We start from the raw sequence: 230686 nt of genomic DNA, 5'->3' as shown, positions 1-230686 counted from the left end.
ACTCAATGCTTCAGCGGTCATTCTGGCGCATAACCACCCTTCAGGCTGCGCAGAGCCAAGTAAAGCAGATAAACTTATCACTGAGCGCGTGATAAAGTGTTGCCAGTTTATGGATATCCGGGTGCTCGATCACCTGATAATTGGGCGCGGAGAGTACGTTTCTTTTGCCGAACGCGGCTGGATTTAAGATTCTTTGCGCGATCCATCGGGATCTTTGTCTGTTCGGGACTTGAGCATATCGCCGGGTCAGCGTATACTACGCCACCTTTGAGAATCTCGGGTTTGGCATTTGGGCCTGGCAATCGAGAGTTCAATAGAACTGCGCGATGACCAGGCTGTAAAGCCTGACGAGGCGCCGATACCCCATACGAAGCTCGAGCTAATTTGATTTTTGGAGAATAGACATGTCCCGAGTCTGCCAAGTTACTGGCAAGCGTCCGGTGACCGGTAACAACCGTTCCCACGCACTGAACGCGACTAAACGCCGTTTCCTGCCTAACCTGCACTCTCACCGTTTCTGGGTTGAGAGCGAGAAGCGTTTTGTCACCCTGCGTGTATCTGCTAAAGGTATGCGTATCATCGATAAAAAAGGCATCGAAACAGTTCTGTCTGAACTGCGTGCCCGTGGCGAAAAGTACTAAGTACTAAGAGGAAATAAATCATGGCTAAAGGTATTCGTGAGAAAATCAAGCTGGTTTCTTCTGCTGGTACTGGTCACTTCTATACCACTACGAAGAACAAACGTACTAAACCGGAAAAACTGGAACTGAAAAAATTCGATCCAGTTGTCCGTCAGCACGTGATCTACAAAGAAGCGAAAATCAAATAATTCTCGCTTTGATGTAACAAAAACCTCGCTTCGGCGGGGTTTTTTGTTTTCTGGCCGTCCCCATATTAATGAGACCTGCCACACAGCCGGAGACGTTATGCCTGAATTACCCGAAGTTGAAACCAGCCGCCGGGGTATTGAACCCCATTTAGTTGGCGCTACTATCCTGCACGCCCATATCCGTAACGGCCGTCTGCGCTGGCCGGTTTCAGACGAAATTTATCGTCTGAGCGATACACCCGTCCTTAGCGTTCAGCGTCGTGCTAAATATTTACTGCTGGAGCTGCCTGACGGCTGGATAATTATTCACCTGGGGATGTCGGGAAGCTTGCGGATACTGTCGGAAGCGCTGCCGGCGGAAAAGCACGACCATGTCGATTTGGTGATGAGCAATGGCAAAATTCTACGTTATACCGATCCTCGCCGCTTTGGCGCCTGGTTATGGACCAAAGAGCTGGAAGGGCATAACGTACTGGCGCATCTGGGACCGGAGCCGCTAAGCGATGAGTTTAATGGCGAATATTTGCGGCAGAAATGCGCGAAGAAGAAGACGGCGATTAAACCCTGGCTGATGGATAACAAGCTGGTGGTCGGCGTGGGGAATATCTACGCCAGCGAGTCGCTGTTTGCCGCTGGTATTCACCCTGACCGCCTGGCGTCGTCACTCTCGACAGAGGAGTGCGACCTGCTGGCACGGGTGATTAAAGCCGTTTTGCTGCGCTCTATTGAACAAGGCGGGACAACGCTGAAGGATTTTCTGCAAAGCGATGGGAAACCGGGCTATTTTGCGCAGGAGTTGCAGGTGTACGGGCGCAAAGGCGAGCCGTGTCGGGTATGCGGTACGCCGATAGTCGCAACGAAACACGCACAGCGTGCGACGTTCTATTGCCGTCACTGTCAGAAGTAAAACGCCAGGCCCGGCAGGGAAGGAAACTTATTTCAACTTATCCATTAGCGCCTGATGCACATTGTCCGGCAGAAAGTGGGTCACGTCGCCCTGATGGCGCGCCACTTCTTTGACCAGCGACGATGAAATAAACGACCACTCTTTGGACGGCATCAGGAAAACGCTTTCCAGTTGCGGCATCAGATGGCGATTCATATGCGCCAACTGCATTTCATATTCAAAATCCGCCACCGCGCGCAGACCACGAATCAGGATATTCGCCTGTCTGTCGCGGGCGAAATTGGCCATCAGGTCGCTAAAGCCTACCACCTCTACGTTACCCAGGTGTGCGGTCGCTTTTTGCGCCAGCGCCACACGTTCGTCCAGGGTGAACATGGGTTTCTTGCCGGGGCTGGCGGCGATAGCCAGAATGACATGGTCGAACATCTGCGTTGCGCGCGTCACAATATCGAGATGACCGTTAGTAATCGGATCAAACGTGCCTGGATAAATCGCCCGTTTTTGCATGACAGTCCTCAATGCGTTTTCGGTGGCAGATAAGGTTCCAGCAGTTGCAGCAGACGCTGGAGCGCGCCCTGATTTTGATACAGCACTTCAACTGCGTGACGTCCGTAGAAATTACGATAATCAGCGTCGGTCAGTAAAGAGGAAACTTCTTTTGCCAGCGTAGCCGCATCGGTAATCGTGATAAGTCCGCTCGCCTGATCCAGACGGGCGCAAATATCTTTAAAGTTAAAGGTGTGCGGACCCATAAGTACCGGAATCGCATGAGCGGCGGCCTCCAGCGGGTTATGACCGCCGCGTTCAACCAGCGAACCACCAACAAAGGCGAGATCGGCAATGCCATAGAGCAACATTAATTCGCCCATGGTATCGCCTACCACGACCTGGGTGCTGGCGGACGGCACTTCGCCCGAAGAGCGAGTGATGTAGCTTAACCCTGCCTGACGCACAAGATTGATAGCATCCGGGAAACGCTCCGGATGGCGGGGCACCAGAATCAGTAATAAATTCGGGAATTGATGTAATAACGCCTGGTGAGCGGCGATAACGATACTCTCTTCGCCATCGTGGGTGCTGGTGGCAATCCAGACCGGACGGTGCGGCGCCCACTGGCGGCGTAGCGTAACGGCTTTAGCCGCCAGCTGCGGCGTAACTGAAATATCAAATTTCAGACTGCCGGTGACCGTGACCTGATTGTTCTTCGCGCCCAATGCCACAAAGCGTTCGCCATCTTCTTCGTTTTGCGCGGCAATCAGGGTGATACGGCGCAGGAGCGTACGGACAAACTTGCCAAGCTTCGCATAACCCGCGGCGGAGCGGGCGGAAAGCCGCGCATTAGCGATAACCAGTGGAATATGACGTTTGTGCAGCGCAGCAATCAGATTTGGCCAGAGCTCAGTCTCCATGATCAATACCAGCTTAGGATCAATCTCATTGAGGAAACGATTGAGCGCATCGGGCAAATCATAAGGCAAGTAAACGTGCTGAACATCGTTGCCAAAGGCGGACTGGACGCGCTCCGAGCCGGTCGGCGTCATGGTCGTTACGGTAATAGGCAGATCGGGATAGCGATGACGTAGAGCGCGGACCAATGGGATGGCCGCCAGAGTTTCGCCCACCGAGACGGAATGCAGCATGATTCCGCCCGGTTTCAACGGACGGCGGTAGAATCCGTAGCGTTCACCCCAGCGCTTACGATAGGCCGGCGCTTTACGTCCACGCACCCAAAGCCGTATCCAGATCAGAGGCTGAATAAGGTAGAGAAGAGCGGTGTAAAGCAATTCGAGCATAGTAAATAGCTGACTTATGGATGTGCTGGGGATTCTATGTATTTAGCCTGGGCTTTACCATTACTTTTCCCATTTTTGCGCCAAATTGGCTCAGAAGCGAGGATTCCAGGCGCTGAACCCCATTATTTTTGCATTTTTACGCAATCCATTGAAATTTGCCGCCCTTGTCGCCCCGGACAATGGGAATGACCATTCACAAGAGAGGGATAAATTAATATCTCTTTGAATTTATGATTAAAAAAATGATTGTGTATAAAAATTATTCGTATCGGATTGCTGCGAAAGAAGTGTTACACTAGCGCATCTAAAATGAGTGCGGTATTAGCCATCGGGTTGCTGTGAAGCCTGGGGCGGTAGCGTGCTTTTTTCTGCTTATTTATCCGGACAATTTCAACCAAAGAGTCGCTTGTGGAAAAGCCATTTCGAAGAATTCTGATTATAAAAATGCGTTTTCATGGAGACATGTTACTTACCACCCCTGTCATCAGCACGCTGAAGCAGAATTATCCCGATGCAAAAATCGATGTGCTTCTTTACCAGAACACCATACCGATATTGTCGGAAAATCCGGAGATTAATGCACTCTACGGCATCAGTAACAAAGGCGCAGGAACAAAAGAGAAGATCAAAAACGCGCTATCGTTAATCAAAAAATTGCGTGCTAACTCGTATGATCTGGTCGTCAATCTCACCGATCAGTGGAGCGTGGCGCTTATTGTGCGTTTTTTAAACGCAAAAATAAAAATCTCGCAGGATTTCGGTAATCGTCAGTCTGCTTTATGGAAAAAAAGCTTTACGCATTTAGTACCTTATGCGGGAGAACATGCTGTTGAGCGCACATTATCCGCGCTAAAGCCGTTAGCGCTAAAACAGTATGTCACGGAAACCACCATGAGCTATCGCCCGGAACATTGGGAAAACATGCGACAACAGCTCAAACAACTTGGTGTGACCCGACAATATGTTGTTATTCAGCCTACGGCACGGCAGTTATTTAAGTGCTGGGATAATGATAAATTCTCTCAGGTTATTGATGCCGTGCAGCGCCGCGGTTATCAAGTTGTACTGACGTCAGGCCCGGCCGCAGACGAGATGGCCTGCGTGGATGCTATTGCACGCGGCTGTGAGACAAAACCGGTTACTGGTCTGGCGGGTAAAACTCGCTTTCCTGAATTAGGCGCGTTGATTGACCATGCGGATCTCTTTATCGGCGTTGATTCGGCCCCTGGGCATATTGCCGCAGCAGTCAAAACGCCGGTCATTTGCCTTTTCGGCGCGACGGATCATGTGTTCTGGCGTCCCTGGACCGACGACATCATTCAGTTTTGGGCAGGCAATTATCAGCCGATGCCTGAACGGCATGAGCTTGATCGCAATAAAAAATACCTTTCCGTGATTCCGGCTGAAGATGTTATCGCCGCGACGGAAAAAATGCTGCCGCATGAGGCACGCACCATAGATTTGGACAGCCTGCTATGAGAGTTGCCTTTTGCTTATATAAATATTTTCCTTTTGGCGGTCTGCAGCGTGATTTTATGCGCATTGCCCAAACCGTGGCGGCGCGAGGGCATCAGGTTCGTGTTTATACTCAGTCATGGGAAGGGGAATGCCCGGATAACTTTGAATTAATCCGCGTGCCGGTTAAATCCCGGACGAACCACGGTCGTAACGCAGAATATTATGCCTGGGTGCAACACCATTTGCGCGACCACCCTGTCGATCGGGTGGTTGGATTCAATAAGATGCCGGGCCTTGATGTGTATTACGCCGCAGACGTGTGTTACGCCGAAAAAGTCGCACAGGAAAAAGGTTTTTTCTATCGCCTGACATCACGCTATCGGCATTATGCTGCTTTTGAACGCGCCACGTTTGAACACGGCAAGCCGACGCAACTATTAATGCTGACGAATAAGCAGATTGCTGACTTCCAAAAACATTATCAGACTGAAGCGGAGCGTTTCCATATTCTTCCTCCGGGGATTTACCCGGACAGAAAATATAGCCAACAGATCCCGAACAGTCGTCAAATTTATCGTCAGAAAAATGGTATCTCAGAACAGCAAAAATTACTGTTGCAAGTAGGGTCTGACTTCACCCGTAAAGGTGTGGATCGCTCTATTGAAGCGCTGGCATCGCTACCCGAATCTTTACGGCAAAATACGGTGCTCTATGTTGTCGGGCAGGATAAACCGAAGAAGTTTGCAGCACTGGCTGAAAGAAGCGGCGTCGGCACGAATGTGCATTTTTTCTCCGGACGTAATGATATCGCGGAGTTAATGGCGGCAGCCGACCTTTTACTGCATCCAGCCTATCAGGAAGCTGCTGGTATTGTTTTGCTGGAAGCCATTACTGCTGGTTTGCCGGTGCTGACAACCGCGGTGTGCGGTTATGCACATTATATTGTGGATGCCAACTGTGGCGAAGCGATGACTGAACCATTCCGCCAGGATGCGCTAAATGAGGTTTTACTCAAAGCGCTGACACAGCCTTCCTTACGCAACGCCTGGGCTGAAAATGCGCGGTATTATGCTGATACCCAGGATTTATACAGCTTACCGGAGAAGGCCGCAGATATTATTACAGGTGATTTAGATGGTTGAGCTGAAAGCGCCGTTAACCACACTATGGCGCGGTAAAGATGCTTTTGAGGAAGTGAAAACGTTACAGGGCGAAGTGTTCAGAGAGCTGGAGACGCGTCGAACATTGCGGTTCGAGCTGGACGGCAAAAGTTACTTCCTGAAGTGGCATAAAGGCACTTCGCTGAAAGAAATTGTGAAGAACCTGATTTCGTTACGTATGCCTGTTCTGGGCGCTGACAGAGAATGGCACGCCATTCATCGTCTACATGAGCTGGGCGTTGATACGATGCACGGCGTTGGTTTTGGTGAAAAAGGCGTAAACCCGCTAACCAGAACATCATTTATTATCACCGAAGATTTAACGCCCACCATTAGCCTTGAAGACTACTGTGCTGACTGGGCTGTTAATCCACCGGACGCGCAGGTGAAGTGGATGATCATTAAGCGTGTTGCGACTATGGTACGTAAAATGCACGCCGGGGGAATTAACCATCGCGACTGTTATATTTGCCACTTTCTTCTGCATTTACCTTTCACTGGTCGCGAAGAGGATTTAAAAATCTCCGTAATCGACCTGCATCGCGCGCAGATACGCCAGCGCGTTCCCCTTCGCTGGCGTGACAAAGATTTAATTGGGCTTTATTTTTCTTCAATGAATATTGGCCTGACTCAGCGAGATATATTCCGGTTTATGCGTGAGTATTTCTCTCTCCCCCTGCGAGAGATTTTGCAAAAAGAATCGGGGTTGATTCATCAGGCAGATGTTAAAGCCGCTCGAATTAAAGAAAGAACAATAAGAAAAAATCTGTAATTATAATAATTATGCACTCAGTGAGTAATTTATGAGTGAGACAAGGATAGACAGAATGTCTGACATTAAAAGTTATATTTCAAACCAAAAAAACATAATTCAACATGATGATTTTTTTGGAAGAAGACTGGACATTGCTCTTTGCTTTGATCATGGTTTTATAATGCCAGCAGGTGTGGCAATATATTCCATTATCGAAAATAATAAAGATATTGACTACGCCTTAAAGCAAAAGAGAGATGTCAGGTAAAAATTACTCTATAGGGTTATATTACTATTTTTGCTATTTAATATCTAAAGTCTTTAGATTAAGGTTTTAACTCTGGGGTATATATGAAAATAGCTTTTATTGGCGAAGCGGTATCCGGTTTTGGAGGGATGGAAACCGTTATTAGCAACGTTATCTATACGTTTGAAAATAGCTCTCCGAAAATCAACTGTGAAATGTTTTTCTTTTGTCGTAATGACAAAATGGATAAAGCATGGCTAAAAGAGATTAAATATGCGCAATCATTCTCAAATATAAAATTAAGTTTCCTTCGTCGAGCTAAGCATGTTTATAATTTTAGTCAGTGGCTGAAAGAAACGTCACCAGATATTGTGATATGTATTGATGTCATCTCATGTCTTTATGCCAATAAAGCACGAAAGAAAAGTGGTAAACAGTTTACTATTTTCTCGTGGCCGCATTTTTCGCTCGACCATAAAAAACATGCAGAATGTATAACGTACGCGGATTATCATCTGGCCATCAGTAGTGGTATTAAAGAACAGATGATGGCATGGGGTATCTCAGCGCAAGATATTAGCGTCGTTTATAATCCTGTCTCTATTAAAACAATCATTGTGCCGCCGCCTGAGCGCGATAAACCCGCTGTATTTCTCTATGTAGGGCGTCTTAAATTTGAAGGGCAGAAAAGAGTTAAAGATTTATTTGATGGCTTAGCTCGTACGACAGGTGAATGGCAGTTACATATTATTGGTGATGGCTCAGATTTTGAAAAGTGCCAGGCCTATAGTCGGGAGCTTGGTATTGAGCAGCGTGTGATCTGGTATGGTTGGCAAAGCGCGCCGTGGCAAGTCGTACAGCAAAAAATAAAAAATGTCACCGCGTTACTACTTACCTCTGCGTTTGAGGGATTTCCCATGACCCTGCTGGAAGCAATGTCATATGGAATTCCATGTATTAGTTCTGATTGTATGTCTGGCCCGCGCGATATGATTAAACCCGGTTTGAATGGTGAGCTTTACACCCCGGGGGCTATAGATGATTTTGTAGGACACCTTAATCGTGTTATTTCTGGTGAGGTAAAATATCAGCATGATATTATTCCCGGCACGATTGAGAGATTTTACGATGTGCTATATTTTAAAAATTTTAATAATGCGATATTCTCGAAATTACAAAAGTGATCACTATGAGCAGAAAATATTTTGAAGAAGAAGTCATTCAACAGACTTTAGATTATAACTATGCACAACATAGTGATGCTGCTAAATTTAATATAGCTTATGGGATTGATAAAAACTTTCTTTTTGGCTGTGGTGTCTCTATTGCATCGGTTCTCCTCGCTAACCCAGAGAAGGCGTTAGCTTTCCATGTTTTTACCGATTTCTTTGGCTCTGAAGACCAGCAGCGATTTGAGGCATTAGCAAAACAGTACGCTACGCAGATTGTTGTTTACCTAATCGACTGTGAGCGCTTAAAATCGCTACCCAGTACCAAAAACTGGACCTATGCAACGTACTTTAGATTCATTATCGCCGATTATTTTTCAGATAAAACAGATAGAGTACTTTATCTGGATGCAGATATTGCATGTAAGGGGAGTATTCAGGAACTTATTGATCTTAATTTCGCTGAAAATGAGATTGCGGCTGTCGTTGCTGAAGGCGAGTTGGAATGGTGGACTAAGCGCTCGGTTAGCCTGGCAACGCCTGGGCTGGTTTCTGGCTATTTTAATGCCGGTTTTATTTTAATTAACATACCTCTTTGGACCGCAGAAAATATCTCTAAGAAAGCGATTGAAATGCTAAAAGATCCAGAGGTAGTACAGCGCATAACGCACCTTGATCAGGATGTATTAAATATATTGTTAGTGAATAAAGCGCGTTTTGTTGATAAAAAATTTAATACACAATTTAGTCTTAACTATGAATTAAAAGATTCAGTTATTAATCCAGTCGATGCTGAGACTGTATTTGTTCATTATATCGGACCAACGAAGCCCTGGCATAGTTGGGGGGCTTACCCTGTGTCACAATATTTTTTACAGGCTAAGAGCAACTCACCATGGTCTCATTGTGCACTTTTAAATCCAGTCACTAGCCATCAGTTACGTTATGCGGCAAAGCATATGTTTAATCAGAAGCATTATACTTCGGGTATAAATTATTATATAGCCTACTTTAAACGTAAACTTCTTGAATAAAACCCATAGGTGATGTGATGGATTCATTTCCTGAGATAGAAATAGCTGAATATAAAGTTTTTGATGAAAGTAATAATAATGATGATAACGTATTGAACATTTCTTATGGTGTTGATGAAAACTATCTTGATGGTGTGGGGGTATCAATCGCTTCAGTTGTATTAAACAATAATATCCCGCTCGCTTTTCACATTATTTGTGACTCATACTCTCCGTGTTTTGTAAAATATATAGAGCGTTTAGCCGTACAGCATCACATAAAAATTTCTCTTTATCTTATTAAAGTAGAAAGCCTTGAGGTATTGCCTCAAACTAAAGTATGGTCGAGAGCAATGTATTTTCGTTTATTTGCTTTCGATTATCTCAGCAAGAAGGTAAACACCTTACTTTATTTGGATGCCGATGTTGTATGCAAAGGATCTTTGCAAGATCTTCTACAGCTTGATTTGACAGAGAAGATTGCTGCGGTCGTAAAAGATGTTGATTCCATCCAGAATAAGGTAAATGAGAGATTAAGCGCTTTTAATTTACAAGGTGGTTATTTTAACTCCGGCGTGGTTTTTGTTAACCTGAAATTATGGAAAGAGAATGCCTTAACCAAAAAGGCATTTTTACTTTTGGCAGGTAAAGAGGCTGACTCTTTTAAATATCCCGATCAGGATGTTTTGAATATTCTCCTACAGGATAAAGTCATTTTTTTACCGCGACCGTATAATACCATTTATACTATTAAAAGTGAGTTGAAAGATAAGTCACATAAAAAATATAGAAATATAATTAATGATAATACTATTTTAATTCATTATACGGGCGCTACAAAACCATGGCATGCCTGGGCAAATTATCCTTCAGTTATCTATTATAAAAATGCACGACTGAACTCGCCCTGGAAAGATTCTCCTGCAAAAGATGCGCGTACCATAGTTGAATTTAAGAAGCGATATAAACATCTTCTTGTGCAGGGGCATTATTTTAAAGGCCTTCTGGCTGGAAGCGCATATCTTTATCGTAAACTTTTCCACAAATAATTTCCCTCCCTAAATCTCCATTATGATTATTGAAAAAAAGATTAAAAACTATACCGTCTTTGTCAAAAAAGACGGTGAAAAATACATTGAGATATTCAAAGATTTTCTATCTTATAATCATCAGGTTATTAAAGTCTTCCGTAATATAGAAGATACAAAAGTTGTATTGATTAATACAGACTACGGAAAATATATTCTCAAAGTATTTAGTCCAAAAGTAAAAAATACTGAACGCTTTTTCAAATCGTTAGTAAAAGGAGATTACTACGAAAAGCTTTTTCATCAGACAGATCGTGTGCGGCGTGAAGGGTTTGCGGCGCTTAATGATTTTTACCTGCTGGCGGAAATTAAAACATTACGCTATGTAAAAACATACGTGATGATAATTGAGTATATTGAAGGTATTGAACTTGTTGATATGCCAGAAATTTCTGACGAGGTGAGAGGGAAAATCAAACAGTCGATATATTCTCTGCATCAGCATGGTATGGTTTCGGGCGATCCCCATAAAGGTAACTTTATCCTGCAAGGCAATGAGATCAGGATTATCGATTTGTCCGGAAAAAGACCTTCCAGACAACGAAAAGCAAAGGATCGTATTGATTTAGAAAGACATTATGGTATCAAAAATAATGTGAGAGATATCGGATTTTACTTATTGATTTATAAGAAAAAACTTCGAAATTTCTTGCGTCGTATTAAGGGTAAGGAAAAGCGCTGATCAATGTAGCACGTTTGGTTTAATTTAAGGGGCTGACTGACTTTTATTTGCTGCAGCGTTATGACATACTTGAGAGAATTTGAGATGTAATATTAGTTATTGAATATAACATTTATTTATAGGTTGCAAGATAAACATACGAGTTTTTTATGGGCAGCGTTAACTTCATAACTCACGCCGATGTTCTGCAACTTATTGCGAAAAGAACGGCTGAAGATTGTATTATTTTTCTTTCTGGTCCTACGTCCAGAAAGACGCCGCTGTCCTTGTTACGAATGAAAGATGTCATTGCAGTCAATGGTTCTGTTCAATATTTGCTAAACAATAACGTCAAGCCATTTTTGTACCTTCTGACGGATGTTCGCTTCCTCCATCGTCGGCGCGAAGATTTTTATAACTTTAGCCGTAACAGTCAGTTTACTATCGTCAATCTTGATGTGTACGAACAGGCTTCAGTGGATGATCAAAAATATATTGAGGAAAACTGTTTAATTATTCGCTCCTTTTATCGCCGAGAAAAAGGGGGTTTTTTAAAGAAAATTAAATTTAATATCCTCAAGCGGGTTCATAAAGCATTACTTATTTCAGTTCCTCTTTCGAAAAGAGGGCGACTGGCTGGATTTTGCAAGGATATCAGCATCGGGTATTGCTCTTGCCATACTATTGCTTATACCGCTATTCAGGTTGCTTATTCCCTCAAGTATGGCCGTATTATATGTTCTGGGCTTGACTTAACAGGAAGTTGCCCACGTTTCTATGACGAATCTACCAGCCCTATGCCATCTGAGCTTAGTAAAGATCTGTTTAAAATACTGCCATTTTTTACTTTTATGAGAAAAAATGTGAGTGATTTAAATATCTTTAATTTATCAGATGATACTGCAATTCATTACGATATTATTCCATATATTACAGCCTCGGAACTTGAGGATGAAATATATTACGATAAAATTGTCTAGACACTAGATAAATCATTATTTTGCGTTGCTTCGGCACGCATTTCTTTTTCTATAATATTTCTTTTTCTATAAAGTTAACTATTCTGGATTATAGCTATTATGATTAAAAAAATCATATTTACTGTTACTCCTATATTTTCAATTCCTCCTCGTGGTGCGGCTGCGGTAGAAACCTGGATTTACCAGATTGCAAAACGACTATCAATACCGAGTGCTATTGCTTGTATAAAGAATGCTGGCTATCCTGAATATAATAAAATAAACGATAACTGTGATATTCATTACATTGGGTTTAGTAAAGTTTATAAGCGTCTTTTTCAGAAATGGACTCGTCTCGACCCATTACCCTATTCCCAGCGCATCCTTAATATTAGAGATAAAGTGACTACCCAGGAAGATAGCGTCATTGTTATTCATAATAGTATGAAACTGTATCGGCAGATCAGAGAGCGCAATCCGAATGCAAAACTGGTTATGCACATGCATAACGCATTTGAACCAGAACTTCCTGATAACGATGCAAAAATTATCGTGCCCAGTCAGTTTCTTAAAGCGTTTTATGAAGAAAGATTGCCCGCCGCTGCTGTTAGTATTGTGCCTAATGGTTTTTGTGCTGAGACTTATAAAAGAAACCCACAAGATAATCTTCGTCAGCAATTAAATATTGCGGAAGATGCCACCGTTCTCTTATATGCCGGGAGAATTTCGCCTGATAAAGGCATCCTGTTGCTTTTGCAGGCGTTCAAAAAATTACGTACCTTAAGAAGTAATATTAAACTTGTCGTTGTTGGCGATCCTTATGCAAGCCGCAAGGGTGAAAAAGCAGAGTATCAAAAGAAAGTACTGGACGCCGCAAAAGAGATTGGAACTGATTGTATTATGGCTGGGGGGCAATCTCCTGACCAGATGCATAACTTCTATCATATAGCCGATCTGGTTATTGTGCCATCTCAGGTTGAAGAAGCATTTTGCATGGTGGCTGTAGAAGCGATGGCAGCAGGAAAAGCGGTTCTTGCCAGCAAAAAAGGGGGGATTAGCGAATTTGTGTTAGATGGCATAACGGGCTATCACCTCGCAGAACCTATGTCGAGCGACAGTATAATTAATGATATTAACCGTGCGCTTGCTGATAAGGAACGCCACCAGATTGCCGAAAAAGCAAAATCCCTGGTGTTTTCAAAATACAGTTGGGAAAATGTAGCGCAGCGTTTCGAGGAACAAATGAAAAGCTGGTTTGATAAGTGATTGAGTCCGGATGATGAAAAACGCGCTGATACCGTAATAAGTATCAGCGCGTTTTTTTATCTATTTCTTAGCGCCAGCAGAAAACCGGTAATGATACCAATTTGAGCAATATCGACCTGTTCAAAATTGCCACGAACGATATAAAAACCGACGAAAGATAAAAATAGCAAGAGATGAGCATTGTAGGGGCTTATCTCTGCTTTCCTGAAGGTAGAGCTGGCTGTTTCCCTGATGATAGCGCCATATAAATAGGCCAGACTCGCCAGACCCAATATGCCTGCACTAAACCAGATGTACAGAATGGTATTATGCGGACCGATAGATTCTTTAAAGGTCCACGTTGGATAATCGACAACGCGTTTATTATAAACACCATCATACACATCATTACCATAGCCGTAGCCCTTGATCGGGTTTTCCTGAATCAGTATCCACGCGGTGCCCTGGGTTCCGTTAGTATAACGAGATGAGCTATCTGTCTGCTGTAATTTATAAAGTAAATGTTCTGAATCTGATTGGTTATTATGTTGAGTGATAACCAAAGCGCCGATGATGGCTAATAAAATGGCACCGACTCCTATTAACTTCCATTGACGATTCAGTATTGCCCACAGCGCACCTACTATGAGCACCGCCAACCATGCCCCTCGCGATAGGGTTCCCAGGATAAAGAAAAGATAGATAGCGCTAAGCACCAAAAAAACCAACTTAAGTGCATTTTTTCTAAACAGCCAAATATTCAATAATGCTGGAAATAAGAAAACCATGGAATCGGACATATGTCGATGCGCATAGCTCATGAATGGCATAATCCCTTTATTATAGTCCTCGATATATAGAATACTCTCTGCAAGGCAGCGAAGTCCTAAACTTGTTAAAAAGGAGAAAAGTACTATTTTCGCAACCGTTTCTTTTGTTTCATCTTTTAATAGTACGGGAATTAATAAAGTATATAATAAGAAACCCTCCAGTACCGTATTTTCAAATTCCTTGAAGCTTTCTTTCATATCTGGCGATATGAGTATGGAATAAACAAGGATTAATGATAATACTGCTACGCTATAAAATACGCTATTTTTGAAAAGAGGGGGGAAACTTTTCGGTGAGCGTGAGACCTGATAAATCGCGGTGATAACCATAAGTATGATTATCAAATGTTTATAACGCGTAATACCATCCAGAAAATACGTGGCAACAAAAAGAAAAACCAGCGCTTTATTCCAGATCGGCTTCCATTTCTCTTTATTTAACGTTAATGATGTGGTTAGCATCTTTTCTCCACAATAGGTTTGGGATGAGACAGAGTCTCTTTAATGAATCTTTCCAAATACGCTTGTGGCATCTAAATTCGCCAGGTTCTGTTCTGGTGAGCAGCATGCCATTTGGTTCTTCCCATAACCTCCAATTAACCCAGGGTCCGTTGGGCCATATAGCGTAATATTCGGTCTGTCGAGCGCGGCGGTGAGATGGCTCAGGCCGGTATCAACCGATACGACAAATTTTGCGCCAGCCAGCACTCTGGCGACCTCCTCCAGGCTCATGCGCGGTAACACATCCACATAGTCAAAGCCTTCGGCCAGTCGTTTAGCACGGGCCTCCTCATGAGGCGCGCCCCAGGGAAGTTTTATCCGTAATCCGGTGTTGCCCACCATACCGATAAGCTCGCGCCAGTTTGCTTCCGGCCAGTGTTTATCATCGCGGGTCGTGGCATGTAAAAACACCGCATACGGATCGCTAACCGCCTGCTGGCAATGCAGAAAATGTTTTGCGATGGCATAATCGCCCTGCGACTGCGGTTTATCGTATCCCAGGCTTTTGGCGAACAGCTCGCGCGTCCGTTCAACCGCATGTTGTTGCTTTGCGATATGGTGTTTACGGTTATAAAACAGGCTGGCCAGCGGTTCGCGGGCGGTACTCCAGTCCATACCGTGCTTTATCCCATGCGCCAGACGCGTCACCAGCGCCGCGCTTTTTACCAGCCCCTGCGCATCAATCACAGCGTCGTATTGGTATGCGCATACCGCCCGATGAAAGGCTATGCGTTCCGCTTTAATGGGCGCGGAAAACCAGGCTTTGCGCCAACGGCGAATAGCGACGGGAATCACGCGATCGACAGCACTGTGCCAGGACGGAATTTGCGCAAACCCTTCTTCGACAACCCAATCAAATTGAATCCCCGGAATCGCCTGTTGCGCGTCGGTAAGCGCAGGCAGGGTATGTAATACGTCGCCCATCGATGATGTTTTAACGATCAAAACCCGCATTAAACGCCCTCTTCCGACAACAGCGAATGCAGCTCTTCCAGAACCCGCTGCGGCGTGATATCGATCAGGCTCTGGTGATAGCCTTGCGCCGTATCGCCTTTACGCACTTTGTGATAACCCGTAATGAGACGAATCACCCGGGCCTTATGAGACAGCGGTGGCGTGAAATCCGGGCTACTTGGGCCATACAAGGCGACCAGCGGGCGGTCGAGCGCCGCCGCGACGTGCATCAGTCCGGAATCGTTGGTGACGATGGCTTTACAGGCGGCTATCAGAATGACGGCCTGTTCCAGCTGGGTTTCCCCCGCCAGGTTGCGACACCATGCCTGCTGCTCGCTATTCAGCGCCGCCAGGATCTCATTTCCGGCTTCATGGTCTTTTGCCGAGCCAAACAGTACGACCTGATACCCTTCGTTAATGAGCTGTTTTGCCAGTTCGGCGTAGTGATAGTGCGGCCAACGTTTTGCCGGGCCAAATTCTGCGCCGGGGCAAAAGCCGATCAGAGGACGTTCAGAAGATAGTGAAAAGTCGCTGCACATCAACGATTTTTCACCCTCGCTAACCTGGAGCTGTGGCCAGAGTAGCGGCTGCGGCAGATCTTTCGCCGTGCGCATCACGCCCTTATCATAAGCCAGCGCCACGTAGCGCTCCACCATCAGCGGCCAGGCGTCTTTATCAAGGACGCGCGCATCGTTCAGCAGGCCATAGCGCATTTCGCCGCGCCAGCCGGTACGGTGCGGGATATTGGCAAAGAAAGGAATCAGCGCCGATTTAAACGAATTTGGCAACACCCAGGCGCGATCGTAGCGCTTCTCTCGCAGGCTATGGCCCAATCTGCGGCGCTCGCCGATTTCCAGCGCGCCGTGGCCCAGCGGCATGGGTATCGCCTCGTTAACTTCCGGCATACGCGATAACAACGGACGACACCAGGCTGGCGCCATCACGTCGATTATCGCCTGGGGATAGCGCGCTTTAAGCGTGCGATAGAGACTTTGCGACATCATCATGTCGCCCACCCAGGACGGGCCAATGACCAAAATTTTCATACTTACGCGTCGCGGTTCAGCCAGGCCATATACTCCGTGACGCCTTCGGCGACGGTCTTAAAGGGTTTGTCGTAGCCCGCGTTGCGCAGATTGGTTAAATCCGCCTGCGTAAACGCCTGATAGCGACCTTTCAGCTTATCCGGGAACGGAATGTATTCAATGCTGCCTTTTTTATGGTATGCCAGCGTCGCGTCGGCGACGGCCTGGAAAGATTCCGCACGGCCTGTGCCCAGGTTAAAGATGCCGGACTTGCCGCTTTCCAGGAACCACAGGTTAACGGCGGCCACATCGCCCACGTAAACGAAGTCGCGCTTGAAGTTTTCGCTGCCTTCAAACAGTTTCGGGCTTTCGCCGTTGTTTAACTGTGTATTCAGATGAAATGCCACGCTTGCCATGCTGCCTTTATGGCCTTCACGTGGTCCATAGACGTTGAAATAGCGGAAACCGACAATCTGCGAGTTCGCTTCTGGCAGGATCTGGCGCACATATTCATCAAACAGGAATTTAGAATAGCCGTAAACGTTAAGCGGTTTTTCGTATTCGCGCGATTCGATGAAATCAGACGTGCGACCGCCATAGGTGGCGGCAGAAGAGGCGTAGAGGAACGGGATTTCGCGCTCAAGACAATAGTGCAGCAGCTCTTTGGAGTATTGATAGTTATTATCCATCATATACTTGCCGTCCCACTCGGTGGTGGAAGAGCAGGCGCCTTCATGGAAAATAGCTTCGATATCGCCGAGCTCTTCTCCGGACATAATCTGGATCAGGAAATCTTCCTTATCCATATAGTCAGCAATGTTCAGATCCACCAGGTTTACAAACTTGGTGCCGTCTTTCAGGTTATCCACCACCAGAATATCGGTGATACCTTTATCATTCAGGGCCTTAACGATATTGCTGCCGATAAAGCCCGCGCCGCCGGTAACGATGATCATAACTGTAACCTTTGAATTATGGTGTCAGAGACTGTCTCAGACATGAATGCTCTTATCATAACACTATTCATCCATTCACTGATAACCCGTGAGGATACGCGTGATTTATGCTGCATTTTAAAGAAGTGATGACGCGTCATCTCGTATCAACGTATCGCTTTGGGTAATATGTGCTGAAATTTGCCCAGTCTGGAGAATCGCAATGCGTGGGGATTTTTACAAACAGTTAACCAACGATCTGGAAACCGCCCGGGCGGAAGGATTGTTTAAAGAAGAGCGCATTATTACGTCTGCGCAGCAGGCGGATATCACCGTGGCGGATGGAAGCCACGTTATTAACTTTTGCGCCAATAACTATCTCGGGCTGGCGAATCACCCTGAGCTGATTAATGCCGCAAAAGCGGGCATGGACAGCCACGGTTTCGGTATGGCGTCCGTGCGTTTTATCTGCGGCACCCAGGACAGCCACAAAGCGCTGGAGCAAAAGCTGGCAAGCTTCCTCGGCATGGAAGATGCGATTCTGTATTCCTCCTGTTTCGACGCTAACGGCGGCTTGTTTGAGACGTTGCTGGGCGCGGAAGACGCCATTATCTCCGACGCGCTGAACCACGCGTCTATCATTGACGGCGTGCGTTTGTGTAAAGCGAAGCGCTATCGCTATGCCAACAACGATATGGCTGAGCTGGAAGCACGGCTGAAAGAGGCGCGTGAGGCCGGCGCGCGTCATGTCCTGATCGCCACCGACGGCGTGTTCTCAATGGATGGCGTCATCGCCAATCTGAAAGGCGTCTGTGATCTGGCCGATAAATACGATGCGCTGGTGATGGTTGATGATTCTCACGCGGTAGGCTTTGTCGGCGAAAACGGTCGCGGTTCCCATGAATACTGCGACGTAATGGGCCGCGTAGATATTATTACCGGTACGCTGGGCAAAGCGTTAGGCGGCGCATCCGGCGGCTATACCGCGGCGCGCAAAGAGGTTGTTGAGTGGTTGCGTCAGCGTTCCCGCCCATATCTGTTCTCCAACTCCCTGGCGCCGGCGATCGTGGCGGCTTCTATTAAAGTGTTAGAGATGGTGGAAGCGGGCGCAGAACTGCGCGAGCGCTTGTGGGCGAACGCCCGGCAGTTCCGTGAGCAGATGTCTGCCGCGGGATTTACGCTGGCAGGCGCGGATCACGCCATCATCCCGGTAATGCTGGGAGATGCGGTTGTCGCGCAGAAATTTGCCCGCGAACTGCAAAAAGAGGGCATTTACGTTACCGGTTTCTTCTATCCGGTCGTACCAAAAGGTCAGGCGCGTATTCGTACCCAGATGTCTGCGGCGCATACGCCTGAGCAAATTACGCGTGCGGTAGACGCGTTCACGCGTATTGGTAAACAACTGGGCGTGATTGCCTGAGGATGTAAGATGAAAGCGTTATCCAAACTGAAAGCGGAAGAGGGCATCTGGATGACCGACGTTCCGGAACCGGAAGTCGGCCATAACGATTTGCTGATTAAAATCCGTAAAACAGCCATCTGCGGTACTGACGTTCACATCTATAACTGGGATGACTGGTCGCAAAAAACCATCCCGGTTCCGATGGTCGTGGGGCATGAATATGTCGGCGAAGTGGTCGGCATCGGTCAGGAAGTGAAAGGCTTTAAAATCGGCGATCGCGTCTCGGGCGAAGGTCATATCACCTGCGGTCATTGCCGCAACTGCCGTGGCGGTCGTACTCACCTGTGTCGCAACACCACCGGCGTGGGCGTCAACCGTCCCGGCTGCTTCGCGGAATACCTGGTCATCCCGGCGTTCAATGCGTTTAAAATCCCGGATAACATTTCTGATGATTTAGCCTCTATTTTCGACCCGTTTGGTAATGCGGTGCATACGGCGCTGTCTTTCGATCTGGTCGGCGAAGATGTACTGGTATCGGGGGCGGGGCCAATCGGCGTAATGGCCGCCGCGGTGGCGAAACATGTCGGCGCGCGTCATGTGGTGATTACTGACGTCAATGAATACCGTCTGGAGCTGGCGCGTAAAATGGGCGTCACCCGCGCGGTCAACGTCGCGAAAGAGAGCCTGAACGACGTCATGGCGGAGCTGGGAATGACCGAAGGGTTCGATGTGGGTCTGGAGATGTCCGGCGCGCCGCCGGCGTTTCGTACCATGCTGGACACTATGAATCACGGCGGTCGTATTGCGATGCTGGGGATTCCGCCATCAGATATGTCTATCGACTGGACAAAAGTTATCTTTAAGGGCTTGTTCATTAAAGGTATTTATGGTCGTGAGATGTTCGAAACGTGGTACAAAATGGCGGCGCTGATCCAGTCCGGTCTGGATCTGTCACCGATTATCACCCATCGTTTCTCTATTGATGATTTCCAGAAAGGTTTTGACGCCATGCGTTCAGGCCAGTCAGGAAAAGTTATTCTGAGCTGGGATTAATATGTATATACCCAAAATAATTCGAGTTGCTTAAAGGCGGCAAGGGAGTGAGTCCCCAGGAGCATAGATAACTATGTGACTGGGGTGAACGACAAATCTGCCGGGAGCAGATTTGAACGTCGCTTGCGACGGCCCGTCAGGGCGAGGCCCATGGATGGGCCGAGTAATCCGTAGCCAACACATAAGCAACTTGAAGTATGAAGGGTATAGAGACCCGATGATATTTATCGGGTCTGATATACGTTTCATCGTAAAAGGTTGGTGTCATTCACCAACCTTTTTTGTTAGGGAAAATCTGGAAAGCCGTAAAGAATTGTCATAGACATCAAGCATTCGTAATTGCGCTTTACTCTTATTTTACTCGCTAACGTCACGCTCTACTCTGAGTTTTGTGCTTGCTTTTTACTGTAAAAATTAATTATGGCGGCTTAATAGTTTCTTAATAGAGCCACAGTATAAAGGCAGGGTAAATTAAGGTTTTTCTGGTAATCGTTATGAAAAATAGTAAAACCAAAGTGAGTATCATTGTCCCGTTATATAATGCGGGAGCGGATTTTAATGCTTGCATGGCGTCGTTAATTGCGCAAACGTGGTCGGCGCTGGAAATTATTATTGTGAATGATGGATCGACGGATCATTCCGTTGAGATAGCAAAACATTACGCGGAACATTACCCATATGTTCGACTGCTTCATCAGGCCAATGCTGGCGCATCTGTCGCCCGTAATCTTGGCCTGCAAGTAGCGACCGGCGATTACGTCGCCTTTGTCGATGCGGATGACCTGGTCTACCCGAAGATGTATGAAACGCTGATGACCATGGCGCTTAACGATGATCTGGACGTTGCGCAGTGCAACGCGGACTGGTGCGTCCGAAAAACCGGGCACGCCTGGCAATCTATTCCGACCGATCGTCTGCGCTCCACCGGGGTATTAAGCGGACCGGATTGGTTGCGTATGGCGCTGGCCTCGCGGCGCTGGACGCATGTTGTCTGGATGGGCGTTTATCGACGTGCGTTAATTACCGATAACAATATTACTTTCGTTCCCGGACTACATCATCAGGACATATTATGGTCGACGGAAGTTATGTTTAATGCCACGCGCGTACGTTATACCGAACAATCATTATATAAATATTTCCTGCATGATAATTCGGTAAGCCGTTTGCAAAGACAAGGCAATAAAAATCTTAATTATCAGCGGCATTATATTAAAATTACGCGGTTATTAGAAAAGCTCAATCGTGATTATGCCCGGCGTATTCCGATTTACCCGGAGTTTCGCCAGCAAATTACCTGGGAAGCGTTACGCGTTTGTCATGCGGTACGTAAAGAGCCTGATATTTTGACCCGCCAGCGTATGATTGCCGAAATTTTTACTTCTGGCATGTATAGACGGATGATGGCTAACGTCCGCAGCGCGAAAGCGGCTTATCAGACGCTGCTCTGGTCTTTCCGGCTGTGGCAATGGCGCGACAAAACCTTGTCGCACCGTCGTATGGCCCGTAAGGCGCTCAATCTGTCTTAGCGCTCATGTTTTTAGGCGCGGCGATTTTCCCCCAGCCTTGCCACTGGTGCTGAAACCAGACAACCACGGAACTTTGCGTAATGCTCTCACCGATGACGCTGAAAAAGCGCGTAGCGTAGACCGGTTGCAGCGGTTTTTTCGGCTTGCACATCTTCACGCCGCGAAAGGGATTGCGCGGCGCGTCAATTTTCTGCGGCGTCAAATCAGGTCGGGACGTATCTACCTGCGGTTCGTTGAGCAGGCTGCCTGGACGTACCAGGGTGATATCCGCCGGCAGGCGATAAACCATCTGTTGCAGCACGCGAACCGTTGCGGGATGCGGATGTCCAATCGCGATAGCGGAACCGTTGCGACGGGCCAGTTCGATAGCGCGATTAAACTGACGGCGAATATCCGCCTCGTTTTGCGTATCGTCGAGGAACACTTTACGCTTGAGCACTTTCACACCCGTACCGGATGCCGCGCGCATCGCCTGGCTATTGCCAATCGTCATGCTGTCGAGAAAATAGAGATTGTAATGTTCCAGCGCCTGCATAACTTTTTGCATACCGAACAGGCTGGAAGTCATTGCGCTGCCCATGTGGTTATTAAGCCCGACGGCATACGGCACGTTGTTTACCGCCTCGCGGATAATGCGCTCGATCTCATCGCTGCTCATATCTGGTCGCAGCGTATCCTTCTCCAGCGGCTGTTTGCTTAGCGGCGCCATCGGCAGATGGATTAACACCTCATGCCCGCTATTGTGGGCTTTAGTTGCCATTTCGCGCGCGTGCGGCGCGTTGGGCAGTACGGCGACGGAAATGTTTGGCGGCAGCGCCAGAACCTGGTTTTCCGTGTGCGGGCGATAGCCAAAATCATCAATCACGATGGCGAGCTTGCCAGCGAAAACGGGATGTGCAAACGCCAGCAAAGTGGCCAGCGTGAGAATGGAGCGACGAAACTGAGGCAAAACTTATCTTCCCAACCACGGCTGTGGATTGACGGCCTGACCCTGGCGACGAATTTCGAAATAAAGCGAAGGTCTGCCCTGACCGCCGCTACTGCCCACAAGGGCGATAGGTTGTCCGGCGCGCACCTGCGCGCCTACGCTGACCAGCGCGCTCTGGTTATAGCCGTAAAGGCTCATATCGCCTTTACCATGCTCCACGACCACCACCAGGCCATAGCCTTGCAGCCAGTCCGCCAGAATCACCCTGCCGTCGGCGATGGCTTTGACCTCGGTGCCTTCCGACGCGCCGATCACCATCCCCTTCCAACGTAGCTCACCCTGCAGCCGTTCGCCATAGCGATGCAATATCGGGCCGCGTACCGGCCAGTATGCCTGACCGCGAGGCGCGCCCAGACCGCCGGTGCGGGACATTAGCGAACGCTCGCTTTCCGTCGGCTTATAGGTGCTGCCTTTACGCGAGGCTTCCTGCTGCTTATCGCGTACCGCCTGCGCTTCGCGGGCTTCACGCTCCGCTCGCGCTTTGGCCGCCGCTTCCGCCCGCGCGATACTGTTGCGTAGGCGTGATTCGTTGGCGCGCAGTTCGCTTAACTGTTGCTGGCCTTGCTGAATAGACGACTCCAGTCCGGCAAGCGTTTTCTTACGTTCATTACGCGCCTGCTCCAGCTTCGCCTGTTGGGCGCGCTGCTCATACAGCAACGTTTGTTGTTGGCTTTGCTTCTCTTCCAGCTCGGCTTTTTGCGTGGCGACCTGTTCGCGAGTCTGCTTCAGTTCGGCGATAGTCTCCTGGCGCGCCTGGTTCAGATAGCCGAAGTAGGCCTGCAGGCGTTGCCCACGCTGGCTCTCTTCTCCGCTAAGAATAAGCTGAATGCCGGTGTGTTCGCCCTGGCGGAAAGCGGCGTCCAACTGCGCGGCAAGATTACGCTCCTGGCTGGCTTTTTGCTGCTCCAGTTTGGCAATTGAGGCGTTCATCTCATCAATTTGCGCGTTTAACTGATCCAGAGTGCTTTGCGTTTCGCGCAGCTTACGCGCTGCGGCCGAGATGGCCTCTTCCTGGGCTTTCAGTTGTGCCAGGAGGCTGGCGCGCTGTTGCTGCTGCTGGCGTACGTCGCGTTCTTTCGCGGCGATATCGGCCTGAATAGATTTGAGTTGATCGCGGTCATCCGCGTGGGCGGAAAAGGCGCACAACAATACGCCAGCGCTAAGTACGCTGGCGTAGAACAAAGGCCTGACTGAAAACGTTCTTGGTTTCACGGCCTGTTGAATGGTGTTAATCGCCTTTCCCCTCATGGGGAGGGATTATTCCACGATGAACAGCGGCTTACCAGTCATCTCTTGCGGGATTTCCATCCCCATCAGCGACAGCATGGTAGGCGCAATGTCTGAAAGTTTGCCGCCTTCAACCGCCTTCACGTTTTTCTCGCCGACATAAATCAGCGGCACCGGCAGGTTGGTGTGGGCGGTATGCGCCTGACCGGTCGCCGGATCGCGCATCTGCTCCGCGTTGCCGTGGTCCGCGGTAATCAACAGTTGTCCACCAACGGACTCAACCGCTTTTGTTACCTGTTCAATGCAGTTATCCAACGCTTCCACCGCTTTGATGGCGGCTTCCATCACGCCGGTATGACCGACCATATCGCCGTTTGGATAGTTACAAATGATGGTGTCGTACTTACCGCTTTCGATCGCCGCGACCAATTTTTCAGTCAATTCTGCAGAGCTCATTTCCGGTTGCAGGTCATAAGTGGCCACTTTCGGGGAGTTGATCAGAATGCGCTCTTCACCAGCAAACGGTTCTTCTACGCCGCCGTTAAAGAAAAAGGTTACGTGCGCATATTTTTCCGTTTCGGAAATACGCAGCTGAGTTTTGTCGTTTTTCGCCATCCACTCGCCGAACGTGTTCGCCAGCGACGCTGGTGGGTAGGCAACGGCAGTTTTGATGTCGGCGGCGTATTCGGTCAGCATCACGAAGTTCAGATTAACCACTTTCTTACGCGCAAAGCCGTCGAAATCAGCATTAACGAAAGCGCGGGTAATTTCGCGCGCGCGGTCAGCGCGGAAGTTCATGAAAATCAGCGTGTCGCCGTCTTCCATCGCCGCATCAGCCTGGCCCTCGGCGCGGATAACGGTCGCTTTGACAAACTCATCGTTTTCATCACGAGCGTAAGCGGCCTGTAGGCCAGCCACAGCGGTATCCGCCTGGAATTCGCCCTGGGCCAGGGTCATCAGATCATACGCTTTTTCCACGCGATCCCAACGGTTGTCGCGGTCCATAGCGTAGTAACGACCGACGATAGACGCCACGCGGCCTTTGCCCAGCGCGGCGAATTTGTCTTCGAATTTTTTCAGCGAGGCTTCAGCGCTGCGCGGCGGCGTGTCGCGACCGTCGAGGAAGGCGTGCAGATAGATTTTTTCTGCGCCGCGCTCTGCGGCCAGCTCCACCATCGCCATAATGTGATCTTCGTGGCTGTGGACGCCGCCCGCGGACAGCAGACCCATAATATGAACCGCTTTACCGGCGTTTTTCGCCTGGTCTACCGCATTGGTCAGGACTGGGTTAGCAAAGAAAGTACGTTCTTTAATTTCAACGTCCAGACGCGTCAGGTCCTGATAAACGATGCGGCCTGCGCCCAGGTTAACGTGGCCCACTTCGGAGTTGCCCATCTGGCGGTCAGGCAGACCCACTTCCAGACCGGATGCGTCGATCAGGGTATGCGGACGTTTTGCCCACAGAGCATCCATCACCGGGGTTTTGGCGTTTAAGATAGCGTTATCCTGCTGTTCTTCACGGTAGCCGTAGCCATCCAGAATCACCAGTACCATAGGTTTTTTAGAAACCGACATTGCGACAACCTCATACTCAATAGACAAAATAATTGCGTAATTTTACTACAGCTGAATCGATAAAATAGCCTCAGAAGATCAAAGAAAGGGATCGCGCTGGCGTGAGAAGGCAAGTAATAGCGTGATTTTTTTTCGTAGCGCCCCGCAAAAATGCATTCCAGTGCACGCTCTGGCTGTATTTGCGCCACTGCACAGGTATACTCCTTTCCTGGTTTTTTAATCACTACGTCGGGAGTTGTTACCCCCCATGCAAGAAATTATGCAATTTGTTGGCCGTCATCCCATACTGAGTATCGCCTGGATTGCGTTACTGGTGGCGGTTTTATTTACCACGTTCAAAGGTCTGACTTCAAAAGTTAAGGTGATTACACGCGGCGAAGCCACGCGCCTTATCAACAAAGAGGACGCCGTTGTTGTGGATTTACGTCAACGTGACGATTTCCGTAAAGGCCATATCGCTGGCGCGACCAATTTGCTGCCGAGCGAAATCAAAGCCAACAATGTTGGCGAACTGGAAAAGCACAAAGACAAGCCGATTATCGTGGTCGACGGTTCTGGTATGCAGTGCCAGGAATCCGCTAACGCGCTGACAAAAGCCGGCTTTGAAAAGGTCTTTGTGTTGAAAGAAGGCGTAGCAGGCTGGAGCGGCGAGAATCTGCCTCTGGTGCGCGGTAAGTGATTACCCGTCGTTTTCATGACGCAAGGGGAATGACTTGCCCTTGCGTCGACATGAAATCCATCGGGTAAAAAACAGGAGCGAAGTCATGGCCAATATTGAAATCTACACCAAAGCAACCTGTCCGTTTTGCCATCGTGCAAAGGCGCTGTTAAACAGCAAGGGCGTGAGTTTCCAGGAAATTGCGATTGACGGCGACGCCGTGAAGCGTGAAGAGATGATCAAACGTAGTGGCCGAACGACGGTTCCGCAAATTTTTATTGATGCACAGCACATTGGCGGTTGTGACGACTTGTATGCGCTGGATGCGCGTGGTGGACTGGATCCGCTGTTGCGTTAAGGCGTACTCAAGTATTTAAGGACAACACTAAAGGGTTTTACACATGTCAGAACAAAATAACACTGAAATGGCTTTCCAGATCCAACGTATCTATACCAAGGATGTTTCTTTCGAAGCGCCAAACGCACCGCATGTTTTCCAGAAAGATTGGCAGCCAGAGGTTAAACTGGATCTTGATACGGCATCTTCCCAACTGGCGGATGACGTTTATGAAGTTGTGCTGCGTGTTACCGTAACGGCTTCCCTGGGGGAAGAAACCGCGTTCCTGTGCGAAGTTCAGCAGGCCGGTATTTTCTCCATCAGCGGTATTGAAGGTACTCAGATGGCGCATTGCCTGGGCGCATACTGCCCGAACATTCTGTTCCCGTATGCTCGCGAGTGCATCACCAGCCTGGTTTCACGCGGTACGTTCCCGCAACTGAACCTTGCGCCGGTCAATTTTGATGCGCTGTTCATGAACTATTTGCAGCAGCAGGCTGGCGAAGGTACTGAAGAACATCAGGATGCCTGATGAACCAAAGTAATGCGTCAATGACAGTCATCGGTGCCGGCTCGTACGGCACCGCTCTCGCCATCACTCTGGCGAGAAACGGCCACCAGGTTGTCCTGTGGGGCCACGACCCAAAACATATCGCGACCCTGGAGCACGATCGCTGCAACGTCGCGTTCCTTCCCGATGTGCCTTTTCCCGATACGTTACACCTGGAAAGCGACTTAGCAACCGCGCTGGCGGCCAGTCGTAACATTCTGGTGGTGGTGCCAAGCCATGTTTTCAGCGACGTGCTGCGGCAGATTAAACCGCTGATGCGTCCGGATGCGCGTCTGGTATGGGCGACCAAAGGCCTGGAAGCTGAAACGGGGCGCCTGTTGCAGGATGTCGCTCGCGAGGCGTTAGGCGATCAAATCCCGCTGGCGGTGATTTCCGGTCCGACGTTCGCTAAAGAGCTGGCGGCGGGTTTGCCGACGGCAATCTCGCTGGCCTCAACCGATGAGACCTTTGCCGACGATCTCCAGCAACTGTTGCACTGCGGAAAAAGTTTTCGCGTCTATATCAATGCGGATTTTATCGGCGTGCAGCTTGGCGGCGCGGTGAAAAACGTGATTGCGATTGGCGCGGGGATGTCTGACGGCATCGGCTTCGGCGCGAACGCCCGCACGGCGCTAATCACGCGTGGACTGACCGAAATGTCGCGGCTTGGCGCAGCGCTTGGCGCCGATCCCGCCACCTTTATGGGGATGGCGGGCTTAGGCGATCTGGTGCTGACCTGTACCGACAACCAGTCGCGCAACCGTCGTTTTGGCATGATGCTTGGCCAGGGCATGGACGTTAAAGGCGCGCAGGATAAGATTGGCCAGGTGGTCGAAGGCTATCGCAATACGAAAGAAGTTCGTGAATTGGCGCACCGTTTTGGTGTTGAAATGCCAATAACCGAGGAAATTTATCAAGTATTGTATTGCGGAAAAAACGCGCGCGAGGCAGCATTAACGTTATTAGGTCGCGCCCGCAAGGAAGAGCTGAGTCGCCACTAGCCGTAAGGAACTGTTTGCATAAACGACCCAACCCGCACAGAACGGGTTGGTCGTTTTCTGCCCGTCTGGAGTAAACCATGCCGTGTGAAGAACTGGAAATCGTCTGGAAGAATATTAAAGCTGAAGCCCGCGCTTTAGCTGACTGTGAGCCTATGTTGGCCAGTTTTTATCACGCCACGCTACTCAAGCATGAAAATCTGGGCAGTGCGCTGAGCTATATGCTGGCAAATAAACTGGCTTCGCCCATCATGCCCGCTATCGCTATCCGTGAAGTAGTTGAAGAAGCCTATGCCGCCGACCCGGAAATGATCGCGTCGGCAGCCTGCGATATTCAGGCCGTGCGCACTCGCGATCCGGCGGTGGATAAATACTCCACGCCGCTGTTATATCTGAAAGGCTTTCATGCGCTACAGGCCTACCGCATTGGCCACTGGTTGTGGAATAAAGGTCGCCGCGCGCTGGCTATCTTCCTGCAAAATCAGGTTTCGGTCTCGTTTCAGGTGGATATTCACCCGGCAGCGAAAATTGGCCGCGGGATTATGCTCGACCATGCCACCGGTATTGTGGTGGGGGAGACGGCGGTTATTGAAGATGATGTGTCGATCCTGCAATCCGTCACCCTGGGCGGTACCGGGAAAACGAGCGGCGATCGCCATCCTAAAATCCGCGAAGGCGTGATGATTGGCGCGGGCGCGAAAATTCTCGGCAATATCGAGGTGGGGCGCGGCGCGAAAATTGGCGCAGGTTCCGTCGTTTTACAGCCTGTCCCGCCGCACACTACCGCCGCAGGCGTTCCGGCGCGTATTGTCGGCAAGCCGGGCAGCGATAAGCCGTCTATGGATATGGACCAGCATTTCAACGGGATACACCATACGTTTGAGTATGGCGACGGCATCTGAATGGCGCGGTACAACTAAAAAACGCTGTTCCGATGGAGTGCAATCCCGGAACAGCGGAGCGAAGAATTCGCAATGTGGACAATCAGGCTGCGGATGATGTCAGCGTGATACGATCCAGCGGGCCGACGATAAACAGATATGAAATGAGACCAATAAGTCCCATCGAGCCAACGTATAAAATGGCAAAGTCGAACGACTGAGTATTGGCAAGAATCACGCCGATGACCAGCGGCGTAACGATGCTTGCCATATTGCCGCACATGTTAAATACGCCGCCGGCAATACCCAGAACTTCCTTCGGCGAGGTGTCGCTGAGTACGCACCAGCCCAGGTTACCAAACCCTTTGGCAAAAAAGGCCAGACTCATCGCCGCAATGACCACAAATTCTGAAGAGGTGTAGTTGGCGATCACAATTACGCAAGAGAGCAACATACCGCAGATAACAGGCAGTTTCCGCGCGACGGTAAGGCTATAGCCGCGTTTGAGTAGCCAGTCGGAGAACACGCCGCCGAGCAGGCCGCCAATAAAACCGGCAATGGCTGGAATACTGGCCACAAAACCGACTTTCAGAATCGACATGCCTTTCGCCTGGTACAGGTAGGTCGGGAACCAGGTCAGGAAGAACCAGGTGATAGAGGTGACGCAGAATTGCCCGATGTAAACACCGATCATCATCCGGTTAACACAGACGGTTTTAATCTGCGCGAACGTTATTTTCTGCGGCTCCTTTTTACAGCCCAGAGAGGGCTCGCCACCACCGCTACGAATATAGTCAATTTCCGCTTGATTAACTTTTGGATGGTGCATCGGATCTTTGACTTTCATTAACCAGAATATACCGAGCATCACGCCAATAGCGCCAATATAATAGAAGACAAAATGCCAGCTTAAATTATGCAGAATGATCGTCATTAGCGGGGTGATAATGCCCAGCGAGATATATTGCGCAGCCTGATAAACTGAAGTAACGAAACCTCGTTCATTATTGGGAAACCATTGTACGCTTAAACGACTGTTCGCCGGAAAGGCAGGCGCTTCAATCGCGCCCATCAGCAGACGTAGAATAACCAGTACAATTAATGGGCTGCCATACAGATAGATCGTTCCCTGAAACATGGTTACTAACGACCAGCCAATCAATGCGCAACCGTAAACCAGTCGTGAACCGTAGCGGTCTAATAGCCAACCACCGGGTAGTTGCATAATGACATAGGCGATACCAAATGAGGAGAAGGCCAGGCCCATCGCTTCCGGATCAAAACCTAGTTCTTTACTCATTATTGGGGCAACTACGGATAGAGTTGCGCGATCCGCATAATTAAATACGGTAGCAAGAAATAAAAATATAAGAATGGTATGACGCACTTTTGTGCGCTTTATTATTGTGTTCATTATCTACTCCTCAGATAAGGGCAGAATGCATTCTGTAAGGTAAGAGAGGCGGGACGGATTCCCGCCAGTCGGGTTAAGGGCGTTTGCCAAATTCACATGTTAATTGTGTCCAGCGGCGCGCTTGTTCACTGAGCGTGAAACCCAGACCATGACGATCGGAAATCCACATGCGGCCATCGCGCAGCTCAAGTTGCTCGTTGAATAATGGGTTCAGCCACTCGAAATGTTCCAGCCACGGCTCCAGGGGATACGCTGCGGAAAGGTGCAGGTGTACTTCCATCGCAAAGTGCGGCGCCAGCTTACGCCCGTGTTTCGCCGCCAGATCCATAATCTTCAGGAACGGAGAGATACCGCCGACACGCGGCGCATCTGGCTGAACGAAATCGCTGGCATTGCCCAGAATCAACTGCTCGTGTTCCCGGAAACTGGTCAGCATTTCCCCGGTGGCGATAGGCGTATCCAGCGCGGCAGCAAGCTGGGCGTGGCCTTCGATGTCGTAAGCATCTAATGGTTCTTCAATCCAGATAAGATTGAACTGTTCCATTTTACGCCCCATGCGGATAGCCGTTTCGCGATCCCACTGCTGGTTAGCGTCAACCATTAACGGGAACTCATCCCCAAGCGCTTCACGTACTGCGGTTAAGCGGCGAGTATCCTCAGCGCAGTTGGGTTGTCCGACTTTCAACTTAATACCGCCAATGCCGTTTTCGCGGGAAATCACCACATTTTTTAGCACTTGATCGAGCGGTGTATGCAAGAACCCCCCTGAGGTGTTGTAACACTGAACGGAGTCGCGGTGCGCGCCCAACAGTTTTGCCAGTGGCAGACCGGCACGTTTAGCCTTCATATCCCATAAGGCGATATCGATAGGGGAGATAGCCTGTACCGCCATCCCGCTACGCCCCACCGAGGCTCCGGCCCACAGCAGCTTAGTGTATATTTTGTCGATATCATTGGGATCTTCGCCCAGTAGATTGTCGGCTATCTCTTTGGCGTGAGCATAAATACCCTGGCCGCCAGCACGTTTGGAGTAGCTAAAACCAACGCCTTCAAAGCCATCGCGACTGCGGATTTCGGCAATGATGATTGCCACTTCGGTCAAAGGTTTCTGGCGACCGGTCAGTACCTTCGCGTCACTCACTGGCGTCGCCAGCGGTAGAAAAGCCAGTGATAGCTTCACCCATTCGATACGATCGCCGGTTTCTGCCGCGGTTCTGGTATTCGCCGCTTTTGCATACGTTACGGCGTCGGAATTCGCGCTTAAAGCCATTTTTTTCTCCTGATAATCACAAAATGATTGCGCTAACATTTTTATTATTAAGCGAACGCAGGATCCAGAAAGTTGATTTTGATTTGAACATTTGATCACATATGTCGTATAAAAAGCAGGATTTATTGCAAAATGGATCACGATCCAAAAATATCTGGGGAAATGCATAATACAAAATGATGGCGCTATCATTTTGTAATGACTGAGCTTGATAAGCTACTGTATTTACGGCCTTTCCTGATGCGAAGCTGGCAATAGCCGCAGGCATGATGAATAATGCGCGGATAAATCAGCCAATCTTTGCAGGGGCATCAGACGTGAAGAGAACCAAATCACCTCGTGCGCCGACGCTGGAAGATGTAGCACGTAGCGCCGGGCTGTCTCCGATGACAGTCAGCCGGGCATTGAATTCGCCACAACTGGTTCGCCCCAAAACGGTTGAGAAAGTCATGCAGGCGGTTCGCGTCACAGGCTACATACCCAACGCGTTAGCCGGTGGTCTGGCGTCGCGACGGAGTAAATTAATCGCTGTCGTCGTGCCGCAAATTAACAACAACATGTTTGTCGATACCATCCAGTCACTGAGCGATGAACTGGCCCGACGCGGATATCACATATTGCTGTGCGTGGCGGGATATACCGAACAAACGGAAGCGGAGTTGGTGGCGACACTGCTTTCCCGCCGCCCCGATGGCGTGGTGCTTACCGGGATCCATCACACGATAGAACTGAAAAAGGTCATCCTGAACGCGGCTATTCCGGTGGTGGAAATTTGGGACTTAACGCCCACGCCGCTTGATATGCTGGTCGGTTTTTCCCATGAAAAAGTCGGGCAGGCGACGGGGGAGTATCTTCTGAGTAAGGGCTATCGTCGTCCCGGCTTGTTGTGGACCGCCGATCGCCGAGCCGCGCAACGTAAGCAGGGGTTATGTAGTGTTCTTCAACGCCACGCTATTCATGCCGTACCGCAGGTGGATGTCCCCCTTCCGGCATCGCTTTCGCTGGGGCGTAGCGGTTTAAGCCAGCTTTTTGACGAAGGGACGTTTGATGTCATTGTTTGCAGTTCTGATACCCTGGCACAGGGGGCGATGATGGAGGCGGAAAGCCGTGGTTTGCGCATTCCGCATGATTTAGCGGTTATTGGTTTTGGCGACCTTGATTTTGCCGCCAGCAATCGACCGTCAATTACTACCGTAAGCGTTGACAGACGTGCCATTGGTCAGCGCGCCGCTACGCTGTTGGCCGATCGTATTGAACAGAAACCGTGCGCAGAAGCTATTGTGGATATTGGCTTTCATTTGATTGAGCGAGAGTCCGCATAAACGGGAACATGCCATCGGGATCGGCCAGGCCGGATCAGGCGTTAGCTGCCATCCGGCATTGAATATATTACGACCGCAATACCGCGCCGGGATATCCTAACTGGCGCCACGCTTCATACACCACCACCGACACCGCATTCGACAGGTTCATGCTACGGCTATCCGGCATCATCGGAATGCGAATCTTCTGCTCTTTAGGCAACGCATCGAGAATGCTGGCGGGCAGGCCGCGCGTTTCCGGGCCAAACATCAAATAATCGCCATCCTGATAGCTTACGGCGCTATGGGCGGGCGTGCCCTTTGTCGTCAACGCAAACAGGCGCTGCGGGTTTTCGGCGGCGACAAAGGCGGCATAATCGTGATGGCGCTGAACCGCGGCGAATTCGTGATAGTCCAGCCCTGCGCGGCGTAAGCGCTTATCATCCCAGGTAAACCCCATCGGTTCGATGATGTGCAGACGAAAGCCGGTATTGGCGCAAAGACGAATGATGTTGCCGGTATTCGGCGGGATTTCTGGTTCGAAGAGTACGATGTTAAGCATGATGCCCCCTTAAATGCGGGGGGCAGAATAGCAGAAATTTACCGGGCTCTCACGCGCCAGGCGTTCAGGCGGCATCGCCTTTGCTCATTGGCGCCAGCGCGGCGGGCAAACTTCTCCCCAGTTCCTGCACCAGTGAATCGCCGCTGATTTCGCTAATGGATTTCGCGCCGGTCAGGGTCATGGCGACTTTCATCTCTTTCTCGATCAGGTCCAGCAGGTTGGCGACACCCGCTTTTCCTGCCGTCGCCAGCGCGTAGAGATAGGCCCGACCCAGCAGTACGGTATCGGCCCCCAACGCAATCATACGCACGACATCCAGCCCGTTACGAATCCCGCTATCCGCCAGAATGGCGATATCGCCTTTCACCGCATCGGCAATGGCGGGCAGGGCGCGGGCGGAAGAGAGCACGCCATCAAGCTGGCGGCCGCCGTGATTCGACACCACGATACCGTCAGCGCCGAAACGTACCGCATCGCGGGCATCTTCTGGATCGAGGATCCCTTTGATCACCATTGGGCCGTCCCAGAATTCGCGTATCCACTCCAGATCTTTCCAGGAGATGGACGGATCGAAGTTATTTGCCAGCCAGCCGATATAGTCCTCAAGGCCGGTCGGTTTACCCAGATAGGCGGAAATATTGCCTAAATCATGCGGGCGACCGTTCAGGCCGACATCCCACGCCCATTTAGGGTGCATCACCGCCTGCCAGTAACGGCGCATGGCCGCGTTTGGGCCGCTCATCCCGGAGTGGGCGTCACGGTAGCGCGCGCCCGGCGTCGGCATATCGACGGTAAAGACCAGCGTGGAGCAGCCCGCCGCTTTCGCACGTTCAAGCGCGTTGCGCATAAAGCCCCGGTCACGCAGTACATAAAGCTGGAACCACATCGGGCGCTTAATGGTTGGTGCAACTTCTTCAATCGGACAGACGGAGACGGTGGAAAGGGTGAACGGAATGCCCTTTACGTCTGCGGCGGCGGCGGCCTGTACTTCGCCGCGACGGGCGTACATGCCGCACAGACCTACCGGCGCTAATGCCACTGGCATCGACAACGTTTCGTTAAACAGGGTCGTTTCCAGGCTTAAATCGGACATATTTTTCAGCACACGCTGGCGCAGAGCGACTTGCGACAGGTCTTCCACATTTCGGCGCAGGGTATATTCCGCATACGCGCCGCCGTCGATGTAGTGGAAGAGGAAAGGAGGCAACGTGCGCTGAGCTGCGGCGCGATAATCGCTGGCTGCTGAAATAATCATGATTTATTCTCCCTGGTCATCTCATTATGGTCGCCGGGCAGGCGGGTAATACGCGCCTGGCGGGCCTGGTCTTCATCAAATCGTTTAATCGTGGTGTGGACAAAACTGAGGTGCGCCATCATCGCTTTACGCGCACCCTCGGCGTTACCGTCCAGAATGGCGTCCATCACCGCCTGGTGTTGTTCCGTCAGCTTTGAGAATACGGGCGGAACGAGATACATACGCTGGCGACTCTGTTTGACGGAGGATTGCAGGACATCGAAGAACCCGCGCATGGTTTGCAACAGCACCACATTGTGCGAGGCTTCCGCGATCGCCAGATGAAAGCGCACGTCGGCCTGGGAGGCGAGATCCGGGTCTTCGCTGAGCGTCGCATCAAAGCAGAGTCTGATTTTCTCTTTGTCGGCAGCGGTGGCACGCATGGCGGCGTGCCAGGCCGTACTGGCTTCAATGGCGTGGCGGGCCTCCAGAATGTCGAAACTGTAGTCCGGATCGTTCGCCATCAGCATTTTCAGCGGTTGCACGATATTCTGTTCAGACCAGGTTTCGTGCTGCCAGCGGACAAATGTCCCGCCGCCGCGACGACTCACCAGCACGCCTTCGCTGACCAGCTTCGCCAGCGCTTCGCGTAAAGAGTTGCGTGATACGCCAAGCTGTAGAGCCAACTGGCGCTCGGCGGGCAATTTCATGCCCGCTTCCAGGTTTTGTTCTTCAATCAGCGCCCGCACGCGAGAGGCAATCTCGTCTGACAGGCGTTTTGGTATCACAATCACGGAATCATCCAGGTTAAAACATAGGCCTGAAGCGTAGTGATCACGCCCACCATACAGGTGAAGATCAGGCTGTGTTTGACAGTAAAACGGAACAGATCGGACTCTTTCCCTACCAGCCCCACCGCCGCGCAGGCGATGGCGATAGACTGCGGCGAGATCATCTTCCCGGTTACGCCTCCAGTGGTGTTCGCCGCCACCATCAGTACATCAGAGACGCCGATTTGCTGCGCCGCGGTAGCCTGTAGAGAGGCAAACAGCGCGTTAGATGAGGTATCCGAACCGGTCAGGAATACCCCCAGCCAGCCGAGGAACGGCGAGAAGAACGTGAAGGCGCTGCCGGTGTGCGCCAGCGCTAACGCCAGCGTGGAAGAAAGCCCGGAATAGTTCGAGATAAACGCGAACGCCAGTACCATGCCGATGGAGTAAATCGGCAACGCCAGCTCTTTCAGCGTGCTGCCAAAGGTCTGGATTGCGGCTGAGGGTTTCATTTTCAGCCAGACGATAGACAACAGCGCGGCAAACAGGATCGCCGTGCCGGTGGCGGAGAACCAGTCAAATTTATACACCGCCGCGTAAGCGGTCGCTTCGTGTACAACCGGCGGCATACGGGCGACCAGTTTATCGAGATACGGTACCGGAACGTTAATTACCCAGTCATACAGCGCGCCGCCGGGGGCAAACAGCGCTTTGAACGGCGGTATGCTCCAGAGAGTGACCGTGGCGGTCAGGAACAGGAACGGCGACCAGGCGCGAACAATTTGCCCTGTCGTATAGCGGGTGCGGGCCAGCGTCTGATCGACCTGTGACGCGCCCATATCGCCGAAGCGGAAGATGCGTACCGGCTGCCAACGTTTGAGGAACAGCGTCAGGCACACCAGAGACACCAGCGAAGAGATAATGTCCGGCAGTTCCGGCCCGATAAAGTTGGAGCTGAGATACTGGGCGATAGCAAACGAACCGCCAGAGACCATCACCGCAGGCCAGGTTTCTTTCACGCCGCGCCAGCCGTCCATAATCGCCATAATCCAGAACAGGACGATAATGGTCAGGAACGGTAGCTGACGACCGACCATCTGACCGATTTCAAAGCTGTCCAGGCCCGTGACCTGACCGGCAACCAGAATCGGAATACCCATCGCACCAAAAGCGACTGGCGCGGTGTTTACAATCAGGCACAGCCCTGCCGCATACAGCGGATTAAAGCCCAGGCCCACCAGCAGCGCGGCGGTTATCGCCACCGGCGCGCCGAAACCCGCCGCGCCTTCAAGGAACGCGCCGAAGCAGAAGCCGACAATCAGCATTTGCAGACGTTGATCGGGGGTAATCGACAGAATTGACGAGCGAATAATGTCAAACTGCCCGGTCTTGACCGAAATTTTATAGACGAAGACCGCGGCGATGATTATCCAGGCAATCGGCCATAGCCCGTAGAAGAAGCCATACACGACCGATGCCAGCGCGTGATCGACCGGCATTTTATAGAACAGCAGCGCGACGGCGAGCGCGATAACCACCGTCCACGAAGCGGCAACGTAGCCTTTCAGCTTGAGCTTAATCAGAGCGAAAAAGAAGAACAGGATTGGGAGCGATGCGATCAGGCTGGAAAGCCAGATATTACCCGCCGGGTCATAGTTTTGTTGCCAGAGGTTCATTGCAGGTCTCCTGAGAACCACACGCATAATGGGATGAATCTTTGCTCATCTCGTTGGAGTCACATTATGTGTAAAAGTGGTCCTGCCAATATTGTTGTGTATGGATAATGACAACAAATAGTTAACCAGATGTTATTTATTGGCAACGGTATTGTAGAGTTAATTTAGTGAAATGTGAGTAGGCTGTGGTAACGGGCTAAAATTGGTAGGGCCAATTGAGGGGAGAGGACAGCAAAGGGAAGTGAAAAGGCAATGGCATTATGCCATTGCCTTTGATGTCGGGAGTGTTGTTACTTCATTACCACTGGAAGCCCGCGCCAATGGCCGCAGAGTAATCGCCCTGGCTGTTGCTGGTTCCTTGCAATTTATACACCCAGCCCCCGCTTTCACTTACCATGGAGACACCAATGGCGACGGCACTTTCACCATTAAACGTACCGCCGGCAATCGAGGTCATGTTGGCGCCCGGGGCGTAGGCTTGTGGCAGACCGGCCATCGCCATCGCTGAAGCGATACCGCCGCTCATCTTGTTTTCTACGCCTTTGATTTTGCTGTTCATTTCACCCATTTTCTGGTCGGTATAGGTGTTTGCTTCTTCGACGCTGCGTTTCAATTGCGCATAGTTAACCGCATCCGTATCATTCACCGCCGCTGAAACATTGCCGATCCGAGTGGTGCCGCCACTCCCGTCTCCCAGGTTGAGCACGCTATAGTTAACCGAGCCATCTGCATTGGTTTCATAACGCACGGAGCCTGCTTCTGAGGCTTTCAGTTGCGCCACATTAACCGCGTCAGTGTTGTTCACCCCTGCGGCAACGTTGGTAATACGGCGTTGTTGAGTAGAAGAGCCAACAGACACAGTATTAGCTTCATCTGCGACGGAATTTGTGCCTAACGCCACGCTGTTTTCAGCGGCAGCAATAGAGCCAGAGCCAATCGCGACGCTGTCCGCACCCTGGGCATTTGCATCTGCGCCATCGGTGTTGGTCTTGAAGTACTTGGTGCTACCGGTAGTGACGATATCGCCAATACCGTTTTCAATATTGGTGACGCGAGTATCAAGACTACTCACCTGCGTGTTCAGGTTATTGATGCTTTCGGTATTCGCGGCAACACGGCTGTCGGTGACTTTCAATTGGCCAACGTTAACGGCATCGGTATCTGCCGAACCCGCCGCGACGTTAGTGATCTGACGTTGACCGTCTTCACTGCCGACAGAGAACTCACCGACAGAGTTCTGCGGTGTGTCCATGTTGTAGGCGGTGTAGTCAGTCTGTGCGCCGCGAGTGGTCTGAGAACCATTACCCATTGCAATACTGTTTGCATGGTTGGCGCGTGCGTTAGAACCGATAGCAATCCCGTTGATGGCATCAGCCATCACCAGTGTATTCAGACCAATACCAATACCTGCATCAGCATTGACGATAGTCTTCGCACCCATTGCCAGTGAGTCAGTTCCGACAGCCAGTGAATCTTCTTCCGTTGAGTTTGCGTGGTAGTACTTGGTCGGTGTAGTAGTGACCGCACCAATGGCATTTTGTAACTGACGAACTGTTACCGCATCTTGCGCTTCAGAGCCGTCAGCAACGTTGGTAATTTGACGATAGCTTTCTCCATCCGTCCCCAATGACAACGCGCCCAGCAACTTTCTGTCTGTTGTATTGTAGCCAATGACAACGCCATCGCTTGTTACGCTCGTTGTTTGTATACCTGATGAAATCGCGCGGTTGGAGGTGGAGCCACTGCCCAAAGCGATACTGCCATCAATGCTACTGCTGCTGTTTTGGCCAAGAGCCAGACTGCCAGCGCCAGAGGCGACGGCGTCGTAACCTACTGCCGTTGCGCCGTTACCCGTTGCGTATGCATCCTGGCCTTCAAGCCCGTTATCATTCGTACGGATGTATTTCACGCCGGTACCATTTTCCGTGATATAGGTTTCGCTGGTATCGCCGGCTAGTTGGCTAATAGATTCATTATACTGAGAAATCAGCATGTTAGTTTCATAAAGCTGAGAGCCATTAACGGCGTCAGTACTGTCACTGGCGATTTCACCTGCTGCTACATTGGTTATCTTATTGGTACCGCTGGTACCGTGGCTGGCGCTGAACGCACCCTCTTCGTCATCCCAGCTCAGTGCATCGGTACCAAGATTGGTGATGGACGTATTGATATCCGCGATAGCAGAGGTATTTTGATCCACCTTCTGGTTGGTTTCATACAACTGTGAGCCGTTTACCGCGTCTGTACTGTCCTCAGAAAGCGCCCCGGCGGCGACATTGGTTATTTTACTGGTGCTTCCACCGTGGTTTGCGCTGAAAGCGCCGATGTCTTCGTCCCATAACAGAGCGTTATCAGTGAGGCCGGTAATGGACGTATTAATATCGGAGACAGAAGTATTCAGGTTCTCAATCGCGGTGCTGTTCTGAGTGATGTTAGTGGTATTGGCGGCGATATCGGTCGTGTTCTGATCCACTTTTTCATTGGTTTCGAACAGCTGCGAGCCGTTAACCGCGTCGGTACTTTCTTCAGACAGCTCTCCGGCAGCAACGTTGGTGATTTTGTTTGTCGTACTACTTCCGTGGCTGGCAGAGAACGAACTTGTTGTTTCATTCCAGCTCAGATTGTCAGAGCTAAGATTGGTGATGGACGTATTAATATCTGCGATAGCAGAGGTGTTTTGATCCACCCTCTGGTTGGTTTCATACAACTGGGAGCCGTTCACCGCGTCTGTACTGTCCTCAGAAAGGTCCCCGGCGGCGACATTGATGATTTTACTGGCGCTTCCGTTGCGGTTAGCGCTGAATGCGCCAGAGACTGCATCCCATAGCAGTGCATCGTCGGTGAGCGTGGTAACTGAGTCGCTCAGACTGTTGATATTGGTGGTGTTGGTGGCGATATCAGTGGTGTTCTGATTGATGCTGGTCGTATTGGCGGCGATATCGGTTGTGTTCTGAGACACATTTTCATTGGTGGCAAACAACTGAGAGCCGTTAACGGCGTCGGTGCTGTCCGAAGCCAGGGTACCCGCCGCCAGATTGGTGATTTTGCTGTCGCTTCCGTTGTGGTTAGCGCTGAATGCGCCAGAGGTCGCATCCCAAAGCAGGGCATCATCGGTGAGCGTGGTGACGGAGTCGCTCAGACTGTTGATACTGGTGGTGTTGGTGGCGATATCAGTGGTGTTCTGAGTGATGCTGGTCGTATTAGCGGCGATATCGGTTGTGTTCTGAGACACATTTTCGTTGGTGGCAAATAGCTGAGAGCCGTTAACGGCGTCGGTGCTGTCAGCGGCCAGGGTACCCGCCGCCAGATTGGTGATTTTACTGTCGCTTCCGTTGTGCTTAGCGCTGAATGCGCCAGAGGCTGCATCCCAAAGCAGGGCATCGTCGGTGAGCGTGGTGACGGAGTCGCTCAGGCTGTTGATATTGGTGGTGTTGGCGGCGATATCAGTGGTGTTCTGATTGATGCTGGTCGTATTGGCGGCGATATCGGTTGTGTTCTGGTTAATGCTGTCGGTATTAGCGGTAATATCGGCAGTGTTTTGGTTGATGCTGTCGGTATTGGTGGCGATATCAGCAGTGTTCTGATCTACTTTTTCATTCGTATCAAACAACTGAGAGCCGTTAACGGCGTCGGTGCTGTCCGCAGCCAGGGTACCCGCCGTCAGATTGGTGATTTTGCTGGCGTTTCCCGTGTGGCTAGCGCTAAAGGCGCTGGTGCTGTCATCCCACAACAGCGCGTCTTCGGCTAATCCTGCGACAGAGGCCTCTGTGTTAGTGATAGAAGTGTTAAGTGCGCTTAATGCGCTGCCTACGTTATTGTAGATGCCTGTGCCTACCTCGTAGAGGGGCGCATTCACTGTACCATCAGAATTAACGGAAGCCCCTCCGCCGAGTCGGTCGGCGACGGATTGACTTAAAGAATAAATTTGCGCACCTGTAACGGCATCGGTACTGGTGGAATTGATGTCGCCTTTAGCAACGTAGGTGATCTGCCGCTGAGTGGTGCTGTTACCCACGGCGACGGAATTGTCTTCCTGGGCGATAGAGCCCGAGCCAAGGGCAACTGAGTTGGTGCCTATCGCTTTTGCGCCATTACCAAATGCAGCGCTGTCGTCGCCGCTCGCAGTGGCTTGATAACCTAATGCAGAGGAAGTTGCTCCGCTCGCGACAGATTTATAACCTAACGCAACCGATTTTGCGCCGCTCGAATTGGCATACACGCCCATTGCCATTGAATAACTTCCACTGGCTGAGGATGAGGCGCCCATTGCAATGGCCCGGTCACCAGCAGAAACCGATTTTACGCCAAGCGCTAACGAAGAGTCGCCGGTGGACTGGCTGTATGAACCAATGGCGGTACTCCATTTCCCCATCGCGGAGGCTTTATAACCCATTGCGGCGCTTGCGCCATCAACGTTGGTGTAAGTATTGGCTGTGGCATCGGTACCAATTGCAATCCACCCTTTTCCTCCAGTCTGGGTACCCGTTGGAGTAACGCCGTCGCCAGTATCGTTCCCAGCATTGGCCAGTGCGTCCGCAGAAACCATAATGCTGCTAAGACTGATGAGTGCGGAAACCGCCAGCTTTCTGCGGCCGCTTTTTTTGCCGCGGCTTTTTGCGGTTTCGCTGGTGACAACAAATGTTCCCGTAGCGGCATTCCAGAGGACTCTAAATATTCTGTTCATGAATAAGTGCTTTCCTTTTCTAAAATAATTGTATCAATGGCTATTATTTTTTTGGCTTCTTTTTCGTATCATTAATAGGTTGTATGCTGTCGAATATGACATTCTCCATGTTAATACCTATTTTTAGATACTTAAGATTATTGGGCGATACGCCTTTTAATGTTAGCGTGACGTTTGTCCATGCTCCCGGTAAGAGTTCGATTGTCGAATCCATTTTTGTGTTGAGCAGGAGTTGTCGCCATCGAGGCAGATCTTTTGCCTCGGAAGGTTTTTTCGTACCCCATGTCATATTAAACGCAAGGTTTGATACGGGAATGCTGAGTAAGTTAACTAAATCAAGATGAATAACACTTCCATTATCTATTGGCTCAATAGATAGAATACGCCCGGCTAATCCGATATTGCCGTTGTTAATAATAAAATAGTGCGTTTGTGATGGGTCCAGTTCTGTATAGTCGAATAGCCGTTGTTTGCGTTCAACGCGGCCAACGACTTCGGCGATCTTTTGAGTCGTGTTGATAACCGTAGCTTGTTGTTTTTCTAGCAAATTCATCTTTGCTTCTTGTTCTTTTTGTTGTTTTTCTAACAGGTTTATCTTTGTTTCTTGTTCTTTTTGTTGTTTTTTCAGCTCTTCAACAAGGTGTTTATCTGCAAAGTAGTCACAACCAGATAAAAAGAATGTGAATCCCAACGCAAGCAGGGGGATAAATTTTCCATTTTTGTGCATATAAAATATCCTTGTTAATAATTTATATAATATAAATAGTTAACCTGTTATTTATACAGCTAACTCATCATATTGCGAGCATTGCCAATAGCCATTAATATATGGTTATAATTAAAACATTCATTGTTTCTATAGAAATGCGCAAATACCCGACGTTGTTTATCAATTACTCATAGCAATGCTTTATAAAAATATAATTATAATGTTTATGTATGGGGATTTTTTTCAGGGATGATAATGTTATTTAATTTTGCGGGTCAATCATATTCTGCGGGATATAAGAAAAGAGGATGAAAAAAATTCATTGTATAAATACAAACAGGCATGATAGTGGAATTTTTCATCCTGAAAAAGCAGAGACTACCGTTAAAAATGAACTTGTATATAAGCGGTGTAAATACTTCCAGGAAAAATTCGGAATATAGCCCGATGCTCTCAAGACACCCTCCGTACAACGGGTGTCCTGAGAGCCTGTGATGCGGAAGGTTTAGAACTCGCTCTTCGCGAAGCCTGTCATCTCTTTGAGCCCCATTTCCCGGCCCAGCGCCGTCATCGGGTGCACCACGATCAGGCCGCGTACGCTTTTTTTGAGTTTGCCCATATCGGCCTGCTCTTTTTTAGTGATCGCGCGGCGAAACGGCAGGTTCATCAGCTTCTGCGCTTCTTTACTCAGTTTCTGGCTGTGTACTTCGCGCAGACGGATAATTTCTGCTTCCAGCGTCTCTTTTTCTTTTTCCAGCTCCGCGTATTTATCGGCGGATTCAACCAGAGAGAGACCTGCCTGCTGGTGGCGAATAGCGTCAAGACGATCGCTCAGGCGTTTAATTTCGTTTTTTTCGACTTCTTTCATGGGATAGCTTCTGATAGAAATGGGATAGATACCTTATAGTATGCGCGCAGTGAGTGATTCTTCACAACTCATGACGTAAAGATAATCAATTATGGCAAGTATTACACTGCTCATTATTTAATTATCTCGTTGAGAATAAAATCCTTTTTGTCGAAAGAAAAGATGAAGCGCCCTTTTGTCGGCAAGAAAAGCGATTAAGCACATTTTCCTCAATGACAACGCTAAATTGATCCTAAACTCAAATAAGCGACCGCGGGAGTCAGACGCGGGTCCCACATGGAGGATCTATCATGGCAAAAATAGGTGAGAACGTACCACTTCTTATTGATAAAGCCGTCGATTTTATGGCGTCCAGCCAGGCGTTCCGTGAATACCTGAATAAAACGCCGCCGCGTGATTATGTTCCTTCCGAAGTGCCGTCGGAGAGCGCGCCCATTTATTTGCAGCGTCTGGAATATTACCGACGGCTGTACCGACCAAAAGAAGAAGAAAGAGGTTAACGGCGGGATTTACTTTTGAAAGGCCTTTTTTAAGCTGATTTTAGAAATCAGCTCGGTCAGAGAGAGGACCATCGTCGAACGCACCGCCTGCTGGTAGCGCTGAATTTGCATGGCGTAGAGCGCCGCGTCGGACGTATCAAAATGCGGCGGCGGCGGTAGCGCCATGACGCAGTGCAGTTCGCCAAACGGCCCGAGGATTTCATCGTCGGTAAAGGCGTACTCATTGCCGTCGTGATTCAGCTCTTCGCGCAGCGCCATTAACAGCTCCGCATCTTCATATTCGGTGCGGCTGAGTACGCCCAGACCATAGATAAGTTTCAGACGTACCGAAAGATCGCCCAGCGGCCCGTCGCCGTCCAGCAACGGTTCCACAGCGTATTTCACCGCATAGTCGTCTTTGCGAAACACCTGGAGCACCAGAATATTCACCGCCTCGGTCAATAACTCGACGGCGGTAATCAGGAAGCTCCGTACGGTTTTGCCAGCATTCAGACGCTCAAGCACACGATTTTCAAAGGCCTGGGTTTGTTCCATTATTGCCTGCATATCTGACAATCTGTTATTTGGGCGCAGGCTAACCTGCGCCGGATTCTGCGTCATTTGGTCGCGTTATATGCGTTAACCGCCTCCGCCACCACATCGCTATTGGCATCCAGCCCGGAAATTTGCGCCAGCGCGGCCTGCGGGCCTTTTTCGGTAATCAGAGCCGCCAACTCCTGCGCCTGCGGATCTTCAACACTACGGAAATGCATCGCCGCCGCGATCCCTTTGACCAGATTCACATGCGGCAGACCATATTCCAGGGTGCCAAGCAGCGGTTTGATCAGACGGTCGCCCGCGCTGAGTTTGCGTAGCGGCTGACGACCTACGCGTTCGACGTCATCTTTCAGATACGGGTTTTCAAAACGACCGAGGATTTTCTGAATGTATGCCGCATGTTTGTCGGCATCAAAACCGTAGCGTTTGATCAGCACCGCGCCGCTTTCTTCCATCGCGCCTTTCACCACCGCGCGAATACTCTCATCGAGAATGGCGTCGCGAATGGTCTGATGACCGGCTAATTTGCCGAGGTACGCGGTTATAGCATGACCCGTGTTCAGCGTGAAGAGTTTACGTTCGACAAATGCCATCAGGTTATCCGTTAACTCCATCCCCGGGATGTTTGGCAACGCGCCTTTAAACTGGGTTTTATCGACGATCCACTCGCTGAAGGTTTCTACCGTCACTTCCAGCGGATCGTTGGTCGCAGAAGCAGATGGCGGCACAATACGGTCAACGGCGGAATCGACAAAGCCAACATGTTCTTCTACCCATGCTTTGGCGTCTTCCGGTAGGGCATTCATCACATGGCCTTTCAACTGCGTTGTGCCGCGTACCATGTTTTCACAGGCGATGATATTCAGCGGGGATTCATTACCTTGTTCTTTACGTTTCACCAGCCCTTTAGCGATGGCCGGAGCGATACGCTCAAGCACAACCGGACCCACGGCAGTAGTGATTAAATCAACGTGGGCAATCAGGTCGACAACATCATCGCCGATGCTGCTGACAGCGTTGACGCCGGAAACCGTATCCACCTGCTCATTTTCGCCCACAACATGAACCTGATAGCTATGACGGGCATTCAGGGCATCGAGTACGACCTGATTTACATCCGCAAACGTCAGTTGTATCCCCGCGTCAGCCAGCAGTTTGCCGATAAAGCCACGACCGATATTACCTGCGCCAAAATGTAATGCTTTCATAGTATTAACCTTCATTAATGTTTTTACCCGAGAGGGCTGGGGTGAGGGACTGCATAGATTTCCCCTCAACCTAACCCTCTCCACAAGGGAGAGGATATCGCCTTCATATTTCGAACTGCAGATGCGTTGGCTCTCCTCGCTCACCCCAGTCACGTACTTATGTACGCTCCTGGGGATTCACTGCGTTGCCGCCTTCCTGCAGCTCGAACTATTTTGGGGATACTTAACTGTTAAGCTTTTTTACCTGCCAGCAGTTCCAGAACTTCATCCACGCTGGTGGTGTGCGCCAGACGTTCGATCACGGATTCATCATCCAGCGCGTTGGTCAGGCTGGTGATGACCTGGATGTGCTCATTGTTACGTGCGGCGATACCAATGACCAGACGGGCAATATCGTCTTCTTCTTCACCGAAGCGTACGCCTTCCGGATACTGGCAGAACACCACGCCGGTTTTCAGCACGCGATCTTTCGCTTCCACTGTACCGTGCGGTACTGCGATGGATTCACCGAGGTAAGTCGGCGTCAGCTTTTCGCGGTCCAGCATCGCCTCGACGTATTCCGGCTCAACATAGCCGCCTTTCACCAGTTGTTCACCGGCAAAGCGAATCGCCTCTTCTTTGTTAGCGGCTTTACGGCCCAGGAAGATATTCTCCGCACCCAGTTTGAACAGGTTGTTATCACCCTCCTCAAAGCTGTCTTTCAGATGGTCGCGTACTTTCTCTTCATTAGTATTGTGGCGCTGTGCGGCAACCAGACGTTCGGTCAGGCTGGTGTACAGGCCGCTATCCAGGAAGTTGGTCAGCGAAATATGCTGCGCCTGCGGTACCTGACGCATCGCGCGCTCGGTAAGGTCACGGTGAGTAATGACCAGATCCACATCCGGCGGCAGATTGTTAATGGCGCTGTTGGTGACGGAGATCTGGCTCAGGCCCGCATCCTGTACTTTCTTACGCAGTACCCCTGCGCCCATCGCGCTGGAACCCATACCGGCATCGCAAGCCACGATGATTTTACGCACATGGCTCAGGTCGTTGGTCACGTCGCCAGCCGCCAGCGGAGAGGCGCCTTTAGATTCCGCTTTCATGTCATGCATACGACGGGTGGCCGCTTCAATGTCATCTTCTTCTTTCACTTTGCTGGTTTTCAGCAGAATTGCAGAAACCACGAAGGAGACCGCCATTGCCGCCACGATGGCAGCGATGTTAGCGAAGTAAGCGCCTTTTGGCGTCATCGCCAGTACGGCCAGAATGGAGCCAGGAGAAGCCGGAGAAACCAGACCGCCGTTCAGGATGGTCAGGGTGAATACGCCAGTCATACCGCCAAGGATAACGGCCAGGATCAGACGTGGGTTCATCAGCACGTACGGGAAGTAGATCTCATGGATACCGCCCAGGAAGTGGATAATTGCCGCGCCGCCCGCAGACTGTTTAGCGCTGCCGCGACCGAAGAACATGTACGCCAGCAGGACGCCCATCCCCGGACCCGGGTTAGCTTCAATCAGGAAGAAGATGGATTTACCCATCTCATGGGACTGCTGGATACCCAGTGGTGAGAAGATGCCGTGGTTAATCGCGTTATTGAGGAACAGGATTTTCGCCGGTTCAACAAAAATGGACGCCAGCGGCAGCATATCGTGCGCCACCATGAAGTTAACGCCCGCCGCCAGAATTTTGGACAGGACTTCAACCGCCGGACCAATACCGAGGAACGCCAGGATGGCGAGGATCATACCGATAATGCCAGCGGAGAAGTTGTTCACCAGCATCTCAAAACCGGATTTGATCTTACCGTCTACCCAACTGTCGAATTTCTTAATGCAGTAGCCGCCTAATGGACCGGCGATCATTGAGCCGAGGAACATCGGCATATCCGCGCCGACAATAACGCCCATGGTAGTGATAGCGCCCACCACGCCGCCGCGTTCGCCGCCAACCAGACGACCGCCGGTATAACCGATGAGCAGCGGCAGCAGGTAGGTGATCATCGGACCAACCAGTTTCGCCAGCGTTTCGTTAGGCAACCACCCTGTTGGAATAAATAATGCGGTGATAATACCCCACGCGATAAACGCGCCGATATTAGGCATCACCATATTGCTGAGGAATCGACCAAAGCTTTGCACTTTGATCTTAATATCGGATGACATAAAAACACCCCTTCTTATGTTGCTGTCGCGCAGGCTGAAAGCCCGAGGTTTGTTAATGTAGCGGCAGAGGTAGCCGGACCCTGTAGTGTAGATACTGCGCAATCTGGCACTGAATCGTTCAACTGTCCAGACAGGGACAATTTATGTGATTTGTGTCACATAAATATAGGGGGTAGAGAGGTAATTGATGTGATATTGATCACAAAGTGGCTGTGTAAAAAAACAACGAATCTAATTTTTAGCCCTTAAAAGACCATTTTATGTGAGATATTTCACATTTTTATTTTGGTGCTTTGTTGAATTTTTGTGATCCTCTTCACAAGAAATTTTAAGCCCGGGTAACGCCAATACGATCCGGCAAACATTTTGTCGCGAGCTCACTCACGTTATGTCATTCAGCAACCTCCTTTTGCGTCTCTTTTCGTCTTATTTGAGCCATACTATGATTTTTACTGGTTGGCAAAAAGGACACGGCATGAAACTCATCGGTAGCTACACCAGCCCTTTTGTGCGCAAAATCTCTGTTCTGCTGCTCGAAAAAGGCATTACCTTCGAATTTATTAATGAACTACCCTACGAGGCGGATAACGGCGTGGCGCAATACAACCCTCTGGGTAAGGTGCCAGCGCTGGTGACGGAGAAAGGCGAGTATTGGTTCGATTCGCCGATCATCGCGGAATATATTGAACTGCTGGATATCGCGCCAGCGATGCTCCCGCGTGACCCGATGGCAGCGCTTAAAGTTCGCCAGCTTGAAGCGTTGGCTGACGGCATTATGGATGCAGCGTTGGTTTCTGTACGCGAACAGGCGCGTCCGGCGGCGCAACAATCGGAAACGGAACTGCTGCGCCAGCGGGAAAAAATCAACCGCAGCTTGGATATGCTCGAAAGTTATCTGAGCGACGGGACGCTAAAAACGGATACGGTCAATCTGGCGACTATCGCGATTGCCTGTGCGGTAGGCTATCTCAACTTCCGCCGGGTCGCGCCTGGCTGGTGTGTTAGCCGCCCCCACCTGGTCAAACTGGTCGAAACGCTTTTTCAACGCGAAAGCTTTGCCCGCACCGAAGCGCCAAAGGCTTGACGCGCATTATGTCCGCCTGAGCAAACTCACGTTACAATCCCCCTTATGTCGATATCCCTCTCCCGCCAGGAGAGGGCCACCAACAGCCAGGCATTTTCATGACAAGCGAAACGCGTACACTCTACAGCCAGCTTCCTGCTATCGATCGCTTATTGCACGATAGCGCTTTTCTTTCTCTACGCGATCGGTATGGCCATACCCAGGTGGTTGATCTGCTTAGGCGGATGCTTGACGACGCGCGCGACGTCATACGGAATACGCAAACGCTTCCCGACTGGTACGCAGACTGGGCGCAAGAGGCGAAACTCCGGCTGGAAAATGCGGCGCAAAGCGCGCTGCGCCCGGTGATTAACCTGACGGGGACGGTGCTGCACACCAATCTTGGCCGCGCATTGCAGGCGCAAGAAGCGATTGAGGCGGTAACGCAGGCGATGCGCGCGCCGGTGACGCTGGAATACGATTTAGATGGCGCCGGGCGGGGGCATCGCGACCGGGCGCTGGCGACGTTGTTATGCCGTATCACCGGGGCGGAGGACGCCTGTATCGTCAATAACAATGCGGCGGCGGTATTGCTGATGCTGGCGGCGACCGCCAGCGGCAAAGAGGTGGTAGTTTCGCGTGGCGAGCTGGTCGAAATCGGCGGCGCGTTTCGTATTCCGGATGTTATGCGCCAGGCGGGCTGTACGCTGCATGAAGTGGGCACCACCAACCGGACGCACGCGAAAGATTACCGTCAGGCGGTAAATGAAAATACCGGGCTGTTGATGAAGGTGCATACCAGTAATTACAGCATTGAGGGCTTTACCAAAACGGTAGAGGAAGCGGAACTGGCGGAAATCGGGCGAGAGCTGGATATTCCGGTGGTGGCGGATCTGGGCAGCGGTTCACTGGTGGATTTAAGTCAATATGGCTTACCCAAAGAGCCGATGCCGCAGCAGCTCATTGCCGCAGGCGTCAGCCTGGTAAGCTTCTCCGGCGATAAGTTGCTGGGCGGGCCGCAGGCCGGGATCATCGTCGGCAAAAAAGCGATGATTGCCCAACTGCAAAGCCATCCGCTGAAACGCGCTCTGCGCGCGGATAAAATGACGCTGGCGGCGCTGGAGGCAACGTTACGTCTGTATCTGCACCCGGAAGCGTTGGCGGAGAAATTACCCACCCTGCGTCTGTTAACCCGCAGTGAAGCGTCGATTCGCGAACAAGCGCAGCGATTACAGGCGCGGCTGGCGGCACGTTACGGCGATGAATTTGCGCTGGAGGTTAAACCCTGCCTGTCGCAAATCGGCAGCGGTTCATTACCGGTAGACCGCCTTCCCAGCGCCGCCATGACCTTTACCCCGCACGACGGGCGCGGTAGTCGGCTGGAGGCGCTGGCGGCCCGCTGGCGCATGCTGCCTGTACCGGTCATTGGCCGAATTTATGATGGCCGTTTATGGCTGGATATGCGCTGTCTTGAAGACGAAAGCCGGTTTATGGAGATGATGCTGAAATGATTATTGCAACTGCCGGACACGTAGACCACGGTAAAACGACGTTGCTCCAGGCGATTACCGGAGTCAATGCCGATCGCCTGCCGGAAGAGAAAAAACGCGGGATGACTATCGATCTGGGTTACGCCTATTGGCCGCAGCCGGATGGTCGTGTGCTGGGCTTTATCGATGTGCCTGGGCATGAAAAATTCCTCTCTAACATGCTGGCGGGCGTAGGCGGTATCGATCACGCTTTGCTGGTGGTCGCCTGTGATGACGGCGTCATGGCGCAAACGCGTGAGCATTTACAGATCCTGCAACTGACGGGCAATCTCCAGCTCACCGTAGCGCTGACCAAAGCCGATCGCGTGGACGAGGCGCGTATCGGTGAAGTACGTGAAGAGGTACTGGCGGCGCTCGACAACTATGGCTTCGCCGATACCGTTTTATTTGTCACCGCTGCCAATGAAGGGCGCGGTATTGCAGAACTTCGCGCTCATTTACAGCAGCTTCCTGCACGTTCGCACGCCGCGCAGCATCGCTTCCGCCTGGCTATCGACCGTGCGTTTACGGTGAAAGGGGCGGGACTGGTGGTGACCGGAACGGCGCTGAGCGGAGAGGTAAACGTGGGCGATACGCTATGGTTGACCGGCGTTAATACGCCGATGCGCGTACGAAGTCTACACGCGCAAAATCAGCCCACCGACCATGCGTATGCCGGGCAACGTATTGCGCTCAATATTGCGGGCGATGCGGAGAAGGAGCAGCTTAACCGCGGCGACTGGCTGCTTTCGGATGCGCCGGTGGGGGAGGCTTTTTCCCGGGTGATCGTTTCTCTGGCGCTTCATGCGCCGCTTTCCCAATGGCAGCCGCTACATATTCACCATGCCGCCAGCCATGTGACCGGTCGCGTCTCTTTGCTGGAAGGCGGGCTGGCCGAGCTGATCTTTGATACGCCGTTGTGGCTGGCCGATAATGACAGACTGGTGCTGCGTGATATTTCCGCACGCGCCACCCTTGCCGGCGCACGCGTGGTGACGCTTAAGGCGCCGCGTCGCGGTAAACGTAAGCCAGATTATTTGCACTGGCTTTCAACGCTTGCCGCCGCGCAGGACGATAGCGCGGCGTTGGCCATTCATCTGGAACGCGGCGCCGTCAACCTGCCGGATTTCGGTTGGGCGCGTCAGCTTAATCCTGTCGGTATGCGTCAGCTTATTGAGCAACATGGTTTTATCCAGGCCGGAGACAATCTGTTAAGCGCGCCCGTCGCCGCCCGCTGGCAGCGTAAGATTCTTGATACGCTGGCGACCTACCACGAACAGCACCGCGATGAACCGGGGCCGGGACGCGAGCGTTTACGCCGCATGGCCCTGCCAATGGAAGATGAAGCGCTGGTCCTGATGCTGATCGAGCGGATGCGCGACGACGGCCTGATTCATAGCCATCACGGTTGGTTGCATCTGCCGGATCATAAAGCAGGATTTAGCGATGAGCAGCAGGCCGTCTGGCAAAAAGTCGAACCGCTATTTGGCGATGAGCCCTGGTGGGTACGCGATCTGGCGAAAGAGACCGGAACGGAAGAACAATTGATGCGGCTGGTGCTGCGGCAGGCGGCACAGCAAGGCATCATTACCGCGATCGTAAAAGATCGGTACTATCGTAACGATCGGATTGTCGCTTTCGCCAATATGATCCGCGAGCTGGATCAAGAGAGAGGATCAACGTGTGCGGCGGATTTTCGCGACAGGCTGAATGTAGGGCGGAAACTGGCCATTCAGATCCTTGAATATTTTGACCGGATTGGATTTACACGACGTCGTGGGAATGATCATTTATTACGTGATGCGTTATTATTTCCGCAAAAAGAATGAAATGGTTAAATTAAATAACAAATGAAGCAATACAATTATTGCGTTGCTTTATAAAAAGCACATCAGGAAATGAACCAGATGTGCTTTTTATTTTTCTGACTTCTTAAAATAGCCAGCGTGAACCTGTTATCAGGATAATTTCACCCGTATTCTTTGCGCCTTATTCAGGCGACTCACGACGAGATTGTGGAACTTTATCGCGCGGCGATGTAACGCCTTTGCCCGGTGGTGCGGACGCTTACCGGGCCTGCGTAGACGATGCAGGCCGGATAAGGCGTAACTCGTTAGCTTCGGTCGAGCTTTTGCTGCGCCAGCCAGACGGCGCCCAGCCTGCCCGCCTGATTTCCCAGTTGGCAGGGCTGAATCGGCACCTGGAGCGCCTCCCACATTTCAAACGTTTCAAGATGCCGCGTCAGGAGCGGGTAGAGCTTTTCCTGTTCGCTTATTCCTCCGCCGATCAGCACCACGCCCGGATCAAACATAGAGATCACGCTGTAAACGCCGCGTGACAGATAACGCGCCCAGTCATTGACCGCCTCACGCAGATGAACATCGGTCGCCATTCGTTCGAAGATCACATCCGCAGGCGGCATCTCTTCGGCGGGCAGCGCCAGCGCCTGGCGGCACGACGCCATTAATCCGCTGGTTGACGCGATTTTATGCATACTTTCGCCATTATTCCCGACCGGCATGACGCCGAATTCACCGGCATGGAAATGTGCGCCGCGATACAGTTCTCGTCCGACGATAATACCGCCGCCAATGCCGGTTCCAATGGTGATACAGACCATGTTTTCATAATGCTGCCCGGCGCCTCGCCACATTTCGCCCAGCGCCGCGCAGTTCGCGTCGTTCTCCACGACCAGCGGCAGATCGGTCAGCCCGCTGAACAACTCCATCAGGTTGACGTCATCCAGGTAAGCCAGCGCGCCCGCTTTTGCCGCATGACCGTTATGGGGATTAATATGGCCGGGGAAACTGACCCCGATTGCCGCAATGTCATAGTCCTGTTGGCAACGCGCCACCACATCCTGCCATTTGCGGGTAAACGTGGAGGCGTCCTCTGGCGTATCGAATTGATGATGGGTTAATTCTTCGCCGTCACTGTTAATCACGCCATATTTGACGTGAGTTCCTCCCACATCAATGCCGATATATTGCTGCATAGTGTTCTCCGTACGTTAAACAGGCACCTGTTTAGTATGGCTAAAACCAGACGGAGAAACGTAAAGGAAAGTAATTCGTGATTGCTGTCGTAAAGCGGGAAACCATTGGCGAAAAATTCACCAGTACCGTCTACCCTTGTGGAGTACCTTTACAATAAGGAGTTGGTCATGACGAACAATCCCCCTTCAACACGTATTCAGCCAGGTGAATACGGGTACCCACTGAAGTTAAAAGCCCGCTATGACAATTTTATTGGCGGTGACTGGGTTGCGCCCGCCGACGGCGAATATTATCAAAACCTGACGCCAGTGACCGGCCAGCCGCTATGTGAAGTCGCTTCCTCCGGTAAAAAAGATATCGATTTAGCGCTCGACGCCGCGCATAAGGCGAAAGATAAGTGGGCGCATACGTCAGTACAAGACCGTGCCGCTATCTTGTTTAAGATCGCCGATCGGATGGAACAAAACCTCGAACTGTTGGCGACAGCGGAAACCTGGGATAACGGTAAACCGATTCGTGAAACCAGCGCCGCCGACGTACCGCTGGCGATCGATCATTTCCGCTATTTCGCCTCCTGTATACGTGCGCAGGAGGGCGGGATCAGCGAAGTTGATAGCGAAACCGTGGCCTACCATTTTCACGAACCGCTTGGCGTCGTGGGACAGATAATCCCGTGGAACTTTCCGTTGTTGATGGCAAGCTGGAAAATGGCGCCAGCGCTGGCGGCGGGTAACTGCGTGGTGCTTAAACCGGCACGCCTGACGCCGCTTTCCGTTCTGCTGTTAATGGAAGTCATTGGCGATCTGTTACCGCCGGGCGTCGTCAACGTCGTGAACGGCGCGGGCGGCGAGATCGGCGAATATCTGGCGACCTCGAAACGTATCGCGAAGGTGGCGTTTACCGGTTCGACGGAAGTGGGTCAACAGATCATGCAGTACGCCACGCAGAATATTATTCCAGTGACGCTGGAGTTAGGCGGCAAGTCGCCCAATATCTTCTTCGCCGACGTGATGGATGAGGAAGATGCGTTCTTTGATAAAGCGCTGGAGGGATTTGCCCTGTTTGCCTTTAACCAGGGCGAGGTGTGTACCTGTCCAAGCCGTGCGCTGGTCCAGGAGTCCATCTATGAGCGCTTTATGGAGCGCGCTATTCGCCGGGTAGAGAGCATTCGCAGCGGGAACCCGCTAGATAGCGGTACACAGATGGGGGCGCAGGTCTCCCACGGCCAGCTTGAGACTATCCTTAATTATATCGATATCGGTAAAAAAGAGGGGGCCGATATTCTGACTGGTGGGCGACGCAAGGAACTGGATGGCGAACTTAAAGAGGGCTATTACCTTGAGCCTACCATTCTGTTTGGTAAGAATAATATGCGCGTCTTTCAGGAGGAGATCTTTGGCCCGGTGCTGGCGGTAACCACCTTTAAAACCATGGAGGAGGCGCTGGAAATCGCTAACGATACGCAGTATGGCCTCGGCGCCGGCGTCTGGAGCCGCAACGGCAATCTGGCCTATAAGATGGGGCGCGGCATTCAGGCCGGGCGCGTATGGACCAACTGCTATCACGCCTATCCGGCACATGCTGCGTTCGGCGGCTATAAGCAGTCGGGCATCGGGCGCGAAACGCATAAGATGATGCTGGAACACTACCAGCAAACCAAGTGCCTGCTGGTGAGCTATTCCGATAAGCCGCTGGGGCTGTTCTGACGCAAGAGGTAATGCCCGATGGCGCTGCGCTTATCGGGCCTACCGCATTGATATCAGCCTGGTGGTAATGCCCGATGGCGCTGCGCTTATCGGGCCTACCGCGTTGATATTAGCCTGGTGGTCATGTCTGATGACGCTTCGCTTATCGGGCCTACAAAAATTCATCGCAATATACTGATATTGCAAATCTTGTAGGCCGGATAAGGCGCAGCCGCCATCCGGCACAGTATTACCGCTCGTTAACCCAAATCCGCATTTCTCCCTCGCCACGGTTGGCCCAGCTAAACCACGGAATGAACGTTAGCGTCTGCGGCTGGCGCGATGACGGCGCGTTATCGTAGTGCCACAACGCCTGATGCTGCGCATCTGGGGCGCTTTGCTTCTCGCCTTCAGCCTGAATCAGCATCTTATGCGCAAAAAGCCCTTTGCCCTCAAAGACCCGGAACTCACTCTCTTTCGGTAACCACAGATTATGCAGTTCTTCGCCGTTATCGGCCTGCTCAAGGCAATAGACCAGCGGCCCGCGCTGAATGGCGACCTTACCGGCGACGTGACGCGCCAGCGGATTGCCATACACGCGGCGAACCGGCATCGGCAGCGTCAGGGTTATCGTATCGCCCTCCTGCCAGGTCCGACGGATATGCAGATAACCTTTGCGAATATCCTGCTCCACTTCCAGCCCGTTGAGCGTCACTTTTGCCTCAGGGCACCAGTCCGGCAGACGTAGCGCCAGCGTGTGACGTACCGGCTGCACAGAGTCGATGGCAATCTTCACCTGCTCATGCCACGGGTAGTTCCCGCTGATTCGCAGTTTGAGCGCGCCATTTTCAACCGGTATTTCCATGCTGTTACCCACGTACATATTGATGTACAGCGCATCCGCACGCGGCGTGTAGATGTAGTGACCAAGGGAGGTGAGTACGCGGGCGATGTTCGGCGGGCAGCAGGCGCAGCCAAACCAGCGCTGGCGAATGGGCTTAACGTGATCGTAAATATGGTTGAATTTTAACGATTTTGGATGCACTTCCAGCGGGTTGACGTAGAAGAAATGCTTGCCATCCAGCGCCATACCGCCGAGGACGGTGTTGTACAGCGCGCGCTCCATCACGTCGGCGTACTGGCTATCGGCTTCCATTTCCAGCATCCGGCGGGCGAACATCATCAGGCCGATTGAAGCGCAGCTTTCCGCATAGACCGAATCATTCGGTAAATCGTAATCGCTGCTAAAGGCTTCGCCGCTGCTCTGGGAACCGATGCCTCCGGTGATATATAGCTGACGCTGCGCCATATTTTTCCACAGGCGCAGGCAGTCCTGGCGTTTGCCTTCATCGTTGCTCAGGCGAGCGAGATGCGCCACGCCAGTCATCAGATAGACAAAACGTACCGCGTGGCCAATGGCCGTCTGCTGCTGCGAAATTGGCAGATGCGCCTGGCTGTAGGCTTTGTCTTTGACCATCCACGCCGGGCCGTAGGTATGCCAGTAAGAGGTTTGGCCGCGTTTTTCGTACTCTTCGTCGTAGAAGTGCGGTTGGGTGCCGCGCTGCCCGATAAAGTAGCTTGCCAGCGTCATATAGCGCGGCTGCTCTGTTACCTCATACAGACGCATCAGCGCCAGCTCAATTTCCGGGTGGCCCGGATAGCCGTGCAGCTGATTTTCGCCAGGGCCGAAAGTGCTGTCGATATGATCGGCCAGGCGACAAACGACGTCTAGCAGCCGACGCTTACCGGTGGCCTGAAAGAAGGCGACGCCCGCTTCAATCAGATGCCCGGCGCAATAAAGCTCGTGGCACTCCGCCAGGTTGCTCCAGCGTTCTTGCGGGGCTTTTGCCGTAAAGTACGTATTGAGATAGCCATCGTCACACTGCGCGGCGGCCACCAGTTCAATCACCTCATCGGCGGTTTTCTCAAGCGCGGGATCGGGCTTCTGGCACAGTGACCAGGCAACCGCTTCCAGCCATTTCGCCACGTCGCTGTCCTGAAAGACCATGCCGTAAAAGTCGCCCGTCTGCTGGCCTGCGGCAATGCGGAAATTTTCAATGGCATGGCTGGGTTCAGCCTCTGGAATACGATCGTTTAACGCATCCCACTGGTAAGGAATAACCACATCGCGAACCAGTTGTTGATACTGTCCGAGGAACGGATCGCTGACCGTCAGTTTATGCAGATCGACTTCCAGTACGTTCATTTCGTGCTCCTTAAGGTTGTAGAGGTCATAGATATTCCTCGCTGACGGGGTATTTTATGGCAGTAATTTTTATTTTCGCGTTATGACCTGATTCATTTTGCCCGGATAGCGGTGAGCGACAAGGCGATAAAAGAGTAAAAAAAGATGACGATTCCGACCCGTATTTAAAAATGTGAGATGGATCGAGTGAAAGGACTATTTTTAGTTAATAATCAAAAGCTAATATGAAATACGGTGCTGAATGAGCGGGAAATGACATATTAATGCTCGAATTATCCATGACATTACCGATTAAAGTCCAAAACGGCGGATTATTTATTTCTCGCGGCATTGGGCGTCATCCTGCCAGGCGTCTGCAATCGTGGGAAATTATATTTGTGGAAAAAGGCTGCCTGAAAATTCAGGAAGAAGAATGTGTTTTCTGTGTCGACGCCGGGGAAAGCCTGTTGCTTTGGCCGCATCGCCGCCATATTGGCGTTGAGGAGTTTCCCGCCGATCTTAAATTTTACTGGCTCCATTTTGAGGTCAAAGCGCCGGACAGCGACCCGCGCTGGCTGACGCATCTTTCCGTGCCGCAGCATACCCAGGTTGCCGATCCGCAGGCGCTGATTGCGCTTTTTCGCCAGTTTATGAACGAGCAGGAAAAGCACCAGCGCAGCCCGGCGCTGGAGTTCATCGTGCTGCTGATTTTGCAGCAGCTCACCGTTGACGCCCGGCAGAATGAAAACGCCGAGGCCGCTGGCGTGTCGCTGGCCTGGAAAGTACAGCAGCTGATTCGAACGCACTATCACCTGCCGCTTTCCAGCTCGGTTCTGGCGAAAGAACTGCATTGCAATGTGGATTATCTGGGACGCGTTTATCGGCGGGTATTTCACCTTACGCTAACGGAAGCCATCCACCGCCAGCGGGTGCGCGAGGCGGAAAAGTTGCTGATTAGCGACGCGCGTTCGTTAAAAGAGGTGGCGGAGCGGTGCGGTTTTAATGACGTTGGTTACTTTCGCCAGATCTTCCGCAAGCATACCGGCCTGACGCCTACCGCCTGGAAGCGGCGCTACAGTAAGGAACACGTTAATTCTTGAGTATAATCTTTGGCCCTCTGACAACGCGGTTGCAAACTGAATGTCCGATGGCGCTTTGCTTATCGGGCCTACAAGAGTTCATCACAACGTATTGATATTGCAAATCTTGTAGGTCGGATAAGGCGCAGCCGCCATCCGACACAGGCTGTGACTGCCGGCATTACTGCCCGTAATAGGCATTCGCGCCGTGTTTACGCAGATAGTGTTTATCGAGCAGTTCAGGCTGCATATCCGGTAGCTGCGGGGCCAGCTGGCGCGAGAACAGCCCCATATAGGCGCACTCCTCAAGCACCACGGCGTTGTGGACGGCATCGGCGGCATTTTTACCCCAGGCAAACGGGCCGTGCGAATGAACCAATACCGCCGGGATTTGCGCCGGATCGAGACCGCGCTCTTCAAAGGTTTTAATAATCACCTCGCCGGTCTGATACTCGTACTCGCCGTTAATTTCCTCAACGGTCATCAGTCGGGTACAGGGGATTGCGCCATAGAAATAGTCGGCGTGGGTGGTGCCCCAGGCGGGCAGATCGAGCCCGGCCTGCGACCAGATCGTCGCATGGCGGGAATGGGTATGCACGATCCCGCCGATCTGCGGATAGCGGCGATAGAGCGCCAGATGGGTCGCGGTATCGGACGACGGTTTTTTGTTGCCTTCAACGACCTTGCCGTTGGCGATCTCTACCACCACCATATCGTCGGCGGTCATCACCTCATATTCAACGCCGGAAGGCTTGATGACCATCAGTTTGCGCGTCTCATCGACCGCGCTGACGTTGCCCCAGGTAAAGGTGACCAGCCCGTGCGCCGGAAGCGCCAGGTTGGCCGCCAGCACCTCGGCTTTCAGTTGCTCTAACATGTGAAACCTCCTTCCTGCATCCGTGATTCAATCCAGCGGCGGGCCTGGATAATTTCCAGCACCGGCTCACTGGATTTCTCTGTCCACATCTCAATCAGAAATGAACCGCGATAATTCAGCTCATGCAGCGTTTTGAAGATGCCGACAAAATCAACGCATCCTTCGCCAAACGGCACGTCGCGGAACTGGCCGGGGCTGTCACCGGTCACCGGCAGCGTGTCTTTCAGGTGGATAGCGGCGATACGGTCGATACCCAGCTTCAGCTCGGCGGTCACGTCGTTCCCCCAGGCGCTGAGGTTGCCGACGTCTGGATAAACGGTGAACCACGGTGACGAAAGCATTTCGTCCCACTTTTTCCACTTGCTGATGGAGTTCATAAACGCGGTATCCATGATCTCCACCGCCAGCATCACCTGCGCCGCTGCGGCCTGTTCCACCGCCCACGCCAGCCCTTCGGCGAAACGTTGCTGGGTGCCTTCGTCGTGCTCTTCGTAATAGACGTCGTAACCTGCCAACTGGATGGTGCGGATCCCCAGGTCGCGCGCCAGGCGAATGGCTTTGGTCATGATTTCACGCGCCCGCTGGCGTACCGCTTCGTCGCGGCTGCCAAAAGGGAAGCGACGATGGGCGGAGAGGCACATCGACGGGATGGCGACGCCGCTTTCCAGCATCGCGTTCACCAGCGAAGCGCGTTGGGCCGAGGTCCACTCCAGGCGTGAGAGACGTTCGTCGGTTTCATCCACCGACATCTCAACAAAATCAAAACCGCAGCTTTTTGCCAGCACCAGCCGCTCTGGCCAACTGAGATCTTTCGCCAGTGCTTTCTCGTAAATACCTAATGGATGATTACGCATGCTTTTCTCCCCAAATGGCGTCAATTTGGGCGTGGAATTCGGCGGCGACCTGCGCCGGATGGGCGGCACCTGCCAGCGCGCGCCCGGCGATGAATGCCTTAACGTTAATGTCGCGGAACAGCGGCAGATCCACTGGGGTAATGCCGCCGGTAATCGATAGTTCAAGGCCGATGTCGGACAACGCCTTCATACGCGTCAGGTCCGCCTCTCCCCACTGCTGCCCGCTGGCCTGCGCATCGCGTCCGCGGTGGTAAATCGCCTGGCGAACCCCGACGCGGTACCAGTCTCGGGCGTCGTCCAGCGTCCAGTTGCCGAACAGTTCTATCTGAATTTCACCGCCACAGGATTGCGCGACGGCATGGCCTTTCTCGACCGTGGCGAGCGGTGCGGCGCAGATGATAGTCATCCAGTTGGCGCCAGCGCTAAAAGCCTGCTGCGCCAGGGTTTCACCGGCATCGGCCACTTTCCAGTCGGCGACGATGATTTTTTCCGGGCACTGCGCTCGCAGGGCTTTCACCGCGCTAAGGCCTTCGGTTAAACAAAGGATGGTTCCGGCCTCAACGATATCGACATGATCCTGTAGCAGGGCGACATCGCGTTGGGCTGCTTCCAGACTGGTGTGGTCGAGCGCCAGTTGCAGTAATGGTCGGCTCATAATGCGTGCTCCTTAATACGGGCGTGATAGCCCTGTAGTGCTTCAATCAAATCCTGGTATTGGCGGTATTTGCGCTGGTAGAGGGCGTGTGCGGTCATGTCCGGCAGCAGCGTGCGCACCGGGTGCTGCAGGTCGCGTTGGGCCTCGCGGAAATCGCGATATACGCCAGTGCCGACGCGGGCAGCCAGCGCCGCGCCGAAGCAGCCGGTCTCCTCCACCTGCGGCAGCTCGATGCGTAAACCGCTGACGTCCGCCAGCATCTGCATCCAGACGTCGGAGTGGGCCGGGCCGCCGGTAACGCGCAGGGCGCAAACGTCGGTAAAACGTTCACGCATGCGGTTGAGGTGGGTCATATGGCTGAAGACCACGCCTTCATAAATCGCCTGCAGCAGGTGCGCGCGGGTGTGCAGCGCCTGCATGCCGTAAAAGCCGCAGGTCATCTCCAGTCCGGCATTGCTGCCGTAGAGAAACGGCAGAAAAAAGAGGTCGCTACCGGCTTTCGGCAGGCTGGCGACCGCCTGATTGATCTCGTCAAAAGAGAGGTAGCCCCACTGGGCGGTAAACCATTCAAGGTTGCCGGAGGAGGTCGGGCTGGCTTCGTGAACGATATACTGCCCGTCATTGACGTAGCGGCCATAGACGTAAGGGTGGGCCTCATGGTCGCGCAGGCCGTGAGCGATGCCGCTGGTGACGGCCCAGGTGCCCATCACCGCATTGAGGGTCGATTCATCCTCAATACCGGCGCAAAGGGCGGTGGAAACCACGTCAAACAGGCCGCCGACGACGGGGGTACCCGCCGCCAGACCGGTGATGGCGGCTGCCTGAGCGGTGATCTCCCCGCATATTTCGGCTGAACCCACCACGGGGGGCAGCGCGCTGTCGATTTCACTGATGCCCAGCCACTCGGTCAGACGCGGGTCGTACTGGCCCGTCGCCATGTTGTAGAGGTTGGACTCGGAGATGTTGCTCTCCTCACAGCCTTTCACGCTGGTTAAGCACCAGCGCAGATAGTCATGCGTCATCATGACGCAGCCTATCTGCGCGTAGCGCTGCGGCTCATTCTCTTTTACCCAGCGTAAAAGGGAGACTGGATGCCCGGTCCACAGGGTTTGCCGGGTCAGCGGGTAGAGTTTTTGCGGAACCGCTTCTTTTTGCCAGCGCTGGACAATTTCCATGGCGCGACGGTCGGAAGAGAGTATCGCTTTACCTAATGGCCGATCGCTTTTATCTAACAGGAACAGGCCCTTACCCTGAGCGGAAATACCCAGACCGCGGATTTGTGAGCCGCTCACCCCCGTGTGCGTCAGCAGTTTGCTGATGACCGAGCCGCACTGTTGCCACAGTTCGGTCATATCGCGTTCAACCCAGCCTGGCTGCGGGCTTAAAGCGTGCAGCGGCAGGCGTTGCACCGCTACTTCCCGGCCTGCGCCATCGTACAACCCGGCTTTTAGCCAACTCCCACCACAATCTAACCCCAGCCAGTAGTTGCTCATGACTTATTGCACCTCGTCCACGGCTTTCAGGAGATCGGCGCCCTGCGGGTTGTCTTTCAGGAACATATCGCGCACCTGGCTGCCCAGCGCATCGCTGAAGGCTTTACGGTCGATATCGGTCAGGACTTCAACTCCGGCTTCTTTCATGCCATCGATAATTTTTTGCTGATCTTCGGCGACCAGTTTGCGCTGATAGTCACCCGCTTCTTTGGCGGAACTCAGCAGTGCCTCCTGGAACTGCGGGCTTAAAGCGTCGAATTTGGCTTTATTGATCACCAGCAGCAGAGGCGAATAGGCGTGATGAGTGAGGGAGAGGTATTTCTGTACCTCATAGAATTTCGCTGACCACACGACGTTGATAGGGTGTTCCTGGGCATCAATCGTACGGGTTTCGAGGCCGGTATAGACTTCGGAGAATGGCATCGGAATAGGGTTCGCGCCGAAGATTTTAAAGGCCGCGATATTCATTGGGCTGTTGTTAGTGCGGATTTTTAAGCCTTTCAAATCGCCCGGCGTTTTTACCGGCGCGCGGGAGTTGGTGACGTCGCGCCAGCCGTTTTCCCAGTAGGCGAGGACTTTTAACCCTTTTGAATCGAGTGATTTTTTCAGTTCATCGCCGACTTTGCCGTCGAGCGTTTTATGCGCATGCGCGGTATCGCGAAACAGGAAGGGGACATCAAGTAAGTTGAATACAGGGGCCAGGCCGGTGAAATTGTTCGAACCGGACATTTCCATATCAATGGTTCCGCCGCGCACCCCGCTGATCATTGCCTGGGCGTTACCTAATGTGCTGTCAGGAAAGAGTTTTAGCGTTAATTCGCCGTTAGTTTTTTCTTTTAATAGTTCGTTAAATTTTTTCGCGGCAATATGTTGGGAGTCAGTTTGTGGTGTTTCATAACCAAAACGTAAAGATTGCGCCGCCAGAGACGACACGCTGAAAACCGTCAGACCAGCTATCAATAATGAACGAGCAATAACGTGTAATTTCATAATATTATCCTTTAATTAATCCATTTAAGCGGTGTGATAATTAGCTCGGGAATAAAAATAAATAAAACCAGCAGCGACATCAGTACGACAACGTAAGGGAATACGCCTCTTACCGCGTCATCAAATTTCAATTTTGCTACCCCGGAAATAACGTTGAGGACGTTGCCAACGGGCGGTGTGATTAATCCAATAGAGCAGTTAATAATGAACATGACGCCGAAATAAATCGGATCAATATTGGCTTCTTTAACTAATGGCAATAATACAGGGGTAAGAATTAACACCGTTGGCGTTAAATCCATCACCATACCGACGACCATAATTGAGATCATAATGACGATAAATAAGAGTCGCGGAGAGTCGACCAGCGGCTGCAGCAAATCTGACACCATCATGGGTAATTCCGCGATCGTAATCAGCCAGGCGGATACCTGGGCCGCGGCCACCAGAAACATGACGACTGACGTCGTTTTGGCGGCATTGACCAGCACGTGGTAGAGACTGGAAAACGTTAATTCCCGATAGATAACCACGGCGACAAAGAGGGCGTAAAACGCGGCGACCGCCCCTGCCTCCGTTGGCGTGAAAAGTCCGGAACGGAAGCCGCCGATGATAATCACCGGTAAAAACAGCGCCCAGATACCTGAAACCAATGATTGCCAGATTTCACGCGGTGTTGCTTTAGGCTGAGAAGGGAGATTTAATCGCCCGGCCTGCCACCACCAGGTGAGCATAAGCGCCGCGCCCATCATGATGCCCGGTGCGATCCCGGCCATAAACAGCTTGCTGATCGACAAGCCGCTGGAAACGCCGAAGATAATAAAAGGAATCGAGGGGGGAATAATTGGCGCAATGATCCCGCCGGAAGCGATTAACCCAACGGAGCGGTTGATCGGGTAGTTTGCGGAGCGCATCATCGGCACCAGCAGCGCGGCGACCGCAGCGGTATCTGCTACCGCAGAGCCGGAAAGGCTGGCCATAATCATTGCCGCAATAACGCCCACGTAGCCCAGGCCGCCGGGCTTATGGCCGACCAGCTTCATCGGCAGGTCGACAATTCGCTTTGACAGGCCGCCCGCGTTCATGATTTCACCGGCCAAAACAAAAAAGGGAATGGCCAGCAGGGAGAAACTGTCCGCGCCGTTAACCAGGGTTTGCGCCATAATCTGCACGTCAAACATATCCAGGTATGCCATCAGAGCAGCGCCGCAAAGCAGCAGCGACCAGGCGATGGGTAAACCTATCGCGATCCCGCCGAGCAGGCAGCAGAGAAATATCACCACGGCCATGATTAGGCTCCTTGCTGTGGTTGTTGAAAGGAATCGTTACGCGTTATTAAGTGATAAAGCCGACGCAGCTCGATTAACGCGATAGCAACGCTTGTGGGCAGACAGGCGATATACATCAGGCCGATCGGTAAACCGAGGATTGGCGAGTGATCGCTCCAGTCCTGCAACGCTTTTTGCAGGCTGCCCCAGCCTAATGCGAGGCATAACAATAAAATTAGCGAATGCGTCAGCAGCGAGAGACGACGCTGATTCGCTGGCGAAAGTTTTTCCACCACAAAAGTGACCTGAACGTGAGCGTTATCCATAAATGCAACGATGGCGCCAATAAACGTCAGCCATACAAATAGATAACGTGATAGTTCATCTACCGACAAAATACTGCTCTCAAAACCGTAACGTAAAATAACGTTAATAAATACAATGCAGGAAAGTACGGCAATTAATACCGCAAGTATGCCCTCAAGTACCCGCTTCATAACGACTCCATCAGGTTATAGAAACTTATCTCTTTCGATGCTGAATAGTGGAACTTAATTTCTTATGTTTGGTTTATATTAGGTCGGCGCAACGTTGAGTTGCAGGCCGAGGATTAAGGTGATGATGTTTAATTCAGGTTAGCGGCGTGTGGCCTTTTTCATCATGTTAATACCATCGCGTAATATATTGATGCGGTGATTAATATCGGCGCTGGCATTGATTTCCAACAATTTAATACCGGTAAACTGCAACAGTTCGGGAGCGGCGGAGGTAATGAGTTCTTTAACATGTTTCTCCGTCATCAGACTTTGTGGACAGAAAGGTGCAAACGGAGCATGGAGGTCCTGCCATTCGCCGTATTCTCCATCCAGCGTTGTACCGGAGAACATCAGCGCCCCGAGTTTTCCAGCCTGTTTGGCCTGCTGCGTGTGGATCAGTGGTAGAGAGGTATCCCGCCCTTCAATAGCCGAGCGCGCCCAGTTAATACAGACGCTTATGTCATAGTCGGCAATAGTTTCCAGTACGTTTACCAACGGTAAGAATCCTTTGCGCGGTGCGGGGCCGGTCATCGCGTCGCAGTGTTCAAGCACCAGGTCGCAGGACCAGTCCCAGTTGGCAATCTCTTTTAATGAGCGCGCAAAGGCGTCGGTTGCCTGCGCCACGTTCGGATTGCCCGCCAGCGGGGCGGCATGAAGCTCAAGGGCTATGACTTTGCCGGTATTGTTCCCATTGATTTTATTGATCTTCTGATGCAGGTGACGATAGTACTCCACGCAGGCTTTCCGTTGGATCTCGTCGCTGGATGCCAGTCCAAAGCCGCTGTTTTCACCGCGGCGGCGCATTGTTTCCATTATCGCGGTGACCACGATTTGCCAGTTTCCCGGCGTATGGCGCAATAACCACTCGTCGCCAAGTGGATGAAGATGTTCAAGACAAGGCTGCTCCAGCCCCCGGATATCCGGAGTATCAGAGAGTTGTCGCCAGAATTCCTTCTCTTCCTCTTCACTCTTTTGGTGAAAAGAGGGGGCACAGGGATACGCACCGATAATATAACCGGTATTATTCGAGTTCATTTCGTGCTCCTTTTTATAAAACTGAAATAGCGACCTTGACGACTATTTTGCGAATCGGTATAGCTACAGTTTTATTACATCCGGGACGATGCACATCTTGCGGAAAAAATATGGCATAGCTCCCTGGAATCATTTCAAAGAACGATTCATGTTCGCTGCTGCGATAAAAAATAATATCGCGCTGTTCTAATAATGACTCGCTAATTTCATTATTTCCGGTATCGATAGCAAGACCAATTTTTTCTTCGCCCCACGCCAGAAACTGAATATCCAGATAGCGGCGATGGACTTCCGGACGATTTTCAGCGGCGTCGCGGGTGGTCATATCGATAATCTGCGCGAAGATATTTTTGCCGTCGATTTCCACTACGCCAGGTTCCAGCGTGCGAAAGTCGGTGGTACGTAAAAAGTGAAGCGCTTTCTCGATCGCGGCTGGCAAATGACATGGATTTGGCTGCGCGATATGACCAAAGATCATATTTTAGCTCCCTACAATGCCTGAATTTTAGCCCAGACGCTGTCGTCAATGGTGATGCCGTTACGGCGATTTTCATCCAGCAATTTTGTAAATTCGTGGCCTGGCAGACGAATAGCGACGTTTTCGTCGGCACGTTCAGCAGTGGTGACGAAATCCATAATCCGTTGCAGTTTGGCATCGCGGGTTGCGCCGTCGATGAGCTTGTCAACTTCAATGGCGATAAAAATCTGTGAGACGCCATATTCATCGCTGTTTTCCTGGGTCACTTCGGCAACGGAAGAACCGTTGGAAAGCAGGGTGGCAATCATGTCCAGCACAATCGACAGACCAGATCCTTTCCAGTAACCCATTGGTAAAATGCGGCGATTTTTCTCGATCACGCCCGGTTCTTTGGTCAACTGACCGTTATCGTCGAAACCGCCATCCACCGGCAGTTCGCGGCCCGCCAGACGGTTAACTTCTAACATTCCGTAGGAGAACATCGACATCGACATATCCACCATCGTGATCGGCGTAGACGGGATGGCGACGATCAGCGGATTGGTACCGATACGGCACTCTTTCGCCCCCCACGGCGGCATGACGGCGATGGAGTTGGTCCAGCAAATGCCGATATAGCCTTTTTCCGCCGCCTGCCAGCCGTAGCTGCCGCCGCGCATCCAGTGGTTAGCATTACGTAACGCCACCAGGCCAATACCATGATCGGAAGCCAGCTCGATGGCCCGGTCCATCATCTTTTTCGCCGTCAGGTTGCCGATAGCACGCTGAGCATCCCACTGTTCGATGGCGCCGAGGCTGGTAACCCGCTGCGGTTTAGCATCAGGAATAATGTCGCCGTTATCCAGTTGCTGGATGAAGCGGGGAAAACGGTTCACGCCGTGGGAATAGACACCGGACTCGGTGGTGCGAGCGAACATTTCCGCGCAGGCGTCGGCGGTATCTTCCGCAATATTCCGCGACCGCAAGACGCGGTAGAAGGCCCCTTTTAACTCTTCGAAAGCTACTTTCATCCCTGTTCTCCTGGTCGATTGTCAGAAATTTTAGTATGTTTTTTTATCGATAAATTTCATAATACGAAATGTAGTTCCAAATATATAGATCAAAAATTGACATGGCAACGCCAGGGAAGGTTTTTAAAAACGATTAAAATCATCGGGTTATGTTTTTTATGCTGATATCGTGAACTGCAACACACTTTGAGCTACCATCTGATCGCCCAAGAAAGGAGAGAGTTTTCTGATGAGCCAGAACAACGATAAAGAGAAGCCTGCGGGGAGTCAGAGCCTGTTTCGTGGCCTGATGTTGATAGAAATTTTGAGTAACTACCCGAACGGTTGCCCGCTGGCGCACCTGTCGGAGCTGGCGGGGTTGAACAAGAGTACCGTCCATCGGTTGTTGCAGGGGCTTCAATCCTGCGGATACGTGACGCCAGCGCCGGCGGCCGGAAGCTACCGTCTGACGACAAAGTTTATTGCCGTCGGCCAAAAAGCCCTGTCATCGCTGAATATCATCCACGTTGCGGCACCGCACCTTGAGGCGCTCAACCTGGCCACCGGCGAGACGGTGAATTTTTCCAGCCGTGAAGATGACCACGCTATCCTGATTTATAAGCTGGAACCGACCACCGGTATGCTGCGCACGCGTGCCTACATTGGCCAGCATATGCCGCTGTACTGCTCGGCGATGGGGAAAATTTATATGGCGTTTGGTCAGCCGGATTATGTGGCGTCTTACTGGGAAAACCATAAAGATCAGATCCAGCCGCTGACTCGCAACACCATTACCGATTTACCAGCAATGTACGATGAGTTGGCGCAAATTCGTGAAACCAGCATGGCGATGGACCGCGAAGAAAATGAACTGGGCGTCTCCTGTATTGCCGTGCCTGTGTTTGATATTCACCATCGAGTGCCTTACGCCATTTCTATTTCGCTGTCGACGTCACGGCTAAAACAGATCGGCGAGAAAAATCTGCTCAAACCGTTGCGTGAAACCGCACAGGCTATCTCTAATGAGCTGGGATTTACCGTTCGCGAATAAGACAGCTCGCCAGGTTTTATCAGGCATCTGACAAAATTTGTCCGTTTGCGTAGTGGGATCAAAGCGGCGGGGAATGGCTCTCTGGCATTCTGGCGTTTTAACGCAGGGGGAGAACAATGAACCGGTTTATTATGGCGGATGCGTCGGCGTGTATCGGGTGTCGTACCTGCGAGGTCGCCTGCGTGGTGTCGCACCAGGAACAGCAGAATAGCGCGGCGGTGACGACGGCGGACTTTGTGCCGCGTATCCGGGTGATAAAAGAGGATAGCTTCACCACGGCCACGGTCTGCCATCAGTGTGAGGACGCGCCGTGCGCGAATGTCTGCCCGGTACAGGCGATTCGCCGTGATCGGGGGCATATCTTCGTGACGCCATCGCGCTGCATTGGTTGTAAAAGCTGTATGCTGGCTTGCCCGTTTGGTGCGATGACCGTGGTGACGTCCGCGTCAGGCGCGCAGGCGATTAAATGCGATCTTTGCTGGCATCGGGAAGCGGGGCCGGCGTGCGTGGAAGCCTGCCCGACCAGTGCGTTACAGTGCGTTGACGCAGCACACGTGCAGCGCCAGCGCCTCTATTCTCAACCTTTCTGAATGTCGTTCCGGCCTGCATGATGGCCGGAATAACCGTCAGCCTTCACGCCAGGCGCGTTCTATCTCTTCTGCAAGAATTTTTACGCCCGCCTCGATTTTGTCCGGTTCAGGCACGTAGTTCATCCGCATACACTGGTGTGTGTGCGGCCAGGGTTTATCCAGTCCGGGAAAGAAATAGTGGCCTGGCACCATCAGCACGCCGCGCGCTTTCAAGCGTTGATAGAGTAGCTCGGTGGTAATCGGCAGATCTTTAAACCACAGCCACAAAAATATTGCGCCTTCCGGTTTATGAATCAGGCAGCGTTCTTCGGATAAATAGCGACGAATGATCGCGATCGTCTGTTGAACGCGCTGATAGTAGAAAGGTTTGATAACCGTTTCCGACAGCCGCAGCAGATCGTTACGCTTAATCATTTCGCACATCATCGCCGGGCCCATGCCGCCGGGCGCAAGGCTGATGATGCCGTTCATGTTGGCAATGGCGGTAATCGTCTTATCATTGGCGATGATAATCCCGCAGCGGGAACCGGGCAGCCCCAGCTTCGAGAGGCTCATACATAGGATAATATTGGGGTTCCACAGCGGGCGCGCCTCGCTAAAGATAATGCCCGGAAACGGTACACCGTAAGCGTTATCAATCACCAGTGGGATGTTGTGCTGATTCGCCAGTCTGTCCAGCTTCATCAGCTCTTCGTCGGTGATAACGTTACCGGTTGGGTTGGTCGGGCGCGAGACGCAAATCATCCCCGTTTCTTCGCCGATGTGCAGATGCTCAAAATCGACGTGATACTTAAACTGGCCTTCCGGCAGCAGTTCAATATTCGGGCGCGCCGAAACGAAGAGGTCGTCTTCCAGACCGGAATCCGCATAGCCGATGTATTCCGGCGCAAGCGGGAATAGTACCTTTTTCGCACTGCCGTCGGCGCGACGTCCGGCGAAGAGATTAAATAAGTAGAAAAACGCGCTCTGACTGCCATTTGTCAGCGCAATATTCTGTGGTTCGATATCCCATCCCAGCGTTTCACGTAGCAGTACGGCCAGTGCATTCAGTAGCGCCGTTTTTCCCTGGGGACCGTCATAATTACAAAGCGCATCAGCGGCTTTGCCGCTTTCTACCATATCTGTCAGTAGCGTCTGGAAATAATCCTGCATTGCAGGGATGTGTGCCGGGTTACCGCCGCCAAGCATGATGGCTCCTGGCGTGCGTAAGCCGTCGTTGAGATCCTCCATCAGGCGGGTAATGCCTGAATGGCGGGTAAATTTATCGCCGAAAAGTGAAAATGTCATAACGGGTGATCTATCGAACTGTCTGTCAAAGTGGATAACCATAACGCTACAAATGGCGGGGCGCAAATGGGGGGACAGGCGGTGGTATTGATGTTTTATGCTACAAATTTTTATCAGGTTAGTTTTTTATTTTGAAGGGGCTACCGGTACGCGAGGAGACCGGTAGCGCCACGATTAGCGGCGGCCCGCCCAGACGACCATCACCGTATCGTCGCCGTACTGGCGTACAAAACCGTACCCGTGTTTTAGCGTCAGCGTGGTTTGTTGGCCTGCGCCGATGGCGGGATGTCTGGCGCGGAACTGGCTAATACGCTGCCAGTGCGCGACGGCTGCGGCTGACTTTCCGCTCACGTCCTGCCAGTTCATATCTGAACGGGTGCCTTGCAGCGGGTCGGAGCCGGTGGGGCCGAAGGGACGAGCGGATTCATCGCCGTAAAAGATCTGCACCGCGCCCGGCGAAAGCAGCAGCAGTTCCGCCGCCTTATCACCGCCCTCACGGAAAAGGCGCGTATCATGCGAGGAGAGGTAACTTAATACGTTGAAATCCTGCATTTTATCCGCCATCTGCTGCCAGACTGGCCCCATTTCCGCCAGGCAATCGACCGCTTTCGCCGCCTGCTCCTGATAATCAAAATTGATCATCGCGTCGAAACCATAGCGATAATAATCACTTTTCATGACGCCGTGGCCCCACGCTTCGCCAGTCATCCAGAACGGGCTATCATCCAGCGCTTTGTCCGGATTGGCCTGCTTCCATTCATGTAACGCCGCGCTGGCCTGGGTTTTTAGCTGTTGCCAGGCAGGAAGCTCAACGTTTTTGGCAGTATCGACCCGGAACCCGTCAATGCCGTAATCATGCACCCACTGGCTTAACCAGTGAGTCAGATAATCCCGTGGCGTATAGCCCTCAATGAACTTTGCTTTAGTATCGGGTTTGTTGGCATAGAACACGGGTAGGCCGGAAGGCGTGGTAGATTCCGTTTTTATATCCGGCAGGAAGGCCAGCGACAGGGTTAAATCGTCAAATCCCGGACTGTCGTAGTCGCCAATATCGGTACGAATCCACTTTTTCCCCCACCATTTTTCCCAGGCGGCGCTGTCGCTGAAGTTGATGTAGTCGTTAAAGCTGTGCCAGCTTTGTCCGGCGGCGGGTCGCCAGTTTGTCCAGCGATCGCCGAGAATTTTTTGCCGTTCCGCGCCGGATAAATAGAGCGCGCCGAACTGATACTCCTGCATATCCGCCAGCGTGGCGTAACCGGCATGATTCATTACTACGTCAAATAAAATACGGATGCCGCGCTGGTGCGCGCCGTCGACCAGCGCGCGGAGATCGGCTTCGCTGCCCATATTGGCATCCAGCGTCGTCCAGTCCTGAGTGTAATAGCCGTGATAGGCGTAATGAGGAAAATCGCCTTTTGTTCCGCCGCCGACCCAGCCGTGGATCTGTTCAAACGGCGAGCTTATCCACAAGGCGTTCACGCCTAATTGCTGTAGATAGTCCAGTTGACTCGTCAACCCGCGCAAATCGCCGCCGTGGAAAGTGCCAATCTCTTGCATACCATCCTTATGGCGACCATAGCTGTGGTCGTTGGTTGCATCGCCATTGCGAAAGCGATCCGTAAGCACAAAATAAACGGTGGCGTTGCGCCAGTTAAAAGGCGCTGATGCATGGGTTTCCGCGCGTTCCAGCAATAAAAGCCCGTGGCTGTCGGCAGGTTGCAGCGTGATTTGCCCGTTTTGGACGGTATCGGTTTGACCACTGTAATAATCGCGCACTACCGTCCCTTCCGGAAAGGTCTGGCGAACATCCAGCGTGAGCGGCGAACCATCCCAGACGGGACACTGGTAGGCGAGCTGCGCGGTGCGTTCAGGTTCAGTTTTTATCGATAACAACAGGGTCGGCGTACCGGAGCGGGTATCTACCGTTATCGTATAGTCGCCATCTTTAAACAAACGCCATTGCGGTGGCGCGCCTTCGCAGGGTTTTAACGACAACATTTGGTTGAGTTTTATGGCGCCGGAGGGCTGCCAGCACTGCTGGTCAATATGGAGCGTTAACGCGCGTGTACCTTTTGTTAATGTAGCATGGCTGGTAAAGCGCCCGGTTTCCTGCGTCGAGAACGTCGGAAAACCGGGCGAGGTCCATGATGAGGCGATCGCGATACCGGGTATCAGCGTCAGAGCGAAGGCGGCAAGTTTCATCACGCTATCCTTTGTGGGCAATATTCATCAGCTTGCCTGGTTTTTAGGCGAATGAACTCCTCCCCAGCAGAGAGTCGCGCAGGAGGAGGTGCGAGGGTGAGCGACGAGGCGCAAAAAAACGCCTCTATTTGCGATAAACGCCACATTTTATTGGCATTATTGCTGCCTGTTATCGTTAATAGTTGACATAGTTTCGGATTAAGACTATTCCCTGAGGTGCTTTTTAAGCCTATTTTTGCTAGAATTTGGGGTTCAAACCTCAACTTCGTGAAAAATAAAAGGTGTTGGAATGTATCAATCCGACCAGGAGACCTAATGATATTGACTCCCATGCGACGATATGGGGCAATGATTCTTATGTTACTCACCATCGCATTTTCGGGTGAGGTGCTGGCAAAGACGCACGCAACACAAACGAGTCAAAAGTCCCACATAACTGAGACAAGTTATAAACAGGTTAGCAGTAAACAAGAGTATTCTCGCAATAGTGCAAAGAGCAGTTCACTTCCTGATTTGCGAAAATACCCTTCCGGAACCCCCAGAAAAAAAGCGTTTCTCCGGACCGTTATGCCTTACATCACCAGCCAAAATGCCGCGATTACCGCGGACCGTAATTGGCTGATCTCAAAACAGTACCAGAACCGCTGGTCGCCGTCTGAACGCGCGCGTATGAAAGATATCGCGAAGCGCTATAAAGTGAGCTGGTCCGGCAACACGCGTCGTATTCCGTGGAATACGTTGCTGGAGCGCGTCGACATTATCCCAACCAGCATGGTGGCGACGATGGCGGCGGCGGAAAGCGGCTGGGGAACCTCTAAACTGGCGCGTAGTAACAATAACCTGTTCGGCATGAAGTGCACGAAAGGGCGTTGTACCAATACGCCGGGTAAGGTGAAAGGTTACTCGCAATTCGCGTCGGTTGAGGAGTCGGTGAGCGCGTATGTCGCCAACCTGAACACGCATCCGGCTTATTCCTCTTTCCGCAAGTCGCGCGCCCAACTGCGTAAGGCGGATCAGGAAGTCACCGCCACGGCGATGATTCATAAGCTGAAGGGTTACTCTACCCAGGGGTCGCGCTATAACAACTACTTGTTCGCGATGTACCAGGACAACCAGCGTCTGATCGCCGCGCATATGTAATTCTGTGTGCCGGATGGCGCTACGCTATCCGGCTTACAAGGCGTCTGTAGGCTGGATAAACTACAACAACGCTTCACTATGCTGGTCGCGATACTCCTTAGGCGTAGTGACGTACTCCTTTTTAAACACCGAATAGAAATATTGCAGTGACGGGTAGCCGCACATTTGCGAAATTTCGTTTATCGCCAACGTGGTAGAAATCAACAAACTACGCGCTTTTTCCAGCTTTTCGGCGTGGATCAGCGCATGTATCGTCTCGCCAACTTCTTCCTTAAAACGTTTTTCCAGGTTTGAACGTGAAATCCCAACCGCGTCCAGCACCTGCTCGACTTTAATGCCCTTACAGGCATGGTTACGAATAAAGTGCATCGCCTGGATAACCGCCGGATCGGTCAGGGAGCGATAGTCTGTCGAGCGGCGCGCAATGACGCGCACCGGCGGCACCAGAATGCGCTGTAACGGCATCTCTTCGCGCGCCAGCAAACGGTGCAGCAGCTTCGCCGCCTGATAACCCATTTGCCGCGCCCCCTGCGCGACGGAGGAAAGCGCGACGCGTGACAGGTAGCGTGTAAGCTCTTCGTTATCAATACCGATAACGCAAAGTTTTTCCGGCACCGGAATATGCAGGTGTTCACAGGCCTGCAATACGTGACGGGCGCGGGCATCCGTTACGGCAATGATGCCGGTTTGCGGCGGCAGCGTCTGAAGCCAGTCGGCGAGGCGATTTTGCGCGTGCTGCCAGTTTTCCGGCGCGGTTTCCAGTCCCTGATAGACTACGCCGCGGTATTTTTCCTCGGCGACCAGCTGGCGAAAGGCGTATTCCCGTTCCGCCGCCCAATGTTTGCGGCTGGAGTCGGGCAAACCGTAAAACGCGAAGCGGTTAACGCCTTTTTCTTTTAAATGCAGGAAAGCGCTTTCAACGAGCGCATGATTATCGGTGGCGATGTAATGAACGGCGGGATAATTTTCAGCAAGATGGTAAGAACCGCCGACCCCGACAATGGGTACGTCGACATCGGCTAATAATTGCGCGATATCGTCATCATCGTAATCGGCAATAACGCCGTCGCCTAACCACTCTTTAATGTTATCGATACGGGCACGGAAATCTTCCTCAATAAATATATCCCATTCGGATTGCGAGGCTTGTAAATATTCACCCACCCCCTCCACTACCTGACGGTCATAGGCTTTATTCGCGTTAAATAACAGAGTGATACGGTGACGTTTATCAAACATGAGGATATATCCTGCAAAAGTGAACCTGGACTCATGGATACTATCAAAACGGCTGACATAACGGTCTGGCGAATGATGACAAATTATTTTGCGCCTGAAACGTTATGCGAAATTCATCACAGCAAACGGCGGATGACAATTGTCATTTCTTATCTATATATTACGGTTTTTTGTTTATTTGCCAGGATTCGATCGCGATCGCTTTTTTCTTCTGTGGTTTTCAGCGTTTTTTTGAGAGCCAGAGCACATTTGGGGATTCTCTTAATAGCGGTGTGAAATAACGTAATTGAGCAATAAATCAGGAAATTCCAGTATGACGTTATGTCGTTTACTTGCCGTCTTATCTGATTATGGAGCTCACTATGCAGGCTTATTTTGACCAACTCGATCGTGTTCGCTATGAAGGCCCTCAATCGACTAACCCGCTGGCATTTCGTCATTACAATCCCGACGAGCTGGTTTTAGGTAAACGTATGGAAGATCACCTGCGTTTCGCGGCCTGTTACTGGCATACCTTCTGCTGGAACGGCGCGGATATGTTTGGTGTAGGCGCGTTTAATCGTCCGTGGCAGCAACCGGGCGAAGCGCTGGAGCTGGCGAAACGCAAAGCGGACGTGGCGTTTGAATTTTTCCACAAACTGAATGTGCCTTTTTATTGCTTCCATGACGTGGATGTGTCGCCGGAAGGCGCGTCGCTGAAAGAATATAAAAACAACTTCGCGCAGATGGTGGATGTGCTGGCGGCGAAACAGGAACAGAGCGGCGTAAAACTGCTGTGGGGAACGGCGAACTGCTTTACCAACCCGCGCTATGGCGCAGGCGCCGCCACTAACCCGGATCCGGAAGTCTTTAGCTGGGCAGCGACGCAAGTGGTTACGGCAATGAACGCCACGCATAAACTGGGCGGCGAAAATTACGTCCTGTGGGGCGGGCGCGAAGGTTATGAAACGTTGCTGAATACCGATCTGCGCCAGGAACGCGAACAGATTGGCCGCTTTATGCAAATGGTGGTCGAGCACAAACATAAAATGGGTTTTCAGGGCACGCTGCTGATTGAACCGAAACCGCAGGAACCGACAAAACATCAGTATGATTATGACGTTGCAACGGTTTATGGCTTCCTCAAACAGTTCGGCCTGGAAAAAGAGATCAAAGTGAACATTGAGGCGAACCACGCGACGCTGGCGGGTCATTCGTTCCACCATGAAATCGCGACCGCTATCGCGCTGGGTATTTTTGGCTCCGTTGACGCCAACCGCGGCGATGCGCAACTGGGCTGGGATACCGATCAGTTCCCGATTAGCGTTGAAGAGAACGCGCTGGTGATGTACGAAATCCTGAAAGCGGGCGGATTCACGACGGGCGGTCTCAACTTCGACGCCAAAGTTCGTCGCCAGAGCACCGATAAATACGATCTGTTCTACGGTCATATCGGCGCGATGGATACGATGGCGTTGTCGCTGAAAATCGCTGCGCGTATGGTTGAAGACGGCGAGCTGGATAAACGCGTGGCGAAGCGCTATGCCGGCTGGAATGGCGAGCTGGGTCAGCAGATTCTGAAAGGACAACTCTCCTTAGGCGAACTGGCGCAGTATGCGGAGCAGCATAATCTGGCGCCAGTACATCAAAGCGGTCATCAGGAGCTGTTAGAAAATCTGGTTAACCGTTATCTGTTTGATAAATAACCCTATCTACCGGGCGACTCCGCGTTAGCCCGGCCTGTAGTCGTGATTAGCCCGGTAAGCGTAGCGCTGCCGGGCGCTTTCAGTAAAGGAACCCACACTATGTATATCGGGATCGATCTTGGTACATCGGGTGTAAAAGCTATCCTGTTGAATGAGCAGGGCGATGTGCTGGCTACGCATACTGAAAAACTGACCGTATTGCGTCCGCATCCCTTATGGTCGGAGCAGGAACCAGAGCAGTGGTGGCAGGCGACGGATCGTGCGGTTAAAGGTTTAGGTCGGCAACAGTCGTTAAGTGGCGTCCGGGCGTTGGGCATCGCCGGACAAATGCATGGCGCGACATTGCTTGATAGCCGTCAGCAGGTTCTGCGACCAGCGATTTTATGGAATGACGGACGCTGTAGCGAAGAGTGCGCCTGGCTGGAAAAACAGGTGCCGCAGTCGCGTGCGATAACCGGTAATCTGATGATGCCCGGTTTTACCGCGCCCAAATTAGTCTGGGTGCAGCGCCACGAACCGGATATTTTCCGCCAGATAGACAAAGTTCTGCTGCCGAAAGATTTTCTGCGGCTGCGAATGACGGGCGTCTTTGCCAGCGATATGTCGGATGCGGCAGGAACGATGTGGCTGGACGTGAAAAAGCGCGACTGGAGCGACGTTATGCTCAACGCCTGTCATTTAACCCGACAGCAGATGCCAGCGTTATTTGAAGGTAGTGACATTACCGGAACGTTGCTGCCAGAGGTATCCAGCGCATGGGGAATGCCAGCAGTACCTGTGGTGGCGGGCGGCGGCGACAATGCGGCTGGCGCGGTCGGCGTAGGAATGATCGATGCCGGACAGGCGATGCTCTCACTCGGAACATCGGGCGTCTATTTTGCCGTCAGCGACGGCTTTCTGAGTAAACCGGAGAGCGCAGTACACAGTTTTTGCCATGCGCTGCCGGAACGCTGGCATTTAATGTCTGTAATGTTGAGCGCCGCCTCTTGTCTGGACTGGGCGGCTAAACTCACCGGGCAGAAGAACGTCCCGACGCTGATTGCCGCCGCGCAGCTGGCGGATGAGCATACCGATCCGATCTGGTTTTTGCCGTACCTGTCCGGCGAGCGCACGCCGCACAATAATCCGCAGGCAAAAGGCGTTTTCTTTGGTTTAACCCATCAGCATGGCCCGGCGGAACTGGCGCGGGCGGTACTGGAAGGCGTGGGGTATGCTCTGGCGGACGGTATGGATGTGGTTCACGCCTGCGGCGTCAAACCCGCCAGCGTGACGCTTATCGGCGGCGGGGCGCGCAGCGAATACTGGCGTCAGATGCTATCTGATATTAGCGGGCTACAGCTTGATTATCGTACTGGCGGCGATGTGGGGCCAGCGCTGGGCGCGGCGCGTCTGGCGCAAATTGCGGTGAATAAACAGACTCCGCTCGCCGATGTATTGCCGCAGTTGCCGCTGGAGCAGGCGCATTATCCTGATGCGCAGCGTCATGCGGTTTATCAACAACGTCGTGAAACCTTCCGTCGACTCTATCAGCAGCTGTTGCCGTTGATGTCATAAGTCAGAATGCCTTTCGGTTTTGGCTGAAAGGCATTTCCCGTAAATATTAATTCTATTGAATTATATCGAAGTAAGTATGTGTGTTTTCTGATTTTTATATTATTGCTGAGCAGGCGCCTTTTTCATCTCTATTTCTTCGCTTAATGTGTCTCACACAACCACAAGGAGAGTGAGATGGACGATCACGTTGCACGCAGGAAACGGATGTTCGGCCTGGGAATGTTAGTTGTCGGTGCAGTGGTATACCTGGTGGGACTGTGGCCAGGCTGTCATACATTAAGCGAAAAGGGATATTTTTTTGCGGCAATCGTCATGTGTGGTTTTCCAGTCTTAATTCGCCAGGAACACACGGGAAATGGCCGCTTGCTTTCTCGTTGCAAATCTTTGCTGTTGCTTGGCATCGGCATGGTCGCGGTCGGCGTATTTAACCTGGCGCTGGCGGGCGCGCTGAAAATACTGTGTCTGGTGGCGCTGGGGGTCAGTATATATGGAACCGATCTTTACGCTTCCTACAGTGATGATGAATGATGGCCGGAGCCATCATTGTCGTTTAGCTAACCCATTTCCGTTTATCGATACGCTGTAACAGCATGGAAAGTAGCAGGCTTCCTGTCACCGTCGCGGCAAAAACCCACACGATGTCTAACGGCGGCCAACGTTTTAACTCCAGACCATTAGTACGTAGCGCATGGATAATCAGCGCGTGGAAACCATAAATACCCAGCGAGTGGCGGGAGATAAGTCCCAGTCCAGGTAACGTCCGCGCATTCAGCTTATTTTTAACTACCGTGAACAGTGAGACGGCGCAAATAAACACCATGGGACCGCAATACAGATACCAGGTATCGGCAAAATTTCCGCGCCAGCGTAATTCATGCAATGTGCCGCGAGAAATAACAAATACCGCAATGATGAACAGGGCAGTGCAGATAAGCGTCAGCGATGACTTTTGCGTCTCCATCATGCCAATGGCGCGGCCCAGGATACCGTAGAGAATGTAGTAGAACGTGTCGCCGCTGATATACAGATTGATGGGCAACCATTCAACGCCGCCGATTTTTTGCGGCACAGTATTTGGGTTAGCAATAATACCAATGATCACCATCAGCATCAGGAGCATTTTGCCGCTCACGTTTTTTACCTGGATTAATGGCGATACCAGGTAGATCACCGCAATCGCAAAGAAAAACCACAGGTGGTAAAACACGGGTTTTTGCAGCGCATTTTTTAGCGAAAGCTCGACGTTGATCGAAGTAAAAAGTGAAATGTAAGCCAGGGCGACAACGCTGTAAAAGATAAGGCACAGGGCGATACGTAAAAAATGCCGCGGTTGCGCGCAGCGCTCGCCAAAAAAAAGATAGCCTGAAATCATAAAAAACAGGGGAACGCTAACGCGCGAAGCCGAATTCAGGACATTCGCAATATCCCAGTTTAGCGGGCTGACGCTGTGGGCGTTGGTGATGTACCACGTTGTAGTATGGATCATCACTACCATTAAACAGGCGATCCCTCGCAGGTTATCAATCCAGTTAATTTTAGGCTGCATCAGTTCCTCAGCTTCCGTTTGAATAGAGTTCCAGCGCGGTGGCTCACTGGAAAAATCCGACTTTCTACGCTACATCTTGTGATGGCGTAAGGAGATTCGCACAATGTTTCTGTTACCCACAAACCTTAATAATAAGACTGACCAGCAAACCAGACGGTAATAAAAATGATAATGAAGTATTTCTGTACTGTGATGATAGCCATCGCTCTGGTGGGATGCACAGCGACACCGCCACCGACGCAAAAAGCCCAGCAGAGTAAAGTGAGCCCAACACGCACGCTGGATATGGAAGCATTGTGTAAAGCTCAGGCGGCGCAGCGTTACAACACTGGCGCACAGAAAATTGCTGTTACCGGCTTCGAACAGTTTCAGGGGAGCTATGAGATGCGTGGTAATACCTTCCGTAAAGAGAGTTTTGTCTGCTCTTTTGATGCAGATGGGCAGTTTTTACATCTTTCTATGCGGTAAAAGCCGCGCCTGGTGAGGTGTGATGCCGCGAAATCCGGCAATTTTCGCTAAACAAACCGGTTTCATACTGTATATCTCGCATCCAGCGGGTATACTGGCTCCTTCCTTTAAATCCACACGTATCCAGCACGAAATAATATGCAAAAGTTTGATACCAGGACCTTCCAGGGCTTGATCCTGACCTTACAGGATTACTGGGCTCGCCAGGGCTGCACCATTGTTCAACCATTGGACATGGAAGTCGGCGCGGGAACTTCTCATCCAATGACCTGCCTGCGCGCGCTGGGGCCAGAGCCGATGGCGACTGCCTATGTGCAGCCTTCTCGTCGTCCGACCGATGGCCGCTACGGCGAAAACCCGAACCGCTTACAGCACTACTATCAGTTCCAGGTAGTGATTAAGCCGTCTCCGGACAACATTCAGGAGCTGTACCTCGGTTCTCTGAAAGAGCTGGGTATGGACCCGACCATTCACGACATCCGTTTCGTGGAAGATAACTGGGAGAACCCGACGCTGGGCGCCTGGGGACTCGGCTGGGAAGTGTGGCTGAATGGCATGGAAGTGACGCAGTTCACCTACTTCCAGCAGGTCGGCGGCCTGGAGTGCAAGCCGGTGACCGGTGAAATCACCTACGGTCTGGAACGTCTGGCGATGTATATCCAGGGCGTGGACAGCGTTTACGACCTGGTCTGGAGCGATGGCCCGCTGGGTAAAACCACCTACGGCGACGTGTTCCATCAAAACGAAGTGGAGCAATCCACCTATAACTTTGAATACGCCGATGTGGATTTCTTATTCACCTGCTTCGAGCAGTATGAAAAAGAAGCCCAGCAGCTGCTGGCGCTGGAAAACCCACTGCCGCTGCCGGCCTACGAGCGTATTCTGAAAGCCGCCCATAGCTTCAACCTGCTGGATGCGCGTAAAGCTATCTCCGTCACCGAACGTCAGCGCTACATTTTGCGTATTCGCACCCTGACCAAAGCAGTGGCAGAGGCTTATTATGCTTCCCGTGAAGCCCTCGGCTTCCCGATGTGCAACAAAGACAAGTAAGAGGCGGCCATGTCTGAGAAAACTTTTCTGGTGGAAATCGGCACTGAAGAGCTGCCACCAAAAGCACTGCGCAGTTTGGCTGAGTCCTTTGCTGCGAACTTCACTGCGGAGCTGGATAACGCCGGCCTCGCGCACGGTAACGTTGAATGGTTTGCCGCCCCGCGCCGTCTGGCGCTGAAAGTGGCGAATCTTGCTGAATCTCAGCCCGATCGCGAAGTCGAAAAACGTGGTCCGGCGATTGCTCAGGCGTTCGACGCCGAAGGCAAACCGAGCAAAGCGGCAGAAGGCTGGGCGCGCGGCTGCGGGATCACCGTTGATCAGGCCGAGCGTCTGAAGACCGACAAAGGCGAATGGCTGCTGTATCGCGCCCACGTGAAGGGCGAAAGTACCGAAGCGCTGGTGCCGAACATGGTAGCCACCTCGCTGGCGAAACTACCGATCCCGAAACTGATGCGCTGGGGCGCGTCTGACGTACACTTCGTGCGTCCGGTGCACACCGTGACCCTGCTGCTGGGCGATAAAGTGATTCCGGCGACCATCCTGGGCATTCAGTCTGACCGCGTCATTCGCGGCCATCGCTTTATGGGTGAGCCTGAGTTCACTATCGACAATGCTGACCAGTACCCGCAAATTCTGCTGGAGCGCGGTAAAGTCATTGCCGATTACGAAGCGCGTAAAGCCAAAATCAAAGCGGACGCTGAAGAAGCAGCACGTAAGATTGGCGGTAATGCCGACCTGAGCGAAAGCCTGCTGGAAGAAGTGGCCTCGCTGGTGGAATGGCCGGTGGTATTGACGGCAAAATTCGAAGAGAAATTCCTCGCCGTGCCTGCCGAAGCGCTGGTGTACACCATGAAGGGCGACCAGAAGTATTTCCCGGTTTATGACAACGCGGGCAAGCTGCTGCCGAACTTTATCTTCGTCGCCAACATCGAGTCGAAAGATCCGACCCAGATTATCTCCGGTAACGAGAAAGTGGTGCGTCCGCGTCTGGCAGATGCTGAATTCTTCTTCAATACCGACCGTAAAAAACGTCTGGAAGACCATCTGCCGCGTCTGCAAACCGTGCTGTTCCAGCAACAGCTGGGCACGCTGCGCGACAAGACCGACCGTATTCAGGCGCTGGCGGGCTGGATTGCCGGTCAGATTGGCGCTGACGTCAACCACGCCACTCGCGCGGGCCTGCTCTCCAAGTGCGACCTGATGACCAACATGGTCTTCGAGTTCACCGACACCCAGGGTGTGATGGGGATGCACTACGCGCGTCACGATGGTGAAGCGGAAGATGTCGCTGTGGCGCTGAACGAGCAGTATCAGCCGCGCTTTGCCGGTGATGACCTGCCGTCTAACCCGGTGGCCTGCGCGCTGGCGATCGCCGATAAGATGGATACTCTGGCGGGTATCTTCGGTATCGGTCAGCATCCGAAAGGCGACAAAGACCCGTTTGCGCTGCGTCGTGCCGCGCTGGGCGTGCTGCGCATCATTGTTGAGAAGAACCTCAACCTTGATCTGCAAACGCTGACTGAAGAAGCGGCGCGTCTGTATGGCGACAAGCTGACCAATGCCAACGTAGTCGATGATGTGATCGACTTTATGCTGGGTCGTTTCCGCGCCTGGTATCAGGACGAAGGTTACACCGTCGACACTATCCAGGCGGTACTGGCGCGTCGTCCGACCCGTCCGGCAGATTTCGATGCTCGTATGAAAGCGGTATCGCACTTCCGCACCCTGGAAGAAGCCTCTGCGCTGGCGGCGGCGAACAAGCGCGTCTCCAACATCCTGGCGAAAGCCACTGAGCCGCTGAACGATATCGTCCACGCCTCCGTACTGAAAGAAGCGGCGGAAATTGAGTTGGCCAGACATCTGGTTGTGCTGCGTGATAAGCTTCAGCCGTACTTTGCCGATGGTCGTTATCAGGAAGCGTTGATTGAGCTGGCTGCTCTGCGCGCGCCGGTGGATGAATTCTTCGAAAATGTCATGGTTAACGCGGAAGAGAAAGATATCCGTATCAACCGCCTGACGCTGTTGTCGAAACTACGCGAACTGTTCCTGCAGGTTGCGGATATTTCGTTACTGCAATAAGCGTTCAGTTAAATAAATAAAAACCTGCTTTCGGGCAGGTTTTTTTATAACATAAATAGTATCAGTCGATTCGCTAATAATTCTGTAACTCATAGACGCGGTTATTTCTATTGATTGGCAAAAAATATTTCAGGAATACATTAACGCTGGCGGTACGGATATTGGCGTTAGAATAGCTGCGGGTGCTTGAGACTGTTTGTCTCAGGTATTCACCAAAAGGCAGAGAGAGAAAAGCCCCACCTGACTATACCCAAAATAATTCGAGTTGCTTAAAGGCGGCAAGGGAGTGAGTCCCCAGGAGCATAGATAACTATATGACTGGGGTGAGCGACAAATCTGCCGGGAGCAGATTTGAACGTCGCGTGCGACGGCCCGTCAGGGCGAGGCCCATGGATGGGCCGAGTAATCCGTAGCCAACACATAAGCAACTTGAAGTATGAAGGGTATATAAATCAAAAGTGCACTGCGCCCATTATTGATCTCTTCAATAACGAAGCGATCTCCTGCAGTATTTCAGAACGTCCAACTATGCCGATGATCGATGACATACTCATGAAGGCATTTGCCAGACTTGATGCGGGTACCAATCCGGTTCTTCATTCAGATCAGGGCTGGCAATACTGTCATTGATGGTACCAGTATCAGTTACGAGAGTTTGGCATCATCCAAAGTATGTCCCGCAAAGGCAACTGCCTTGATAATGCCTGTGCAGAATGTTTTTTCGGGACTTTAAAATCAGAAAGTTTTTACACCAGTAAATTTAAGGATATTGATGAACTTAAGATAGCTATTGAGGATTACATACGATACTACAATCCCCGACGAATTAGCCTTAGATTTAACGGACTCAGCCCGGTTGAATACCGCCTAAAGAGCTATCCAGGCAGAAATTAACAAGGTCTGTACAGGGATGCTATCAGGAAACCTGAACGTCGGTAGATACGCTCACGCAAATGTCTGCTATGAGCGAGGAGTGGATATTCCTATTGTTTTATCTTGATCTAGTAAAAATAATAATCCCCTTTACAAACAAAAATAATTCGTTACTATTTGCAGCACCTTTTAATCCAAAGGTTTATAATTAAAAAGGAATTGCATGTCGATGAATAAATACAAACTTTTCGCACAGCTATCAAGATATTCTCTTGAAGCGCAGATTGATGATTTCGAAAAATATATCCTAGGAGCAGGCGGCCAAAACAGAGTTGACTTATCGGAATTAAAAAAAGCATATGAAGATGAAAAAAAGATGGTCCTGACGATTATATTAATTACTTAGAATACTATTATTCAGAGCAATATAACTTCTTAGTTAACATACAACCAAATATTTTTAATAAATCTGCTTTGGTATCTTTATACTCATGCTTAGAGCACAATCTAAACGACTATTGCAATATATGCTAAAGGATTGTAAACACCAATGTATCAGTAACCGATTTTAATGGTGATGGCATCTACAAAGCAAAAAGATATTTAACAAAACTAATGGATATAAACTTTGGCCTGTCACAAGAATGGCAATTCATGACAGAGTTTAACAACGTAAGGAATTGCATAGTTCATGCTAATGGAGACATTAAAAAAATGAACTCAACTGTAGCCTTAAAAGATATTATTGATAAAAAACCTACTCTTTCATTAAACAATGAAAATAATATAATAATCTCCTTAAATTATTTAAAAGATACTATCACAAAAATTAGAAAACTCTTTCAATGGTTATATACACATCTGGATCAATCATCGAAATGAATACGATAACATCTCAGTTTGTTATTGGTCTATTTTTGAAAACAGCTATCGATGATATTGGTCTGTTCTTCGTTAATTAATATGTAATCCGCTCATGGCACAGGGCTGCTGTTACAGCCCTGACAACCTTAGACTTCAATCGATTCAGAGATCTCTAACGTATATCAACCCGTTGAACTCATAGCGATAAGTAGACGCTGGCGGCAGTAATACAGAAGTGTAGCGGGAATTTGAACCACATAATTTGATTTGTTAGATGGCTTTGCATCGATATTCAATTTCTAAAATCGCCTTTGTCATTGCCGCAATAGTTATAGCTTCTACCATAGTCAATTCAGGCTTGTTCAAGCTTCCGTGTCCAGCAGTAGGTAATTTGTTGCGTAAATCATAAATATCTTTAACAGCATCAATAAGATTCTTAGGTAATTTTGACATTTTTTCGAACTGTTTAAAAAAACCACCCAATGACTCATTTGCCACATTCGGGTTTTGAGTGATTTCCTTAGCCATAGTTTCTAAAATATTAGAGGCTGCGTGCAGTGCACCTGCCGGGTCATTATTATCCAAGCAATTATTCATTCTATCTATTTGCTGAACGATATTTGGGTGCAATCTCTTTAAGTAATCACTAGCCAATTCTTCATTGAAATTTTTGACACTTTCAAAAACATCGCAATCTAAATAAAATTTAGGATTGACTGACATCCATGTATATTTCCAATCATTTTCTAAATTATCTTTTTCCGCAATACGCCTGCCAGTGTCCTGATCTATCGCATCAACATATTTATACATATAATCGGCGTAGTAGTGTAAATATTTAAATGATATTTCTGGGCAAAAATTACTAACTGATGCAAGGCCGCCATACTCTTTTGTAGTAACTGTAGGGACTTCTTCATCACATAAAGATGAGAAACTGGTTCTTTCCCAAAATTCGCCCAACTCTTTTTTTTTCCTAGTTGCCATACCAGCTATCATATTGATGCGTGAGAGCAAAACTACACTCTGATAGTATCGAGGACATCTGTATGAACTAGCATATGGGCATATTGATGATGCTTTACGATTAATACGCTCTTTTTCCCACCAATTTTTATCAGGAATAATTCTTTGCATAATTTAGCTACTATCTCACGAGTGAATGAATGTTTAGCCTTCTGCACAGTTTATCAGTTCCGGCATGCCTACTGCTACCCCACTGATTCAACTTCAAGTTATGAGTTAAAGCGATTCGGTTTCGCTAGATGACACACTAGTGTTAACTTATGGATAAAAATTTATTACTTAAAATTAACTAATGCCTGTTGCGACCAAAAGCGTGCTGGAATATTATTTTCGTCTGGCCTATTATCAAGCTAATTATCCAAATTAGAGTTACTCTCCTTCATCAGCAACAAATAAATACACCTGATCACTTTCTCAAAGTGTTCCTGTTTTATTTTTAAAGCAAACAACGCCGTCTATTCGTCCGAATGTACAACAAACGTCCGCTCACAGCACAAAGCGAACATCAGTATTCAAAAAATGAAAAACGACGACTTGATGTATATCGTTTGCTATACATGGTGGTTATGCTATTCTTGTAAAGCAAATGCTATACAAGGGGTGTCTCATGAAATCAGATGTTCAACTTAACCTTAGAGCTAAGGAATCGCAGCGGGCGCTCATTGATGCAGCTGCGGAAATCCTTCACAAGTCACGTACAGATTTCATTCTGGAAACGGCCTGCCAGGCTGCCGAGAAAGTGATCCTTGACCGCCGTGTATTTAACTTTAACGATGAGCAATATGAGGAGTTCATCAATCTGCTTGATGCACCGGTCGCAGATGATCCCGTTATCGAAAAACTGCTGGCAAGGAAACCTCAGTGGGACGTGTAACAGCACCAGAACCTTTGTCCGCTTTTCATCAGGTAGCTGAGTTCGTCAGCGGTGAAGCTGTGCTCGATGACTGGTTGAAGCAAAAGGGCCTCAAAAACCAGGCTCTCGGAGCGGCCAGAACATTTGTGGTGTGCAAGAAAGACACGAAGCAAGTAGCCGGTTTTTACTCTCTGGCCACCGGTAGCGTCAACCATACAGAAGCGACAGGCAACCTTCGGCGTAACATGCCAGATCCCATCCCTGTCATTATACTTGCCCGTCTTGCTGTCGAGCTCTCATTCCATGGAAAAGGGCTTGGGGCTGATTTACTTCATGATGCAGTGCTTCGTTGCTATCGGGTTGCCGAGAATATTGGTGTACGTGCAATCATGGTTCATGCACTTACCGAAGAAGCCAAAAATTTCTACATTCACCATGGTTTCAAATCATCACAAACTCAGCAGCGAACATTGTTCCTTAGGCTCCCTCAATAGAATGCAAAGACTGTTATGTTCAAATCGCTATAAGCGATAATTTGATAGAACGTCTAAGGTTAAATTCAGGAAGAATACGACGAACAAAATATTGATGAGACAGGAATCCGCGTGATGCAAGAAAGCAACGGAATGGATAATCCGATTGCGGACAATGTTATTTAGTTATAGCCAGAAACAAAAAAGAGCCCATGTATTAAATGGACTCTTTCGCTGATGCCTCGGTTAATCTGTCCAGGTTTTTGGGGTCAGTACAAAGTGAGCCCACCTCTGCCATTCTTGTGGCGTTATGCATTCTCAAGGCACTCTGTTAATTTTATCTTGTTGGCGTTTTATAGGCCCGATAACCCATTATGTTATCGGGCATTTTTTTAACGTAATGGTAATTCCGTCAGACAGGTCTGGCTGTCATCTCTGGTGGCAATGGCATGTGACGCCGTTTTACCGTTGTAGCTTACTTCGAGCGTCCCTTCCATATTGCGCGGTAGCCAAACACCGATAAATCCGTTTCGATAGCTTTGCATCTCTTTTTGTACGATGACAGCGCCTTTACTGTCTGTCACTTTTACAGTGAACGGTTTATTCGGCATTTCTCCCTGACAGCCGGAAAGGCTGTGGTTAAAACAGGGGTGTGTCCGCCATTCATAGGGCGCAAAAGAGAGATAGAATTTGTCGCCTAACGGCAGCGTATAAATCTGCTCTCCGTCAGATAATTTGAGTTCGGTACTGGTAATCGACGCGGAGTAAGGCAAAGGACGGCTCTGCGGCGTCTGATCAATCGTATCCACGATCTGCTCAACCGTTTTTCCCGCCAGCCCATGTTGCGCCAGAAAAGCGGATTCTGAGGATGCCGCAAGCGCGGAGCCGCTGGCGCATAAACCCAAAAGTAATAACCATGATGATTTCGACATAACTTCAATTCCTTGTGAACAATCTCCTTGCCTACTATAGGGGTTCCCCTAAGGGAAAGGTCAAAGGGACACAGGGTAAAGTAATGCAAAGTTATGCTGGCGGGAGAGGGGGAATTGGAATAAAAAAAATCCCCGCCATCAGGCAGGGATTCAAAATTCTGAGCTTTTTAAGCTTACAGGCTGGTTACGTTGCCAGCTGCCGGGCCTTTAGCGCCGCTTTCGATGGTGAAGGAAACTTTCTGACCTTCGTCCAGAGATTTGTAACCATCGTTCTGAATAGCGGAGAAGTGTACGAACACGTCTTTAGAACCGTCATCAGGAGTAATAAAGCCGAAGCCTTTATCAGCGTTGAACCATTTTACGATACCAGTCATTTTACCGGACATAGTGTATTACCTTTTAAAAAATAAGTGTGCCTTTCGGCGTTATGGCGTGCTTTACAGATTTTTTAAGCGTTAAGGAAATGCGCACTACGAGGGGTATCTAATGGATAACTCTTGAAGGGACTTGCCTTACTAAACTGCTTTAATGGTCTGTACGTCAAACCGTTGAGCACATTAACTCATGTAATGCCGGGCGATGCAACTTTTATTTTACTTTATTTCTCCAGGTCAGGAATCAGGCGGGGAAAACGGTCCTTACGCAGGACCGTTAAAACAGAAAGGGGTAAAAATTACTCCATCAATTGCTTACTTAAGCGTGGGTTTGCCTGTATCAGGCGCATCAATTTGAGCTCTGCTGGCGTGGGTTTTTCGCGTTTCGATTCCCATTCCTGAACCATGGCAACCGTTACGCCCAGCGCTCTGGCGAATTCATCTGTTTTTAGTCCCGTCCCTCTCCGTAACTGTTCAAATTCGGTAAAAGGATTGGGTTTTTGCGTCAGGGTGATCTTTCGCGTTTCATCTTTAAAAACAATTTGTTCCAGGCTGCTCAGCAGCTCAAACATCGGATCTTTATATTCCATTGAGAACTCCTGTAAATCACACAGCGGGATCGTGAAGTGCATCGAAGCCTCTTAAGAATAGTCGGGAAACTTGCGGGTGGGGGGCGACGCGCCGCCAGGAAGCGCTATCGATTCGTTTCGATGCCTTACGCTACGCGACTTTTAGGACACTAACAATTTGATCCAGGAAGGTATATCCGTCTTTCAGAAAATAATTGTAAAGATTAAAAAATATTACATCCCCCGCTGGAAAGCTTTCTTGCCGCGTTTTTTATCGCATTGTCAGGCCAAAAATTAACAATAAAATAACAAATTAAGCATTGATGCAGATAAACATAATTTTCCGCTACAAGATCGCGTGGAAAGGGTATCCTGCAAGCCTGACCTGGACTATCCTTGTAAGCCGTCAGGCACGCAGGTGTCGTTGTGCGCATTTTTGGGTGAAAGGAGTATTAACAATGGCGACAGGTAAGTCCTGCTCTCGCTGGTTTGCGCCTGTTGTGGCGTTATTAATGGTGTTTAGCCTGAGCGGGTGTTTTGATAAAGAAGGCGATCAGCGCAAAGCGTTTGTCGATTTCCTGCAGAATACAGCAATGCGTAGCGGAGAGCGTTTACCAACGCTGACGGCCGATCAGAAAAAACAGTTTGGTCCGTTCGTGTCTGATTACGCGATACTGTATGGCTACTCGCAGCAGGTAAACCAGGCGATGGATTCCGGTCTGCGCCCGGTGGTCGATAGCGTTAACGCCATCCGCGTTCCGCAGGATTATATGACGCAACGCGAGCCGCTGCGGCAGGCAAATGGTTCGTTAGGCGTGCTGGCGCAACAGTTGCAGAATGCAAAACTGCGGGCTGATGCCGCGCATGGCGCGTTAAAGCAGGCCGATGACCTGAAACCTGTGTTTGATCAGGTCTACAAAAAAGTGGTCACCGTGCCGGCAGATGCTTTGCAGCCGCTGATCCCGGCGGCGCAGATCTTTACGCAGCAGTTGGTACAAGTGGGCGATTATATTGCGCAACAGGGTGAGCAGGTGAGCTTTGTCGCGAACGGCATTCAGTTCCCGACCTCACAGCAGGCCAGCCAATATAATGCGCTGATTGGGCCGCTGGCCTCGCAGCATCAGGCGTTTAATCAGGCCTGGACGGCGGCGGTAAACGCGACCCAGTAATGACAGTCTGCCCGATAAGCGCAAGCCAGCGCTTATCGGGCCTGTAGCGTTATCCCGCCGCCTGCGGGTTGACGCAGTTCTTCTCTATTTTTCCCTGCAGCGCATCAATCAAATTATCCACCGCACAGGCCATCATGTTGTAGCGCGTCTCATGCGTTGCCGAGCCAATATGCGGCACCGCGACGACATTAGGCATGTTCAGCAGGGGCGAATCCACGGATAGCGGTTCCTGCTCAAAGACATCCAGACCTGCCGCATATATTTCACCGTTTTGCAGCGCGGCAATCAGCGCGTTTTCATCGACCACCGGGCCGCGTCCGGCATTAATAAAAATGGCGGACGATTTCATTCTGGCAAACTGTGTTGCGCCAAACAGATGTCGCGTTTCTGCCGTTAGCGGCAGGATCACGCAGACAAAATCAGCCTCCTGCAACAACGTATCCAGATCGCAGTAGCGGGCGTTAAACCGGTCTTCCGCCTCCTGATGCCGCCGACGGGCGTGATAGAGAACCGGCATGGTAAACCCAAAGTGCGCTCGCTGCGCCAGCGCCATCCCGATACGCCCCATCCCAACGATACCGAGTGTTTTGTGATGCACATCGACGCCAAACCACGCCGGGCCAATGCTTTCCGTCCATTCACCCGCCTTAACCCGTTCTGCGACGTCCACCACGCGGCGGGCAGTGGCCAGCATCAATGCCATCACCGTATCGGCAACGGTTTCCGTCAAAACGGCAGGCGTGTGCATCAGGACTATTTTGCGGGCAGTAAGGGCGTCCACCTCGACATTATCGTATCCCACCGAGATGGTTGACGCCGCGCGTAGCGCCGGCATTTTTTCCAGCAGCGCGCGGTTAACGGTTTCGCTGGCGCCCAGAAGGCCTTGCGCGCTGGCAAATGCCTGCGCGTGTCGCGCGACCGTTTCCGGATGCAGGTTCGGTACCTGGGTGACGGTAAAATGCGCCTCCAGGCGATGCAGCAAATCATCAGGCAGGGTTTTGTAGAGAATGATGGACGGCTTCATGCGACTCTCCGTAAATCAAAAGGTAAGCGCGGCATGCGCCAACCGGAACAGGCTTATTATTAACCCGTTTAGCCATCATCGACCAGCCAATTTCCCCGCTGTCGGCAGCCGTGTCGTGGTAAATGATGAATGAATACCGAGTAATGCGACGTGTATCCGGTCTGGAGAGGGAATGGCGAGGGAGTAATGCAGGCCGGGTAAAGCATACCGCTTTACCCGGTACGGTAGTTTACTGCAATGGACTCAAGGTAATTTCGACGCGGCGGTTTTGCGCCTTACCTTCTGCCGTACTGTTGCTGGCGATCGGGTTCGCCGGCCCCATTCCGCTGGTACGGATACGGCTGGCGTCGACGCCCTGGGTGATCAGCGAACTGGCGACGGAGTCAGCACGCTGCTGCGACAGACGCATATTCAGATCGTGGCTACCGGTACTGTCGGTGTAGCCCACCACATTGACGGCGGTCTTGGGATACTCTTTCAGCACCATCGCCACGCCGGTCAGCGTGTTAGCGCCTGCCGGTTTCAGCGTCGCGCTGCTGCTGTCGAAGGTGACATTATTCGGCATATTCAGAATGATATTATCGCCGCTTCGCGTCACGCTAACGCCTGTGCCCCGCATTTTGTCACGCAGTTTCGCTTCCTGTACGTCCATGTAATAACCCACGCCGCCGCCCAGCGCCGCGCCAGCCGCCGCGCCAATCAGCGCGCCTTTACCGCGATCTTTTTTGGAGGAGGAGAGTGCGCCGATGCCTGCGCCGACTAGCGATCCAATACCCGCGCCAATGCCGGATTTACCTGCTTCGCGTTCGCCGGTGTAAGGGTTTGTTGTGCAGCCAGATACTGCCAGGGCGCCGCTCACGATGGCAGCAATCACAAATACACGTTTTTTCATCTTAAATCCTTATCACTTTTTTATTTTTACCACAGCGACCGTGGCGGTTGATTATGACGTCTGCACATGAAGAAAATTCCAGGGAAAACTCTGAAATTTGTAAGTAACATTGATCGGCAAAATAAATAATCCCAATAATTCAGGAGCGAACCTTGACCCACGCACCATCGCGTCATTCGGTATTGACCGCCGCACACTGGGGGCCAGTCCGCGTTGAAACCGACGGAGAACGCATTTTTGCCTCGTATGGCGAACTCCCGACGGCACACCAAAATTCCCTGCAAACCGTTGTGCATGACCAGGTGCACAGTAAAACGCGGGTTCGCTTCCCGATGGTGCGTAAAGGGTTCCTGGCTTCCCCCGATAAGCCGCAAGGCATACGCGGGCAGGATGAGTTTGTTCGCGTAAGTTGGGATGACGCGCTGGATCTGATCCACGCTCAGCACAAACGTATTCGCGAAAGTTATGGGCCATCGTCCATCTTCGCCGGCTCCTACGGTTGGCGTTCGAACGGCGTATTGCATAAAGCGGCTACGCTATTGCAGCGTTACATGGCGCTGGCGGGAGGGTATACCGGCCATCTTGGCGATTATTCCACCGGCGCGGCGCAGGCTATCATGCCTTATGTGGTGGGTGGCAACGAGGTTTACCAGCAGCAGACTAGCTGGCCGGTGGTGCTGGAACACAGCGAGGTGGTGGTGCTCTGGAGCGCGAATCCGCTGAATACTCTGAAAATTGCCTGGAATGCCTCGGATGAACAGGGGCTCGACTATTTTGCGGCGTTGCGACAAAGCGGCAAGCGCCTGATCTGCATCGATCCGATGCGATCGGAAAGCGTCGACTTTTTTGGCGATAAGATGGAGTGGATCGCACCGCATATGGGCACCGATGTGGCGTTAATGTTGGGAATCGCCCATACGCTGGTGGAAAACGGTTGGCAGGATGAAGCGTTCCTTGCCCGCTGCACGACGGGTTATGACCGCTTCGCCGACTATCTTTTGGGCACGACCGACGGTACGGCTAAAACAGCGGAATGGGCGGCGGAAATTTGCGGCGTTTCTGCGGTGAAAATCCGCGAACTGGCGGAAATATTTCACCATAACACCACCATGTTGATGGCCGGTTGGGGAATGCAGCGTCAGCAGTTTGGCGAGCAAAAGCACTGGATGATCGTCACGCTGGCCGCAATGCTGGGGCAAATTGGTACGCCTGGCGGCGGGTTTGGTTTTTCTTATCATTTTGCTAACGGCGGAAACCCGACGCGCCGCGCCGCCGTGTTAGCCTCGATGCAGGGAAGCATCTCTGGCGGGGTCGATGCGGTAGATAAAATACCGGTGGCGCGTATTGTCGAGGCGCTGGAAAACCCCGGTGGGTTTTACCAACACAATGGGATGGATCGCCGCTTCCCGGATATTCGTTTTATCTGGTGGGCGGGCGGTGCGAACTTTACCCATCATCAGGATACCAACCGTCTGATTCGCGCGTGGCAAAAACCGGAACTGGTCGTTATCTCGGAATGTTTCTGGACGGCCGCCGCGAAACACGCGGATATTGTTCTGCCTGCGACCACCAGCTATGAGCGCAACGATTTAACCATGACCGGCGACTATAGCAATCAGCATTTGGCGCCGATGAAGCAGGTCGTGTCGCCCCGGTGGGAGGCGCGGAATGATTTTGACGTTTTTGCTGAACTGAGCGAACGGTGGGAAGCCGGCGGTTACGCTCGGTTCACCGAAGGAAAAAGCGAGCTGGCGTGGCTGGAGACTTTCTACAATATTGCCGCCCAGCGTGGCGCCAGCCAGGGGGTGACGCTGCCGCCGTTTGCCGCATTCTGGCAGGCTAACCGTTTACTGGAGATGCCGGAGAATCCCGCCAACGCGCAGTTTGTGCGCTTCGCGGATTTTCGCCGCGATCCTGATAACCATCCGCTAAAAACGGCCAGCGGCAAAATCGAAATCTATTCTGCGCGCATTGCCAGCTATGGTTACGCGGATTGTCCCGGTCATCCGATGTGGCTGGTGCCGGATGAGTGGCACGGGAACGCCGATGCGGGGCAGGTTCAGCTACTTTCCGCACATCCGGCGCACCGTCTACATAGCCAGCTTAACTACAGTTCGTTACGGGAGCGGTATGCGGTAGCCGGACGCGAACCGGTGACGATTCATCCGCAGGATGCGACAACGCGCGGAATCGTCGATGGCGATACGGTACGCGTCTGGAATCATCGCGGGCAGGTTCTGGCGGGCGCGGTCGTTACCGACGGAATTCGGCCTGGCGTGATCTGTATTCACGAAGGCGCATGGCCGGACCCTGAACCTGCCGCAGGCGGCATATGCAAAAACGGCGCGGTAAACGTCCTGACAAAAGATCTTCCCAGTTCCCGGCTGGGGAACGGTTGTGCGGGCAACACCGCGCTGGTCTGGTTTGAGAAATATACCGGCCCGGCGCTACCGCTTACGGCGTTTGATCCGCCTGCCAACTCATAATCCAGGTGGGGTGGGCGGTATCCTCCTGCCAGGCGCTATCTTCAATACGAAAACCAAGCGCATGGTAGAAGTTTACGGCGGATTGATTTTTCTGGTAAACCTCAAGACTCAGCAGAGGAAAACGTTGCTGGACATATTCCAGAAGCGCTTTGCCAATGCCGTGTCTTAACGCGTCGGGGGCGACAAACAGCGCCCCGACAAAACGGGCTTCCAGTACGCTGACGAAGCCTTTCAGTTGTCCATTTTCCTCCCATACCCAGGTTTGTGCGGCGGGTAAATAGACGTCGCGTACAATTGCTTCGCTCTCGTGCCAGTAACGTTCTTCGATAAAGGGATGGGCATAAATGGTACTTTTCATCCACAGCGCCAGAATAGACGCCATGTCTTCACTCTGGGATTTGCGAATCATGTTTTTCTCCCGGATGGCAAAAACAGCCGGTAATATGGTCGTTGACCAGTCCGCACGCCTGCATAAAGGAGTAACAGATAGTCGTACCGACAAACTTGAAACCGCGTTTTTTCAATGCCTTAGCAAGCGCATCGGACGCAGGTGTTGAGGTGGGGATCTTATCCAGGCTGGCCGCCTGGGTGATCTGCGGCTGGCCATCAACGAATGACCAGACAAAATCGGCGAAAGACTCGCCGTTTTGCTCCATCGCAAGCCAGGCGCGGGCGTTACTGATAATGGCCTGAATTTTACCGCGATGTCGTATGATGCCCGTGTTCTGCAGCAGGCGTTCAACCTCCTCCTCCTGCATAGCTGCGATGCGTACCGGGTCAAACTGATGAAAACAGGCGCGATAGTTCTCTCTCTTTTTAAGCACGGTGATCCAGGATAAACCGGCCTGTTGACCTTCAAGACAGATCATTTCAAACAGCTTTCTGCTATCGGTTTCCGGTACGCCCCACTCGTTATCATGATAGGCAATATAAAGGGGGTCCTGGCTGACCCAGTCGCAACGCTGCATAGACTTCCTCGTTATTGTGGTTACCGCGAAAATTTCCTTCAACCCGCCTTGACGGGCCCGCTAAAAGGACAATAGTTAATACAGGGCTGATGCCTGACATCCTTCATTCAATGACAATAATATCGCCGAATTCGGCTCTACTCTGGAGTCGCGTTGATGATTGTAAGAAAACGCCGTGGTCGCCGGACATTGCGTTGTCTGGCGGGCCTTATGGCCTGCTCGTTTTTTATCAATACCACGTATGCCTGGCAACAAGAATATATCGCTGAAGCGGCTCCGGGGCATACGACGGAACGCTATACCTGGGACAGCGATCACCAACCGAATTACAACGACATACTGGCCGAACGTATTCAGTCTACGCAAAATACGGTGGGGCCGGTGCTTAGCCTGGCGGATGAAACCCCGCTTGATGCGACCAGCGGTATCAGTATGGGCTGGAATTTTCCGCTTTCCCGACGTGTGACCACTGGGCCGGTCGCGGCGTTGCATTACGACGGTTCGACGTCATCAATGTATAACGAATATGGCGATAGCGCGACGACATTAGCGCTTACCGATCCGTTATGGCACGCCAGCGTCAGTACGTTAGGCTGGCGGGTAAACTCGCAGTTCGGCGATGTCCGTCCCTGGGCGCAAATTAGCTATAACCAACAGTTTGGGGAAAATATCTGGAAAGCGCAGTCCGGGTTGAGTCGTATGACCGCAGGAAATCAGGCGGGAAACTGGCTGGATGTCACCGTAGGCGCGGACGTGTTACTTAACCCGCACATGGCGGCGTATGCGGCGTTTTCCCAGGCGGAAAATAGCGCTACGGATAGCGATTATTTGTATACCCTGGGGGTGAGCGCCAGGTTTTAACAGGATAAACCGCCACCTGGACTTATTAGAAGTTCAGCTAATACCCTGTCTATATATTTACAAAAATATATAGGTCAATCACATTCTCTATAGACACTTTTTGCGCTTCCTGTGGTCTACTTAGCCGCGCTGGTAGACTTTCTCACATCTGCGTTAGCCGCATATTTACCTGTTTGATTACAGAATCGTTGTACAGGTCGTTTTTATCCCGATTCCCAGGGTTTGTTTGCATGAGATACATTAAATCGATGACGCAACAGAAACTTAGTTTCTTGCTTGCGCTCTATATCGGTCTGTTTATGAATTGCGCCGTGTTTTACCGCCGTTTCGGCAGTTATGCGCAAGAATTTACCATTTGGAAAGGCCTCTCCGCAGTTGTCGAACTTGGCGCCACGGTGCTGGTCACTTTCTTCTTACTTCGTCTTCTTTCACTGTTTGGCCGACGCGTCTGGCGCGTGCTGGCCACGCTGGTGGTGCTGTTTTCCGCTGGCGCCAGTTATTACATGACCTTCCTGAACGTGGTGATTGGCTACGGCATTATTGCGTCTGTTATGACCACCGATATCGATCTCTCGAAAGAGGTGGTGGGGCTGCACTTCGTATTGTGGCTGATTGCCGTGAGCGTGCTTCCGCTCATCTTTATCTGGAGTAACCACTGTCGCTACACGTTGTTGCGCCAGCTACGTACGCCGGGGCAGCGTTTTCGCAGCGCCGCTGTAGTGGTACTCGCAGGCGTAATGGTGTGGGCGCCTATCCGCCTGCTGGATGTACAGCAAAAAAAGGTTGAACGGGCGACAGGTATCGACTTACCCAGCTATGGCGGCGTGGTGGCGAACTCCTATCTGCCTTCAAACTGGTTATCTGCGTTAGGGCTGTATGCCTGGGCGCAGGTAGATGAGTCGTCGGACAATAATTCGTTAATAAACCCGGCCAGGAAATTTACCTATGTTGCGCCGAAGGATGGGGATGACACCTACGTTGTTTTCATTATCGGTGAGACGACCCGTTGGGATCACATGGGGATTTTCGGCTACGAGCGTAATACCACGCCGAAGCTGGCGCAGGAAAAAAATCTGGCGGCGTTCCGCGGCTATTCCTGCGATACCGCGACGAAGCTTTCTTTACGCTGTATGTTTGTACGGGAAGGCGGGGCGGATAATAACCCGCAGCGTACCTTAAAAGAGCAGAATGTGTTTGCCGTTCTCAAACAGCTCGGATTCAGTTCCGATCTGTACGCCATGCAGAGCGAGATGTGGTTCTATAGCAATACCATGGCGGATAATATCTCCTACCGCGAGCAGATCGGCGCCGAGCCGCGTAACCGTGGTAAAACGGTTGATGACATGCTGTTGATTGATGAGATGCAGAACTCGCTTGCCCAGAACCCGGAGGGTAAGCATCTGATTATCCTGCATACTAAGGGGTCGCATTTTAACTATACGCAACGTTATCCGCGCAGCTACGCTCAGTGGAAGCCCGAATGTATTGGGGTCGATAGCGGCTGCACGAAAGCGCAGATGATCAACTCTTACGATAACTCCGTGACCTATGTGGATCACTTTATTACCAGTGTGTTCGATCAGCTACGTGATAAAAAAGCGATTGTGTTCTACGCGGCTGACCACGGCGAGTCGATTAACGAACGCGAACATTTGCACGGTACGCCGCGCAATATGGCGCCGCCGGAGCAATTCCGTGTTCCGATGCTGGTATGGATGTCGGATAAATATCTTGCTAGCCCGCAACATGCGCAGATGTTCGCTCACCTGAAACAGCAGGCGGAGATCAAAGTGCCGCGTCGTCATGTGGAGCTGTACGATACGATAATGGGCTGCCTGGGGTATACATCGCCGGATGGCGGCATTAACCAGAACAACAACTGGTGCCATATTCCCGATGCGCAGAAAGTCGCCGCGAAGTAGGTTGTCTGCCGACTTTCTCGCCGATTGAATTGTATTTTGCGACTAAGGGATTGACGGGCGTGCGCCTGAGCAGTAAGATGCGCCCGCATTCGGTGATTGGCGCAGCCTGGTAGCGCACTTCGTTCGGGACGAAGGGGTCGGAGGTTCGAATCCTCTATCACCGACCAAATTCAGAAACCCTGCTCAACGAGCAGGGTTTTTTGTATCTGAAGCCTGACGAGGATGAGAACCTCCGGGGGCAAGAGGTTCGACCCGAGCGAAGCGAGAAAACGTTGCGTCAGCAACGGCCCGCAGGGCGAGCCACGCAGTGGCGAGTCATCCTCTATCACCGACCAAATTCAGAAACCCTGCTCAACGAGCAGGGTTTTTTGTATCTGAAGTCTGACGAGGATGAGAACCTCCGGGGGCAAGAGGTTCGACCCGAGCGAAGCGAGAGAACGTTGCGTCAGCAACGGCCCGCAGGGCGAGTCATCCTCTATCACTGGCAGGTTGACGCCCGCACCACCAGTTCAGGCATGATCCCGTCGCTGTGACTGACCTTCTTGCCCGCCAGCAAATCAAATAATAGCGTGATTGCCTGTCGCGCCACCTCATCAAGATGCATATTCACTGCCGTCAGCGGCGGCAGCGATTCGCGCGCGCGGATACCATCATAGCGGGTAACCACCCGCATTTGTTCAGGTATGGCGATGTCTTGTTCCTGGAAAGCGCGTACCGCGCCGCTGGCAAAGGTATCGATCAGCACCAGCACGCCGTCAACGTCGGGATGTGCCTGTAATAGCTGCTGCGCGGCCTGGTAGCCGGCATTTTCACCCTCGCTTTCATTGAGAGAGTAGACTACGGGGGCCTGGCGCCCCGCGCACCAGCGCTGGTAAGCCGCTTCGCTCTCCAGAACTGATGTTCGCCGTGTGTTACCGACAAATAACGCACATTTGCTGGCGCCGGAGGCCTCCAGATGCGTTAGCAGAAGCTGTGCTGTTGTCGCCGAGTGCAGCTCAACCCACGGCACAGGCGTGTCGGTGCCCGGCGTGCGGCCAATGGTGACGCAGGGAATGCCCGCTTGCGCCAGCGCCTGGAGCTGCGGGTCGTTCTCCGCCGGCTCAATCAGGATCGCCGCGTCAAAGCTGACGGCATCCAGTGGATTTGCCCCCGGCGGCACCAGAATCAGCGCATGCTGTTTTTCCAGCGCCATCATCGCGGACGTTAACGCCACCTCCATCATAAATCCCAGTCGTGACGCGCCGGAAGCAATCGCCAGCGGCACCGAAGAGAGCAAAGCAATGGTATTGGTTTTGCCGGTTCGCAACTGGCGGGCGCGAATATTCGGCGTGTAGTTGAGCGCAGCAATGGCCTCTTCAATACGCCGTCGCGTCTGCGGCTCGACAAAGCGAGTGTTGTGCAATGCATTGGATACCGTCCCTGGCGATACGCCTGCATGGCGGGCAACATCAATCAACTTTGCGCGTTTTTTATTTTGAACAGCCATCTGCTTCCTGACCTGCGAAAATTTGCGCACAGGGTAGCATATTTACCAGACGGTAACGTTTGCTTTTTTTCAGTGAGGATCGTAAAAAACTCTTCATTAAAACGTTTTAATGGGGTATTTTGGCGCAAATTTATTCCTCAGGAGGCGATGTGGCACACTTAACTCAGGATTCGACTTTCACCCTTGGACGCCGTCCGGCGGGCCTTATCTACGCTGATAAGGCGAAGAGCTTTGGCGGCTATACGCTTTTTGCGCCGCAAACCGCCGAAGGGCGGGTTTACCTGGTGGACGAGCAGGGCGAAGTCGCGCATCAGTGGCAGCTTCCGGTTCGCGCCGGGCGTGATGCGGTGCTGCTGCCGAACGGTAATCTGGGTTATAACGGCAGCCACCGCACTTCAGCGAACCTCTATCCGGCGTGGGATCTCTGGCACGGCGGCGACTTCTACGAAGTGACGCCGGATAACGAAATCGTCTGGCATTACGAAGATATTTACCATCACCATGATGCGCAATGGTTGGCGAACGGTAATCTGCTGTATACCGCCGCGTCGCCGTTGCCTGCCGATATCGCCGCCCGTGTTACCGGCGGCGACCCGCGCCGCGATGCGCCGGACGGCATCATTCAGAGCGACGTCGTCAAAGAGGTCAATCGCGACGGTGAAGTGGTCTGGGAATGGCGCGCCTGGGAGCATTTGAATCCGGAAGATTTCCCGATTCATGATATTTTCGACCGCCGCCACTGGCCGATGATTAACGGCCTGTCCGTCACCCGTGATGGCCTGGTACTGATGAGCCTGCGTACCACTTCCGGCGTCATTGCCGTGGATAAAGAGAGCGGGAAGGTTATCTGGCATGCAGGGCCGGAAGTCGTAGCGCAGCAGCACACGCCGGTTGAGATGGAGAACGGGTCGATTCTGGTTTTCGATAACGGCAACCTGCGTCCCGGCGTCACCTCGCCGCATTCCACGGTGCTGGAGTTCGATCCGCAGACCAAAGCGATTACCTGGCAGTATCGCGATATCTTCCCGCCGGCGTTTTTCTCGCCGTATATGGGGAGCGCGCAGCGGCTGGCGAACGGCAACACCTTTATCTGTGAATCGGCGTTTGGCCGCCTGTTTGAAGTCACCCCGGAAGGCGAAACGGTATGGGAATATATCATTCCGTTCTTTAATGAATATCCGGAGCACCTCAGTAAAGGCATTATTCCTGGAAAACAGAACAGCGCCTTCCGTGCGCATCGCTATGCCGCTGATGCCATTAGTTGGTTGAAATAATACAGACCGCCAGCCCGCGCTGGCGGTTATTTTTTTGATGTTTTATGGGAGTTAATCATGCCGCAACCTGGCCTTACTACGCCGGATAACGATGCATTACCCTGGCAAACCACCTTACTTTTGGCGCTTCAGCATGTGCTGGTCGTTGCCGCCACCCCCATTACCTCCGTCTTTCTGATCGCCAAAGCGCTCCACTTTACCGATACGGTGACCGCCTCGGTACTTAGCGCGACCTTTCTGATGTGCGGTCTGGGCGCTATTTTGCAAAGCCTGGGTGTGAAAGGGGTGGGCGCGCGTTTGCCGTTTATTATGGTACCGGGGGGCGCGCCGATTGCGATTTTCGTTGCGATCGCTTTACAGACCAATATCCAGACCGCGATTGGCGCCGTAATTCTGACCTCGCTGTTCTACTTTATCGCGTTGCCGATTTTCCGCCGCTGCCTGCACCATTTTCCCCCCTTTATCATCGGCATCATGCTGCTAATGGTGTCGATTAACCTTATTCGCCTGTACGGCGGGTTGATCATTGGCCAGCCAGGGAGCGCCGACTTCGCTCATCCAACCAGTATCATTTTATCGCTGGGGACTATCCTGATAACGCTGATTTTCGCGCTGGCGTTTAGCGGTATTTTGCGCCAGCTGGCGGTGATGTTCGGCCTTTTAGCGGGAACGCTGCTGGGAATGGCGCTGGGCAGCACCGATTTTAGCGGTGTTAGTCACGGGCCGCTGTTTAGTTTCCCACAGCTTTTGCCGTTCGGCTGGCCGATTTTTGATCTCTCCGCCTCGCTGCCGTTGCTGATTTACGCGGTCATCTCTATGGCTGAAGCAACCGGGCAAACGATTGCGACCGCGGAAATAGTCAATTCCACGCAAAATGTGCAGCAGGCGATTCCACGCACCATTCGTGGTGATGCGGTAATGTCGCTGCTGGGGGGGATTTTTGGCACCTCCTTAATTATCACCTCCGGCGAAAATATTGGGGTGGTACGCACCACTAATGTGAAATCGCGTTTCGTGACTGCGGCTGCCGGAGGATTGTTAATCCTGATTGCCATATTCGCGCCGCTGGTACGTCTGGCGACCTGTCTGCCAGGTTCGGTGGTGTGCGGTACGGCGGTGATTGTCTTCAGCATTATCGGGGTCATCGGCATTGATATGATTGCGCGTGAGCCACTGCATACGCCGGGTAAAACCTACGCGCTGGCGATGGGGCTGGCCATGGGAATGCTACCTATACTGGTACCCGGCCTGTATCAGAATTTCCCGGCGGGCGTACAGATGGTCTTTGGCAACGGCATGGCAGCGGGGACGTTGACGGCGATTCTGGTGAACTCGTTGTTTAACTGGAGCGAAAAGCGCACGCAGGCCAGGGTCAAAAGTTAGTTTTTGTGATCGCGGTAGGCCGCACGACGGCCTACTTATTTACAATTTTGTGACATATTCGATGGTGTTTTTCAATGTCCGGATAACTCTTTTTTGCACACGGCTTATGGATAACCTCAGCATTTTCGCCTGTGCGTTTTAGCGTTAGTGGTATTAATCGCTCAGATAATCAACATACCGAAAGAAATTTTTCAATTAATGTCTAATTGTTAATCACTAACTGTTGCAAAATATTAAGTGAATAACTCTGCCTTTCTGCCTATAGCACAAATTTCCCTGCTGAAAATACCCTTCTGAACTTTTTTTAATCTTTGTTTGTTAATTCTCACCGTTGTTGTAAAAGCTGGTTACCTGTATTGACGTTTTGACATTCTATTGACAGATTGTAGGGAATGAGGGGCATTTTATGGAGAATCCGCACTGCAACTCAGTCGATTATGCGAACGGAATCCCCACCTCTCACTACTGACCTGACCAGGTAAAAAACAAAAAAGGCCGGGCGGTAAAAGCCTTTGCAAAGGGCAAAACAACATACATCACAATTGGAGCAGAAGAATGAGTATTTCCTTGAAGAAGTCAGGGATGCTGAAGCTTGGTTTGAGCCTGGTGGCCATGACCGTTGCAGCAAGCGTGCAGGCCAAAACCCTGGTTTATTGTTCAGAAGGCTCGCCGGAAGGCTTTAACCCACAGCTCTTTACGTCTGGCACCACCTATGATGCCAGCTCCGTACCTATCTATAACCGTCTGGTTGAATTCAAAACCGGCACCACGGAAGTGATCCCGGGTCTTGCTGAGAAGTGGGATATCAGCGAAGACGGTAAAACCTATACGTTCCACCTACGTAAAGGGGTGAAATGGCAATCCAGCAAGGATTTCAAACCCACGCGCGAGCTGAACGCCGATGATGTCGTGTTCTCTTTTGACCGGCAGAAAAACGAGCAGAATCCGTACCACAAAGTGTCTGGCGGCAGCTATGAATACTTTGAAGGCATGGGGCTGCCGGATCTGATTAGCGAAGTGAAGAAGGTAGACGATCACACGGTGCAGTTTGTGCTGACGCGTCCGGAAGCGCCGTTCCTTGCCGATTTAGCCATGGACTTCGCCTCTATTCTTTCCAAAGAATATGCTGACAACATGCTGAAAGCCGGTACGCCGGAAAAAGTGGATCTGAACCCGGTCGGCACTGGCCCGTTCCAACTGGTGCAATATCAGAAAGACTCCCGCATTCTCTACAAAGCCTTTGACGGCTACTGGGGCACGAAGCCGCAGATTGACCGTCTGGTCTTCTCCATCACGCCTGACGCCTCTGTGCGTTACGCCAAACTGCAGAAGAACGAATGTCAGGTGATGCCGTATCCGAACCCGGCGGATATTGCGCGCATGAAAGAGGATAAAAACATCAACCTGATGGAGCAGGCCGGTCTGAACGTGGGTTATCTCTCCTATAACGTGCAGAAAAAACCGCTGGATGACGTCAAAGTTCGCCAGGCGTTGACCTATGCCGTGAATAAAGAGGCCATCATCAAAGCCGTTTATCAGGGCGCGGGCGTTGCGGCGAAAAACCTGATCCCGCCGACGATGTGGGGCTACAACGACGATATTAAAGACTACGGCTACGATCCGGAAAAAGCGAAGGCGCTGCTGAAAGAAGCCGGTCTGGAAAAAGGCTTCACCATCGATCTATGGGCGATGCCGGTACAGCGTCCCTATAACCCGAATGCGCGTCGTATGGCGGAAATGATCCAGGCGGACTGGGCGAAGATTGGCGTTCAGGCCAAAATTGTCACCTATGAATGGGGCGAATACCTCAAGCGCGCTAAAGATGGCGAGCACCAGACGGTGATGATGGGCTGGACCGGCGATAATGGCGATCCGGATAACTTCTTCGCCACGCTGTTCAGCTGCGATGCCGCCCAGCAAGGCTCCAACTATTCAAAATGGTGCTACAAGCCGTTTGAAGACCTGATTCAGCCTGCGCGTGCGACCGATGACCACAACAAGCGTATTGAGCTCTATAAACAGGCCCAGGTTGTGATGCATGACCAGGCGCCAGCGCTGATCATCGCTCACTCCACGGTTTATGAGCCAGTGCGTAAAGAAGTTAAAGGCTATGTGGTTGATCCATTAGGCAAACATCACTTCGAAAACGTCTCTGTCGAATAATTAAAAGAGCGCTGCGCCCCGGTGTTGTGTAGGCCGGATAAGCGCAGCGCCATCCGGCGTAATGCTTTATCCGCGATGCAGTTTGCGTGGGATAAGATTTGTGAGCAATACAGACTCACGGTTCCAGGCCGTGGGTCATGAGAGAGAATTCAGGTTATGTTGCAGTTCATTCTCCGACGTTTGGGACTCGTTATCCCGACGTTTATCGGTATTACCCTTCTCACCTTTGCCTTTGTCCACATGATCCCCGGCGATCCGGTGATGATCATGGCGGGTGAGCGAGGTATTTCCCCTGAGCGTCATGCTCAACTGCTGGCTGAACTCGGTCTTGATAAACCGATGTGGCAGCAGTACCTCCATTATATCTGGGGGGTGATGCATGGCGATTTAGGCATCTCGCTGAAAAGCCGAATCCCTGTGTGGGACGAGTTTGTGCCTCGCTTTAAAGCGACGCTGGAACTTGGCGTCTGCGCCATGATTTTTGCCGTCGCCGTGGGGATTCCGGTGGGCGTGCTGGCCGCAGTGAAGCGCGGTTCTATCTTCGATCACACCGCTGTTGGCCTGGCGCTGACCGGTTACTCTATGCCTATCTTCTGGTGGGGCATGATGCTGATCATGCTGGTCTCCGTCCACTGGAACCTGACGCCGGTTTCCGGGCGCGTGAGCGATATGGTGTTCCTTGATGATACCAATCCGTTGACGGGCTTTATGCTGATCGACACCGCTATCTGGGGCGAAGAGGGTAACTTTATTGATGCGCTGGCGCATATGATCCTGCCTGCGATGGTGCTCGGCACAATCCCGCTGGCCGTCATTGTGCGTATGACCCGTTCGTCGATGCTGGAAGTGCTGGGGGAGGATTACATCCGTACCGCACGCGCCAAAGGGTTGACCAGGATGCGCGTCATTATCGTCCATGCTCTGCGTAACGCCATGCTGCCAGTCGTTACCGTGATCGGCCTGCAGGTGGGTACGCTGCTGGCAGGCGCGATTCTGACAGAAACTATCTTCTCGTGGCCCGGTCTGGGGCGCTGGCTGATCGATGCGCTGCAACGTCGCGATTATCCGGTAGTGCAGGGCGGCGTGTTACTGGTAGCGACGATGATTATTCTCGTCAACCTGCTGGTAGACCTGCTGTACGGCGTGGTGAACCCGCGTATTCGGCATAAGAAGTAAGGGGCCATCATGTCACAGGTTACTGAAAATAATGTTAATGCCGCACCGGCGCCCATGACGCCATTGCGGGAGTTCTGGCACTATTTTAAACGCAACAAAGGCGCGGTCGTCGGGCTGGCGTATGTTCTCATCGTGATCCTGATTGCGGTGTTTGCCAACTTTATTGCGCCGTACAACCCGGCAGAGCAGTTCCGTGATGCGCTGCTGGCGCCGCCGGTCTGGCAGGAAGGCGGCAGTTGGGCGCATATTCTGGGAACGGATGATGTTGGTCGCGATGTCCTCTCGCGCCTGATGTATGGTGCGCGTTTGTCACTGCTGGTCGGCTGTCTGGTGGTCGTCCTGTCGCTGGTAATGGGGATTATTCTCGGCCTGGTCGCGGGCTACTTCGGCGGTCTGGTCGATAACATCATCATGCGCGTGGTCGATATTATGCTGGCCCTGCCGAGCCTGCTGCTGGCGCTGGTGCTGGTGGCGATCTTCGGCCCCTCCATCGGCAACGCTGCGCTGGCGTTGACGTTTGTGGCGCTGCCGCACTATGTCCGCTTAACCCGCGCGGCGGTTCTGGTAGAGGTGAACCGCGATTATGTGACTGCCTCCCGCGTGGCGGGCGCAGGCGCAATGCGTCAGATGTTCGTCAATATTTTCCCGAACTGCCTTGCGCCGCTGATTGTTCAGGCATCGCTCGGTTTCTCTAACGCCATTCTCGATATGGCCGCCCTCGGCTTTCTTGGCATGGGCGCACAGCCGCCTACGCCGGAATGGGGCACCATGCTCTCTGACGTATTGCAGTTCGCGCAAAGCGCCTGGTGGGTCGTGACCTTCCCGGGGCTGGCGATTCTGCTGACGGTACTGGCATTTAACCTGATGGGTGACGGTCTGCGTGACGCGCTCGATCCCAAACTGAAGCAGTAAGAGGTTCGAGATGGCGTTATTAAATGTAGATCAATTATCGGTGCACTTCGGCGACGAAGGCACACCGTTTAAAGCCGTCGACCGCATTAGCTACAGCGTGAAGCAGGGTGAGGTGGTCGGTATTGTCGGCGAGTCTGGTTCCGGCAAATCCGTCAGCTCGCTGGCGATTATGGGGCTTATCGATTACCCAGGCCGCGTGATGGCGGAAAACCTGCTCTTTAACGGACAGGATCTGAAGCGCATTTCCGAGAAGGAACGTCGCAACCTGGTGGGTGCTGAAGTGGCGATGATTTTCCAGGACCCGATGACCAGCCTCAATCCTTGCTATACCGTTGGCTTTCAGATTATGGAAGCCATCAAGGTACATCAGGGCGGGAACAAGAAAACCCGTCGTCAGCGAGCGATTGACCTGTTGAACCAGGTGGGCATTCCCGATCCGGCCTCTCGTCTGGATGTCTATCCGCACCAGCTTTCTGGCGGCATGAGTCAGCGCGTGATGATTGCGATGGCAATAGCCTGTCGACCAAAGCTGTTAATTGCCGATGAACCGACCACGGCGCTGGATGTGACCATTCAGGCGCAAATCATTGAGCTGCTGCTGGAGTTGCAGCAAAAAGAGAACATGGCGCTGGTGCTGATTACCCATGACCTGGCGCTGGTGGCGGAAGCGGCGCACAAAATTATCGTCATGTACGCCGGGCAGGTCGTCGAAACCGGCGCTGCGCAGGATATTTTCCGCGCGCCGCGTCATCCCTACACCCAGGCACTGCTACGCGCGTTACCAGAGTTTGCTCAGGACAAAGCGCGTCTGGCGTCGCTGCCGGGCGTGGTGCCGGGGAAATATGACCGACCGACGGGCTGTCTGCTTAACCCGCGCTGCCCCTACGCCACGGACAGATGCCGTGCGGAAGAACCTGCTCTCAACCAACTGGACGATGGACGTCAGTCAAAATGTCATTACCCACTCGATGATGCCGGGAGGCCCACACTATGAGTACGCATGAGGCCACCTTGCAACAGCCGCTGTTGCGGGCTATCGACCTGAAAAAACACTATCCGGTGAAGAAGGGGATCTTTTCTCCGGAACGGCTGGTAAAAGCGCTGGATGGCGTGTCGTTTAATCTCGAACGCGGTAAAACGCTGGCCGTAGTGGGGGAGTCCGGTTGTGGAAAATCCACACTGGGTCGCCTGCTGACGATGATTGAAACGCCAACCGGCGGCGAGCTTTATTACCAGGGGCAGGATCTGCTCAAACACGATCCGCACGCGCAGAAACTGCGGCGGCAGAAAATTCAGATTGTGTTTCAGAACCCCTACGGTTCCCTGAACCCACGCAAGAAAGTGGGGCAAATTCTGGAAGAGCCGTTGCTGATCAATACCAGCCTGAGTAAAGCGCAGCGTCGTGAAAAAGCGCTGGCGATGATGGCGAAGGTGGGGCTGAAAACCGAGCACTACGACCGCTATCCGCATATGTTCTCCGGCGGCCAGCGTCAGCGTATCGCTATCGCCCGCGGTCTGATGCTTGATCCGGACGTAGTGATTGCCGACGAACCGGTCTCCGCGCTCGACGTGTCGGTGCGCGCCCAGGTGCTGAACCTGATGATGGATTTGCAACAGGATATGGGGCTGTCTTATGTCTTTATCTCGCACGACCTGTCGGTGGTGGAACACATTGCCGATGAAGTGATGGTCATGTACTTAGGCCGCTGCGTGGAGAAGGGCACGAAAGACCAGATCTTCAACAATCCACGTCATCCCTATACCCAGGCGTTGCTCTCCGCCACGCCGCGGCTGAATCCGGACGATCGCCGTGAGCGGATTAAGCTGACCGGCGAGTTACCGAGCCCGCTGAACCCGCCGCCGGGCTGCGCCTTCAACGCCCGCTGCAGCCGTCGCTTCGGACCCTGTACGCAGTTACAGCCGCAGCTTAAAGAGTACGACGGCCAGTTGGTGGCCTGCTTTGCCGTCGATCAGGATGAAAACCCGCAGAAGCCGCTGAGTTAATTGCGTTTTATGCCGGATGGCGCCTGCGCCTTATCAAGCCTACACCGTACCTGTAGGCCTGGTAAGCGTAGCGCCACCGGGCATGGCTCTCCGGTACGACTTATTCAATCAATTTTAATAACGGCGACAGGCACAACAATATTCCATATAACAGAATAAGCCAGGTTTTCAGGCCGCGTAATTTTTCCAGTTGCGCTACTTTATAAATCAGGAAAAAGGGAATAATACACGCGACAATGCCATAAAGCGGACTGCCTAACTGGAAAAAGACCAATACTGAGACGCGAAACGAAACCCAGATAACCAGAGTCACCACGATAAAGACACAGATTCCAGATGTCAGTAACAGTGGGTTGACGTTTTTGACATCCATAATACGACTCAATACATTCAGCACAATACCTTTAAGCGCTTCGTGAAAACCTAAATAAATACCAAAGAACGCGGTAAGTACGGCAAAAATATTGAGGATGGTAGAGGTAATGTGGATGATATGGCCAGGGATTACCTGAGCTGCCAGCGCAAGGGCGGAAATATTCTGCTCGAACGCTGATACCGCCTCTTCATGGCTAATCGAAAAGGTAAACGAGAACGAGAAAAAGAGAATAATGGCAATCAGCGTAATATAGCTAATGCGATGCGTGCGAATCGCCATCCGGGTGGCCAGCACACGGTCAGGTTCGCGCTTACGATAGGCGATGTTCATTGGGTTTAGCACCTGAATGAAGACCGCAGAAAAGAAGCAAAATGGGATAGTGAGCAGTACGTCGCGAAAGAAAACCGATGCGGCGGGAAAGGCGGAAATATTATCAAGATTCCAGTGTGGGATCATAGCGAAACCGAATATCAGAATGATCCCGACTTTTACCACCACCATCGGGCCGGAAATTTTAAATAATAACTTTTCCCCGCCGGAGGCAATCGCCACCAGCACGGCGAAAATCGCGACTTTATAGATAATAGACTGCGAAAGATCGGCCTCAGTAAGGCCGAAGGTTTTGATATAGGAGGCGCTATCAAACACCACCGACAGGGAGTAAATAAACACCCCGTGGATAATCATAAGAAAATAGATTACACCGAGAAAAACGCCCCAGTTTTTGCCAAGATAGTGACTGATAATATCCGTATAATCGTCACAGGTTTCGCTTTCAGATAACGTTTTTAGATAAATATCCTGCACAATATAGGTAGCGGGATAGGCGATGATAAAAGCGGTAATAAATACCCAGATCCCCTTGAGACCGATTTGCACTGGCATTAAGACGGTACCGGCGCCGATCGCCATACCGATACACAAGAGCACCCAGCCAAAATCATATTTTGTAAACGGTAATCTCGTTGAAAGCGGTGTGGTCGTAGCGTTACTGTTATTTAATGGTAATGTGTCGTCCTGCATAGAGCCCCCTGCCCAAAATATAGGCAGCTCTCTCATAAAGAATGCTGCCTATAACCAGGCTATAGTGCCTTGATACCCGATGCGGCAAACCGGTGACAGCGGTTCGCCGAGCAATCGTCAGAATGCTGCTTTTCTGCTGGCGCGTTCAAGGTCATGAATAATATCGTCGGGATCTTCAGGTCCCGCTGAAAGACGGATAAGTTCGTCGGTAATACCTGCTTTTAGCCATTCCTCTGGCGCAACAGGCGAATATGTCATAGACGCAGGATGCTGAACGAGGGTTTCGGTATCACCGGGACTGGCCGCGAGGAGGCATAATTTACAGAATTGAGCGGCTGACTGCCAGCCTCAGAAATGCTGAATGTATTCTGGCAAATAAAAGTAATCGTCTGCGAAGCGTCACGCAGATTGCACGTTAGCGCCGTGCCGGGACGGGGATTTTGCCGTAATATCAGCAGCAAGCCGGGTTTACCCGGTGAGGCGCAATGTTGCGGGGGCTTGATCCCCGGCGGCATAGGTTGCTGGATAGAGAAAACCCCCGCACGTTGACTGGTATAAACCTGGCAACCTGACGGGGGCTAACTTGAACCTCAACACATCAAGGATAGCCGCGAACGGTTGCCATTGCAACAAGGCGGCTATATGACGCTTACGCAGTTGGGCGTGGCCTTCTGGCACGATCTGGCGGCACCGATCATTGCTGGCATTATCGCCAGTGTGATCGTCAACTGGCTACGTGACAGGAAGTAACGCGTTTTGAGCGTTTGTCCGCCGTAATGGCAACATGCGCCCGAACCAGGCCGCAGGGGAAACCTTGCGGCCTTTTTCGGTTTACTGCGGGTAAGGCACCCAGTCGCCGCCATTCAGACGAACGTATGGCTTACCCTGGTACTGAATCACCACCGCATTAGCGTTTTCTGAAACCGGCGCGGTTTGCGGCAGATTGCTGGTCAGCTTGTTCCAGTTCACACTGTCTTCGGTAAAGAGCTTACCGTCCACGGCGCGTACGACCAGTTCGGAAATCGCCAGGTAGCTGCTCGGCTGATTAATATCAATCGGCGCGCCCTCATGCGGGGCTTTCATGCCAAAAAATTTCACGCCCGCCGGGACGTTGGTGATGGAGGGGCTGGGAATATCGCGCAGGCCTGAGATCTGCATTCTGTCGCCCTTCAGCGCGCCGCCGTGCTCCGGTACGACGACCACCATCACCTTACGCCCGGATTTCTCCAGTTCGGTGAAGAAGGCGTCCAGTTCATCGAACAGTTTCTGCGCGCGGATTTTATAATCCGCCGTTTTGCTGACGCCGGGGAAGTGGTTGCCATCGTGCAGCGGCAGCAGGTTAAAGAAAGTCGCGGAGCGGGAATTGGCTTCACGTTCTTCCCCTGTCAACCAGCGGTTCAGGACCGCCAGATCGTCATATACCGGCGAGCCGTCGAATGACAGCAGGGCGGTTGGCAGGCCGGACTGGTTCATCAGTTCGCTCTGCATACCGCCGTTTTCGCGAACTTCTTTCAGGAAGCCGCCAAATTCACCGTTATGATCCATCATCAGATGCTGAGTAAAGCCCAGTTTCGCCAGATTATCAAACAGATAACATTCATTATCGGCTGGTTGATAAAGTCGGGTATGCGAAGGTTGACCACAGCTGGCGCGCAGCAGACGAATGGCCGCCGGGCCGCTGTAAGACGTGCCGGAATTAAAGTGTTTAAACAAAATGTCAAAGTGCGACCATAGCGGATGTGACATCAAGCCTGCCGCTTCGACATCCGACCAGGAGAGCGAACAAATATTGATGACCAATAGGTCGAACGGCTGCGCATCAGGCGGAAGCTGCGCCGGGAACGTCGTTTTCCGCTTTTCTTCCGCGGCATAGAAGGTGTTCAACCAGGCGTTCAGATTCGCGGTCGTCGGCGGCGCGGTTTGCGCAGGCATATCGCCGATGACCGGCTTATCGCCCGCTGTCGCGACGGTAGCGGCTGCATTACCGCCAGTCGTCGTCACCGTATCGGTTGGCTGGCCTGCCGGCCACAGCGTAAAAACCGGGCCGGTTAATGTCAGGACATTCAGCCATACCATGATGGCGACCACAAACACCGTGACCCGAATCCACTGTGATAAAAAAAGCCAGGCAACCAGCAGTACGAAGATGGCGCCGATCATTTGCCAGTTAATAAAACGGGCGATCAGATCGAGCAGATAACCGGAGCTGAATTCCGCCACCTGCGTCCCCTGGCTCATAATGCTTTGCGGGCCGGGCAGCCAGGTATCATGCCAGAACAGCGCGAAGCCGACGGGAATGGCAATCCAGTGGCGCAACCGGTGAAGGCGATACTTTGGTATTGGCATGAGCAGAAACGCCATGAATACCAGATTCAGTAAAGGATGAAAATTCAGATAGCCTGCCCACAGCAGGCCAAACTTGACCAGAAAATAGAAGTTCCAGCCGGAAAGACCGCGCCAGTACTGCCAGAGCGGAGAAGGCATTGAAGGAGTTTGAGTATGCTGAGTCATTTTTTGTCTGCCTTGACTTTCGTAGCGCGGCGCAGAGTTCCGGCTGGTTTTACATAACGAGGTTTGGCAAATAGCAGCCGGGTCGTATCACTGATACGGCGTAGCGAATGACGCGCCAGATACCCCAGCGGAAAGAAAATCAGCGCGCAAAAAAGAATAATTTGCACGATATCGCTGATGGTCATCATGATGCACGCTCCGCGGTGTCGTCGAGCAGTCGCAGGGGTTCAGGAATACGACGCCAGATGCGGCCATCGTGTTCGGCATTTATTACCGGGTCGGCGCGTTTTGCCAGCGGTAGCGGCGTTCCCCACAGTTCCGGCGACAATAAGCGCATCTGCACCAGCTCGGCGCTGATTTGTTTATCTTCGAACCAGACCATACGATTAGAGAAAATATCGCCCGTCGGCAAAGGGAAAATATGGTTTAACGCGGTATCCAGATCGTTGACCCGGCAGAATGATAAAAACAGCACCAGACGGTTGCCGCCGATGGTCATAATATCGCCGGTTCGGTTTGGCCGACATAATGTTAACGCCTGCTCAACCCGAATGCCCGGCACCGGGCGCAGCGCGACCAGAACGCCTTTCCCGTCGGCGGGGAGCAGGGTGTTGCTCATCATCGTATGGATGGCATCGCAGAAGGTATCCCACGGCTGAAAACCGCGCAGTTTCAACGGCTGCGTCATCGACAGTAGCGTGGTGATGTCTTCCGGTACGTAACGGCTGAACTGCTGCCCCTGCACGCTTTCAATAAGCGTCAGGCAGCGTGAAAGCGGGGCGTTCCAGGGAATGATCATATTCGCGCCGCAGCCCAGCAGCAGGCGCTCATCGGTGGCGCGCAAACTGGCGATATTTTCGCGCACGACAATTTTCAGCGCGCTTCCCCGCTGGCGTCGCAAAGTATGAATGCGACGAGCAAGCGGCTCGATTTGGTTGTTCTGTGTAAGCGAAAAAATAATTGTCGCGGCCTGCGCCGTGCGCGCGTCGTTGAATAGCGCTTCGTTATTGTCGAAAAGCGTCCAGTGTTCCGAGAGCGGCGGCGCGCCTTCAAGGACGGCGACGTGGCTAAGAATGCGTTTTTCGTCGCTACGCGGCTGAATTGCCGTCTCCTCCTGATGGGATAGCGTCCAGCGTTCGTCCTGCTGACACAGCAATAACTGCTGTCGGGCGCTGACGCCTTTTTCGTTACACCAGAAGGCAATATCGAACAAATGTTGGTCGCCCTGAAAACGTAAACTGGCGAGGCCAAAAAGTGAGCGATACTCGCCCATCAACAACGAGGACTGTTTATCGCTATTATTACAAGGGTTAATAACCAACAATGAACAGTGATGAAAACGAGTCCATTTATTCATTTTTTCCAGCCATTTATGCAGGCTTTCTGACGTTATATTCCGCCACGTGTTATTTGCACAAATAAGAATGAAAAAGTAATGCGTCGGGTTAACAGAACAAAGCAAATCGTGGGGCAAAGAGTATAGCCCTTTTTCTGAATCCGGCATGGTAAATAAGCGGATTTTCTCCGGACCGTGAGATTCATCTAATTTGATTACTTTGCCAGGATCGCCTTCCATGCCGATGACGGCGACATTTGCATTCTCCGTTTGTGACGCAATCGTTTGATTCACCAGGCTGATGGCATCTTGCTGGCGATCGGCGTTAACCCACCAGACGCCGCCGGTTGGCATATGGCGCAGTTCATCCCATAATGATGAGATGCCGAGAGAAAATACGGGGTCCACAGTGTCCCTCATGTCACTATTTTAACTGTTTATCAGTTTACTAGCGAAAGCACAGAAATAAACCTAACATTGAAATTAAAACGCATCAGATTTAGCATGTGAATCAATTTGTCCGGCAGGATGCCCTGTAACTCTGCGCTTTGCATTTTTACACATTATAAATGATGTCACGGAAAGATGAAAAATGCGCGTTCTCCCGTATTGACGACGGGGCGTAATGCTGCCAGTGAGAAATATTTAAAAAGGAGCAACCAGAATGTATAACAATGAACCTGGCGCTCAGTCCGATCCAACGTTGGGCTACACTTTTCAAAATGATTTTCTGGCATTAAGCCAGGCGTTTTCACTACCCGAAATAGATTATACCGATATTTCCCAACGCGAACAGTTGGCGGCGGCGATTAAAAGATGGCCACTCCTGGCTGAATTTGCGCAACCACATTCATTAAGGAAGCCATGAATGGCGATTCTGGGACTGCAGGGCGTGCGCGGCGGGGTGGGAACCACATCTCTCACCGCAGCACTCGCCTGGGCGTTACAAATCTTAGGGGAAAATGTCCTGGTGATTGACGCCAGCCCCGATAACCTGCTGCGCATGTCGTTTAACGTCGACTTCGTCCATCAGGGCGGTTGGGCGCGATCGTTGCTGGACGGCCAGGACTGGCGCGATGCCGGATTACGTTATACCTCACAGCTTGATCTACTGCCGTTTGGACAGCTCACCGCGCAAGAGCGGGAAAATCCGCAGGCCTGGCAGGAGACGCTGGGAGAGATCGGATCGGCTATCCAGGCGCTGAAAGCGAGCGGGCGTTATAGCTGGATTTTACTGGACTTGCCCTACGGCGCGTCACCGCTGACAGGGCAGCTGGTGAGCCTCTGCGACCATACGCTGGCGATAGCCCAGGTTGACGCTAACTGCCATATTCGCCTTCATCAGCAGGCATTGCCTGCCGGAGCGCATATTCTGATCAATGACTTACGCATCGGCAGTCAGTTACAGGACGATCTGTACCAGGTCTGGCTGCAAAGCCAGCGCCGGTTGCTGCCCATTGTGATCCATCGCGATGAGGCGATGGCGGAGTGCATGGCGTCGAAACAGCCGTTAGGCGAATATCGCAGCGATTCGTTAGCTGCCGAAGAGGTGTTAACGCTGGCGAACTGGTGCCTGCTGCATGATGCGGGCGACAAAACGTCCGCCGGGAGCCTGCGATGAGCGCCCTTTCCCGGTGGCTGCTTATCCCGCCGGTTAGCGCGCGCTTGAGCGAGCGCTATCAGGGTTACCGCCGCCACGGCGCGTCGCCGTTTAGCGCAGCGCTCGGCTGCCTGTGGACGATTCTGGCGTGGATAGTGTTTCCGCTTGAGCATCCGCGCTGGCAGCGTATTCGCGACGGGCATAAAGCGCTTTATCCGCATATTAACGCCGCCCGCCCGCGCCCGCTGGACCCGGCCCGTTACCTCATTCAGACCCTCTGGCTGGTGATGATCTCGTCGACTAAAGAACGTCATGAACCGCGCTGGCGGTCATTTGCGCGCCTGAAGGACGTTCGTGGACGTTACCATCAATGGATGGATACCTTACCGGAACGGGTGCGCCAAAAGACAACGCACCTGGAAAAGGAAAAAGAGCTGGGACATCTTAGCAACGGCGCCCGGCGTTTTATTCTGGGCGTTATCGTGACCTTTTCACTGATACTGGCGCTGATCTGTATTACGCAGCCATTTAACCCGCTATCGCAATTTATCTTTCTGCTGTTGCTGTGGGGCGTTGCGCTGTTGGTACGACGTATGCCGGGACGCTTTTCCGCGCTGATGCTCATCGTGCTGTCGCTAACGGTCTCCTGTCGTTATATCTGGTGGCGCTATACCTCGACGCTAAATTGGGACGACCCGGTCAGTCTGGTGTGCGGGCTGATTCTGCTGTTTGCGGAAACCTACGCCTGGATTGTGCTGGTGCTGGGGTACTTCCAGGTGGTGTGGCCGTTAAATCGTCAACCGGTGCCGTTGCCGAAAGAGATGTCGCAGTGGCCGACGGTGGATATTTTTGTACCGACCTATAACGAAGACCTTAATGTGGTCAAAAATACCATTTACGCTTCGCTTGGCATTGACTGGCCGAAGGACAAGCTGAATATCTGGATCCTTGATGACGGCGGGCGCGAATCATTTCGTCAGTTTGCCCGACATGTTGGCGTGCATTACATTGCCCGCGCCACGCATGAACACGCCAAAGCCGGCAACATCAACAATGCGCTAAAACACGCGAAAGGCGAGTTTGTGGCGATCTTCGATTGCGACCATGTGCCGACACGCTCGTTTCTGCAAATGACAATGGGCTGGTTCCTGAAAGAAAAACAGCTGGCGATGATGCAGACGCCGCATCATTTCTTCTCCCCGGACCCGTTTGAGCGCAACCTGGGACGTTTTCGTAAAACGCCTAACGAAGGCACGCTGTTTTACGGACTGGTGCAGGACGGTAACGATATGTGGGACGCCACTTTCTTTTGCGGATCGTGCGCGGTGATTCGCCGTAAGCCGCTGGATGAGATTGGCGGTATCGCCGTTGAGACGGTGACGGAAGATGCGCATACATCGCTCCGTCTGCACCGGCGAGGTTATACCTCAGCGTATATGCGCATTCCGCAGGCGGCGGGGCTGGCGACGGAAAGCCTGTCGGCGCATATCGGGCAGCGTATTCGTTGGGCGCGGGGCATGGTGCAAATTTTCCGCCTCGATAACCCTCTGTTTGGTAAAGGCTTAAAACTGGCGCAGCGGCTGTGCTACCTCAACGCGATGTTCCATTTCTTGTCCGGCATTCCGCGTCTGATCTTTCTGACCGCGCCGCTGGCTTTTCTGCTGCTGCACGCCTATATCATTTATGCGCCTGCGTTGATGATTGCGCTATTTGTGATACCGCACATGGTCCACGCCAGCCTGACTAACTCGAAGATTCAGGGCAAGTATCGTCACTCTTTCTGGAGTGAAATCTATGAAACGGTACTGGCATGGTATATCGCACCGCCGACTCTGGTCGCGTTGATCAATCCGCACAAAGGGAAATTTAACGTCACGGCGAAAGGCGGGCTGGTGGAAGAGAAGTACGTCGACTGGGTAATCTCGCGTCCGTATATCTTCCTTGTCTTGCTTAACCTGCTCGGCGTGGCGGCGGGCGTATGGCGATACTATTACGGGCCGGAAAATGAAACGCTGACCGTCATCGTTAGCCTGGTGTGGGTCTTCTATAACCTGGTCATTCTCGGCGGCGCGGTTGCGGTTTCGGTAGAGAGTAAACAGGTCAGGCGCGCGCATCGGGTCGAGATTGCCATGCCGGGGGCCATCGCCCGCGAAGATGGACATTTGTTCTCCTGTACCGTACATGACTTCTCCGACGGCGGGTTAGGCATCAAGATCAACGGTCAGGCGCAGGTGCTGGAAGGGCAGAAAGTGAATCTGTTGCTTAAACGCGGGCAGCAGGAATATGTCTTTCCAACGCAGGTGGTGCGCGTAACGGGCAATGAGGTCGGACTACAACTGATGCCGCTCACCACCAAACAACATATTGATTTTGTGCAGTGTACCTTCGCGCGCGCCGATACGTGGGCGCTTTGGCAAGATAGCTTCCCGGAAGATAAACCGCTGGAAAGCTTGCTGGATATTCTGAAGCTGGGCTTCCGCGGATATCGCCACCTCGCGGAGTTCGCGCCGCCTTCAGTAAAAGTAATTTTCCGATCGTTGACGGCGTTAATTGCCTGGATTGTATCGTTTATTCCGCGTCGCCCGGAGCGGCAAGCGGCGATACAGCCGTCGGATCGGGTTATGGCTCAGGCTCAACAATGATGATAATGCGATGAAAAGAAAATTGTCCTGGATTTGTGCGGCGGTAATAGGATTAAGCGCGTTTCCTGCTTTCATGACGGCGGCGGCGCCTGCTACGCCGCCATTGATAAATGCTGAACCCACCGAGCCTGCGCCGTCGCCCGCAACTGAGGCGCCCGTCGTGGCGCAAACCGCGCCTTCGCGCGAGGTCAAGCTGACCTTTGCGCAAATCGCGCCGCCGCCGGGCAGTATGGCGCTGCGTGGCGTTAACCCTAACGGCGGCATTGAATTTGGTATGCGCAGCGATGAAGTGGCGTCGAAAGCGGTGCTGAATCTGGAATATACGCCCTCGCCGTCGCTCCTGCCGGTTCAGTCGCAGCTCAAGGTTTATCTCAATGATGAACTGATGGGCGTACTGCCGGTGACAAAAGAGCAGTTGGGGAAAAAGACGCTGGCGCAGGTACCTATCAATCCGCTATTTATCACCGACTTTAACCGGGTGCGGCTGGAGTTTGTCGGCCACTATCGCGACGTGTGTGAAAATCCGGCCAGCAGTACTCTGTGGTTAGACATCGGGCGAAATAGCGCCCTGGATCTGACCTATAACATGCTGGCGGTGAATAACGATCTGTCCCACTTCCCGGTGCCGTTTTTTGATCCGCGGGATAACCGTCCGGTGACGTTGCCGATAGTGTTTGCTGACATGCCGGATCTGGCGCAGCAGCAGGCGGCTTCTATTGTCGCGTCCTGGTTTGGCTCGCGGGCGGGCTGGCGCGGTCAGCGCTTCCCGGTGTTGTATAATCACCTGCCGGATCGCAATGCGATCGTGTTCGCCACCAACGATCGACGCCCCGATTTCCTGCGCGATCATCCTGCGGTTAACGCGCCGGTTATCGAGATGATGAGCCATCCGGATAATCCGTATGTGAAGTTGCTGATCGTGTTTGGTCGAGATGATAAAGACCTGTTGCAGGCGGCAAAAGGTATCGCGCAAGGGAATATTCTCTTCCGTGGTTCCAGCGTGGTGGTCAACGATGTAAAACCGCTGCTGGCGCGCAAACCGTATGATGCGCCGAACTGGGTGCGTACCGATCGCCCGGTCACTTTTGGCGAGCTGAAAACCTATGAAGAGCAGCTCCAGTCGAGTGGGCTGGAGCCGGCGCCCATCAACGTTTCTTTGAATCTGCCGCCGGACCTCTATTTGCTGCGTAGCAACGGTATTGATATGGATCTCAACTACCGTTATACCTCGCCGCCGACTAAAGACAGTTCACGGCTGGATATCAGTCTGAATAACCAGTTCCTGCAAGCCTTTAGCCTTAACAGCACGCAGGAAACTAATCGACTCCTGTTGCGCCTGCCGGTACTTCAGGGACTGCTGGATGGTAAAACGGATGTGTCTATTCCGGCGCTCAAACTGGGGGCGATGAACCAACTACGTTTTGACTTCCGCTACATGAACCCGATGCCGGGCGGGTCGGTGGACAACTGTATTACCTTCCAGCCGGTACCGAATCATGTGGTGATAGGGGATGACTCCACTATCGATTTTTCGAAATATTACCACTTTATCGCGATGCCGGATTTACGCGCGTTCGCCAATGCGGGTTTCCCGTTCAGCCGAATGGCCGACCTGTCTGACACGCTGGCGGTGATGCCGAAGACCCCAACCGAAGCGCAAATGGAAACGCTGCTGAATACGGTCGGCGCCATTGGCGGGCAGACCGGTTTCCCGGCAATTAATCTGACCATCACCGATGATAGCGCTCAGATAGCCGACAAAGACGCCGATCTGCTGATTATTGGCGCTATTCCGGGCAAGCTAAAAGACGATAAGCGTATCGATCTGTTGGTGCAGGCGACACAAAGCTGGGTAAAAACCCCGATGCGGCAGACCGCTTTCCCGTCGATTATGCCGGATGAGGCCGATCGCGCGGCGGATGCGCAGTCCACCGTCACCGCCAGCGGCCCGATGGCGGCGGTGGTGGGCTTCCAGTCGCCGTTTAATGATCAGCGCAGCGTGATTGCTCTGCTGGCTGACAGCCCGCGCGGCTACCAGCTACTGAACGACGCCGTGAACGACAGCGGTAAACGTGCCGCGATGTTTGGTTCCGTGGCGGTGATCCGCGAGTCCGGCGTTCACAGTCTGCGCGTTGGCGATATCTATTACGTCGGACATCTGCCGTGGTTTGAGCGGCTGTGGTATGCGCTGGCGAATCACCCGGTGCTGCTGGCGGTACTGGCGGCCCTCAGTGTGGTATTACTGGCGTGGGTATTGTGGCGTCTGCTACGTATTCTCAGTCGCCGTCGTCTCGACCCTGACCATGAGTAACGCATGATGACTATGCTGCGCGGATGGATAACGATGATCGTCATGCTGACGGCAATAAATGCGCAGGCGGCCTGTAGCTGGCCTGCGTGGGAACAGTTCAAGAAAGATTACATTAGCCAGCAGGGACGCGTTATCGATCCGGGCGATGCGCGAAAAATTACCACCTCCGAAGGGCAAAGCTACGCCATGTTCTTTGCCCTGGCAGCGAACGATCGACCGGCGTTCGCGCAACTGTTTAACTGGACGCAAAACAATCTGGCGCAGGGATCGCTGCGTGAACATCTGCCCGCCTGGCTGTGGGGACAAAAAGATCCCGACACCTGGTCGGTGCTGGACAGCAACTCCGCGTCCGACGGCGATATCTGGATGGCATGGTCGCTGCTGGAGGCCGGTCGTCTGTGGAAAGAGACGCGTTATACCGAGGTGGGTACGGCGTTGCTAAAACGCATCGCCCGCGAAGAGGTCGTGAATGTGCCGGGGCTGGGCTCAATGCTGCTACCTGGCAAAATCGGCTTTGCCGAGGCGAATAGCTGGCGTTTTAACCCAAGCTATCTGCCGCCGCAGTTGGCGCAATACTTTAGCCGTTTTGGCGCGCCGTGGTCGACGTTACGGGAAACCAATTTGCGGCTTTTGCTGGAAACCGCGCCGAAAGGTTTCTCGCCGGACTGGGTGCGTTATGAAAGCAAGCAAGGCTGGCAGTTGAAAGCGGAAAAGACGCTGATCAGTAGCTACGATGCGATTCGCGTCTATTTATGGGCGGGAATGATGCATGATGGCGATCCGCAAAAAGCGCGTTTACTGGCGCGATTTAAACCGATGGCGACGTTAACGATGAAAAACGGCGTTCCACCGGAGAAAGTGGATGTCGTCAGCGGGAACGCGCAAGGGACGGGGCCGGTCGGGTTTTCCGCCGCTTTACTGCCTTTCCTGCAAAATCGCGACGCCCAGGCCGTGCAGCGACAGCGGGTCGCAGACCATTTTCCTGGCAGCGATGCCTATTACAACTATGTGCTGACTCTCTTTGGCCAAGGCTGGGATCAGCACCGTTTTCGCTTCACCGTCAAAGGTGAATTATTACCTGACTGGGGCCAGGAATGCGTAAGTTCACGTTAAGTCTCATGCACGCTTTTTTGCCGGCTGGCGGTCGAAACGCCTTACCTGGCAAAAGGGGCGTTTCTCGGGCATTGTTGGGTTTATCGCTTGGTATGGCGCTAACACCGCTTGCCGGCGCAGCGACCTCCGCGCAGCAACAGTTGCTGGAGCAGGTTCGGCTGGGCGAGGCCACGCACCGTGAGGACTTAGTCCGTCAGTCGCTCTATCGCCTGGAGCTGATCGACCCCAATGATCCACAGGTTATCGCCGCCCGTTTCCGCTATCTGTTGCGCCAGGGGGATAGCGACGGGGCGCAGAAGCTACTTGACCGGCTGGCGCAACTGGCGCCGGAGTCGACGGCGTATCAATCTTCCCGCACCGCGATGCTGCTCTCCACGCCGCAAGGACGCCAGTCTTTGCAGGAGGCGCGTTTACTGGCGACGACCGGCCATACTGAACAAGCGATCGCCAGCTACGACAAGCTGTTTAAAGGTTATCCGCCGGAGGGCGAACTGGCGGTCGAATACTGGACGACCGTGGCGAAATTGCCCGCCCGCCGTCACGAAGCGATTAACCAGCTACAGAAAATCAATGCCGTCAGTCCGGGTAATAACGCTCTGCAAAATGCGCTGGCGCAACTGTTGTTCGCCAGTGGGCGGCGCGATGAGGGATTTGCGGTGCTAAAACAGATGGCGAAATCCAGTACGGGACGCAGCGCGGCCTCCGCCATCTGGTACCAGCAGATAAAAGATCTCCCGGTTAGCGACGCCAGCGTAAAAGCGTTGCAAGACTATCTGACGCAGTTTAGCGAAGGCGATAGCGTGTCTGCCGCCCGCGCCCAGCTTAGCGAGCAGCAAAAACAGTTAGCCGATCCGGCGTTCCGCGCGCGCTCGCAGGGCATCGCGGCGGTTAATGCCGGAGAAGGCGGTAAGGCCATTGCGCAATTGCAGCAGGCGGTGAGCGCCCGGCAGGACGACAGCGAGGCGGTCGGCGCGCTGGGGCAGGCATACTCACAGCGTGGCGATCGCGCCCGCGCCGTAGCGCAGTTTGAAAAGGCGCTGGCGATGGCGCCGCACAGCAGCAGTCGCGATAAGTGGGAGAGTCTGCTGAAGGTCAATCGCTACTGGCTGTTAATTCAGCAGGGCGACGCGGCCTTAAAAGCGAATAATCTGGCCCAGGCGGAGCGTTTCTATCAGCAGGCGCGAGCAGTGGATAACACCGACAGCTACGCGGTACTGGGGCTGGGGGATGTGGCGATGGCGCGCAAAGATAATGCCGCCGCCGAACGTTATTATCAGCAGACGCTGCGTATGGACAGCGGTAATACCAATGCTGTACGCGGGCTGGCGAATCTTTATCGCCAGCAGTCGCCGCAAAAAGCCGCCGCGTTTATCGCTTCTCTTTCCGCCAGCCAGCGGCGCAGTATCGACGATATCGAACGCAGTCTGGAAAATGACCGTCTGGCGCAGCAGGCGGAAACGCTGGAAAGCGAGGGCAAATGGGCGCAGGCCGCAGAACTGCACCGTCGTCGGCTGGCATTAGATCCGGGGAGCGTGTGGGTGACGTACCGACTGTCACGCGATCTGTGGCAGGCCGGGCAGCACGCCCAGGCCGATGCGCAAATGCGCTCTCTGGCGCAGCAGAAGCCAAACGATCCGGAACAGGTCTATGCTTATGGACTTTATCTTTCCGGCAGCGATCGGGACCGGGCGGCGCTGGCGCATCTCAATACCCTGCCGACCAGCCAGTGGAACAGCAATATTCAGGAACTGGCGGGCCGATTGCAAAGTAACCAGGTGCTGGAAAGCGCTAACCGCTTGCGCGATAGCGGCAAAGAACGCGAAGCGGAAGCGTTGTTACGTCAGCAGCCGCCCTCTACGCGCATTGCGTTAACGTTGGCGGACTGGGCGCAGCAGCGTGGCGATAATGTGGCGGCCCGCGCCGCTTATGACGCCGTTCTGGCGCGGGAACCGGGTAATGTCGATGCCATGCTGGGGCGGGTGGAAATCGACATCGCACAGGGCGATAACGCTGCGGCGCGCGCTCAGCTGGCGGCGCTGCCTGCGTCGCAAATCACCTCTATTAACATGCAGCGCCGCGTCGCGCTGGCGCAGCTCCAGCTTGGCGATATCACGGCGGCAGCGCGGACCTTCAACCGCATTACGCCGCAGGCAAAAGCACAGCCGCCATCAATGGAAAGCGCAATGGTATTACGTGACGCCGCCGCTTTTCAGGCGCAAACGGGCGAGCCGCAGCGGGCGCTGGAGACCTACAAAGACGCAATGGTCGCCGCGGCGATTACGCCGGTTCGTCCCCAGGATAACGATACCTTTACCCGCCTGACGCGCAATGATGAAAAAGATGACTGGCTAAAACGCGGCGTGCGTAGCGATGCGGCGGAGTTGTACCGTCAGCAGGATCTCAATGTCACGTTGGCGCACGATTATTGGGGGTCGAGCGGGACTGGCGGCTACTCCGATCTGAAGGCGCATACCACGATGCTTCAGGTGGATGCGCCCTGGTCGGACGGACGGGCGTTCTTTCGTACTGATATGGTGAATATGGATGTTGGCCGTTTCTCTACGGATGCGGACGGAAAATACGATAATAACTGGGGTACCTGTACGCTGGAGAAATGCAGCGGACATCGTAGCCAGGCCGATACGGGCGCGAGCGTGGCGGTCGGCTGGCAGAATGAGACCTGGCGCTGGGATATCGGCACGACGCCGATGGGCTTTAATGTCGTTGATGTGGTCGGCGGCGTCAGCTACAGCGACGATATCGGGCCGTTGGGTTATACCCTGAACGCGCATCGTCGCCCGATCTCCAGCTCGCTGCTGGCGTTTGGCGGACAAAAGGACGCCAGCAGCAATACCGGCACTAAATGGGGCGGCGTGCGGGCCAACGGCGGCGGCGTCAGTCTCAGCTATGATAAAGGCGAAGCAAACGGTGTCTGGGCGTCGCTCAGCGGCGACCAGTTGAGCGGTAAAAATGTGGAAGATAACTGGCGCGTGCGCTGGATGACCGGTTATTACTATAAGGTGATTAACGAGAATAACCGCCGCGTTACCGTCGGGCTGAATAACATGATCTGGCATTACGACAAAGATTTGAGCGGTTATTCACTGGGTCAGGGCGGTTATTATAGCCCGCAGGAATACCTGTCGTTTGCGGTGCCGGTGATGTGGCGGCAGCGTACGGAAAACTGGTCGTGGGAGTTAGGCGGCTCGGTATCCTGGTCGCACTCCCGCAACCGTACCATGCCGCGTTATCCGCTGATGAATTTGATCCCGGCAGATTATCAGGAGGATGCGCGTGACCAGACCAACGGCGGCGGTAGCAGCCAGGGATTTGGCTATACCGCGCGGGCGCTCATTGAACGCCGGGTCACTGCCAACTGGTTTGTGGGTACGGCTGTCGATATTCAGCAGGCGAAAGACTATACCCCCAGTCATCTGCTGCTGTATGTCCGTTATTCCGCGGCAGGCTGGCAGGGGGATATGGATTTACCGCCGCAGCCTCTGGTGCCTTACGCTGACTGGTAATTATTGCGTCAGGCCTACGTATTGACAGGCGTCGTAGGCCTGAGAAGCGCAGCGCCATCAGACGCTATCATTAACCGTTATTCAGAAAAGTCCTTTTCAGATACAGCCTCTCTTAATGCCGCTGCAATCGGGTATACTCAGGCGGCAGTCCGGGATATCCAGGGAGAGTCAATTTGCGCGTCAGCCGCTCGTTAACAATTAAACAGATGGCAATGGTTGCGGCCGTTGTCATGGTGTTTGTTTTTGTCTTTTGCACCGTTTTGTTGTTCCATCTGGTACAGCAGAACCGCTACAACACGGCTACGCAACTGGAAAGTATCGCGCGATCTGTTCGGGAACCTCTTTCTTCCGCGATTCTAAAAGCGGATCTCCCCGGCGCGGAAACCATTCTGGAAAGTATTAAACCTGCGGGCGTGGTGAGTCGCGCCGATGTGGTATTGCCGAATCAGTTCCAGGCGTTGCGTAAGCGCTTCATTCCTGAACGCCCCGTCCCGGTTATGGTGACGCGTCTCTTCGAACTGCCGGTACAAATTTCTTTGCCGGTTTATTCGTTGGAGCGTCCTGCCAATCCGCAACCGCTGGCCTACCTTGTATTGCAGGCGGATTCGTACCGTATGTACAAGTTCGTCATGAGTGCGCTCTCTACGTTAGTGACCATTTACTTACTTTTATCGCTGATCCTGACGGTGGCCATCGCCTGGTGCGTAAACCGCCTGATTGTGCATCCGCTGCGCAAAATCGCCCGCGAGCTGAACGACATTCCGCAGCAGGAGCTGATCGGACATCAGCTGGCGTTGCCGCGTCTGCATCAGGATGATGAAATTGGGATGCTGGTGCGCAGCTATAACCTCAACCAGCAGCTTATGCAGCGTCAACGCGAGGAGCAAACGGACAACGCGATGCGTTTTCCGGTTTCCGAGCTGCCCAATAAAGCCTTTTTAATGGCGCTGCTGGAACAGGTTATCACCCGCCAACAGACCACCGCGCTTATCATCGTGACGTGCGAAACGTTGCGTGACACGGCAGGCGTGCTGCAAGAAACGCAGCGGGAGATTCTATTACTGACGCTGGTTGAGAAGCTGAAGTCGGTGCTGGCGCCGCGCATGGTGCTTACGCAGGTCAGCGGGTATGACTTCGCCATTATCGCCCACGGCGTTAAAGAGCCGTGGCACGCCATTACATTAGGTCAGCAAATACTCACTATCATTAATGAACGACTGCCCATCCAGGGTATTCAACTGCGCCCAAGCTGCAGTATTGGCATTGCGATGTATTATGGCGATCTGACCGCCGAAGAGCTCTATGGTCGCGCCGTCTCCGCCGCGTTTACCGCGCGCCGAAAAGGTAAAAATCAAATCCAGTTCTTTGACCCGGCGCAGATGGAGGCCGCTCAACAGCGCCTTACCGAAGAGAGCGATATCCTTACCGCGCTGGATAATCATCAGTTTGCCATTTGGCTGCAGCCACAGGTCGAGATGCGCAGCGGCAACGTATTAAGCGCCGAAGCCTTGTTACGTATGCAGCAGCCGGACGGTAGCTGGGAATTGCCGGAGGGGCTGATTGAGCGCATTGAATCCTGCGGCCTGATGGTCACGGTGGGCTATTGGGTGCTGGAAGAGTCCTGTCGCCAGCTTGCCGCCTGGCAGGAGCGCGGCGTGACATTGCCGCTCTCCGTCAATCTTTCCGCGTTACAGCTCATGCACCCTGGCATGGTGTCGGAGCTGCTGGAATTGTTAAATCGCTATCGTATTCAACCAGGTACGCTGATTCTTGAGGTCACTGAAAGCCGCCGTATCGACGATCCACACGCTGCCGTCGCTATCTTACGTCCGTTACGTAATGCTGGCGTGCGTATCGCACTGGATGATTTTGGCATGGGTTACGCGGGGCTGCGCCAGTTACAGCATATGAAGTCGCTACCGGTCGATATCCTTAAAATTGATAAAATGTTTGTCGATGGGTTACCGGATGATCACAGTATGGTGACGGCGATTATCCTGATGGCCCGCAGTCTTAATTTACAATTGATTGCCGAGGGCGTGGAGAACGAGGCGCAACGCGCGTGGCTGGAACAGGCGGGAGTCAACGTCGCGCAAGGCTTCCTGTTTGCTCGGCCCGTTCCCGCGGATATCTTTGAAGAACGGTATCTGTCGCACGAAAATCCTGATTACAAAAGTTAAAAAAGGTCGCGCTTGTGCGAGCCAGCTCAAACTTTTTAACATTTTTGTTTCAATTATGATCCTGGCGCATTTCTGTCATGTTGTGTGGGTGTTATTTTAAGGCCGCAGGTTACTCATAACCTTACAAGACCTGTGGTTTTTACTTCAAGGACACCCTATGAAAACCTCTCTGTTCAAAAGTCTTTATTTTCAGGTCCTGACAGCAATCGCCATTGGTATTCTCCTTGGCCATTACTATCCTGAACTGGGCGCACAAATGAAACCGCTTGGCGACGCGTTCGTTAAGCTCATTAAGATGATCATCGCTCCTGTCATTTTCTGTACTGTCGTGACGGGCATCGCAGGCATGGAAAGCATGAAGGCGGTGGGCCGTACCGGCGCGGTCGCGCTGCTTTACTTTGAAATTGTCAGTACGATTGCGCTGATTATCGGTCTTATCATCGTCAACGTTGTGCAACCTGGCGCCGGGATGAACGTCGATCCGGCAACGCTGGATGCGCAGGCGGTGGCCGTTTATGCCGCACAAGCCAAGGAGCAGGGCATTATTGCCTTCCTGATGGATGTCATACCGGGCAGCGTGATCGGCGCGTTTGCCAGCGGCAACATTCTGCAGGTCTTACTGTTTGCGGTGTTGTTTGGTTTTGCGCTGCACCGTTTGGGCAGCAAAGGCCAGCTCATTTTCAATGTGATTGAGAGTTTTTCGCAGGTCATTTTCGGCATCATCAATATGATCATGCGCCTGGCGCCGATTGGCGCATTCGGCGCGATGGCCTTCACCATCGGTAAATACGGCGTCGGTTCTCTGGTGCAACTGGGGCAGCTCATTATCTGCTTCTATATCACCTGTATTCTCTTCGTGGTGGTGGTGCTGGGGACGATTGCACGGGTAACGGGCTTTAGCATTTTTAAATTTATTCGCTATATCCGGGAAGAATTACTCATTGTGCTCGGCACCTCCTCTTCCGAGTCAGCGTTGCCGCGTATGCTCGATAAGATGGAAAAACTGGGGTGCCGTAAATCGGTGGTGGGGCTGGTGATCCCGACGGGGTATTCGTTCAACCTTGATGGCACCTCTATCTACCTGACGATGGCGGCGGTGTTTATCGCCCAGGCGACCAACAGCCATATGGATATCTTCCACCAGATAACGCTGCTGGTCGTGCTGCTGCTCTCGTCAAAAGGCGCCGCGGGCGTGACCGGAAGCGGCTTTATTGTGCTGGCGGCCACTATCTCCGCCGTGGGCCATTTACCGGTTGCGGGACTGGCGTTAATCCTTGGTATCGACCGCTTTATGTCCGAAGCGCGTGCGCTGACTAACCTGGTGGGTAACGGCGTGGCGACGGTGGTGGTTGCCAAATGGGTGAAAGAGTTAGATCACCAAAAGCTGGACGATGTGCTTAATAATCGTGCGCCGGATGGCAAAACGCACGAAATTTCCTCCTAATCTCGCCACTTATGCCCGTAGTCCCTTCCAGGACTGCGGGTGTTTGCGCATAATTGACCCCTGCGCCCAAAGCATACAGCATGATGCTTAGGGATTATTTCACTTCTTCCGTGACATTTTTAGGTTCTTGCGGTCTAACACGAAGTGTTTTTACGTCATATTCAGGCATCCCTGCCGGGGCTGTCTTTTTATTACCAGGATTGTTGATCAGGGGTTCACATGCAGGGCACAAAAATTCGACTCTTAGCGGGCAGTCTGTTGATGTTGGCCTCTGCCGGCTATGTGCAGGCAGATGCGCTCCAGCCCGATCCGGCATGGCAACAGGGGACGCTGGCTAATGGGTTACAGTGGCAAGTGTTGGCTACGCCTCAGCGCCCCAGCGATCGTATTGAAGTTCGTCTCCAGGTTAATACCGGTTCGCTCACCGAAAGTACGCAACAGAGCGGGTTCAGCCATGCGATTCCCCGTATCGCGCTGACGCAAAGCGGTGGTCTGGATGCCGCACAGGCACGTTCTTTATGGCAGCAAGGGTTTGATCCGAAACGTCCCATGCCGCCCGTTATTGTTTCTTATGATTCCACGCTCTATAACCTCAGTTTACCCAATAACCGTAACGATCTGCTGAAAGAAGCGCTGACCTATCTGGCTAACGTCTCCGGTAAATTAACCATTACGCCAGAGACGGTGAATCATGCGTTAAGCAGCGAAGATATGGTTGCGACGTGGCCAGCAGATACTAAAGAGGGCTGGTGGCGTTATCGGCTGAAAGGGTCGGCGTTATTGGGGCACGATCCCGCGGAACCGTTAAAGCAACCGGTAGACGCAGCCAAAATTCAGGCTTTCTATGAAAAATGGTACACCCCGGATGCCATGACGCTGATTGTTGTCGGCAACATTGATGCGCGCTCCGTCGCCGAGCAGATCAATAAAACGTTCGGTACGCTGAAAGGTAAACGCGAAACGCCCGCCCCGGTGCCGACGCTTTCGCCGCTGCGGGCGGAATCAGTGAGCATTATGACCGATGCGGTGCGCCAGGATCGTCTCTCCATTATGTGGGATACGCCGTGGCAACCGATTCGCGAGTCGGCGGCGCTGTTGCGCTACTGGCAGGCAGATCTGGCGCGCGAAGCGCTGTTCTGGCATATCCAGCAAGAGCTTACTAAAAATAACGCGAAAGATATTGGTCTGGGGTTTGACTGCCGGGTTCTGTTCCTGCGCGCGCAGTGCGCCATCAACATTGAATCACCTAATGATAAGCTCAATACCAATTTGAGCCTGGTGGCGAATGAACTGGCGAAAGTACGCGATAAAGGTTTGTCGGAAGAGGAGTTTACTGCGCTGGTGGCGCAGAAAAATCTCGAATTGCAAAAGCTGTTCGCGACCTACGCGCGTACCGATACTGACATTTTGACTGGACAGCGTATGCGCTCGCTGCAGAATCAAGTGGTGGATATCGCGCCGGAGCAGTATCAGAAGCTGCGCCAGAATTTCCTCAACAGCCTGACCGTCGATATGCTCAATCAGAATCTACGTCAGCAGCTATCGCAGGAGATGGCATTAATTTTGCTGCAACCGCAAGGCGAGCCGGAATTTAATATGAAGGCGTTAAAGGCGACGTGGGATGAAATCATGGTCCCGACAACTGCCGCCGCTGTTGAAGCAGATGAGGCGCATCCGGAAGTGACGGAAACACCGGCGGCACAGTAAGCTGCCGCCTGTCGGCCCGGTAAGCGCAGCGCCACCGGGCAAGAGCAAATGACTTACTGCGGCATCGCGTCGTGCGGAATAATAGCCCCACGGTACTGAATCACCGTGCTGGCCGTCAGGTGTCCGCGCTTCGCGGCATCCGTCGCGCTGCCGCCCGTCAAACGAACGGCCAGATAACCGGCGCTGAAGGAGTCGCCTGCGGCGGTGGTGTCTACCACTTTCTCTTTCGGCAGTTTCACTGCCGGAACGTCAATGCGCGCCTCGCCCTGAATTGAGACCAGGCAAGAGTCCGCCCCGCGTTTTACCACCACTTCCTGCACGCCTGCCGCATGGGTGCGGGCAATGACCTCTTCCACCGGTTGTTGACCCCATAGCGCGTCTTCATCGTCCAGTGTCAGGAAGGCGATATCAGTACATTCCAGCATCTTTTGATAGACCTGCTGCGTTTCTTCGCGACTTGTCCATAAACGCGGGCGATAGTTATTATCAAAAATGACTTTCCCGCCGTTGGCCCGACATTCACGCAATAAAGACAGCAGCTTATCACGGCTGGTCGGGCTTAAAATCGCGAGGCTAATGCCGCTCAGGTAGAGATAATCGAAGGTCGCCAGCGCCTCGCAGATAGCCGCTGACTGTTCGCTCTCCAGCCAGAATTTCGCTGCCGCTTCGTTACGCCAGTAGTAGAAGGTACGCTCGCCAGTGTCATCGGTTTCGATGTAATAGAGGCCTGGCAGGCGATTTTCCATCCGCTGCGTTAGCGAGGTATCCACATTTTCATGCTGCCACGCCTCCAGCATCTGTTGGCTGAAACTGTCGGTACCCAGCGCCGTCACATAGTGAACGGCCAGAGCGGCAGAATCGACCTGACGGGCAATATAAACGGAGGTATTCAGCGTGTCGCCGCCGAAGCCGCGCTGAACATCAGCGCCTTTCTGCGACAGCTCAATCATGCATTCGCCAATCACGGCAATCTTTTTAGACATAGTCGTGAACCTGATCTGTAAAAATTAGCGTTAGTGTGCGCTGTGGATGTTTAGTGGTCAATAATATTAAAACATCGGTCCATTATTTTTTTGAGCAAGTGCGTATTTTTGACAAGTTTCGGGGGCTGTTTTTATTTTGCCAGGGACCGAGGGTAAAGTTCTCTGCCTGAACGCCGATAACCTTTGACGAGTCCGGACAGTCACACTCCCATTAACAGGACAACTGAGATGATAAAGCAGGTTATCCAGCAGCTACGCGTTCCTGATGCAGGTATAGAGAATTTGCAGGAACGGCGCTATTGGCTGCAATGCGAGCGTGCCTATACTTACCAGCCGATATACCAGACGGATGGCCGTCTGATGGCGGTTGAACTTCTCACTGTCGTCACCCATCCTGATAACCCTTCCAGACGTATTGCCCCGGATCGTTATTTCGCGGAGTTAGCGGTTCGACACCGCATTGACGTAGTGAAAGAACAACTTCATCAGCTTGAACAAAAAGCGGATTTTTTCACTCGCCATCACTTATTGGCATCAGTCAATGTCGACGGCCCTACGCTGATTGCCATGCGACGACAGCCGGACATTCTGGCCGCGATGGAGCGCTTACCCTGGCTGCGTTTCGAACTGGTGGAACATATTCGTTTGCCGAAAGACTCCTCTTTCGCCTCGATGTGTGAGTTCGGCCCGCTGTGGCTGGATGATTTTGGTACTGGTATGGCCAATTTTTCAGCGCTGAGCGAAGTGCGTTATGACTACATTAAAGTGGCGCGCGAGCTGTTCGTCATGCTGCGCCAGTCCGCGGAGGGGCGCAACCTGTTCACTCTGCTGCTGCAACTGATGAACCGCTACTGCCGCGGCGTTATTGTCGAGGGCGTGGAGACGCTGGAAGAGTGGCGTGATGTGCAGCGTTCGCCCGCCTTTGCCGCCCAGGGCTATTTTCTTTCTCGACCCGTGCCGCTGATATCGCTCGAAGAGGTGATTCTGACCCTGTAACGCCAGACTGTTCCCGTAATACGTGGTATTACGAGGCGCGGTCATCCTCCTTTTTCGTCTGGCTGAACTATCTTTAGGACAGGCAAGGGAAGAAGTGAGGAAATAACACATGACTAAAGCAGGCAAAATAACCGCCGCCATCACAGGGACTTTCTTGTTGTTGATCGCCATAGTGATTTTGTTGATCGCAACATTTGACTGGAACCGCCTCAAACCGACCATCAACCAGAAAGTCTCTACCGAATTGAACCGGCCTTTCGCTATTCGCGGCGATTTAGGCGTGGTGTGGGAACGCCAAAAACAGGAGACCGGCTGGCGAAGCTGGGTACCGTGGCCGCATGTTCACGCGGAAGACGTCATTCTCGGCAATCCGCCGGATATTCCGGAAGTTACGATGGTGCATCTGCCACGCGTTGAGGCGACGCTTGCCCCACTGGCGCTCCTGACCAAAACCGTCTGGCTGCCGTGGATCAAACTGGTGAAACCCGACGCGCGTCTTATTCGTCTGTCCGAGAAAACCAATAACTGGACCTTTAACCTCGCGCAAGACAAGAATACGGACCCCAATGCTAAACCTTCCGCCTGGTCCTTCCGGCTGGATAATATTCTCTTCGACCAGGGGCGAATCGCGATCGATGATAAGGTCAGCAAGGCGGATATCACTATTCTGATCGATCCGTTAGGCAAACCGTTGCCGTTCAGCGAAGTGACGGGAACGAAAGGCAAAGCAGACAAATCCAGCGTGGGCGACTATGTCTTCGGCCTGAAGGCGCAGGGGCGTTATAACGGGGAACCGTTGACCGGTACGGGCAAAATAGGCGGTATGCTGGCGCTACGCAGCGAAAGTACGCCTTTTCCTGTGCAGGCCGATTTCCGCTCTGGCAACACGCGGGTGGCTTTTAGCGGCGTGGTGAACGAGCCGATGAAAATGGGCGGCGTCGATCTGCGGCTTAAATTCTCTGGCGATTCACTGGGCGATTTATATGATTTAACCGGCGTGCTGCTGCCGGATACGCCGCCGTTTGAGACCGATGGGCGACTGGTGGCGAAAATTGACGCCGAAAAGTCATCGGTATTTGATTATCGCGGTTTTAACGGGCGCATTGGCGACAGTGATATCCACGGCTCCCTCACTTATACCACCGGTAAACCGCGCCCTAAACTGGAAGGCGATGTCGAATCGCGCCAGTTACGACTGGCCGATCTTGGGCCGCTGATTGGCGTGGATTCCGGGAAAGACGCTGAGCAGTCGAAACGGTCTGAACAGCGCAAAGGCGAGAAGAATGTTCAGCCGGCGGATAAAGTGTTGCCTTACGATCGCTTTGAAACCGACAAATGGGACGTTATGGACGCCGATGTCCGGTTTAAAGGCCGACGTATTGAGCATGGCGGCAGTCTACCGATTAGCGATCTTTCGACCCATATCATCCTGAAAAACGCCGACTTACGTCTACAGCCGCTGAAGTTTGGTCTGGCAGGCGGCAGTATTGTCTCCAACATCCATCTGGAAGGGGATAAAAAGCCAATGCAGGGGCGGGCGGATATACAGGCGCGTCGGCTGAAGCTTAAAGAACTGATGCCGGATGTGGAGCTGATGCAGAAAACGCTGGGCGAGCTGAACGGCGATGCGGATATTCGCGGGACGGGCAACTCGGTCGCCGCGCTGCTTGGCAACAGTAACGGCAATCTGAAATTATTGATGAATGATGGATTGATTAGCCGCAACCTGATGGAAATCGTGGGGCTGAACGTCGGCAACTATATTGTCGGGCAGATTTTTGGCGATGACGAAGTGCGGGTTAACTGCGCGGCGGCGAATCTCAATATTGCGAACGGCGTGGCGCGACCGCAAATTTTTGCTTTTGATACAGAAAATGCGTTGATTAACGTGACTGGTACGGCGAGCTTCGCCTCTGAACAGCTCGATTTAACCATTGATCCGGAAAGTAAGGGGATTCGTATTATTACGCTGCGATCGCCGCTGTACGTGCGCGGGACATTTAAAAATCCGCAGGCGGGCGTCAAGCCCGGCCCGCTGATTGCGCGCGGCGCGGTTGCGGCAGCGCTGGCGACGTTGGTAACGCCCGCCGCCGCGCTATTGGCGCTCATTTCGCCCTCTGAAGGCGAAGCCAATCAGTGCCGGACGATTTTAACGCAGATGAAGCAGTAACGTGAAACGTAGCGCCGGATGACGCCATCCGGCGCCCTATTACAACGCCTGATGACGCGTCTCATGGGTTAACAGCAGTGCAATCAGCGTCAGCGCCGCCATTGACGCCAGGTAAACCCCTACCGCCGCCAGCCCGTAGTGGCTTTGCAGCCATGCGGCAATATACGGCGCGACGGAAGCGCCCAGAATCGATGACACATTGTAGGAAAACGATGCGCCGGTATAGCGCACTTCCGTCGGAAATAGCTCCGGCAGCAGCGCTCCCATTGGGCCGAAGGTCAGCCCCATCAGGCTCAGGCCTAACAACAGGAACACGAATACCAGCGCTGGATTGCCTGAACCCAGCAGCGGGGTAAAGGCGAACAACGCGAAGAGAATGATGAGCGTGGTAATGATGACCATGCTTTTCCGACGGCCAAATGCGTCCGCCAGCAGGCCGGCGACGGGCACCATCACGCCGAAACCAATCACCGCCATCATCAGCATCCACAGTATTTCATTGCGCGGCAAGCCAAGCCCCACCGGCGCGGCGGCCGTGCTGTAAGTCATGGAATAGACGGTCATGATATAGAACAGCGTGTAGGTCGCCAGCATAATAAACGTGCCGAGAATGGTTACGCGGACATGCTTCGTCAGCAACGTGCCCAGCGGTATTTTTACCTGTTTTTTCGCTGCGGCGACTTTCGCAAACACCGGCGTTTCATGCAGCGACACGCGCACATACAGGCCGATAATCACCAGCACCGCCGAGAAGATAAACGGCACGCGCCAGCCCCAGCTCATAAACTGCTCGTCGGTCAGCAGCCAGGAGAGCAACAGGAAGGTGCCATTGGCAAAAAAGAAGCCGATCGGCGCGCCCAACTGCGGGAAGGAGCCATACAGCGCGCGTTTGCGCGGCGGCGCATTCTCCGTCGCTAATAACGCCGCGCCGCCCCATTCGCCGCCCAGCCCCAGTCCCTGACCGAAACGCGCCAGCGCCAGCAGCAGCGGCGCGAAAATACCTATCGTCGCGTAGCCCGGTAACAGACCGATAATGACCGTGGAGATCCCCATCGTCAGCAGCGAAGCCACCAGCGTGACTTTGCGGCCTACCCGGTCGCCGAAGTGGCCGAATAGCGCAGAGCCAATCGGACGCGCCACAAACGCGATAGCGAAGGTGGCGAGCGATTGTAGCGTTGCCGCAGTGGGATCGCCCTGGGGGAAGAAGATAAGGGGGAACACGATCACCGCAGCGGTGGCGTAAATATAGAAGTCGAAGAACTCAATCGCGGTGCCGATAAGCGAGGCAATAACGACTTTATTGCGTGAGTTTACCGGAACATGTTCCTGCTCATGGTCGAGTGTTGTGGCGGTTGCTTGCATACTATTTTCTTATTTTTAGCGAACGAATAGCCATATTACGCACAGCAAAAGTTATATTTCAATGTGTAACAAAAGCCAAAAATGGTCAAAAAAAGCGCAAAAAGGGGATAATGTTTAAGCCAGCCATTTTGCGTCTATGAAATGCTTCACATAATTTTAGAATTGGTGGATAAAACTGGTTTCGGGTTAAATAAAAGTTAATTACTGGATTTATATGCTGAAACAATGAGATGAGGCGGAAGGACGTGCCTGATTGTACCGCCGGGTACGCTTTGCTTGCCCGGCCTGGGACTACACGCCAGTAGGCCGAATGACGACGCCGTGCGTGCCATTCGGCAGCAAGCCGCAGACTAGCGTTGCGTTTTACCCGGCATTCGCGGGTCGTCCTTATATTCGGCGGTGGCTATCCAGGCCGCGCAGAATAACGTCAGGCGGGCAAAAAAGTAGAAGAATGCCATCAGACCGAGTACGGAGCCAAACGCCGCGCCGGAAGGCGATTTCACCAGTGACGGCAGCGTATAGGTCATAATGATTTTAATCACCTCAAAACCGATAGCGGCGATAAATGTCCCGCGAATCAACGCTTTTTTACGGGGACGATGGCGAGGCAGTCGCCAGAAAATCCAGAAAAAAAGTAGATAGTTGGCAAAAATAGAGATGGCCAGACCGATCAAATGCCAGGCCGGTTTTAACCATTCGATGCTGTCGAGGTACAAGGCGGAGATGATCATCTGCTGGGCGGAACCAGCGATGGAAGTAATGGACAGCGTAATGATTAAAGCGATTAATAATCCAATCAGCGAGATAAAATCGCGCAGATATTTGAGCCAGATTTTCTCCTGATCCTGCGGCTTGCGCTCCCAGACGTCCCGTGACTGGGCGCGAATCGCTTCCCGCAGGTTGCCCATCCAGTTAACGCCGGAATAGAGCGCGATACCCAGTCCGACCAGCCCTACCGTGGTACGCTGTTGAACCGCCGTATTAATCGTATTTTTAAGCGTGGACGCCAGCGTAGGATCGCTCACATTCATCAATATCTTGCTGAAAATATCTTCCAGTAGATTAGGGTGCGAGGCGAGGATAAAACCTGCCGCGGCAAAGGACACCATCATTATCGGGATCATCGACAGAAACGAAAAGTAGGTGATAGCCGCGCCAAACTGATTACCCAGTCGATCGTTAAAACGTTCGGTCGCGCGAATGAGGTGGGCCACCATCGGTTGACGCTGAATTTTTTGCATCAGGGTGGTGACGGAATGCAACGCCTGATTTGCCTTTTCGTTTTTTTCCGGGGCGTCATGCGGCTGCGTTTCTATTTTTTGTATCGGGTCGTGCTCCAGTTCCTGAATAGGGCGTTTTACGTCATTTTCCTGCGTCATCAGGTCGGTAGTCCTTCATCATTAATAGAATATGTCAGTATAGCTTCTCCCCGGTGGATGCTGAAAATGCGGCTACTCTGCGGCTTCTTTAATGGTTTCAGTCAGCCATACCATAAACAGGTGTACCCGGCGGGAAAGATTACGGCGATGGGGATAATGCAGCGTCACCGGCAGTGGAGCGGCGCGATATTGCGGTAAAATTTCAATGAGCGTTCCGGCGCGTAACGCCTCCCGTACAGCAATGCGCGGCGTCTGAATGATCCCTAATCCTGCCAGACAGGCCGTATGCCAGGTCTCCGTACTGTTTACCGTTAGCATTCCGCCGGTTTTTACCCACTGCATACCGTGGGGCGTTTCGAAGGCAAAACCCGGTGAAGAGACTCCCGGGGTCAATGAATAATGCACCATCGCATGTGAGGCGAGGTCGTCAAGGTTTTCTGGATACCCAAAGCGCGCCAGGTATTGTGGGCTGGCGCAGTTCACCCTTCTCAGTTTGCCAAGCGGGCGCGTCAGTATCCCCGGCGCATGTAGCGGCTCTGTACGCACCACACAGTCGAAATCTTCCCGTAGTAAATCGACCTGTCGATCGCTACTACAAAGTTCCAGCGCAATGCCGGGATACTGATGCAAAAAAGTGGGCAGGCGCGGCATGATAAGGCTGTTTGCGAGACATGGCGGTATATCTACCCGTATTTTGCCGCTGATACTGGCGGGATCAGGCTGGAAAAGACCCTCCAGTTCATCCAGGTTACTCAACAGATCTTTTGCCCGTTCGTAGTAAACCATTCCGTCCTGAGTAAGCTGTACCCGCCGGGTGGTGCGGTGGAGCAGGCGGATGCCCAGTTGATGTTCTAACGCTTGTATTTGCCGTGAGACGCTGCCTTTGGGAAGGCCGATATCCTCTGCTGCACGGGAAAAACTTTCCCGTTCCGCCACGCGTACAAACAATTTCATTGCATATATTTTATCCATCATCAGGCTCTATTATTGTTCTTATTGAAACAGTGACGCTGAAGCGGCTGGTTTTATTGATTTTCTAGCATCTAATAAGCCCTTTCGCAATCATTGCTCGCGTGACGAATACGTCTGATTGCGTTGCGCGGCGGATTTATCGCCTTCCGGCCAGGCTTTTAGCGCCAAAAAGCCGATAAACGGGACGAGGGCGGTAAAACACGCCGATAACAGCGGGTGTAGTGGGGCAGAGAAATGCATGTACATACACGGTATTGTCATTGACCCATCGTCGCGGTTTTTAGGCGGATTGATTAATTTTTTAACAAAATGTGCTACTTTATTTTTTGTAACACATCAGGTGAAAAGCAGATATTTCCTTTGTGACGCGCCAGGCGTACTCTTTATTAAATTAATATTCAAATTAGCCTTGGCTGTTCGCGCTAATAAGATATTCCTTACTTTAAAAGGCTAATTTTAGCGAATTCTGTAATCCCGATGTTGAAGCTGTAAATATTCATAACCTTTCCCTTCCTCAACCAATGACTATCGGTAAAATGGCCTATACCAAATGGCGACTTCTTATTTTACCCTACGGGTAATACCCTTCCTCATCTTGAGACTATTATCTTACCCAGGTGGAGAAAAGTAATGCAGGTAATCATGTTTGACAGGCAGTCAATATTTATTCATGGAATGAAAATCAGTTTGCAGCAGCACATTCCAGGAATAAGTATCCAGAGTGTCGGTCAGGCAGAAGAACTCTGGCAAAAAATAGAAAGCGCGCCGGATGCGCTGGTCATGCTGGATAGCGGCCTGGATGCTGAATTTTGCCGCGAGGTGTTACAAAGAATCGCGCAGCAATTTCCGGAGGTGAAGATTATTATCACGGCGATGGATGGCAGTCAAAAGTGGCTGCATGAAGTCATGCAATTTAACGTTCAGGCCGTGGTGCCACGCGATTCTGATGCCGAAACCTTTGTCCTTGCGCTCAATGCTGTCGCTCGCGGGATGATGTTTTTACCGGGGGATTGGTTAAATTCAACGGAGCTGGAGTCCCGTGATATAAAAGCGTTAAGCGCCCGCCAGCGGGAAATTTTACAGATGCTTGCCGCAGGAGAATCAAATAAACAAATTGGGCGGGCGTTAAATATTAGTACCGGGACGGTTAAAGCGCATCTGGAGTCGCTTTACCGGCGGCTGGATGTAAAAAATCGTACCCAGGCCGCCATGATGTTAAATGAATCGAATTAACGACGTTAAATTCGCAGCCCGCTTATTTCTGGCTGTGAAATATCACCCGTATTGATTAATGATAAAAAACGCTGATGTCCGATGCTGAACATCAGCGCAATAAGCGTTTCGCGTTGAAACCGATCATTAAGTTCCGGCAAACAATTCTGTAGCAGCATATCGCAGCTATTGAGGTCATCCAGCAAGAATGCCTCCGCCTGTTCGGGCGTAATGAACGTCAGCGTCTCATCCGGCGTCAACATATGCCCGTAACCAATCACCCAGTTACCCTGCCGATCGCGATACTTTTCCAGCGACAGACCCTGCCACTGTTTAATAAACGCGATGCAGGCGGAGCTAAAGCGAGATGAAATGTGCGGCATGGCATCTTTCTCATAAAAAGCGCGATTATAAAGTGTGCTGCATGCGTGGCTAGCGGTCAGACGGCCAAACGCAGGCAGGGAAAAGGTCTATGCCGTTCAGCGTCACGCCGCGTTGACAGAATGAAAAACTGATGTTTTTGGTTAGTAACCGATCTTCTTATAAATTTGCAATCATTAAGATTAAGTCACTGAAATGTGGCTGAATCTGTTATATCTATGAAAAAACATAATTAAAAGAAAACGAAGATCTCGTCGCGGGATCGTCTTTTTAGGGAAGATAATGACGAATAGCGCTTCGCAGGCGACACACGCGCCTTTTGAACATAGCCTGGGGATTATCCGCCAGGCATCAATAGAAATCCTGCTGCTGCTGGGTATTCATACCACCGAGGGAAAAGAGCCCCGGTGGTTCATGGAACAACTTGAGCAGGCGCGTCTTAACCTGGGCGGTTGGGGCGCGGTGGCGAAAAAATTGCGGATAAATGACGCGCAGTTGAGCCAGTTTATGCTGCAACTGCGTCACCTTCAGCAGCATGTTCCCCAGTATGACAGCGGGCAAGAGGTGAGCGAAAATCAACTCCTTGCCGCGTTGCGTTTTGTCACCTCGCTGGAACATCTACGTCAGCAGCAGCCGCTACTGACGTATCAAACTGAGCTGGAAGACCCCGACCAGGAGGCGCATCTTGAGGCGCAGCGTCAGCTTCGGGCGATAGAACTGACGTTAAAAGCGCTTATTGCGCGCGCATGGCCGGATCGGGCGTCGCTGAATCACTACCTCAAGCAACATTTTGGCCCGGACCGTTTGCGCCAGTGGTTAAAACAGGGAGAAGATCAACATGCGCTGGAGGGCATGTTGTTCAGCGAACTGGCGCTTATGGTGGTCGATAAAAAATTGTTTGCCCGTCATTACGTCAGAATTTTTAATGACGCCTCAGCGTTAACGCTGTTCGCCGAGTCGCGCACCACTCTGCGTATGTTTCTGGATGATTGCCGCCTCGCGCGAAACGAGGTTATCGCCAGGCAGCCGCTCACCTCAGCGCAGCTTATGCTGCTAAACGTTCAGTATCAGCAAATCGTTCGGCCCATCCAGCGCGCCTATGCCGAAAAACGTACCCGCGTGAATCCCGCTTCGTTTCTGCTGGCGGATGAACGTGAATTGCGCCAGTTCTGGGAAACCGCGCGGCTTAAAGATCGGCAGGCCGGGGGAGATAAGCATGAGATTAGCGAGAGCATAGAACCACCGCGTAAGCGGCCTCCGCGTACGCCTGAAGAGCGTGAGCAACTTATTTCCGGCGCTTTGTGGGGCGCGGTTGGCGTCATGACGCTGGCGATACTGGCGGGCGCGTTCTGGCTATTTAGTTCGTCGTCGCCAGGCTCCGATAACGGGCAAGCTCCCGCAATGGCGCAGGATGAACCGCCGCGCGAGGCGCCTTCCGCGCGGGAAACGCTCAATCATATGGGGATTACCTGGGATGCGTTTACCATGCGGGCGGCGATAGAGCGCAATGATACGCGGGTGACGGCGCTGTTCCTCCAGGGCGGAATGAACTGGCAGCTCGCGTGGACGGAGCAGGCGTTTGCGGCAGGACATACCGAGGTGCTGCAACTGTTGTTGCGTTATCCCGCGCTGATGGATGAGGTCAAACCCTGCCGACGATTTATCACAACGTTAAGTCATGACATGTCGAGCGGCGCGCCGCTGACCGCGATGCATAAAACCTATTTGCAAACGTTTTGCACCGTTCCGGCTGTTGTGACGCGCCAGCAGCACGATACGGAGCAGGCCCGACTGCGCGCTCAGGCCCGGCCCAGCGCAGACAATAAAAAATGGCTGAAAATTCAGTCAGCCATTTATGATGCGATTCACTGAGGCCGGAGCAGGTTAAGGCTCTCCGTAAAGGCCAATCAGGCGGCGCACCACGCCATTGGTCCAGCCGAACCCGTCCTGTAGCGGATACTCGCCCCCGCCGCCTTCGCGGGGCGTACCGCCGGAAATATGGTATTTCTCGATCAGTTTATGGTGCTCCTGATAAAAATGGTTCACCGTTTTTAACCAGTTATGAGCGATTTCATCGCCCAGCATATCGTCGCCATACAGTTTGAAGCCCTGAATCGCCATCCATTGCAGCGGTGCCCAGCCGTTCGGTTTATCCCACTGTTCGCCGGTTTCGTATTCGGTCGCCATAATCCCGCCGGGCGTTAACAGACGGCTGCGTACCACATTTGCCAGACGGTCGGCCTGCTCGTGGTTCGCCATACCGACATACAGCGGCACGATACTGGCAGCGGAAAAGAGCGCCATTTCTTCGCGTCGCCAGTCATAGTCCCGATAACAGCCGTTTTCATCATCCCACAGATAATGGTTCACGGCGGCGCGTCGATCGCTGGCTTTCTGGCGAAATAGCGCCTCGGTGTCACGTTCGCCTTTCAGCGCTGAAATATTGGCGATAGCGCTCTCCAGTTTATACAGAAAAGCGTTCAAATCGATAGGGATAAACTGGGTCGTACGTATGCTGGCAAGCCGGCCCGCATCGCGTAGCCAGCGTGAAGAATAGTCCCAGCCGGACGCCGCCCCGGCGCGCAAATCCCGGTAGACTTCATTGGGCGGACGACCGGAATGTTTTGCGGTTTCGACATCTTCCAGCCAGGACTCGTCGCGCGGCGTATCGCGATCGTCCCAGTAGCGGTTCAGCAGGGAACCGTCCGGCATCCGCACAACGTGGCGATAAGCCTGGTTGAGCGCCAGCGATTCGGCGCCGTCCATCCAGAAGGCGTATTCCATTTTGAGATGGTCGAGATAACGCCGCGCGCCGCGTACGCCATCTTCTTCGAACAGTTCAACCATCAGGGCGAAAACCGGCGGCTGCGAGCGGCTCAGATAATAGGTCCGGTTGCCGTTGGGAATATGGCCATAGTTTTCAATCATCCAGGCGAAATTATCCGCCATACATTTAAGTAAATCTTCGCGCCCGCTTTCCGCCAGACCCAGCATGGTAAAATAAGAGTCCCAATAATAGGTTTCGCTAAAGCGGCCTCCCGGCACGATATAGGATTGCGGTAGCGCCAGCAGCGAAGACCACGGAATATGATCCTGCGGTTCGCGCGTCAGTATCGGCCAAAGCTGGTCAATATGTTCTTTGAGCGAGTTTTCGGGGTTAGAGACATACTCGCTGGATAAGGTTTCCGGTAGCCAGAAATGGTTCTCGACGAAGCGGCGTAAGTCAAAATCACGGTGGCGTCTGACCTTACGGTAGCGGATCAGGATATCAAGCGGGTCCATCTTCGGCGCGCAGTCCGGGAACGTTTTACTGTCTGGAAACAGTTTTGTTGACTGTACATGCTCGAACAGTTCGAGATACCGATCGGCAGGGGTCAGGGCGTCAGAGGCGGGAAGCCCCTCGATCATCTCCGGCTCCGGTTCCGCCTCGATCATTTCATCCAGCTTTAACTCGCACGGGTCTGTTTCATAAAGCAGATCGACATCAATAGTCAGATCTTCAGAAGGCGTGGGGTTTAATTTCTGGTTGAGCATAATGACAAGGACCTCCGGCTTGCGTCGTAAAAGATACGGGTGTTGCCCGGCTGTCTATTAAGCGTAGACATTCGCTTCGATACCTGAGTGGCAAAGTGTGCGGTAGATCACATTTTGCAATTTACCTCTCAAGAAAAAACACTTCATAACTTACTGAATAGTATTGCGAAAATCCTATTTTCATGACGCCCTCCCCAGACCTAAAATCAGAACATTCGTTTCATAGCGGTATCACTACGTCACCGCATGGCGTGGATTCACAAGCAAAGGTAACGTAAATAGTTATAATACAAGCTATGGCACCATGATAATACAAATGGATACAAATGATCGAGCAACCCGACAGTAAAAGCGCCAAACCGCTTTATAAGCAGCTTGAAGCCGCCTTAAAAGAGGCCATTGCGCGTGGAGAGTATAAACCAGGCCAGCAGATCCCGACGGAAAATGAACTGAGCGCGCGCTGGCAGGTGAGCAGGGTCACGGTCCGTAAGGCGCTGGATGCGCTGACGCGTGAAAATTTGCTGACCCGTGTCTCCGGCAAAGGCACCTTTGTCTCTGGTGAGAAATTTCAGCGCAGCATGACCGGCATCATGAGTTTCAGCGAGTTATGCCAGTCCCAGGGACGTCGCCCGGGGTCACGCACCATCAAATCCGTTTTTGAATCGGTAGACGATGAGACAAAAGCGTTACTGAATATGAACGATGGCGAAAAAGCGGTCGTCATTGAACGTATCCGCTATGCCGACGATGTGGCGGTATCGCTGGAAACCGTACATCTTCCCCCACGTTTTGCGTTTTTGCTGGACGAAGATCTTAATAATCACTCTTTGTATGAATGCTTACGCGAGAAACACCACTTATGGTTTACCCACTCCCGTAAGATGATCGAACTGGTTTATGCCAGCTTTGAAGTCGCCCATTATCTTGGCGTCAACGAGGGTTATCCGCTGATCCTGATAAAAAGTGAAATGATTGATAACAAAGGAGAACTCTCCTGCGTTTCGCAACAGTTGATTGTCGGCGATAAAATACGGTTTACCGTATGATGTCAGCATTACGCTAACGAAGAGCAGGCTGAATCGGGATCCAGATCGCGGATCCCGATTTTTTTTGGTTTCCATCTTGATCAAATGTATTTAAATGTCATATAAAAATAATAATACATTATGAGTCATTTATGGCGAATCCTCGCCTGTATCATTGATGGAACCAGAGGAAAGCATGATGGGTATGAAAGAGACAGTTAGCAATATTGTGACCAGCCAGGCAGAGAAAGGGGGCGTTAAACACGTCTATTACGTGGCGTGCGGCGGTTCTTATGCGGCGTTCTATCCGGCGAAAGCATTTTTAGAAAAAGAAGCGAAAGCGTTGACTGTCGGTCTGTATAACAGCGGAGAATTTATTAACAACCCGCCGGTAGCGCTGGGAGAAAATGCCGTTGTGGTTGTCGCTTCCCACAAAGGTAATACGCCAGAGACAATTAAAGCGGCTGAAATCGCCCGTCAGCACGGCGCGCCGGTCATTGGTTTAACCTGGGTAATGGATTCACCGTTGGTGGCGCATTGCGACTATGTGGAAACGTACACGTTTGGCGACGGTAAAGATATTGCCGGAGAGAAAACGATGAAAGGCCTGCTGAGTGCGGTCGAACTGCTCCAGCAGACGGAAGGGTATGCGCACTACGACGATTTTCAGGATGGCGTCAGCAAAATCAACCGTATCGTCTGGCGCGCTTGCGAGCAGGTTGCGGAACGCGCGCAGGCGTTCGCGCAGGAATATAAAGACGATAAAGTCATTTATACCGTCGCCAGCGGCGCGGGCTATGGCGCAGCCTACCTACAGAGCATCTGCATCTTTATGGAAATGCAATGGATACATTCCGCCTGTATTCATAGCGGTGAGTTTTTCCACGGGCCGTTTGAAATTACCGATGCGAATACGCCTTTCTTCTTCCAGTTTTCCGAGGGCAATACGCGGGCGGTGGATGAACGCGCGTTAAACTTCCTGAAAAAATATGGCCGCCGGATTGAAGTTGTCGATGCGAAAGAGCTGGGGCTATCGACCATTAAAACCACGGTTATTGATTACTTTAACCACTCTCTCTTTAATAACGTTTATCCCGTTTACAATCGGGCGTTAGCTGAGGCGCGTCAGCATCCGTTAACGACGCGCCGCTATATGTGGAAAGTGGAATATTAATTACATCAGGATGGATAAAAAAGCAGGGACGCTTTTTATTGTAAAGACAAACAAGGAATAATGATGAGCATCAGCGTATTGGGTATTGGCGACAACGTTGTCGATAAATACCTGCATTCCGGCATCATGTACCCCGGCGGTAATGCATTAAATTTTGCTGTCTATGCGAAATTAGCAGACATCCCCAGCGCGTTTATGGGGGCGTTTGGCAATGACGACGCCGCGCAGCACGTACAGGATGTATTACACCAGCTACAGATAGACATCTCTCACAGCTGCCATTATACCGGCGAAAATGGGTATGCCTGTATCCGTCTCTCGCATGGCGATCGACAATTTGTCGCCAGCAACAAAAACGGCGTATTGCGGGAACATCCTTTTAGTCTGTCTGACGACGATCTTCGCTATATATCACAATTTACCTTAGTCCATTCCAGTATTAACGGCCACCTGGAATCGGAACTGGAGAAAATTAAACAACAAACCGTCTTACTCTCTTTTGATTTTTCCGGGCGCGGTACAGACGACTATTTTGAAAAGGTATGCCCGTGGGTAGATTATGGATTTGTCTCCTGTAGCGGGTTATCGCCAGATGAAATCAAAATAAAACTCAATAAACTTTATCGTTATGGCTGTCGGCATATTATTGCCACCTGCGGGCATGAAAAAGTTTATTATTTTTCCGGCGCGGATTATCTGGAGTGGCAACCTGCTTATATCGAACCTGTCGATACGCTGGGCGCAGGCGACGCCTTCTTAACCGGTTTTTTGCTTTCCATTTTGCAATCGGGTATGGCGGAACCCGATAAAGAAAGCGTGTTACGCGCCATGCGGCAGGGCGGGAAATCGGCGGCGCAGGTGTTATCTCATTACGGCGCATTTGGTTTTGGTAAACCGTTTGCACAATAGGTTACGTCCCTCAATGTAAAGCGACACTCACTCCAGATAACCCAGGAGGAAGTATGTTTTGGACGGAATTATGTTTTATCCTTGTGGCCCTGATGATAGGCGCCAGGATCGGCGGCGTATTTTTAGGGATGGTCGGCGGGTTAGGCGTCGGCGTGATGGTTTTTATTTTTGGCTTGACGCCTTCTACGCCACCGATTGATGTTATTCTGATTATTCTTTCTGTTGTCCTGGCGGCCGCTTCTTTACAGGCCTCCGGCGGGCTGGATTTACTGGTCAAACTGGCGGAAAAAATTCTGCGTCGCCACCCTCGTTACATTACGTTATTAGCGCCGTTTATCTGTTATATCTTCACTTTTATGTCAGGAACGGGGCATGTCGTTTATAGCTTGTTACCGGTTATTTCTGAAGTCGCACGGGATTCTGGTATTCGACCGGAACGTCCTTTATCTATTTCCGTTATCGCATCGCAACAGGCGATCACCGCCAGTCCTATATCTGCCGCCATGGCGGCGATGATTGGTTTAATGGCGCCGTTGGGCGTCTCTATTTCAACCATTATGATGATTTGCGTGCCCGCCACGTTAATCGGCGTAGCGATGGGGGCAATAGCGACCTTTAATAAAGGAAAAGAGTTAAAAGACGATCCGGAATATCAACGTCGGCTTGCTGAAGGGTTAATTAAACCTGCGCAGAAAGAAAGTAAAAATACGGTGGTCACTTCGCGCGCCAAATTGTCGGTGGCGTTATTTCTGACCAGCGCGATCGTTATCGTTCTGTTAGGACTGATTCCGGCGCTGCGGCCCATGGTGGAAACAGCGAAAGGGCTACAACCGCTTTCGATGTCCGCCGCTATCCAGATTACGATGCTCTCTTTTGCCTGTCTGATTGTGTTGTTATGCCGGCCGCAGGTCGATCAAATTATCAGCGGTACGGTATTTCGGGCGGGCGCGCTGGCGATTGTCTGCGCCTTCGGCCTGGCCTGGATGAGTGAGACGTTCGTGAATGGTCATATCGCGTTGATTAAGGCAGAAGTGCAAACTCTATTGCAACAGCATACCTGGCTTATCGCCATTATGATGTTTTTCGTGTCCGCTATGGTCAGCAGCCAGGCGGCAACGACGTTAATTCTGTTGCCGCTGGGGCTGGCGTTAGGGTTGCCCGCTTATGCATTAATCGGTTCCTGGCCTGCCGTTAACGGCTATTTCTTTATTCCGGTGGCGGGACAGTGTCTGGCGGCGCTGGCGTTTGACGACACCGGTACGACGCGTATCGGCAAATATGTGCTTAACCATAGTTTTATGCGTCCGGGATTAGTTAACGTGATTGTCTCGGTCATTGTCGGGCTGTTAATAGGAAAAATGGTTCTGGCCTGATTGTTATTAAATTTTTTATAGCACACGTCACTTATTATTTTTAATTCAGAGGAAGAAAATGAAAATCAGAGTTTTCATGGCCACCGTGTTGCTGCTCATCAGCCACTGTGTATTTAGCACAACGTCACTACCGCATATTGTTATTCTCGCGACAGGCGGTACCATCGCCGGGACGGCAGCCAATAATACGCAAACCGCCGGATATAAATCCGGTGAACTTGGCGTGCAAACATTAATAAATGCCGTGCCGGAAATGAATAATATCGCTCGCGTTGACGGCGAGCAGGTGGCGAATATTGGTAGCGAAAATATGACCAGCGATATCATCCTGAAACTTTCACAGAAGGTGAATGCGTTATTGGCGCGGGACGATGTTGACGGTGTGGTTATTACTCATGGCACTGACACGCTCGATGAAACCGCCTACTTTCTTAATTTGACCGTGAAAAGCGACAAACCGGTGGTGTTTACCGCTGCAATGCGGCCCGCGTCGGCAATCAGCGCCGATGGCGCAATGAACCTGCTGGAAGCGGTCACGGTGGCTGCTGACCCGAATGCGAAGGGACGCGGTGTGATGGTGGTTTTAAACGATCGTATTGGTTCGGCGCGCTTTGTGACGAAAACTAATGCCACGACTCTGGATACCTTTAAAGCGCCGGAAGAGGGCTATCTGGGGGTCATCGTTAATGGTCAGCCACAGTTCGAAACGCGGGTGGAAAAAATTCATACCCTGCGATCTGTTTTTGACGTACGTAATATCAAAAAATTACCCAATGTGGTGATTATTTACGGCTATCAGGACGACCCGGAATATATGTATGATGCGGCGATCGCCCATCACGCGGACGGTATTATTTATGCCGGAACCGGCGCAGGTTCAGTCTCGGTACGCAGCGACGCGGGGATTAAAAAAGCGGAGAAGGCCGGGATTATCGTGGTGCGTGCTTCCCGCACCGGAAACGGCGTAGTACCGTTGGATAAAGGGCAGCCAGGGCTGGTGTCTGACTCGCTCAACCCGGCGAAGGCGCGAGTCTTGCTGATGACGGCATTAACTCAGACGCGTAATCCGGAACTGATCCAGAGTTATTTCAGTACGTATTAATCATGCAGGCTTGTGCGCCCACCCTTGAAGATGGGCGCACAAGATATTAACGCATGGTCACAAACTCTTCCGATGCGGTCGGGTGAATAGCGACGGTATTATCGAAGTCTTTCTTGGTAGCGCCCATCTTCAGCGCTACCGCGAAGCCCTGCAACATTTCATCCATGCCGAAGCCGATACCGTGGATACCCACAATTTTTTCTTCCGGCCCGACGCAGACCAGCTTCATACGGCACGGCTGGCGGTGTGTCGTTACCGCGGTATACATAGCGGTAAACGATGATTTATAGACTTTTACCTGCTCATCGCCGTACTGCTCGCGCGCCTGCGGCTCGCTTAACCCGACGGTGCCGATAGGCGGATGGCTAAAGACCACGGTCGGGATGTTGCTGTAGTCCAGATGCTCGTCCGGCTTGTTGTTAAACAGGCGTTCGGAGAGACGGCGACCGGCGGCGACGGCGACTGGCGTTAACTCCACTGCGCCGGTGTTATCGCCAACGGCGTAAATGCCTTCTACGTTCGTGTTCTGCCATTTATCAACGATGATGTAACCTTTTTCATTGGTTTTCACGCCCGCTGCCGCCAGATTAATATTGTCGGTCGACGGTTCGCGACCAATGGCCCAGATCAGGCAATCAACGGTTTCACTGCGGCCATCTTCCAGTTCCAGAGTCAGACTGCCGTCGGCGTTTTTTACCACCGCTTTCGGCACGGCGTGAGTATGCAGTTGCGGGCCTTCGGCGTTCATCACCTCAACCAGCGTTTCGCTAATCATCGGGTCAAAACTGCGCAGCGGCGCATGTTTCCGGACAAACAGATGCGTTTTCGCCCCCAGCGCGTTGATAACGCCAGCCAGTTCAACAGCGATATAACCTGCGCCTACCACCGCGACGCGTTCCGGCAAGGCAGATAGCGCAAAGAAACCGTCGGAATCAATGCCGTATTCCACGCCTGGAATGCTCGGATGGCTCGGACGGCCGCCGGTAGCGATCAAAATATGGTCGGCGGTGATGGTTTCGCCGTTCACTTCAATGGTTTTGGCATCGACAAAGCGGGCAAAGCCTTTAATCACATCCACGTTATTTTTGCCCAGCACGTTGTCGTATGAAGTATGGATGCGGTCAATATACGCGGTACGGCTGGCAATCAGCTTGCTCCAGTCGAACTGATTAATCGTGGCGTCAAAACCGTAGTCCGGGCCATACAGATGAATCGCTTCACGAATCTGCGCGGCATGCCACATCACTTTCTTCGGCACGCAGCCCACGTTAACACAGGTGCCGCCCAGCTCTTTGGCTTCGATGAGCGCGCATTTCTGGCCGTACATAGCGGCGCGGTTAATCGAGGCGATACCGCCGCTGCCGCCGCCGATAGCGATGTAATCATAGTGTTTGGTCATGACCGCTCCTTTATGTTCGTTGTCGGACGGATAGATTCTGCGCTACCCGCCAAAATATTCGCGATTGTATACCTGAAGGTGAAAGGTTCCACCGATGGCTGTGATTACTCCGGCACGATCCAGCTTACCGAAGTGTGTCCGTGACCGTTTGGCGCCAACCTGCTGTGCAGCCACGGTAGCACGTTGTTCATCTGCTGCTCCAGTTTCCACGGCGGGTTAACCACGATCATACCGGACGCCGTCATCCCGCGCTGATCGCTGTCCGGGCGGATCGCCAGCTCAATTTGCAGGATTTTACGGATGCCGGTGGCCTCCAGATCATGAATCATGCGCTTAATTTGCTGGCGGAGCACCACCGGATACCATAGCGCGTATGTACCGGTGGCGAAACGTTTATAACCCTCGCTGATGCCGCTGACTACCGCCTGGTAGTCGGTTTTCATTTCATAAGGCGGGTCAATGAGGATCAGACCGCGGCGGGAAACCGGCGGCAATTTGGCTTTCAGTTGCTGATAGCCGTCAGCGCGTTCCACGCGGGCGCGGTTGTCTTTTTGAAACTCCGCGCGCAACAGTGGGAAGTCGCTGGGATGCAATTCCGTGAGTTGCAGACTGTCCTGCTCACGCAGCAACTGGCGGGCGATTAACGGGGAGCCCGGATAGTAGCGTAACTGCCCGCTGCGGTTGAAATGTTTTACGACGCTAATATACGGTTCCAGTTCGGCGGGCAGGTCGTCCTGCTGCCAGATATGGGCGATGCCTTCCAGATACTCTCCGGTACGTTCAGCATGTTCGCTGCCCAACTGATAACGCCCCGCGCCCGCGTGCGTGTCCAGATAGAGAAACGGTTTTTCTTTCTCTTTTAGCGACTCGATGATCAGGCTCTGAACGGTATGTTTAAGGACGTCGGCGTGGTTGCCAGCGTGAAAGCTGTGACGATAACTGAGCATGGATGCAGATATTCCGGGAAGTAAACAAGTTAGCCGATAGTTTACCGCAGATCCGTAGAGATTACCGCTCTTGCGCTTTTATCGCCGTTGGCCAGGAGGAAAAACAAGTAGGCTGTGGCGTCAGAGCGTAAATAACGTCAACGAAGACTTCATAGAGGTACTGCATGTCAAAGTAGTAATCCGCGTTATAGCCGCGAGAACTGCCAAATTTTCGCAGCATCAGCGAAGAAGATGAAATTAATTTACGGCCATCTTGCAGATGCTTACTCCGACGGAAAATTTTTCGCCCAGGGAAAATAAAGAAAACAATAAATATCAGTACAATAACCTGTAATAACGTGGTCATATACAATCCTTGTATTCCAGAAACGAAAAAGTTGAGAATATTATACATGGGCAGTTTGCGCAAAAATGACAGCGATTGATGTCACGGCCCTGTTTTCAGAAAAACACCCATGAAAAGCCTATCTGAATTTAACGCTAATCATGCCGCGACGCGTCCACCGACTTACCCCTGTCGGGTCTTATTCTGAAATCGTTTTTATTATGATGATAGTGCTGGTTTTACCTTGTTTATTTGATTAAAACGATAGCGCTAATAATAGAAAAGAAAGGATTCATTGATGTTCCATTATGGAAAATGTGTCGTTCGCACGCTGTTTTTATTACTGGTTTGCTGTTCGCTGTCGGGCTGTCTTTCATTTGGGCTGATACTTGCCACCGATAAAGATGGCAATCGTCATCAGTCTACCTGGAAATCGGATACCGTTACCGCGCTTTCCTTAGGTAAAGATAGCAACGGGAAAACGGGCTGGGTGTTTGTTGGCGAACATTTTGACTACCTGTTGACCCAGGGCGGCGATAATGTGGTCGCGCTGTTAAAAGATGCGACTATTCGCCGGGATAAAATGCGAGTAAAGGATGGTGTTAAATTCCTGATTGATACAGATAAGAAGGAGTTTACGGGTGAAGTCAATGTGACTTACGCCTGGGTGGACGAGAAAGATAAACTGGCGGCGGTAGGCTATGGGTTTATTTGTGCAGACGGCGCGGTAAATTGCACGCTATCCGTCATGGACCTGAAAGGGACTATCCATCAGAAAAATAAAGATCAGAGCGTTACTCAGCAGCTAGCGTTTTACCATCCTTTCACCGTTGAGTTCTATCAGTATCAGCGCAGTATGTCCGGGGCAAAATTTGGCAGAGTGTTGCTGCCGGTAACTTTGGCGCTGGATATTGTCACTATGCCGCTACAGCTACTGATCTTCAGTCGTTAAAATTGGATTCAGCAGCAATGCCTACGTTCGGATGCTGGCATTGCTGCACGGGTGAAATGAGCGCCCACCATCATTGAAATTCCCCCAACTATCCCCCATTCTAGATCCATAGCGAAAGCGCGATAGAGCGCTTCATTTCTTTTTTAGACCAGGACTGCGCATATGACCAATCCATTACTAACGTCTTTTTCACTGCCGCCTTTTTCTGCAATTAAACCGGAGCATGTGGTGCCTGCGGTCACCAAAGCGTTGGCCGATTGCCGGGCGGCGGTAGAAGGCGTTGTGGCGCATGGCGCGCCGTATAGCTGGGAGAACCTCTGCCAGCCGTTGGCGGAAGCCGACGATGTTCTGGGGCGTATTTTCTCGCCAATTAGCCACTTAAACTCGGTGAAAAATAGTCCGGAGCTGCGTGAAGCCTACGAACAGACGCTGCCGCTGCTGTCTGAATACAGCACCTGGGTTGGGCAACATGAAGGACTGTACAATGCGTACCGCGACCTGCGCGACGGCGATCATTACGCCACTCTGAATACCGCGCAGAAGAAAGCGGTTGATAACGCGCTGCGTGATTTTGAACTGTCCGGCATCGGTCTGCCGAAAGAGAAACAGCAGCGTTACGGCGAAATCGCCACTCGCCTGTCTGAGCTGGGCAACCAGTACAGCAATAATGTGCTCGATGCCACCATGGGCTGGACGAAGCTCATCACCGACGAAGCCGAGCTGGCGGGAATGCCGGAAAGCGCGCTCGCCGCCGCTAAAGCCCAGGCGGAAGCCAAAGAGCAGGAAGGTTACCTGCTGACTCTGGATATCCCGAGCTATCTGCCAGTGATGACCTACTGCGACAACCAGGCGTTGCGTGAAGAGATGTATCGCGCCTATTCCACTCGCGCCTCCGACCAGGGGCCGAACGCCGGTAAGTGGGATAACAGCCCGGTGATGGAAGAAATTCTTGCGCTGCGCCATGAACTGGCGCAACTGCTGGGCTTCGAAAATTATGCCCATGAATCGCTGGCCACCAAGATGGCGGAAAATCCGCAGCAGGTGCTCGATTTCTTAACCGATCTGGCGAAACGCGCCCGTCCGCAGGGGGAAAAAGAGCTGGCCCAGCTGCGCGCCTTCGCCAAAGCCGAATTTGGCGTTGAGGAGCTGCAACCGTGGGATATCGCGTACTACAGTGAAAAGCAAAAACAGCACCTGTACAGCATCAGCGATGAGCAGCTACGTCCGTACTTCCCGGAAAACAAAGCCGTGAACGGCCTGTTTGAAGTGGTGAAACGTATTTACGGCATCACCGCCAAAGAGCGTACTGACGTTGATGTCTGGCACCCGGAAGTGCGTTTCTTTGAACTGTATGACGAAAATAACGAGCTGCGCGGCAGCTTCTACCTTGACCTGTACGCGCGCGAACACAAACGCGGCGGGGCGTGGATGGACGACTGTGTCGGCCAGATGCGTAAAGCGGACGGCACATTGCAAAAGCCGGTCGCTTATCTGACCTGTAATTTCAACCGTCCGGTGAACGGTAAACCCGCTCTGTTTACCCATGACGAAGTGATCACCCTGTTCCACGAGTTTGGTCATGGCCTGCATCATATGCTGACCCGCATTGAGACCGCCGGGGTCTCCGGCATCAGCGGGGTGCCGTGGGACGCGGTCGAACTGCCAAGCCAGTTTATGGAAAACTGGTGCTGGGAGCCGGAAGCGCTGGCGTTTATCTCCGGCCACTATGAAACCGGCGAACCGTTGCCGAAGGAGCTGCTGGATAAAATGCTGGCGGCGAAAAACTATCAGGCGGCGCTGTTTATTCTGCGTCAACTGGAGTTCGGTCTGTTTGATTTCCGTCTGCATGCGGAATTTAACCCGCAGCAAGGAGCGAAAATTCTTGAGACGCTCTTTGAAATCAAAAAACAGGTCGCCGTGGTGCCGTCACCGACATGGGGCCGTTTCCCACATGCGTTCAGCCATATCTTTGCTGGCGGCTATGCGGCAGGCTACTACAGCTATCTGTGGGCCGACGTACTGGCGGCGGATGCGTATTCCCGCTTTGAGGAGGAAGGCATTTTCAACCGTGAGACCGGTCAGTCGTTCCTTGATAACATCCTGACTCGCGGTGGTTCTGAAGAGCCGATGGAACTCTTTAAACGCTTCCGTGGCCGTGAACCACAACTGGACGCGATGCTGGAGCATTACGGGATTAAAGGCTGATTTTACGTGCAAATCTGCTTAATGGATGAAACGGGCGCCACAGACGGCGCCTTATCTGTTCTGGCTGCCCGCTGGGGACTGGAGCATGACGAAGACAATCTAATGGCGCTGGTGATGACGCCGCAACATCTGGAGCTGCGCAAGCGCGACGAACCGAAGCTCGGCGGCATTTTCGTCGATTTTGTCGGCGGCGCGATGGCCCATCGACGTAAGTTCGGCGGCGGGCGCGGCGAAGCGGTGGCGAAAGCCGTTGGTATCAAAGGCGATTATCTGCCGGATGTGGTTGATGCCACGGCCGGACTGGGGCGCGATGCGTTTGTACTGGCGTCCGTCGGTTGCCGCGTGCGGATGCTGGAGCGTAATCCGGTGGTCGCCGCGTTGCTCGATGACGGTCTGACGCGCGGCTACGCCGATGCGGACATTGGCGGCTGGCTTCAGGAGCGTTTGCAGTTGATTCATGCTTCCAGCCTGACGGCGTTGACTGATATCACGCCGCGCCCGCAGGTGGTCTACCTCGATCCGATGTTTCCTCACCGGCAGAAAAGCGCGCTGGTAAAGAAAGAGATGCGGGTATTTCAGTCGTTGGTGGGGCCGGATCTCGACGCCGACGGACTGCTGGAACCGGCGCGTCAGTTGGCGACCAAACGCGTGGTGGTCAAACGTCCCGATTATGCGCCGCCGCTGGCGGATGTCGCGACGCCCAACGCCATCGTTACCAAAGGGCATCGGTTTGATATTTATGCCGGAACCCCTCTGACGGAGTAACGGATTGCCCGATGGTGTTGCGCTTATCGGGCCTACGATTCTCAATTATTTGTAGGCCGGATAAGGCGTAAGCCGCATCCGGCACTGAGTATTACTGTTCGGTATCTGGCGTATTAATCATTCGGTTTAACCACGGCACCATAATGGCCATCACCACGGTGACCGCCAGCGTTACCAGACCAATTTTGCTAAAGACGCCGGTATAAATTGGCAGCGTCTGCAACGGATCGGTGATGTTTTCCGGTACGGCAGTGAAGGTCGCCACATAACCGCCGAGCAGGAAGGCGGCGGCCTGGGTCAGGAACCACATTCCCAGAATAAAACCCATCAGATGCTGCGGCACCAGAGCGGCGACCATTGCCAGCCCCAGCGCGCTAATCAGCAGCTCGCCCAGACTCTGGAACAGATACACCAGCACGATAAACCACGGCGACGTCAATCCTTGCGCATCGGCAAACCACATCCCGGCGGCGGCGGCGGTCAGAAAACCCAGTGCGCAGAGGAACATACCGAGCGTAAACTTCATCGGCATAGTCAGATCTTTGCCTTTACTACCCAGTCGGGTGTAAATCGCTGCCAGTACCGGACTGGCGACGACCACCCAGAATGGGTTCAGCGCCTGAAAACTCACCGGGTTAATGGCGAATCCAAGAATTTCATGATGCACGTTATTAATCGCAAAGAAGTTCAGCGAGGTAGGCATCTGCGCATACAGAATGTAAAACAGCACGGCTTCAATCATCAGAATAAACGCCACGAACATTTTATTGCGGCCGGTTTTATCCAGACGAAACGCTTCGCGAAAGAAGAAAATAGTGACGACGATAGAAAGGACGATGAGCACCAGATTGGCAATCTTAACGTTGTGCATCAGCCAGGCGCAGAGGAAAATCATGACGACGGTGCCGAGTAGTACCAGCAGCAAATTACGAAAACGTAGCGGTTTATGATCCGGTTCAGAACCGATATTTTTCACCATGCCACGGCAGGCGAAGTACACCAGAAGCGCAACAATTAAACCAGCGCCGCACAGATTATAGGTCACCGCATAGCCAAATTTATCGGCAATCACCGGCGCCAGCGATAGCGATAACAAAGAACCGATGTTAATCGACATATAAAACAGGGTGAAAGCGCCATCCAGCCGGGGATCTTTAGGCTGATAGCATTTAGAGAGCAGGCTGGCGGGATTGGCTTTAAATAACCCGTTGCCCACGGCAATCGTACCCAGTGCGATAAAAATCAGATCGGGATTTAATAGCGACATACCGGTCATAAAATAGCCAATCGCCAGCACAATCGCGCCCAGGACCAGGGTGCGTTTAGTCCCTAACAGATGGTCGCCAACATAGCCGCCGATGGAGATCAGGCCATAAACCAGCGCCGCAAAAGCGCCAAAGGTAATAAAGGCCTGTTCCTGAGAAAAACCCAATTGTTTAACGAAAAAGACCGCCAGGATGCCCTGGACGCCGTAATAGCCAAATCGTTCCCATAATTCTACAAAAAAGATCATGAAGAATGGACGAGGTTGCTGCAGCAAGCCCGTAGGTGCAGTTGTATTCATATTCCTTCGCCTTTTAATGCCATCCCGAAACGTATGAGCGCGTATATCAAAACGCGCCGAAAAGACTTACCCTGATATAGACTGCGGTTATTAGCCTGATCAATAGGTTATTATACAAATGATACGCAAACTAATTAGTGGATCACACTAATTATGTTTGGTGTGATGGAATGATGTACTGAGTACTGCGAAGAAGGGGGGATAAACAAAACGCCCACATAAGCGGGCGTTGTTGTTGATAGCCGGAATTTGCCTGATGGCTCAGGCCAACCTGATTGACTATAGACCAGATGCGGTCTTAGCCGCCAGCCGGCACGGCAAGTATTACTCTTCTTCGTCGCGCAGCGGAACAATCAGCATGTCAACGTGAACGGTGTTGATCAGCTGGCGCGCAGAAGACATCAGTTTGCTCCAGAAGTCCTGGTGATGACCGCAAACGACCAGATCCATATCGTATTTCTTGATGGCGTCAACCAGCACCTGGCCCAAATCGCCGCTACCGCTCAGGGTTTCAGTGATAGGGTAGCCAGCGTTGGTAGACAGCTCGGTCAGCGCGTGGTGGGTTTCTTCGGAGATACGTTTCTGCATATCGCCCAGATTGACGTCAATCAGACCGGTGTACAGGTCTGAATAATTCACATCAACGTGGATGAGGGAGATTTTCGCGTTGTAGGGGCGCGCCATAGAGACCGCTTTTTCAACCAGAACTTTACTTTCCGGGGAGAGATCAACTGCGATAAGAATGTGTTTATAAGCCATAGTGTTACTCCTTCCATAAGTTGTCGATGACCATTGAGCTACTGGCGTTTCTTATGCCGCCGCGTCACCCGCGTCCTGCGAACTCTATGCGCGGGGCTAGCTCAGCCGTTTACCATAACTATCCTTACATTATAGCGACCAGGATAATCCGTCAATCTGCCTTGCTTGCCAGTTAGTTAAACAAAATTTCTAGGGAATTGCATTGATAGTGATTAACCTTCTGGTAAAAAAATTAACTGATCTCCTACAATGTGTATAAGAGCCGTTCGAATGCGGAGCGCTAATATGGACGGCTTTCGTAGTACTCTTTCACTGATTGTCTGGCAGGGTATCGGGGAGCGGTAGTCCCGGAGAGGAACTCCGTGGGCGGGTCGCCGGGGAGGAGATATGATAAGCACCGTCTCACTATTCTGGGCTTTATGTGTCGTTTGCATTGTTAATATGGCGCGCTATTTCTCATCGCTACGCGCACTGTTAGTGGTACTTCGTGGTTGCGATCCTTTGCTCTATCAATATGTCGATGGCGGCGGCTTCTTTACCACGCATGGTCAGCCCAACAAACAGGTGCGCCTGGTATGGTATATCTACGCTCAGCGCTATCGCGATCATCATGATGAAGAATTTATTCGCCGTTGTGAACGCGTGCGCCGCCAGTTTCTGCTGACCAGCGCGTTATGCGGTTTGGTGGTGGTGAGCTTGATTGCGCTCATGATTTGGCACTGAATGAAAAAAGCGGGCCAGTTTCCTGACCCGCTCGTGTTAGATAAGCCTCCCGGATGACGCCGCTTGCAGCGGCCTGTCAGGCCTGTGTCGTTTCATCCTGACAGGCCGGATTAGCGACAGCGCTATCCGGCCCATTTGGCTTAAATAATCTTCAGGGAAAGCCAGTACAGCACGCCGGAAAGAATAATCGCCGCCGGTAACGTAAATACCCAGGCCATCAGAATGCTGGTCACGGTTTTACGCTGCAACCCGCCGCCATCAACGACCATGGTTCCCGCCACTGAAGAGGAGAGTACGTGGGTGGTAGAAACTGGCATACCGGTGTAGCTGGCAAGACCGATAGAGACTGCCGCCGTCATCTGCGCCGACATTCCCTGCGCATACGTCATGCCTTTTTTACCAATTTTCTCGCCGATAGTGGTCGCCACGCGACGCCAGCCGATCATCGTACCAATACCCAGCGCCAACGCCACTGCCATAATGATCCACACCGGCGCATACTCAATGGTGCTTAACATATCGGTCTTCAGCTTTTTCAGCAGGCGCTGGTCATCGCTGCTTACGCCAGGCAATTTCACGACTTTATCGGTCGTGTCGGAAATGCACAGCATAATGCGACGCAACTGACTACGCTGTTCAACGCTTAACTTGTCGTAGCTTTCCACGTTTGCCAGCATCCCTTTCGCACGGTTAAGCGCGTTAATGGTGTTAGCCGGATGGCAGTGGAATTCAGTCGGTTCAGTCGCGCCCGGTTCCGGAGAGGGAATCAGTTGGTCAACGCCGGTGACGGCTTTCAGCAGGTCAGGACGCTGCTCAAAGTACGTTTCGACATTGTTGATAGCATCGCGCGTACGGGTGATTTCGTAGCTGGAGGCATTCATATTGACCACGAAACCCGCAGGCGCGACGCCAATCAGCACCAGCATGACCAGGCCAATGCCTTTCTGACCATCGTTCGCGCCATGCGAAAACGCCACGCCGATAGCTGAGAGGATCAGCGCGATACGCGTCCAGAATGGCGGCTTTTTCTTGCCGTCTTTCTTTTCACGTTCGGCTGGCGTCAGGTGGATACGGGCGCGTTTCTTAGTACCGCTCCAGTAGCGGCGCAGCAAGAAAATCAGACCGCCGGCGAATACCAGACCGACAATAGGGGAGATAATGAGTGAACCGAAAATATTGATAACTTTCGGGATGTTAAGCGCATCCACCACTGACGTGCCGGTCATCATCGCATTGGTTAAACCGATGCCGATAATGGCGCCAATCAGCGTGTGGGAACTGGACGCCGGCAACCCGAAATACCAGGTGCCGAGGTTCCAGATAATCGCCGCCAGCAACATGGAAAAGACCATAGCGAGGCCGTGCGCGGAACCCATGTTGAGCAGGAGATCCGTCGGTAGCATATGCACAATGGCATACGCCACGCTGAGACCCCCCAGCAAAACGCCAAAAAAGTTAAACACCGCCGCCATGACAACCGCCAGCTGCGAACGCATCGCACGGGTGTAAATCACGGTTGCGACTGCATTGGCTGTGTCATGGAAGCCGTTAATCGCTTCGTAGAACAGCACAAAAGCCAGAGCAAGCAATAATAAAAGCCCGGTATGTAAATCCAGGCCAGCAAACAAATGTAGCATAGGACGTTACGCCATTTTGAGGACATGAACGCGGCGCATTATCAGTGACTTTGGCGGCGCGGGCAAAGTGAAATATAGACTTTTTTTGATGTACTTCGTGCTTTGTTTGATATCACTAAAGAATTATCTTATATATTTCAGATAAATACCATTTTCAGGCGCTTTTCGCGCTGGTGCGACCACTGAGGAAACTTTACAATTCCCGTCCGAATTTGAGAGAGGAAGGCGACGTGGAAAGGTTTGATGCCGTTATTATAGGCGCTGGCGCAGCGGGCATGTTTTGCGCCGCGCAGGCAGGACAGGCGGGTAGCCGCGTGCTGCTCATCGATAATGGCAAGAAGCCAGGACGTAAAATCCTCATGTCCGGTGGTGGACGCTGCAACTTTACTAATCTTTATGTTGAGCCTGCTGCGTATTTGAGCCAGAACCCCCATTTTTGCAAATCAGCATTAGCCCGCTATACCCAGTGGGACTTTATCGATCTGGTCGGCAGGTATGGGATAGCCTGGCATGAGAAAACGCTGGGACAGCTTTTTTGCGATGATTCCGCCCAACGCATTGTCGATATGCTGGTTGCCGAGTGCGACAAAGGCGGCGTAACGATGCGCCTACGTAGCGAGGTACTGAGCGTCGAGCGTGATGAGTCGGGTTTCATACTGGCGTTGAACGGCGAGACGGTGACTACGCAAAAGTTGGTGATTGCCAGCGGCGGCCTGTCGATGCCGGGGCTTGGCGCATCGCCGTTTGGCTATAAAATCGCCGAACAGTTTGGTCTCAAGGTGTTGCCGACGCGCGCCGGGTTGGTGCCCTTTACGCTGCATAAGCCGCTGTTAGAACAGCTCCAGACGCTGTCTGGCGTCTCTGTGCCCTGCGTAATTACCGCCCGCAATGGCACGGTATTTCGGGAAAACCTACTTTTTACCCATCGTGGGCTGTCCGGCCCCGCCGTTTTACAGATTTCCAGCTACTGGCAACCGGGGGAGTTAGTGAGCATTAACTTATTGCCGGACCTCTCGCTGGAAGATGTTCTCAATGAACAGCGTAACGCGCACCCGAACCAGAGTCTGAAGAACACGCTGGCGATGCATCTGCCGAAACGGTTGGTGGAGTGTTTACAACAGTTGGGGCACATCCCGGATGTATCGCTCAGACAGTTGAACGTTCGTGATCAGCAGGCGTTGGTTGACACGCTTACGGCCTGGCAAGTGCAGCCTAACGGCACCGAAGGCTATCGGACAGCGGAAGTAACGCTGGGCGGCGTGGATACAAACGAACTATCATCGCGGACTATGGAAGCGCGCCGCGTGCCGGGTCTCTATTTTATCGGCGAAGTGATGGACGTCACCGGCTGGTTGGGCGGCTATAACTTCCAGTGGGCGTGGTCGAGTGCCTGGGCCTGCGCGCAGGATTTGGCGGCAAAACGCTAAGTACCATTACAAACAATAAGCGAATAGACATCCCGGACAGAGGTGTTAGTATCGATTTATAGCAGTTATGAGTATGCGTGTTTCATTTACGGCCAGGAACGCTGATGATGACAACATTACTCCCTCTTTTCCGGGTACCTACATCATTCACTCCCTTTGACGGCGAGCGCTTCATCGGCGTCTGTTCGTCGTCTGGCCCCTTTTCTTTTTTCCTTCTTATCCCGAATGGAAACCCCCGCTGAGCGCACGCCCGGCGGATTTTGTGACACGCATGGTTAGACAACAGGGATTACGGCGGGTCGATTATGGACAAAATGAAGCGTCATCTGGTGTGGTGGGGAGCGGGGATTCTTGTGGCGGTGGCCGCGATAGCCTGGTGGATGCTGCGCCCTGCGGGAATACCGGAGGGTTTTGCCGCCAGCAACGGCAGAATTGAAGCCACCGAAGTGGATATTGCCACTAAGATTGCCGGGCGTATTGATACCATCCTCGTTTCGGAAGGGCAGTTCGTTCGTCAGGGCGAGGTGCTGGCGAAAATGGATACCCGCGTGCTGCAGGAGCAGCGGCTGGAGGCGATTGCGCAGATTAAAGAGGCCGAAAGCGCGGTTGCCGCCGCCCGCGCCTTGCTGGAGCAACGCCAGAGTGAAATGCGCGCCGCGCAGTCGGTCGTCAAACAGCGGGAAGCTGAGCTGGACTCCGTCTCTAAACGTCACGTGCGTTCCCGTTCGCTGTCGCAGCGTGGCGCGGTATCTGTACAACAGTTAGATGACGATCGCGCGGCGGCGGAAAGCGCGCGCGCCGCCCTGGAGACCGCCAAAGCGCAGGTATCTGCGGCAAAAGCGGCGATTGAAGCGGCGCGTACCAGTATTATCCAGGCGCAAACGCGCGTGGAAGCGGCGCAGGCGACCGAGCGGCGTATTGTCGCCGACATCGACGACAGCGAATTAAAAGCGCCGCGCGATGGACGCGTGCAGTACCGCGTTGCGGAGCCGGGCGAAGTGTTATCGGCTGGCGGCCGGGTGTTGAACATGGTCGATCTCAGCGATGTTTATATGACATTTTTCCTGCCGACCGAACAGGCGGGGTTGTTGAAGATCGGCGGCGAAGCGCGACTGGTGCTGGACGCCGCGCCGGATCTGCGTATTCCGGCGACGATCAGTTTTGTCGCCAGCGTGGCGCAGTTCACGCCCAAAACCGTGGAAACCCACGATGAACGGTTAAAGCTGATGTTCCGCGTCAAAGCGCGTATTCCGCCAGAGCTACTGCGACAGCATCTGGAATATGTCAAAACCGGTTTGCCGGGAATGGCCTGGGTTCGTCTGGATGAGCGCGTGCCCTGGCCTGACGCTCTAAGCGTGAGGCTGTCGCAATGACGTCGCTGACGCTGGTGCCTGTTCCTCCCGTGGCGCAGCTTGAGGGGGTGAGCCAGCATTACGGAAAAACGGTCGCGCTGAACAATATCACGCTGGACATTCCCGCCCGTAGTATGGTCGGGCTGATTGGTCCGGACGGGGTGGGTAAGTCGAGCCTGCTGTCGCTGATTTCTGGCGCGCGGGTGATTGAGCAAGGGAACGTTATCGTCCTGGGCGGCGATATGCGCGATGCGAAACATCGCCGCGACGTCTGTCCGCGCATCGCCTGGATGCCGCAGGGGCTGGGGAAAAACCTTTATCACACGTTATCGGTTTATGAGAACGTCGATTTTTTCGCTCGTCTCTTTGGTCATGACAAAGCTGAACGCGAAGCGCGTATTACCGAGCTGCTGAACAGCACCGGCCTGGCGCCGTTTCGTGACCGTCCTGCCGGGAAGCTGTCCGGTGGGATGAAACAAAAGCTGGGGCTGTGCTGTGCGCTGATTCATGACCCGGAATTGCTGATTCTTGATGAGCCTACCACCGGCGTGGACCCGCTCTCCCGCGCTCAGTTCTGGGACTTAATCGACAGTATCCGCCAGCGCCAGACCAATATGAGCGTGTTGGTCGCAACGGCCTATATGGAAGAGGCGGAGCGTTTTGACTGGCTGGTGGCGATGAATGCGGGCGAGATACTGGCAACCGGCAGCGCGCAGCAACTGCGGGCAAAAACCCATAGCGCGACGCTGGAACAGGCGTTTATCGCCCTGTTGCCAGAAGCGCAGCGCCAGGCTCATAAGCCAGTGGTGATCCCGCCGTATCACGCTGAGCAGGAAGAGATTGCCATTGAGGCGAAAGATCTGACCATGCGCTTCGGTAAGTTCGTCGCGGTTGACCATGTTAATTTCCGCATTCCGCGCGGCGAGATTTTTGGCTTCCTCGGTTCAAACGGTTGCGGCAAATCGACCACCATGAAAATGCTGACCGGTCTGCTTCCCGCCAGCGAAGGCCAGGCCTGGCTATTTGGCCAGCCGGTAGACCCGAACGACATCGATACCCGTCGCCGGGTCGGGTATATGTCGCAGGCTTTTTCGCTCTATAACGAACTCACCGTGCGGCAGAATCTGGAACTTCATGCCCGCCTGTTTCATATTCCGCCAGCGGAGATCCCGGCGCGCGTCGCGCAGATGATCGAACGCTTTATGCTAACGGAGGTGGAAGATACGCTCCCCGCTTCGTTGCCGCTCGGTATCCGCCAGCGTTTATCGCTGGCGGTAGCGGTGATCCATCGCCCGGAAATGCTGATTCTTGATGAGCCAACGTCCGGCGTTGATCCGGTCGCCAGGGATATGTTCTGGCAGCTTATGGTCGATCTTTCGCGTCAGGATAAGGTGACGATTTTTATCTCGACCCATTTTATGAACGAAGCGGAACGTTGCGACCGAATGTCATTGATGCACGCCGGTAAAGTGCTCGCCAGCGGTACGCCGCAGGAATTGGTGCAACAGCGGGGCGCGGCCAATCTGGAAGCGGCGTTTATTTCCTGGCTACAGGAAGCTGCGGGAGCGGCGCCTGAAACCCCAATACCGCCATCCCAGACGCCCGCCGCGTCAGGTAAACCGTCGCGGCAGGGATTGAGCTTCCGGCGTTTGTTCAGCTACAGTCGCCGCGAAGCGCTGGAGCTACGCCGCGATCCGGTACGCTCGACGCTGGCGCTGCTGGGAACGGTAATTCTGATGCTGATTATGGGCTATGGCATCAGTATGGACGTGGAGAACCTGCGTTTTGCCGTACTCGACCGCGATCAAACCGTCAGCAGCCAGGCATGGTCGCTCAATCTGGCGGGATCGCGCTATTTTATCGAACAGCCGCCGCTCGCCAGCTATGACGAGCTTGACCGGCGGATGCGTTCGGGAGAGTTGGCGGTTGCCATTGAGATCCCGCCTAATTTTGGTCGCGATATTGCTCGCGGTAAGCCAGCGCAGATTGGCGTCTGGGTGGATGGCGCCATGCCCAGCCGCGCCGAGACGGTGAAGGGGTACGTTCAGGCGATGCACCAAAGCTGGCTGCAGGAGGCGGCAAGTCGTCAGCCGAACCCGGTTAAACAGACCGGGCTGCTCAACATTGAAACGCGCTATCGCTATAACCCGGATGTGAAAAGTCTGCCCGCTATCGTTCCGGCGGTCATTCCGCTGCTGCTCATGATGATCCCGTCAATGCTTAGCGCCCTGAGCGTGGTGCGGGAGAAAGAGCTGGGGTCGATGATTAATCTGTACGTAACGCCGACGACGCGCAGCGAATTTTTGCTGGGTAAACAACTGCCGTATATCGCGCTGGGTATGCTGAACTTCTTGCTACTGTGCGCGCTGTCGGTCTTTGTATTCGGCGTGCCGCTGAAAGGCAGCTTTCTCACGCTTACCCTCGCGGCGCTGCTTTACGTCATCATCGCCACCGGTCTGGGGCTGCTGATCTCCACGTTTATGAAGAGCCAAATCGCCGCTATTTTTGGGACGTCGATTATTACCCTCATTCCGGCAACACAATTTTCCGGCATGATCGATCCGGTGGCTTCGCTGGAAGGACCGGGAAGATGGATCGGCGAGATCTACCCGACCAGCCATTTTCTGACGATCGCGCGCGGGACGTTTTCCAAAGCGTTGGATCTGTCCGATCTCTGGCCGTTATTTATGCCGTTACTGATTGCCGTCCCGGTGGTGATGGGTCTGAGCATTCTGCTGCTGAAAAAACAGGAGGGGTAATGCGCGGATTACGTAATATTTATAACCTCGGCGTTAAAGAACTGCGCAGTCTGCTGGGCGACAAAGCGATGCTGGCGCTGATCGTCTTCGCCTTTACGATTTCGGTTTACTCCTCCGCTACCGTCCTGCCCGGTTCGTTGCATCTTGCCCCTATCGCCATCGCCGATATGGATCAGTCTCAGTTGTCGAACCGTATTGTGAATAGTTTTTACCGCCCGTGGTTTCTGCCGCCGGAGATGATTACGGCAACGGAAATGGATGCCGGATTGGATGCCGGACGCTATACCTTTGCGGTCAATATTCCGCCGAATTTCCAGCGTGATGTGCTGGCCGGACGTCAGCCTGATATTCAGGTTAACGTCGATGCGACGCGCATGAGTCAGGCGTTTACCGGCAACAGTTATATCCAGAATATTATTAGCGGCGAGGTCAACAGCTTTGTGGCGCGCGCGCGGGGAGATAACGTTCAGCCGGTGTCGCTGGAAATCCGGATGCGCTTTAACCCGAATCTCGACCCGGCGTGGTTTGGCGGCGTGATGGCGATTATCAACAACATTACCATGCTGGCGATAGTGCTGACCGGATCGGCGCTGATCCGCGAGCGAGAACACGGCACGGTAGAGCATCTGTTGGTGATGCCGGTCACGCCCTTTGAGATCATGATGGCAAAAGTGTGGTCGATGGGGCTGGTTGTGCTGGTGGTTTCCGGTTTGTCTTTGATGCTGATGGTGAAAGGCGTACTTGGCGTACCGATTGAAGGATCGATCCCATTGTTTATGTTGGGCGTGGCGCTGAGCCTGTTCGCCACCACTTCAATTGGGATTTTTATGGGCACCATCGCCCGTTCGATGCCGCAACTGGGGTTATTAATGATTCTGGTACTGTTGCCGCTACAAATGCTTTCCGGCGGTTCCACGCCGCGTGAAAGTATGCCGCAGGCGGTGCAGGATATTATGCTGACCATGCCGACGACGCATTTTGTCAGTCTTGCCCAGGCTATTCTTTATCGCGGCGCAGGTTTGAGTATCGTCTGGCCGCAGTTCCTGACCCTGTTGGCGATAGGCGGCGTGTTCTTCCTGATAGCGCTGTTACGCTTCAGAAAAACGATTGGCACAATGGCGTAAACATTATTGCCGGATGGCGGCTGCGCCTCATCCGGCCTACAAACGACAGACGTGCGAGCGTAGGCCGGGCAAGCGAAGCGCCCCCGGCGTTAGTCTTCTTTCGGCAAACACTGCAAGTGGCCGTGGCGCACGCCGCGCTGGGCGATAACATCATCGGCAAAATGCTGTACGTCGCCCATATCGCCCTTCAGAACGGCGATCTCCAGACAGTCATCGTGGTTGATATGGACGTGCAGCGTGGCGACGGATAAATCATGATGATGATGCTGGGTGGAGACGATGCGGCTGGCTAAATCCCGTTTCTCATGTTCATAAACATATGAAAGTACCGCGAAACCCTGTGTACCGTGTTCCTGGGTGGCCTCCTGCGCCAGAGCGCCGCGCAAAATATCACGGATCGCTTCGGAGCGATTGTTATAGCCGCGTCGCTGGCTCAGGCTGTCCAGCGTTTCCAGTAAATCGTCATCGAGGGTGATGGTGACACGTTGCATCTGACTTAAACCTTTTGGTATGGCGCGTCGGCGCATGGGAAGCTCCGCATTTTGTAACACACGTCCGCCGCCAGAGGGAAAAATTAATGTGTCATAACGCTTTTGTTATCGTCTGCGGCGTCAGCGTAAACGGTGTGGGGGTACAGACTGCCAGACTGAGCGTATCGAGCTGACACTGGCTGACCGACAAGGCAGAGGGCAACGTGCTGTCCACGCTGACGATTTGCCAGGCGCTGCCGCCGCGTTGTTTTACGATGGCTTCTTTACGCGTCCAGATACGCCAGAAGGCCGTCAGTTGTCGCTCCGGACGTTCCGCTTCCATTTCAGCATGTTCGCCGAGGCTGAATACCGCATTTGCCAGCGAACGCCAGTTATCGCGCGGGCGGATCACTTCAATATCGCAGCCGACTTCACCTTCGTCGCTAAGCAACAGAGCAATAGTGTCGCCGCTATGGCTGAGGTTAAACCACAGCGGCGTTCCGGCGGAAAAAGCCGGTTTACCCTGTTCGCCATACACCATCTCCGGTAGCGGCGAGAGCGCACGGGAAAGCAGCACGCGCCCGGCCAGCCAGCTTGCCCGGCGAACGCCCTGCGGCGCCTGAGCGATTAACGCGTCGGGCAATTGACCTGCGCTTAATGTTGACACTTTTCCCAGAACGATCTGGTACATATCAGGACCAACGTTGCCTATGAAGAAGAGGAGATTGTAGCATCTGTCGCCTCATCCCGGTAAACGGCTTTTCGGTCGGCCTGGCCCCAGTAAGATCGCCAGTTTGCTGCCGCCTTTAGTGGTTTCCATCCAGATTTTGCAGACGCTGGTCAAAGGAACGGACAAGAGCATCCCGACCGGGCCTAATAGCCATCCCCAGACCAGTAACGAAAGAAATACCACCAGCGTGGACATTCCCAGACGATGGCCCATCATGCGTGGCTCCATAATGTTGCCAATCACCATATGGACCACCAAAAAGAGCGCGCCGACCAGTACGCACTCGTAAAAACCGTTAAATAACAGCGCCTGAATCATGGGGGGAACGGCGGAAATCACCGAGCCGATATTAGGAACGTAATTGAGCAAAAAGGCCAGTACGCCCCACATTAGCGCAAACTGAATACCCATTAACGCCAGTCCCAGCCAGATAATCGCGCCCGTCCATAAACTGAGCAGCGTTTTCAGCGCCAGATAATGCGAGACGCCTTTCAGGGCGCGGTGCAGGCCGGCAATATGAATTTGTGGATTGTTTAGCGCGAAACGTAATTTATAAGGCACGTGACGCACCTCAAACAGCATAAAAACCACGGTCATCACCAGCAGCACAATGCTTGCCATCGCGCCCGATACGCCGGTCATTAATGTTGTGGTGAAGAGCATGATTTTATCGGAGTCCATCCCGCGGAGCATACGTTCCGGCGACATATGTAAATTCAGGAAGGGCATTAACTCCTGAAGGTGTAAGACCTTACGCGTCAGCTCCTTGCTGTATTTAGGCAGCATAGCGATAAATTCATTAAGCGATGCGGCAAGCACACCCACCAGCGCGGTAAGCACGATCAGCATGACAACCACCACGATAGTAATCGCCAGCGGTCGCTTCACGCCCCGGCGAATAAACCAGGTCACTAATGGATTAAGAACAATGGCGAAAAAGAGCGCCAGCAAGAGTTGTACAATAATATCCGCCGCGGCATGAATCCCGGCGAGAATAATAACCAGGGAGGCCAGTTTCAGCAGAATATGCATACCCGTTTTGTCGGGTTGAGCGGTTGCCATGAAGTTTTCCTTGTTGTGTTTTTTTCTAAGTGTAGCGGCTGCCCTGATACCGATAATCTGAATCTCACTACTGATTTTCACCGCGCGCCATGATAGAAAAGAAAACATGTTGTAAAAATGCGGTGATACTCATGCCCGAACCCGTCGCTGAACCGGCGCTAAACGGATTGCGCCTCAATCTGCGTATTGTCTCCATTGTGATGTTTAACTTTGCCAGCTATCTGACCATCGGCCTGCCGCTCGCCGTCTTGCCCGGCTATGTGCATGATGCGATGGGATTCAGCGCGTTCTGGGCGGGGCTTATTATCAGCCTGCAATACTTCGCCACTCTGTTAAGCCGTCCCCATGCCGGGCGGTATGCGGATGTATTAGGGCCGAAAAAAATCGTTGTCTTTGGCTTATGCGGCTGTTTTTTAAGCGGACTCGGCTACCTGCTGGCGGATATCGCCAGCGCCTGGCCGATGATCAGTTTGTTGCTACTGGGGCTGGGTCGCGTGATTTTGGGGATTGGGCAAAGTTTTGCCGGCACCGGTTCGACACTATGGGGCGTCGGCGTCGTCGGGTCGTTGCATATTGGTCGGGTCATCTCCTGGAACGGTATCGTCACCTACGGCGCAATGGCGATGGGCGCGCCGCTGGGCGTGCTGTGTTATGCCTGGGGCGGGTTACAGGGACTGGCGCTAACGGTGATGGGCGTGGCGCTGTTGGCGGTACTGTTAGCCCTTCCACGTCCGTCGGTGAAGGCGAACAAAGGCAAGCCGCTGCCGTTTCGCGCGGTGCTGGGGCGTGTCTGGCTGTATGGTATGGCGTTGGCGCTGGCCTCGGCAGGGTTTGGCGTCATCGCGACGTTTATTACCTTATTTTATGATGCTAAAGGTTGGGATGGCGCCGCCTTTGCGCTCACGTTATTTAGCGTCGCGTTTGTCGGTACGCGTTTGCTGTTCCCTAACGGCATCAATCGTTTAGGCGGGTTGAATGTCGCCATGATCTGCTTTGGCGTGGAGATTATTGGTCTGTTACTGGTGGGGACGGCAGCCATGCCGTGGATGGCAAAAATCGGCGTTTTACTCACGGGGATGGGGTTTTCGCTGGTCTTTCCGGCGCTGGGCGTGGTGGCCGTCAAAGCCGTGCCGCCGCAGAACCAGGGCGCGGCGCTGGCGACCTATACCGTCTTTATGGATATGTCTTTGGGGGTTACCGGGCCGCTGGCGGGGCTGGTGATGACCTGGGCGGGCGTGCCGGTGATTTATCTGGCGGCGGCCGGGCTGGTAGCGATGGCGCTATTGCTGACCTGGCGCTTAAAAAAACGGCCTCCGTCTGCACTGCCGGAGGCCGCATCATCATCGTAAAGGTTACTTAATAACTAACGTATTGATGATGTTTTCAGCCGTGGTTTGCGCTTTTTGCTGATTGTCCGCAGGCAGCGTGACCTGAATCGTCAGCAATTGGTTATCCACTTTGCCCAGCACGATGGAAGAGTACGCCGTCTGGCCTTTCGCGGAGATAATGCTGTCCAGTTGTTGCAACGTATGGCCTTTGAGCTCAATAGACTTATTGGTGACCACCTGAAGCTGCGGGTCGCGGCTACGCTGTTGCTCAAGCAGGCGGTTCGCCAGCACCGGCAACGCTTCATCGGTATTATCGCCGACAATAACAATCACCGCTTTCTGGCCCGTCGGGTCAGAATAAACGTGCATATTATTCGCCTGGGTGCCCAGCTTACCGCTTTGATCGGTCATATCTGCCGGCAGTGAGAAACTGAGTTTGCCATCCATCAGGCTGATGGGCTGACCGGAGGCCTGGCTTTCTGCGGCGGCGCTTTCTGCCGACGCTTTTGTATCGTTGTTATCACAGGCCGCAAGCCCCATAACCAGCAGGCCAATACCGGCATATTTAACCAAATTGCGCATTGACTTCTTCCTTTCGATAAACGGCCATAACGGCTCATTCGCTCATCTTATCACAACTCGGAAAACGAACCTTTAACTTGCCGGTAATGGGGAAATTTCAGATTTATCTGCCAGCTTTTTCAGCAACATATTCAGTAGAACGCCGTACATCGGCAGGAAGAAAATAATGCTGATGAGCACCTTAAAGCAATAATCCACCAGCGCAATTTCCATCCAGTGCCCGGCCATAAAGGCATCGGGGCTTCGCCAGAACGCAATGAAGAAAAAGGCAAGGGTATCGCTGATATTGCCAAACAGCGTTGAAGCGGTCGGCGCCAGCCACCAGCGACGATTTTGGCGCAGGCGGTTAAACACATGGACATCAAGGATCTGTCCCAGCGCGTAGGCCATAAAGCTGGCGGCGGCGATACGGGCGACGAACAGATTAAAGTTCGCCAACGCGGCGAAACCTTGCCAGGCGCCCATATAGAACAGCGATGAAACCACATATGACACCAGCAGCGCAGGGATCATGACGGCGAAGATAATGCGGCGCGCCAGCGGTGCGCCAAAAATACGCACGGTAAGATCGGTGGCGAGAAAAATAAAAGGAAAACTAAACGCGCCCCAGGTCGTGTGGAAACCAAAAATAGTGATGGGGAGCTGCACCAGATAGTTACTGGAAATGATCACCAGTAAATGGAATAGCGATAGCCAGAACAACGCTTTTATGCGCTGTGATTGTGTAAACGGAGTCATATTGTGACCTTTTTGTTGGATGGGGTGAGGGAACCCAATAAAGAACCGCCGCATAATACTGTTTTGCGCTGGCATTGCAATGGCTAATTTTCACGCAATCGTTAACCTGCCTGGCTTACTGACGAAGATGGGCGTAAAATATCGCCGTTTTTCTACCATTGAGACGAAGATGAGCGATCTGTTTTCCTCCCCTGACCATACGCTTGACGCCCTGGGGCTGCGTTGCCCTGAACCGGTAATGATGGTGCGCAAAACGGTGCGCAACATGCAAACTGGCGAAACATTGCTGATTATCGCCGACGATCCGGCGACGACGCGTGATATTCCGGGGTTCTGTACCTTTATGGAACACGATTTGCTGGCGCAAGAGACGGAGGGTCTGCCGTACCGCTATTTATTGCGTAAAGCGCATTAACCGCACGGCAGATAACATTCTGATTAGAAGCTTTCCCAGTTCGCCTGTTCTGCGGCGGGCTGTGGCGTTAAACCTTTGCTTAACGGCGTCGGCGACGCCTCCCGACGAGGCTGTTTCTGGATGCGGAACGCGGCGACCGCCTGACGAAGTTCGTTAGCCTGATCTTCCAGCGCCGCCGCCGCTGCTGCGGATTCCTCTACCAGCGAGGCGTTTTGCTGTGTCACGCTGTCCATTTCCGATACCGCCTGCGCCACCTGCTCAATGCCTTTGCTTTGCTCATCGGAGGCAGCGGCGATTTCGCCCATAATATCGGTCACGCGAGTCACGGCGTTGACGATCTCTTTCATGGTTTCTCCCGCTTCGCGTACCTGCGTAGAGCCGGTATCAATGCGCGACACGGAGTTTTCAATCAGCACTTTGATCTCTTTGGCGGCCTGCGCGCTACGGCTGGCCAACGTGCGTACCTCTCCGGCCACAACCGCGAATCCTCGCCCCTGTTCGCCGGCGCGGGCGGCTTCTACCGCGGCGTTCAGCGCCAGGATATTAGTCTGGAAGGCGATACCGTCAATCACGCTGGTGATGTCCACGATTTTTTCCGAGCTTTCGGCGATATCGTTCATGGTGTTCACTACGTTATCCACCACGCGTCCTCCTTTACGCGCGGTTTCTGATGCGGTTTTCGCCAGACCCGTCGCCTGTCGTGCGTTATCGGTGTTTTGCCGTACCGTGGCGGTTAACTGTTCCATGCTGGCGGCGGTCTCCTCCAGCGCCGAGGCCTGCTGTTCGGTACGGGAAGAGAGGTCGCTGCTGCCGGCGGAAATTTCGCCTGCGCCAGTATAGATAGAGTCTGCGTTATCGCGCACCGCGCTGACGGTACGGATTAACGACTGCTGCATCGTTTTAAGACCGGCGGCCAGTTGGCCCATTTCACTGCGTCCTTCGGCCTCTATCTCATGGGTAAGATCGCCGTCGGCGATCGTTTGAATGTGCGCCATAATCCGTTGCAGCGGGCGGAGTAGAACGCGTTGCAGCCCCAGCCAGATAAACGCCAGCACGATGAGTACGATAAGTAGAATTATCCCCAGCGTCCATTGCATCTGGGTAAAGCTGCTCTGATTCTGATCGCTGGCTAATTTTATTAATTGCGCATTTTGAGATAGCCACTGGTCATATACCTGCTCCATGTCATCCTGCGCTTTTTGCGCGTCAAGGTTGCCATAGGCGGCGTAATTATCGGCTTTAAGATAGTGGATAGACTGCTGCAAAACGTCATACATCTGCTTAAAGCTGGCTTCGGCCTGGGCATCCAACGCCGGATCTTTCCCCGCGATCGCTTCGGAGTTCACGTAGTTGTTGAAATGCTTTTCCGCTTCGTTGAGCGACGCGCCAGCGTTGGTTAACAGCGTGTTCATGGCGTCCAGTGAGGCGGGATCGCGCTGATTTTTTAACATGCGTATCGCCACGCGGTTAATGGTGACGCGGGTTTCGATCAATGTCTGAAAACTGCCGCCCAGTTCCTGTTGTTGGTAACTCAGCGCGCTCGCATTCTGGAAATTCAGCCGATCGCTGCTGACGGCGGAATAAAACAGTATTCCTGTCACCAACAATAAGGCGCTAAATATGCCCAGCGTCGCGATAACGCCAGTGATGACTTTGATATTTTTCATAGTGCCTAACATTCCTTATTTTGTAGACGGTATGATCAATATCGGTTGGATAAAAATTAACCTTACATCAAATCACGCTATTTCTGATTAATGGTTTGATAAGTAATAGAAAATAAATAATTTTCGCGTGAATAATATGAACAAAGAAAGGAATACTGCGGGATAACCCGGCGACACGCCGCCGGGTGAGAGAAGATTAGTTTTTACGCAGCAAACGTAGCGCGTTGGCAGTCACCAATACCGTGGCTCCCGTATCCGCCAGGATTGCCAGCCATAGCCCGGTAAAACCCAGTAGCGTCGTCACCAGGAAAATGGCTTTCAGCCCCAGCGCAATGGTGATGTTCTGCCGGATATTCGCGTGGGTAGCGCGCGCCAGCGTAATCATTTGCGCTAACCCGCGCAGACGGTTATGAGTAAGGGCGGCGTCAGCCGTTTCCAGCGCGACGTCAGTACCGCTGCCCATCGCAATTCCGATACTGGCGGCTTTCATCGCGGGCGCATCATTAATGCCGTCGCCCACCATTGCCAGCGGCGCTTGTTGGTTAAGGGCGGTGACTGCCCGCACCTTGTCTTCCGGCAGTAGCCCGGCTTTAAACGCCAGATCCAGCTCGCCGGCAATCGCTGCCGCCGCCCGTGGGTTATCGCCGGTCAGAATCACGCCGTTAACGCCTAACTGATGCAGTTCGCGGATGGCGTCGCGCGCATCGTCACGCAACGTATCCTGGAGGGCGAGGACGCCAACAACGGTCTCGTTACGTAGCACCAGAACCACCGTCTGCCCGGCGTTTTCCAGTTCGCTAATTTGCCCGGCAAACGCTGCCGCAGGCTGTTTTCCCGCCGCGCAAATCAGAATACGTTCGCCGTTAACCTGCGCTTCAATCCCGGTGCCGGCCAGCGTTCGCTGCGATTCCGCCGTCGGGATCGCCAGATCGCGTGTCTGCGCTTCGCGGACAATAGCCTGCGCCAGCGGGTGCGTAGCGCCTTGTTCTACGGCTGCCGCCAGCGCCAACAGTTCAGCTTCGCTGATACCGCTTGCCGGATGAATCGCCGTCACCCGTGGTTTACCAATGGTCAACGTACCGGTTTTATCAAAGGCGACCTGCGTGATACGGCCCAGTTGCTCCAGCGCTGCGCCGCCTTTAATCAATGCGCCGCGCCGTGCCGCCGCCGCCAGCCCGGAGGTAATGGCCGCGGGCGTGGAGATCACCAGCGCGCACGGGCAACCGATTAATAGCAGCGTCAGCCCTTTATAAATCCACTCCTGCCAGCCGCCATCGAACATCAGCGGCGGAATAAGCGTCACCAGCAGCGCGATGACCATAATGACTGGCGTATAGATGCGACTGAAACGGTCAATAAACCGCTCAATGGGCGCACGGCGCTCTTCCGCCTCTTCAATCAGCGTCAGGATACGGTCAATCGCGCTGGCGCCAGGTTCAGATAGCACCTCCAGGGTGACGAGACGGTCAACGCTGGTCGCGCCAGCCGGGACTTTGTCGCCCGTTGCGCGCTCCACAGGGATAGACTCGCCGGTGAGCGCGCTTTCATCAAAGCTGGCGAAACCGGAGACCAGTTTACCGTCGGCGGGTAAACGCCCCCCGGCGGCGACTTCGATAATATCGCCCGGTCGCAGAGTATTAATCGCGACCTTTTCCCGCACGCCGTCGCGCAGACGGGTCGCCGTTTCCGGTTTAAGCGCCATTAACGCGCTGACGCCTTTACGGGCGCGGCTGGCGGCCCATCCTTCCAGGCGCTCGCCGATAAGGAACAGCAGCAATACCATTGCCGCCTCCGCCGTCGCGCCAATAAACAGCGCGCCAATGGCGGCGACGCTCATCAGCGTTTCAATAGCGAACCAACTGCCGCTTTTCATCAGCCGCAGCGCCTGGCGGGCAATAGGATACAGACCGACCAGAGTGGTGACGATAAAGGCCAGTTGGCCGAACGGGTGGTTAAATTGCTCCAGCCCCCAGCTTATCGCCATCATAATGATCAGCGTAATAAGCGGCAGGTTCTCTTTAAGACGAGATTCAGGCGCGGCGTCGCGCGAATCTTCACTACGCAAGGTATAACCCGCCTTCTGTACGGCGCGTTCAATTTGCGCGCGGAGGTCGGCGTCGGCATCGACCACTAACTTTTCGGTGGCGAACAGCACTTGCGCCTGGTTGACGCCGCGAATTTGGCGTACCGCATTCTCCACTTTTCGGGCGCAGGCGGCGCAGTCCATGCCGGAGATTTTCCAGGTATAGCGCGTGCCTGCCACGGCAGTAGAAACAGGCGCGCTGGACGCGCAATGTTCTTCGCAGCAGCAGCTATCGGCCTTCTGTATTGCCGGGGCTAATCTGAAGGAGGTAAAGGGCGGGACTTTTTTGCCATCGGTATCAGGGGTCGACATAACGTCCTCCGGTTGATGATAATTTTCTCATTAACCGGAGGATACACTCTGGAGTCGACTCCAGAGTCAAGCGCTATTATTTACAGGTACAGCGAGCGAACAATCAGGAAGTGTCCGGCAAAGTAGCAGGCGGCGGCAATCGCGTTATCCGCCCGGAAACGGCGGCGGTAATGGCTACCCAGCCAGACGATATTGCCGATGAACAGCAGCGTCGCGCCGGTAAAGGCCGAAAGGGCTGGCGCCGTTGGGCGGAAGAACCACAGTTCGCCCGCCAGCCAGACCATGACCAGCGTCATGGCGATAAAAGTACATACCGGCCAGCGTAGCTCCTCCAGTCGCGTCCAGATAACGGCGATAAGCAACGCGCCGACTATCAGTAACGCCAGCGGCAGCGGCCAGAAGAACGACAACGTCATTTGGCTGGCAAAGTAAATGGTGTAGAGCAGATGCGATAAGAAAAATGCCCCGACGGCGTACAGCAGGCGTTGACGCGGTAAGAGCGTTAACGCATCGCCGACCAGCGAGGCGCACAGCCCGGCCAACACAAGATAACTGATGGCGTCAAACATCGGCGCTTGCCAGGCCAGTAACAGTAATAGTAATAACGTGACGGGCTTAAAAACCCAGCGTTGCCAGGCTGGCCCGCGATAGGAGGCGTCCACATACAGCCATGCGGACAGGCAGACAGCGATAAACGACCAAAGCATCTTAATTCCTTGAATTCGTTATTTTTTCGCAAACGGTATGCTTGCGGCTCTATTATTCAGTGTAGAGGCCGTGACGGTCAGATGACAACACTATAACGGGCAGGGTATGCTTATTTCCGCATTTTCTGACAGGTTAACAGTATGAGTAAGCCACCGCTTTTCTTCATTATAATCATCGCATTAATCGTAGTTGCCGCGTCGTTCCGCTTCGTTCAGCAACGGCGGGAAAAAGCCGCTAATGAGGCGGCGCCGTTACAGCAAAAGCAGGTCGTGGTCAGCAATAAACGGGAGAAGCCGGTTAACGACCGACGCTCTCGCCAGCAGGAAGTGAGCCCGGCGGGAACCAGTATGCGCTATGAGGCCAGTTTTAAGCCTCTCAATGGCGGTCTGGAAAAAACGTTCCGTTTACAAGCGCAGCAGTACCACGCTTTGACGGTGGGCGATCAAGGTACGCTAAGCTATAAGGGAACGCGGTTCGTCGGGTTTGTTAGCCGTACCCCGGATAACGAATAAACCGTCATCCGGCAGCAAACGTTATTTTTTGTTCTTAAACTTCTTCTGCCAGACCAGCAGCTCAAACACGCCGAACAGGAAAATGCGGATTTTCTCTCCCGTCGTCATCTGCGGACCCGCTTTCGGTATCGTTGATTTCAGTAGCGCCAGTTGCATACCGTGCATCAGCGCCATGAACACCAACGCTACGTTGACGAAGATATTGAGCGGGCGCGGGAAGGGATGCACCAGATTAAGAATCAAAAATGCCCACACGAAGAGCATTAATAAGCGGCCCAGATTAATCAACATCATTTTCTCCTTGCGCGTCGCGCTGATACAGACGATAAGCGACCTGTCCGGCCACCTTTTCTCGATACAATGCCCAGTTCGCCGGAACGGGCGGCAGACCGTTTTCCACCTCGCTTTCTACGTAGATTAGCGCGTCGTCGGCCAGCCATCCCTGGGTTTCCAGCAATTGTAACGTCTCTTCCAGCAGCCCTTTACGAAACGGCGGGTCGACAAAGACGACGTGATGCGGCGTTCCCGGCTGGCTGAGGAAGGCCAGAGTATTGGTATTGACGACGCGAGCATTGTTGGCTTTCAGCGTCGCCAGATTTTTTTGCAACTGCTGCGATACGGCGCGATCCATTTCCAGTAACGTTGCCTGGGCCGCATAACGCGATAGCGCTTCCAGACCCAGCGCGCCGCTGCCGGCAAAGCAATCCAGACAATGGGCGTCTACCATTACCGGAGCCAGCCAGTTAAATAACGTTTCGCGCACGCGATCGGTGGTGGGACGCAGACCCGGGCTGTCCGGAACCGGTAATTTACGGCCACGCCATTGCCCGCCAATAATGCGGATTTGGCCGCTGCCAGAGTGAGTCGGTTTTTTCATTTCTCTTGCTCGAACCGCCTGTTGCAAGTTATTCCAGGCGGTGATGTGAATTAAGTTAAGTGATAGACTATTTCATCATTTTTTTAGCTTCCATGTATATAGCGCCGCGAGGGGTGTAGTCGCAGATGGCAAAACAGAAAAAACGTGGCTTCTTTTCCTGGTTGGGCTTCGGTGATAAAGAGCAGAAGCAGGAACAGACCGAAGAACAGCAGATTGTTGAGGAACAACGACCGGTTGAGCCCCCTGTTGAAACGGCGGCAGACATAGACGCGCAAACGCCCGCGCACAGCAAAGCAGAAACAGAAGCCTTTGCGGAAGAGGTGGTGGACGTTACTGAGAAAGTTCAGGAGAGCGAAAAACCGCAGCCGGTAGAGCCGGAGCCCGCGACGGCCATTGAGATGGCAGCGCCGCAGATCGCGGTGGAACGCGAGGAATTGCCGCTGCCGGAAGAGGTCAAAGACGAGGCTATCTCGCCGGAAGAGTGGCAGGCCGAAGCGGAAACCGTAGAGGTCATTGCCGCGGTAGAAGAAGAGGGCGAAAACGCGGCGAAATTCACCGACGAAGAGCTGGAAGCGCAGGCGCTGGCCGCTCAGGCGGCGGAAGAGGCGGTGATGGTTGTTCCGCCGGTGGAAGAAGACGCGCCGGTGGAAGCGATCGTTCAGGAACAGGAAAAACCGACTAAAGAAGGTTTCTTTGCCCGCCTGAAACGCAGCCTGCTGAAAACCAAAGAAAATCTCGGTTCCGGATTTATCAGTCTGTTCCGCGGCAAGAAAATCGACGATGATTTGTTCGAGGAGCTGGAAGAGCAGTTGCTCATCGCTGATGTCGGGGTGGAAACCACGCGTAAGATTATCGCTAATCTGACGGAAGGCGCCAGCCGCAAACAGCTTAAAGATGCCGAGGCGCTGTATGGTCTGTTGAAAGACGAGATGGGCGAGATTCTGGCGAAGGTAGACGAACCGCTTAATATTGAAGGTAAAACGCCTTTTGTTATTCTGATGGTTGGCGTGAACGGCGTGGGTAAAACCACCACTATCGGTAAACTGGCGCGCCAGTTTGAGCAGCAGGGTAAATCAGTGATGCTGGCGGCGGGGGATACTTTCCGCGCGGCGGCGGTCGAACAGCTACAGGTCTGGGGACAGCGTAACAACATTCCGGTTATCGCCCAGCATACCGGCGCGGACTCCGCCTCGGTGATTTTTGACGCTATCCAGGCCGCGAAGGCGCGTAATGTGGATGTGTTAATTGCCGATACGGCAGGGCGTCTGCAGAACAAGTCGCACCTGATGGAAGAGCTGAAAAAAATCGTTCGCGTCATGAAAAAGCTGGACGAAGAAGCGCCACATGAAGTTATGCTGACCATTGACGCCAGCACCGGACAGAACGCGGTAAGCCAGGCCAAACTGTTCCATGAAGCGGTAGGCTTAACCGGTATTACCCTGACCAAGCTCGACGGTACGGCGAAAGGCGGGGTGATTTTCTCGGTAGCTGACCAGTTTGGCATTCCTATCCGTTACATTGGCGTGGGCGAACGTATCGAGGATTTGCGTCCGTTTAAGGCGGACGATTTTATTGAGGCACTTTTTGCCCGAGAGGATTAACAATGATTCGCTTTGAACATGTCAGCAAGGCCTATCTCGGCGGGAGACAAGCGCTGCAGGGAGTGACATTCCATATGCGGCCAGGCGAGATGGCGTTTCTGACCGGCCACTCCGGCGCGGGGAAAAGTACCCTGCTGAAGCTAATCTGTGGGATTGAGCGGCCCAGCGCCGGCAAAATCTTCTTCAGCGGGCATGATATTACGCGCCTGAAAAACCGCGAAGTGCCGTTTTTGCGCCGCCAGATTGGGATGATTTTCCAGGATCACCATCTGCTGATGGATCGCACGGTCTATGACAATGTGGCGATACCGTTAATCATTGCCGGCGCCAGCGGCGATGATATCCGTCGTCGTGTGTCAGCGGCGCTGGATAAGGTTGGACTACTGGACAAAGCGAGAAACTTCCCGATTCAACTCTCCGGAGGCGAACAGCAGCGCGTGGGCATCGCCCGCGCGGTGGTCAATAAGCCAGCGGTATTGCTGGCGGATGAACCGACCGGGAACCTGGACGACGCGTTGTCGGAAGGGATTTTACGTCTGTTTGAAGAGTTTAACCGCGTAGGGGTGACGGTACTGATGGCGACGCACGATATTGGACTTATCTCCCGTCGTTCCTATAGGCAGCTCGTCCTGAGCGATGGACATCTGCATGGAGGCCTGGCCAATGAATAGGCGCGACGCGATTAACCAAATCAGGCAGTTCGGCGGACGGCTGGATCGACTACGTAAGTCTCGCGGCGGAACAGGCGGCGGGCGCAACGCGCCAGGACGCCAGAAGCCGACGCCGAAACCGAACTCACGTAAAACGAATGTCTTTAATGAACAGGTGCGCTATGCCTGGCACGGCGCGCTGCAGGATCTGAAAAGCAAACCGCTGGCGACGTTTCTGACGGTGATGGTGATCGCCATCTCCCTGACGCTGCCCAGTGTCTGTTACATGGTCTATAAGAACGTCAACCAGGCGGCGACTCAGTATTATCCGTCGCCGCAGATCACCGTTTATCTGCAAAAAACGCTGGATGATGACGCGGCGGCACGGGTTGTTGGGCAGCTTCAGGCCGAGCAGGGCGTTGAGAAGGTCAACTACCTGTCCCGTGAGGACGCGCTGGGAGAATTCCGCAACTGGTCGGGTTTTGGCGGCGCGCTGGACATGCTGGAAGAGAACCCGCTACCGGCGGTGGCGGTGGTGATCCCCAAGCTGGACTTCCAGAGTACCGCCTCGCTTAATACGCTGCGCGACCGTATCTCGCAGATTAACGGCATTGACGAAGTCCGCATGGATGATAGCTGGTTTGCGCGCCTGGCGGCGCTCACCGGGCTGGTGGGCCGCGTGTCGGCGATGATCGGCGTGCTGATGGTCGCGGCGGTCTTCCTCGTTATCGGCAACAGCGTGCGCCTGAGCATTTTTGCCCGTCGCGATACCATTAACGTGCAAAAGCTGATTGGCGCGACCGATGGCTTTATCCTGCGTCCGTTCCTCTATGGCGGCGCGTTGCTCGGTTTTTCCGGCGCGTTTCTTTCACTGATATTGTCTGAAATTTTGGTGATGCGTTTATCATCGGCGGTGACTGAAGTGGCGCAGGTCTTCGGCACGAAGTTTGATCTCAATGGCTTATCGTTCGATGAGTGCCTGTTGCTGCTGCTGGTCTGTTCCATGATTGGCTGGATCGCCGCCTGGCTGGCCACGGTGCAACATTTACGTCACTTTACTCCCGATTGATAAAATCGTGGTATAATCTTTCCCTGCAATGGGCTTCCGTTCGCAGGGAAAGAGTCCCTGTTGTCTCTTCCCCGCGTTTCATCTTCATGTCACATTATGTGTGTAAATTATGCACAGTGTTACATTGAACTTGTGGATAAAATCACTGTCTGATAAAAGAGTGGATGATATTCTCGTTGCTCATCGGCTTTGGCACGGTTGTTGCTCGCTGACGGTGCCAGGCAATACTGATTGAGAGGATTTGAATGACCAAAGAAATGCAAAATTTAGCTTTAGCCCCTGTTGGCAACCTGGAATCTTATATCCGGGCGGCGAACGCGTGGCCGATGTTATCGGCTGACGAGGAGCGGGCATTGGCTGAAAGGCTGCATTACCAGGGCGATCTGGAAGCAGCTAAAACGCTGATCCTGTCTCACCTGCGCTTTGTTGTTCATATTGCTCGTAACTATGCGGGCTATGGTCTGCCGCAGGCGGATTTGATCCAGGAAGGCAACATCGGCCTGATGAAAGCCGTACGTCGTTTCAACCCGGAAGTAGGCGTGCGCCTGGTCTCCTTCGCCGTACACTGGATTAAAGCAGAAATTCACGAATACGTGCTGCGTAACTGGCGTATCGTTAAAGTCGCAACCACGAAAGCGCAGCGTAAGCTGTTCTTTAATCTGCGTAAAACCAAGCAGCGTCTGGGCTGGTTTAATCAGGATGAGGTTGAAATGGTGGCGCGCGAACTGGGTGTTTCCAGTAAAGACGTGCGTGAGATGGAGTCGCGTATGGCGGCGCAGGACATGACGTTTGACATGTCTTCGGACGATGAGTCCGACAGCCAGCCAATGGCGCCGGTGCTGTATCTGCAGGATAAATCGTCTAACTTTGCCGACGGCATTGAAGACGATAACTGGGAAGAGCAGGCCGCTAACCGACTGACCGACGCGATGCAGGGGCTCGACGAGCGTAGCCAGGATATTATCCGCGCTCGCTGGCTGGACGAAGACAATAAGTCTACGTTGCAGGAGCTGGCCGATCGTTACGGCGTCTCCGCTGAGCGTGTGCGCCAGCTTGAAAAGAACGCCATGAAAAAGCTTCGCGCTGCGATCGAAGCGTAATCTTCGCGAATTGCCAATGAACCCTCGAATGTGAATTCGGGGGTTTTGTTTTTTGTAGGCCGGATAAGGCGTTTACGCTGCCATCCGGCAATACGTTTGCCCGATGGCGCTTCGCTTATCTGGCCTACGGGCCCTTCCTCCCCCCCACCGACACAAATCTGTTATCTGGATGTAAATTTAGCTATTCCAAAATAATAAAAATCGGGTATGTTTTAGCAGAGTATGCTGCTAAAGCACGGGTAGCTAGCCAATAATCGAAATAAAGTGCTGAACAATAACACCACAACACACGTAACAACCAGAATAATGGGGATTATCAGGATGAATATGAAGGGTAAAACGTTATTGGCAGGATGTATCGCCCTGTCATTAAGCCATATGGCATTCGCAGAGGACATTAAAGTCGCGGTTGTCGGCGCGATGTCCGGTCCGGTGGCGCAGTATGGCGACCAGGAATTTACCGGTGCGGAGCAGGCAATTGCCGATATCAATGCGAAAGGCGGTATTAAAGGCGATAAGCTCGTCGCGGTGAAATATGACGACGCCTGTGACCCGAAACAGGCGGTAGCTGTCGCTAACAAAGTGGTGAACGACGGCATCAGGTATGTTATCGGTCACTTATGCTCCTCTTCCACACAGCCAGCGTCTGATATCTACGAAGACGAAGGCATCCTGATGATAACCCCGGCGGCGACCGCGCCGGAGCTGACCGCGCGCGGCTATAACCTGATTTTGCGCACGACCGGTCTGGACTCTGACCAGGGGCCAACGGCGGCAAAGTATATTCTGGAGAAGGTAAAACCGCAGCGCATCGCGATTATCCACGATAAGCAGCAGTACGGCGAAGGGCTGGCGCGCGCGGTGCAGGACGGTCTGAAGAAAGGCGGCGTTAACGTCGTATTCTTTGACGGCATCACCGCCGGCGAAAAAGATTTCTCCACTCTGGTAGCGCGTCTGAAAAAAGAGAATATCGACTTTGTCTACTACGGCGGTTATCACCCGGAAATGGGGCAGATCCTGCGCCAGTCCCGCGCCGCAGGGCTGAAAACCCAGTTTATGGGGCCGGAAGGGGTGGCGAACGTCTCGCTGTCTAACATCGCCGGAGAGTCGGCGGAAGGCTTACTGGTCACCAAACCGAAGAACTACGATCAGGTGCCAGCGAACAAACCGATTGTGGATGCCATCAAAGCCAAGAAACAAGATCCTAGCGGCGCGTTTGTCTGGACCACCTACGCCGCGCTGCAATCCTTACAGGCGGGGCTGAACCACTCCGACGATCCGGCGGAAATCGCCAAATACCTGAAAGGCGCCACGGTCGACACCGTAATGGGACCGCTGTCGTGGGATGAGAAGGGCGATCTGAAAGGATTTGAGTTCGGCGTGTTTGACTGGCATGCGAATGGTACGGCGACAGACGCTAAGTAATTTTCCTGGCGCCTTTCGCGCTGCAGGTGCGTTGGCTACGTTCTTCAACCCCGGTCACTTACTTATGTAAGCTCCCGGGGATTTCATAACTTGCTGCCTGCCTGCAACGCGAAATTCTTGGAAAATTGCGAGGTGGTTTTTATCTTTTCTCCCGGCATATAGGCCGGATAAGCGTCAGCGCCATCCGGCTTTCTTTTAGCGCTTCTCCCAGCCGTCATGCTGGGCGGTAAAGCCTAACGCCTGCATAAACGCGGCCATCACGCTACGGTCTTCAACACCGACATCTGCCATCCACCACGACGAGACGTTGGGATTATCGCGGATGACTTCTTCTACCAGGTATTGCCCGACGCCGCGGCGACGGGTGATTTCACGCACGCGTAAGGAATCCAGCGCGCCCTGCGTTCCGCTCAGCGTCACTCTTACGGCGCCCAACAAACGTTCGTTAAACCGCGCGGCATAAATCCGGTGCGTTTCATCTACGCTTAATGAGGAGGCGGAATATTCCGGCCAGATTTTGCCCAGATCGATCTGATCCTGAGCGCTAAAGTGTTCTAAACGAAGAATGGTCAGCTTCATCGACGGCTTGTCCCGATTTCAAAAGATGCGATCAGTGTACCGAAACAGGCAGGCCAGATGCTTTCTCTTTTTTGTGTCATTTACCAGGTTATTAATTTTTTAACAACGATAATTACAGTTTGAAGCATTAGAGAATGGAAAACAGGCAGCATAATTCCCTGAATGCTAGTGAATTATTCCACTTAATATGCCGTTATTTTATGCTGACAAGCGTGCTTTTTTTGTTTATCTATAGCGAAAAGCAGAATATTATCTTTTCTTAATAGACTGAAAAATAGAGATTTTAATCTTATTATGCTTTAAATGCTGCGCTAACTCATTAATGAGTCAGTAAAAAGCGCACCATTTATAAAAAGTACAGTCTGCTTTTTAACCAGCAAAAAACAAAACATATAACATCACGAATGGGGATACAGGCACATGAAACGGAAAGCGAAAACGATAATCGCAGGGATGGTTGCATTAGCAGTCTCGCAGGGGGCAATGGCAGATGATATTAAAGTCGCCATAGTCGGGGCAATGTCCGGCCCGGTAGCGCAATGGGGCGATATGGAATTTAACGGTGCGCGCCAGGCCATTAAAGACATCAACGCGAAAGGCGGGATTAAAGGCGATAAGCTGGTCGGCGTAGAGTACGATGATGCCTGCGATCCAAAACAGGCGGTGGCGGTGGCCAACAAAATCGTTAACGACGGTATTCAGTACGTTATTGGTCACTTGTGTTCTTCTTCTACTCAGCCAGCATCCGATATCTATGAAGATGAAGGTATTCTGATGATCTCCCCGGGGGCGACTAACCCGGAGCTGACCCAGCGCGGCTATCAGTACATTATGCGTACCGCCGGCCTGGACTCCTCCCAGGGGCCAACGGCCGCGAAATACATCCTGGAAACGGTGAAACCGCAGCGCATCGCTATCATTCACGATAAACAGCAATACGGCGAAGGACTGGCGCGCTCCGTGCAGGATGGCCTGAAGCAGGGCAATGCCAATATTGTCTTTTTTGATGGTATTACCGCCGGTGAAAAAGATTTCTCCGCCCTGATTGCTCGCTTGCAAAAAGAGAATATCGACTTTGTGTATTACGGCGGCTACTACCCGGAAATGGGGCAGATGCTGCGCCAGGCGCGGGCTAATGGCCTGAAAACGCAATTTATGGGGCCGGAAGGCGTGGGTAACGCGTCGCTGTCCAATATTGCGGGCGGTGCGGCGGAAGGCATGTTGGTGACGATGCCAAAACGTTATGACCAGGACCCGGCGAATAAAGCGATTGTTGAGGCGCTGAAAGCCGACAAGAAAGATCCCAGCGGTCCGTATGTCTGGATCACCTACGCCGCCGTCCAGTCACTGGCGACCGCAATGACGCGTAGCGCCAGCCATGCTCCACTGGATCTGGTGAAAGATCTTAAAGCGAACGGGGCTGATACCGTTATTGGGCCGCTGAAATGGGATGAAAAAGGCGATCTTAAGGGATTTGAATTTGGCGTCTTCCAGTGGCACGCCGACGGCTCGTCAACCGTCGCGAAGTAATGCCAGAAGATAAGTTATCCCACCGCCCGCACGCCGGGCGGGTTTAAAAAGGTTACCTTATGTCCGAGCAGTTTCTCTATTTCTTGCAGCAGATGTTTAACGGCGTCACGCTGGGGAGCACCTACGCGCTGATTGCTATCGGTTATACGATGGTGTACGGCATTATCGGCATGATCAACTTCGCTCATGGCGAGGTGTATATGATCGGCAGCTACGTCTCTTTTATGATCATCGCCGCGCTAATGATGATGGGAATAGACACCAGTTGGCTCCTGGTGGCCGCTGGATTTATCGGCGCGATTATTATTGCCAGCGCCTACGGCTGGAGTATCGAGCGAGTCGCTTACCGGCCCGTGCGCAACTCCAAGCGCCTGATTGCCCTGATTTCCGCCATCGGGATGTCCATCTTCCTGCAAAACTACGTCAGCCTGACGGAAGGTTCGCGCGACGTGGCGTTACCCAGCCTGTTTAACGGCCAGTGGATTGTGGGCAGCAGCGAAAACTTTTCCGCGTCCATCACCACCATGCAGGCGGTTATCTGGATAGTCACCTTTCTGGCTATGCTGGCGCTCACCATTTTCATTCGCTACTCCCGGATGGGCCGCGCCTGCCGCGCCTGCGCGGAGGATCTGAAAATGGCCAGCCTGCTCGGCATTAATACTGACCGCGTCATTGCGCTAACGTTTGTTATCGGCGCGGCAATGGCGGCGGTGGCGGGCGTGCTACTCGGTCAGTTCTATGGCGTAATTAACCCCTACATCGGTTTTATGGCCGGGATGAAAGCGTTCACCGCGGCGGTGCTGGGCGGGATTGGCAGCATTCCGGGCGCGATGATCGGCGGTCTGATTTTGGGCGTCGCCGAAGCGCTCTCGTCTGCATATTTAAGTACCGAATATAAAGATGTCGTATCGTTCGCTCTGCTGATTCTGGTACTGCTGGTGATGCCGACCGGTATCCTGGGGCGTCCGGAGGTAGAGAAAGTATGAAACCGATGCATATTGCGATGGCTCTGTTCTCTGCGGCGATGTTCTTCGTTCTGGCTGGCGTCTTCATGGGCGTACAACTGGAGCTGGACGGCACCAAACTGGTGGTGGATACCGCCGCCGACATCCGCTGGCAGTGGATCTTTATCGGTACGGCAGTGGTTTTTTTCTTTCAGTTGCTGCGTCCGATGTTCCAGAAAGCGGTGAAGCACGTCTCCGGACCGAAGTTTATTCTGCCGGCGATCGATGGTTCTACCGTTAAGCAAAAGCTGTTTCTGATGGCGCTGCTGGTTATCGCCGTGGCGTGGCCGTTTATGGTGTCGCGCGGTAGCGTCGATATCGCCACCATGACCATGATTTATATCATCCTCGGTTTGGGGCTGAACGTGGTGGTGGGGCTGTCCGGCCTGCTGGTATTGGGCTACGGCGGCTTTTACGCCATCGGCGCTTATACCTTTGCGCTGCTCAACCACTATTATGGTTTGGGTTTCTGGACCTGCCTGCCGCTGGCGGGACTGGTCTCCGCCGCCGCCGGTTTCCTGCTCGGCTTCCCGGTACTGCGTCTGCGCGGCGACTATCTGGCGATTGTGACGCTCGGCTTCGGCGAAATCGTCCGTATCCTGCTGCTCAACAACACTGAAATTACCGGCGGCCCGAACGGCATCAGTCAGATCCCCAAACCGACGCTGTTTGGTCTGGAGTTTAGCCGCAACACCCGCGAAGGCGGCTGGGATACCTTCAGCAATTTCTTTGGCGTGAAGTACGACCCATCCGACCGGGTCATTTTCCTCTATCTGGTGGCCCTGTTGCTGGTGGTCCTGTCGCTGTTTGTCATTAACCGCCTGCTGCGTATGCCGCTGGGCCGGGCGTGGGAAGCGTTGCGTGAAGATGAGATCGCCTGTCGCTCATTAGGTTTAAGCCCGACGCGCATCAAGCTGACCGCTTTTACTATCAGCGCCGCGTTTGCCGGTTTCGCCGGGACGTTGTTTGCCGCCCGCCAGGGCTTTGTCAGCCCGGAATCCTTCACCTTCGCCGAATCCGCCTTCGTGCTGGCGATTGTGGTGCTGGGCGGCATGGGCTCGCAGTTTGCGGTGATCCTGGCGGCGGTTCTGTTGGTGGTGTCGCGCGAGTTGATGCGCGATTTCAACGAATACAGCATGTTGATGCTCGGCGGTTTAATGGTGTTGATGATGATCTGGCGCCCGCAGGGATTGCTGCCGATGACGCGTCCGCAGTTGAAGCTGAAAAGTGGTCAGGCGAAAGGAGAGCAGGCATGAGTCAGCCATTATTAGCGGTTAACGGCCTGATGATGCGCTTTGGCGGTTTGCTGGCGGTCAACAATGTATCGCTGGAATTGCGTGAGCGGGAAATTGTGTCGCTGATTGGCCCTAACGGCGCGGGTAAAACGACGGTGTTTAACTGCCTGACCGGTTTCTATAAGCCGACAGGCGGTACGATCACGTTGCGCGAGCGGCATCTGGAAGGATTGCCGGGCCAGCAGATCGCCCGCATGGGCGTGGTACGTACTTTCCAGCATGTGCGTCTGTTTCGCGAAATGACGGTGATTGAAAACCTGCTGGTGGCGCAGCACCAGCAACTGAAAACGGGCCTCTTTTCCGGCCTGTTGAAAACGCCCGCTTTCCGCCGCGCGCAAAGCGAAGCGCTGGACCGCGCGGCGACCTGGCTTGAGCGTATTGGCCTGCTGGAACATGCCAACCGCCAGGCCAGTAATCTGGCCTACGGCGACCAGCGCCGGCTGGAGATTGCCCGCTGCATGGTGACGCAGCCAGAAATTCTGATGCTCGACGAACCGGCGGCTGGCCTTAACCCGAAAGAGACCAAAGAGCTGGATGAGCTGATTGCCGAACTACGTAACCATCACAACACCACTATCTTGCTGATTGAACACGATATGAAGCTGGTGATGGGCATTTCCGATCGCATTTACGTGGTGAACCAGGGCACGCCGCTGGCGAACGGCACGCCGGAAGAGATCCGCAACAACCCGGACGTCATCCGCGCTTATCTGGGTGAGGCATAAGATGGAAAAAACGATGTTAACGTTTGAAAAAGTCAGCGCCCACTACGGCAAGATTCAGGCGCTGCACGACGTCAGTCTGCACATCAACCAGGGGGAAATCGTTACCCTGATTGGCGCTAACGGCGCGGGGAAAACGACGCTGCTTGGCACCTTGTGCGGCGATCCGCGCGCCTCCAGCGGACGGGTGGTGTTTGATGGTAAAGACATCACCGACTGGCAGACGGCGAAAATCATGCGTGAAGCGGTGGCGATAGTGCCGGAAGGGCGGCGCGTCTTCTCGCGGATGACGGTGGAAGAGAATCTGGCGATGGGCGGTTTTTTTGCCGAGCGCGATCGGTTTCAGGAGCGTATCAAATGGGTGTACGAGCTGTTTCCGCGCCTGCATGAACGCCGTATCCAGCGAGCGGGCACCATGTCCGGCGGCGAACAGCAGATGCTGGCGATTGGCCGCGCGCTGATGAGCCAGCCGAGGCTATTGCTGCTGGATGAACCGTCGCTGGGGCTGGCACCGATCATCATCCAGCAGATCTTCGACACCATTGAGCAGTTGCGCGAGCAGGGTATGACCATCTTCCTTGTCGAGCAGAACGCCAACCAGGCGCTGAAGCTCGCCGACCGCGGTTATGTGCTGGAAAACGGCCACGTGGTGCTATCCGATACTGGTGATGCACTGCTGGCGAACGCAGCGGTGCGCAGCGCCTATCTGGGCGGATAAGGCGCAGTTTACAGCTGCCATCTGGCAAACGCGCCCGGTGGCGCTACCGCTTACCGGACCTGGCGGATTACTCGGCATTCGGCAAATCAGTAGAACATTTTTCGTACCAATATGTTATAGTTGAGAATAGTTATCAACTATAACCACCAAAGAAGGAGCAAGGATGATACGTTCAGGCGCCTGCATAATGGGAACGCTGTTGTTCGCGGCTTCGTTCAGTGTTAACGCCTTAACCTCAAACGATTTTGATCCCCGCGATCCTGCTATCTGGCAAGAAGAAACCGCAACGCCTTATCCACTGGCCGCAACGACCTGCGAAGTGCGTCATCATCCGGATTGTGCAACGTGGGAGGATGAAAAATCCGACATTCAGCGTGAACGCGAGCGGCGAGATCAGCGGCGCTTACAAAATCTGTACAAAAAGTATTCTCATCGTGATTAACTGCTGACGCCAGCCAAATAACGCATGTCTGGTCAGCATTACGCTGTCAGACGTGCCGTAGCTCCCACTTTTCTTTTCCGGCGCTTTCACTGCCTTGCCATCTCTCTGTCGCCTTACTATCTTTTTTTTGTAATAAAAAAGTTATTTTTCTGTCATTCGAGCATGTCATGTTACCCCCGCGAACATAAAACGCGTGATATCGCGCATCCCGGCACAAAAAGAGAGATAACCGATGATATCGTTACGACATACAGCTTTAGGACTGGCGCTGAGTCTGGCATTTACGGGTCAGGCGTTGGCCGTCACCACTATTCCATTCTGGCATTCAATGGAAGGGGAGTTAGGCAAAGAAGTTGATTCACTGGCGCAACGTTTCAACCAGACCAATCCGGATTACAAAATCGTTCCGGTCTATAAGGGGAACTATGAACAGAACCTGAGCGCCGGGATCGCGGCATTCCGTACCGGCAACGCGCCGGCAATATTGCAGGTTTATGAGGTTGGGACAGCGACCATGATGGCCTCGAAAGCCATTAAGCCGGTTTATGAAGTGTTTAAAGACGCCGGTATTAACTTTGACGAGTCCCAGTTTGTACCGACCGTTGCAGGCTACTACACCGATGCTAAAAGCGGGCATCTGCTCTCCCAGCCCTTTAACAGCTCCACGCCGGTACTGTACTACAACAAAGACGCCTTTAAGAAAGCCGGTTTAGATCCGGAACAGCCGCCGAAAACCTGGCAGGAGCTGGCTGACTATACCGCGAAACTGAGAGCGGCAGGCATGAAATGCGGTTACGCCAGCGGCTGGCAAGGCTGGATCCAACTGGAAAACTTCAGCGCCTGGAACGGTCTCCCCTTTGCCAGTAAAAACAATGGCTTTGACGGTACAGACGCGGTGCTGGAGTTTAATAAGCCAGAGCAGGTGAAACATATCGCGCTGCTGGAAGAGATGAATAAAAAAGGCGATTTTAGCTATGTTGGGCGTAAGGACGAGTCTACCGAGAAGTTTTATAACGGTGACTGCGCGATGACAACCGCGTCCTCCGGCTCGCTCGCCAATATCCGCCAGTATGCCAAATTTAACTATGGCGTGGGTATGATGCCGTACGACGCTGATATCAAGGGCGCGCCGCAAAACGCCATTATCGGCGGAGCCAGCCTATGGGTCATGCAGGGTAAAGATAAAGAAACCTATACCGGCGTCGCCAAATTCCTCGACTTCCTGGCAAAACCGGAAAACGCTGCTGAATGGCATCAAAAAACCGGCTACCTGCCGATTACCACCGCCGCCTACGAGCTGACCCGCGAGCAGGGTTATTACGATAAAAACCCCGGTGCGGATATCGCCACTCGCCAGATGTTGAATAAGCCGCCGTTACCCTTCACCAAAGGCTTGCGTCTGGGCAATATGCCGCAGATTCGTACCATCGTGGACGAAGAGCTGGAAAGCGTCTGGACCGGGAAGAAAACCCCACAACAGGCGTTGGATACCGCAGTGGATCGCGGGAATCAGTTGCTGCGTCGTTTTGAGAAAGCGAGCAAATCTTAAGTGTATAAGTGCCTGGTGGCGCTGCGCTTATCAGGCCTACAGCGTTTGTAGGCCGGATAAGGTGCTTGCACCGCCATCCGGCACCTTCCAGGAAAAGAACCTTCATGTCATCATCCCGTCCGGTGTTCCGCTCGCGCTGGCTGCCGTATTTACTGGTTGCCCCGCAGTTGGTTATCACCGTTATTTTCTTTATCTGGCCTGCGGGCGAAGCGCTGTGGTATTCGCTGCAAAGCGTCGATCCGTTTGGTTTTTCCAGCCAATTTGTCGGGCTGGAGAATTTCGTCGCGCTTTTTCACGACAGTTATTATCTCGACGCCTTCTGGACGACGATTAAATTCAGCGCGCTGGTCACGTTTAGCGGCCTGCTGGTCTCGCTGTTTTTCGCCGCCCTGGTGGATTACGTGGTGCGCGGCAGCCGTTTTTATCAGACGCTGATGCTGCTGCCTTATGCCGTCGCGCCCGCCGTCGCCGCCGTATTGTGGATTTTCCTGTTTAACCCGGGGCGGGGATTAATCACCCATTTCCTTGGCGAATTCGGCTATGACTGGAACCACGCGCAAAACAGCGGTCAGGCGATGTTCCTGGTGGTATTTGCGTCAGTCTGGAAGCAGATTAGTTACAACTTTTTATTCTTCTTTGCCGCGCTGCAATCCATTCCCCGCTCGCTGGTGGAAGCGGCGGCCATTGACGGCGCCGGGCCGATTCGTCGTTTCTTCCGGCTTTCTTTGCCGCTTATTGCGCCGGTCAGTTTCTTCCTGCTGGTGGTCAACCTGGTGTACGCCTTTTTCGACACCTTCCCGGTGATCGACGCCGCGACCGCCGGCGGGCCGGTACAAGCCACCACGACGCTGATTTATAAGATATATCGCGAAGGGTTTACCGGCCTGGATCTCTCGGCGTCCGCCGCGCAGTCGGTGGTGTTGATGTTCCTCGTCATCATTCTGACGGTGGTGCAGTTCCGCTATGTGGAAAGTAAGGTGCGTTACCAATGATAGAGAATCGTCGCGGGCTGACAATATTCAGCCATACCATGCTGATTCTGGGGATCGCGGTCATTTTGTTTCCGCTGTATGTCGCGTTTGTCGCGGCGACGCTGGACGACCGCGCGGTGTTTGAGACGCCGATGACGCTGCTTCCCGGCACGCAGTTACTGGAGAATATCAAAACTATTTGGGTCAACGGCGTCGGTGTTAATAGCGCGCCATTCTGGCTGATGATGCTTAACAGTTTCATTATGGCGTTCAGCATTACGGTAGGCAAAATCACGGTATCTATGCTTTCCGCATTCGCCATCGTCTGGTTTCGTTTTCCCCTGCGTAACCTGTTCTTCTGGATGATTTTTATCACCCTGATGCTGCCGGTTGAAGTGCGTATCTTCCCGACGGTGGAAGTGATCGCCAACCTGAAAATGCTCGACAGCTATGCCGGTCTGACGCTACCGCTGATGGCGTCCGCTACCGCCACTTTCCTGTTTCGTCAGTTCTTCATGACGCTTCCGGATGAACTGGTGGAGGCGGCCCGTATTGACGGCGCGTCGCCGATGCGCTTTTTCCGCGACATCGTGTTGCCGCTGTCAAAAACCAACCTGGCGGCGTTATTCGTCATCACCTTTATCTACGGCTGGAACCAGTATCTGTGGCCGCTGTTGATTATCACCGACGTGAATCTTGGCACTGCCGTAGCGGGTATCAAAGGGATGATCGCCACCGGCGAAGGTACCACGCAATGGAACCAGGTGATGGCGGCAATGCTGCTCACCCTTATCCCTCCGGTCGTAATTGTGTTAGCCATGCAACGGGCGTTTGTGCGTGGTTTAGTGGACAGTGAGAAATAAAAATGGCTGGTTTAAAACTACAGGCAGTAACCAAAAGCTGGGACGGCAAAACCCAGGTCATTCAACCGCTGACGCTGGACGTGGCGGATGGCGAATTTATCGTGATGGTCGGGCCGTCCGGCTGCGGCAAATCAACGTTGTTGCGGATGGTGGCCGGTCTGGAACGCGTGACCAGCGGCGATATCTGGATTGATCGCAAACGTGTCACCGAGATGGAGCCCAAAGATCGCGGCATCGCGATGGTATTTCAGAACTATGCTCTCTATCCCCATATGAGCGTAGAGGAGAACATGGCGTGGGGACTAAAAATTCGCGGTATGAGCAAAGCGCATATTGAAGAACGCGTGCGGGAGGCGGCGCGCATTCTGGAGCTGGACGGCCTGCTTAAACGCCGTCCACGCGAGCTTTCCGGCGGTCAACGGCAGCGCGTGGCAATGGGGCGCGCGATCGTCCGCGAGCCGGCAGTCTTCTTATTCGACGAACCGCTCTCTAACCTCGACGCCAAGCTGCGCGTGCAGATGCGTCTGGAGTTACAACATCTGCATCGTCGCCTTCGTACCACCTCGCTCTATGTTACTCACGATCAGGTAGAGGCGATGACGCTGGCCCAGCGGGTGATGGTGATGAATAAAGGCGTCGCAGAACAGATTGGCACGCCGGTAGAGGTGTATGAAAAACCGGCCAGTCGCTTCGTGGCGAGCTTTATTGGCAGCCCGGCGATGAATCTGTTGGACGGCGTTATCAGCGCTTCCGGCGACCGTTTCGAATTGCCTGGCGGTCTGGCGTTGCCGATAAGTGCGGACTATCGGGGTCATGCCGGACGTAAAATGACGCTGGGTATCCGCCCGGAGCATATTGCGTTAAGCTCGCAGGCGGAAGGCGGCGTGCCGTTAACGGTAGACACGCTGGAGATTCTGGGCGCGGATAATCTGGCGCATGGGCGCTGGGGCGATCAGAAACTGGTGGTGCGGTTGGCGCATCAGCAGCGCCCGGCGGCGGGCAGTACGCTATGGCTGCATCTGCCGGAACATCAGCGGCATCTTTTTGATGGCGAAACAGGACAACGTGTATGAGTAACTGGCCTTATCCCCACATTGTCGCCCATCGCGGCGGCGGTAAACTGGCGCCGGAAAACACTCTGGCGGCGATTGACGTGGGCGCGCGATACGGGCACACCATGATTGAGTTTGATGCCAAGCTGTCGAAAGACGGCGAAATTTTCCTGCTGCATGACGATAACCTGGAGCGCACCAGCAACGGTTGGGGCGTGGCGGGCGAGTTGAACTGGCAGGATTTATTGCGTGTGGACGCTGGCGGTTGGTTTAGCGGCGAATTTAAAGGCGAGCCGCTGCCGCTGCTCTCGCAGGTGGCGGAGCGCTGCCGTAAACACGGCATGATGGCGAATATTGAGATCAAACCGACAACGGAGAGCGGAAAGCTAACAGGACGCGTCGTGGCGTTGGCCGCCCGCGAACTGTGGGCCGGGATGACGCCGCCGCTGCTTTCTTCCTTTGAGATAGAGGCGCTGGAGGCGGCGCAGGCGGCAGCACCTGAACTGCCGCGCGGGTTACTGCTGGATAAATGGCGTGAAGACTGGCGTGAACTGACGACCCGTCTGGGCTGTGTTTCCCTCCATCTCAACCATAAATTACTCGATGAGACGCGAGTGCAAGAGATTAAGGCCGCGGGTCTGCGGATTCTGGTGTATACCGTCAATCAGCCCCAGCGGGCGGCAGAGCTGCTGCGCTGGGGCGTGGATTGTATCTGCACCGATCGCATTGATGACATCGGCCCTCACTTTCAGTTTTAAGGGCTGATAGTTTTCAGCGGGATGTCAGGCTGCGGCGTCCCGCTGTCCTGCTGCAACATTGGCTGGGAATGGTTTAGCATCCGGTCCGGATTTCCGCTGCCGCTGAGCATTCCGCCCTGCGTATTGGGCAGCGTTTGCTGACCGAGCATACCGTTGCCCGGCTGTCCCTGCTGAACCCGCTGCGTATTGGCATTCAACTGCGACTGTAGATTTTGCTGCTGGCTGCGCGCCTGCGTTTGCATCTGTTGTTTCAACATACCCTGCTGCTGAATCTGCTGCGTTTGCATCTGCGTCTGCATACGCTGCTGGCTGGGGATCTGATAACCTGGCTGATTAGGATTATTCATAGTGTTAATTGGCTGGGCCAATACAGCAAAGGGTAACAAAGCCGTAATAAGTAGTAAGCGTTTCATTGTCGTCTCCTCCCGATGAGGCCTCTTTTTAAGTGTACCTCTATTTCGCCATGATGATGATTTTTTAAGCGTTGTGGACCAGGATTAAACGGGACATACACCCATTTATCTGGAGAAAAACAACGATGAAACCAACGTTTATGCGCTGGGTGGCGATCGCCGCTCTGCTGGCCGGGGGGACGTTTAGCGCGGTGGCCAATCCTCCCGTCGCGCCGCCAGTCTCCTATGGTGTTGAAGAAGATGTCTTTCATCCTGTGCGGGCGACGCAAGGGATGGTGGCGTCCGTGGATGCAATGGCGACGCAGGTTGGCGTGGATATCTTAAAGCAGGGCGGTAATGCCGTGGATGCCGCCGTCGCCGTGGGCTATGCGCTGGCTGTCACGCATCCGCAAGCCGGGAATCTGGGCGGCGGGGGATTTATGCTGCTGCGCACCAAAGACGGTAACACTACGGCGATTGATTTTCGTGAAATGGCGCCGGCTGGCGCGACCCGTGATATGTTCCTCGACGATCAGGGTAACGCCGATGCGAAAAAGTCGCTGACGTCGCATCTGGCATCCGGTACGCCAGGTACCGTGGCGGGGTTCTCGCTGGCGCTGGAGAAATACGGCACGATGCCGCTGAATAAAGTGGTGCGTCCGGCGATGAAGCTGGCGGAAGAGGGTTTTGTGGTTAACGATGCGCTGGCCGACGACTTAAAAACTTACGGCAGCGAAGTGATCCCCAACCATGAGAACAGCAAAGCCATTTTCTGGAAAGACGGCGAGCCGCTGAAAAAAGGCGATAAGCTGGTCCAGAAGAATCTGGCGAAAAGCCTGGAAATGATTGCCGAAAACGGCCCGGCTGCGTTTTATAAAGGGGCGATTGCCGACCAGATTGCCGGGGAAATGCAGAAGAACGGCGGTCTGATGACCAAAGAGGATTTAGCCAATTATAAAGCCGTTGAGCGTACGCCAATCAGCGGTGACTATCGCGGGTATCAGGTCTTCTCCATGCCGCCGCCATCCTCGGGCGGTATTCACATCGTACAGATCCTGAATATCCTCGAAAATTTCGACATGAAGAAGTACGGCTTTGGCAGCGCCGATGCCATGCAAATCATGGCGGAAGCGGAAAAATACGCCTACGCTGACCGCTCAGAGTATCTGGGCGATCCGGACTTTGTGAAAGTGCCGTGGCAGGCGCTGACCAACAAAGCCTATGCGAAAACGCTGGCCGATCAAATTGATATCAACAAGGCCAAACCTTCCAGCCAGATAAAACCGGGCAAGCTCGCCCCGTATGAAAGCAACCAGACCACCCACTTCTCGGTGGTGGATAAAGACGGCAATGCTGTGGCGGTGACCTATACCCTGAACACCACCTTCGGCACAGGAATTGTGGCGGGAAATACCGGTATTCTGCTGAATAATCAAATGGATGATTTTTCTGCTAAACCCGGTGTACCTAATGTTTATGGCCTGGTAGGCGGCGATGCTAACGCGGTCGGTCCGAAGAAGCGTCCGCTGTCGTCGATGTCGCCCACTATCGTGGTAAAAGACGGCAAAACCTGGCTGGTGACCGGCAGTCCTGGCGGGAGTCGAATCATCACTACTGTGCTGCAAATGGTAGTGAACAGCATTGATTTTGGCATGAACGTCGCCGAAGCGACCAACGCACCGCGCTTCCATCATCAATGGTTGCCGGACGAACTGCGGGTAGAAAAGGGCTTCAGTCCCGATACGCTGAAGTTGCTGGAACAGAAAGGGCAGAAAGTGGCGCTGAAAGAAGCGATGGGCAGCACCCAAAGTATTATGGTTGGACCGGATGGTGAACTGTATGGCGCGTCTGACCCGCGTTCGGTGAATGATTTAACGGCGGGATACTGATTTTTAATTCCAGGCCCGGTGTCAGACACCGGGCTATTTGCAGATTATGCCGTGAGCAATCGGGCTGGATTATCAATACAAAGCTTGTGCAGAGTATCGTTGTCTACTCCGCGAGCAGCCAGATAGGCGAGGAAGACATTCGGGACAAACCCCCAGCCATTTCCGCCATTTTTCGCCCACATCTGTTTGAGAAAAACATCATGGCTTAAAACGATTTGGTCGGCGTAACCCAGTGCAATCAGATTCGCTACTGCATCTGCGGTCTCCTGAACGCCCGGCGCGACACCTTCTTTTGGGAAGGTGATGTCCAGACCAATCATGTCAAATTCAAGCCATACGCCACGGTCGAGCATTTTACGTTGATAGACGACATCTTTTCCTGAAGGGTCCGAATGCGCCAGCGAGACTTTTGCCGGAGAGACGTTCATTTCTTCCAGCACGATATCCAGCACCTCATCCCCCAGCCGCAGCCACCCCGGCATATGGATATTCATCGCCGTATGGGGGTTGTTACATTGTGCCAGAGACGCTGCCCGCAGGCTGTTACGCTCCGCTTGGGTAAACGCGGGGGATACGCCGATTTCACCGATCATGCCAGCGCGAATATCCGTCTCGCCAATACCCTGATTCAGTTCTTTATCAATGAGTGAGGCTAACAGCTCAACAGGTTTATGGATCCGGGTACTTTCAAATTTCTCCAGATAAGGTCCGGATGACGCAACGATATTCAAACCCGTTTTTAAGGCAACTTCTCGTAGCGCTGAGGCGTCCCGTCCAATGGATTCTGAACCGGTGGCGTCGACAATCGTCCTGCCGCCCAAAGACATAAAGTTATTGATTTCGAAGATAACATCATCAATCTCTTTGCGGTCCATGTTATCGGCGCAGCAGTATGGGTCGTGTTTCAGCCCCCACTGCAGGTCAGCACTGACTTTCTTTCCCACCAGTTGCTGAGAAAAAGCATAATGTGGCTCGTCTACGACCGAAGACAGATCGTTAAACAGATGTTCATGCGGTAGCGTCAGCCCCATATCCGTATGCGCCACCGGGCCTGTTACGGTTTGCAGGAAACCTTTCATTCTGACACCTCCATTCTTTGCGCCATTTTGGATGCTCTGTATTCAGGGATGGTGGTCACAATCGCACCGACTAACGCGAACAGCGTACCGATGATGGTGACCAGGTAGACCGTATTGCCTAATGAAGGGATCAATTCATCAATTAGCACTGAGCCAAGCAGTTGGCCTGCTGTTGACGCTACGCCCAGCATCAATAGCCCTAAGCCTCTCACCAGAATCGCCATTAGCCCGATGGACAGCAGACCCAGCGGACCACCGAGATACATCCACCATGTATCGGGTAACTGAATGGTGACATGGCCTAATGCGATACGTATCGCCAGCGCTGCGCCCAGGACACAAAAGCCGACGATGAAGTTCCATGTAATGGACACCAGCATGGAGCCCGTTGCCTCGGCGACTTTCGCATTCCCCGCAGGCTGCCAGCCAGCGAGTAACCCTGCCAAAAAGGGGAGGATAGCGAGCAGGATAAACGAGGTTGAGTGCCACTGTGGCGACACGACAAAAATGGTGGCGATAACGGCGAACAATGCGCCAGTAATGCGCCATGGCGTAAAATATTTCTTCTCCTCCACACCGATGCCAAAACGGTCGCACAGCAGGCCGGAAAGAAGCAGGGCAGAAATTAATGCCGTTTGAAAGGTGGCAACGCCCAGCGCGCTGGCGGATGCGCCTTCAGAAAATACGACCATAGCCCCGCATAATCCTGCAAACCAATTCCATAGCGGGATTTTTCTCTTTTTAATCAGAGTAGGGATTGAGGCGAATTGCTGGCGTGTTTCTTTGCGCGCAATAATAATAAAAAACATGACGACCAGACCGCTGGCAAACGAGATTACTGCGCAAGCATTACCGTCTTGTAACCAATGTCCTAACTGCCCATTAACGGCAGACTGCATCGGGGAAAGCATACCGGCTAAGATGGTGGCAAGCATCAGTAAGGGGGTTGAGTACTTATTCTTGTTCATACATCAATCCTTATATTTTATAAAAGGAGTAACTTTCGTTACTCCATTGTTTTTTATTTTCTGGCGATGAATTGAAGCGTGTTGACCCACAGGTCGGTATAAAATGGCCATGACATAAACTGCTGGGTTCCCCAGTGTGGGGAGCAGTCACTCATAAAGCAGGCGGTTTTACCCTGTTGGTATTCACCGAACACTAACAATGGGTCATTATTTATTGTTAATACGACATCGGCATCGTCTCTGGCGACGGCCTGGTTATATCCAAGAAATACCGGATAATCTGAGAACCCGTTAACAACAGGATGTTCAGGTGAGACAGCCTCAGCACAGATACCCTCGGGCTTTTCTACCCGGTCATCGCCATCAAGCATAATAACTGGCAGAACCTCAGCAAGAACGGTGTTCTTATAATTGGCTTTTGCCTCAATACCCATAAATGACAGATAACCGCCAATCATGAGTAGTCCACCGCCATTTTTGACGTACTCTTTAATGGACTCCAGAGCGTTTGGTTTTATTTTTAGCTGATAAAATGTCTCGTTTTGCAACAGGAAGGTATTACTACCAATGTCGCTAATAACAATCACATCGTAACGGTTTAATTCGTCAATACTCTCTGGAAAGGCAATTTGTACCGTGTGGGCAGGCATGTAATCAATATCAACGCCGCCTTTCCTCAAGCATTCCAGTAACCATGTAGCGCCTTCTTCATATTTACTGGAGGTGAAACTGTCATAACCTTTTGAATGAATCATATGAATATGCCAGGATTCTCCAATAAAGAGCACCTTTAGTTTTTTCTGCGTATTGTTCATAGTCTGCTCCTTGATTTAGTGAGTAGAGATAGTTTGTTTGTAATGTGAACCCTGAATACGATGAAGAACGGAGTCGTTTTCCGGCATATCAGAGGCATTAGGCGTTTCAACCGCAAGTGAGGCAAATGCGCTGGCGTAGCACAATGCGGATGCCAGTGACTTTCCTTTTGCAAGACCAGATGCGAGGGCGCCATTGAAAGCGTCACCCGCTCCCGCCGTATTTTTTACAACTGCCGGAAATGCCGGGGAATAGATGAATTGTGTTCCGTCATAAGCGAGAGAACCTTTGCTACCTAACGTAATAATGGTATTTTTGACACCTTTCTGATGAATAATTTTGGCCGCGCATTTAGCTGATTCGATATCATTAACCGCCATATTGGCCAGCAGGCCTGCTTCCGTTTCATTTGGCGTAATATAGTCAATGTTATCAATGATGGTGTTAACCATGTCATTGTACGGAGCTGGATTGATAATAACCGGTATGTCATTTTTTTGTGCGAGACGAATTGTTTGCTGCAGTGCTTCGTAATTCGTTTCCAGTTGCACAAGAACAATATCTGAATGAACAATGGCTTCTTTCTGAATGGTGATTTCATCAGGGGAGATTGTCATGTTGGCGCCAGGGTAGATAGCGATGACGTTATCTCCGGTATCTCCATTCACCATGATGGTTGCTGTACCTGTTTGTGTTTCTTTGGTCTGGTAGATAACACTTTTATGGATTTTTGATGAGTTTATAAAATTAATGGCGTAATCACTAAAATGATCTGAGCCGACTTTAGTAATAAAATGCACATCAGAGTCGGCATAGCTTGCTGCTAATGCCTGATTACATCCCTTACCGCCGGGTGAAAAAATAAATTTATCGGCCAGCAATGATTCTCCCGTTGAGGGTAATCTCGGTAGATAACTGATAATATCAACATTGAACGAGCCAATAACACATACATTATTTTTCATGGCAGAGAGACCTTTTTTTATTTTCTGCGCTGATTCATATTTTTCCAGCACATAAGCAATTTCATTTTTTGCGACGTTATCAAGAGAATCAAGGGTAATAAATGCACCACCATGACAGCGAGTAAGATATCCCTGTCCGGCAAGTTCATTGAGATCTGAACGAATAGTTTCCTTTGTTACCTTGAGACTTTTCGCCAGATTTGAAACTTTTACAACTCCCGAAATACTGAGTTCCTTCAATATTCTATGATGGCGTTCAAATTTCATTTTTTACCTCACCGTGGTTAAATTAGTCCCGGGAGGAGTATATTGTTGTGATTGTCACCATAAAGTGATGGCAGAAACCAAAAAAAAACAAAAATGTAATATTAATATTGCTAAAATTACGGAAAAAACGGTGATAAAGCTTAAAGTGGTAATAACCATGAAATTCAGGTGGTTATTGTTTTGATATAGGGGAAGTAGGTTGCAATAACTGGAATGTTGTGAAGGTTTGTGACGTTTCGCCCCACAAGGTGGGGCGGGGAAGCGCTATTTCACGCGCGCCATAAAGTACGCATCAACGTACTCACCGTTGCGCAGGCCGTATTTCTTACCAGTGCCTTCGATTTCAAAGCCGTACTTCTTATACACCGCCACCGCGGGCTCGTTATCAACAAACACCGTTAGCTCAATACGCTCGACGCGCAGCCAGTTGTCACACATGTCGATCATCGTGCGGATCAGCGCGCTGGCAATGCCGCGATTGTGCCACCGGGCATCCACGCAGATACCAAAATCGGCCACGTGGCTGCGACGGGGACGTTGGGTGACCTGAATAGAAAGATGGCCAACGACAATATCGTCAATGCAGGCAACCAGTTGTTTAACCCCGGCTTGCTCGGTTAGCCGCGCCTGCCACATTTCGAGGGAAGGATGAGGAACCTGTAGCGTGTTGTGGTACACCTCCGGCTGGGCGTGGATCTGACGAATGGCGTCGTAATCTTTCGGTTCAGCGTGGCGTATCACTATTTCACTCATTCCTTATCTCCTGCAGGGGTAATTGTGTATTTACACTCGCTGAGAAAGAAAATTCCGTCAACCGCATTTTTTTGCAAAAAGAAGTAGACAAGTGCGAATGAGAATGATTATTATTGCCTTGCGTTCAGGGGAACCCCTACGGAGAACCTGAAAGCACGACATTGCTCACATTGCTTCCAGTATTACTTTAGCCAGCTTTTGCTGGCTTTTTTTTTGGGTTTTGTTTCAGCCTGGCTTACTTGTCATTTTGTCCCCGGGAAGTGCTCGTGCTCCTCACGTACATTTAGTACGCTCCGGGCCCTGCGCGCTTGCCGTGAACAATCTGCCTGCGCCACTTACGCCCGATCTTGAGGCATCTGCTTTTGTAGGCCCGAAAAGTCTTCTCCGCCACCGTCAAAGAATCCAACATTCAGTCTCCTCACGCTTTGCGCTATGGTGTAAACAATCATCTTCAAAAGGATCGTCTCATGACCTTACACTGCGCATTTATTGGATTCGGCAAAAGTACCACCCGTTACCATCTCCCCTATGTTCTGAATCGGAAAGATACCTGGCATGTCGCGCATATTTTCCGTCGTCACGCTAAACCGGAAGAGCAGGCGCCGCAGTATTCACATATTCACTTCACCAGCGATCTGGATGAGGTGTTGGGCGATCCGCAGGTAAAACTGGTGATCGTCTGTACGCATGCTGACAGCCATTTCGAATACGCCAAACGCGCGCTGGAAGCGGGTAAAAATGTGCTGGTTGAGAAACCTTTCACGCCGACGCTGGCGGAGGCAAAAGTGTTGTTCGACCTGGCGCGAAGCAAAGGACTGACCGTCACGCCGTATCAGAATCGGCGTTTTGATTCCTGTTTTCTTACTGCTAAAAAAGCGATTGAGAGCGGCAAACTGGGCAAGATTGTCGAAATTGAAAGCCATTTCGATTATTACCGCCCGGTAGCAGAAACCAAACCGGGCCTGCCGCAGGACGGCGCTTTCTACGGACTTGGCGTCCACACCATGGATCAAATTATTTCGCTATTTGGCCGCCCGGATCATGTCGCGTATGACATTCGTAGCCTGCGTAATAAAGCGAATCCGGATGACACCTTTGAAGCGCAATTGTTCTACGGTGCCCTGAAAGCCATTGTGAAAACCAGCCATCTGGTGAAAATCGACTATCCGAAGTTTATTGTTCACGGCACCAAAGGTTCGTTTGTGAAATACGGTATCGATCAACAAGAAACCAGCCTGAAAGCGAACATTATGCCTGGTGAACCCGGTTTCGCCGCTGACGAATCCGTCGGCGTGCTGGAATATGTTAACGATGACGGCGTGACCGTGAAAGAAGAGGTGAAACCGGAAACGGGTGACTATGGTCGCGTCTATGATGCGCTGTACCAGACGTTGACCGTCGGTACGCCTAATTACGTCAAGGAATCTGAAGTTCTTACCAATCTGGAAATCCTCGAACGTGCTTTCGAACAGGCATCGCCTGCGACGATAACCCTCGCTAAATAGCCTGCGCAGACTCCTCTTGGCTTGTTCATATTTTTTGAACAGAGGAGTCAATTTTCACCCTCTATGATCCCGGACGGAATGAGTCCACACTTATTCCATCGAAAACATCTGGGGGTGAACACAATGATCTACTTACGCAAAGCAAACGACCGCGGTCATGCGAATCATGGCTGGCTTGACTCCTGGCATACCTTTTCTTTTGCCGATTATTACGATCCGAACTTTATGGGGTTCTCGGCGCTGCGTGTGATTAACGACGATGTGATCGACGCAGGCCAGGGGTTCGGCACGCACCCCCATAAAGACATGGAAATCCTGACTTATGTGCTGGAAGGCGCGGTGGAGCATCAGGACAGTATGGGCAATAAAGAACAGGTTCCGGCCGGTGAATTCCAGATTATGAGCGCCGGGACCGGCGTTCGCCACTCCGAGTACAACCCGAGCAAAACGGATCGTCTGCGGCTGTACCAGATCTGGATCATTCCGCAAGAAACCGGCATCACGCCGCGCTACGAACAGCGCCGCTTCGACGCCGCGCAGGGCAAGCAACTGGTGCTTTCGCCAGATGCTCGTGATGGTTCGCTGAAGGTCCACCAGGATATGGAGCTGTACCGCTGGGCGCTGCTCAAAGATGAGCAGTCGGTGCATCAGATTGCCGCTGAGCGCCGCGTCTGGATCCAGGTGGTAAAAGGTAACGTGACCATTAACGGTACCAAAGCGACGACCAGCGACGGCCTGGCGATTTGGGATGAGCAGGCAATCTCGATTCATGCCGACAGCGACAGTGAAGTGTTGTTGTTTGACTTGCCGCCAGTCTAAAAATACACGTCATCCTTCAAGCCGCATCTGTGTTGGCTTTATTACTCGGCCCATCCATAGGCCTCGCCCCTTCGGGGCCGCTGCGAGCAGCGTTCAAATCTGCTCCCGGCAGATTTGTCGCTCACCCCGGTCGCGTACTTAATGTACGCTCCCGGGGATTTACTGAGGGACATCCTTGTCCCTCACCAGAGGCAACCTTCGGTTGTTCAAATTCGTTCCTGACGAATTTGTCACTGCGTCGCCGCCTTGATGCAACTCGAATGATTTTGTGTATTTCTCACAATAAAAAAACGACTTTTTTTCTCTGCGAAGGTTCACGCACGTCCGTGGTAAACTGGGCAAATCTATCCCTTTTATACCTTTCAGGACGATGAAAAAGAAAAGACCCGTACTTCAGGATGTGGCCGACCGTGTGGGCGTGACCAAAATGACGGTCAGCCGTTTTTTGCGTAATCCGGAGCAGGTCTCCGTCGCGCTGCGGGGTAAAATTGCGGCTGCGCTTGATGAGCTCGGGTACATTCCTAATCGCGCGCCTGACATTCTTTCCAACGCCACCAGCCGCGCCATTGGCGTTCTGCTGCCGTCTTTAACCAACCAGGTCTTTGCGGAAGTGTTACGCGGCATTGAGGCCGTCACCGATGCCCACGGGTATCAGACCATGCTGGCGCACTACGGCTATAAACCGGAGATGGAGCAGGAGCGCCTGGAATCGATGCTCTCCTGGAATATCGACGGCCTGATCCTCACTGAGCGTACCCATACGCCGCGCACCTTAAAAATGATCGAAGTCGCCGGGATTCCGGTGGTGGAACTGATGGACAGCCAGTCGCCGTGTCTCGATATTGCCGTCGGTTTTGACAACTTCGAGGCCGCCCGTCAGATGACCGCCGCGATTATCGCGCGTGGTCATCGTCATATCGCCTATCTGGGGGCGCGCCTCGACGAACGTACTATCATCAAGCAGAAGGGCTATGAACAGGCGATGCGGGACGCAGGACTGGTTCCTTACAGTGTGATGATGGAGCAATCTTCATCCTACTCTTCCGGTATCGAACTCATGCGCCAGGCGCGACGCGAATACCCACAGCTTGACGGTATTTTTTGCACCAACGATGACCTGGCGGTGGGGGCGGCCTTCGAATGCCAGCGCCTGGGGCTAAAAATCCCGGACGACATGGCGATCGCCGGGTTCCACGGTCATGACATCGGCCAGGTGATGGAACCGCGTCTGGCAAGCGTCCTGACGCCGCGCGAGCGAATGGGCAGCATTGGCGCGGAACGTCTGTTGGCCCGCATTCGCGGCGAAACGGTCACGCCGAAAATGTTAGATTTAGGTTTCACCTTGTCACCGGGCGGATCTATTTAGTCTGACAACTTTGAAGTAGCTCACACTTATTCACTTTTGGCACGAATGGTCATTGCGTCGTGAATGGTGCGGTTGGACAATGTTACCGATAACAGTTACCCGTAACAAATTTTGAAACTTGTAGAGTGGGGGCCCGCTTTGAGCACGACTAATCATGATCACCACGTTTACGTTCTGATGGGCGTATCAGGCAGCGGTAAATCCGCTGTCGCAAGCGCCGTGGCGCATCAGCTTCATGCCGCGTTTCTGGACGGCGATTTTCTGCATCCGCGCTGCAATATTGAAAAAATGGCTTCCGGCGAGCCGTTGAATGATGATGACCGCAAACCGTGGTTACAGGCGCTGAACGACGCCGCTTTCGCGATGCAGCGAACCAATAAAATCTCGCTGATCGTCTGTTCCGCACTGAAAAAACACTATCGCGACCTGCTGCGCAAGGGAAACCCGAACCTCTCCTTTATCTATCTGAAAGGTGATTTCGACGTCATTGAAAGCCGTCTGAAAGCGCGCAAAGGTCATTTCTTCAAAACCCAGATGCTGGTGACGCAGTTTGAAACGCTGCAAGAGCCGGGTGCCGACGAACGCGATGTTCTGGTGGTGGATATCGACCAGCCGCTGGAAGACGTCGTGGCGAGCACCATTGAGGTCATCAATAAAGGCAGTACGCTGTGAGTACATTAACACTGGTTTTAACCGCCGTCGGTTCCGTCTTACTGCTGCTGTTTCTCGTGATGAAGGCGCGTATGCACGCCTTCGTCGCGTTAATGGTCGTCTCAATGGGCGCGGGGCTTTTTTCAGGGATGCCGCTTGATAAAATCGCCGCGACCATGGAAAAAGGGATGGGCGGCACGCTGGGATTCCTGGCGATTGTGGTCGCGCTGGGGGCGATGTTCGGTAAAATTCTGCATGAAACCGGCGCGGTCGATCAGATAGCCGTCAAGATGCTTAAATCCTTTGGTCATAACCGCGCGCACTATGCAATTGGCCTGGCCGGGCTGATTTGCGCGCTTCCGCTGTTCTTTGAAGTGGCGATTGTGCTGCTGATAAGCGTGGCGTTCTCTATGGCGCGTCATACAGGCACAAACCTGGTGAAGCTGGTCATTCCGCTGTTTGCGGGCGTGGCGGCAGCCGCGGCGTTTTTGTTGCCTGGGCCTGCGCCGATGCTGCTGGCTTCCCAGATGCATGCTGATTTCGGCTGGATGATCCTGATTGGGCTGTGCGCCGCCATTCCTGGCATGATTATCGCCGGGCCGCTGTGGGGGAATTTTATCAGCCGCTACGTTGAGCTGCGTATTCCTGACGACATTACCGAGCCGCATCTGGGTGAAGGTAAAATGCCTTCTTTCGGCTTCAGCCTGTCGCTGATCCTGCTGCCGTTGGTGCTGGTAGGGCTGAAAACGATCGCCGCGCGTTTTGTGCCGGAAGGTTCCACCGCTTACGAATGGTTTGAGTTTATCGGCCACCCCTTCACTGCGATTCTGGTCGCTTGTCTGGTTGCGATTTACGGCCTGGCGATGCGTCAGGGGATGCCGAAAGACAAAGTGATGGAAATCTGCGGCCACGCGCTGCAACCGGCGGGCATTATCTTGCTGGTGATTGGCGCAGGCGGGGTGTTCAAACAGGTACTGGTTGACTCCGGCGTCGGCCCGGCGCTGGGCGAAGCGTTAACCGGTATGGGACTGCCGATTGCCATTACCTGCTTTGTGCTGGCGGCGGCGGTGCGCATCATTCAGGGTTCCGCGACCGTGGCGTGTTTAACCGCGGTCGGTCTGGTGATGCCGGTCATAGAGCAACTGAATTTCTCCGGCGCGCAGATGGCTGCGCTCTCTATCTGTATCGCCGGCGGTTCAATTGTGGTTTCTCATGTTAACGACGCCGGTTTCTGGCTGTTCGGTAAATTTACCGGCGCGACCGAAGCACAGACGCTGAAGACCTGGACGATGATGGAAACTATCCTCGGCACGGTCGGCGCGATTGTCGGAATGATTGCGTTTCAGTTGCTGAGCTGAGTCTTGTTGCCCGGTGGCGCGGTGCTTACCGGGCCTGGAAACGGGCACATATCGATACCGTAAGCCGGGTAAGGCGTAATCGCTACCCGGTTTTTTTATTGAGGTGTGCATGGCAATCGCCCAACGACATTTTGCCTCGCCATGTTTCAGTACGCGCATAAAAGCAGGAAAATTTCTACGCTGATCCATAATTAGGATCAATAAAACAGCGACGGAAATGATTCCCTTCCTAACGCAAATTCCCTGATAATCGCCACTGGACTTTCTGCTTGCGCGGTAAGGCAGGATAAGTCGCATTACTGATGGCTTCGCTATCATTGATTAATTTCACTTGCGACTTTGGCTGCTTTTTGTATGGTGAAGGATGCGCCACAGGATACTGGCGCGCATACACAGCACATCTCTTTGCAGGAAAAAAACGCTATGAAAAATGTTGGTTTTATCGGCTGGCGCGGAATGGTCGGCTCTGTTCTCATGCAACGCATGGTAGAGGAGCGCGATTTCGACGCTATTCGCCCTGTTTTCTTTTCTACCTCCCAGTTTGGACAGGCGGCGCCCACCTTCGGCGACACCTCCACCGGCACGCTACAGGACGCTTTTGATCTGGATGCGCTAAAAGCGCTCGATATCATCGTGACCTGCCAGGGCGGCGATTATACCAACGAAATTTATCCAAAGCTGCGCGAAAGCGGATGGCAGGGTTACTGGATTGACGCGGCTTCTACGCTGCGCATGAAAGATGATGCCATTATTATTCTCGACCCGGTCAACCAGGACGTGATTACCGACGGCCTGAACAATGGCGTGAAGACCTTTGTGGGCGGTAACTGTACCGTTAGCCTGATGTTGATGTCGCTGGGCGGTCTCTTTGCCCATAATCTCGTTGACTGGGTATCCGTCGCGACCTATCAGGCCGCCTCCGGCGGCGGCGCGCGCCATATGCGCGAGCTGTTAACCCAGATGGGTCAGTTGTATGGCCATGTCGCCGATGAACTGGCGACGCCGTCTTCCGCAATTCTTGATATTGAACGCAAAGTTACGGCATTGACCCGCAGCGGCGAGCTGCCGGTGGATAACTTTGGCGTACCGCTGGCGGGAAGCCTGATCCCCTGGATCGACAAACAGCTCGATAACGGCCAGAGCCGCGAAGAGTGGAAAGGCCAGGCGGAAACCAACAAGATTCTCAATACTGCCTCTGTGATTCCGGTTGATGGTTTGTGCGTGCGCGTCGGCGCGCTGCGCTGTCACAGCCAGGCGTTCACCATCAAGCTGAAAAAAGAGGTATCCATTCCGACGGTGGAAGAACTGCTGGCGGCACATAATCCGTGGGCGAAAGTGGTGCCGAACGATCGTGATATCACTATGCGCGAATTAACCCCGGCGGCGGTGACCGGCACGTTGACTACGCCGGTTGGTCGTCTGCGTAAGCTGAACATGGGGCCAGAGTTCTTATCGGCGTTTACCGTAGGCGACCAGTTGTTATGGGGCGCCGCCGAGCCGCTGCGTCGAATGCTGCGCCAGTTGGCGTAGTGGCTATTGCAGCGCTTATCGGGCCTGCGTGTGGTTCTGTAGGCCGGATAAGGCGCGTCAGCGCCGCCATCCGGCGGGGAAATTTGTGTTAAACCAGGGGTGCATCGTCACCCTTTTTTTGCGTAATACAGGAGTAAACGCAGATGTTTCATTTTTATCAGGAGTTAAGCAGAGCATTGGCTATTCTTTAAGGGTAGCTTAATCCCGCGGGTATTAAGCCTAACCTGAAGGTAGGACGACGCAGATAGGATGCACAGTGTGCTGCGCCGTTCAGGTCAAAGAAGTGTCACTACCTGATGTTGAATTCAGTGAGATGGAGTGACGCCACAAAACAGGATGACAAACCATGTCCAGTCGTATCGATAGAGACGTGATTAATGCGCTAATTGCAGGACATTTTGCGGACCCTTTTTCCGTACTCGGAATGCACCAGACCCAAGCCGGACTAGAAGTCCGCGCCCTATTACCTGACGCCACCGACGTATGGGTGATTGAACCCAAAACCGGACGTAAAGTCGGCAAACTGGAATGTCTCGACGCTCGCGGTTTTTTCTGCGGCGTTTTACCCCGACGTAAAAATTTCTTTCGCTATCAGCTCGCCGTGACCTGGCACGGACAGCAGAACCTCATCGACGATCCTTACCGTTTTGGTCCATTAATACAGGAAATGGATGCCTGGCTATTGTCGGAAGGCACCCACCTGCGTCCTTATGAAACGCTGGGCGCGCACGCCGATACGATGGATGGCGTCACCGGCACCCGTTTCTCCGTCTGGGCGCCTAATGCTCGTCGCGTTTCGGTTGTCGGGCAATTCAACTATTGGGATGGGCGTCGCCACCCGATGCGTCTGCGCAAAGAGAGCGGTATTTGGGAGCTGTTTATCCCCGGCGCGCATAATGGACAACTGTATAAATTCGAGCTGCTTGATGCGAACGGTAATCTGCGCATTAAAGCCGATCCCTATGCTTTTGAGGCGCAGATGCGTCCGGAAACGGCGTCGATGATTTGCGGACTGCCGGAGAAAGTGACGCCAAGCGAAGAACGACAAAAAGCCAATCAGTTTGATGCGCCGATCTCGATTTATGAGGTGCATTTAGGTTCATGGCGCCGCCATACGGATAACAATTTCTGGCTGAGCTATCGTGAGCTGGCGGATCAGCTTGTGCCTTACGCCAAATGGATGGGCTTTACGCACCTTGAACTCTTGCCGGTCAACGAACATCCGTTTGACGGCAGTTGGGGCTACCAGCCGACCGGCCTCTACGCGCCGACCCGCCGCTTTGGTACGCGGGACGACTTCCGTTATTTCATCAATGCGGCCCATGCGGCGGGCCTTAACGTCATTCTCGACTGGGTGCCGGGCCATTTCCCGTCCGATGAATTTAGCCTCGCGGAGTTTGACGGCACCCACCTCTATGAGCATAGCGACCCGCGCGAGGGCTATCACCAGGACTGGAATACGCTGATCTACAACTATGGTCGTCGTGAAGTCAGTAATTATCTGGTGGGTAACGCCCTGTACTGGATGGAGCGTTTTGGGATTGATGCGCTGCGTGTCGATGCGGTGGCCTCTATGATCTACCGCGACTACAGCCGCAAAGAGGGCGAGTGGATACCGAACGAGTTCGGCGGTCGTGAAAACCTGGAAGCCATTGAGTTTCTGCGCAATACCAACCGCATTATTGGCGAGCAGGTGCCCGGCGCGGTCAGCATGGCGGAAGAGTCGACAGACTTCTCTGGCGTGACGCGTCCACCGGAAACGGGCGGCCTGGGGTTCTGGTACAAGTGGAACCTGGGTTGGATGCACGACACGCTGGACTACATGAAGCTGGACCCGGTGTACCGCCAGTATCATCACGACAAGCTGACCTTTGGTATGTTGTACAACCATACCGAAAACTTTGTTCTGCCGCTGTCGCACGATGAGGTGGTTCACGGCAAGAAATCCATTCTCGATCGTATGCCGGGCGATGCGTGGCAAAAATTTGCCAACCTGCGCGCCTATTATGGCTGGATGTGGGCCTTCCCCGGCAAGAAACTGCTGTTTATGGGAAATGAGTTTGCCCAGGGACGCGAGTGGAACCATGACGCCAGCCTCGACTGGCACTTGCTGGAGGGGGGCGATAACTGGCACCACGGGGTTCAGCGTCTGGTACGCGATCTCAACCACACCTATCGCCACCATAAAGCGTTGCATGAGCTGGATTTTGATGCTTACGGCTTTGAGTGGCTGGTGGTCGATGACAATGAACGCTCGGTACTGATTTTTGTACGCCGTGATAAAGCCGGTAACGAGATCATCGTCGCCAGCAACTTTACGCCCGTGCCTCGCCACGACTACCGCTTTGGCATCAACCAGCCGGGACGCTGGCGTGAAATTCTCAATACTGATTCGATGCATTATCACGGTAGCAACACCGGCAATGGCGGCGTGGTGCACAGCGATGAGATCGAAAGCCATGGCCGTCAGCACTCTCTTAGCCTGACGTTACCGCCGTTGGCGACGATCTGGCTGATGCGGGAGGGGGAATGACGCAGCTTGCGATCGGCGAAGCAACGCCGCATGGCGCAACGTATGACGGTCATGGCGTGAATTTCACGCTCTTTTCCGCCCATGCGGAGCGCGTAGAGCTGTGCGTTTTTGATTCCCGAGGGAATGAGCGTCGCTATGACCTGCCAGGACGTCGCGGCGATGTCTGGCATGGTTATCTGGCAGGCGCCAGGCCAGGTTTGCGCTATGGCTATCGCGTACATGGCCCGTGGCAGCCAGCGCAGGGGCATCGGTTTAATCCGGCGAAGTTACTGCTTGACCCTTATGCGCGCCGGGTCGAGGGCGAACTAAAAGATCATCCGCTGTTGCACGGCGGACACGATGAACCGGACTACTGCGATAACGCGGCGGTGGCGCCGAAAAGCGTGGTAATCAGCGACCATTATGACTGGGAAGATGACGCCGCGCCGCGCACGCCGTGGGGAAAAACGGTCATCTATGAAGCTCATGTCAAAGGGCTTACCTACCTGCATCCGGAACTCCCCCAGGAGATACGCGGCACCTATAAAGCGCTCGGTCATCCGGTCATGGTGGCGTACTTCAAACAGCTTGGCATTACGGCGCTGGAACTGTTGCCGGTGGCGCAGTTTGCCAGCGAGCCGCGCCTGCAACGTATGGGACTGACCAATTATTGGGGTTACAACCCGATGGCGATGTTCGCGCTGCATCCCGCCTGGGCCAGTTCGCCCGAGACGGCGCTGGACGAGTTTCGCGATGCGGTGAAAGCGCTGCATCGCGCGGGGATTGAGGTCATTCTGGACATCGTATTAAACCATAGCGCCGAGCTGGATCTGGACGGTCCAACCTTCTCCCTGCGCGGAATTGATAACCGTAGCTATTATTGGATAAGGGACGATGGCGATTATCACAACTGGACGGGGTGCGGCAACACGCTCAATTTAAGCCATCCCGGCGTGGTGGAATACGCGTGCGAGTGTTTGCGCTATTGGGTGGAAACCTGTCATGTCGATGGTTTTCGTTTTGATTTGGCGTCCGTCATGGGGCGTACGCCGACGTTTCGCCAGGATGCGCCGCTGTTCGCCGCGATTAAAGCGTGTCCTGTGTTATCAACGGTCAAGCTGATTGCTGAACCGTGGGATATTGGCGAGGGCGGCTATCAGGTCGGGAATTTTCCGCCACCGTTTGCCGAGTGGAACGATCATTTTCGCGATGCGGCCCGCCGATTCTGGTTGCCGCGTAACCTGACGACCGGGGAGTTTGCCTGTCGTTTCGCCGCTTCCAGCGATGTGTTTAAACGCAATGGCCGCGCGCCCGGCGCCTCTGTCAATCTGCTCACGGCGCATGACGGTTTTACGCTCCGGGACTGCGTCTGTTTCAATCAGAAACACAATGAGGCGAACGGTGAGGAAAATCGCGACGGCACCAACAGCAATTACAGCGACAATCATGGTAAAGAAGGATTAGGCGGTCCGCTTGATTTAATGGAGCGGCGGCGCGACAGCATTCATGCCTTGCTGGCGACGCTACTGCTCTCTCAGGGAACGCCGATGCTGCTGGCAGGCGATGAACACGGCCATAGCCAGCACGGCAACAATAACGCCTATTGTCAGGATAATGCCTTAACCTGGCTGGACTGGCAGCAGGCAAATCGTGGGTTAACCACGTTTACCGCCGCGCTGATTCGTTTGCGTCAGCAGATACCGGCTTTAACCGGCAATAGCTGGTGGGAAGAAGGCGATGGCAACGTGCGTTGGCTAAATAAAAACGCGCAACCCTTGAGTGCGGATGAGTGGCAAAACGGGCCTAAGCTGATGCAAATTCTGTTGTCGGACCGTTTTCTGATTGCGATAAATGCCACGCTTGAGGTGACAGATATAGTTTTACCCGAAGGGGAATGGCGCGCCGTTCCCCCATTCGCTGGAGAGGATAATCCGGTGATAACGGCGGTCTGGCAGGGACCTGCGCATGGACTGTGTGTGTTCCAGAGAGGATAAAAAAGGAGTTAATCATGGTGAGTTTAGAGAAGAACGATCGTGTAATGTTGGCGCGCCAGCTGCCATTGAAATCTGTTGCCCTAATCCTGGCCGGCGGCCGCGGCACGCGTCTAAAAGATTTAACGAACAAACGCGCCAAACCAGCCGTCCACTTTGGTGGGAAGTTCCGCATCATCGATTTCGCCTTATCTAATTGTCTGAACTCCGGGATTCGCCGTATCGGCGTGATCACTCAGTATCAGTCCCACACGCTGGTGCAGCATATTCAGCGCGGCTGGTCACTGTTTAGCGAAGAGATGAACGAATTTGTCGATCTGCTGCCAGCCCAACAGCGTATGAAGGGCGAAAACTGGTATCGCGGCACGGCAGACGCGGTGACTCAGAACCTGGATATTATTCGTCGCTATAAAGCGGAATATGTCGTCATCCTGGCAGGCGATCATATCTACAAGCAGGACTACTCGCGTATGTTGATCGATCACGTTGAAAAGGGCGCGCGTTGCACGGTGGCCTGTATGCCGGTGCCGATCAAAGAAGCGACGGCGTTCGGCGTGATGGCGGTCGATGAAAGCGACAAGATTATTGATTTTGTCGAAAAACCGGCGAATCCCCCCGCAATGCCTGGTGACACCAGCAAAGCGCTGGCCAGTATGGGCATTTACGTTTTTGACGCCGATTACCTGTATGAATTGCTGGCGGCAGACGATAAAGATGACGCGTCCAGCCACGATTTCGGTAAAGACATTATCCCCAAAATCACCCGCGAAGGTATGGCTTACGCGCATCCTTTCCCGCTCTCCTGCGTGCAGTCCGATCCACAAGCCGAACCGTACTGGCGCGATGTAGGTACGCTGGAAGCTTACTGGAAGGCGAACCTGGATTTAGCCTCGGTGACGCCGGAGCTGGATATGTATGACCAGAACTGGCCTATCCGTACGCATATGGAATCGCTACCGCCTGCGAAATTCGTGCAGGACCGCTCAGGTAGCCACGGTATGACGCTGAACTCGCTGGTCTCCGGCGGCTGCATTATCTCCGGTTCGGTGGTGGTGCAATCTGTGCTCTTCCCACGGGTGAGAATAAATTCTTTTTGTAATATTGATTCGGCAGTGTTGTTACCTGAGGTTTGGGTAGGGCGCTCCTGCCGTTTACGTCGCTGTGTTATTGACCGTGCCTGTATTATCCCGGAAGGCATGGTGATTGGTGAAAATGCGGAAGAGGACGCTCGTCGTTTCTACCGTTCAGAAGAAGGTATTGTACTGGTCACGCGTGAAATGCTGCGCAAACTGCAGGTCAAACAGGAGCGATAATGCAGGTTTTACATGTATGTTCAGAGATGTTCCCCCTGCTGAAGACTGGGGGGCTGGCGGATGTGATAGGCGCGTTGCCTGCGGCACAAATTGCGGATGGTGTTGATGTTCGCGTTCTGCTTCCAGGGTTTCCCGATATCCGTCGGGGGATACCCGACGCGCATGTGGTGAGCCGCCGCGATACTTTCGCAGGTAAGATATCGCTGCTGTTCGGGCATTATAACGGCGTGGGCATTTATCTGATCGACGCGCCGCATCTGTACGAGCGTCCAGGCAGTCCCTATCACGATACGAATTTATATGCCTATACCGATAACGTGCTGCGCTTTGCCCTGTTAGGGTGGGTCGGCTGTGAAATGGCCTGCGGACTTGATCCATTCTGGCGCCCCGACGTGGTGCACGCCCATGACTGGCACGCCGGGCTGGCGCCCGCCTATCTGGCGGCGCGCGGGCGGCCGGCGAAATCGGTCTTTACCGTACACAACCTGGCCTATCAAGGCATGTTTTATGCAAAGCATATGGATGACATCGAACTGCCGTGGTCATTCTTTAATATGCATGGGCTGGAGTTCAACGGACAACTCTCCTTTTTGAAGGCCGGTTTGTACTATGCCGACCATATTACGGCGGTGAGCCCGACCTATGCGCGTGAAATTACCGAACCGCAGTTTGCTTATGGTATGGAAGGCCTGCTGCGCCAGCGTCATCTGGAAGGGCGCTTGTCCGGCATACTGAACGGCGTGGATGAGAAGATCTGGAACCCGGAATCCGATCTGCTGCTGGCGTCGCGCTACACGCGCGATACCCTGGAAGAGAAGGCGGAAAACAAACGTCAGCTACAAATTGCGATGGGGTTGAAGGTTAACGACAAAGTGCCGCTGTTCGCCGTGGTAAGCCGTCTGACCAACCAGAAAGGTCTGGATCTGGTGCTGGAGGCGTTACCGGGGCTGCTGGAGCAGGGCGGGCAGTTGGCGCTACTCGGCGCGGGCGATCCGGTGCTTCAGGAGGGGTTCCTCGCAGCGGCGGCGGAACACCCAGGGCAGGTTGGCGTACAGATCGGCTATCACGAAGCTTTCTCGCATCGCATTATGGGCGGCGCGGACGTTATTCTGGTGCCCAGTCGTTTCGAACCGTGCGGCTTAACGCAGTTATATGGCTTAAAGTATGGCACGCTGCCTCTGGTGCGACGTACCGGGGGGTTGGCCGATACGGTCTCCGACAGTTCGCTGGAAAATCTGGCGGACGGTATCGCCAGCGGTTTTGTCTTCGAAGACAGTAACGCCTGGTCGTTGCTACGCGCGATTCGGCGTGCTTTTGTGTTGTGGTCACGGCCTTCGCTTTGGCGGTTTGTACAACGGCAGGCGATGGCGATGGATTTTAGCTGGCAAGTTGCCGCGAAATCATACCGCGAGCTGTACTATCGCTTGAAATAGTCATCCAGGAATCATTTATATGAATGCTCCGTTTACTTATGCATCGCCCACACTCAGCGTTGAGGCGCTTAAGCATTCTATTGCCTATAAGCTGATGTTTACGATTGGTAAAGACCCGGTCATTGCCAATAAACATGAATGGCTGAACGCCACGTTGTTCGCGGTGCGCGATCGTCTGGTGGAGCGCTGGCTGCGTTCTAATCGAGCCCAATTATCGCAGGAAACCCGGCAGGTTTATTACCTGTCGATGGAGTTTTTGATTGGTCGTACCCTCTCTAACGCGCTGCTCTCGCTGGGCATTTATGATGACGTTAAAGGCGCGCTGGAGGCCATGGGCTTAGATCTCGAAGAGCTGATCGATGAAGAGAATGACCCAGGGCTTGGCAACGGCGGCTTAGGACGGCTGGCGGCTTGCTTCCTGGACTCGCTGGCGACGCTAGGATTACCGGGTCGCGGGTATGGCATTCGCTACGATTACGGCATGTTTAAGCAGAATATTGTCGACGGGCGGCAAAAAGAATCTCCGGATTACTGGCTGGAATATGGCAACCCGTGGGAGTTCAAGCGCCACAATACGCGCTATAAGGTGCTTTTTGGCGGGCGCATTCAGCAGGAAGGTAAAAAAGCGCGCTGGATTGAGACGGAAGAGATTCTGGCCGTCGCGTATGATCAGATCATCCCCGGTTACGACACCGACGCCACTAACACACTGCGGCTGTGGAATGCGCAGGCCAGTAGTGAAATCAATCTCGGTAAATTCAACCAGGGCGACTACTTTGCGGCGGTGGAAGATAAAAACCACTCTGAGAACGTTTCACGGGTGCTCTACCCGGACGATTCCACCTATTCCGGACGCGAGCTGCGCCTGCGCCAGGAGTATTTTCTGGTCTCGGCGACGGTACAGGATATCCTGCACCGTCATTATCAACTGCATAAAACCTATGAGAATCTGGCGGATAAAATCGCCATTCACCTCAATGATACGCATCCGGTGCTTTCAATTCCGGAGCTGATGCGCCTGCTGATTGATGAACATAAATTTAGCTGGGACGACGCGTTTGAGGTGTGCTGTCAGGTCTTCTCTTATACCAACCATACGTTGATGAGCGAGGCGCTGGAGACCTGGCCTGTCGATATGCTGGGGAAAATTCTGCCCCGTCACCTGCAGATTATCTTCGAGATTAACGACTATTTCCTGAAAACGTTGCAGGAGCAATATCCCAACGATACCAGCCTGCTTGGACGCGCGTCGATTATTGATGAGTCGAACGGTCGCCGGGTACGGATGGCCTGGCTGGCGGTGGTGGTCAGCCATAAAGTCAACGGCGTTTCTGAACTCCATTCCAACCTGATGGTGCAGTCGCTGTTCGCGGATTTTGCGAAGATTTTCCCGACCCGTTTTTGTAACGTCACGAACGGCGTTACGCCGCGCCGCTGGCTGGCGCTGGCAAACCCGCCGCTTTCTGACGTGCTGGATGAGAATATTGGTCGTACCTGGCGTACCGATCTTAGTCAGCTCAGCGAGCTGAAGCAGCATTGTGATTATCCGCTGGTCAATCATGCGGTGCGTCAGGCGAAGCTGGAAAATAAAAAGCGGCTGGCGGTAGTGATAGCGCAACAACTGAATGTGGTGGTGAACCCTAAAGCGTTATTCGACGTGCAGATCAAGCGTATTCACGAATACAAGCGGCAGTTGATGAATGTACTGCATGTCATTACCCGCTATAACCGCATTAAAGAAAATCCGGAGGCCGACTGGGTGCCGCGGGTGAATATTTTTGCTGGTAAGGCGGCTTCCGCCTATTACATGGCAAAACACATTATTCATCTGATCAACGACGTGGCGAAAGTGATTAACAACGATCCGCAGATTGGCGACAAGCTGAAAGTAGTGTTTATCCCGAACTACAGCGTCAGCCTGGCGCAGGTAATCATTCCCGCTGCCGACCTGTCTGAGCAGATTTCGCTGGCAGGGACAGAAGCTTCCGGCACCAGTAATATGAAATTTGCCCTGAACGGCGCGCTCACCATTGGTACGCTGGATGGCGCGAACGTAGAGATGCAGGAGCATGTCGGCGAGGAGAATATCTTTATCTTCGGTAATACTGCCGAAGAGGTGGAAGCGTTGCGCAGGCAGGGTTATAAGCCTCGCGACTATTATGAAAAAGATGAAGAGCTACATCAGGTACTGACGCAGATTGGTAGCGGCGTCTTTAATCCGGAAGAGCCAGGCCGTTACCGCGATCTGGTAGATTCGCTGATTAACTTTGGCGATCACTATCAGGTGCTGGCGGACTACCGCAGCTACGTGGACTGCCAGGATAAGGTGGATGAGTTGTATCGTCGCCCGGAAGAATGGACGACGAAAGCGATGCTCAACATTGCCAATATGGGCTACTTCTCATCGGACAGAACCATCAAAGAGTATGCCGAAAATATCTGGCATATTGATCCGGTGCGGTTGTAGCGGTTTAACGCTTGAGAACGGGGCCAAACGGCCCCGTTTTTTATCGTGGTATATTCGGGGGGTATGCCGATATTCGTCTGCTGAATCTGTTAGCGGCACTTGGTCTCTGTCATGGAAAAAGGGTTGAGTACTGGTGTATAGTATTAGCAGAAAAATCCATAATTAATTGATAATAATATGAAAAAGATTACGACATCTATTCCGGCTCTCGATAAAATTATGCGCGTATTTGCTTACCTTCTGGAGTGCGATGGCGCAACGTTTACCCAGATCCATCAAAATTCAGGGATTGCGAAAAGCAGTACCTCATCTTTGCTCAACGGCATGGTGGAGCATGGGTTATTACGCCAGGAAAAAGACAAGTATTATCTGGGGCTACGCCTGTATGAATTAGGTAATAAAGCGGCGGAACAGTATGACATTAAAAAAATCGCGTTACCGATTCTTGAAGAGATTCGCGATAACACCGGCCTGACCTGCCATCTTGGCGTTCTGGAGGGCGATGCCCCTATTTACCTTCTGAAAGTCGAAAGCCCACAGGCTATTGTGATTCGAAGCTGGGAGGGCAAGCGCCTCTCATTACATAGCTCAGGGCTGGGGAAGGTGCTGATTGCATGGCTTAGCGGGGAAGAGCTGGAGGAATTGCTGCCTCCAGATCAGATATTAACGCGTTTTACGGATACGACGATCACAGATGTGAATATCCTTAAGCAGGAGTTAGCAGGAATTCGCCGTCGCGGCTGGGGTTATGATAACGAAGAAGACTCCCTTGGCGTGCGCTGCATTGCGGTGCCGGTATTCAATACGCAGGGGAAAGTGATCGCCGCCCTGAGCGTATCCGGCGTTACGTTCCAGATCCCCGATGATAAACGCGAGTCGCTTGCTACGCTGATGATGGATGCCAGCCGTAGCCTGACGCGTCTGATGTGCTGAAATAAAAAGACACAGCGGGCAAGAAGCCCGCTTTCGTCATCGCTTAAAGTCCCGCACGCTGTAAGATCTGCTTCAAATTCGAAATATGTTCTTCATTTGCCGGCAAAACGGGGGGCATTACATGAGTTGAAATATCGACTCCGCTAAGCTGAATTGCCTTTTTGATTATCCCGAAGAAAGGTGAATCCAGGCTGTAAATAGTGGAAAGCGCGGACAGCCTGCGCTGTAATCCGAACATTGTCTCATACTCTTTTTCACACCACGCACGGTAGATCCCGCAGGTTAGCTGCGGCGCAAAGTTCGCTGTCGCTGGGATCCCGCCGTTGCCGCCTAAGATAAGCGTATCCATCATATATTCATCATAGCCGGAGAAAATAACGAAGTCCGGACGCACTGGCCTGACATTATTGATGATTTCACGAATATGGCTGATATTATCAACGGTATCCTTAATGCCGATAATATTGGGGTGATCTTGCGCCAGCCGGGTAATTAAATCAACGCTAAGGTCCTGTCCCGTCAATGCTGGAAAGTTGTAGAGAATCACCGGGCTTTTTATGTTATTAGCCACGGTTTTGAAATGATGATAAATATACTCATCGGTCAATCTGGCATAGTAGGGATTGAGTACCAGCACGGCATCGACTTCGAGTCGGTCGGCATGCTGACCATACTCAATCACTTCCTGCGTGCTGGTGCTGCTAATACCTAATAGTACTGGAATACGGCGGTTAATATGACGGACGCAAAACTCTGCGGTTTCCAGACGCAGCGCATTGGTCATATGGCAAAATTCCCCTCCACTGCCCAGCAGTAATACGCCATTGACCTTGCTTGCAATAAGATGATCCAGCAAGGTTGCCATGCCGACTTTATCTAACTCTCCCTGCGCATTAACAATGGTCGGAACTGGCGGAAATACGCCGTGAAATTTCGTAATCTGAGTCATGTATTGATCCTTAAAACAGGCGAGCCGTAGCCCGCCAGGGATATTATTTAAGCCAGGCTCCGGCCATTAATGATGTTGCATTAGCGGTGAACTGTTTAAAGACGCCGCGACGGTTTGAATAATCAGGTTTCTTCCAGCTTGCTCGACGCTCTTCAAGACAGCGGCGTATTTCCTCTTCTGTTTTAGGCATCCCGTCGATCCCTACAATATTGAGCTTGCGGCCTTTCACATCCATTTCGATTAAATCACCATCTTCCACCAGGGCAATCGGCCCGCCATCAGCGGCTTCTGGCGAGACGTGTCCGACACATGGCCCGCTGGTCGCTCCAGAGAAACGACCGTCGGTAATCAATGCGACTTTTCCGTCGAGGCGTTTGTCATACACGATGGCATCGGTGGTCATCAGCATTTCCGGTGCGCCAGAGCCTTTTGCGCCTTCGTAGCGAATGAAAATGACGTCGCCGGGTTCGATATGGTTATGGATGATGGCCTGCTGAGCGTCTTCTTCGGAGTTAAAGACCCGAGCCGGACCGGTATGGTGGTGCATATCCGGCGCACAGGCCGCGTATTTAATGACCGCTCCTTCAGGCGCAATGTTGCCTTTCAGTACCGCAATCGACCCTTTTTTGGTGGCATTTTCTGGTTTACGGATCACCTCCTCCGGACTGACTTTGTAATTGTTGAGGTAACCGTGGTTGCGTGTAAAGAAGCCAGATTGATGGAGCATTTCCAGGTTGTCGCCGAGCGTACGGCCAGTCACGGTAAGAACATCAAGATCCAGATAATCGCGCAGATACCATTGCACCATTGGCACGCCGCCAGCGAACCACATCATTTCGGTAACGTATTCACCGCTGGGCTGAATATTGGTCAGATAAGGGATTTCGTTATTGATCCGATCAAACAGTTCGGGCTTCAGCTCCCATCCAAGTTCATGAGCGATGGCCGGAAGGTGGATCATCGCATTGGTGCTGCCACCAATAGCAGCATGGACTTTGATAGCATTTTCAAACGCCGCAGGAGTCAGGATCTTATGGGTGGTGATATTTTTCTCCGCCAGATATAGCGCCTGGTGGCCTGCGGTTCTGGCAACGCGGCGAATTTCCGCCAGGGTTGATGGCAGCAAAGCGCTGCCTGGCAGGGCCAGCCCCAATGCCTCCGACATGCACTGCATGGTACTGGCCGTTCCCATAAACTGGCAGGCTCCGGCGGTGGGGCAACCGCATTGCTGCATGGCTTCTACTTGCTGAATGCCGATTTCGCCTTTCTTCAACTTAGCAGTGATCCCGCCGAGGTCAGAAGTACTCATATTCGGTGCCGGACGCATAGAACCGCCGGGAATATGCAGCAGCGGCAGGTTCAGGCGTGCGGCGGCAATCAGATGCGCCGGGATAGATTTATCGCAGCTTGAGATCAGAATACCGGCATCATAAGGCACCACTGAGGCATGAATTTCGACCATGTTGGCAATAGCTTCTCGAGATGCCAGGATGTAATTCATCCCATCGTGGCCCTGACCCCAGCCGTCGCAGATATCCGTCACATGGTGACGGACCGCGCGACCGCCGCTTTCATGAACACCCAGCACGGCTTCATCGCCCAGTTGGTTAAGATGGAAACTGCCCGGATGACTTTCGCCATAGCAATCATCCACCAGGACCTGCAGTTTATTGACATCTTCTTTGCTGTAATTCATTCCAAGACGCAGGGCGTCGAGCTGCGACCACAGATCGCGAGCATGTTGACATTTTTGGCTCATTTGGCGATTCCTTCCTGTTTAAGTGACGCACCCGGCGTCGAGGTGTTAGGTGTGTTGCTGCTACCTGCAGGACGAGCGGTAACAGAAGGCAAGCTGAAAAGCAGTCCAACGGCGATAAGCAGTGCGGCAACCAGTACGGTCATTCCTGCTGTTTGCGAGAACGTCACCGTTAACAGCCCGACGAGGTACGGACCGATAAACCCGCCGATGTTGCCCAGGGCGTTGATCGTGCCGCGCACGCCGCCCAGAACGTTGGGGGCGAAGAGTAATGGCGGCAGCGTCCAGAATGGACCGGCATAGGCTTGCAGGAAGAACCCGCAAATAACCATCATGCCGTAGGCGAGCCAGACGTTATCTTTCAGTAATAAGGAGAGGGCGAGGCAGACCGCGAAACCCAGCAGAGGAATAGCCGTGTAAAGGCGGCGATTCATCGTCTTATCACACCATTTGGCGATGTAATACTGACCGATAATGCACAGAACGTAAGGCGCCGCAGTGAGTACCCCAACGATGGTCATGCCGCTGCCGGTCAGGTGTTTAATCAGATTTGGCATCCATAGTGCGAAGCCATAGAAGCCGACCTGTACGAAGAAATAGATACCTACAAGCTTCCACAGGTTGATGCTTTTTAATACGCCGCGAATGCTGCTTTGCTCTCCGCCAATACTCAACGCGCGATCGGCCAGCAATTTTTGTTCGATCCAGGCGCGCTCTTTCGGATCCAGCCACTTTGCCTGATGCGGGTGATCGGAAACCAAAGGTAGCCAGACAAAGAGCAGTCCCAGAGAGAGCAAGCCTTCGATGATAAACATCTCTCGCCAGCCGTAGGTTTCAATAAGCCAGCCGGAAAGCGGCCCGGTAATAATAGAAGCGACGGCCAGGTTCATCTGGAAATAGGCGATAGCCCTGGCGCGCTCCTCATTTGGGAACCAGTGGCCAATCAGCGCCAGAATGGCGGGATACACAGCACCTTCCGCCACGCCGAGCACAAAGCGAATAATCAACAACTGCGTCGGTGTCTGAACAAAACCGGTCAGCAGGGCAAAGCCACCCCAGGCGACGATTGTCCAGGCAATTAACTTTTTGGCGCTTAGCCGCTCGGCTATCTGACCGCCGGGAATTTGCAGGAAGATATAACCAATAAAGAAGATCCCGGCGACCAGACCGGCAAAAGAAGCCGTCATGCCTAAATCTTCATCCATGCCGCCTGCGATCCCAATGGCGATATTGGTCCTGTCCATATAGGCCACGATATAAACGAGGATCGTGGCTGGAATAATATGCAGCCAGCGCCCTCGTGTGGTCGGTTTCTCTATTTCAATGCTCATCATTGCATCCCTTTAGTATCAAAAATATGTTCTGTATATGGAACTACTGTTCTGTATATTGACACTATGCCGACGTATTCATACAGCGTCAATTCCATACTCTAAGGAAGGTTATATTTTGTGATTTGCTTCAAAAATGAACGGAGATAAGGTGAGAAAGAGCGGATAACCCACTGGAAACTGCTCATCGGTCTAATACATAGCCAAAATTGTGCGCTGCCTCACAGGATAAGATGATGCTCTCACCTGGTCATTGTGCGTTCAGAGTAAACAGCATTAAATTCTTTATGTGGAATTTTTGTTCTGTATATTGAACTTTAATGCTTTTTAAGGAGAAACAATGGTTACTACCGCGATCTTTCCGTCACGATATGTTCAGGGTAAAGGAGCGTTGACAACGCATCTCCCGCAGGAATTGGCCGCACTCGGTCATAAGGCGCTGATTTTGCAGGATCCTGTTGTTCACAACACCTACCGGGATACAGTTGCGACAGCACTGCACGGGGTGATTGAATTTGATATCGAAGTGTTCAGTAGCGAGTGCAGTGATGAGGAAATTGCTCGTATCTCCGCACGTGCGCAGGAAATTGGCGCCGATGTGATTGTTGGTATGGGGGGGGGGAAAACCCTGGATACGGCAAAAGCAACCGGCGCCAGCCTGCGGCTGCCTATTGCCGTGGTTCCTACTCTGGCCTCAACGGATGCGCCGTGCAGTTCACTGGTTGTTATCTATACGCCAGAAGGGAAATTCAAACGCTACCTGATGATTCCACGTAACCCGACACTTGTGCTGGTGGACAGCAGTATTATTGCTGCCGCGCCGGTACGCTTTTTGGTTTCCGGGATAGGCGATGCGCTGGCAACCTGGTTTGAAGCGGAAGATTGCCGCATCAAAGGGGCAGGCAATATGACCACCAGGCCAGGACCGATGACCGCATTTGAGCTGGCGCGCTTTTGCTACACCACCTTGATGCGCTATGGGCGCCTGGCGAAGCTTGCCTGTGAACAACATCAGGTTACTCCGGCGCTCGAACATGTTATCGAAGCGAATACGCTATTATCCGGGCTCGGTTTTGAAAGCGGTGGGCTGGCGGCGGCGCACGCTATTCATAATGGTCTGACGGTACTGCCCGCCACGCACAAATACTGGCATGGGGAAAAGGTTGCGTTTGGCACGCTGGCAATGCTTATGCTCACCGATAGAGCGCCTGAGCTTATCGAGGAGGTTTATCAATTTTGTGAAGATATAGGCTTGCCCACCACGCTGGCGGATATTGGTCTGGCTGGCGTTAGCGATGATGAACTGCTGGCCGTTGCCAGGGCGTCTTGTCAAACCGGGGAAACGATACACAACGAGCCGTTTACCATTACGCCGGAGGCCGTTCAGGCGGCATTGCGGGCCGCCGATGCTGTTGGGCAGGCGCGGAAAAAGATCGATCTTGCAGGTTAATGTGAGCCTGTAAATAAAAAACGGCAGCCGGAACTTTCAACTTCTGCCTGCCGCTATCGTGAATGTTTTAACGTCGCGATTTCAGAAAAATGCATGGGGGGTGCTCAGGACTACCGGGTTTATACTTCCGCTATCGCAGGGATTAGCGGATAGAAAAGTGAAAAATGCTAAGTGGCTTTTTTTGTCAATCATAATGGCGTTTATCGGCGTGCCGCTGCTGGTGAACATTATTACGATTATCGTGGGGGGAATGTGGGCGTGCATTAGCGTTCTTGAAAATAGTATCCCCGTCGCGCAATCTATTGAGAAGGCGACCATTATCCCGGTAGCGCTTCTGGGCGCAGGGTTAATTTTTCTTTGTGGCCGGATATGGGGAAAGGGAAATGCATCAGAGGTAAATCCAGAATGGCGTGATTGCTGCCTGCTTATGCCCGCTCTGGTGGTGCTGATGGGGTGGGTCATCCTGATGTTTCTCACCGATCTTAATATTCGCGCGATAGGGCGTAAACCCATCGCCCAGGTAGTGCAAACGCTTTGGTTAGTACCCAGCGTAATATCCTTTTTCAACGGCTGGGTATGGGCAGTGTTGCTCATCCCGGTTGGCTCGCAGCTCTGTTTTGCATTAGGGTATGGCGGTGCGCGTTGGGGAGTGCTACGCGGTGGTGCGGGCTACTCTTGTCGTAATCTGCTGGTGATTTGCCTGCTGTTTTTCGGGAGCTGTGCCGTATACCAGTCACATCTTTATGCCGTGAAGTATCCCGCTCCCGAGAGCAGTGAATATCTTTATTTCCGCGATTATCAGGCGCACACATGGGGCAACAAGCTAACCGGGCTGCGCGATGAACCGACACTTTTGCTCACTCAAAATTGGCCGCGGCTCGATGGCGCAACGGCTGGCTTGCCGTTATACGCCTCGGCTTTTTATGCGCTTACGCGCTTTCCGGATGATATCTGCCCTGAAGACTACCTTGAAAACCAGGGAACCATTGAAGCCTATCAAAATATCCTTAACGGTAATGCCGATCTTATTTTTGTCGCCCAGCCTTCCACTGCTCAAAAGCAATTGGCCGAGGCCAGTGGCGTAAAACTGGTTTACACCCCCTTTGCACGTGAAGCGTTTGTGTTTATCGTCAACCAAAACAATCCCGTGTCATCGTTGAGTGATGTACAAATTCGCGGCATTTTTAGCGGAAGAATCACCCACTGGAATGAGGTGGGCGGAGAGGCAATCGACATTAAGCCCTGGCAGCGACCGGAAAACTCTGGCAGCCAAACGGCGATGCTGGCGAAGGTAATGAAAGAAACAAAGCTGATGCCAGCGCAAACAACATCAGTGGCAACCGCGATGGGGGAAATGGTGGATATCGTGGCTGAGTATCGCAATACGCACAACGCCATTGGCTATACCTTTCGTTATTACGCTACGCAGATGCACAGCAATAAAGAGATTAAATTACTGGCGATAAACGATGTTGCGCCGACGGTTGAAAATATTCGTAACGGTAGTTACCCGTACACGGTTGATGTTTATATGGTTACCCGTGAACACCCCACAGCGGAAACACAAAAGCTGGTGGACTGGTTTCTAAGCCCGCAGGGGCAGCAGTTGGTGCAGGATGTGGGATATGTGCCGCTGTATCCGGCCGCGAAATAAAGGGACTAAATGGAAGATGTTAAATTATATGTGGAACGGGTAGGCGTAGACCCGGCCAGCGGCGCTGATATTCGTATTGCACGGCGTGAATCCACTTCGTGGCATAAAGATATTGTTGCTGAGCTGATTAATCAGGTTCTTCGGTGTGGTGCGGCATTAATCATCGTCGCTGTGCTGACCGCCTGCGATGATCGCCAGGTAAGCTATTTTCCTGATTATGCCGCCATACCGGAGCAATCCGGTATCTGGACCTGGCTACCTGTGTTCTTTCCATCGTCCGCCAGTGAAATAGAGATGACGTTTAACCTGGACAGCAATCTTTTTTATGCTGACTTTAGCGTGGCCGACGGTGATAAACGCGCGCATTTTGAAAGCGTGCTGGGGGAGGAGAGCGTGGTTCATTATGCCAACATTTCTCATAAAAGCTGGTGTAAAACGGGGAAAACTCTCTGGAATAGCGAAGCGCGGGCAAAACCCTTCTTTATTACCAAAATAAGTGTCGATCGCTACCGTATCACTAATCATATGCCCGGCTGTACAAAACCCGGCGAGTGAATGCGGTATGTGGCGAAAAGGGCGGTATAAACCGCCCCGGATTTTATTACGACGCCAGTGAAAGTTGGTGTTTCTCAACATACGCCGCCAGCCACTGGGTGATGCGGGACTGCTGTTCGGCGGTCAGCCACATGCCTTCTTTGGTGCGACGCCAGATAGCATCTTCAGTACGGCGCACCCATTCGTGATCCACCAGGTACTTGAGTTCCGCTTCGTAAAACTCATGACCGAAATCTTCGCCTAAATCAAGCAGCGATGTGGCTTCGCCGAGAATCCACTCCGTGTTGCTGCCGTAAGTGCGCGAATAGTGGCGCGCCAGCGATTCCGTCAGGAATGGGTAACGACGACGCAGCTTCGCCGCGTAATCTTCGCGGCTGCCGTCGATGTCGCCGCCGGGCAGTACGCACGTTTTGGTCCATGCCGGGCCGATGCCTGGATAATAAGACGCCAGTTTTTCCATCGCATGTTCGGCCAGCTTACGGTAGGTCGTGAGCTTACCGCCAAACACGGAAAGCAGCGGCGCTTTGCCGTTTTCATCATGAATATCAAGGGTATAATCGCGAGTGATCGCCTGCGGTGAGTCGGACTCATCATCGCACAGCGGACGGACGCCGGAGTACGTCCAGACGATGTCATCGCGCCCCAGTTGTTTCTGGAAGTGCGCGTTATAAACCTTCAACAGGTAATTAATTTCGCTCTCTTCAATTTTTACCGCTTTCGGATCGCCTTTATATTCGACATCGGTTGTGCCAATGATCGAAAACTCTTCCATCCACGGAATGACAAAGACGATACGCTTATCTTCGTTTTGCAGAATATACGCCTGCTTCTGATTATGGACGCGCGGCACGACGATATGGCTGCCTTTGATCAGGCGGATGCCATACGGCGACGGCAGGTGCATCCCTTCGTCGAAGAACTGTTTGACCCACGGTCCGGTGGCGTTAACCAGTCCGCGCGCCTGCCAGACATATTTTTTACCGGTGTCGATATCTTCCGCTTCGACAATCCACAGGCCATTTTCCCGACGAGCGGCGGTTGCGCGAGTACGGGTAAGGACTTCGCCGCCTTTACGCACCACCATCTGTGCGTTAGCCAGCACCAGACGCGCATCGTCTACCCAGCAGTCGGAATATTCGAATCCGCGCACGATTTCCGGTTTGAGCACCGAATCTGTGCCAAACCGCACACCGGTGGAACCGGGTAAACTGGTACGTTTGCCGAGGTGATCGTACATAAACAGACCGATACGGATCATCCAGGCCGGACGTAAATGCGGGCGGTGCGGCAGACGAAAACGCATCGGGAAGGCGATGTGCGGCGCCATTTTCAACAGCACTTCACGTTCTGCCAGCGCTTCGCTGACCAGACGGAACTCGTAGTGCTCAAGGTAGCGTAAGCCGCCGTGGATAAGTTTCGAACTGGCGGAAGAGGTTGCGCAGGCCAAATCCTGCGCTTCCAGCATGAGTACGGACAAACCGCGTCCGGCGGCATCAGCCGCGATGCCTGCACCGTTAATGCCCCCGCCTATCACGATCAGATCTTTGGTTTCCATGCTGCCCTCTTGCACTTTCGTTAAAGTTCAAAAATGTTCGTTATCGAACATAATAGCAAAGAAACGCGCTATTGGTAACATCGAAAAAACATTTTAGAGTGATATGTATAACATTATGGCGTTAAGCTACTCCGTCAACGTACACTGGGCGATAAAATGCCTTAATTGGCTTCACCGGCAATAATGAAAGAGCGATTCATGGAACAATTTGAATGTATCACTGTAGAAGAGGCGTATCAGAAACTGCACCAGGGCGCGGCGGTGCTGGTCGATATTCGCGATCCGCAAAGTTATGCCATGGGTCATGCGCCGCAGGCGTTTCACTTGACTAACGATACGCTGGGCGCGTTTATGCGTGAGCATGGTTTCGATACCGCCGTGATGGTAATGTGCTATCACGGCAACAGTAGTAAAGGCGCCGCGCAGTATCTGCTCCAGCAAGGCTATGAT

199 protein-coding genes, 1 tRNA gene, 2 other RNA genes and 4 pseudogenes (2 of these 206 only partly in view) are annotated in these 230686 nt (G+C 52.8%); 119 read left to right on the top strand and 87 right to left on the bottom strand.

The genetic code is table 11. From position 1 onward, the window contains the following. From radC to mutM, 4 genes are all read left to right on the top strand, one after another. A protein-coding gene (gene radC, locus ACLJQJ_RS19380) for a RadC family protein (protein ID WP_000380129.1) crosses the window boundary here: on the top strand, positions 1–187 show its end. Its footprint begins 479 nt before the window's first position; 187 of the gene's 666 nt are visible here — the last part of the coding sequence; its start codon lies beyond the left edge, outside the window; the stop codon is at positions 185–187. Between the two features lie 217 nt (positions 188–404). Then, complete coding sequence (gene rpmB / locus ACLJQJ_RS19375) at positions 405–641, top strand: 50S ribosomal protein L28 (RefSeq protein WP_001519051.1); 237 nt, start codon at positions 405–407, stop codon at positions 639–641. A gap of 20 nt (positions 642–661) precedes the next feature. Further along, positions 662–829: a 50S ribosomal protein L33 gene (rpmG, locus tag ACLJQJ_RS19370; protein ID WP_001051798.1), complete on the top strand. Its 168-nt coding sequence runs from the start codon at positions 662–664 to the stop codon at positions 827–829. A 97-nt stretch (positions 830–926) separates the two neighbouring features. Further along, a complete protein-coding gene (gene mutM / locus ACLJQJ_RS19365; protein ID WP_001114516.1) occupies positions 927–1736 on the top strand; it encodes a bifunctional DNA-formamidopyrimidine glycosylase/DNA-(apurinic or apyrimidinic site) lyase in 810 nt (269 codons plus the stop codon). Between the two features lie 27 nt (positions 1737–1763). On the opposite strand, the gene coaD is transcribed toward mutM, so the two are convergent. Both coaD and waaA read right to left on the bottom strand, forming a co-directional pair. After that, on the bottom strand, positions 1764–2243 hold the full coding sequence (gene coaD, locus ACLJQJ_RS19360; RefSeq protein WP_001171884.1) for a pantetheine-phosphate adenylyltransferase: 480 nt from the start codon (positions 2241–2243) through the stop codon (positions 1764–1766). 8 nt (positions 2244–2251) lie between these two features. Beyond that, positions 2252–3529 carry a lipid IV(A) 3-deoxy-D-manno-octulosonic acid transferase gene (gene waaA, locus ACLJQJ_RS19355; protein WP_000891580.1) on the bottom strand — a complete coding sequence of 426 codons (1278 nt, stop codon included), beginning with the start codon at positions 3527–3529 and terminating at the stop codon, positions 2252–2254. Positions 3530–3937: 408 nt separating this feature from the next. Here waaA and rfaQ point away from each other — a divergent pair, with 408 nt between their 5' ends. The 10 genes and pseudogenes from rfaQ to ACLJQJ_RS19305 all read left to right on the top strand — a co-directional run bounded on the left by rfaQ (position 3938) and on the right by ACLJQJ_RS19305 (position 13304). Then, entirely contained in the window at positions 3938–5008 is a 1071-nt protein-coding gene (rfaQ, locus tag ACLJQJ_RS19350; protein WP_001526672.1) for a lipopolysaccharide core heptosyltransferase RfaQ, read from the top strand. Next, positions 5005–6129 carry a glycosyltransferase family 4 protein gene (locus tag ACLJQJ_RS19345; RefSeq protein WP_001261577.1) on the top strand — a complete coding sequence of 375 codons (1125 nt, stop codon included), beginning with the start codon at positions 5005–5007 and terminating at the stop codon, positions 6127–6129. Before rfaQ ends, ACLJQJ_RS19345 begins: the two co-directional genes overlap by 4 nt. Beyond that, the gene (gene rfaP, locus ACLJQJ_RS19340; RefSeq protein WP_000229830.1) at positions 6122–6919 is read left to right on the top strand and encodes a lipopolysaccharide core heptose(I) kinase RfaP; all 798 of its coding nucleotides are present in this window, start codon (positions 6122–6124) and stop codon (positions 6917–6919) included. Before ACLJQJ_RS19345 ends, rfaP begins: the two co-directional genes overlap by 8 nt. Positions 6920–6974: 55 nt before the next feature. Beyond that, positions 6975–7136, top strand: a pseudogene (locus ACLJQJ_RS19335) (glycosyltransferase family 8 protein); the annotation flags it as partial. A 116-nt stretch (positions 7137–7252) separates the two neighbouring features. After that, positions 7253–8332: a lipopolysaccharide 1,6-galactosyltransferase gene (waaB, locus tag ACLJQJ_RS19330; RefSeq protein ID WP_063809477.1), complete on the top strand. Its 1080-nt coding sequence runs from the start codon at positions 7253–7255 to the stop codon at positions 8330–8332. A 5-nt stretch (positions 8333–8337) separates the two neighbouring features. Next, positions 8338–9351 carry a lipopolysaccharide 3-alpha-galactosyltransferase gene (gene waaO, locus ACLJQJ_RS19325; RefSeq protein ID WP_000088475.1) on the top strand — a complete coding sequence of 338 codons (1014 nt, stop codon included), beginning with the start codon at positions 8338–8340 and terminating at the stop codon, positions 9349–9351. A 17-nt stretch (positions 9352–9368) separates the two neighbouring features. Then, positions 9369–10379, top strand: a complete 1011-nt coding sequence (gene rfaJ, locus ACLJQJ_RS19320; RefSeq protein ID WP_000376864.1) for a lipopolysaccharide 1,2-glucosyltransferase RfaJ — start codon at positions 9369–9371, stop codon at positions 10377–10379. A 22-nt stretch (positions 10380–10401) separates the two neighbouring features. Further along, positions 10402–11100, top strand: coding sequence for a lipopolysaccharide core heptose(II) kinase RfaY (rfaY, locus tag ACLJQJ_RS19315; RefSeq protein WP_000582809.1), 699 nt, complete (start codon positions 10402–10404; stop codon positions 11098–11100). 149 nt (positions 11101–11249) lie between these two features. Then, complete coding sequence (gene waaZ, locus ACLJQJ_RS19310) at positions 11250–12059, top strand: 3-deoxy-D-manno-oct-2-ulosonate III transferase WaaZ (protein ID WP_000536017.1); 810 nt, start codon at positions 11250–11252, stop codon at positions 12057–12059. Between the two features lie 99 nt (positions 12060–12158). Next, positions 12159–13304, top strand: coding sequence for a lipopolysaccharide N-acetylglucosaminyltransferase (locus ACLJQJ_RS19305; protein WP_063809476.1), 1146 nt, complete (start codon positions 12159–12161; stop codon positions 13302–13304). Between the two features lie 56 nt (positions 13305–13360). On the opposite strand, the gene rfaL is transcribed toward ACLJQJ_RS19305, so the two are convergent. The 4 genes from rfaL to rfaD are packed head-to-tail and all read right to left on the bottom strand — an operon-like array spanning position 13361 to position 17549. Then, positions 13361–14575: an O-antigen ligase RfaL gene (gene rfaL, locus ACLJQJ_RS19300; RefSeq protein ID WP_023225105.1), complete on the bottom strand. Its 1215-nt coding sequence runs from the start codon at positions 14573–14575 to the stop codon at positions 13361–13363. Positions 14576–14614: 39 nt separating this feature from the next. Beyond that, positions 14615–15568, bottom strand: a complete 954-nt coding sequence (gene rfaC / locus ACLJQJ_RS19295; protein WP_001264611.1) for a lipopolysaccharide heptosyltransferase RfaC — start codon at positions 15566–15568, stop codon at positions 14615–14617. Beyond that, positions 15568–16614 carry an ADP-heptose--LPS heptosyltransferase RfaF gene (gene rfaF / locus ACLJQJ_RS19290; RefSeq protein ID WP_000699196.1) on the bottom strand — a complete coding sequence of 349 codons (1047 nt, stop codon included), beginning with the start codon at positions 16612–16614 and terminating at the stop codon, positions 15568–15570. The genes rfaC and rfaF overlap by 1 nt, the downstream gene beginning before the upstream one ends. Positions 16615–16616: 2 nt before the next feature. Then, positions 16617–17549 (bottom strand): ADP-glyceromanno-heptose 6-epimerase, encoded by a 933-nt coding sequence (gene rfaD, locus ACLJQJ_RS19285; RefSeq protein WP_000587771.1) that lies wholly within the window; start codon positions 17547–17549, stop codon positions 16617–16619. Between the two features lie 202 nt (positions 17550–17751). Here rfaD and kbl point away from each other — a divergent pair, with 202 nt between their 5' ends. The 3 genes from kbl to ACLJQJ_RS19270 all read left to right on the top strand — a co-directional run bounded on the left by kbl (position 17752) and on the right by ACLJQJ_RS19270 (position 21512). Next, positions 17752–18948, top strand: coding sequence for a glycine C-acetyltransferase (kbl, locus tag ACLJQJ_RS19280; RefSeq protein ID WP_001213791.1), 1197 nt, complete (start codon positions 17752–17754; stop codon positions 18946–18948). Between the two features lie 9 nt (positions 18949–18957). Continuing rightward, positions 18958–19983 (top strand): L-threonine 3-dehydrogenase, encoded by a 1026-nt coding sequence (gene tdh, locus ACLJQJ_RS19275; RefSeq protein WP_000645990.1) that lies wholly within the window; start codon positions 18958–18960, stop codon positions 19981–19983. 494 nt (positions 19984–20477) lie between these two features. After that, on the top strand, positions 20478–21512 hold the full coding sequence (locus tag ACLJQJ_RS19270; RefSeq protein ID WP_063809474.1) for a glycosyltransferase: 1035 nt from the start codon (positions 20478–20480) through the stop codon (positions 21510–21512). On the opposite strand, the gene ACLJQJ_RS19265 is transcribed toward ACLJQJ_RS19270, so the two are convergent. From ACLJQJ_RS19265 to gpmM, 3 genes are read right to left on the bottom strand one after another with little or no spacing between them, the layout of a single operon-like run. Beyond that, a complete protein-coding gene (locus tag ACLJQJ_RS19265; RefSeq protein WP_063809472.1) occupies positions 21499–22461 on the bottom strand; it encodes a divergent polysaccharide deacetylase family protein in 963 nt (320 codons plus the stop codon). The two genes, ACLJQJ_RS19270 and ACLJQJ_RS19265, sit on opposite strands and share 14 nt — an antisense overlap. Before the next feature lie 3 nt (positions 22462–22464). Further along, positions 22465–23724, bottom strand: coding sequence for a murein hydrolase activator EnvC (gene envC / locus ACLJQJ_RS19260; protein WP_058814511.1), 1260 nt, complete (start codon positions 23722–23724; stop codon positions 22465–22467). Between the two features lie 33 nt (positions 23725–23757). Then, a complete protein-coding gene (gene gpmM / locus ACLJQJ_RS19255; RefSeq protein ID WP_000116576.1) occupies positions 23758–25302 on the bottom strand; it encodes a 2,3-bisphosphoglycerate-independent phosphoglycerate mutase in 1545 nt (514 codons plus the stop codon). 247 nt (positions 25303–25549) lie between these two features. Between gpmM and ACLJQJ_RS19250 the strand changes: the two genes are divergently transcribed. The 5 genes from ACLJQJ_RS19250 to cysE all read left to right on the top strand — a co-directional run bounded on the left by ACLJQJ_RS19250 (position 25550) and on the right by cysE (position 28747). Then, positions 25550–25981: a rhodanese-like domain-containing protein gene (locus tag ACLJQJ_RS19250; protein WP_001156179.1), complete on the top strand. Its 432-nt coding sequence runs from the start codon at positions 25550–25552 to the stop codon at positions 25979–25981. Between the two features lie 85 nt (positions 25982–26066). After that, complete coding sequence (gene grxC, locus ACLJQJ_RS19245; RefSeq protein WP_001273795.1) at positions 26067–26318, top strand: glutaredoxin 3; 252 nt, start codon at positions 26067–26069, stop codon at positions 26316–26318. 43 nt (positions 26319–26361) lie between these two features. Continuing rightward, positions 26362–26829, top strand: a complete 468-nt coding sequence (gene secB / locus ACLJQJ_RS19240; RefSeq protein WP_000003370.1) for a protein-export chaperone SecB — start codon at positions 26362–26364, stop codon at positions 26827–26829. Beyond that, entirely contained in the window at positions 26829–27848 is a 1020-nt protein-coding gene (gene gpsA, locus ACLJQJ_RS19235) for an NAD(P)H-dependent glycerol-3-phosphate dehydrogenase (RefSeq protein WP_001076596.1), read from the top strand. Before secB ends, gpsA begins: the two co-directional genes overlap by 1 nt. Before the next feature lie 77 nt (positions 27849–27925). Then, positions 27926–28747 carry a serine O-acetyltransferase gene (gene cysE / locus ACLJQJ_RS19230; RefSeq protein ID WP_001112113.1) on the top strand — a complete coding sequence of 274 codons (822 nt, stop codon included), beginning with the start codon at positions 27926–27928 and terminating at the stop codon, positions 28745–28747. Positions 28748–28829: 82 nt separating this feature from the next. On the opposite strand, the gene ACLJQJ_RS19225 is transcribed toward cysE, so the two are convergent. Then, positions 28830–30140 (bottom strand): MFS transporter, encoded by a 1311-nt coding sequence (locus ACLJQJ_RS19225; RefSeq protein WP_001092104.1) that lies wholly within the window; start codon positions 30138–30140, stop codon positions 28830–28832. A gap of 73 nt (positions 30141–30213) precedes the next feature. After that, complete coding sequence (locus ACLJQJ_RS19220) at positions 30214–31410, bottom strand: L-talarate/galactarate dehydratase (RefSeq protein WP_063808759.1); 1197 nt, start codon at positions 31408–31410, stop codon at positions 30214–30216. 317 nt (positions 31411–31727) lie between these two features. On the opposite strand from ACLJQJ_RS19220, the gene ACLJQJ_RS19215 reads away from it, so the two are divergent. After that, positions 31728–32732, top strand: coding sequence for a LacI family DNA-binding transcriptional regulator (locus tag ACLJQJ_RS19215; RefSeq protein WP_001537635.1), 1005 nt, complete (start codon positions 31728–31730; stop codon positions 32730–32732). Between the two features lie 67 nt (positions 32733–32799). On the opposite strand, the gene trmL is transcribed toward ACLJQJ_RS19215, so the two are convergent. The 7 genes from trmL to ACLJQJ_RS19180 form a co-directional block, all read right to left on the bottom strand. After that, complete coding sequence (gene trmL / locus ACLJQJ_RS19210; protein ID WP_000932335.1) at positions 32800–33273, bottom strand: tRNA (uridine(34)/cytosine(34)/5-carboxymethylaminomethyluridine(34)-2'-O)-methyltransferase TrmL; 474 nt, start codon at positions 33271–33273, stop codon at positions 32800–32802. 64 nt (positions 33274–33337) lie between these two features. After that, positions 33338–34528: an FMN-dependent L-lactate dehydrogenase LldD gene (gene lldD, locus ACLJQJ_RS19205; RefSeq protein ID WP_063808760.1), complete on the bottom strand. Its 1191-nt coding sequence runs from the start codon at positions 34526–34528 to the stop codon at positions 33338–33340. Further along, complete coding sequence (lldR, locus tag ACLJQJ_RS19200) at positions 34525–35301, bottom strand: transcriptional regulator LldR (RefSeq protein WP_000635444.1); 777 nt, start codon at positions 35299–35301, stop codon at positions 34525–34527. The genes lldD and lldR overlap by 4 nt, the downstream gene beginning before the upstream one ends. Further along, a complete protein-coding gene (gene lldP / locus ACLJQJ_RS19195; RefSeq protein WP_001055308.1) occupies positions 35298–36953 on the bottom strand; it encodes an L-lactate permease in 1656 nt (551 codons plus the stop codon). Before lldP ends, lldR begins: the two co-directional genes overlap by 4 nt. 298 nt (positions 36954–37251) lie before the next feature. After that, positions 37252–41637 (bottom strand): trimeric autotransporter adhesin SadA, encoded by a 4386-nt coding sequence (gene sadA / locus ACLJQJ_RS19190; RefSeq protein WP_063808761.1) that lies wholly within the window; start codon positions 41635–41637, stop codon positions 37252–37254. Positions 41638–41680: 43 nt separating this feature from the next. Then, positions 41681–42364: a DUF3251 domain-containing protein gene (locus tag ACLJQJ_RS19185; RefSeq protein ID WP_024797492.1), complete on the bottom strand. Its 684-nt coding sequence runs from the start codon at positions 42362–42364 to the stop codon at positions 41681–41683. Between the two features lie 487 nt (positions 42365–42851). Beyond that, positions 42852–43214, bottom strand: coding sequence for a YibL family ribosome-associated protein (locus ACLJQJ_RS19180; protein ID WP_000665687.1), 363 nt, complete (start codon positions 43212–43214; stop codon positions 42852–42854). 290 nt (positions 43215–43504) lie between these two features. Between ACLJQJ_RS19180 and ACLJQJ_RS19175 the strand changes: the two genes are divergently transcribed. Beyond that, entirely contained in the window at positions 43505–43714 is a 210-nt protein-coding gene (locus ACLJQJ_RS19175) for a hypothetical protein (RefSeq protein ID WP_001062558.1), read from the top strand. A 9-nt stretch (positions 43715–43723) separates the two neighbouring features. Here ACLJQJ_RS19175 and mtlR read toward each other — a convergent pair whose 3' ends face one another. The 3 genes from mtlR to mtlA form a co-directional block, all read right to left on the bottom strand. Beyond that, a complete protein-coding gene (gene mtlR / locus ACLJQJ_RS19170; protein ID WP_000193201.1) occupies positions 43724–44314 on the bottom strand; it encodes a mannitol operon repressor MtlR in 591 nt (196 codons plus the stop codon). Further along, positions 44311–45459, bottom strand: coding sequence for a mannitol-1-phosphate 5-dehydrogenase (gene mtlD / locus ACLJQJ_RS19165; RefSeq protein ID WP_063808762.1), 1149 nt, complete (start codon positions 45457–45459; stop codon positions 44311–44313). Before mtlD ends, mtlR begins: the two co-directional genes overlap by 4 nt. 230 nt (positions 45460–45689) lie before the next feature. Then, complete coding sequence (gene mtlA / locus ACLJQJ_RS19160; RefSeq protein WP_000093287.1) at positions 45690–47606, bottom strand: PTS mannitol transporter subunit IICBA; 1917 nt, start codon at positions 47604–47606, stop codon at positions 45690–45692. Between the two features lie 475 nt (positions 47607–48081). Between mtlA and ACLJQJ_RS19155 the strand changes: the two genes are divergently transcribed. The 3 genes from ACLJQJ_RS19155 (at position 48082) to selB (ending at position 52027) form a co-directional block, all read left to right on the top strand. After that, positions 48082–48690 (top strand): glutathione S-transferase, encoded by a 609-nt coding sequence (locus ACLJQJ_RS19155; protein WP_000766681.1) that lies wholly within the window; start codon positions 48082–48084, stop codon positions 48688–48690. Positions 48691–48788: 98 nt separating this feature from the next. After that, on the top strand, positions 48789–50180 hold the full coding sequence (selA, locus tag ACLJQJ_RS19150; protein ID WP_000200187.1) for an L-seryl-tRNA(Sec) selenium transferase: 1392 nt from the start codon (positions 48789–48791) through the stop codon (positions 50178–50180). After that, a complete protein-coding gene (gene selB / locus ACLJQJ_RS19145; protein WP_000582395.1) occupies positions 50177–52027 on the top strand; it encodes a selenocysteine-specific translation elongation factor in 1851 nt (616 codons plus the stop codon). The genes selA and selB overlap by 4 nt, the downstream gene beginning before the upstream one ends. Positions 52028–52311: 284 nt before the next feature. Here selB and ACLJQJ_RS19140 read toward each other — a convergent pair whose 3' ends face one another. Beyond that, positions 52312–53193 carry an ROK family protein gene (locus tag ACLJQJ_RS19140; RefSeq protein WP_001188275.1) on the bottom strand — a complete coding sequence of 294 codons (882 nt, stop codon included), beginning with the start codon at positions 53191–53193 and terminating at the stop codon, positions 52312–52314. Positions 53194–53361: 168 nt separating this feature from the next. On the opposite strand from ACLJQJ_RS19140, the gene aldB reads away from it, so the two are divergent. Then, on the top strand, positions 53362–54900 hold the full coding sequence (gene aldB, locus ACLJQJ_RS19135) for an aldehyde dehydrogenase AldB (RefSeq protein WP_000183988.1): 1539 nt from the start codon (positions 53362–53364) through the stop codon (positions 54898–54900). A 229-nt stretch (positions 54901–55129) separates the two neighbouring features. Here aldB and ACLJQJ_RS19130 read toward each other — a convergent pair whose 3' ends face one another. Continuing rightward, positions 55130–57085 carry a glycoside hydrolase family 127 protein gene (locus ACLJQJ_RS19130; protein ID WP_001101516.1) on the bottom strand — a complete coding sequence of 652 codons (1956 nt, stop codon included), beginning with the start codon at positions 57083–57085 and terminating at the stop codon, positions 55130–55132. Positions 57086–57348: 263 nt separating this feature from the next. Between ACLJQJ_RS19130 and ACLJQJ_RS19125 the strand changes: the two genes are divergently transcribed. Then, entirely contained in the window at positions 57349–58164 is an 816-nt protein-coding gene (locus ACLJQJ_RS19125; protein ID WP_001522199.1) for a helix-turn-helix domain-containing protein, read from the top strand. 160 nt (positions 58165–58324) lie between these two features. Here ACLJQJ_RS19125 and araD read toward each other — a convergent pair whose 3' ends face one another. The 10 genes from araD to yiaK all read right to left on the bottom strand — a co-directional run bounded on the left by araD (position 58325) and on the right by yiaK (position 67339). Further along, positions 58325–59020 carry an L-ribulose-5-phosphate 4-epimerase gene (gene araD, locus ACLJQJ_RS19120; protein WP_000893168.1) on the bottom strand — a complete coding sequence of 232 codons (696 nt, stop codon included), beginning with the start codon at positions 59018–59020 and terminating at the stop codon, positions 58325–58327. Next, entirely contained in the window at positions 59014–59874 is an 861-nt protein-coding gene (locus ACLJQJ_RS19115; protein ID WP_001244036.1) for an L-ribulose-5-phosphate 3-epimerase, read from the bottom strand. Before ACLJQJ_RS19115 ends, araD begins: the two co-directional genes overlap by 7 nt. After that, positions 59867–60529 carry a 3-keto-L-gulonate-6-phosphate decarboxylase UlaD gene (ulaD, locus tag ACLJQJ_RS19110; RefSeq protein ID WP_063808763.1) on the bottom strand — a complete coding sequence of 221 codons (663 nt, stop codon included), beginning with the start codon at positions 60527–60529 and terminating at the stop codon, positions 59867–59869. The genes ACLJQJ_RS19115 and ulaD overlap by 8 nt, the downstream gene beginning before the upstream one ends. Continuing rightward, positions 60526–62022, bottom strand: coding sequence for an FGGY-family carbohydrate kinase (locus tag ACLJQJ_RS19105; RefSeq protein WP_063808764.1), 1497 nt, complete (start codon positions 62020–62022; stop codon positions 60526–60528). Before ACLJQJ_RS19105 ends, ulaD begins: the two co-directional genes overlap by 4 nt. Positions 62023–62025: 3 nt before the next feature. Beyond that, the gene (yiaO, locus tag ACLJQJ_RS19100; protein WP_000766337.1) at positions 62026–63012 is read right to left on the bottom strand and encodes a 2,3-diketo-L-gulonate TRAP transporter substrate-binding protein YiaO; all 987 of its coding nucleotides are present in this window, start codon (positions 63010–63012) and stop codon (positions 62026–62028) included. Positions 63013–63023: 11 nt separating this feature from the next. After that, complete coding sequence (gene yiaN, locus ACLJQJ_RS19095; RefSeq protein WP_000301822.1) at positions 63024–64301, bottom strand: 2,3-diketo-L-gulonate TRAP transporter large permease YiaN; 1278 nt, start codon at positions 64299–64301, stop codon at positions 63024–63026. Between the two features lie 2 nt (positions 64302–64303). Then, positions 64304–64777, bottom strand: a complete 474-nt coding sequence (gene yiaM / locus ACLJQJ_RS19090; protein ID WP_000832316.1) for a 2,3-diketo-L-gulonate TRAP transporter small permease YiaM — start codon at positions 64775–64777, stop codon at positions 64304–64306. 138 nt (positions 64778–64915) lie between these two features. Further along, positions 64916–65851 carry a DUF4862 family protein gene (locus ACLJQJ_RS19085; protein WP_063808765.1) on the bottom strand — a complete coding sequence of 312 codons (936 nt, stop codon included), beginning with the start codon at positions 65849–65851 and terminating at the stop codon, positions 64916–64918. A gap of 13 nt (positions 65852–65864) precedes the next feature. Then, positions 65865–66329 carry a YhcH/YjgK/YiaL family protein gene (locus tag ACLJQJ_RS19080; RefSeq protein WP_063808766.1) on the bottom strand — a complete coding sequence of 155 codons (465 nt, stop codon included), beginning with the start codon at positions 66327–66329 and terminating at the stop codon, positions 65865–65867. 11 nt (positions 66330–66340) lie between these two features. Next, a complete protein-coding gene (yiaK, locus tag ACLJQJ_RS19075) occupies positions 66341–67339 on the bottom strand; it encodes a 3-dehydro-L-gulonate 2-dehydrogenase (RefSeq protein ID WP_063808767.1) in 999 nt (332 codons plus the stop codon). A 229-nt stretch (positions 67340–67568) separates the two neighbouring features. Here yiaK and yiaJ point away from each other — a divergent pair, with 229 nt between their 5' ends. Together yiaJ and ACLJQJ_RS19065 are read left to right on the top strand one after the other, a co-directional pair. Beyond that, complete coding sequence (gene yiaJ, locus ACLJQJ_RS19070) at positions 67569–68369, top strand: IclR family transcriptional regulator YiaJ (RefSeq protein ID WP_023138215.1); 801 nt, start codon at positions 67569–67571, stop codon at positions 68367–68369. A 116-nt stretch (positions 68370–68485) separates the two neighbouring features. After that, positions 68486–68959 (top strand): 4Fe-4S dicluster domain-containing protein, encoded by a 474-nt coding sequence (locus tag ACLJQJ_RS19065; protein WP_017466039.1) that lies wholly within the window; start codon positions 68486–68488, stop codon positions 68957–68959. Between the two features lie 36 nt (positions 68960–68995). Here ACLJQJ_RS19065 and avtA read toward each other — a convergent pair whose 3' ends face one another. Next, positions 68996–70246 carry a valine--pyruvate transaminase gene (gene avtA, locus ACLJQJ_RS19060; RefSeq protein WP_000144377.1) on the bottom strand — a complete coding sequence of 417 codons (1251 nt, stop codon included), beginning with the start codon at positions 70244–70246 and terminating at the stop codon, positions 68996–68998. A gap of 174 nt (positions 70247–70420) precedes the next feature. Then, on the bottom strand, positions 70421–72448 hold the full coding sequence (locus tag ACLJQJ_RS19055) for an alpha-amylase (RefSeq protein ID WP_063808768.1): 2028 nt from the start codon (positions 72446–72448) through the stop codon (positions 70421–70423). Between the two features lie 315 nt (positions 72449–72763). Between ACLJQJ_RS19055 and ACLJQJ_RS19050 the strand changes: the two genes are divergently transcribed. Continuing rightward, positions 72764–73588, top strand: coding sequence for a protein bax (locus ACLJQJ_RS19050; RefSeq protein ID WP_001575119.1), 825 nt, complete (start codon positions 72764–72766; stop codon positions 73586–73588). A 60-nt stretch (positions 73589–73648) separates the two neighbouring features. Here the strand turns inward: ACLJQJ_RS19050 and xylR are convergent, their stop codons facing one another. Next, positions 73649–74827, bottom strand: a complete 1179-nt coding sequence (gene xylR, locus ACLJQJ_RS19045; RefSeq protein ID WP_000459824.1) for a D-xylose utilization transcriptional activator XylR — start codon at positions 74825–74827, stop codon at positions 73649–73651. Between the two features lie 362 nt (positions 74828–75189). On the opposite strand from xylR, the gene xylA reads away from it, so the two are divergent. From xylA to ACLJQJ_RS19030, 3 genes are all read left to right on the top strand, one after another. Beyond that, complete coding sequence (gene xylA, locus ACLJQJ_RS19040) at positions 75190–76512, top strand: xylose isomerase (RefSeq protein ID WP_001149561.1); 1323 nt, start codon at positions 75190–75192, stop codon at positions 76510–76512. 99 nt (positions 76513–76611) lie between these two features. Beyond that, positions 76612–78066 carry a xylulokinase gene (xylB, locus tag ACLJQJ_RS19035; RefSeq protein WP_063808769.1) on the top strand — a complete coding sequence of 485 codons (1455 nt, stop codon included), beginning with the start codon at positions 76612–76614 and terminating at the stop codon, positions 78064–78066. Positions 78067–78240: 174 nt separating this feature from the next. Next, complete coding sequence (locus ACLJQJ_RS19030; protein WP_063808770.1) at positions 78241–78594, top strand: YiaA/YiaB family protein; 354 nt, start codon at positions 78241–78243, stop codon at positions 78592–78594. Positions 78595–78616: 22 nt separating this feature from the next. On the opposite strand, the gene ACLJQJ_RS19025 is transcribed toward ACLJQJ_RS19030, so the two are convergent. After that, complete coding sequence (locus tag ACLJQJ_RS19025; RefSeq protein ID WP_050067975.1) at positions 78617–79612, bottom strand: acyltransferase; 996 nt, start codon at positions 79610–79612, stop codon at positions 78617–78619. A 165-nt stretch (positions 79613–79777) separates the two neighbouring features. On the opposite strand from ACLJQJ_RS19025, the gene ACLJQJ_RS19020 reads away from it, so the two are divergent. The 5 genes and pseudogenes from ACLJQJ_RS19020 (at position 79778) to ACLJQJ_RS19000 (ending at position 84488) form a co-directional block, all read left to right on the top strand. Then, the gene (locus ACLJQJ_RS19020; RefSeq protein WP_000605592.1) at positions 79778–80080 is read left to right on the top strand and encodes a YsaB family lipoprotein; all 303 of its coding nucleotides are present in this window, start codon (positions 79778–79780) and stop codon (positions 80078–80080) included. 138 nt (positions 80081–80218) lie between these two features. Continuing rightward, positions 80219–81130 carry a glycine--tRNA ligase subunit alpha gene (gene glyQ, locus ACLJQJ_RS19015; protein WP_001168551.1) on the top strand — a complete coding sequence of 304 codons (912 nt, stop codon included), beginning with the start codon at positions 80219–80221 and terminating at the stop codon, positions 81128–81130. Between the two features lie 9 nt (positions 81131–81139). After that, a complete protein-coding gene (gene glyS / locus ACLJQJ_RS19010) occupies positions 81140–83209 on the top strand; it encodes a glycine--tRNA ligase subunit beta (RefSeq protein WP_001291738.1) in 2070 nt (689 codons plus the stop codon). A gap of 465 nt (positions 83210–83674) precedes the next feature. After that, a pseudogene (locus ACLJQJ_RS19005) lies at positions 83675–84103 on the top strand (transposase); the annotation flags it as partial. Between the two features lie 208 nt (positions 84104–84311). Further along, positions 84312–84488: a hypothetical protein gene (locus ACLJQJ_RS19000; RefSeq protein WP_161594723.1), complete on the top strand. Its 177-nt coding sequence runs from the start codon at positions 84312–84314 to the stop codon at positions 84486–84488. Between the two features lie 728 nt (positions 84489–85216). Here the strand turns inward: ACLJQJ_RS19000 and ACLJQJ_RS18995 are convergent. Beyond that, a complete protein-coding gene (locus ACLJQJ_RS18995) occupies positions 85217–86083 on the bottom strand; it encodes a hypothetical protein (protein WP_031612771.1) in 867 nt (288 codons plus the stop codon). A 475-nt stretch (positions 86084–86558) separates the two neighbouring features. On the opposite strand from ACLJQJ_RS18995, the gene ACLJQJ_RS18990 reads away from it, so the two are divergent. After that, complete coding sequence (locus ACLJQJ_RS18990) at positions 86559–86846, top strand: DUF1778 domain-containing protein (RefSeq protein WP_000965886.1); 288 nt, start codon at positions 86559–86561, stop codon at positions 86844–86846. After that, positions 86834–87319 (top strand): GNAT family N-acetyltransferase, encoded by a 486-nt coding sequence (locus ACLJQJ_RS18985; RefSeq protein ID WP_000533910.1) that lies wholly within the window; start codon positions 86834–86836, stop codon positions 87317–87319. The genes ACLJQJ_RS18990 and ACLJQJ_RS18985 overlap by 13 nt, the downstream gene beginning before the upstream one ends. Before the next feature lie 371 nt (positions 87320–87690). On the opposite strand, the gene cueP is transcribed toward ACLJQJ_RS18985, so the two are convergent. The 3 genes from cueP to ACLJQJ_RS18970 form a co-directional block, all read right to left on the bottom strand. Next, on the bottom strand, positions 87691–88230 hold the full coding sequence (gene cueP / locus ACLJQJ_RS18980) for a copper-binding periplasmic metallochaperone CueP (RefSeq protein ID WP_000047148.1): 540 nt from the start codon (positions 88228–88230) through the stop codon (positions 87691–87693). Between the two features lie 173 nt (positions 88231–88403). Beyond that, positions 88404–88616 carry an RNA chaperone/antiterminator CspA gene (cspA, locus tag ACLJQJ_RS18975; RefSeq protein WP_000014594.1) on the bottom strand — a complete coding sequence of 71 codons (213 nt, stop codon included), beginning with the start codon at positions 88614–88616 and terminating at the stop codon, positions 88404–88406. Positions 88617–88903: 287 nt separating this feature from the next. Then, the gene (locus ACLJQJ_RS18970) at positions 88904–89194 is read right to left on the bottom strand and encodes an HTH-type transcriptional regulator (RefSeq protein WP_000455790.1); all 291 of its coding nucleotides are present in this window, start codon (positions 89192–89194) and stop codon (positions 88904–88906) included. Between the two features lie 437 nt (positions 89195–89631). Between ACLJQJ_RS18970 and ACLJQJ_RS18965 the strand changes: the two genes are divergently transcribed. Continuing rightward, entirely contained in the window at positions 89632–90342 is a 711-nt protein-coding gene (locus ACLJQJ_RS18965) for a DUF3053 domain-containing protein (RefSeq protein ID WP_063808773.1), read from the top strand. 49 nt (positions 90343–90391) lie between these two features. On the opposite strand, the gene ghrB is transcribed toward ACLJQJ_RS18965, so the two are convergent. Both ghrB and ACLJQJ_RS18955 read right to left on the bottom strand, forming a co-directional pair. Then, positions 90392–91366 (bottom strand): glyoxylate/hydroxypyruvate reductase GhrB, encoded by a 975-nt coding sequence (gene ghrB / locus ACLJQJ_RS18960; RefSeq protein WP_001650957.1) that lies wholly within the window; start codon positions 91364–91366, stop codon positions 90392–90394. Between the two features lie 229 nt (positions 91367–91595). Continuing rightward, positions 91596–92258, bottom strand: coding sequence for an OmpA family lipoprotein (locus tag ACLJQJ_RS18955; protein WP_000747548.1), 663 nt, complete (start codon positions 92256–92258; stop codon positions 91596–91598). Between the two features lie 152 nt (positions 92259–92410). On the opposite strand from ACLJQJ_RS18955, the gene ACLJQJ_RS18950 reads away from it, so the two are divergent. Next, positions 92411–94744 carry a molybdopterin guanine dinucleotide-containing S/N-oxide reductase gene (locus ACLJQJ_RS18950; RefSeq protein WP_063808774.1) on the top strand — a complete coding sequence of 778 codons (2334 nt, stop codon included), beginning with the start codon at positions 92411–92413 and terminating at the stop codon, positions 94742–94744. On the opposite strand, the gene ACLJQJ_RS18945 is transcribed toward ACLJQJ_RS18950, so the two are convergent. Next, a complete protein-coding gene (locus tag ACLJQJ_RS18945) occupies positions 94713–95153 on the bottom strand; it encodes an N-acetyltransferase (protein ID WP_000619902.1) in 441 nt (146 codons plus the stop codon). The two genes, ACLJQJ_RS18950 and ACLJQJ_RS18945, sit on opposite strands and share 32 nt — an antisense overlap. Further along, positions 95131–95712: a DNA-3-methyladenine glycosylase I gene (gene tag, locus ACLJQJ_RS18940; protein WP_001188421.1), complete on the bottom strand. Its 582-nt coding sequence runs from the start codon at positions 95710–95712 to the stop codon at positions 95131–95133. Before tag ends, ACLJQJ_RS18945 begins: the two co-directional genes overlap by 23 nt. Before the next feature lie 156 nt (positions 95713–95868). On the opposite strand from tag, the gene ACLJQJ_RS18935 reads away from it, so the two are divergent. The 5 genes from ACLJQJ_RS18935 to ACLJQJ_RS18915 all read left to right on the top strand — a co-directional run bounded on the left by ACLJQJ_RS18935 (position 95869) and on the right by ACLJQJ_RS18915 (position 98983). After that, on the top strand, positions 95869–96573 hold the full coding sequence (locus tag ACLJQJ_RS18935) for an autotransporter outer membrane beta-barrel domain-containing protein (RefSeq protein WP_000637073.1): 705 nt from the start codon (positions 95869–95871) through the stop codon (positions 96571–96573). A 230-nt stretch (positions 96574–96803) separates the two neighbouring features. Continuing rightward, the gene (gene eptB, locus ACLJQJ_RS18930) at positions 96804–98495 is read left to right on the top strand and encodes a kdo(2)-lipid A phosphoethanolamine 7''-transferase (RefSeq protein ID WP_001269263.1); all 1692 of its coding nucleotides are present in this window, start codon (positions 96804–96806) and stop codon (positions 98493–98495) included. A gap of 90 nt (positions 98496–98585) precedes the next feature. Then, positions 98586–98662: transfer RNA gene (locus tag ACLJQJ_RS18925), tRNA-Pro, on the top strand. Positions 98663–98696: 34 nt separating this feature from the next. Next, a non-coding RNA gene (locus ACLJQJ_RS18920) (RtT sRNA) lies at positions 98697–98830 on the top strand. A 34-nt stretch (positions 98831–98864) separates the two neighbouring features. Continuing rightward, positions 98865–98983: non-coding RNA, RtT sRNA (locus tag ACLJQJ_RS18915), on the top strand. Here the strand turns inward: ACLJQJ_RS18915 and ACLJQJ_RS18910 are convergent. Continuing rightward, positions 98974–99981 carry a substrate-binding domain-containing protein gene (locus ACLJQJ_RS18910; RefSeq protein ID WP_063808775.1) on the bottom strand — a complete coding sequence of 336 codons (1008 nt, stop codon included), beginning with the start codon at positions 99979–99981 and terminating at the stop codon, positions 98974–98976. The two genes, ACLJQJ_RS18915 and ACLJQJ_RS18910, sit on opposite strands and share 10 nt — an antisense overlap. Before the next feature lie 149 nt (positions 99982–100130). Here ACLJQJ_RS18910 and ACLJQJ_RS18905 point away from each other — a divergent pair, with 149 nt between their 5' ends. The 7 genes from ACLJQJ_RS18905 to dppF all read left to right on the top strand — a co-directional run bounded on the left by ACLJQJ_RS18905 (position 100131) and on the right by dppF (position 108893). Next, a complete protein-coding gene (locus tag ACLJQJ_RS18905; protein WP_023232382.1) occupies positions 100131–101255 on the top strand; it encodes an aryl-sulfate sulfotransferase in 1125 nt (374 codons plus the stop codon). A gap of 57 nt (positions 101256–101312) precedes the next feature. Beyond that, positions 101313–102638, top strand: coding sequence for a uracil-xanthine permease family protein (locus tag ACLJQJ_RS18900; RefSeq protein WP_001136079.1), 1326 nt, complete (start codon positions 101313–101315; stop codon positions 102636–102638). A gap of 555 nt (positions 102639–103193) precedes the next feature. Further along, a complete protein-coding gene (gene dppA, locus ACLJQJ_RS18895; RefSeq protein WP_000028047.1) occupies positions 103194–104801 on the top strand; it encodes a dipeptide ABC transporter periplasmic-binding protein DppA in 1608 nt (535 codons plus the stop codon). A 156-nt stretch (positions 104802–104957) separates the two neighbouring features. Beyond that, on the top strand, positions 104958–105977 hold the full coding sequence (gene dppB / locus ACLJQJ_RS18890) for a dipeptide ABC transporter permease DppB (RefSeq protein WP_000938843.1): 1020 nt from the start codon (positions 104958–104960) through the stop codon (positions 105975–105977). A 9-nt stretch (positions 105978–105986) separates the two neighbouring features. After that, positions 105987–106889: a dipeptide ABC transporter permease DppC gene (dppC, locus tag ACLJQJ_RS18885; RefSeq protein ID WP_000084690.1), complete on the top strand. Its 903-nt coding sequence runs from the start codon at positions 105987–105989 to the stop codon at positions 106887–106889. Positions 106890–106899: 10 nt separating this feature from the next. Then, the gene (gene dppD, locus ACLJQJ_RS18880) at positions 106900–107883 is read left to right on the top strand and encodes a dipeptide ABC transporter ATP-binding protein (RefSeq protein WP_001196509.1); all 984 of its coding nucleotides are present in this window, start codon (positions 106900–106902) and stop codon (positions 107881–107883) included. After that, complete coding sequence (dppF, locus tag ACLJQJ_RS18875) at positions 107880–108893, top strand: dipeptide ABC transporter ATP-binding subunit DppF (protein ID WP_000103558.1); 1014 nt, start codon at positions 107880–107882, stop codon at positions 108891–108893. Before dppD ends, dppF begins: the two co-directional genes overlap by 4 nt. A 100-nt stretch (positions 108894–108993) precedes the next feature. Here the strand turns inward: dppF and ACLJQJ_RS18870 are convergent, their stop codons facing one another. Together ACLJQJ_RS18870 and ACLJQJ_RS18865 are read right to left on the bottom strand one after the other, a co-directional pair. Next, a complete protein-coding gene (locus ACLJQJ_RS18870) occupies positions 108994–110292 on the bottom strand; it encodes an aromatic amino acid transport family protein (RefSeq protein WP_001150175.1) in 1299 nt (432 codons plus the stop codon). A gap of 117 nt (positions 110293–110409) precedes the next feature. Continuing rightward, a pseudogene (locus ACLJQJ_RS18865) lies at positions 110410–110562 on the bottom strand (PLP-dependent transferase); the annotation flags it as partial. 372 nt (positions 110563–110934) lie between these two features. Between ACLJQJ_RS18865 and ACLJQJ_RS18860 the strand changes: the two are divergent. Next, positions 110935–111042: a type I toxin-antitoxin system toxin Ldr family protein gene (locus ACLJQJ_RS18860; protein WP_001537650.1), complete on the top strand. Its 108-nt coding sequence runs from the start codon at positions 110935–110937 to the stop codon at positions 111040–111042. A gap of 81 nt (positions 111043–111123) precedes the next feature. On the opposite strand, the gene bcsG is transcribed toward ACLJQJ_RS18860, so the two are convergent. The 3 genes from bcsG to bcsE are packed head-to-tail and all read right to left on the bottom strand — an operon-like array spanning position 111124 to position 114559. After that, complete coding sequence (gene bcsG / locus ACLJQJ_RS18855; protein WP_000192022.1) at positions 111124–112803, bottom strand: cellulose biosynthesis protein BcsG; 1680 nt, start codon at positions 112801–112803, stop codon at positions 111124–111126. Further along, positions 112800–112991, bottom strand: a complete 192-nt coding sequence (gene bcsF / locus ACLJQJ_RS18850) for a cellulose biosynthesis protein BcsF (protein WP_000988321.1) — start codon at positions 112989–112991, stop codon at positions 112800–112802. The genes bcsG and bcsF overlap by 4 nt, the downstream gene beginning before the upstream one ends. Next, complete coding sequence (gene bcsE, locus ACLJQJ_RS18845) at positions 112988–114559, bottom strand: cellulose biosynthesis c-di-GMP-binding protein BcsE (RefSeq protein WP_001205771.1); 1572 nt, start codon at positions 114557–114559, stop codon at positions 112988–112990. The genes bcsF and bcsE overlap by 4 nt, the downstream gene beginning before the upstream one ends. 244 nt (positions 114560–114803) lie before the next feature. Between bcsE and bcsR the strand changes: the two genes are divergently transcribed. From bcsR to ACLJQJ_RS18800, 9 genes are all read left to right on the top strand, one after another. Next, positions 114804–115007, top strand: coding sequence for a cellulose biosynthesis protein BcsR (gene bcsR, locus ACLJQJ_RS18840; RefSeq protein ID WP_000282616.1), 204 nt, complete (start codon positions 114804–114806; stop codon positions 115005–115007). Next, positions 115008–115760, top strand: coding sequence for a cellulose biosynthesis protein BcsQ (gene bcsQ, locus ACLJQJ_RS18835; RefSeq protein WP_000996115.1), 753 nt, complete (start codon positions 115008–115010; stop codon positions 115758–115760). It begins immediately after the preceding gene. After that, positions 115757–118381, top strand: coding sequence for a UDP-forming cellulose synthase catalytic subunit (gene bcsA, locus ACLJQJ_RS18830; protein ID WP_001275342.1), 2625 nt, complete (start codon positions 115757–115759; stop codon positions 118379–118381). The genes bcsQ and bcsA overlap by 4 nt, the downstream gene beginning before the upstream one ends. A gap of 10 nt (positions 118382–118391) precedes the next feature. Further along, positions 118392–120692 carry a cellulose biosynthesis cyclic di-GMP-binding regulatory protein BcsB gene (gene bcsB, locus ACLJQJ_RS18825; protein WP_063814083.1) on the top strand — a complete coding sequence of 767 codons (2301 nt, stop codon included), beginning with the start codon at positions 118392–118394 and terminating at the stop codon, positions 120690–120692. Between the two features lie 3 nt (positions 120693–120695). Beyond that, positions 120696–121805, top strand: coding sequence for a cellulose synthase complex periplasmic endoglucanase BcsZ (gene bcsZ, locus ACLJQJ_RS18820; RefSeq protein WP_000988802.1), 1110 nt, complete (start codon positions 120696–120698; stop codon positions 121803–121805). Then, on the top strand, positions 121787–125329 hold the full coding sequence (gene bcsC, locus ACLJQJ_RS18815; RefSeq protein ID WP_058682479.1) for a cellulose synthase complex outer membrane protein BcsC: 3543 nt from the start codon (positions 121787–121789) through the stop codon (positions 125327–125329). The genes bcsZ and bcsC overlap by 19 nt, the downstream gene beginning before the upstream one ends. A 173-nt stretch (positions 125330–125502) precedes the next feature. After that, positions 125503–127509, top strand: a complete 2007-nt coding sequence (gene hmsP / locus ACLJQJ_RS18810; RefSeq protein ID WP_001266363.1) for a biofilm formation regulator HmsP — start codon at positions 125503–125505, stop codon at positions 127507–127509. Positions 127510–127666: 157 nt separating this feature from the next. Then, a complete protein-coding gene (gene dctA, locus ACLJQJ_RS18805) occupies positions 127667–128953 on the top strand; it encodes a C4-dicarboxylate transporter DctC (protein WP_000858228.1) in 1287 nt (428 codons plus the stop codon). 219 nt (positions 128954–129172) lie between these two features. Beyond that, positions 129173–130660 carry a M16 family metallopeptidase gene (locus tag ACLJQJ_RS18800; protein ID WP_001163182.1) on the top strand — a complete coding sequence of 496 codons (1488 nt, stop codon included), beginning with the start codon at positions 129173–129175 and terminating at the stop codon, positions 130658–130660. Positions 130661–130713: 53 nt separating this feature from the next. Here the strand turns inward: ACLJQJ_RS18800 and ACLJQJ_RS18795 are convergent, their stop codons facing one another. Next, entirely contained in the window at positions 130714–131643 is a 930-nt protein-coding gene (locus ACLJQJ_RS18795) for a sugar kinase (protein ID WP_063808776.1), read from the bottom strand. A gap of 228 nt (positions 131644–131871) precedes the next feature. On the opposite strand from ACLJQJ_RS18795, the gene pdeH reads away from it, so the two are divergent. Together pdeH and ACLJQJ_RS18785 are read left to right on the top strand one after the other, a co-directional pair. Next, positions 131872–132639, top strand: a complete 768-nt coding sequence (gene pdeH, locus ACLJQJ_RS18790; RefSeq protein ID WP_000595624.1) for a cyclic-guanylate-specific phosphodiesterase — start codon at positions 131872–131874, stop codon at positions 132637–132639. Positions 132640–132748: 109 nt separating this feature from the next. Then, the gene (locus ACLJQJ_RS18785) at positions 132749–134809 is read left to right on the top strand and encodes an AsmA family protein (RefSeq protein WP_000158671.1); all 2061 of its coding nucleotides are present in this window, start codon (positions 132749–132751) and stop codon (positions 134807–134809) included. Positions 134810–134848: 39 nt separating this feature from the next. On the opposite strand, the gene ACLJQJ_RS18780 is transcribed toward ACLJQJ_RS18785, so the two are convergent. From ACLJQJ_RS18780 to ACLJQJ_RS18765, 4 genes are all read right to left on the bottom strand, one after another. Next, entirely contained in the window at positions 134849–136171 is a 1323-nt protein-coding gene (locus tag ACLJQJ_RS18780; RefSeq protein ID WP_001148981.1) for an MFS transporter, read from the bottom strand. A 350-nt stretch (positions 136172–136521) separates the two neighbouring features. Beyond that, positions 136522–137550, bottom strand: a complete 1029-nt coding sequence (gene yhjD, locus ACLJQJ_RS18775) for an inner membrane protein YhjD (protein WP_000191231.1) — start codon at positions 137548–137550, stop codon at positions 136522–136524. Positions 137551–137622: 72 nt separating this feature from the next. Further along, complete coding sequence (locus ACLJQJ_RS18770) at positions 137623–138522, bottom strand: LysR family transcriptional regulator (protein WP_000358042.1); 900 nt, start codon at positions 138520–138522, stop codon at positions 137623–137625. A 90-nt stretch (positions 138523–138612) separates the two neighbouring features. Then, complete coding sequence (locus ACLJQJ_RS18765; protein WP_153246886.1) at positions 138613–138783, bottom strand: hypothetical protein; 171 nt, start codon at positions 138781–138783, stop codon at positions 138613–138615. Positions 138784–139152: 369 nt separating this feature from the next. On the opposite strand from ACLJQJ_RS18765, the gene ACLJQJ_RS18760 reads away from it, so the two are divergent. Beyond that, positions 139153–139755 (top strand): response regulator transcription factor, encoded by a 603-nt coding sequence (locus tag ACLJQJ_RS18760; protein WP_001196081.1) that lies wholly within the window; start codon positions 139153–139155, stop codon positions 139753–139755. Between the two features lie 5 nt (positions 139756–139760). Here the strand turns inward: ACLJQJ_RS18760 and ACLJQJ_RS18755 are convergent, their stop codons facing one another. Beyond that, positions 139761–140117: a glycoside hydrolase family protein gene (locus ACLJQJ_RS18755; RefSeq protein ID WP_001120252.1), complete on the bottom strand. Its 357-nt coding sequence runs from the start codon at positions 140115–140117 to the stop codon at positions 139761–139763. 280 nt (positions 140118–140397) lie between these two features. Here ACLJQJ_RS18755 and ACLJQJ_RS18750 point away from each other — a divergent pair, with 280 nt between their 5' ends. Next, on the top strand, positions 140398–141987 hold the full coding sequence (locus tag ACLJQJ_RS18750) for an STY4199 family HEPN domain-containing protein (protein WP_063808777.1): 1590 nt from the start codon (positions 140398–140400) through the stop codon (positions 141985–141987). 12 nt (positions 141988–141999) lie between these two features. Here ACLJQJ_RS18750 and ACLJQJ_RS18745 read toward each other — a convergent pair whose 3' ends face one another. Further along, the gene (locus ACLJQJ_RS18745; protein WP_000934254.1) at positions 142000–143649 is read right to left on the bottom strand and encodes an alpha,alpha-trehalase; all 1650 of its coding nucleotides are present in this window, start codon (positions 143647–143649) and stop codon (positions 142000–142002) included. 326 nt (positions 143650–143975) lie between these two features. Between ACLJQJ_RS18745 and ACLJQJ_RS18740 the strand changes: the two genes are divergently transcribed. The 5 genes from ACLJQJ_RS18740 to fraE all read left to right on the top strand — a co-directional run bounded on the left by ACLJQJ_RS18740 (position 143976) and on the right by fraE (position 149232). Further along, positions 143976–144695 carry a GntR family transcriptional regulator gene (locus ACLJQJ_RS18740; RefSeq protein ID WP_000572565.1) on the top strand — a complete coding sequence of 240 codons (720 nt, stop codon included), beginning with the start codon at positions 143976–143978 and terminating at the stop codon, positions 144693–144695. Positions 144696–144870: 175 nt separating this feature from the next. Beyond that, complete coding sequence (gene fraB, locus ACLJQJ_RS18735; RefSeq protein ID WP_077905336.1) at positions 144871–145848, top strand: 6-phosphofructose-aspartate deglycase; 978 nt, start codon at positions 144871–144873, stop codon at positions 145846–145848. A gap of 63 nt (positions 145849–145911) precedes the next feature. Then, entirely contained in the window at positions 145912–146757 is an 846-nt protein-coding gene (gene fraD, locus ACLJQJ_RS18730) for a fructose-aspartate kinase (protein WP_063808778.1), read from the top strand. 53 nt (positions 146758–146810) lie between these two features. After that, complete coding sequence (locus ACLJQJ_RS18725) at positions 146811–148130, top strand: anaerobic C4-dicarboxylate transporter family protein (protein WP_000498935.1); 1320 nt, start codon at positions 146811–146813, stop codon at positions 148128–148130. A gap of 58 nt (positions 148131–148188) precedes the next feature. Continuing rightward, entirely contained in the window at positions 148189–149232 is a 1044-nt protein-coding gene (gene fraE, locus ACLJQJ_RS18720) for a fructose-asparagine asparaginase (protein WP_000702755.1), read from the top strand. A 46-nt stretch (positions 149233–149278) separates the two neighbouring features. Here the strand turns inward: fraE and gorA are convergent, their stop codons facing one another. From gorA to ACLJQJ_RS18705, 3 genes are all read right to left on the bottom strand, one after another. Next, positions 149279–150631, bottom strand: a complete 1353-nt coding sequence (gene gorA / locus ACLJQJ_RS18715; RefSeq protein WP_000160769.1) for a glutathione-disulfide reductase — start codon at positions 150629–150631, stop codon at positions 149279–149281. 104 nt (positions 150632–150735) lie between these two features. After that, positions 150736–151578 carry a 23S rRNA (adenine(2030)-N(6))-methyltransferase RlmJ gene (locus ACLJQJ_RS18710; RefSeq protein ID WP_063808779.1) on the bottom strand — a complete coding sequence of 281 codons (843 nt, stop codon included), beginning with the start codon at positions 151576–151578 and terminating at the stop codon, positions 150736–150738. Between the two features lie 61 nt (positions 151579–151639). Next, positions 151640–151924 carry a hypothetical protein gene (locus tag ACLJQJ_RS18705; RefSeq protein ID WP_223229630.1) on the bottom strand — a complete coding sequence of 95 codons (285 nt, stop codon included), beginning with the start codon at positions 151922–151924 and terminating at the stop codon, positions 151640–151642. 277 nt (positions 151925–152201) lie between these two features. On the opposite strand from ACLJQJ_RS18705, the gene ACLJQJ_RS18700 reads away from it, so the two are divergent. The 3 genes from ACLJQJ_RS18700 to rsmJ all read left to right on the top strand — a co-directional run bounded on the left by ACLJQJ_RS18700 (position 152202) and on the right by rsmJ (position 155825). Next, the gene (locus ACLJQJ_RS18700; protein ID WP_000469190.1) at positions 152202–152855 is read left to right on the top strand and encodes a hypothetical protein; all 654 of its coding nucleotides are present in this window, start codon (positions 152202–152204) and stop codon (positions 152853–152855) included. Positions 152856–153017: 162 nt separating this feature from the next. Next, positions 153018–155060 (top strand): oligopeptidase A, encoded by a 2043-nt coding sequence (prlC, locus tag ACLJQJ_RS18695; protein WP_000184178.1) that lies wholly within the window; start codon positions 153018–153020, stop codon positions 155058–155060. Between the two features lie 6 nt (positions 155061–155066). Beyond that, positions 155067–155825, top strand: a complete 759-nt coding sequence (gene rsmJ / locus ACLJQJ_RS18690) for a 16S rRNA (guanine(1516)-N(2))-methyltransferase RsmJ (protein WP_023202869.1) — start codon at positions 155067–155069, stop codon at positions 155823–155825. A 91-nt stretch (positions 155826–155916) separates the two neighbouring features. On the opposite strand, the gene dtpB is transcribed toward rsmJ, so the two are convergent. Together dtpB and uspA are read right to left on the bottom strand one after the other, a co-directional pair. Further along, positions 155917–157389 (bottom strand): dipeptide/tripeptide permease DtpB, encoded by a 1473-nt coding sequence (gene dtpB / locus ACLJQJ_RS18685; protein WP_001098274.1) that lies wholly within the window; start codon positions 157387–157389, stop codon positions 155917–155919. Positions 157390–157713: 324 nt separating this feature from the next. Further along, positions 157714–158148, bottom strand: a complete 435-nt coding sequence (gene uspA, locus ACLJQJ_RS18680) for a universal stress protein UspA (RefSeq protein ID WP_000323565.1) — start codon at positions 158146–158148, stop codon at positions 157714–157716. Positions 158149–158535: 387 nt separating this feature from the next. Here uspA and uspB point away from each other — a divergent pair, with 387 nt between their 5' ends. Continuing rightward, positions 158536–158871, top strand: coding sequence for a universal stress protein UspB (gene uspB, locus ACLJQJ_RS18675; RefSeq protein ID WP_000626193.1), 336 nt, complete (start codon positions 158536–158538; stop codon positions 158869–158871). A gap of 140 nt (positions 158872–159011) precedes the next feature. Here uspB and pitA read toward each other — a convergent pair whose 3' ends face one another. Further along, positions 159012–160508, bottom strand: a complete 1497-nt coding sequence (pitA, locus tag ACLJQJ_RS18670; RefSeq protein WP_000902764.1) for an inorganic phosphate transporter PitA — start codon at positions 160506–160508, stop codon at positions 159012–159014. A 230-nt stretch (positions 160509–160738) separates the two neighbouring features. Here pitA and ACLJQJ_RS18665 point away from each other — a divergent pair, with 230 nt between their 5' ends. The 4 genes from ACLJQJ_RS18665 to ACLJQJ_RS18650 all read left to right on the top strand — a co-directional run bounded on the left by ACLJQJ_RS18665 (position 160739) and on the right by ACLJQJ_RS18650 (position 167170). Beyond that, complete coding sequence (locus ACLJQJ_RS18665; RefSeq protein WP_001627041.1) at positions 160739–161935, top strand: NAD(P)/FAD-dependent oxidoreductase; 1197 nt, start codon at positions 160739–160741, stop codon at positions 161933–161935. Between the two features lie 305 nt (positions 161936–162240). Continuing rightward, positions 162241–163308, top strand: a complete 1068-nt coding sequence (locus ACLJQJ_RS18660) for an HlyD family secretion protein (protein ID WP_000359836.1) — start codon at positions 162241–162243, stop codon at positions 163306–163308. Then, positions 163305–166046 (top strand): ribosome-associated ATPase/putative transporter RbbA, encoded by a 2742-nt coding sequence (gene rbbA, locus ACLJQJ_RS18655; protein WP_063808780.1) that lies wholly within the window; start codon positions 163305–163307, stop codon positions 166044–166046. The genes ACLJQJ_RS18660 and rbbA overlap by 4 nt, the downstream gene beginning before the upstream one ends. Then, positions 166046–167170 carry an ABC transporter permease gene (locus ACLJQJ_RS18650; protein ID WP_001214750.1) on the top strand — a complete coding sequence of 375 codons (1125 nt, stop codon included), beginning with the start codon at positions 166046–166048 and terminating at the stop codon, positions 167168–167170. The genes rbbA and ACLJQJ_RS18650 overlap by 1 nt, the downstream gene beginning before the upstream one ends. 89 nt (positions 167171–167259) lie before the next feature. Here ACLJQJ_RS18650 and nikR read toward each other — a convergent pair whose 3' ends face one another. The 3 genes from nikR to ACLJQJ_RS18635 form a co-directional block, all read right to left on the bottom strand. Beyond that, complete coding sequence (gene nikR / locus ACLJQJ_RS18645; protein WP_001190057.1) at positions 167260–167661, bottom strand: nickel-responsive transcriptional regulator NikR; 402 nt, start codon at positions 167659–167661, stop codon at positions 167260–167262. A 91-nt stretch (positions 167662–167752) separates the two neighbouring features. Next, the gene (gene acpT, locus ACLJQJ_RS18640; RefSeq protein WP_045342439.1) at positions 167753–168331 is read right to left on the bottom strand and encodes a 4'-phosphopantetheinyl transferase AcpT; all 579 of its coding nucleotides are present in this window, start codon (positions 168329–168331) and stop codon (positions 167753–167755) included. Between the two features lie 51 nt (positions 168332–168382). Further along, the gene (locus ACLJQJ_RS18635; RefSeq protein ID WP_000179589.1) at positions 168383–169432 is read right to left on the bottom strand and encodes an AI-2E family transporter; all 1050 of its coding nucleotides are present in this window, start codon (positions 169430–169432) and stop codon (positions 168383–168385) included. Positions 169433–169521: 89 nt separating this feature from the next. Here ACLJQJ_RS18635 and ACLJQJ_RS18630 point away from each other — a divergent pair, with 89 nt between their 5' ends. After that, entirely contained in the window at positions 169522–170781 is a 1260-nt protein-coding gene (locus ACLJQJ_RS18630; RefSeq protein ID WP_001576500.1) for an MFS transporter, read from the top strand. Positions 170782–170784: 3 nt separating this feature from the next. Here the strand turns inward: ACLJQJ_RS18630 and ACLJQJ_RS18625 are convergent, their stop codons facing one another. Then, positions 170785–171342, bottom strand: a complete 558-nt coding sequence (locus ACLJQJ_RS18625) for a DcrB family lipoprotein (protein WP_001245277.1) — start codon at positions 171340–171342, stop codon at positions 170785–170787. A 72-nt stretch (positions 171343–171414) separates the two neighbouring features. Then, positions 171415–172080 (bottom strand): 7-cyano-7-deazaguanine/7-aminomethyl-7-deazaguanine transporter, encoded by a 666-nt coding sequence (locus ACLJQJ_RS18620; RefSeq protein WP_000187489.1) that lies wholly within the window; start codon positions 172078–172080, stop codon positions 171415–171417. A 169-nt stretch (positions 172081–172249) separates the two neighbouring features. Here ACLJQJ_RS18620 and tusA point away from each other — a divergent pair, with 169 nt between their 5' ends. After that, a complete protein-coding gene (gene tusA / locus ACLJQJ_RS18615) occupies positions 172250–172495 on the top strand; it encodes a sulfurtransferase TusA (protein WP_001541054.1) in 246 nt (81 codons plus the stop codon). 23 nt (positions 172496–172518) lie between these two features. Here tusA and tcp read toward each other — a convergent pair whose 3' ends face one another. The 3 genes from tcp to ACLJQJ_RS18600 all read right to left on the bottom strand — a co-directional run bounded on the left by tcp (position 172519) and on the right by ACLJQJ_RS18600 (position 177264). Continuing rightward, the gene (gene tcp, locus ACLJQJ_RS18610; protein ID WP_063808781.1) at positions 172519–174162 is read right to left on the bottom strand and encodes a methyl-accepting chemotaxis citrate transducer; all 1644 of its coding nucleotides are present in this window, start codon (positions 174160–174162) and stop codon (positions 172519–172521) included. Positions 174163–174358: 196 nt separating this feature from the next. Then, a complete protein-coding gene (gene zntA / locus ACLJQJ_RS18605) occupies positions 174359–176557 on the bottom strand; it encodes a Zn(II)/Cd(II)/Pb(II) translocating P-type ATPase ZntA (RefSeq protein ID WP_063808782.1) in 2199 nt (732 codons plus the stop codon). Positions 176558–176637: 80 nt separating this feature from the next. After that, the gene (locus tag ACLJQJ_RS18600) at positions 176638–177264 is read right to left on the bottom strand and encodes a lysoplasmalogenase (RefSeq protein WP_000964735.1); all 627 of its coding nucleotides are present in this window, start codon (positions 177262–177264) and stop codon (positions 176638–176640) included. A 141-nt stretch (positions 177265–177405) separates the two neighbouring features. On the opposite strand from ACLJQJ_RS18600, the gene ACLJQJ_RS18595 reads away from it, so the two are divergent. Continuing rightward, positions 177406–177777: a DUF2500 domain-containing protein gene (locus ACLJQJ_RS18595; protein ID WP_000042855.1), complete on the top strand. Its 372-nt coding sequence runs from the start codon at positions 177406–177408 to the stop codon at positions 177775–177777. Positions 177778–177798: 21 nt separating this feature from the next. On the opposite strand, the gene ACLJQJ_RS18590 is transcribed toward ACLJQJ_RS18595, so the two are convergent. Together ACLJQJ_RS18590 and rsmD are read right to left on the bottom strand one after the other, a co-directional pair. After that, the gene (locus tag ACLJQJ_RS18590; protein ID WP_000906757.1) at positions 177799–178068 is read right to left on the bottom strand and encodes a DUF1145 family protein; all 270 of its coding nucleotides are present in this window, start codon (positions 178066–178068) and stop codon (positions 177799–177801) included. Beyond that, positions 178058–178654: a 16S rRNA (guanine(966)-N(2))-methyltransferase gene (gene rsmD / locus ACLJQJ_RS18585; protein WP_000743275.1), complete on the bottom strand. Its 597-nt coding sequence runs from the start codon at positions 178652–178654 to the stop codon at positions 178058–178060. The genes ACLJQJ_RS18590 and rsmD overlap by 11 nt, the downstream gene beginning before the upstream one ends. A 125-nt stretch (positions 178655–178779) precedes the next feature. On the opposite strand from rsmD, the gene ftsY reads away from it, so the two are divergent. The 5 genes from ftsY to livJ all read left to right on the top strand — a co-directional run bounded on the left by ftsY (position 178780) and on the right by livJ (position 184499). Beyond that, positions 178780–180255, top strand: coding sequence for a signal recognition particle-docking protein FtsY (ftsY, locus tag ACLJQJ_RS18580; protein ID WP_063808783.1), 1476 nt, complete (start codon positions 178780–178782; stop codon positions 180253–180255). A 2-nt stretch (positions 180256–180257) separates the two neighbouring features. Further along, complete coding sequence (ftsE, locus tag ACLJQJ_RS18575) at positions 180258–180926, top strand: cell division ATP-binding protein FtsE (protein ID WP_000617729.1); 669 nt, start codon at positions 180258–180260, stop codon at positions 180924–180926. Continuing rightward, positions 180919–181974 (top strand): permease-like cell division protein FtsX, encoded by a 1056-nt coding sequence (gene ftsX, locus ACLJQJ_RS18570; protein WP_001081707.1) that lies wholly within the window; start codon positions 180919–180921, stop codon positions 181972–181974. The genes ftsE and ftsX overlap by 8 nt, the downstream gene beginning before the upstream one ends. Positions 181975–182219: 245 nt before the next feature. Further along, entirely contained in the window at positions 182220–183074 is an 855-nt protein-coding gene (gene rpoH, locus ACLJQJ_RS18565) for an RNA polymerase sigma factor RpoH (RefSeq protein WP_000159621.1), read from the top strand. Between the two features lie 321 nt (positions 183075–183395). Beyond that, the gene (gene livJ, locus ACLJQJ_RS18560) at positions 183396–184499 is read left to right on the top strand and encodes a branched chain amino acid ABC transporter substrate-binding protein LivJ (protein WP_020437707.1); all 1104 of its coding nucleotides are present in this window, start codon (positions 183396–183398) and stop codon (positions 184497–184499) included. A gap of 83 nt (positions 184500–184582) precedes the next feature. Here livJ and ACLJQJ_RS18555 read toward each other — a convergent pair whose 3' ends face one another. Further along, positions 184583–184717, bottom strand: a complete 135-nt coding sequence (locus ACLJQJ_RS18555; protein ID WP_063808784.1) for a hypothetical protein — start codon at positions 184715–184717, stop codon at positions 184583–184585. Continuing rightward, on the bottom strand, positions 184695–185078 hold the full coding sequence (panM, locus tag ACLJQJ_RS18550) for an aspartate 1-decarboxylase autocleavage activator PanM (protein ID WP_000778873.1): 384 nt from the start codon (positions 185076–185078) through the stop codon (positions 184695–184697). Before panM ends, ACLJQJ_RS18555 begins: the two co-directional genes overlap by 23 nt. Before the next feature lie 420 nt (positions 185079–185498). Between panM and livK the strand changes: the two genes are divergently transcribed. The 11 genes from livK to ugpQ all read left to right on the top strand — a co-directional run bounded on the left by livK (position 185499) and on the right by ugpQ (position 195982). Beyond that, entirely contained in the window at positions 185499–186608 is a 1110-nt protein-coding gene (gene livK / locus ACLJQJ_RS18545) for a high-affinity branched-chain amino acid ABC transporter substrate-binding protein LivK (RefSeq protein ID WP_000822983.1), read from the top strand. A gap of 59 nt (positions 186609–186667) precedes the next feature. After that, a complete protein-coding gene (gene livH, locus ACLJQJ_RS18540; RefSeq protein WP_000003007.1) occupies positions 186668–187594 on the top strand; it encodes a high-affinity branched-chain amino acid ABC transporter permease LivH in 927 nt (308 codons plus the stop codon). After that, positions 187591–188868, top strand: a complete 1278-nt coding sequence (gene livM, locus ACLJQJ_RS18535) for a branched chain amino acid ABC transporter permease LivM (RefSeq protein ID WP_000803764.1) — start codon at positions 187591–187593, stop codon at positions 188866–188868. The genes livH and livM overlap by 4 nt, the downstream gene beginning before the upstream one ends. Next, entirely contained in the window at positions 188865–189632 is a 768-nt protein-coding gene (gene livG, locus ACLJQJ_RS18530; protein WP_000082083.1) for a high-affinity branched-chain amino acid ABC transporter ATP-binding protein LivG, read from the top strand. Before livM ends, livG begins: the two co-directional genes overlap by 4 nt. Position 189633: 1 nt before the next feature. Continuing rightward, positions 189634–190347 carry a high-affinity branched-chain amino acid ABC transporter ATP-binding protein LivF gene (livF, locus tag ACLJQJ_RS18525; protein ID WP_063808785.1) on the top strand — a complete coding sequence of 238 codons (714 nt, stop codon included), beginning with the start codon at positions 189634–189636 and terminating at the stop codon, positions 190345–190347. 163 nt (positions 190348–190510) lie between these two features. Then, on the top strand, positions 190511–190789 hold the full coding sequence (locus tag ACLJQJ_RS18520) for a hypothetical protein (protein ID WP_000621260.1): 279 nt from the start codon (positions 190511–190513) through the stop codon (positions 190787–190789). 232 nt (positions 190790–191021) lie between these two features. Beyond that, positions 191022–192338: a sn-glycerol-3-phosphate ABC transporter substrate-binding protein UgpB gene (gene ugpB / locus ACLJQJ_RS18515; protein WP_063808786.1), complete on the top strand. Its 1317-nt coding sequence runs from the start codon at positions 191022–191024 to the stop codon at positions 192336–192338. A gap of 104 nt (positions 192339–192442) precedes the next feature. Continuing rightward, entirely contained in the window at positions 192443–193330 is an 888-nt protein-coding gene (gene ugpA, locus ACLJQJ_RS18510) for a sn-glycerol-3-phosphate ABC transporter permease UgpA (protein ID WP_000099303.1), read from the top strand. Beyond that, positions 193327–194172: a sn-glycerol-3-phosphate ABC transporter permease UgpE gene (ugpE, locus tag ACLJQJ_RS18505; RefSeq protein ID WP_000572196.1), complete on the top strand. Its 846-nt coding sequence runs from the start codon at positions 193327–193329 to the stop codon at positions 194170–194172. Before ugpA ends, ugpE begins: the two co-directional genes overlap by 4 nt. Positions 194173–194174: 2 nt before the next feature. After that, on the top strand, positions 194175–195245 hold the full coding sequence (locus ACLJQJ_RS18500; protein WP_000907846.1) for a sn-glycerol-3-phosphate import ATP-binding protein UgpC: 1071 nt from the start codon (positions 194175–194177) through the stop codon (positions 195243–195245). Then, the gene (gene ugpQ, locus ACLJQJ_RS18495) at positions 195242–195982 is read left to right on the top strand and encodes a glycerophosphodiester phosphodiesterase (RefSeq protein WP_063808787.1); all 741 of its coding nucleotides are present in this window, start codon (positions 195242–195244) and stop codon (positions 195980–195982) included. The genes ACLJQJ_RS18500 and ugpQ overlap by 4 nt, the downstream gene beginning before the upstream one ends. Here the strand turns inward: ugpQ and ACLJQJ_RS18490 are convergent. Continuing rightward, positions 195979–196395 (bottom strand): DUF2756 family protein, encoded by a 417-nt coding sequence (locus ACLJQJ_RS18490; RefSeq protein WP_000826041.1) that lies wholly within the window; start codon positions 196393–196395, stop codon positions 195979–195981. The two genes, ugpQ and ACLJQJ_RS18490, sit on opposite strands and share 4 nt — an antisense overlap. A 125-nt stretch (positions 196396–196520) precedes the next feature. On the opposite strand from ACLJQJ_RS18490, the gene ggt reads away from it, so the two are divergent. Then, positions 196521–198263 carry a gamma-glutamyltransferase gene (ggt, locus tag ACLJQJ_RS18485; protein ID WP_063808788.1) on the top strand — a complete coding sequence of 581 codons (1743 nt, stop codon included), beginning with the start codon at positions 196521–196523 and terminating at the stop codon, positions 198261–198263. Positions 198264–198307: 44 nt separating this feature from the next. Here ggt and ACLJQJ_RS18480 read toward each other — a convergent pair whose 3' ends face one another. The 5 genes from ACLJQJ_RS18480 to yhhY form a co-directional block, all read right to left on the bottom strand. Further along, positions 198308–199342 (bottom strand): phosphotriesterase, encoded by a 1035-nt coding sequence (locus ACLJQJ_RS18480; RefSeq protein ID WP_017441611.1) that lies wholly within the window; start codon positions 199340–199342, stop codon positions 198308–198310. After that, positions 199339–200310 carry a DMT family transporter gene (locus tag ACLJQJ_RS18475; RefSeq protein WP_001038949.1) on the bottom strand — a complete coding sequence of 324 codons (972 nt, stop codon included), beginning with the start codon at positions 200308–200310 and terminating at the stop codon, positions 199339–199341. Before ACLJQJ_RS18475 ends, ACLJQJ_RS18480 begins: the two co-directional genes overlap by 4 nt. Positions 200311–200363: 53 nt before the next feature. Then, positions 200364–201125, bottom strand: coding sequence for a glutamine amidotransferase (locus ACLJQJ_RS18470; RefSeq protein ID WP_001066509.1), 762 nt, complete (start codon positions 201123–201125; stop codon positions 200364–200366). A gap of 15 nt (positions 201126–201140) precedes the next feature. Beyond that, positions 201141–202355 carry a PfkB family carbohydrate kinase gene (locus tag ACLJQJ_RS18465; protein ID WP_000667440.1) on the bottom strand — a complete coding sequence of 405 codons (1215 nt, stop codon included), beginning with the start codon at positions 202353–202355 and terminating at the stop codon, positions 201141–201143. Positions 202356–202619: 264 nt separating this feature from the next. Then, positions 202620–203108, bottom strand: coding sequence for an N-acetyltransferase (gene yhhY / locus ACLJQJ_RS18460; RefSeq protein ID WP_001290279.1), 489 nt, complete (start codon positions 203106–203108; stop codon positions 202620–202622). 467 nt (positions 203109–203575) lie between these two features. On the opposite strand from yhhY, the gene ACLJQJ_RS18455 reads away from it, so the two are divergent. From ACLJQJ_RS18455 to gntU, 5 genes are all read left to right on the top strand, one after another. After that, entirely contained in the window at positions 203576–204613 is a 1038-nt protein-coding gene (locus ACLJQJ_RS18455) for an oxidoreductase (protein WP_063808789.1), read from the top strand. Positions 204614–204736: 123 nt separating this feature from the next. Further along, complete coding sequence (locus tag ACLJQJ_RS18450) at positions 204737–205432, top strand: pirin family protein (RefSeq protein ID WP_000639789.1); 696 nt, start codon at positions 204737–204739, stop codon at positions 205430–205432. Between the two features lie 370 nt (positions 205433–205802). After that, on the top strand, positions 205803–206798 hold the full coding sequence (gene gntR, locus ACLJQJ_RS18445) for a gluconate operon transcriptional repressor GntR (protein WP_000730239.1): 996 nt from the start codon (positions 205803–205805) through the stop codon (positions 206796–206798). Between the two features lie 138 nt (positions 206799–206936). Then, positions 206937–207470, top strand: a complete 534-nt coding sequence (gene gntK / locus ACLJQJ_RS18440; protein WP_023206044.1) for a gluconokinase — start codon at positions 206937–206939, stop codon at positions 207468–207470. After that, a complete protein-coding gene (gntU, locus tag ACLJQJ_RS18435; protein WP_000105950.1) occupies positions 207467–208807 on the top strand; it encodes a gluconate transporter in 1341 nt (446 codons plus the stop codon). The genes gntK and gntU overlap by 4 nt, the downstream gene beginning before the upstream one ends. On the opposite strand, the pseudogene ACLJQJ_RS18430 reads toward gntU, so the two are convergent. Beyond that, positions 208730–209104 (bottom strand): annotated as a pseudogene (locus tag ACLJQJ_RS18430) (MarC family protein); the annotation flags it as partial. The gene gntU and the pseudogene ACLJQJ_RS18430 sit on opposite strands and share 78 nt — an antisense overlap. Positions 209105–209230: 126 nt before the next feature. Between ACLJQJ_RS18430 and asd the strand changes: the two are divergent. The 7 genes from asd (at position 209231) to ACLJQJ_RS18395 (ending at position 220986) form a co-directional block, all read left to right on the top strand. Continuing rightward, positions 209231–210337, top strand: coding sequence for an aspartate-semialdehyde dehydrogenase (gene asd, locus ACLJQJ_RS18425; RefSeq protein ID WP_000799940.1), 1107 nt, complete (start codon positions 209231–209233; stop codon positions 210335–210337). 346 nt (positions 210338–210683) lie between these two features. Further along, complete coding sequence (glgB, locus tag ACLJQJ_RS18420) at positions 210684–212870, top strand: 1,4-alpha-glucan branching enzyme (protein WP_000098553.1); 2187 nt, start codon at positions 210684–210686, stop codon at positions 212868–212870. Then, complete coding sequence (gene glgX / locus ACLJQJ_RS18415) at positions 212867–214843, top strand: glycogen debranching protein GlgX (protein WP_050953696.1); 1977 nt, start codon at positions 212867–212869, stop codon at positions 214841–214843. Before glgB ends, glgX begins: the two co-directional genes overlap by 4 nt. A 14-nt stretch (positions 214844–214857) precedes the next feature. Continuing rightward, complete coding sequence (gene glgC / locus ACLJQJ_RS18410) at positions 214858–216153, top strand: glucose-1-phosphate adenylyltransferase (RefSeq protein ID WP_063808790.1); 1296 nt, start codon at positions 214858–214860, stop codon at positions 216151–216153. Continuing rightward, positions 216153–217586, top strand: coding sequence for a glycogen synthase GlgA (gene glgA, locus ACLJQJ_RS18405; protein WP_001197669.1), 1434 nt, complete (start codon positions 216153–216155; stop codon positions 217584–217586). Before glgC ends, glgA begins: the two co-directional genes overlap by 1 nt. Before the next feature lie 19 nt (positions 217587–217605). Next, a complete protein-coding gene (glgP, locus tag ACLJQJ_RS18400) occupies positions 217606–220053 on the top strand; it encodes a glycogen phosphorylase (RefSeq protein WP_000993424.1) in 2448 nt (815 codons plus the stop codon). 177 nt (positions 220054–220230) lie between these two features. Next, a complete protein-coding gene (locus tag ACLJQJ_RS18395) occupies positions 220231–220986 on the top strand; it encodes an IclR family transcriptional regulator (RefSeq protein WP_000724553.1) in 756 nt (251 codons plus the stop codon). Between the two features lie 43 nt (positions 220987–221029). Here the strand turns inward: ACLJQJ_RS18395 and ACLJQJ_RS18390 are convergent, their stop codons facing one another. From ACLJQJ_RS18390 to ACLJQJ_RS18380, 3 genes are read right to left on the bottom strand one after another with little or no spacing between them, the layout of a single operon-like run. Then, positions 221030–221935: a dihydrodipicolinate synthase family protein gene (locus ACLJQJ_RS18390; RefSeq protein ID WP_000192193.1), complete on the bottom strand. Its 906-nt coding sequence runs from the start codon at positions 221933–221935 to the stop codon at positions 221030–221032. A gap of 43 nt (positions 221936–221978) precedes the next feature. Then, a complete protein-coding gene (gene ilvD / locus ACLJQJ_RS18385) occupies positions 221979–223694 on the bottom strand; it encodes a dihydroxy-acid dehydratase (protein WP_000078494.1) in 1716 nt (571 codons plus the stop codon). Then, a complete protein-coding gene (locus tag ACLJQJ_RS18380; RefSeq protein WP_001518078.1) occupies positions 223691–225025 on the bottom strand; it encodes an MFS transporter in 1335 nt (444 codons plus the stop codon). The genes ilvD and ACLJQJ_RS18380 overlap by 4 nt, the downstream gene beginning before the upstream one ends. A 337-nt stretch (positions 225026–225362) precedes the next feature. Between ACLJQJ_RS18380 and ACLJQJ_RS18375 the strand changes: the two genes are divergently transcribed. The 3 genes from ACLJQJ_RS18375 to ACLJQJ_RS18365 all read left to right on the top strand — a co-directional run bounded on the left by ACLJQJ_RS18375 (position 225363) and on the right by ACLJQJ_RS18365 (position 228681). After that, positions 225363–226472 carry a glycerol dehydrogenase gene (locus ACLJQJ_RS18375; protein ID WP_000258839.1) on the top strand — a complete coding sequence of 370 codons (1110 nt, stop codon included), beginning with the start codon at positions 225363–225365 and terminating at the stop codon, positions 226470–226472. A 157-nt stretch (positions 226473–226629) separates the two neighbouring features. Then, the gene (locus ACLJQJ_RS18370; protein WP_063808791.1) at positions 226630–228126 is read left to right on the top strand and encodes a PstS family phosphate ABC transporter substrate-binding protein; all 1497 of its coding nucleotides are present in this window, start codon (positions 226630–226632) and stop codon (positions 228124–228126) included. Between the two features lie 9 nt (positions 228127–228135). Continuing rightward, positions 228136–228681: a hypothetical protein gene (locus ACLJQJ_RS18365; protein ID WP_020899330.1), complete on the top strand. Its 546-nt coding sequence runs from the start codon at positions 228136–228138 to the stop codon at positions 228679–228681. Positions 228682–228727: 46 nt separating this feature from the next. Here the strand turns inward: ACLJQJ_RS18365 and glpD are convergent, their stop codons facing one another. After that, complete coding sequence (gene glpD, locus ACLJQJ_RS18360) at positions 228728–230236, bottom strand: glycerol-3-phosphate dehydrogenase (RefSeq protein WP_063814080.1); 1509 nt, start codon at positions 230234–230236, stop codon at positions 228728–228730. Positions 230237–230434: 198 nt separating this feature from the next. Between glpD and glpE the strand changes: the two genes are divergently transcribed. Beyond that, on the top strand, positions 230435–230686 hold the 5' portion of the coding sequence (gene glpE / locus ACLJQJ_RS18355; protein ID WP_000434524.1) for a thiosulfate sulfurtransferase GlpE. It continues 75 nt past the right edge of the window; 252 of the gene's 327 nt are visible here — the first part of the coding sequence; it begins with the start codon at positions 230435–230437; its stop codon lies beyond the right edge, outside the window.

This window comes from Salmonella sp. SAL04202 (assembly GCF_046550775.1).
Taxonomy (GTDB): domain Bacteria; phylum Pseudomonadota; class Gammaproteobacteria; order Enterobacterales; family Enterobacteriaceae; genus Salmonella; species Salmonella enterica.
The sequence above is the reverse complement of the archived record's forward strand: the minus strand, read 5'-3'. Positions and strand labels throughout refer to the sequence as shown.

What these genes read in the sequence shown, in the direction of transcription:
- rpmB (WP_001519051.1), top strand. Translation starts at nt 405, where the DNA reads ATGTCCCGAGTCTGCCAAGTTACTGGCAAGCGTCCGGTGACCGGTAAC.
- rpmG (WP_001051798.1), top strand. Translation starts at nt 662, where the DNA reads ATGGCTAAAGGTATTCGTGAGAAAATCAAGCTGGTTTCTTCTGCTGGT.
- mutM (WP_001114516.1), top strand. Translation starts at nt 927, where the DNA reads ATGCCTGAATTACCCGAAGTTGAAACCAGCCGCCGGGGTATTGAACCC.
- coaD (WP_001171884.1), bottom strand. Translation starts at nt 2,243, where the DNA reads ATGCAAAAACGGGCGATTTATCCAGGCACGTTTGATCCGATTACTAAC.
- waaA (WP_000891580.1), bottom strand. Translation starts at nt 3,529, where the DNA reads ATGCTCGAATTGCTTTACACCGCTCTTCTCTACCTTATTCAGCCTCTG.
- ACLJQJ_RS19345 (WP_001261577.1), top strand. Translation starts at nt 5,005, where the DNA reads ATGAGAGTTGCCTTTTGCTTATATAAATATTTTCCTTTTGGCGGTCTG.
- rfaP (WP_000229830.1), top strand. Translation starts at nt 6,122, where the DNA reads ATGGTTGAGCTGAAAGCGCCGTTAACCACACTATGGCGCGGTAAAGAT.
- waaB (WP_063809477.1), top strand. Translation starts at nt 7,253, where the DNA reads ATGAAAATAGCTTTTATTGGCGAAGCGGTATCCGGTTTTGGAGGGATG.
- waaO (WP_000088475.1), top strand. Translation starts at nt 8,338, where the DNA reads ATGAGCAGAAAATATTTTGAAGAAGAAGTCATTCAACAGACTTTAGAT.
- rfaJ (WP_000376864.1), top strand. Translation starts at nt 9,369, where the DNA reads ATGGATTCATTTCCTGAGATAGAAATAGCTGAATATAAAGTTTTTGAT.
- rfaY (WP_000582809.1), top strand. Translation starts at nt 10,402, where the DNA reads ATGATTATTGAAAAAAAGATTAAAAACTATACCGTCTTTGTCAAAAAA.
- waaZ (WP_000536017.1), top strand. Translation starts at nt 11,250, where the DNA reads ATGGGCAGCGTTAACTTCATAACTCACGCCGATGTTCTGCAACTTATT.
- ACLJQJ_RS19305 (WP_063809476.1), top strand. Translation starts at nt 12,159, where the DNA reads ATGATTAAAAAAATCATATTTACTGTTACTCCTATATTTTCAATTCCT.
- rfaL (WP_023225105.1), bottom strand. Translation starts at nt 14,575, where the DNA reads ATGCTAACCACATCATTAACGTTAAATAAAGAGAAATGGAAGCCGATC.
- rfaC (WP_001264611.1), bottom strand. Translation starts at nt 15,568, where the DNA reads ATGCGGGTTTTGATCGTTAAAACATCATCGATGGGCGACGTATTACAT.
- rfaF (WP_000699196.1), bottom strand. Translation starts at nt 16,614, where the DNA reads ATGAAAATTTTGGTCATTGGCCCGTCCTGGGTGGGCGACATGATGATG.
- rfaD (WP_000587771.1), bottom strand. Translation starts at nt 17,549, where the DNA reads ATGATCATCGTTACCGGCGGCGCGGGCTTTATCGGCAGCAATATCGTT.
- kbl (WP_001213791.1), top strand. Translation starts at nt 17,752, where the DNA reads ATGCGTGGGGATTTTTACAAACAGTTAACCAACGATCTGGAAACCGCC.
- tdh (WP_000645990.1), top strand. Translation starts at nt 18,958, where the DNA reads ATGAAAGCGTTATCCAAACTGAAAGCGGAAGAGGGCATCTGGATGACC.
- ACLJQJ_RS19270 (WP_063809474.1), top strand. Translation starts at nt 20,478, where the DNA reads ATGAAAAATAGTAAAACCAAAGTGAGTATCATTGTCCCGTTATATAAT.
- gpmM (WP_000116576.1), bottom strand. Translation starts at nt 25,302, where the DNA reads ATGTCGGTTTCTAAAAAACCTATGGTACTGGTGATTCTGGATGGCTAC.
- ACLJQJ_RS19250 (WP_001156179.1), top strand. Translation starts at nt 25,550, where the DNA reads ATGCAAGAAATTATGCAATTTGTTGGCCGTCATCCCATACTGAGTATC.
- grxC (WP_001273795.1), top strand. Translation starts at nt 26,067, where the DNA reads ATGGCCAATATTGAAATCTACACCAAAGCAACCTGTCCGTTTTGCCAT.
- secB (WP_000003370.1), top strand. Translation starts at nt 26,362, where the DNA reads ATGTCAGAACAAAATAACACTGAAATGGCTTTCCAGATCCAACGTATC.
- gpsA (WP_001076596.1), top strand. Translation starts at nt 26,829, where the DNA reads ATGAACCAAAGTAATGCGTCAATGACAGTCATCGGTGCCGGCTCGTAC.
- cysE (WP_001112113.1), top strand. Translation starts at nt 27,926, where the DNA reads ATGCCGTGTGAAGAACTGGAAATCGTCTGGAAGAATATTAAAGCTGAA.
- ACLJQJ_RS19225 (WP_001092104.1), bottom strand. Translation starts at nt 30,140, where the DNA reads ATGAACACAATAATAAAGCGCACAAAAGTGCGTCATACCATTCTTATA.
- ACLJQJ_RS19220 (WP_063808759.1), bottom strand. Translation starts at nt 31,410, where the DNA reads ATGGCTTTAAGCGCGAATTCCGACGCCGTAACGTATGCAAAAGCGGCG.
- trmL (WP_000932335.1), bottom strand. Translation starts at nt 33,273, where the DNA reads ATGCTTAACATCGTACTCTTCGAACCAGAAATCCCGCCGAATACCGGC.
- lldD (WP_063808760.1), bottom strand. Translation starts at nt 34,528, where the DNA reads ATGATTATTTCAGCAGCCAGCGATTATCGCGCCGCAGCTCAGCGCACG.
- lldP (WP_001055308.1), bottom strand. Translation starts at nt 36,953, where the DNA reads ATGAACCTCTGGCAACAAAACTATGACCCGGCGGGTAATATCTGGCTT.
- sadA (WP_063808761.1), bottom strand. Translation starts at nt 41,637, where the DNA reads ATGAACAGAATATTTAGAGTCCTCTGGAATGCCGCTACGGGAACATTT.
- ACLJQJ_RS19185 (WP_024797492.1), bottom strand. Translation starts at nt 42,364, where the DNA reads ATGCACAAAAATGGAAAATTTATCCCCCTGCTTGCGTTGGGATTCACA.
- ACLJQJ_RS19180 (WP_000665687.1), bottom strand. Translation starts at nt 43,214, where the DNA reads ATGAAAGAAGTCGAAAAAAACGAAATTAAACGCCTGAGCGATCGTCTT.
- ACLJQJ_RS19175 (WP_001062558.1), top strand. Translation starts at nt 43,505, where the DNA reads ATGGCAAAAATAGGTGAGAACGTACCACTTCTTATTGATAAAGCCGTC.
- mtlR (WP_000193201.1), bottom strand. Translation starts at nt 44,314, where the DNA reads ATGACGCAGAATCCGGCGCAGGTTAGCCTGCGCCCAAATAACAGATTG.
- mtlD (WP_063808762.1), bottom strand. Translation starts at nt 45,459, where the DNA reads ATGAAAGCATTACATTTTGGCGCAGGTAATATCGGTCGTGGCTTTATC.
- mtlA (WP_000093287.1), bottom strand. Translation starts at nt 47,606, where the DNA reads ATGTCATCCGATATTAAGATCAAAGTGCAAAGCTTTGGTCGATTCCTC.
- ACLJQJ_RS19155 (WP_000766681.1), top strand. Translation starts at nt 48,082, where the DNA reads ATGAAACTCATCGGTAGCTACACCAGCCCTTTTGTGCGCAAAATCTCT.
- selA (WP_000200187.1), top strand. Translation starts at nt 48,789, where the DNA reads ATGACAAGCGAAACGCGTACACTCTACAGCCAGCTTCCTGCTATCGAT.
- selB (WP_000582395.1), top strand. Translation starts at nt 50,177, where the DNA reads ATGATTATTGCAACTGCCGGACACGTAGACCACGGTAAAACGACGTTG.
- ACLJQJ_RS19140 (WP_001188275.1), bottom strand. Translation starts at nt 53,193, where the DNA reads ATGCAGCAATATATCGGCATTGATGTGGGAGGAACTCACGTCAAATAT.
- aldB (WP_000183988.1), top strand. Translation starts at nt 53,362, where the DNA reads ATGACGAACAATCCCCCTTCAACACGTATTCAGCCAGGTGAATACGGG.
- ACLJQJ_RS19130 (WP_001101516.1), bottom strand. Translation starts at nt 57,085, where the DNA reads ATGAACGTACTGGAAGTCGATCTGCATAAACTGACGGTCAGCGATCCG.
- ACLJQJ_RS19125 (WP_001522199.1), top strand. Translation starts at nt 57,349, where the DNA reads ATGCTCGAATTATCCATGACATTACCGATTAAAGTCCAAAACGGCGGA.
- araD (WP_000893168.1), bottom strand. Translation starts at nt 59,020, where the DNA reads ATGTTAGAGCAACTGAAAGCCGAGGTGCTGGCGGCCAACCTGGCGCTT.
- ACLJQJ_RS19115 (WP_001244036.1), bottom strand. Translation starts at nt 59,874, where the DNA reads ATGCGTAATCATCCATTAGGTATTTACGAGAAAGCACTGGCGAAAGAT.
- ulaD (WP_063808763.1), bottom strand. Translation starts at nt 60,529, where the DNA reads ATGAGCCGACCATTACTGCAACTGGCGCTCGACCACACCAGTCTGGAA.
- ACLJQJ_RS19105 (WP_063808764.1), bottom strand. Translation starts at nt 62,022, where the DNA reads ATGAGCAACTACTGGCTGGGGTTAGATTGTGGTGGGAGTTGGCTAAAA.
- yiaO (WP_000766337.1), bottom strand. Translation starts at nt 63,012, where the DNA reads ATGAAATTACACGTTATTGCTCGTTCATTATTGATAGCTGGTCTGACG.
- yiaN (WP_000301822.1), bottom strand. Translation starts at nt 64,301, where the DNA reads ATGGCCGTGGTGATATTTCTCTGCTGCCTGCTCGGCGGGATCGCGATA.
- yiaM (WP_000832316.1), bottom strand. Translation starts at nt 64,777, where the DNA reads ATGAAGCGGGTACTTGAGGGCATACTTGCGGTATTAATTGCCGTACTT.
- ACLJQJ_RS19085 (WP_063808765.1), bottom strand. Translation starts at nt 65,851, where the DNA reads ATGAACTCGAATAATACCGGTTATATTATCGGTGCGTATCCCTGTGCC.
- ACLJQJ_RS19080 (WP_063808766.1), bottom strand. Translation starts at nt 66,329, where the DNA reads ATGATCTTTGGTCATATCGCGCAGCCAAATCCATGTCATTTGCCAGCC.
- yiaK (WP_063808767.1), bottom strand. Translation starts at nt 67,339, where the DNA reads ATGAAAGTAGCTTTCGAAGAGTTAAAAGGGGCCTTCTACCGCGTCTTG.
- yiaJ (WP_023138215.1), top strand. Translation starts at nt 67,569, where the DNA reads ATGAGCCAGAACAACGATAAAGAGAAGCCTGCGGGGAGTCAGAGCCTG.
- ACLJQJ_RS19065 (WP_017466039.1), top strand. Translation starts at nt 68,486, where the DNA reads ATGAACCGGTTTATTATGGCGGATGCGTCGGCGTGTATCGGGTGTCGT.
- avtA (WP_000144377.1), bottom strand. Translation starts at nt 70,246, where the DNA reads ATGACATTTTCACTTTTCGGCGATAAATTTACCCGCCATTCAGGCATT.
- ACLJQJ_RS19055 (WP_063808768.1), bottom strand. Translation starts at nt 72,448, where the DNA reads ATGAAACTTGCCGCCTTCGCTCTGACGCTGATACCCGGTATCGCGATC.
- ACLJQJ_RS19050 (WP_001575119.1), top strand. Translation starts at nt 72,764, where the DNA reads ATGATATTGACTCCCATGCGACGATATGGGGCAATGATTCTTATGTTA.
- xylR (WP_000459824.1), bottom strand. Translation starts at nt 74,827, where the DNA reads ATGTTTGATAAACGTCACCGTATCACTCTGTTATTTAACGCGAATAAA.
- xylA (WP_001149561.1), top strand. Translation starts at nt 75,190, where the DNA reads ATGCAGGCTTATTTTGACCAACTCGATCGTGTTCGCTATGAAGGCCCT.
- xylB (WP_063808769.1), top strand. Translation starts at nt 76,612, where the DNA reads ATGTATATCGGGATCGATCTTGGTACATCGGGTGTAAAAGCTATCCTG.
- ACLJQJ_RS19030 (WP_063808770.1), top strand. Translation starts at nt 78,241, where the DNA reads ATGGACGATCACGTTGCACGCAGGAAACGGATGTTCGGCCTGGGAATG.
- ACLJQJ_RS19025 (WP_050067975.1), bottom strand. Translation starts at nt 79,612, where the DNA reads ATGCAGCCTAAAATTAACTGGATTGATAACCTGCGAGGGATCGCCTGT.
- ACLJQJ_RS19020 (WP_000605592.1), top strand. Translation starts at nt 79,778, where the DNA reads ATGATAATGAAGTATTTCTGTACTGTGATGATAGCCATCGCTCTGGTG.
- glyQ (WP_001168551.1), top strand. Translation starts at nt 80,219, where the DNA reads ATGCAAAAGTTTGATACCAGGACCTTCCAGGGCTTGATCCTGACCTTA.
- glyS (WP_001291738.1), top strand. Translation starts at nt 81,140, where the DNA reads ATGTCTGAGAAAACTTTTCTGGTGGAAATCGGCACTGAAGAGCTGCCA.
- ACLJQJ_RS19000 (WP_161594723.1), top strand. Translation starts at nt 84,312, where the DNA reads ATGAATAAATACAAACTTTTCGCACAGCTATCAAGATATTCTCTTGAA.
- ACLJQJ_RS18995 (WP_031612771.1), bottom strand. Translation starts at nt 86,083, where the DNA reads ATGCAAAGAATTATTCCTGATAAAAATTGGTGGGAAAAAGAGCGTATT.
- ACLJQJ_RS18990 (WP_000965886.1), top strand. Translation starts at nt 86,559, where the DNA reads ATGCTATACAAGGGGTGTCTCATGAAATCAGATGTTCAACTTAACCTT.
- cueP (WP_000047148.1), bottom strand. Translation starts at nt 88,230, where the DNA reads ATGTCGAAATCATCATGGTTATTACTTTTGGGTTTATGCGCCAGCGGC.
- cspA (WP_000014594.1), bottom strand. Translation starts at nt 88,616, where the DNA reads ATGTCCGGTAAAATGACTGGTATCGTAAAATGGTTCAACGCTGATAAA.
- ACLJQJ_RS18970 (WP_000455790.1), bottom strand. Translation starts at nt 89,194, where the DNA reads ATGGAATATAAAGATCCGATGTTTGAGCTGCTGAGCAGCCTGGAACAA.
- ACLJQJ_RS18965 (WP_063808773.1), top strand. Translation starts at nt 89,632, where the DNA reads ATGGCGACAGGTAAGTCCTGCTCTCGCTGGTTTGCGCCTGTTGTGGCG.
- ghrB (WP_001650957.1), bottom strand. Translation starts at nt 91,366, where the DNA reads ATGAAGCCGTCCATCATTCTCTACAAAACCCTGCCTGATGATTTGCTG.
- ACLJQJ_RS18955 (WP_000747548.1), bottom strand. Translation starts at nt 92,258, where the DNA reads ATGAAAAAACGTGTATTTGTGATTGCTGCCATCGTGAGCGGCGCCCTG.
- ACLJQJ_RS18945 (WP_000619902.1), bottom strand. Translation starts at nt 95,153, where the DNA reads ATGATTCGCAAATCCCAGAGTGAAGACATGGCGTCTATTCTGGCGCTG.
- tag (WP_001188421.1), bottom strand. Translation starts at nt 95,712, where the DNA reads ATGCAGCGTTGCGACTGGGTCAGCCAGGACCCCCTTTATATTGCCTAT.
- ACLJQJ_RS18935 (WP_000637073.1), top strand. Translation starts at nt 95,869, where the DNA reads ATGATTGTAAGAAAACGCCGTGGTCGCCGGACATTGCGTTGTCTGGCG.
- eptB (WP_001269263.1), top strand. Translation starts at nt 96,804, where the DNA reads ATGAGATACATTAAATCGATGACGCAACAGAAACTTAGTTTCTTGCTT.
- ACLJQJ_RS18910 (WP_063808775.1), bottom strand. Translation starts at nt 99,981, where the DNA reads ATGGCTGTTCAAAATAAAAAACGCGCAAAGTTGATTGATGTTGCCCGC.
- ACLJQJ_RS18900 (WP_001136079.1), top strand. Translation starts at nt 101,313, where the DNA reads ATGCCGCAACCTGGCCTTACTACGCCGGATAACGATGCATTACCCTGG.
- dppA (WP_000028047.1), top strand. Translation starts at nt 103,194, where the DNA reads ATGAGTATTTCCTTGAAGAAGTCAGGGATGCTGAAGCTTGGTTTGAGC.
- dppB (WP_000938843.1), top strand. Translation starts at nt 104,958, where the DNA reads ATGTTGCAGTTCATTCTCCGACGTTTGGGACTCGTTATCCCGACGTTT.
- dppC (WP_000084690.1), top strand. Translation starts at nt 105,987, where the DNA reads ATGTCACAGGTTACTGAAAATAATGTTAATGCCGCACCGGCGCCCATG.
- dppD (WP_001196509.1), top strand. Translation starts at nt 106,900, where the DNA reads ATGGCGTTATTAAATGTAGATCAATTATCGGTGCACTTCGGCGACGAA.
- dppF (WP_000103558.1), top strand. Translation starts at nt 107,880, where the DNA reads ATGAGTACGCATGAGGCCACCTTGCAACAGCCGCTGTTGCGGGCTATC.
- ACLJQJ_RS18870 (WP_001150175.1), bottom strand. Translation starts at nt 110,292, where the DNA reads ATGCAGGACGACACATTACCATTAAATAACAGTAACGCTACGACCACA.
- ACLJQJ_RS18860 (WP_001537650.1), top strand. Translation starts at nt 110,935, where the DNA reads ATGACGCTTACGCAGTTGGGCGTGGCCTTCTGGCACGATCTGGCGGCA.
- bcsG (WP_000192022.1), bottom strand. Translation starts at nt 112,803, where the DNA reads ATGACTCAGCATACTCAAACTCCTTCAATGCCTTCTCCGCTCTGGCAG.
- bcsF (WP_000988321.1), bottom strand. Translation starts at nt 112,991, where the DNA reads ATGATGACCATCAGCGATATCGTGCAAATTATTCTTTTTTGCGCGCTG.
- bcsE (WP_001205771.1), bottom strand. Translation starts at nt 114,559, where the DNA reads ATGAGGGACACTGTGGACCCCGTATTTTCTCTCGGCATCTCATCATTA.
- bcsR (WP_000282616.1), top strand. Translation starts at nt 114,804, where the DNA reads ATGTATAACAATGAACCTGGCGCTCAGTCCGATCCAACGTTGGGCTAC.
- bcsQ (WP_000996115.1), top strand. Translation starts at nt 115,008, where the DNA reads ATGGCGATTCTGGGACTGCAGGGCGTGCGCGGCGGGGTGGGAACCACA.
- bcsA (WP_001275342.1), top strand. Translation starts at nt 115,757, where the DNA reads ATGAGCGCCCTTTCCCGGTGGCTGCTTATCCCGCCGGTTAGCGCGCGC.
- bcsB (WP_063814083.1), top strand. Translation starts at nt 118,392, where the DNA reads ATGAAAAGAAAATTGTCCTGGATTTGTGCGGCGGTAATAGGATTAAGC.
- bcsZ (WP_000988802.1), top strand. Translation starts at nt 120,696, where the DNA reads ATGATGACTATGCTGCGCGGATGGATAACGATGATCGTCATGCTGACG.
- bcsC (WP_058682479.1), top strand. Translation starts at nt 121,787, where the DNA reads ATGCGTAAGTTCACGTTAAGTCTCATGCACGCTTTTTTGCCGGCTGGC.
- dctA (WP_000858228.1), top strand. Translation starts at nt 127,667, where the DNA reads ATGAAAACCTCTCTGTTCAAAAGTCTTTATTTTCAGGTCCTGACAGCA.
- ACLJQJ_RS18800 (WP_001163182.1), top strand. Translation starts at nt 129,173, where the DNA reads ATGCAGGGCACAAAAATTCGACTCTTAGCGGGCAGTCTGTTGATGTTG.
- ACLJQJ_RS18795 (WP_063808776.1), bottom strand. Translation starts at nt 131,643, where the DNA reads ATGTCTAAAAAGATTGCCGTGATTGGCGAATGCATGATTGAGCTGTCG.
- pdeH (WP_000595624.1), top strand. Translation starts at nt 131,872, where the DNA reads ATGATAAAGCAGGTTATCCAGCAGCTACGCGTTCCTGATGCAGGTATA.
- ACLJQJ_RS18785 (WP_000158671.1), top strand. Translation starts at nt 132,749, where the DNA reads ATGACTAAAGCAGGCAAAATAACCGCCGCCATCACAGGGACTTTCTTG.
- ACLJQJ_RS18780 (WP_001148981.1), bottom strand. Translation starts at nt 136,171, where the DNA reads ATGCAAGCAACCGCCACAACACTCGACCATGAGCAGGAACATGTTCCG.
- yhjD (WP_000191231.1), bottom strand. Translation starts at nt 137,550, where the DNA reads ATGACGCAGGAAAATGACGTAAAACGCCCTATTCAGGAACTGGAGCAC.
- ACLJQJ_RS18770 (WP_000358042.1), bottom strand. Translation starts at nt 138,522, where the DNA reads ATGGATAAAATATATGCAATGAAATTGTTTGTACGCGTGGCGGAACGG.
- ACLJQJ_RS18765 (WP_153246886.1), bottom strand. Translation starts at nt 138,783, where the DNA reads ATGACAATACCGTGTATGTACATGCATTTCTCTGCCCCACTACACCCG.
- ACLJQJ_RS18760 (WP_001196081.1), top strand. Translation starts at nt 139,153, where the DNA reads ATGCAGGTAATCATGTTTGACAGGCAGTCAATATTTATTCATGGAATG.
- ACLJQJ_RS18755 (WP_001120252.1), bottom strand. Translation starts at nt 140,117, where the DNA reads ATGCCGCACATTTCATCTCGCTTTAGCTCCGCCTGCATCGCGTTTATT.
- ACLJQJ_RS18750 (WP_063808777.1), top strand. Translation starts at nt 140,398, where the DNA reads ATGACGAATAGCGCTTCGCAGGCGACACACGCGCCTTTTGAACATAGC.
- ACLJQJ_RS18745 (WP_000934254.1), bottom strand. Translation starts at nt 143,649, where the DNA reads ATGCTCAACCAGAAATTAAACCCCACGCCTTCTGAAGATCTGACTATT.
- ACLJQJ_RS18740 (WP_000572565.1), top strand. Translation starts at nt 143,976, where the DNA reads ATGATCGAGCAACCCGACAGTAAAAGCGCCAAACCGCTTTATAAGCAG.
- fraB (WP_077905336.1), top strand. Translation starts at nt 144,871, where the DNA reads ATGATGGGTATGAAAGAGACAGTTAGCAATATTGTGACCAGCCAGGCA.
- fraD (WP_063808778.1), top strand. Translation starts at nt 145,912, where the DNA reads ATGAGCATCAGCGTATTGGGTATTGGCGACAACGTTGTCGATAAATAC.
- ACLJQJ_RS18725 (WP_000498935.1), top strand. Translation starts at nt 146,811, where the DNA reads ATGTTTTGGACGGAATTATGTTTTATCCTTGTGGCCCTGATGATAGGC.
- fraE (WP_000702755.1), top strand. Translation starts at nt 148,189, where the DNA reads ATGAAAATCAGAGTTTTCATGGCCACCGTGTTGCTGCTCATCAGCCAC.
- gorA (WP_000160769.1), bottom strand. Translation starts at nt 150,631, where the DNA reads ATGACCAAACACTATGATTACATCGCTATCGGCGGCGGCAGCGGCGGT.
- ACLJQJ_RS18710 (WP_063808779.1), bottom strand. Translation starts at nt 151,578, where the DNA reads ATGCTCAGTTATCGTCACAGCTTTCACGCTGGCAACCACGCCGACGTC.
- ACLJQJ_RS18705 (WP_223229630.1), bottom strand. Translation starts at nt 151,924, where the DNA reads ATGACCACGTTATTACAGGTTATTGTACTGATATTTATTGTTTTCTTT.
- ACLJQJ_RS18700 (WP_000469190.1), top strand. Translation starts at nt 152,202, where the DNA reads ATGTTCCATTATGGAAAATGTGTCGTTCGCACGCTGTTTTTATTACTG.
- prlC (WP_000184178.1), top strand. Translation starts at nt 153,018, where the DNA reads ATGACCAATCCATTACTAACGTCTTTTTCACTGCCGCCTTTTTCTGCA.
- dtpB (WP_001098274.1), bottom strand. Translation starts at nt 157,389, where the DNA reads ATGAATACAACTGCACCTACGGGCTTGCTGCAGCAACCTCGTCCATTC.
- uspA (WP_000323565.1), bottom strand. Translation starts at nt 158,148, where the DNA reads ATGGCTTATAAACACATTCTTATCGCAGTTGATCTCTCCCCGGAAAGT.
- uspB (WP_000626193.1), top strand. Translation starts at nt 158,536, where the DNA reads ATGATAAGCACCGTCTCACTATTCTGGGCTTTATGTGTCGTTTGCATT.
- pitA (WP_000902764.1), bottom strand. Translation starts at nt 160,508, where the DNA reads ATGCTACATTTGTTTGCTGGCCTGGATTTACATACCGGGCTTTTATTA.
- ACLJQJ_RS18660 (WP_000359836.1), top strand. Translation starts at nt 162,241, where the DNA reads ATGGACAAAATGAAGCGTCATCTGGTGTGGTGGGGAGCGGGGATTCTT.
- rbbA (WP_063808780.1), top strand. Translation starts at nt 163,305, where the DNA reads ATGACGTCGCTGACGCTGGTGCCTGTTCCTCCCGTGGCGCAGCTTGAG.
- ACLJQJ_RS18650 (WP_001214750.1), top strand. Translation starts at nt 166,046, where the DNA reads ATGCGCGGATTACGTAATATTTATAACCTCGGCGTTAAAGAACTGCGC.
- nikR (WP_001190057.1), bottom strand. Translation starts at nt 167,661, where the DNA reads ATGCAACGTGTCACCATCACCCTCGATGACGATTTACTGGAAACGCTG.
- acpT (WP_045342439.1), bottom strand. Translation starts at nt 168,331, where the DNA reads ATGTACCAGATCGTTCTGGGAAAAGTGTCAACATTAAGCGCAGGTCAA.
- ACLJQJ_RS18635 (WP_000179589.1), bottom strand. Translation starts at nt 169,432, where the DNA reads ATGGCAACCGCTCAACCCGACAAAACGGGTATGCATATTCTGCTGAAA.
- ACLJQJ_RS18630 (WP_001576500.1), top strand. Translation starts at nt 169,522, where the DNA reads ATGATAGAAAAGAAAACATGTTGTAAAAATGCGGTGATACTCATGCCC.
- ACLJQJ_RS18625 (WP_001245277.1), bottom strand. Translation starts at nt 171,342, where the DNA reads ATGCGCAATTTGGTTAAATATGCCGGTATTGGCCTGCTGGTTATGGGG.
- ACLJQJ_RS18620 (WP_000187489.1), bottom strand. Translation starts at nt 172,080, where the DNA reads ATGACTCCGTTTACACAATCACAGCGCATAAAAGCGTTGTTCTGGCTA.
- tusA (WP_001541054.1), top strand. Translation starts at nt 172,250, where the DNA reads ATGAGCGATCTGTTTTCCTCCCCTGACCATACGCTTGACGCCCTGGGG.
- tcp (WP_063808781.1), bottom strand. Translation starts at nt 174,162, where the DNA reads ATGAAAAATATCAAAGTCATCACTGGCGTTATCGCGACGCTGGGCATA.
- zntA (WP_063808782.1), bottom strand. Translation starts at nt 176,557, where the DNA reads ATGTCGACCCCTGATACCGATGGCAAAAAAGTCCCGCCCTTTACCTCC.
- ACLJQJ_RS18600 (WP_000964735.1), bottom strand. Translation starts at nt 177,264, where the DNA reads ATGCTTTGGTCGTTTATCGCTGTCTGCCTGTCCGCATGGCTGTATGTG.
- ACLJQJ_RS18595 (WP_000042855.1), top strand. Translation starts at nt 177,406, where the DNA reads ATGAGTAAGCCACCGCTTTTCTTCATTATAATCATCGCATTAATCGTA.
- ACLJQJ_RS18590 (WP_000906757.1), bottom strand. Translation starts at nt 178,068, where the DNA reads ATGTTGATTAATCTGGGCCGCTTATTAATGCTCTTCGTGTGGGCATTT.
- rsmD (WP_000743275.1), bottom strand. Translation starts at nt 178,654, where the DNA reads ATGAAAAAACCGACTCACTCTGGCAGCGGCCAAATCCGCATTATTGGC.
- ftsY (WP_063808783.1), top strand. Translation starts at nt 178,780, where the DNA reads ATGGCAAAACAGAAAAAACGTGGCTTCTTTTCCTGGTTGGGCTTCGGT.
- ftsE (WP_000617729.1), top strand. Translation starts at nt 180,258, where the DNA reads ATGATTCGCTTTGAACATGTCAGCAAGGCCTATCTCGGCGGGAGACAA.
- ftsX (WP_001081707.1), top strand. Translation starts at nt 180,919, where the DNA reads ATGAATAGGCGCGACGCGATTAACCAAATCAGGCAGTTCGGCGGACGG.
- rpoH (WP_000159621.1), top strand. Translation starts at nt 182,220, where the DNA reads ATGACCAAAGAAATGCAAAATTTAGCTTTAGCCCCTGTTGGCAACCTG.
- livJ (WP_020437707.1), top strand. Translation starts at nt 183,396, where the DNA reads ATGAATATGAAGGGTAAAACGTTATTGGCAGGATGTATCGCCCTGTCA.
- ACLJQJ_RS18555 (WP_063808784.1), bottom strand. Translation starts at nt 184,717, where the DNA reads ATGACGGCTGGGAGAAGCGCTAAAAGAAAGCCGGATGGCGCTGACGCT.
- panM (WP_000778873.1), bottom strand. Translation starts at nt 185,078, where the DNA reads ATGAAGCTGACCATTCTTCGTTTAGAACACTTTAGCGCTCAGGATCAG.
- livK (WP_000822983.1), top strand. Translation starts at nt 185,499, where the DNA reads ATGAAACGGAAAGCGAAAACGATAATCGCAGGGATGGTTGCATTAGCA.
- livH (WP_000003007.1), top strand. Translation starts at nt 186,668, where the DNA reads ATGTCCGAGCAGTTTCTCTATTTCTTGCAGCAGATGTTTAACGGCGTC.
- livM (WP_000803764.1), top strand. Translation starts at nt 187,591, where the DNA reads ATGAAACCGATGCATATTGCGATGGCTCTGTTCTCTGCGGCGATGTTC.
- livG (WP_000082083.1), top strand. Translation starts at nt 188,865, where the DNA reads ATGAGTCAGCCATTATTAGCGGTTAACGGCCTGATGATGCGCTTTGGC.
- livF (WP_063808785.1), top strand. Translation starts at nt 189,634, where the DNA reads ATGGAAAAAACGATGTTAACGTTTGAAAAAGTCAGCGCCCACTACGGC.
- ACLJQJ_RS18520 (WP_000621260.1), top strand. Translation starts at nt 190,511, where the DNA reads ATGATACGTTCAGGCGCCTGCATAATGGGAACGCTGTTGTTCGCGGCT.
- ugpB (WP_063808786.1), top strand. Translation starts at nt 191,022, where the DNA reads ATGATATCGTTACGACATACAGCTTTAGGACTGGCGCTGAGTCTGGCA.
- ugpA (WP_000099303.1), top strand. Translation starts at nt 192,443, where the DNA reads ATGTCATCATCCCGTCCGGTGTTCCGCTCGCGCTGGCTGCCGTATTTA.
- ugpE (WP_000572196.1), top strand. Translation starts at nt 193,327, where the DNA reads ATGATAGAGAATCGTCGCGGGCTGACAATATTCAGCCATACCATGCTG.
- ACLJQJ_RS18500 (WP_000907846.1), top strand. Translation starts at nt 194,175, where the DNA reads ATGGCTGGTTTAAAACTACAGGCAGTAACCAAAAGCTGGGACGGCAAA.
- ugpQ (WP_063808787.1), top strand. Translation starts at nt 195,242, where the DNA reads ATGAGTAACTGGCCTTATCCCCACATTGTCGCCCATCGCGGCGGCGGT.
- ACLJQJ_RS18490 (WP_000826041.1), bottom strand. Translation starts at nt 196,395, where the DNA reads ATGAAACGCTTACTACTTATTACGGCTTTGTTACCCTTTGCTGTATTG.
- ggt (WP_063808788.1), top strand. Translation starts at nt 196,521, where the DNA reads ATGAAACCAACGTTTATGCGCTGGGTGGCGATCGCCGCTCTGCTGGCC.
- ACLJQJ_RS18480 (WP_017441611.1), bottom strand. Translation starts at nt 199,342, where the DNA reads ATGAAAGGTTTCCTGCAAACCGTAACAGGCCCGGTGGCGCATACGGAT.
- ACLJQJ_RS18475 (WP_001038949.1), bottom strand. Translation starts at nt 200,310, where the DNA reads ATGAACAAGAATAAGTACTCAACCCCCTTACTGATGCTTGCCACCATC.
- ACLJQJ_RS18470 (WP_001066509.1), bottom strand. Translation starts at nt 201,125, where the DNA reads ATGAACAATACGCAGAAAAAACTAAAGGTGCTCTTTATTGGAGAATCC.
- ACLJQJ_RS18465 (WP_000667440.1), bottom strand. Translation starts at nt 202,355, where the DNA reads ATGAAATTTGAACGCCATCATAGAATATTGAAGGAACTCAGTATTTCG.
- yhhY (WP_001290279.1), bottom strand. Translation starts at nt 203,108, where the DNA reads ATGAGTGAAATAGTGATACGCCACGCTGAACCGAAAGATTACGACGCC.
- ACLJQJ_RS18455 (WP_063808789.1), top strand. Translation starts at nt 203,576, where the DNA reads ATGACCTTACACTGCGCATTTATTGGATTCGGCAAAAGTACCACCCGT.
- ACLJQJ_RS18450 (WP_000639789.1), top strand. Translation starts at nt 204,737, where the DNA reads ATGATCTACTTACGCAAAGCAAACGACCGCGGTCATGCGAATCATGGC.
- gntR (WP_000730239.1), top strand. Translation starts at nt 205,803, where the DNA reads ATGAAAAAGAAAAGACCCGTACTTCAGGATGTGGCCGACCGTGTGGGC.
- asd (WP_000799940.1), top strand. Translation starts at nt 209,231, where the DNA reads ATGAAAAATGTTGGTTTTATCGGCTGGCGCGGAATGGTCGGCTCTGTT.
- glgB (WP_000098553.1), top strand. Translation starts at nt 210,684, where the DNA reads ATGTCCAGTCGTATCGATAGAGACGTGATTAATGCGCTAATTGCAGGA.
- glgX (WP_050953696.1), top strand. Translation starts at nt 212,867, where the DNA reads ATGACGCAGCTTGCGATCGGCGAAGCAACGCCGCATGGCGCAACGTAT.
- glgC (WP_063808790.1), top strand. Translation starts at nt 214,858, where the DNA reads ATGGTGAGTTTAGAGAAGAACGATCGTGTAATGTTGGCGCGCCAGCTG.
- glgA (WP_001197669.1), top strand. Translation starts at nt 216,153, where the DNA reads ATGCAGGTTTTACATGTATGTTCAGAGATGTTCCCCCTGCTGAAGACT.
- glgP (WP_000993424.1), top strand. Translation starts at nt 217,606, where the DNA reads ATGAATGCTCCGTTTACTTATGCATCGCCCACACTCAGCGTTGAGGCG.
- ACLJQJ_RS18395 (WP_000724553.1), top strand. Translation starts at nt 220,231, where the DNA reads ATGAAAAAGATTACGACATCTATTCCGGCTCTCGATAAAATTATGCGC.
- ACLJQJ_RS18390 (WP_000192193.1), bottom strand. Translation starts at nt 221,935, where the DNA reads ATGACTCAGATTACGAAATTTCACGGCGTATTTCCGCCAGTTCCGACC.
- ilvD (WP_000078494.1), bottom strand. Translation starts at nt 223,694, where the DNA reads ATGAGCCAAAAATGTCAACATGCTCGCGATCTGTGGTCGCAGCTCGAC.
- ACLJQJ_RS18380 (WP_001518078.1), bottom strand. Translation starts at nt 225,025, where the DNA reads ATGATGAGCATTGAAATAGAGAAACCGACCACACGAGGGCGCTGGCTG.
- ACLJQJ_RS18375 (WP_000258839.1), top strand. Translation starts at nt 225,363, where the DNA reads ATGGTTACTACCGCGATCTTTCCGTCACGATATGTTCAGGGTAAAGGA.
- ACLJQJ_RS18365 (WP_020899330.1), top strand. Translation starts at nt 228,136, where the DNA reads ATGGAAGATGTTAAATTATATGTGGAACGGGTAGGCGTAGACCCGGCC.
- glpD (WP_063814080.1), bottom strand. Translation starts at nt 230,236, where the DNA reads ATGGAAACCAAAGATCTGATCGTGATAGGCGGGGGCATTAACGGTGCA.